The 228,050-nt window shown below is 69.6% G+C and carries 207 protein-coding genes and 1 tRNA gene (1 of these 208 running past the window's edge); 103 read left to right on the top strand and 105 right to left on the bottom strand.

Going from position 1 to position 228,050, the window contains the following annotated elements; all coding sequences use genetic code 11:
- A protein-coding gene (locus Q7X29_RS01035; protein WP_189031567.1) for a C40 family peptidase crosses the window boundary here: on the top strand, nt 1–20 show its 3' end. It extends 541 nt beyond the left edge of the window; only the last 20 of its 561 coding nucleotides appear in the window; its start codon lies off the left edge, out of view; its stop codon occupies nt 18–20.
- Nucleotides 21–23: 3 nt separating this feature from the next.
- Nucleotides 24–416 carry an RNA-binding S4 domain-containing protein gene (locus tag Q7X29_RS01030; protein WP_218718381.1) on the top strand — a complete coding sequence of 131 codons (393 nt, stop codon included), beginning with the start codon at nt 24–26 and terminating at the stop codon, nt 414–416.
- An 18-nt stretch (nt 417–434) separates the two neighbouring features.
- Here the strand turns inward: Q7X29_RS01030 and Q7X29_RS01025 are convergent, their stop codons facing one another.
- Nucleotides 435–1,565 carry a cation:proton antiporter gene (locus Q7X29_RS01025; protein WP_218718382.1) on the bottom strand — a complete coding sequence of 377 codons (1,131 nt, stop codon included), beginning with the start codon at nt 1,563–1,565 and terminating at the stop codon, nt 435–437.
- Nucleotides 1,562–1,951 (bottom strand): hypothetical protein, encoded by a 390-nt coding sequence (locus Q7X29_RS01020; protein ID WP_218718383.1) that lies wholly within the window; start codon nt 1,949–1,951, stop codon nt 1,562–1,564. Before Q7X29_RS01020 ends, Q7X29_RS01025 begins: the two co-directional genes overlap by 4 nt.
- A 159-nt stretch (nt 1,952–2,110) precedes the next feature.
- On the opposite strand from Q7X29_RS01020, the gene Q7X29_RS01015 reads away from it, so the two are divergent.
- A complete protein-coding gene (locus Q7X29_RS01015) occupies nt 2,111–3,034 on the top strand; it encodes an MBL fold metallo-hydrolase (RefSeq protein WP_255587703.1) in 924 nt (307 codons plus the stop codon).
- 3 nt (nt 3,035–3,037) lie between these two features.
- Here Q7X29_RS01015 and Q7X29_RS01010 read toward each other — a convergent pair whose 3' ends face one another.
- Nucleotides 3,038–3,967 carry an NAD-dependent epimerase/dehydratase family protein gene (locus tag Q7X29_RS01010; protein WP_316573053.1) on the bottom strand — a complete coding sequence of 310 codons (930 nt, stop codon included), beginning with the start codon at nt 3,965–3,967 and terminating at the stop codon, nt 3,038–3,040.
- Between the two features lie 160 nt (nt 3,968–4,127).
- Between Q7X29_RS01010 and Q7X29_RS01005 the strand changes: the two genes are divergently transcribed.
- Complete coding sequence (locus Q7X29_RS01005; RefSeq protein ID WP_218718386.1) at nt 4,128–6,500, top strand: lysylphosphatidylglycerol synthase transmembrane domain-containing protein; 2,373 nt, start codon at nt 4,128–4,130, stop codon at nt 6,498–6,500.
- A gap of 5 nt (nt 6,501–6,505) precedes the next feature.
- Here Q7X29_RS01005 and Q7X29_RS01000 read toward each other — a convergent pair whose 3' ends face one another.
- On the bottom strand, nt 6,506–7,183 hold the full coding sequence (locus tag Q7X29_RS01000; RefSeq protein WP_316573052.1) for a hypothetical protein: 678 nt from the start codon (nt 7,181–7,183) through the stop codon (nt 6,506–6,508).
- A 361-nt stretch (nt 7,184–7,544) separates the two neighbouring features.
- Between Q7X29_RS01000 and Q7X29_RS00995 the strand changes: the two genes are divergently transcribed.
- Nucleotides 7,545–8,312: a GntR family transcriptional regulator gene (locus tag Q7X29_RS00995; protein WP_218718388.1), complete on the top strand. Its 768-nt coding sequence runs from the start codon at nt 7,545–7,547 to the stop codon at nt 8,310–8,312.
- Between the two features lie 10 nt (nt 8,313–8,322).
- On the opposite strand, the gene Q7X29_RS00990 is transcribed toward Q7X29_RS00995, so the two are convergent.
- The 5 genes from Q7X29_RS00990 to Q7X29_RS00970 form a co-directional block, all read right to left on the bottom strand.
- A complete protein-coding gene (locus tag Q7X29_RS00990) occupies nt 8,323–9,756 on the bottom strand; it encodes a threonine/serine exporter family protein (RefSeq protein ID WP_218718389.1) in 1,434 nt (477 codons plus the stop codon).
- 230 nt (nt 9,757–9,986) lie between these two features.
- Nucleotides 9,987–11,105 carry an NAD(P)H-dependent flavin oxidoreductase gene (locus tag Q7X29_RS00985; RefSeq protein ID WP_218718390.1) on the bottom strand — a complete coding sequence of 373 codons (1,119 nt, stop codon included), beginning with the start codon at nt 11,103–11,105 and terminating at the stop codon, nt 9,987–9,989.
- A gap of 44 nt (nt 11,106–11,149) precedes the next feature.
- A complete protein-coding gene (locus Q7X29_RS00980) occupies nt 11,150–12,508 on the bottom strand; it encodes a WS/DGAT/MGAT family O-acyltransferase (RefSeq protein WP_316573051.1) in 1,359 nt (452 codons plus the stop codon).
- 235 nt (nt 12,509–12,743) lie between these two features.
- Nucleotides 12,744–13,568 carry a hypothetical protein gene (locus tag Q7X29_RS00975; protein ID WP_218718392.1) on the bottom strand — a complete coding sequence of 275 codons (825 nt, stop codon included), beginning with the start codon at nt 13,566–13,568 and terminating at the stop codon, nt 12,744–12,746.
- 79 nt (nt 13,569–13,647) lie between these two features.
- Nucleotides 13,648–14,097, bottom strand: a complete 450-nt coding sequence (locus tag Q7X29_RS00970; protein ID WP_218718393.1) for a MarR family winged helix-turn-helix transcriptional regulator — start codon at nt 14,095–14,097, stop codon at nt 13,648–13,650.
- A 106-nt stretch (nt 14,098–14,203) separates the two neighbouring features.
- On the opposite strand from Q7X29_RS00970, the gene Q7X29_RS00965 reads away from it, so the two are divergent.
- Both Q7X29_RS00965 and Q7X29_RS00960 read left to right on the top strand, forming a co-directional pair.
- Nucleotides 14,204–15,373, top strand: a complete 1,170-nt coding sequence (locus Q7X29_RS00965; RefSeq protein ID WP_218718394.1) for an MFS transporter — start codon at nt 14,204–14,206, stop codon at nt 15,371–15,373.
- 121 nt (nt 15,374–15,494) lie between these two features.
- Entirely contained in the window at nt 15,495–16,388 is an 894-nt protein-coding gene (locus Q7X29_RS00960; RefSeq protein ID WP_218718395.1) for a DMT family transporter, read from the top strand.
- 59 nt (nt 16,389–16,447) lie between these two features.
- On the opposite strand, the gene Q7X29_RS00955 is transcribed toward Q7X29_RS00960, so the two are convergent.
- The 3 genes from Q7X29_RS00955 to Q7X29_RS00945 all read right to left on the bottom strand — a co-directional run bounded on the left by Q7X29_RS00955 (nt 16,448) and on the right by Q7X29_RS00945 (nt 20,139).
- Nucleotides 16,448–18,127, bottom strand: a complete 1,680-nt coding sequence (locus Q7X29_RS00955) for a cutinase family protein (RefSeq protein WP_316573050.1) — start codon at nt 18,125–18,127, stop codon at nt 16,448–16,450.
- A gap of 185 nt (nt 18,128–18,312) precedes the next feature.
- On the bottom strand, nt 18,313–19,308 hold the full coding sequence (locus tag Q7X29_RS00950; protein WP_316573049.1) for a 1-aminocyclopropane-1-carboxylate deaminase/D-cysteine desulfhydrase: 996 nt from the start codon (nt 19,306–19,308) through the stop codon (nt 18,313–18,315).
- Nucleotides 19,309–19,332: 24 nt separating this feature from the next.
- Nucleotides 19,333–20,139 (bottom strand): alpha/beta fold hydrolase, encoded by an 807-nt coding sequence (locus Q7X29_RS00945; protein WP_316573048.1) that lies wholly within the window; start codon nt 20,137–20,139, stop codon nt 19,333–19,335.
- Between the two features lie 215 nt (nt 20,140–20,354).
- Here Q7X29_RS00945 and Q7X29_RS00940 point away from each other — a divergent pair, with 215 nt between their 5' ends.
- Nucleotides 20,355–21,632 (top strand): serine hydrolase domain-containing protein, encoded by a 1,278-nt coding sequence (locus Q7X29_RS00940; protein WP_218718399.1) that lies wholly within the window; start codon nt 20,355–20,357, stop codon nt 21,630–21,632.
- 3 nt (nt 21,633–21,635) lie between these two features.
- Complete coding sequence (locus Q7X29_RS00935; protein ID WP_316573047.1) at nt 21,636–22,415, top strand: class I SAM-dependent methyltransferase; 780 nt, start codon at nt 21,636–21,638, stop codon at nt 22,413–22,415.
- Nucleotides 22,416–22,611: 196 nt separating this feature from the next.
- Here the strand turns inward: Q7X29_RS00935 and Q7X29_RS00930 are convergent, their stop codons facing one another.
- From Q7X29_RS00930 to rpsF, 7 genes are all read right to left on the bottom strand, one after another.
- Entirely contained in the window at nt 22,612–23,028 is a 417-nt protein-coding gene (locus tag Q7X29_RS00930; RefSeq protein ID WP_316573046.1) for a Fic family protein, read from the bottom strand.
- Nucleotides 22,964–23,410 carry a Fic/DOC family N-terminal domain-containing protein gene (locus Q7X29_RS33020; RefSeq protein WP_394358654.1) on the bottom strand — a complete coding sequence of 149 codons (447 nt, stop codon included), beginning with the start codon at nt 23,408–23,410 and terminating at the stop codon, nt 22,964–22,966. The genes Q7X29_RS00930 and Q7X29_RS33020 overlap by 65 nt, the downstream gene beginning before the upstream one ends.
- 96 nt (nt 23,411–23,506) lie before the next feature.
- The gene (dnaB, locus tag Q7X29_RS00925) at nt 23,507–26,134 is read right to left on the bottom strand and encodes a replicative DNA helicase (RefSeq protein WP_316573045.1); all 2,628 of its coding nucleotides are present in this window, start codon (nt 26,132–26,134) and stop codon (nt 23,507–23,509) included.
- Between the two features lie 589 nt (nt 26,135–26,723).
- A complete protein-coding gene (gene rplI / locus Q7X29_RS00920; protein ID WP_218718403.1) occupies nt 26,724–27,176 on the bottom strand; it encodes a 50S ribosomal protein L9 in 453 nt (150 codons plus the stop codon).
- 17 nt (nt 27,177–27,193) lie between these two features.
- A complete protein-coding gene (gene rpsR / locus Q7X29_RS00915) occupies nt 27,194–27,445 on the bottom strand; it encodes a 30S ribosomal protein S18 (protein ID WP_019050001.1) in 252 nt (83 codons plus the stop codon).
- A 31-nt stretch (nt 27,446–27,476) separates the two neighbouring features.
- Nucleotides 27,477–28,037, bottom strand: coding sequence for a single-stranded DNA-binding protein (locus Q7X29_RS00910; protein ID WP_218718404.1), 561 nt, complete (start codon nt 28,035–28,037; stop codon nt 27,477–27,479).
- Nucleotides 28,038–28,131: 94 nt separating this feature from the next.
- On the bottom strand, nt 28,132–28,419 hold the full coding sequence (gene rpsF, locus Q7X29_RS00905; RefSeq protein ID WP_022565973.1) for a 30S ribosomal protein S6: 288 nt from the start codon (nt 28,417–28,419) through the stop codon (nt 28,132–28,134).
- A gap of 170 nt (nt 28,420–28,589) precedes the next feature.
- On the opposite strand from rpsF, the gene Q7X29_RS00900 reads away from it, so the two are divergent.
- Nucleotides 28,590–29,978: a glycosyltransferase family 87 protein gene (locus tag Q7X29_RS00900; RefSeq protein WP_316573044.1), complete on the top strand. Its 1,389-nt coding sequence runs from the start codon at nt 28,590–28,592 to the stop codon at nt 29,976–29,978.
- Between the two features lie 69 nt (nt 29,979–30,047).
- On the opposite strand, the gene Q7X29_RS00895 is transcribed toward Q7X29_RS00900, so the two are convergent.
- Together Q7X29_RS00895 and Q7X29_RS00890 are read right to left on the bottom strand one after the other, a co-directional pair.
- Nucleotides 30,048–31,148, bottom strand: a complete 1,101-nt coding sequence (locus Q7X29_RS00895; RefSeq protein WP_316573043.1) for a DUF475 domain-containing protein — start codon at nt 31,146–31,148, stop codon at nt 30,048–30,050.
- 69 nt (nt 31,149–31,217) lie between these two features.
- Complete coding sequence (locus Q7X29_RS00890; RefSeq protein WP_019049996.1) at nt 31,218–31,793, bottom strand: TerD family protein; 576 nt, start codon at nt 31,791–31,793, stop codon at nt 31,218–31,220.
- A 286-nt stretch (nt 31,794–32,079) separates the two neighbouring features.
- On the opposite strand from Q7X29_RS00890, the gene Q7X29_RS00885 reads away from it, so the two are divergent.
- The 4 genes from Q7X29_RS00885 to Q7X29_RS00870 are packed head-to-tail and all read left to right on the top strand — an operon-like array spanning nt 32,080 to nt 37,824.
- Nucleotides 32,080–33,204: a hypothetical protein gene (locus Q7X29_RS00885; RefSeq protein WP_316573233.1), complete on the top strand. Its 1,125-nt coding sequence runs from the start codon at nt 32,080–32,082 to the stop codon at nt 33,202–33,204.
- A gap of 41 nt (nt 33,205–33,245) precedes the next feature.
- On the top strand, nt 33,246–34,457 hold the full coding sequence (locus Q7X29_RS00880; protein WP_218718407.1) for an HpcH/HpaI aldolase/citrate lyase family protein: 1,212 nt from the start codon (nt 33,246–33,248) through the stop codon (nt 34,455–34,457).
- The gene (locus Q7X29_RS00875) at nt 34,454–36,982 is read left to right on the top strand and encodes a phosphoribosyltransferase (protein WP_316573042.1); all 2,529 of its coding nucleotides are present in this window, start codon (nt 34,454–34,456) and stop codon (nt 36,980–36,982) included. Before Q7X29_RS00880 ends, Q7X29_RS00875 begins: the two co-directional genes overlap by 4 nt.
- A gap of 38 nt (nt 36,983–37,020) precedes the next feature.
- The gene (locus tag Q7X29_RS00870; RefSeq protein WP_316573232.1) at nt 37,021–37,824 is read left to right on the top strand and encodes an HAD family hydrolase; all 804 of its coding nucleotides are present in this window, start codon (nt 37,021–37,023) and stop codon (nt 37,822–37,824) included.
- A 46-nt stretch (nt 37,825–37,870) separates the two neighbouring features.
- Here Q7X29_RS00870 and Q7X29_RS00865 read toward each other — a convergent pair whose 3' ends face one another.
- The 4 genes from Q7X29_RS00865 to Q7X29_RS00850 all read right to left on the bottom strand — a co-directional run bounded on the left by Q7X29_RS00865 (nt 37,871) and on the right by Q7X29_RS00850 (nt 41,150).
- A complete protein-coding gene (locus Q7X29_RS00865; protein ID WP_218718409.1) occupies nt 37,871–38,920 on the bottom strand; it encodes an alpha/beta hydrolase in 1,050 nt (349 codons plus the stop codon).
- Nucleotides 38,921–39,043: 123 nt separating this feature from the next.
- Nucleotides 39,044–39,808: an AIM24 family protein gene (locus Q7X29_RS00860; protein ID WP_218718410.1), complete on the bottom strand. Its 765-nt coding sequence runs from the start codon at nt 39,806–39,808 to the stop codon at nt 39,044–39,046.
- Nucleotides 39,809–39,812: 4 nt separating this feature from the next.
- Nucleotides 39,813–40,517: an AIM24 family protein gene (locus Q7X29_RS00855; protein ID WP_218718411.1), complete on the bottom strand. Its 705-nt coding sequence runs from the start codon at nt 40,515–40,517 to the stop codon at nt 39,813–39,815.
- Nucleotides 40,518–40,526: 9 nt separating this feature from the next.
- Nucleotides 40,527–41,150, bottom strand: coding sequence for an AIM24 family protein (locus tag Q7X29_RS00850; RefSeq protein WP_218718412.1), 624 nt, complete (start codon nt 41,148–41,150; stop codon nt 40,527–40,529).
- A 167-nt stretch (nt 41,151–41,317) separates the two neighbouring features.
- Between Q7X29_RS00850 and Q7X29_RS00845 the strand changes: the two genes are divergently transcribed.
- Both Q7X29_RS00845 and Q7X29_RS00840 read left to right on the top strand, forming a co-directional pair.
- Nucleotides 41,318–42,673: a TerD family protein gene (locus tag Q7X29_RS00845; protein ID WP_316573041.1), complete on the top strand. Its 1,356-nt coding sequence runs from the start codon at nt 41,318–41,320 to the stop codon at nt 42,671–42,673.
- 30 nt (nt 42,674–42,703) lie between these two features.
- Entirely contained in the window at nt 42,704–44,230 is a 1,527-nt protein-coding gene (locus Q7X29_RS00840) for a TerD family protein (RefSeq protein WP_316573040.1), read from the top strand.
- A gap of 4 nt (nt 44,231–44,234) precedes the next feature.
- Here Q7X29_RS00840 and Q7X29_RS00835 read toward each other — a convergent pair whose 3' ends face one another.
- The 3 genes from Q7X29_RS00835 to Q7X29_RS00825 all read right to left on the bottom strand — a co-directional run bounded on the left by Q7X29_RS00835 (nt 44,235) and on the right by Q7X29_RS00825 (nt 49,484).
- On the bottom strand, nt 44,235–45,914 hold the full coding sequence (locus Q7X29_RS00835; protein WP_218715857.1) for a glycosyltransferase family 87 protein: 1,680 nt from the start codon (nt 45,912–45,914) through the stop codon (nt 44,235–44,237).
- Nucleotides 45,915–45,985: 71 nt separating this feature from the next.
- Nucleotides 45,986–48,190, bottom strand: a complete 2,205-nt coding sequence (locus Q7X29_RS00830) for a transglycosylase domain-containing protein (protein ID WP_316573231.1) — start codon at nt 48,188–48,190, stop codon at nt 45,986–45,988.
- A gap of 823 nt (nt 48,191–49,013) precedes the next feature.
- On the bottom strand, nt 49,014–49,484 hold the full coding sequence (locus tag Q7X29_RS00825) for a DUF5318 domain-containing protein (RefSeq protein WP_394358646.1): 471 nt from the start codon (nt 49,482–49,484) through the stop codon (nt 49,014–49,016).
- A 72-nt stretch (nt 49,485–49,556) separates the two neighbouring features.
- On the opposite strand from Q7X29_RS00825, the gene Q7X29_RS00820 reads away from it, so the two are divergent.
- The 4 genes from Q7X29_RS00820 (at nt 49,557) to Q7X29_RS00805 (ending at nt 53,241) form a co-directional block, all read left to right on the top strand.
- The gene (locus Q7X29_RS00820) at nt 49,557–50,630 is read left to right on the top strand and encodes a DUF1707 SHOCT-like domain-containing protein (protein ID WP_218718590.1); all 1,074 of its coding nucleotides are present in this window, start codon (nt 49,557–49,559) and stop codon (nt 50,628–50,630) included.
- A 7-nt stretch (nt 50,631–50,637) separates the two neighbouring features.
- The gene (locus Q7X29_RS00815) at nt 50,638–51,429 is read left to right on the top strand and encodes a DUF1707 SHOCT-like domain-containing protein (RefSeq protein WP_316573038.1); all 792 of its coding nucleotides are present in this window, start codon (nt 50,638–50,640) and stop codon (nt 51,427–51,429) included.
- 152 nt (nt 51,430–51,581) lie between these two features.
- Nucleotides 51,582–52,139, top strand: a complete 558-nt coding sequence (locus tag Q7X29_RS00810) for a PadR family transcriptional regulator (RefSeq protein ID WP_189031469.1) — start codon at nt 51,582–51,584, stop codon at nt 52,137–52,139.
- A complete protein-coding gene (locus Q7X29_RS00805; RefSeq protein WP_218718588.1) occupies nt 52,132–53,241 on the top strand; it encodes an inositol-3-phosphate synthase in 1,110 nt (369 codons plus the stop codon). The genes Q7X29_RS00810 and Q7X29_RS00805 overlap by 8 nt, the downstream gene beginning before the upstream one ends.
- 218 nt (nt 53,242–53,459) lie before the next feature.
- Here Q7X29_RS00805 and Q7X29_RS00800 read toward each other — a convergent pair whose 3' ends face one another.
- From Q7X29_RS00800 to Q7X29_RS00775, 6 genes are all read right to left on the bottom strand, one after another.
- Nucleotides 53,460–53,891, bottom strand: coding sequence for a GyrI-like domain-containing protein (locus tag Q7X29_RS00800; protein WP_218718587.1), 432 nt, complete (start codon nt 53,889–53,891; stop codon nt 53,460–53,462).
- Nucleotides 53,892–53,893: 2 nt separating this feature from the next.
- Nucleotides 53,894–54,355, bottom strand: a complete 462-nt coding sequence (locus tag Q7X29_RS00795) for a GyrI-like domain-containing protein (protein WP_218718586.1) — start codon at nt 54,353–54,355, stop codon at nt 53,894–53,896.
- Nucleotides 54,356–54,558: 203 nt separating this feature from the next.
- Nucleotides 54,559–56,886, bottom strand: coding sequence for a transglycosylase domain-containing protein (locus tag Q7X29_RS00790; RefSeq protein WP_316573037.1), 2,328 nt, complete (start codon nt 56,884–56,886; stop codon nt 54,559–54,561).
- 127 nt (nt 56,887–57,013) lie between these two features.
- A complete protein-coding gene (locus Q7X29_RS00785; protein WP_394358645.1) occupies nt 57,014–57,913 on the bottom strand; it encodes a carbohydrate ABC transporter permease in 900 nt (299 codons plus the stop codon).
- The gene (locus Q7X29_RS00780; RefSeq protein WP_218718583.1) at nt 57,913–58,890 is read right to left on the bottom strand and encodes a carbohydrate ABC transporter permease; all 978 of its coding nucleotides are present in this window, start codon (nt 58,888–58,890) and stop codon (nt 57,913–57,915) included. Before Q7X29_RS00780 ends, Q7X29_RS00785 begins: the two co-directional genes overlap by 1 nt.
- 45 nt (nt 58,891–58,935) lie before the next feature.
- On the bottom strand, nt 58,936–60,213 hold the full coding sequence (locus Q7X29_RS00775) for an ABC transporter substrate-binding protein (protein ID WP_218718582.1): 1,278 nt from the start codon (nt 60,211–60,213) through the stop codon (nt 58,936–58,938).
- A gap of 198 nt (nt 60,214–60,411) precedes the next feature.
- On the opposite strand from Q7X29_RS00775, the gene Q7X29_RS00770 reads away from it, so the two are divergent.
- Together Q7X29_RS00770 and Q7X29_RS00765 are read left to right on the top strand one after the other, a co-directional pair.
- Nucleotides 60,412–61,209, top strand: a complete 798-nt coding sequence (locus Q7X29_RS00770) for a DUF2786 domain-containing protein (protein WP_316573230.1) — start codon at nt 60,412–60,414, stop codon at nt 61,207–61,209.
- 144 nt (nt 61,210–61,353) lie between these two features.
- On the top strand, nt 61,354–61,881 hold the full coding sequence (locus Q7X29_RS00765; protein WP_316573036.1) for a TIGR04338 family metallohydrolase: 528 nt from the start codon (nt 61,354–61,356) through the stop codon (nt 61,879–61,881).
- A 97-nt stretch (nt 61,882–61,978) separates the two neighbouring features.
- Here Q7X29_RS00765 and Q7X29_RS00760 read toward each other — a convergent pair whose 3' ends face one another.
- The 6 genes from Q7X29_RS00760 to Q7X29_RS00735 all read right to left on the bottom strand — a co-directional run bounded on the left by Q7X29_RS00760 (nt 61,979) and on the right by Q7X29_RS00735 (nt 66,190).
- On the bottom strand, nt 61,979–62,401 hold the full coding sequence (locus tag Q7X29_RS00760; protein WP_316573229.1) for an organic hydroperoxide resistance protein: 423 nt from the start codon (nt 62,399–62,401) through the stop codon (nt 61,979–61,981).
- A gap of 8 nt (nt 62,402–62,409) precedes the next feature.
- The gene (locus tag Q7X29_RS00755) at nt 62,410–62,841 is read right to left on the bottom strand and encodes a MarR family winged helix-turn-helix transcriptional regulator (protein WP_316573035.1); all 432 of its coding nucleotides are present in this window, start codon (nt 62,839–62,841) and stop codon (nt 62,410–62,412) included.
- A 39-nt stretch (nt 62,842–62,880) separates the two neighbouring features.
- Nucleotides 62,881–63,408: a RipA family octameric membrane protein gene (locus tag Q7X29_RS00750; RefSeq protein ID WP_316573034.1), complete on the bottom strand. Its 528-nt coding sequence runs from the start codon at nt 63,406–63,408 to the stop codon at nt 62,881–62,883.
- Nucleotides 63,409–63,560: 152 nt separating this feature from the next.
- Complete coding sequence (locus Q7X29_RS00745) at nt 63,561–64,547, bottom strand: o-succinylbenzoate synthase (RefSeq protein ID WP_218718577.1); 987 nt, start codon at nt 64,545–64,547, stop codon at nt 63,561–63,563.
- 29 nt (nt 64,548–64,576) lie between these two features.
- Entirely contained in the window at nt 64,577–64,957 is a 381-nt protein-coding gene (locus Q7X29_RS00740; protein ID WP_316573033.1) for a Uma2 family endonuclease, read from the bottom strand.
- Between the two features lie 63 nt (nt 64,958–65,020).
- Entirely contained in the window at nt 65,021–66,190 is a 1,170-nt protein-coding gene (locus tag Q7X29_RS00735; protein ID WP_316573032.1) for a thiolase family protein, read from the bottom strand.
- Between the two features lie 105 nt (nt 66,191–66,295).
- Between Q7X29_RS00735 and Q7X29_RS00730 the strand changes: the two genes are divergently transcribed.
- Nucleotides 66,296–66,814, top strand: a complete 519-nt coding sequence (locus Q7X29_RS00730) for a winged helix-turn-helix transcriptional regulator (RefSeq protein WP_374104860.1) — start codon at nt 66,296–66,298, stop codon at nt 66,812–66,814.
- A gap of 49 nt (nt 66,815–66,863) precedes the next feature.
- On the opposite strand, the gene Q7X29_RS00725 is transcribed toward Q7X29_RS00730, so the two are convergent.
- Nucleotides 66,864–67,511 carry an NADPH-dependent F420 reductase gene (locus tag Q7X29_RS00725; protein ID WP_218718573.1) on the bottom strand — a complete coding sequence of 216 codons (648 nt, stop codon included), beginning with the start codon at nt 67,509–67,511 and terminating at the stop codon, nt 66,864–66,866.
- 158 nt (nt 67,512–67,669) lie between these two features.
- Nucleotides 67,670–68,752, bottom strand: a complete 1,083-nt coding sequence (locus Q7X29_RS00720; RefSeq protein WP_316573031.1) for an ABC transporter ATP-binding protein — start codon at nt 68,750–68,752, stop codon at nt 67,670–67,672.
- Nucleotides 68,753–68,897: 145 nt separating this feature from the next.
- Here Q7X29_RS00720 and Q7X29_RS00715 point away from each other — a divergent pair, with 145 nt between their 5' ends.
- From Q7X29_RS00715 to Q7X29_RS00695, 5 genes are all read left to right on the top strand, one after another.
- Nucleotides 68,898–69,692, top strand: coding sequence for an LLM class F420-dependent oxidoreductase (locus Q7X29_RS00715; protein WP_218718571.1), 795 nt, complete (start codon nt 68,898–68,900; stop codon nt 69,690–69,692).
- A gap of 71 nt (nt 69,693–69,763) precedes the next feature.
- Nucleotides 69,764–71,554: an ABC transporter substrate-binding protein/permease gene (locus Q7X29_RS00710; RefSeq protein WP_218718570.1), complete on the top strand. Its 1,791-nt coding sequence runs from the start codon at nt 69,764–69,766 to the stop codon at nt 71,552–71,554.
- On the top strand, nt 71,551–72,276 hold the full coding sequence (locus tag Q7X29_RS00705; RefSeq protein ID WP_218718569.1) for an amino acid ABC transporter ATP-binding protein: 726 nt from the start codon (nt 71,551–71,553) through the stop codon (nt 72,274–72,276). Before Q7X29_RS00710 ends, Q7X29_RS00705 begins: the two co-directional genes overlap by 4 nt.
- 95 nt (nt 72,277–72,371) lie before the next feature.
- Nucleotides 72,372–72,668, top strand: a complete 297-nt coding sequence (locus tag Q7X29_RS00700; RefSeq protein WP_218718568.1) for a hypothetical protein — start codon at nt 72,372–72,374, stop codon at nt 72,666–72,668.
- Nucleotides 72,669–72,796: 128 nt separating this feature from the next.
- Complete coding sequence (locus Q7X29_RS00695) at nt 72,797–73,864, top strand: alpha/beta hydrolase (protein ID WP_316573030.1); 1,068 nt, start codon at nt 72,797–72,799, stop codon at nt 73,862–73,864.
- A gap of 4 nt (nt 73,865–73,868) precedes the next feature.
- Here the strand turns inward: Q7X29_RS00695 and Q7X29_RS00690 are convergent, their stop codons facing one another.
- The 4 genes from Q7X29_RS00690 to Q7X29_RS00675 form a co-directional block, all read right to left on the bottom strand.
- The gene (locus Q7X29_RS00690; RefSeq protein WP_316573029.1) at nt 73,869–75,113 is read right to left on the bottom strand and encodes a CHAT domain-containing protein; all 1,245 of its coding nucleotides are present in this window, start codon (nt 75,111–75,113) and stop codon (nt 73,869–73,871) included.
- The gene (locus Q7X29_RS00685; protein WP_316573028.1) at nt 75,110–76,624 is read right to left on the bottom strand and encodes a tetratricopeptide repeat protein; all 1,515 of its coding nucleotides are present in this window, start codon (nt 76,622–76,624) and stop codon (nt 75,110–75,112) included. Before Q7X29_RS00685 ends, Q7X29_RS00690 begins: the two co-directional genes overlap by 4 nt.
- Before the next feature lie 94 nt (nt 76,625–76,718).
- Complete coding sequence (locus tag Q7X29_RS00680; RefSeq protein ID WP_316573027.1) at nt 76,719–77,843, bottom strand: hypothetical protein; 1,125 nt, start codon at nt 77,841–77,843, stop codon at nt 76,719–76,721.
- On the bottom strand, nt 77,843–79,168 hold the full coding sequence (locus Q7X29_RS00675; protein WP_316573026.1) for a hypothetical protein: 1,326 nt from the start codon (nt 79,166–79,168) through the stop codon (nt 77,843–77,845). Before Q7X29_RS00675 ends, Q7X29_RS00680 begins: the two co-directional genes overlap by 1 nt.
- A 132-nt stretch (nt 79,169–79,300) precedes the next feature.
- On the opposite strand from Q7X29_RS00675, the gene Q7X29_RS00670 reads away from it, so the two are divergent.
- From Q7X29_RS00670 to Q7X29_RS00660, 3 genes are all read left to right on the top strand, one after another.
- Nucleotides 79,301–79,813: a lipoprotein LpqH gene (locus tag Q7X29_RS00670; RefSeq protein WP_218718563.1), complete on the top strand. Its 513-nt coding sequence runs from the start codon at nt 79,301–79,303 to the stop codon at nt 79,811–79,813.
- Nucleotides 79,814–79,854: 41 nt separating this feature from the next.
- The gene (locus Q7X29_RS00665; protein WP_218718562.1) at nt 79,855–80,655 is read left to right on the top strand and encodes a hypothetical protein; all 801 of its coding nucleotides are present in this window, start codon (nt 79,855–79,857) and stop codon (nt 80,653–80,655) included.
- A gap of 132 nt (nt 80,656–80,787) precedes the next feature.
- Entirely contained in the window at nt 80,788–82,851 is a 2,064-nt protein-coding gene (locus Q7X29_RS00660) for a PhoX family protein (protein WP_316573025.1), read from the top strand.
- Nucleotides 82,852–83,254: 403 nt separating this feature from the next.
- Here the strand turns inward: Q7X29_RS00660 and Q7X29_RS00655 are convergent, their stop codons facing one another.
- Together Q7X29_RS00655 and Q7X29_RS00650 are read right to left on the bottom strand one after the other, a co-directional pair.
- The gene (locus tag Q7X29_RS00655) at nt 83,255–84,196 is read right to left on the bottom strand and encodes a DUF1214 domain-containing protein (protein ID WP_316573024.1); all 942 of its coding nucleotides are present in this window, start codon (nt 84,194–84,196) and stop codon (nt 83,255–83,257) included.
- 88 nt (nt 84,197–84,284) lie between these two features.
- Complete coding sequence (locus Q7X29_RS00650) at nt 84,285–85,025, bottom strand: glycoside hydrolase family 25 protein (RefSeq protein WP_316573023.1); 741 nt, start codon at nt 85,023–85,025, stop codon at nt 84,285–84,287.
- Nucleotides 85,026–85,184: 159 nt separating this feature from the next.
- Here Q7X29_RS00650 and Q7X29_RS00645 point away from each other — a divergent pair, with 159 nt between their 5' ends.
- Nucleotides 85,185–85,868 (top strand): pentapeptide repeat-containing protein, encoded by a 684-nt coding sequence (locus Q7X29_RS00645; RefSeq protein ID WP_218718557.1) that lies wholly within the window; start codon nt 85,185–85,187, stop codon nt 85,866–85,868.
- Between the two features lies 1 nt (nt 85,869).
- Here the strand turns inward: Q7X29_RS00645 and ggh are convergent, their stop codons facing one another.
- Together ggh and Q7X29_RS00635 are read right to left on the bottom strand one after the other, a co-directional pair.
- Nucleotides 85,870–87,210 (bottom strand): glucosylglycerate hydrolase, encoded by a 1,341-nt coding sequence (gene ggh / locus Q7X29_RS00640; protein WP_316573022.1) that lies wholly within the window; start codon nt 87,208–87,210, stop codon nt 85,870–85,872.
- Nucleotides 87,211–87,264: 54 nt separating this feature from the next.
- The gene (locus tag Q7X29_RS00635; RefSeq protein WP_218718555.1) at nt 87,265–87,768 is read right to left on the bottom strand and encodes a DUF6069 family protein; all 504 of its coding nucleotides are present in this window, start codon (nt 87,766–87,768) and stop codon (nt 87,265–87,267) included.
- 216 nt (nt 87,769–87,984) lie between these two features.
- Here Q7X29_RS00635 and Q7X29_RS00630 point away from each other — a divergent pair, with 216 nt between their 5' ends.
- Nucleotides 87,985–88,674 carry an SDR family oxidoreductase gene (locus tag Q7X29_RS00630; RefSeq protein WP_218718554.1) on the top strand — a complete coding sequence of 230 codons (690 nt, stop codon included), beginning with the start codon at nt 87,985–87,987 and terminating at the stop codon, nt 88,672–88,674.
- Nucleotides 88,675–88,940: 266 nt separating this feature from the next.
- On the top strand, nt 88,941–89,732 hold the full coding sequence (locus Q7X29_RS00625; RefSeq protein WP_218718553.1) for a polysaccharide deacetylase family protein: 792 nt from the start codon (nt 88,941–88,943) through the stop codon (nt 89,730–89,732).
- A gap of 115 nt (nt 89,733–89,847) precedes the next feature.
- Here the strand turns inward: Q7X29_RS00625 and leuS are convergent, their stop codons facing one another.
- Nucleotides 89,848–92,736: a leucine--tRNA ligase gene (leuS, locus tag Q7X29_RS00620; RefSeq protein ID WP_449411931.1), complete on the bottom strand. Its 2,889-nt coding sequence runs from the start codon at nt 92,734–92,736 to the stop codon at nt 89,848–89,850.
- A gap of 120 nt (nt 92,737–92,856) precedes the next feature.
- On the opposite strand from leuS, the gene Q7X29_RS00615 reads away from it, so the two are divergent.
- The 4 genes from Q7X29_RS00615 to Q7X29_RS00600 all read left to right on the top strand — a co-directional run bounded on the left by Q7X29_RS00615 (nt 92,857) and on the right by Q7X29_RS00600 (nt 94,372).
- A complete protein-coding gene (locus Q7X29_RS00615) occupies nt 92,857–93,264 on the top strand; it encodes an SdpI family protein (protein ID WP_316573020.1) in 408 nt (135 codons plus the stop codon).
- A gap of 88 nt (nt 93,265–93,352) precedes the next feature.
- A complete protein-coding gene (locus Q7X29_RS00610) occupies nt 93,353–93,643 on the top strand; it encodes a hypothetical protein (RefSeq protein ID WP_316573019.1) in 291 nt (96 codons plus the stop codon).
- 24 nt (nt 93,644–93,667) lie between these two features.
- A complete protein-coding gene (locus Q7X29_RS00605) occupies nt 93,668–93,952 on the top strand; it encodes a hypothetical protein (RefSeq protein ID WP_316573018.1) in 285 nt (94 codons plus the stop codon).
- A gap of 102 nt (nt 93,953–94,054) precedes the next feature.
- Nucleotides 94,055–94,372: a hypothetical protein gene (locus Q7X29_RS00600; protein WP_316573017.1), complete on the top strand. Its 318-nt coding sequence runs from the start codon at nt 94,055–94,057 to the stop codon at nt 94,370–94,372.
- 68 nt (nt 94,373–94,440) lie between these two features.
- On the opposite strand, the gene Q7X29_RS00595 is transcribed toward Q7X29_RS00600, so the two are convergent.
- Genes Q7X29_RS00595 through Q7X29_RS00580 form a run of 4 tightly spaced genes read right to left on the bottom strand, consistent with a single transcriptional unit; the run spans nt 94,441 to nt 98,811 of the window.
- Complete coding sequence (locus Q7X29_RS00595) at nt 94,441–95,406, bottom strand: pyridoxal phosphate-dependent aminotransferase (protein ID WP_394358653.1); 966 nt, start codon at nt 95,404–95,406, stop codon at nt 94,441–94,443.
- A 59-nt stretch (nt 95,407–95,465) separates the two neighbouring features.
- A complete protein-coding gene (locus Q7X29_RS00590) occupies nt 95,466–96,479 on the bottom strand; it encodes a 3-oxoacyl-ACP synthase III family protein (protein ID WP_316573015.1) in 1,014 nt (337 codons plus the stop codon).
- A gap of 2 nt (nt 96,480–96,481) precedes the next feature.
- Nucleotides 96,482–97,141, bottom strand: coding sequence for an SRPBCC family protein (locus tag Q7X29_RS00585; protein ID WP_218718541.1), 660 nt, complete (start codon nt 97,139–97,141; stop codon nt 96,482–96,484).
- A complete protein-coding gene (locus Q7X29_RS00580) occupies nt 97,138–98,811 on the bottom strand; it encodes a thiamine pyrophosphate-binding protein (RefSeq protein WP_316573014.1) in 1,674 nt (557 codons plus the stop codon). The genes Q7X29_RS00585 and Q7X29_RS00580 overlap by 4 nt, the downstream gene beginning before the upstream one ends.
- A gap of 176 nt (nt 98,812–98,987) precedes the next feature.
- Here Q7X29_RS00580 and Q7X29_RS00575 point away from each other — a divergent pair, with 176 nt between their 5' ends.
- From Q7X29_RS00575 to Q7X29_RS00565, 3 genes are all read left to right on the top strand, one after another.
- Nucleotides 98,988–99,515 (top strand): EXLDI protein, encoded by a 528-nt coding sequence (locus tag Q7X29_RS00575; RefSeq protein WP_316573013.1) that lies wholly within the window; start codon nt 98,988–98,990, stop codon nt 99,513–99,515.
- Between the two features lie 91 nt (nt 99,516–99,606).
- Nucleotides 99,607–100,641, top strand: coding sequence for an ATP-binding cassette domain-containing protein (locus tag Q7X29_RS00570; protein WP_305082657.1), 1,035 nt, complete (start codon nt 99,607–99,609; stop codon nt 100,639–100,641).
- Complete coding sequence (locus tag Q7X29_RS00565) at nt 100,638–101,405, top strand: ABC transporter permease (protein ID WP_316573012.1); 768 nt, start codon at nt 100,638–100,640, stop codon at nt 101,403–101,405. Before Q7X29_RS00570 ends, Q7X29_RS00565 begins: the two co-directional genes overlap by 4 nt.
- Before the next feature lie 163 nt (nt 101,406–101,568).
- Here the strand turns inward: Q7X29_RS00565 and Q7X29_RS00560 are convergent, their stop codons facing one another.
- The 3 genes from Q7X29_RS00560 to Q7X29_RS00550 all read right to left on the bottom strand — a co-directional run bounded on the left by Q7X29_RS00560 (nt 101,569) and on the right by Q7X29_RS00550 (nt 103,480).
- Nucleotides 101,569–102,267, bottom strand: a complete 699-nt coding sequence (locus Q7X29_RS00560; RefSeq protein WP_218718537.1) for an anti-sigma factor family protein — start codon at nt 102,265–102,267, stop codon at nt 101,569–101,571.
- A complete protein-coding gene (locus tag Q7X29_RS00555) occupies nt 102,264–102,773 on the bottom strand; it encodes a sigma-70 family RNA polymerase sigma factor (RefSeq protein ID WP_218718536.1) in 510 nt (169 codons plus the stop codon). Before Q7X29_RS00555 ends, Q7X29_RS00560 begins: the two co-directional genes overlap by 4 nt.
- 68 nt (nt 102,774–102,841) lie before the next feature.
- The gene (locus tag Q7X29_RS00550) at nt 102,842–103,480 is read right to left on the bottom strand and encodes a YqgE/AlgH family protein (RefSeq protein WP_218718535.1); all 639 of its coding nucleotides are present in this window, start codon (nt 103,478–103,480) and stop codon (nt 102,842–102,844) included.
- A gap of 106 nt (nt 103,481–103,586) precedes the next feature.
- Between Q7X29_RS00550 and Q7X29_RS00545 the strand changes: the two genes are divergently transcribed.
- Nucleotides 103,587–104,348: a lysophospholipid acyltransferase family protein gene (locus Q7X29_RS00545; RefSeq protein ID WP_218718534.1), complete on the top strand. Its 762-nt coding sequence runs from the start codon at nt 103,587–103,589 to the stop codon at nt 104,346–104,348.
- Here the strand turns inward: Q7X29_RS00545 and Q7X29_RS00540 are convergent.
- On the bottom strand, nt 104,342–104,653 hold the full coding sequence (locus Q7X29_RS00540) for a GNAT family N-acetyltransferase (RefSeq protein WP_218718533.1): 312 nt from the start codon (nt 104,651–104,653) through the stop codon (nt 104,342–104,344). The two genes, Q7X29_RS00545 and Q7X29_RS00540, sit on opposite strands and share 7 nt — an antisense overlap.
- 157 nt (nt 104,654–104,810) lie before the next feature.
- Between Q7X29_RS00540 and Q7X29_RS00535 the strand changes: the two genes are divergently transcribed.
- The gene (locus Q7X29_RS00535) at nt 104,811–105,965 is read left to right on the top strand and encodes a glycerate kinase (RefSeq protein WP_316573010.1); all 1,155 of its coding nucleotides are present in this window, start codon (nt 104,811–104,813) and stop codon (nt 105,963–105,965) included.
- On the opposite strand, the gene Q7X29_RS00530 is transcribed toward Q7X29_RS00535, so the two are convergent.
- Nucleotides 105,946–106,317: a winged helix-turn-helix transcriptional regulator gene (locus Q7X29_RS00530; protein ID WP_316573009.1), complete on the bottom strand. Its 372-nt coding sequence runs from the start codon at nt 106,315–106,317 to the stop codon at nt 105,946–105,948. The two genes, Q7X29_RS00535 and Q7X29_RS00530, sit on opposite strands and share 20 nt — an antisense overlap.
- A gap of 94 nt (nt 106,318–106,411) precedes the next feature.
- Between Q7X29_RS00530 and Q7X29_RS00525 the strand changes: the two genes are divergently transcribed.
- Nucleotides 106,412–107,341, top strand: a complete 930-nt coding sequence (locus tag Q7X29_RS00525) for an NAD(P)-dependent oxidoreductase (protein ID WP_218718530.1) — start codon at nt 106,412–106,414, stop codon at nt 107,339–107,341.
- Between the two features lie 102 nt (nt 107,342–107,443).
- Here Q7X29_RS00525 and Q7X29_RS00520 read toward each other — a convergent pair whose 3' ends face one another.
- The 3 genes from Q7X29_RS00520 to Q7X29_RS00510 are packed head-to-tail and all read right to left on the bottom strand — an operon-like array spanning nt 107,444 to nt 109,438.
- A complete protein-coding gene (locus tag Q7X29_RS00520; RefSeq protein ID WP_189034374.1) occupies nt 107,444–107,680 on the bottom strand; it encodes a helix-turn-helix transcriptional regulator in 237 nt (78 codons plus the stop codon).
- A complete protein-coding gene (locus Q7X29_RS00515) occupies nt 107,670–108,512 on the bottom strand; it encodes an ABC transporter permease (protein ID WP_316573008.1) in 843 nt (280 codons plus the stop codon). Before Q7X29_RS00515 ends, Q7X29_RS00520 begins: the two co-directional genes overlap by 11 nt.
- Nucleotides 108,509–109,438 (bottom strand): ABC transporter ATP-binding protein, encoded by a 930-nt coding sequence (locus tag Q7X29_RS00510; RefSeq protein WP_316573007.1) that lies wholly within the window; start codon nt 109,436–109,438, stop codon nt 108,509–108,511. Before Q7X29_RS00510 ends, Q7X29_RS00515 begins: the two co-directional genes overlap by 4 nt.
- A gap of 179 nt (nt 109,439–109,617) precedes the next feature.
- Here Q7X29_RS00510 and Q7X29_RS00505 point away from each other — a divergent pair, with 179 nt between their 5' ends.
- Nucleotides 109,618–110,064 carry a nitroreductase/quinone reductase family protein gene (locus Q7X29_RS00505; RefSeq protein WP_316573228.1) on the top strand — a complete coding sequence of 149 codons (447 nt, stop codon included), beginning with the start codon at nt 109,618–109,620 and terminating at the stop codon, nt 110,062–110,064.
- Here the strand turns inward: Q7X29_RS00505 and aroQ are convergent.
- Both aroQ and Q7X29_RS00495 read right to left on the bottom strand, forming a co-directional pair.
- Nucleotides 110,061–110,510: a type II 3-dehydroquinate dehydratase gene (aroQ, locus tag Q7X29_RS00500; RefSeq protein ID WP_316573006.1), complete on the bottom strand. Its 450-nt coding sequence runs from the start codon at nt 110,508–110,510 to the stop codon at nt 110,061–110,063. The two genes, Q7X29_RS00505 and aroQ, sit on opposite strands and share 4 nt — an antisense overlap.
- Nucleotides 110,511–110,525: 15 nt before the next feature.
- Complete coding sequence (locus Q7X29_RS00495) at nt 110,526–111,104, bottom strand: hypothetical protein (RefSeq protein WP_218718526.1); 579 nt, start codon at nt 111,102–111,104, stop codon at nt 110,526–110,528.
- A 439-nt stretch (nt 111,105–111,543) separates the two neighbouring features.
- On the opposite strand from Q7X29_RS00495, the gene Q7X29_RS00490 reads away from it, so the two are divergent.
- Nucleotides 111,544–113,181, top strand: coding sequence for an NTF2-like N-terminal transpeptidase domain-containing protein (locus Q7X29_RS00490; RefSeq protein WP_218718525.1), 1,638 nt, complete (start codon nt 111,544–111,546; stop codon nt 113,179–113,181).
- A gap of 84 nt (nt 113,182–113,265) precedes the next feature.
- A complete protein-coding gene (locus Q7X29_RS00485; protein WP_218718524.1) occupies nt 113,266–113,622 on the top strand; it encodes a DUF3054 domain-containing protein in 357 nt (118 codons plus the stop codon).
- Between the two features lie 16 nt (nt 113,623–113,638).
- Here Q7X29_RS00485 and Q7X29_RS00480 read toward each other — a convergent pair whose 3' ends face one another.
- The gene (locus Q7X29_RS00480; RefSeq protein WP_308248480.1) at nt 113,639–114,784 is read right to left on the bottom strand and encodes a lysylphosphatidylglycerol synthase transmembrane domain-containing protein; all 1,146 of its coding nucleotides are present in this window, start codon (nt 114,782–114,784) and stop codon (nt 113,639–113,641) included.
- Between the two features lie 4 nt (nt 114,785–114,788).
- Nucleotides 114,789–116,309 (bottom strand): adenylate/guanylate cyclase domain-containing protein, encoded by a 1,521-nt coding sequence (locus Q7X29_RS00475; RefSeq protein WP_218718593.1) that lies wholly within the window; start codon nt 116,307–116,309, stop codon nt 114,789–114,791.
- A 72-nt stretch (nt 116,310–116,381) separates the two neighbouring features.
- Between Q7X29_RS00475 and Q7X29_RS00470 the strand changes: the two genes are divergently transcribed.
- The 5 genes from Q7X29_RS00470 to Q7X29_RS00450 all read left to right on the top strand — a co-directional run bounded on the left by Q7X29_RS00470 (nt 116,382) and on the right by Q7X29_RS00450 (nt 122,644).
- Nucleotides 116,382–117,629: an AI-2E family transporter gene (locus Q7X29_RS00470; RefSeq protein ID WP_218718523.1), complete on the top strand. Its 1,248-nt coding sequence runs from the start codon at nt 116,382–116,384 to the stop codon at nt 117,627–117,629.
- Complete coding sequence (gene macS / locus Q7X29_RS00465; RefSeq protein WP_218718522.1) at nt 117,610–118,788, top strand: MacS family sensor histidine kinase; 1,179 nt, start codon at nt 117,610–117,612, stop codon at nt 118,786–118,788. Before Q7X29_RS00470 ends, macS begins: the two co-directional genes overlap by 20 nt.
- 14 nt (nt 118,789–118,802) lie before the next feature.
- Entirely contained in the window at nt 118,803–119,459 is a 657-nt protein-coding gene (locus tag Q7X29_RS00460; protein ID WP_218718521.1) for a response regulator, read from the top strand.
- A 49-nt stretch (nt 119,460–119,508) separates the two neighbouring features.
- Nucleotides 119,509–120,174: a DUF1707 SHOCT-like domain-containing protein gene (locus Q7X29_RS00455; RefSeq protein ID WP_218718520.1), complete on the top strand. Its 666-nt coding sequence runs from the start codon at nt 119,509–119,511 to the stop codon at nt 120,172–120,174.
- 79 nt (nt 120,175–120,253) lie between these two features.
- Nucleotides 120,254–122,644, top strand: coding sequence for a DUF2339 domain-containing protein (locus Q7X29_RS00450; protein ID WP_316573005.1), 2,391 nt, complete (start codon nt 120,254–120,256; stop codon nt 122,642–122,644).
- Nucleotides 122,645–122,707: 63 nt separating this feature from the next.
- Here the strand turns inward: Q7X29_RS00450 and Q7X29_RS00445 are convergent, their stop codons facing one another.
- From Q7X29_RS00445 to trmB, 3 genes are read right to left on the bottom strand one after another with little or no spacing between them, the layout of a single operon-like run.
- The gene (locus Q7X29_RS00445) at nt 122,708–126,547 is read right to left on the bottom strand and encodes an MMPL family transporter (RefSeq protein ID WP_316573004.1); all 3,840 of its coding nucleotides are present in this window, start codon (nt 126,545–126,547) and stop codon (nt 122,708–122,710) included.
- Nucleotides 126,548–127,270 carry an NYN domain-containing protein gene (locus Q7X29_RS00440; RefSeq protein ID WP_218718518.1) on the bottom strand — a complete coding sequence of 241 codons (723 nt, stop codon included), beginning with the start codon at nt 127,268–127,270 and terminating at the stop codon, nt 126,548–126,550. It abuts the gene before it with no gap.
- Complete coding sequence (gene trmB / locus Q7X29_RS00435; protein ID WP_218718517.1) at nt 127,267–128,100, bottom strand: tRNA (guanosine(46)-N7)-methyltransferase TrmB; 834 nt, start codon at nt 128,098–128,100, stop codon at nt 127,267–127,269. Before trmB ends, Q7X29_RS00440 begins: the two co-directional genes overlap by 4 nt.
- A gap of 166 nt (nt 128,101–128,266) precedes the next feature.
- On the opposite strand from trmB, the gene Q7X29_RS00430 reads away from it, so the two are divergent.
- The 3 genes from Q7X29_RS00430 (at nt 128,267) to Q7X29_RS00420 (ending at nt 132,911) form a co-directional block, all read left to right on the top strand.
- Nucleotides 128,267–129,376, top strand: coding sequence for a hypothetical protein (locus tag Q7X29_RS00430; RefSeq protein WP_316573002.1), 1,110 nt, complete (start codon nt 128,267–128,269; stop codon nt 129,374–129,376).
- Nucleotides 129,363–130,838 carry a hypothetical protein gene (locus Q7X29_RS00425; RefSeq protein ID WP_218718515.1) on the top strand — a complete coding sequence of 492 codons (1,476 nt, stop codon included), beginning with the start codon at nt 129,363–129,365 and terminating at the stop codon, nt 130,836–130,838. The genes Q7X29_RS00430 and Q7X29_RS00425 overlap by 14 nt, the downstream gene beginning before the upstream one ends.
- Nucleotides 130,839–131,078: 240 nt before the next feature.
- The gene (locus Q7X29_RS00420) at nt 131,079–132,911 is read left to right on the top strand and encodes a phosphoenolpyruvate carboxykinase (GTP) (protein WP_316573001.1); all 1,833 of its coding nucleotides are present in this window, start codon (nt 131,079–131,081) and stop codon (nt 132,909–132,911) included.
- A gap of 54 nt (nt 132,912–132,965) precedes the next feature.
- On the opposite strand, the gene Q7X29_RS00415 is transcribed toward Q7X29_RS00420, so the two are convergent.
- A complete protein-coding gene (locus Q7X29_RS00415; protein WP_218718513.1) occupies nt 132,966–133,721 on the bottom strand; it encodes an HD domain-containing protein in 756 nt (251 codons plus the stop codon).
- 114 nt (nt 133,722–133,835) lie between these two features.
- Here Q7X29_RS00415 and Q7X29_RS00410 point away from each other — a divergent pair, with 114 nt between their 5' ends.
- Both Q7X29_RS00410 and Q7X29_RS00405 read left to right on the top strand, forming a co-directional pair.
- Nucleotides 133,836–134,786 carry a GlxA family transcriptional regulator gene (locus Q7X29_RS00410; protein WP_316573000.1) on the top strand — a complete coding sequence of 317 codons (951 nt, stop codon included), beginning with the start codon at nt 133,836–133,838 and terminating at the stop codon, nt 134,784–134,786.
- Nucleotides 134,787–135,075: 289 nt separating this feature from the next.
- Entirely contained in the window at nt 135,076–135,255 is a 180-nt protein-coding gene (locus Q7X29_RS00405) for a hypothetical protein (protein ID WP_218718511.1), read from the top strand.
- Here Q7X29_RS00405 and Q7X29_RS00400 read toward each other — a convergent pair.
- Together Q7X29_RS00400 and Q7X29_RS00395 are read right to left on the bottom strand one after the other, a co-directional pair.
- A complete protein-coding gene (locus Q7X29_RS00400; protein ID WP_316572999.1) occupies nt 135,252–136,709 on the bottom strand; it encodes an aldehyde dehydrogenase in 1,458 nt (485 codons plus the stop codon). The two genes, Q7X29_RS00405 and Q7X29_RS00400, sit on opposite strands and share 4 nt — an antisense overlap.
- A gap of 435 nt (nt 136,710–137,144) precedes the next feature.
- Nucleotides 137,145–138,017 carry a class I SAM-dependent methyltransferase gene (locus Q7X29_RS00395; protein WP_218718509.1) on the bottom strand — a complete coding sequence of 291 codons (873 nt, stop codon included), beginning with the start codon at nt 138,015–138,017 and terminating at the stop codon, nt 137,145–137,147.
- A gap of 154 nt (nt 138,018–138,171) precedes the next feature.
- Here Q7X29_RS00395 and Q7X29_RS00390 point away from each other — a divergent pair, with 154 nt between their 5' ends.
- Entirely contained in the window at nt 138,172–139,341 is a 1,170-nt protein-coding gene (locus tag Q7X29_RS00390; protein WP_316572998.1) for a glycosyltransferase family 4 protein, read from the top strand.
- On the opposite strand, the gene Q7X29_RS00385 is transcribed toward Q7X29_RS00390, so the two are convergent.
- The gene (locus Q7X29_RS00385) at nt 139,307–141,361 is read right to left on the bottom strand and encodes a hypothetical protein (RefSeq protein WP_316572997.1); all 2,055 of its coding nucleotides are present in this window, start codon (nt 141,359–141,361) and stop codon (nt 139,307–139,309) included. The genes Q7X29_RS00390 and Q7X29_RS00385 overlap by 35 nt on opposite strands.
- A gap of 290 nt (nt 141,362–141,651) precedes the next feature.
- Here Q7X29_RS00385 and Q7X29_RS00380 point away from each other — a divergent pair, with 290 nt between their 5' ends.
- Complete coding sequence (locus Q7X29_RS00380; protein WP_316572996.1) at nt 141,652–142,842, top strand: polysaccharide biosynthesis protein; 1,191 nt, start codon at nt 141,652–141,654, stop codon at nt 142,840–142,842.
- Nucleotides 142,843–143,081: 239 nt separating this feature from the next.
- Here the strand turns inward: Q7X29_RS00380 and Q7X29_RS00375 are convergent, their stop codons facing one another.
- Nucleotides 143,082–144,275 (bottom strand): DUF3068 domain-containing protein, encoded by a 1,194-nt coding sequence (locus tag Q7X29_RS00375; RefSeq protein ID WP_218716031.1) that lies wholly within the window; start codon nt 144,273–144,275, stop codon nt 143,082–143,084.
- A gap of 146 nt (nt 144,276–144,421) precedes the next feature.
- Here Q7X29_RS00375 and Q7X29_RS00370 point away from each other — a divergent pair, with 146 nt between their 5' ends.
- Nucleotides 144,422–145,657: an acyltransferase family protein gene (locus Q7X29_RS00370; protein ID WP_316572995.1), complete on the top strand. Its 1,236-nt coding sequence runs from the start codon at nt 144,422–144,424 to the stop codon at nt 145,655–145,657.
- A 28-nt stretch (nt 145,658–145,685) separates the two neighbouring features.
- Here Q7X29_RS00370 and Q7X29_RS00365 read toward each other — a convergent pair whose 3' ends face one another.
- The 4 genes from Q7X29_RS00365 to Q7X29_RS00350 all read right to left on the bottom strand — a co-directional run bounded on the left by Q7X29_RS00365 (nt 145,686) and on the right by Q7X29_RS00350 (nt 151,753).
- Complete coding sequence (locus Q7X29_RS00365; protein ID WP_394358652.1) at nt 145,686–149,894, bottom strand: alpha-(1->3)-arabinofuranosyltransferase; 4,209 nt, start codon at nt 149,892–149,894, stop codon at nt 145,686–145,688.
- Nucleotides 149,875–150,045, bottom strand: a complete 171-nt coding sequence (locus tag Q7X29_RS00360) for a DUF2613 domain-containing protein (RefSeq protein ID WP_218716029.1) — start codon at nt 150,043–150,045, stop codon at nt 149,875–149,877. Before Q7X29_RS00360 ends, Q7X29_RS00365 begins: the two co-directional genes overlap by 20 nt.
- Nucleotides 150,046–150,112: 67 nt before the next feature.
- The gene (locus Q7X29_RS00355) at nt 150,113–151,228 is read right to left on the bottom strand and encodes an isochorismate synthase (RefSeq protein WP_316572994.1); all 1,116 of its coding nucleotides are present in this window, start codon (nt 151,226–151,228) and stop codon (nt 150,113–150,115) included.
- Between the two features lie 57 nt (nt 151,229–151,285).
- On the bottom strand, nt 151,286–151,753 hold the full coding sequence (locus Q7X29_RS00350) for a universal stress protein (protein WP_218716027.1): 468 nt from the start codon (nt 151,751–151,753) through the stop codon (nt 151,286–151,288).
- A gap of 114 nt (nt 151,754–151,867) precedes the next feature.
- Here Q7X29_RS00350 and Q7X29_RS00345 point away from each other — a divergent pair, with 114 nt between their 5' ends.
- The 3 genes from Q7X29_RS00345 to Q7X29_RS00335 all read left to right on the top strand — a co-directional run bounded on the left by Q7X29_RS00345 (nt 151,868) and on the right by Q7X29_RS00335 (nt 155,069).
- Nucleotides 151,868–153,046 (top strand): glycoside hydrolase family 3 N-terminal domain-containing protein, encoded by a 1,179-nt coding sequence (locus Q7X29_RS00345; protein WP_316572993.1) that lies wholly within the window; start codon nt 151,868–151,870, stop codon nt 153,044–153,046.
- 85 nt (nt 153,047–153,131) lie between these two features.
- Entirely contained in the window at nt 153,132–153,731 is a 600-nt protein-coding gene (locus tag Q7X29_RS00340) for a TetR/AcrR family transcriptional regulator (RefSeq protein ID WP_218716025.1), read from the top strand.
- Between the two features lie 69 nt (nt 153,732–153,800).
- Complete coding sequence (locus Q7X29_RS00335) at nt 153,801–155,069, top strand: DUF5685 family protein (RefSeq protein WP_316572992.1); 1,269 nt, start codon at nt 153,801–153,803, stop codon at nt 155,067–155,069.
- Between the two features lie 7 nt (nt 155,070–155,076).
- Here the strand turns inward: Q7X29_RS00335 and Q7X29_RS00330 are convergent, their stop codons facing one another.
- Entirely contained in the window at nt 155,077–156,951 is a 1,875-nt protein-coding gene (locus Q7X29_RS00330) for a VanW family protein (RefSeq protein ID WP_316572991.1), read from the bottom strand.
- 328 nt (nt 156,952–157,279) lie between these two features.
- Between Q7X29_RS00330 and gnd the strand changes: the two genes are divergently transcribed.
- The 3 genes from gnd to Q7X29_RS00315 all read left to right on the top strand — a co-directional run bounded on the left by gnd (nt 157,280) and on the right by Q7X29_RS00315 (nt 160,379).
- Nucleotides 157,280–158,311, top strand: coding sequence for a phosphogluconate dehydrogenase (NAD(+)-dependent, decarboxylating) (gene gnd / locus Q7X29_RS00325; protein WP_218716023.1), 1,032 nt, complete (start codon nt 157,280–157,282; stop codon nt 158,309–158,311).
- Nucleotides 158,312–158,592: 281 nt separating this feature from the next.
- Nucleotides 158,593–159,294: a hypothetical protein gene (locus Q7X29_RS00320; RefSeq protein WP_316572990.1), complete on the top strand. Its 702-nt coding sequence runs from the start codon at nt 158,593–158,595 to the stop codon at nt 159,292–159,294.
- 86 nt (nt 159,295–159,380) lie between these two features.
- On the top strand, nt 159,381–160,379 hold the full coding sequence (locus tag Q7X29_RS00315; RefSeq protein ID WP_218715996.1) for an alpha/beta hydrolase: 999 nt from the start codon (nt 159,381–159,383) through the stop codon (nt 160,377–160,379).
- 77 nt (nt 160,380–160,456) lie between these two features.
- Here the strand turns inward: Q7X29_RS00315 and Q7X29_RS00310 are convergent, their stop codons facing one another.
- Entirely contained in the window at nt 160,457–161,788 is a 1,332-nt protein-coding gene (locus tag Q7X29_RS00310) for an acetyl-CoA C-acetyltransferase (RefSeq protein WP_316572989.1), read from the bottom strand.
- Nucleotides 161,789–161,959: 171 nt separating this feature from the next.
- On the opposite strand from Q7X29_RS00310, the gene Q7X29_RS00305 reads away from it, so the two are divergent.
- The 4 genes from Q7X29_RS00305 (at nt 161,960) to Q7X29_RS00290 (ending at nt 167,001) form a co-directional block, all read left to right on the top strand.
- On the top strand, nt 161,960–163,315 hold the full coding sequence (locus Q7X29_RS00305; protein WP_316572988.1) for a 3-oxoacyl-ACP reductase: 1,356 nt from the start codon (nt 161,960–161,962) through the stop codon (nt 163,313–163,315).
- Nucleotides 163,315–164,184, top strand: a complete 870-nt coding sequence (locus Q7X29_RS00300) for a MaoC/PaaZ C-terminal domain-containing protein (protein WP_218715993.1) — start codon at nt 163,315–163,317, stop codon at nt 164,182–164,184. Before Q7X29_RS00305 ends, Q7X29_RS00300 begins: the two co-directional genes overlap by 1 nt.
- Nucleotides 164,185–164,707: 523 nt before the next feature.
- The gene (locus tag Q7X29_RS00295) at nt 164,708–165,208 is read left to right on the top strand and encodes a hypothetical protein (protein ID WP_316572987.1); all 501 of its coding nucleotides are present in this window, start codon (nt 164,708–164,710) and stop codon (nt 165,206–165,208) included.
- 215 nt (nt 165,209–165,423) lie between these two features.
- Entirely contained in the window at nt 165,424–167,001 is a 1,578-nt protein-coding gene (locus Q7X29_RS00290; protein ID WP_316572986.1) for a hypothetical protein, read from the top strand.
- Between the two features lie 63 nt (nt 167,002–167,064).
- On the opposite strand, the gene Q7X29_RS00285 is transcribed toward Q7X29_RS00290, so the two are convergent.
- Nucleotides 167,065–167,655 carry a cysteine hydrolase family protein gene (locus Q7X29_RS00285; RefSeq protein WP_218715990.1) on the bottom strand — a complete coding sequence of 197 codons (591 nt, stop codon included), beginning with the start codon at nt 167,653–167,655 and terminating at the stop codon, nt 167,065–167,067.
- A gap of 97 nt (nt 167,656–167,752) precedes the next feature.
- On the opposite strand from Q7X29_RS00285, the gene Q7X29_RS00280 reads away from it, so the two are divergent.
- Both Q7X29_RS00280 and Q7X29_RS00275 read left to right on the top strand, forming a co-directional pair.
- A complete protein-coding gene (locus Q7X29_RS00280; protein ID WP_316572985.1) occupies nt 167,753–168,733 on the top strand; it encodes a GlxA family transcriptional regulator in 981 nt (326 codons plus the stop codon).
- Between the two features lie 172 nt (nt 168,734–168,905).
- Nucleotides 168,906–169,169, top strand: coding sequence for a hypothetical protein (locus Q7X29_RS00275; protein WP_316572984.1), 264 nt, complete (start codon nt 168,906–168,908; stop codon nt 169,167–169,169).
- 255 nt (nt 169,170–169,424) lie between these two features.
- Here Q7X29_RS00275 and Q7X29_RS00270 read toward each other — a convergent pair whose 3' ends face one another.
- The 3 genes from Q7X29_RS00270 to Q7X29_RS00260 form a co-directional block, all read right to left on the bottom strand.
- The gene (locus Q7X29_RS00270) at nt 169,425–170,138 is read right to left on the bottom strand and encodes a helix-turn-helix domain-containing protein (RefSeq protein ID WP_218715988.1); all 714 of its coding nucleotides are present in this window, start codon (nt 170,136–170,138) and stop codon (nt 169,425–169,427) included.
- A gap of 125 nt (nt 170,139–170,263) precedes the next feature.
- Nucleotides 170,264–171,607, bottom strand: coding sequence for an FAD-binding oxidoreductase (locus Q7X29_RS00265; RefSeq protein ID WP_316572983.1), 1,344 nt, complete (start codon nt 171,605–171,607; stop codon nt 170,264–170,266).
- Nucleotides 171,604–171,936: a Rid family hydrolase gene (locus Q7X29_RS00260; protein WP_218715986.1), complete on the bottom strand. Its 333-nt coding sequence runs from the start codon at nt 171,934–171,936 to the stop codon at nt 171,604–171,606. The genes Q7X29_RS00265 and Q7X29_RS00260 overlap by 4 nt, the downstream gene beginning before the upstream one ends.
- Before the next feature lie 114 nt (nt 171,937–172,050).
- Between Q7X29_RS00260 and Q7X29_RS00255 the strand changes: the two genes are divergently transcribed.
- Nucleotides 172,051–173,184 (top strand): helix-turn-helix transcriptional regulator, encoded by a 1,134-nt coding sequence (locus tag Q7X29_RS00255; protein WP_316572982.1) that lies wholly within the window; start codon nt 172,051–172,053, stop codon nt 173,182–173,184.
- 176 nt (nt 173,185–173,360) lie between these two features.
- Here Q7X29_RS00255 and Q7X29_RS00250 read toward each other — a convergent pair whose 3' ends face one another.
- Nucleotides 173,361–175,196, bottom strand: coding sequence for an acyl-CoA dehydrogenase (locus Q7X29_RS00250; RefSeq protein ID WP_316573226.1), 1,836 nt, complete (start codon nt 175,194–175,196; stop codon nt 173,361–173,363).
- A 232-nt stretch (nt 175,197–175,428) separates the two neighbouring features.
- Here Q7X29_RS00250 and Q7X29_RS00245 point away from each other — a divergent pair, with 232 nt between their 5' ends.
- The gene (locus Q7X29_RS00245) at nt 175,429–176,022 is read left to right on the top strand and encodes an alpha/beta hydrolase family protein (RefSeq protein ID WP_218716722.1); all 594 of its coding nucleotides are present in this window, start codon (nt 175,429–175,431) and stop codon (nt 176,020–176,022) included.
- 43 nt (nt 176,023–176,065) lie between these two features.
- Nucleotides 176,066–176,530, top strand: a complete 465-nt coding sequence (locus Q7X29_RS00240) for a flavodoxin family protein (protein ID WP_218716723.1) — start codon at nt 176,066–176,068, stop codon at nt 176,528–176,530.
- On the opposite strand, the gene Q7X29_RS00235 is transcribed toward Q7X29_RS00240, so the two are convergent.
- The 3 genes from Q7X29_RS00235 to Q7X29_RS00225 form a co-directional block, all read right to left on the bottom strand.
- Nucleotides 176,510–177,157: a class I SAM-dependent methyltransferase gene (locus Q7X29_RS00235; RefSeq protein ID WP_316572981.1), complete on the bottom strand. Its 648-nt coding sequence runs from the start codon at nt 177,155–177,157 to the stop codon at nt 176,510–176,512. The two genes, Q7X29_RS00240 and Q7X29_RS00235, sit on opposite strands and share 21 nt — an antisense overlap.
- Nucleotides 177,158–177,347: 190 nt before the next feature.
- Nucleotides 177,348–178,454: a DUF4185 domain-containing protein gene (locus Q7X29_RS00230; RefSeq protein WP_218716725.1), complete on the bottom strand. Its 1,107-nt coding sequence runs from the start codon at nt 178,452–178,454 to the stop codon at nt 177,348–177,350.
- A 172-nt stretch (nt 178,455–178,626) separates the two neighbouring features.
- Nucleotides 178,627–179,373 (bottom strand): crotonase/enoyl-CoA hydratase family protein, encoded by a 747-nt coding sequence (locus Q7X29_RS00225; RefSeq protein WP_316572980.1) that lies wholly within the window; start codon nt 179,371–179,373, stop codon nt 178,627–178,629.
- A gap of 124 nt (nt 179,374–179,497) precedes the next feature.
- Between Q7X29_RS00225 and Q7X29_RS00220 the strand changes: the two genes are divergently transcribed.
- The 7 genes from Q7X29_RS00220 (at nt 179,498) to Q7X29_RS00190 (ending at nt 184,560) form a co-directional block, all read left to right on the top strand.
- Nucleotides 179,498–179,815 (top strand): hypothetical protein, encoded by a 318-nt coding sequence (locus tag Q7X29_RS00220; RefSeq protein WP_218716727.1) that lies wholly within the window; start codon nt 179,498–179,500, stop codon nt 179,813–179,815.
- 89 nt (nt 179,816–179,904) lie between these two features.
- The gene (sfnG, locus tag Q7X29_RS00215) at nt 179,905–181,020 is read left to right on the top strand and encodes a dimethylsulfone monooxygenase SfnG (protein ID WP_218716728.1); all 1,116 of its coding nucleotides are present in this window, start codon (nt 179,905–179,907) and stop codon (nt 181,018–181,020) included.
- Nucleotides 181,020–182,234 (top strand): SfnB family sulfur acquisition oxidoreductase, encoded by a 1,215-nt coding sequence (locus tag Q7X29_RS00210; RefSeq protein WP_316572979.1) that lies wholly within the window; start codon nt 181,020–181,022, stop codon nt 182,232–182,234. Before sfnG ends, Q7X29_RS00210 begins: the two co-directional genes overlap by 1 nt.
- 32 nt (nt 182,235–182,266) lie before the next feature.
- Nucleotides 182,267–182,785 (top strand): NADPH-dependent FMN reductase, encoded by a 519-nt coding sequence (locus tag Q7X29_RS00205; protein WP_316572978.1) that lies wholly within the window; start codon nt 182,267–182,269, stop codon nt 182,783–182,785.
- A complete protein-coding gene (locus tag Q7X29_RS00200) occupies nt 182,778–183,275 on the top strand; it encodes a flavin reductase family protein (RefSeq protein WP_316572977.1) in 498 nt (165 codons plus the stop codon). The genes Q7X29_RS00205 and Q7X29_RS00200 overlap by 8 nt, the downstream gene beginning before the upstream one ends.
- Before the next feature lie 101 nt (nt 183,276–183,376).
- Nucleotides 183,377–183,898 (top strand): hypothetical protein, encoded by a 522-nt coding sequence (locus tag Q7X29_RS00195; protein WP_316572976.1) that lies wholly within the window; start codon nt 183,377–183,379, stop codon nt 183,896–183,898.
- A 164-nt stretch (nt 183,899–184,062) separates the two neighbouring features.
- Entirely contained in the window at nt 184,063–184,560 is a 498-nt protein-coding gene (locus Q7X29_RS00190; RefSeq protein WP_316572975.1) for a hypothetical protein, read from the top strand.
- 17 nt (nt 184,561–184,577) lie between these two features.
- On the opposite strand, the gene Q7X29_RS00185 is transcribed toward Q7X29_RS00190, so the two are convergent.
- Nucleotides 184,578–184,651: transfer RNA gene (locus Q7X29_RS00185), tRNA-Gly, on the bottom strand.
- Between the two features lie 294 nt (nt 184,652–184,945).
- On the opposite strand from Q7X29_RS00185, the gene Q7X29_RS00180 reads away from it, so the two are divergent.
- Nucleotides 184,946–185,419, top strand: coding sequence for a hypothetical protein (locus Q7X29_RS00180; RefSeq protein ID WP_218716753.1), 474 nt, complete (start codon nt 184,946–184,948; stop codon nt 185,417–185,419).
- Nucleotides 185,420–185,548: 129 nt separating this feature from the next.
- Nucleotides 185,549–186,148, top strand: a complete 600-nt coding sequence (gene dcd / locus Q7X29_RS00175; RefSeq protein ID WP_218716734.1) for a dCTP deaminase — start codon at nt 185,549–185,551, stop codon at nt 186,146–186,148.
- On the opposite strand, the gene Q7X29_RS00170 is transcribed toward dcd, so the two are convergent.
- Nucleotides 186,061–186,573, bottom strand: coding sequence for a hypothetical protein (locus Q7X29_RS00170; protein ID WP_308248375.1), 513 nt, complete (start codon nt 186,571–186,573; stop codon nt 186,061–186,063). The two genes, dcd and Q7X29_RS00170, sit on opposite strands and share 88 nt — an antisense overlap.
- A 202-nt stretch (nt 186,574–186,775) precedes the next feature.
- On the opposite strand from Q7X29_RS00170, the gene Q7X29_RS00165 reads away from it, so the two are divergent.
- The 3 genes from Q7X29_RS00165 (at nt 186,776) to Q7X29_RS00155 (ending at nt 190,966) form a co-directional block, all read left to right on the top strand.
- On the top strand, nt 186,776–188,038 hold the full coding sequence (locus Q7X29_RS00165; RefSeq protein WP_218716735.1) for a helix-turn-helix domain-containing protein: 1,263 nt from the start codon (nt 186,776–186,778) through the stop codon (nt 188,036–188,038).
- Nucleotides 188,035–189,306, top strand: a complete 1,272-nt coding sequence (locus tag Q7X29_RS00160; RefSeq protein ID WP_255587067.1) for a pyridoxal phosphate-dependent aminotransferase — start codon at nt 188,035–188,037, stop codon at nt 189,304–189,306. Before Q7X29_RS00165 ends, Q7X29_RS00160 begins: the two co-directional genes overlap by 4 nt.
- Before the next feature lie 382 nt (nt 189,307–189,688).
- On the top strand, nt 189,689–190,966 hold the full coding sequence (locus tag Q7X29_RS00155; protein WP_218716736.1) for a YibE/F family protein: 1,278 nt from the start codon (nt 189,689–189,691) through the stop codon (nt 190,964–190,966).
- 3 nt (nt 190,967–190,969) lie between these two features.
- On the opposite strand, the gene Q7X29_RS00150 is transcribed toward Q7X29_RS00155, so the two are convergent.
- Together Q7X29_RS00150 and Q7X29_RS00145 are read right to left on the bottom strand one after the other, a co-directional pair.
- A complete protein-coding gene (locus Q7X29_RS00150; RefSeq protein ID WP_255587069.1) occupies nt 190,970–192,214 on the bottom strand; it encodes an Hsp70 family protein in 1,245 nt (414 codons plus the stop codon).
- A gap of 204 nt (nt 192,215–192,418) precedes the next feature.
- Nucleotides 192,419–193,741, bottom strand: a complete 1,323-nt coding sequence (locus Q7X29_RS00145; protein WP_218716738.1) for a UDP-glucose dehydrogenase family protein — start codon at nt 193,739–193,741, stop codon at nt 192,419–192,421.
- A 231-nt stretch (nt 193,742–193,972) separates the two neighbouring features.
- Here Q7X29_RS00145 and Q7X29_RS00140 point away from each other — a divergent pair, with 231 nt between their 5' ends.
- Nucleotides 193,973–194,497 carry a YdcF family protein gene (locus Q7X29_RS00140; protein ID WP_316572974.1) on the top strand — a complete coding sequence of 175 codons (525 nt, stop codon included), beginning with the start codon at nt 193,973–193,975 and terminating at the stop codon, nt 194,495–194,497.
- A gap of 349 nt (nt 194,498–194,846) precedes the next feature.
- On the top strand, nt 194,847–195,110 hold the full coding sequence (locus Q7X29_RS00135) for a calcium-binding protein (RefSeq protein WP_316572973.1): 264 nt from the start codon (nt 194,847–194,849) through the stop codon (nt 195,108–195,110).
- Nucleotides 195,111–195,214: 104 nt separating this feature from the next.
- Here the strand turns inward: Q7X29_RS00135 and Q7X29_RS00130 are convergent, their stop codons facing one another.
- The gene (locus Q7X29_RS00130; RefSeq protein WP_316572972.1) at nt 195,215–198,406 is read right to left on the bottom strand and encodes a (Fe-S)-binding protein; all 3,192 of its coding nucleotides are present in this window, start codon (nt 198,404–198,406) and stop codon (nt 195,215–195,217) included.
- A gap of 518 nt (nt 198,407–198,924) precedes the next feature.
- Here Q7X29_RS00130 and Q7X29_RS00125 point away from each other — a divergent pair.
- Nucleotides 198,925–199,596 carry a hypothetical protein gene (locus Q7X29_RS00125; protein WP_255587072.1) on the top strand — a complete coding sequence of 224 codons (672 nt, stop codon included), beginning with the start codon at nt 198,925–198,927 and terminating at the stop codon, nt 199,594–199,596.
- A gap of 70 nt (nt 199,597–199,666) precedes the next feature.
- On the opposite strand, the gene Q7X29_RS00120 is transcribed toward Q7X29_RS00125, so the two are convergent.
- The 6 genes from Q7X29_RS00120 to Q7X29_RS00095 form a co-directional block, all read right to left on the bottom strand.
- Nucleotides 199,667–200,521: an NRDE family protein gene (locus Q7X29_RS00120; protein WP_316572971.1), complete on the bottom strand. Its 855-nt coding sequence runs from the start codon at nt 200,519–200,521 to the stop codon at nt 199,667–199,669.
- An 89-nt stretch (nt 200,522–200,610) separates the two neighbouring features.
- Nucleotides 200,611–201,873 carry a S1 family peptidase gene (locus Q7X29_RS00115; RefSeq protein ID WP_374104828.1) on the bottom strand — a complete coding sequence of 421 codons (1,263 nt, stop codon included), beginning with the start codon at nt 201,871–201,873 and terminating at the stop codon, nt 200,611–200,613.
- Nucleotides 201,874–202,028: 155 nt separating this feature from the next.
- The gene (locus tag Q7X29_RS00110; RefSeq protein ID WP_218716743.1) at nt 202,029–203,390 is read right to left on the bottom strand and encodes a S1 family peptidase; all 1,362 of its coding nucleotides are present in this window, start codon (nt 203,388–203,390) and stop codon (nt 202,029–202,031) included.
- A gap of 118 nt (nt 203,391–203,508) precedes the next feature.
- Nucleotides 203,509–204,615, bottom strand: a complete 1,107-nt coding sequence (locus tag Q7X29_RS00105) for a hypothetical protein (protein ID WP_316572970.1) — start codon at nt 204,613–204,615, stop codon at nt 203,509–203,511.
- Nucleotides 204,616–204,657: 42 nt separating this feature from the next.
- Complete coding sequence (locus Q7X29_RS00100; RefSeq protein WP_449411930.1) at nt 204,658–207,159, bottom strand: LuxR C-terminal-related transcriptional regulator; 2,502 nt, start codon at nt 207,157–207,159, stop codon at nt 204,658–204,660.
- Nucleotides 207,149–208,945: an Hsp70 family protein gene (locus Q7X29_RS00095; protein ID WP_316572968.1), complete on the bottom strand. Its 1,797-nt coding sequence runs from the start codon at nt 208,943–208,945 to the stop codon at nt 207,149–207,151. The genes Q7X29_RS00100 and Q7X29_RS00095 overlap by 11 nt, the downstream gene beginning before the upstream one ends.
- Nucleotides 208,946–209,238: 293 nt before the next feature.
- Between Q7X29_RS00095 and Q7X29_RS00090 the strand changes: the two genes are divergently transcribed.
- Genes Q7X29_RS00090 through Q7X29_RS00080 form a run of 3 tightly spaced genes read left to right on the top strand, consistent with a single transcriptional unit; the run spans nt 209,239 to nt 215,074 of the window.
- Complete coding sequence (locus Q7X29_RS00090; RefSeq protein WP_316572967.1) at nt 209,239–211,662, top strand: IniB N-terminal domain-containing protein; 2,424 nt, start codon at nt 209,239–209,241, stop codon at nt 211,660–211,662.
- Nucleotides 211,663–211,679: 17 nt separating this feature from the next.
- Nucleotides 211,680–213,518, top strand: a complete 1,839-nt coding sequence (locus Q7X29_RS00085; RefSeq protein ID WP_218716160.1) for a dynamin family protein — start codon at nt 211,680–211,682, stop codon at nt 213,516–213,518.
- Nucleotides 213,515–215,074: a dynamin family protein gene (locus Q7X29_RS00080; protein WP_394358644.1), complete on the top strand. Its 1,560-nt coding sequence runs from the start codon at nt 213,515–213,517 to the stop codon at nt 215,072–215,074. The genes Q7X29_RS00085 and Q7X29_RS00080 overlap by 4 nt, the downstream gene beginning before the upstream one ends.
- A 66-nt stretch (nt 215,075–215,140) precedes the next feature.
- Here the strand turns inward: Q7X29_RS00080 and Q7X29_RS00075 are convergent, their stop codons facing one another.
- A complete protein-coding gene (locus Q7X29_RS00075; protein ID WP_218716161.1) occupies nt 215,141–215,374 on the bottom strand; it encodes a hypothetical protein in 234 nt (77 codons plus the stop codon).
- Nucleotides 215,375–215,661: 287 nt separating this feature from the next.
- On the opposite strand from Q7X29_RS00075, the gene dnaK reads away from it, so the two are divergent.
- From dnaK to Q7X29_RS00045, 6 genes are all read left to right on the top strand, one after another.
- Nucleotides 215,662–217,506: a molecular chaperone DnaK gene (gene dnaK / locus Q7X29_RS00070; RefSeq protein WP_218716162.1), complete on the top strand. Its 1,845-nt coding sequence runs from the start codon at nt 215,662–215,664 to the stop codon at nt 217,504–217,506.
- A 35-nt stretch (nt 217,507–217,541) separates the two neighbouring features.
- Nucleotides 217,542–218,069 (top strand): nucleotide exchange factor GrpE, encoded by a 528-nt coding sequence (grpE, locus tag Q7X29_RS00065; protein WP_374104819.1) that lies wholly within the window; start codon nt 217,542–217,544, stop codon nt 218,067–218,069.
- A gap of 99 nt (nt 218,070–218,168) precedes the next feature.
- Nucleotides 218,169–219,350 (top strand): molecular chaperone DnaJ, encoded by a 1,182-nt coding sequence (gene dnaJ / locus Q7X29_RS00060; protein WP_218716164.1) that lies wholly within the window; start codon nt 218,169–218,171, stop codon nt 219,348–219,350.
- 2 nt (nt 219,351–219,352) lie between these two features.
- Complete coding sequence (locus Q7X29_RS00055) at nt 219,353–219,754, top strand: heat shock protein transcriptional repressor HspR (RefSeq protein ID WP_218716165.1); 402 nt, start codon at nt 219,353–219,355, stop codon at nt 219,752–219,754.
- A gap of 615 nt (nt 219,755–220,369) precedes the next feature.
- Nucleotides 220,370–221,539, top strand: coding sequence for a globin domain-containing protein (locus Q7X29_RS00050; protein WP_218716166.1), 1,170 nt, complete (start codon nt 220,370–220,372; stop codon nt 221,537–221,539).
- A gap of 200 nt (nt 221,540–221,739) precedes the next feature.
- Entirely contained in the window at nt 221,740–221,934 is a 195-nt protein-coding gene (locus tag Q7X29_RS00045) for a WXG100 family type VII secretion target (protein WP_316572965.1), read from the top strand.
- A 203-nt stretch (nt 221,935–222,137) separates the two neighbouring features.
- Here Q7X29_RS00045 and Q7X29_RS00040 read toward each other — a convergent pair whose 3' ends face one another.
- From Q7X29_RS00040 to Q7X29_RS00030, 3 genes are all read right to left on the bottom strand, one after another.
- Nucleotides 222,138–222,893, bottom strand: coding sequence for an FAD-binding oxidoreductase (locus Q7X29_RS00040; protein ID WP_218716167.1), 756 nt, complete (start codon nt 222,891–222,893; stop codon nt 222,138–222,140).
- Between the two features lie 38 nt (nt 222,894–222,931).
- Nucleotides 222,932–224,092, bottom strand: a complete 1,161-nt coding sequence (locus Q7X29_RS00035) for an FAD-binding oxidoreductase (protein WP_218716168.1) — start codon at nt 224,090–224,092, stop codon at nt 222,932–222,934.
- A 360-nt stretch (nt 224,093–224,452) separates the two neighbouring features.
- Nucleotides 224,453–224,920 (bottom strand): MarR family winged helix-turn-helix transcriptional regulator, encoded by a 468-nt coding sequence (locus Q7X29_RS00030; protein ID WP_316572964.1) that lies wholly within the window; start codon nt 224,918–224,920, stop codon nt 224,453–224,455.
- 71 nt (nt 224,921–224,991) lie between these two features.
- Here Q7X29_RS00030 and Q7X29_RS00025 point away from each other — a divergent pair, with 71 nt between their 5' ends.
- A complete protein-coding gene (locus Q7X29_RS00025) occupies nt 224,992–225,588 on the top strand; it encodes a maleylpyruvate isomerase family mycothiol-dependent enzyme (protein WP_218716170.1) in 597 nt (198 codons plus the stop codon).
- Nucleotides 225,589–225,600: 12 nt separating this feature from the next.
- On the opposite strand, the gene Q7X29_RS00020 is transcribed toward Q7X29_RS00025, so the two are convergent.
- Nucleotides 225,601–225,813 (bottom strand): hypothetical protein, encoded by a 213-nt coding sequence (locus tag Q7X29_RS00020; RefSeq protein ID WP_316572963.1) that lies wholly within the window; start codon nt 225,811–225,813, stop codon nt 225,601–225,603.
- A 190-nt stretch (nt 225,814–226,003) separates the two neighbouring features.
- On the opposite strand from Q7X29_RS00020, the gene Q7X29_RS00015 reads away from it, so the two are divergent.
- The 3 genes from Q7X29_RS00015 to Q7X29_RS00005 all read left to right on the top strand — a co-directional run.
- Nucleotides 226,004–226,552 carry a DUF3558 domain-containing protein gene (locus Q7X29_RS00015; RefSeq protein ID WP_316572962.1) on the top strand — a complete coding sequence of 183 codons (549 nt, stop codon included), beginning with the start codon at nt 226,004–226,006 and terminating at the stop codon, nt 226,550–226,552.
- A gap of 15 nt (nt 226,553–226,567) precedes the next feature.
- On the top strand, nt 226,568–226,942 hold the full coding sequence (locus Q7X29_RS00010) for a hypothetical protein (protein ID WP_218716173.1): 375 nt from the start codon (nt 226,568–226,570) through the stop codon (nt 226,940–226,942).
- On the top strand, nt 226,943–228,050 hold a 1,108-nt coding region (locus Q7X29_RS00005), incomplete at its 3' end, for a hypothetical protein (RefSeq protein ID WP_316572961.1).

Raw genomic sequence — 228,050 nt, 5'->3', positions numbered from 1 at the left:
CGGCTCGCCGTATCGTCTAAGGGGTGACCCCCGCGGAACAACGCTCCGTCACCCAGGCCCGCGTCGACTCGTGGATCTGGGCGGTGCGCTTGTTCAAGACGCGCTCGGCCGCGGCGGAAGCCTGCCGCGCCGGGCATGTGCGAATCAACGGTGTCACCGTCAAACCCGCGCAGCAGGTGCGGATCGGTGACGAGATCCGGATCAAGCACGCGGGCCTCGAACGCATCGTCGTCGTCGAGCGGATCATCCACAAGCGCGTCGGGCCACCGATCGCCGCGCAGTGCATGATCGATCGCAGCCCGCCGCCACCGCCGAAGGAAGTCCTCGCCTCGATCCCGCAGCGCGATCGCGGTGCGGGCAGGCCGACCAAGCGGGAACGCCGCGAAACGGATCGACTGATGGGCCGCACCGACTAGCGCAGCTCTGACCACGCGCTAGGTCGATACCTTCGCCGCCAGTCTGCTCGACGCGATCGTCGCGATCCCGATCGTGCACAGGGTGGCCAGCATGATCGCCGAACCCTCGCCCGGCACGAGCATGCCCAGCTGACTGCCCACCGTCACCGCGGCGACCGGCACCCCGATCTGTGCCGCCGCCAGCGTCCCGTACGACAGCGGCTGACCCAGCACCCGCGTGGTCCAGTGCGCGACGACCGCGCCGACGCCGAGGGTCAGGCCGAGCAGGATGAACTGCGGATGCGCGCCGAGTTCGCGCAGGTCGAGTCGGGCTCCCAGCCAGACGAAGAACAGTGGCGCCAGCAGCCCGTCACTGATCGCGAATACCTGCTTGGCCACGCGCCGGGGCTCGCCGATCCCCGCCACCGCCAGCCCGGCCGCGAAGCCGCCGAGCATGATCGACACATGCATCGAGCTGGCCACGCCGCACAGCAGGAAGACCAGCACCAGGCTCACCCGCAGCTCGAGGGTGAACTTGCGTTCCTCGGACACCTCGTGCACCTGCCGGCGCGCGCCGGTCTTCTCCAGATACCGCAGGATCAGGAACATCACGCCGGCGCAGGCCGCGACGACCACCGCGCCGATCGCGGCCCGCAGCGCGTTGTCCGGATCGATGACCAGGGGCAACGCGACGATGCAGGCGGTGTCGGCGATGGCGACCTGCGCGGTGAGCGCGAGCACCGGCGGTCCGCTCAAGCGCAGCGAGTCGATGATCGGCAACGCCATCGCCGCCGAGGACGACGCCATCAGCACCGCGTAGATCCCCGTGTGGCCCATGCCGAAGGCCTGTGACACGCCCCAGCCCCCGCCCGCGGCGACGACGCCGACCAGCACCGCTCGCAGCGCGCCCGCGCCGAGCGCGCCGCGCACGGCGGGATCGCGCACCGGCACGTGCGTACCCGCCGCGAACATCACCAGCGCGAAACCCATGTCGGCCAGGAACACGAAGATCGGATCGCTCGCGTCGAGGATTCGCAACCCGGTCGTACCGAAGACGACCCCGGCCAGCAGCTCACCCAGGATGACCGGCAGATGCAGCCGCTTGGGCAGGGCGAGCAGTGGTCCGATCACCCCGAGCGCGACGATCAGCGCCAGGGTCGCGAAGGTCACGGCATCGCGGCGATCTTGGCGGGGATCTCGGCGTTCTCGTCGGCGAAGTAGAGCGCGCAGACCCGGTGGTACCCGTCGGCGATCAGCATCGGCACGTTCTTGCGGCAGTCGCCGCGGACCAGCAGGATCGGCGAGAGCTTCTTGCCCTCGTTGATCTTGAGCAGGTCCTTGCGCACGTGGGGATTGTCCGGGGTCAGGGCCTCGAGCTGGGAGGCGCGCAGGATGTCTTTCGCCTTCTTCACGACCACCGGTGCGCTGCGGAGGTCGGCGACGATCGCCTCGACCACCGTCGCGTCGCCGAGCAGTTCGAGATAGTCGGCGGCGGCCGGGTAGTCGTGTTCCTCCGGGGTGGCCTTCCATTGCACCTGGATGATTTGGTCTGCCATCGAATCATCATCCGCCGCTGCGGCCGGGTTAGCGGGAGAGTCGCTGGATGTTGTCGTTTGTTTGCGCGATCGGTATCCGGGCGGCGGGCCCCGAAAAGTACGCGGTGGTCGGGGTGTGGGCTATCGCCTACGGTGGCACCTATGGGTGAGCGCAGCACGATGTTATCGACGCTTCTCGCCTGCTGTGTCGCTGTCGTCGCGACGGTTCCGCGGCTGCTGTGGCCGCGCGCCGCCGACACCGCGTTCCTGGCCGCGCTGGAATCGGCGCCGTTGCCGCCCGCGCGCGCGACGGTCTCGCTCACCGCGCTGGTCCAGGCCGAGATGTCCGCGCCGACAGCGATCGTCGCCGAGGGCGTGCGGACGCTGCGGTCGACGCCGCTGACCATGTCGACCTTCCTGGTGCGCCACCCGTCGGCCACCTTCCTGGTCGACCCGGCGATCTGCGCGGGCGTGCACGAGCGAGTGCTGCCCGAACTGCCGTTCCCCGTCCCGCTGCTCGTGGCCCCCGGCCAGCCGGTGCGCGGCTTGAGCGAAGTCCTCGCCGCCCACGACCTGACCGGCGCCGACATCGATTTCGTGCTGCCGACGCACCTGCACTGGGACCACGTCGCCGGGCTCTACGAGCTGCCCGGCTGGGTGCCGATCCGGGTGCCCGGCGTCGAATACCGCTGGGCGATGGGCGGATCGCGCGCCCCGCTGGGTGTCGCCCGTGGCCCCTTGCGTGGACGCGTGTTCGACCTCTACGACCTCGACGGACCGCCGGTGCTCACCTTCACCCGCAGCCACGACCTGTTCGGTGACGGCTCGGTCGTGCTGGTCGACCTGCCCGGGCACACGCCCGGCAGCATCGGCGTGCTGCTCGCCGTCGACGACGGGTCGCGGGTGCTGCTCGCGGGCGACGCGGTGTGGAGCACGCTGCAGGTGGAGTTGCTGCGCGAGAAGGCCCCGCTGCCCGGCGACCTCGTCGACGACGATCGCGATACCGCCTTCGAGACGGTGCACCGGCTGCACGCGCTGCCCGAGGAGATCGAGCTGATCCCCGGCCACGATCGCGCCGCCGTCACCGCCCGCGCCCCGCACTGAGCCTCAGCGCGCGGCCAGCCCCTCGGCCACGCTCGCATAGCGCGGCCGCCAGTCCAGCTCCGCGTGCGCCAGCGCGCTCGAGATCCGCATCGATGTGTCCGCCATCAGCGCGCCGATATAGGGCACGGCCAGCCGGATCATCCACGCGGGCAGCCGGATCGGCCGGGGTGTGCCGTGGCTGCGGGCCACCTCGGCGAAGAACTCGCGCCAGGTGATCGGGGTGTCGTCGGCCAGGTTGTAGGCGCTGCCCGGCGTACCGCGGTCGAGCGCGGCGACCGTCGCCGCGGCGGCGTCCTCGACATGGATCCAGCTGTTCACCCCGCCGGCACCGAGCGGGCCGACCGGCGCGTGCTTGCGCATCATGTCGGCGAACAGGTCGCTGAACGCGCCCGGCCCGTAGAACAGCCCGTACCGCAGCGCGATGCCGTCGACGCCCGGCGCCTCGAACACCTGCTGCTCGCCCGCGACGGTCGCGCGCACCACCTCGTCGGCGACGCCACCGGTGTACACCCCGAACGGATCGCGCTCGGTCAGCGGCCGGTCGCCGTGATCGAGGTAGCCGTAGCCGAGGATCAGCGACTGGGTGACGAAGCGGCCCGCGCCGACCAGCTCGGCCGCGGCCAGCAGATTGGCGGTGCCGACGGTGCGCAGCAGGCCGGTCGGGTCGTCGGCCGGAATCCGGCGCTGCACCTTGGCATCGCGCAGCGCGGTCGCTTCGTGGACGACGGCGTCGAACGCGGTGCCGTCGAGCGCGCGCAGCAGCCCGTCGCGATCGAGCACGTCGGCGGTGACCGGGTCGGCGCCGAGCTCGCGCACCAGCGGATGGGCGTCGGGGCTGCGCACGATGGCCGACACGCGGTGCCCGTTCGCGGTCAGCGCGCGGATCAGTGGACGGCCGATGGCGCCGGTGGCGCCTGCGAGCAGAACCTGCATGGGAGTTCCTTCCGGCGGAGTGAGTGTTTCCCTGCTTCCTGGACGGATCGAGCCGGTGCGATGTGACGGTCTGTGATGGGCTTCACCCGGTGTACGGTGGCCGGGAATTGGGCCGATGTCACGGCGGGTCGACGGCGTGTCGGTGTGTATCGTGCGGCTCATGCGAGTCGACGGTCGGGAGATCCCGGTCACGGGAAGTCTCCTGCAGCCGCTGATCCGGCGTACCAGCGACATCATCCGGGTCGTGCTGGCGGCGATCGGGGTGGGTGTGGTGGTCGCGGGCTCGCTGATCACCAGGCCGGAGTGGTTGGCGCTGGAACGGTCGGTGTCCAAGATCGTCGACTTCCTCAGCCCGGACCAGTCCACCCTGGTGTATCTGGTCTACGGCATGCTCATCCTCGCGCTGCCGTTCGCGATCCTGATCGAGCTGGTCTTGCGCAGGCAGTGGAAGCTGCTGGCGGGCTACGCCGCGGCCGGGCTGCTCGCGGTCCTGGCGCTCTCGATCACCGGCGCGGGCATCTCCACTCCGAAATGGCATCTGCCCGCACCGGATCGCTTCGACACCTTCCTCTCGCAGTTCCTCGACGACCCGCGCTGGATCGCGATGCTCGCGGCGATGCTCACCGTCTCCAGTCCGTGGCTGCCGCCGCGGCCGCGGCGGTGGATGTGGTTTCTGCTGTTGATGTTCGCGCCCATCCATCTGGTCGTCAGCTCGGTGGTGCCCGCGCGGGCCATGCTCGGGCTGGTGGTCGGCTGGCTGGTCGGCGCGGTGATCGTCTGGCTGGTCGGCACCCCGGCGCTGGAGGTGCCGCTGGAAGCGGCGGTGCGGGTGCTGGCTCGGCGCGGCTATACGGTGCGGGCCTTCCGGGTCGACCGGCCCGCCGGACGCGGTCCACTGCTGCTGGCGACCGACGTCGACGGACCCGAGTCCGAGATCGTCGTCGAGCTGTACGGCCGCGATCAGCGCAGCTTCGGCGCGATCCGGCAGCTGTGGCGCTGGATCACCTTCCGCTCCAGCGAGACCGCGCCGCTGCACGGTTCGATGCACCGCGCGGTGGAACACCGGGCGCTGATGGGCATCGCCATCGGCGACCTCGGCATGGCCGACAGTCATCAGGTCGCGGTCGCCGGCCTGGACCGTGGCTGGATGCTGTACGCGCACACCGTTCCCCGCGGCACCCCGATCCGCAAGCTGTCCGCGCAGGTGTTGCCCGGAGTGTGGCGGACGCTGCTGCGCCTGCACGAGAACCAGATCAGCATGGGCGACCTGCAACCCGACTACGTGCGAGTCCACCAGGGCGACACCCTGTTCGGCGGCTTCGCCTTCGCCGAGTTCGGCGCGGCCGACGCGCAGCGCCAGACCGACATCGCCCAGCTGCTGGTCTCGACGACCTCGCTCTACGGCAAGCACGAGGCGGTGTCGGCGGCGATCGAGGTGCTCGGCGAGAGCGCGGTGGTCACCGCGGCCCGGCGGCTCACCAAATCGGCCATGCCGACCGGCATCCGCAAGTCGGTGCCGCAGTGGACCAAGGTCCTGGCGACCGCGCGCGAGGAGGTCCGCGAGCAGACCGGGCACGATCGCATCCATCCCGAACAGCTCACCCGCTTCACCCGCAATCAGCTCATTCAGCTGGTATTGCTGTTCGCCCTGGTCTACGTGGCGTATCCGTTCTTCAGCCAGGTGCCGACCTTCTTCAGTCAGCTGCGCACGCTGAACTGGTGGTGGGCGCTGCTCGGCTTGGTGATCTCGGCACTGACGTATGTGGGCGCGGCCGCCGCGCTCGGTGCCTGCGCGGACTGGATCGTCCGGTTCCGCGATCTGTTCCTGGAGCAGCTGGCCAATACCTTCGTCGCCACCACCACGCCGGCGGGCGTCGGCGGTTTGGCGCTGAGCGTGCGCTTCCTGCAACAGGCCGGGATGACGACCATGCGCGCGACCGCGGCGGTGGCGCTGCAGCAATCGGTGCAGGTGATCACGCACCTGGTGCTGCTCGTCGTGTTCAGCGTGGTGGCGGGCACCTCCACCAATCTCGCGCACATCGTGCCGGACGCGACCGTGCTGTACCTGGCCGCGGGTGTCGGTGTCGGCCTGATCGGCGCGTTCATGTTCGTGCCGAAACTGCGCCGCTGGGTGAATCACTCGGTGCGCCCGCAGCTCAAGGAGGTTCTCGGCGAACTCGTCGACCTGGCCCGCGATCCCATCCGGTTCTCGATGATCGTCGGCGGATGCGGCGCGATCACCCTCGGGCAGGCGCTGGCGCTGTGGGTCAGTGTCGAAGCCTTCGGCGGTGGCACCGATTTCGTCGCGGTCACCATCGTCACCATGATCGGCGGCACGCTGGCCTCGGCCGCGCCGACCCCGGGTGGCGTCGGCGCGGTCGAGGCCGCGTTGATCGGTGGTCTGGCCGCCTTCGGTGTTCCGGCCGAGATCGCGGTGCCCGCCGTGCTGCTCTATCGCGTGCTGACCTGCTGGATTCCCGTCGCCCTCGGCTGGCCGATCATGCGCTGGATGGGCGAGAAGCAGATGATCTGAGGCGCTCAGTCGGCGCGCAGGGCGATCACCAGGCCGTCCTTGGCGCACACCGACGGAGTGGCGGGGTCGGGTTGGGCGTTGCACTGCCAGCCGTCGACGACGACCGAATCCGACGGGCTGATCGTGGTGACGTAGCTGGTCGCCACGTCGATCGCGACGGTGCAGCCCGGCCGGCCTGCCGCGGTGCCGACCGCGATCACCGTGCGGCTGTGCCCACCGGCATCGGTGACCGGGCCGCAGTTCACGTCCTCGGGCAGCGGTGACGGCGCGGGCGGGACGTCGCTGGTGGTGGTGACCGGCGGCTTGGTCGGGTCGACCGTGCGGATCGGTGTCGTCGCGGGCGGCGGCGGGGTGGCGGGTGCGGCGTCGCCACGCAGGCCGATGGTCAGGCCCTGGTTGACGCAGATGTGCGGCACGGCGGTGTCGGGCTGCGGCGCGCAGGTCCAGCCGTCGACGACGGCGGCGTCGCCGGTGCGCGGGGTGCCGAGGTAGTCGGCGACCACGTTGACGGCCTCGGTACAGCCCGGCCTGCCCGCGTCGGAGGCGAAGGCGATGACATCGGCGGTGCCGCCGTTGCCGCCGGTGACCGGACCGCAGTTCACGTCGGCGAGCGGGGGCGGCTCCGGCGCGGGCGGGTGGGTCGGGCTCGGCGGCGGCAGCGGTGCGATCGAGGTGCCGGTCAAAGACCCGCGATCACGACGAGTCCGGCGACGGCGCCCGCCGCGAGCCGAGTGGTTTGCACGCCAACCTCCAGGTGAATGTTTAGCTCCCCCGTTGCTCGCGTATTCAATCATGGTGGCGCGCAATGCTGTCTGATCCACACGGACGCGTTCCCCGCTATGTTTTCCCCGGTCGACTCGCGTGCTACCGGACATTCCGGGAGTTGCCCGTGGCTTGCCGAGAAGTCCGTACGGTCGGTTCCGCCCAGCGATCGGCCGCCCGACGTGAACCGCCCCACAGCCGTCGCGGGTGCGTGCGGGGTGCGGTTCGAGCGCATAAACTGTCTGGGACGTAGCCGGATGATGACCGAGAGGTGTTGTTTCGATGGGATCCCGGACGGTGGTCGCCGACGTCGCCGACGAATTGGCGCGCCGGGTCGCGACCGGCGAATACCGGCCCGGCGAACTGATGCCGTCGGTCCGCCAGGTCGCCGACGAATTCGGGATGAACCGGGCCACCGCGCAACTCACCCTCGGCAGGCTGGAGTCCTACGGCTTCGTCGAGGCCCGGCGCGGCAAAGGTTTCACCATCCGTGACGTCAGGGAAGAGGGCGGCATGGATGTCTATCGGCATCTGTTCCGGTTCTCCGTCACCGCGCCCGCCGTCGCCGCCGAGATGTTCACCGACATCGTCGAGGTGGAGCGCGGCATCGTGCTCGAGGCGTTGCTCGGCTACACCGCCGCCGAGAAGGTGCTCGATTCGGCGGAGCTCGCCGCCGCCGTCGACGAGCTCGAGGCGATGGCCCGGCAGAGCGTGCCCGACCACGTCCGGATCATCACCGCCGAGATCGCGCTGGTGCGCAAGTTGCTGGGCGTGCTCGGGATGAGCATGCAACGCGCCGTGCTGAATTCGGTCGCCGACATGGTCACCGAGGTGCCCGAGGCGGTCGCCGCCTACTTCGCCGTCGCCGCCGATCTGCACGTGCTCGTCTGGCGCGCGCTGCTAGCGGTGTGGGACGCCGACTCGGGCCCGTCCGAGGCGCAACTGGCCCTGTTCGAGGACCTGTTCGCGCTCTACCACCAGAAGGTCATCGCCCGCTTCGACGAACTCGTCGGCGCGACGCCGATCGAAACCACGGCCGCGACCGCCTGACCGCATCGTCTCAGCTGTCTGGGTCGGCGGGCTTGGTGGTCTCCACCTGGTGATACCACGGCAGGTGATGGCCCTGCGGCAGCATCGAATCGATGATGGGGCCGACATGCGGTGTCCGCGTCGAGGACAGGCCGGAGCCGACCATCACCCCGAGCGCGATCGACATCACCGACAGCAGCGCCGACACCACCACCTCGAGTCCGCTCGCCGCCGTGGTGCCGGTGGTGTGCAGAACCACCTCGGAGATCCCGGTCAGGCTGATGCCGCCCGGCACCAGCATCCAGAACGCGGGCAGGAAGGCCACCTGCCGCGGCGGGGCGTGCTTGCGGCCCTGGATCAGATACGCGGCGGGCACCGCGATGAGACCACCGAGGAACGCGCCGGTCAGCGGCCCCGACAGCGTCTTACCGACGAACTGCGCCAGGTAGGTGACGTAGAGGACCAGCAGCAGCCACCCCACCGAGTTCTGCGGCGCGCTCGATCGCCAGGAGTGTCCGAACCCGATCAGCAGCACCCCGATCACCGGCGCCCACCAGCCCAGCTGGGCCTGGCTCACCGCCGGATTCGACAGCGGTCCCAGCAGACTGATGCCCACGTAGAGGCCGAGGGCGAGCAGGAACAGCATGTTGATGCCGTAGACCACCCGGCTCGCGCCCGCGACCATCGACCCGGTCGCCAGCTCGATCGTGCCGTTGGTGAGCATCGCGCCCGGCAGCAGCGTGGCGATCGCCGGGATCACCAGCTGGGTCGGCTGACCACCCGACAGCGTGCCGGGAAAGCCGAACGCCAGCACCGCGACCAGCGCCGCCGCGACCACCGGCAGTGCCAGCGACAGCAGCCGCACCTTATCGGCGAGCTGGGTCAGCGCGCCGACGACGAGCCCGAGCACCACATAGCCCACCAGCGCCCTGGCCGCCGGATTGAGCATCATCCCCAGCCCGACGGTCAGCACCACCTGGCCGAGCAGGATCAGCCACGGCGGGCTGCCCGGTTCGGCCGACAGGATCGCGTCGAGCTCCTTCGACGCTTCCGTCGGCGGCGGCGCGTCCGCCTCGATGTGGTCGATGAGCCGGTAGAGCCCCGCGATCTGGTCCAGCGGCAGCGTGCCGACCGAGGCGTCGAGCATGTCGATCGCGGACCCGTCCGGGGTGCGCACGCGCACGAACACCGCGGTGGGCAGGACCATGAAGTGGATGTTGTCGGTGCCGTAGCGCTTGGACAGTTTGTCCAGGATCTCCTGCACGCGTGCCGAGGTCTCGCTGGCGCCGACGAGTGCCACGCCGATGCGGCACAGCAGATTCAGCAGGTCGGCGGGTACCGGCGGGTCGGCCGGACGCGGCGGCGCGGGCGGGCCGGCGATGTAGTCGGCCCGCACCCGGGCGATGGCGCGGGTGACCCGGCGCCGCGTCGCTGCCCAGGAAGAGCTCTTGCCGTCCGAAGCCATGTCACCGCCGCAGTGTTTTCGGAGCGCTGGCGCGCTCGAGTCGCGGCCCCTGGGTCTCGCCGATCAGATGCCGTCGCTTGCTCCTGCATCGCTTGCGTAACGGCACCTGATCGGCGAGACGGCCGCGACGGCCGCTTCGCGGCCTGCCCCTCCGCGAGGTCGGGGCGTGCGGACCGGGTTCATCGGGGCCGGGTAGACCGGTAGCTGGAAGGCTACCCGAGCCCCGTCGCTCAGCCGTTGAGCTTGGTCAGCCGGTCGCAGGCGGTGACGTACTCCTCGACGAGCCGGTTGACCACGTCGGCACTGCGCTCGATCTTGTTCATCATGCCGACGACCTGGCCGACCGGGTTGAAGTTCACGTCCTTGGCCGCCTCGGGGTAGCGGTGGCCGCGCTTCACACCGTCGAGGGCCACCATCATCTGCAGCGGCATCGGCAGCGGGTCGGGGTTCTCGGTGTCCTCCCACGCGTCGGTCCAGTCGTTGCGCAGCATGCGGCAGGGCTTGCCGGTCCAGGAGCGCGAACGGATGGTGTCGTGGCTGGTGGCGTCGAGGTAGGTGTCCATCTGCGCGGGCGGCACATTGGCCTCCTCGACGGTCAGCCACAGCGAGCCGGTCCACGCGCCCGCCGCGCCCATCGCCAGCGCCGCCGCGACCTGCGCGCCGTTGCCGATGCCGCCCGCGGCCAGCACCGGCGTATCGCCGATGGCCTCGATGACCTGCGGCCACAGCACCAGCGAGGACACCTCGCCGCAGTGCCCGCCGCCCTCGGTGCCCTGGCAGACCACGAAGTCCAGCCCGGCCGCCTTGTGGTTCATCGCGTGCTTGACCGACCCGCAGAGCGCGCCGATCACCCGGCCGGAGTCCTGGATGCGCTTGACGACGTCCTCGGGCGGGGTGCCGAGGGCGTTGGCGACCAGCTTGGCCTTCGGGTGGTTCAGGATCACGTCGACCTGCGGGCCCGCGGTGGTCGCGGTCCAGCCGAGCAGCTCGTTGTGGTGCTCACCGTCGGGCAGCGCGGGTACGCCGTGGTCGGCCAGGATCTTCTGGGCGAAGTCGCGATGGCCCTGCGGAACCATCTGCGCCAGCTGCTTTTCCAGCTGCTCGGGGGTCAGGCCCTCGACGCCCTTGCCCTCGTACTTCGACGGGATCACCAGGTCGACGCCGTAGATGCCGTTGACGTGCTCATCGAGCCAGGCCAGCTCCACTTCGAGCTGTTCGGCGGTGAAGCCGACGGCGCCGAGCACGCCGAGTCCGCCCGCGTTGCTCACCGCAGCCACGACGTCGCGGCAGTGAGTGAAGGCGAAGATGGGGAACTCGATGCCGAGTTGTTCGCAGAATTCGGTACGCATACCGAACTGTAACACGTTCTAGTTTGCCCGATAAGGGGCAATTTTCAGGCGGCCGCGTCCTCCAGTTCGGTCAGCGAATCCTCCAGGTGATCGAGCAGTCGATGCAGGTCGGGTAGGGTGCGTCGGCAGCCGACCAGGCCGAAATCGAGGTTGTCGCCATTCGAGGTGAGGGTGATGTTCACGGCCTGGCCGTCCAGCGGAATGGACAGCGGGTAGCTCGCGTCCAGTCGCGCGCCGTTCCAATACAGCGGCTCCCGCGCGCCCGGCACATTCGAGATGACGATGTTGAACGGCGGCGTCGCCATCGAGGCGAAGCCGGGCAGCAGCATCGCCGCCATCGGGCTCAGCATCACCCCGGCGACGGCGAGCGTCTGCGCGGGCGTCAGCGAGCGGTAGACCTCCTTGTTGCGCCGGGTCGACTCGCTCACCACCCGCAGCCGCTCCAGTGGATCGGCGATGTCGGTGCCCAGATTGCACAGCAGGGCCGCGATCTTCACGCCCTGGGTGTCGGTGTCGTCCTCGTCGCGCAGCGACATCGGCACCATCGCGATCATCGGCTTGTCCGGCAGCGCGTCGCGTTCGAGCAGGTAGGCGCGCAGCGCGCCCGCCGACATCGCCAGCACCACATCGTTGACGGTGGTGCCGGTCGCCTTCTTCACCTGCTTGACGCGGTCCATCGACCAGGTGCGCACCGCGCATTTGCGGGCGCCGCCGATCGGCACGTTGAACAGCGTGCGTGGCGCCTCGAACGGCAGCGTCAACTGCTGCTGGAGCAGCCCGGTGCGGGTCGCCCGCATCAGCGCGGCGGTCGAGGAACTCGCCGCGCCGAGGCCGCCGAGCAGTCCGCCCAGCCGGGAGCGCTGTTCGCGCGGTGCGTCCGGACGCTGCTTGCGCGGGAGGTTCCACGGCGTCTTGATCTCGGTCGCGAACGGGTCGGTGGTGAGCGTGCGCCGCAGTAGACGCTGCGCGGAGACACCGTCGATCAGCGAGTGGTGCATCTTCGAGTAGAGCGCGAACCGGCCGTCGGCCAGGCCCTCGACGAAATGCATCTCCCACATCGGGCGATGTCGGTCGAGCAGGGCGCTGTGCAGGGTCGAGGCGTGGTCGAGCAGCTGCCCGATCCGCCCCGGCGCCGGTAGCGCGCTGCGCTGTAGGTGGAAGTCCAGGTCGACGTCGTCGTCCTGGGTCCAGGCCAGCTGGGGTGCGCCGAGCCAGGTGGCGGGGCGCTTGCGGAAGGTGGGCCGGAAGGTTTTGTCGGCGAGCAGGATATCGCGGAACTCGCGCAGATAGTCCGGGCCCGCGTCCTCGGGCGGCTCGAACAATTGCAGTGAGCCCACGTGCATCGGGTGCTCACGGGATTCCGCGAGCAGGAACAGCGCATCCAACGGCGCGATGAACTCCATAACAGATCGCCCCCTGACGAGAGTGGTTCGGTGCAAGTCTGTAGACGATCGACCACGCTGTCGGGTCGGCACGGTGACGCATCACATGCCGCTTTCCAAGTTACCCGGCTCACCCCGCTCGCGTCAGGTGAACGACCACACCGCCGTACTACCCGACCGGGGAGGCGCGTTCCGCGAACCCGACGGGATGCTCGAGCGGATCAGGCGCAGGGGGCGCCGATGCCGCGCTGGGGGGTCAGACCTGGGCGGGCGCGGCCTGACGCGTCTCGACCGTGGCGTCGGTGAGGTCGGCGAGGTCGGCGATGCGCAGCTCGGCGGTCTGGTGCTCGACCGCCGGCTCGAAACCCGTTTCCTCGACGGGAGTTTCGGCGACCGGCTCGGCGACCTGCTCCGCGACCGGCTCGGGCGCCTGCGGCTCGGGCGCCGGAACCGGCGCGACGGCAGGGCCTTTCGTGGTGGCGATGTCGATGCCCAGTTCGATCCTGGTGGTCTCCACCAGTGCCCGCTCCTGCTCGGCCGCGTGCCGCATGGCCTTCTGCCACAGCGACGCCATCTCCTCGAGCTCCTCGACCGTGGCCTCCACGTCGATGTGCAGCTTCAGTCGCTGCATGGTGATGTGCTGGGCGGCGGTGAGGGTGCGGAGCAGGTCTTCGCACTTGTTCGGGATCCGGCGGTGCGCAACGACCCGCAGCCGGGTCAGCATGCCGTTGGGGCGATCCCAGATCACCTTGTGGATCTGGGCGCCGACGCTGTCGATCTCCTCCGTGGTGACGAGGTCCCACTCCCCGCAGCTGGTCAGATCGGCGCGTACCGAGGCCGAGGTCTCGAGGATCGAGGCGACCGCAGCGAGCACCGCCTCCCGGCGCCACGCCTCGTGATCGCGCTGGTCACCCACCATGTTCGACAGCTCGACATTGCGCTGCGCGGCGTCGAGTGCCTGCCTGCCGCGCTCGTCGGCCGCCGCGATGCCCTCGCGGTGGGTGCGGTTGTTGGCGATGACACCGACCAGAACTGCGGCGGCGACGACGAGCGAACCGAGGAGTGGGAGCCACTGAGTCACCAGCCGATCATTGCACCGAGGCACCGCGCAGTCATCATGATCGGCGCGTTGCCTGGCGATGTCGTACGGAGTGTCGCGGTCAGCGGGACGTGGGAACGCGGTGCAGGAAGCCGACGAGCGGCGCCAGTTCGGGGATCTGCTCGGCGTCCGAAAGCGCTTGTTCCAGTACCCGATCGTGCGTGGGACGCGCCTTTTCGTAGGCGGCCCTGCCGGTTTCGGTGAGCTCGGTGTAGATGCCGCGCCGGTCGTCCGCGCACAACACCCGGACCAGGAACCCGCGATCCTCGAGCCGGTTCACCAGCCGGGTCGTCGCGCTGGCCGACAGCGCCGCCGCGCGGGCCAGCTGCGAGATGCGCATGTGCCAGCCGTCCTGGCGGGCCAGGGCGTCGAGCACCGTGAATTCGACGACCGACAGTGCGTGCTCGCGCACCAGCTCGCGCTCGAGTGCGGTCTCGATGTGCCCGTGCAGCGCGGCCAGGGTGCGCCAGCCGGTCGCCCGCACCTCGACGGCGTCATCCGCAATACCCATGCGCCGAGTATAGCTGGCGGTTGCAATAGAGCGCGTGTGCAACTATCGTCGCCTAGCGTTAGTTGCACACGCGTGTTATCGGCGTAGAACGGAAGGAAGCGCTCACATGCCACTCGGTCTCATCGCCCTCGCGCTCGGGGGCTTCGGCATCGGACTCACCGAGTTCGTCATCGCCGGTCTGCTCTCGGCGGTGGCCGCCGACATGGGCGTCTCCGTGCCGACCGCCGGCTATCTCATCTCCGGTTACGCGCTGGCCGTCGTCGTCGGCGCGCTGGCGCTCACCCCGGTGGTCAATCGCTGGCAGCCCAAGCGGGCATTGCAGCTGCTCATGGTGCTGTTCACGGTGGGCAACGCCGCCTCGGCGCTGGCGCCCGGGTACGCGGCGTTGCTCGGCGGACGCGTGCTGGCGGCCCTGGCGCACGGCGCGTTCTTCGGCATCGGCGCGGTCCTGGCGGCCTCGCTGGTGGCGCCGGAGAAGAAGGCGGGCGCCATCTCGATCATGTTCGGCGGGCTCACCATCGCCAATGTCCTCGGCGTTCCGCTGGGCACCTTCATCGGTCAGCAGTGGGGCTGGCGGGCCACGTTCGCGGTGATCACCGTCGTCGGACTGGTCGCGCTGGCGGGCATCACCGCCCTCGTGCCGGACGCGCCCGCGTCGAGCGCCCGGCCGAACCTGCGCGCCGAGCTGTCGGTGTTCGGCAACACCCAGGTCTGGTACTCGCTGGCGATGACCGTGCTCGTCTTCGGCGGCATGTTCGGCGCCTTCATGTACATCGAACCGCTGCTGACCCGGGTCACCGGATTCTCCGACGGCGTGGTGCCGTGGCTGCTGGTGCTCTTCGGCGTCGGGCTGTTCTTCGGCAATCTGTTCGGCGGCCGCTGGGCCGACCGCGCGCTGACCCGCACCCTGCTCGCGCTCACCGTTGCCCTCGGGCTCGCGCTGGTCGCGTTCGCGCTGCTGGCCGACCACGAGATCGCCGCGATCCTGCTGCTACCCGCCATGGGCTTCTTCGGGTTCGGCGCGACGCCCGGCCTGCAGATGCGCGTGCTCGAGCATGCGGCCGACGCGCCCACGCTGGCGTCCTCGGCGAACATCGCCGCGTTCAATGTCGGCAATTTCCTCGGCGTCTGGCTGTCGGGCCTGGCGATCGGCGCGGGCTTCGGTTGGGTCTCGCCGCTGTGGGTCGGCGCCGGATTCGCCGTCACCGGGCTGGTCGTGCTGATCGCGGCCACGCGAGCCGACGCGCCCGGGGTGCGGGAGTCTGTGGCCGTCTAGTCGGCGTGGCCGGATGTTGACGAAAGATGTCACTCCGGCCACTCGGCTGACTACCGTGCCAAATCATAGGATGACCCGGGCGAGTGCGGATCTCGCCGCGGAACGGAAACGGTGGTGATCGGTGAGTAAGCGCGGATGGGTGCTGTTCCTGGCGCTCGGCGTGATCTGGGGCGTGCCCTACGCGATGATCCGGATCGCGGTGGAGAGCATCGACCCGGTGGTCGTCGCCTTCGGGCGCACCGCGATCGGCGGACTGCTCCTGCTGCCGATCGCCCTGTATACCAATGCCTTCCGTGGCGTGCTCGCCCGCTGGCGAATGCTGCTGGCCTACACCGCGATCGAGATCGTCGGTCCTTGGGTGCTGCTCGGCTACGCCGAGCAGACCCTGCACAGCTCCACCGTCGGCCTGCTCGTGGCCGCGGTCCCGCTGATCGCGATCGTCATCGTGACGTTGCTCGGCCACGACCGCTTCGACGGCCGCCGCACGATCGGCCTGCTCATCGGCTTCGCCGGCGTCGCCGCGCTGGTCGGCCTGGATCTCGACCTGACCGACCCGATGGCGCTGACGGCCGTCGCGGTGACCACGGTCGGCTACGCCATCGGTCCGATCATCTACGACCGCACCCTGGCCGACCTGCCCGCGCTCGGCGTCGTCACGGCGTCGCTGCTGCTCGCCGCGCTCGTGTACACCCCGTTCACCGCCGCGTCCTGGCCCGCCCACATCCCCGCCGACGCCGCCTGGTCGATCCTCGGCCTGGCCGTGATCTGCACGGCCACCGCGTTTCTCGTCTTCTTCGCGCTCATCGCCGAGGTCGGCCCGGCGCGCGCCACCGTCATCACCTACATCAACCCCGCCGTCGCGATCGTGCTCGGCGTCGCCGCGCTGGGCGAACCGCTGACGATCGGCATGGCGATCGGGTTCCCGCTGGTCGTCATCGGGTCGATTATCGGCACCCGACGCACCACGCGGGTGCGCGACACGCTGCCCGCGCCGGTGCCCGAAGTCACCTCCTGACACGAAAATCCCCGGTGGGCAACGGATAACGCCGCCCACCGGGGATCGTTCGACCCGGATCAGTTCGTCGGTGCCGTGGTGGTCGTGGTGCTCGTCGGCGCGACGGTCGTGGTCGGAGCCACCGTCGTGGTCGGCGCGGGCGCCGAGGTGGTGGTCTTCGGCGCGGGGGCCTCGGCCTGGTTGGCCACCGGTTCCTGGGCCTGCGTCGTGGTCGACGGCGCGGTGGTCGACGGCGTCGTGGTGGACGGCGTCGTCGTCGTGCCGGTCGGCGAGGTGGTGGTCGGCGTCGTCGTCTCGGCGGCGCTGGTCGCCGCCTTCGACGTCGTGGTGCTCGCCGCCGCCGCGGTGGTGGTCGTGGCCGGCTTGGTCGGCGCGGCCAGCGCGGCGGTCACATCGGCATCGGTGGGCGCCGACTTGGTATCCACCGTCTCGCCCGCCTGCGCCTGCTTGGCCAGGTGGGTCAGCCACGCCGCGGCGTACTCGGCCGAGGTCATCGGCTTGCCGTTGGCGGCGTCGGAATCACGCCAGTAGTCGAAGTGATGACCGGTGCCGTTGGGGCCCAGCGTCAGCTGGTACGGGTCGCTCAACGCCACCGGGATGGTGTTCTGGTTCGTCACGATCAGCCCGACGATCTCGTTGAACACCTTCTGCGGCAGGTACGCCAGCGGCGAGACCTGCTCGGCCGCGATGGTGTCGGCCTTGGCGGGCGCCTTGATCTCGCCCGGCTTGTAGTCCGGATCCGACACCTTCAGCAGCACGTCGAGGAAGGTCTCGTCGCTGGCCATCCAGTTCGGGTTGGCGGCGATGTCGGAGAAGGCCGCCATCGCGATCCGGCCGAGGGTGAAGGCCATGTCCTGGCCGGTGGCCGGGGTCAGGCCGTCGCGCTGCAGGTCGTCGACGTTGATCTGGCGACCGACATTGGCGGCCAGCTGCAGCAGGGAGATGTTCTCCGGCGCCGCGCAGGTGAGGTCGCCCTCGGAGCAGAAGGAAGCGATCTTGCCGTTCAGCGCGCCGAAGCCGCCGCCGGTGGTCACGCCCTGACCCGAGATGGGCTTGGTGCCGTTCTGGTACTTCTGATCGAAGCCGTCCGGGTTGGCGAACGGGTCTTCGGCGCCGATGAAGGTGCCGTCGCCCGCCTTGCGACCGGCGTCGGCGAACATCACGACGCCGAGCACGTCGTCGGGATCGACGACCGAGTAGCCGTCGGCGGGGTCGTCGTTGCCGATGCCCTCGGCGACGCGACGCACGACGTCGGCGCCCTCGCTGTAGCCGACGATGGAGAACTTGGTGTCCGGGCAGGCGGCGGAGATCTCGCGCATCACCTGCTGGGTGTTGGCCACGCCCTGGTTGACCGCGTCCTCATAGGTCCGCATGTCCGCCGGGTAGGCGATGTAGATCGCCGCGTACTCGCCCTCGGCGAGGTCGTCACGCGGCGCGTTCACCACCGGATCGACCCACACGCTGCTGTGATCGCCCGACAGCGCGGCGGGCAGCGGGTTGCCGTTGGCGTCGAGCAGCATCGCCGTCGTGCCCTCGACCGGGGTGTCGTTGCGGCCGGCGACCGAGATGGTCACCATCTCGCGGCACTCGGTCACGGAGGTGGTGAGCTGGTAGGTGGGGGACTCGGGCTGCGACGTCACCGCGAACGACGCGGCGACGATGGCCGCGACACCCAGCGCCGCCGGTGCGGCGACAGCCGAAGCGATGCGATGTTTCGCAAGGAACTCGCGCAGTTTCATTGTGTGATCCCGTTCGAATGACCTACAGGTGGGCAGGCCCCCCGACGGGCCGTTTGTCACGACCTTTGTCGTCCCACCTCGCGAGATCGTTACTGGCGCGAACAGGAATCACGTGCCCCCGTTTCCGGGGGCATCCGGCCCAGGGCGCGTTCTTCGCGCTGGTAGTGGCCGTTCACTTAGCCGCCTCAGCGGGGTCCGTTGGTATTCAGGAACACGACGACGCCGTCCCCGAACGCGCCGTCGGCGTCGAGCGCGAGGGTCGCCGCCATCGCCTTCGCGGTGTACACGGGTTCGAGGTGCAGCCCGGCCTCGGCGGCCAGCGCGCCCGCCCGCTCGCCCTGCGGGGTGGGATGACCGTAGCCAGGGCCGAGCTGGTCCTCGACGAGGATCAACCGGTCGGCCGACAGCGTCAGCTCCGGCAGCCGCGCACCGCGTCTGCGCAGCAACGCCTCGGTCCGCCGGGCCGAGCGCAGCAGTGTCCTCGCGTCCAGCCGGAGCTGATCGTTGACGACCACCCCGACCACCCGCGTCGACAGCCCCGCCAGCTCGAGCCCGAGCAGCAGCCCGGCGGCGGTCCCGCCCGAGCCGATCGCGGTGACGATGTGCGTCGGCTCCGGCACGACCCCCGCCGCCACCTGATCGGCGAGTTCCAGCGCCGCCTCGACATAGCCGAGCACTCCGACCGTCGACGACCCACCGGCCGGCAGCAGGTACGGCGGCTTCCCGCCCGACGCGTGCTTGGCCAGCAGGTACGGCACCGCGGCGATCGTGCGTGCCTTGGTGTGCGTGAAATGCAGGGTGGCACCGCTGCGTTCGAGGCGCGCGAGCTGCGTCCGCACATGGTCGTCGACCGGCTGATCGACCAGCGCCAGCGCGGTGCGAAGCCCGTGCTCCCCGGCGTACAGCGCGGTCGCCAGACCCCAGTTCGTCCCGAGCCCGCCGACGGTCAGGATCGTGCGCCGTCCCCGCCGCAGGGCATCGGGCAGCAGCCACTCGAGCTTGCGCACCTTGTTCCCGCCCCACCCGCCGTCGCCGAACTCGCCGTCGTCGCTGAGCCACAAGCTGGCTCGGCCCACGGCGAGTTCAGGCAGCGGACGCAGCGGGGTCGGTCCGGTGCCCAGGCGCAGATGCGGCAGGGTGTCGTGGAGCTCCCCGAACCGTTGGTGCAGAAATGCGGTCATACCGTGACTAGATCATCACGCCCGTCACCGGTCGAGTCCCGCGACCTCGCGCACCGAGTCGGCGATGGCCCGGAAGTCCTTGCGCAGGATGGCGCCGTGGTTGCTCGCCACCTTCGCGCCGATGCGGATGTTCGGGTTGCGGGTGATCGCCGCGTCGAGTCCGCTGCGGATCTTCTCCTGCTCGTCACCCTTGCTGCCGAACGACGTGCCCGAGGCCACCACGTAGCGCACCGGCACGGTGATCGCGTCCAGCACCGGACTCAGCTCGCTGGTGCGGGACAGCTTGCCGAGCTCGATATTGCTCTCGGCCTGCTGGGCCGCGGTCATCCGCGGGGCCAGACCGGTCGGTCGCACCAGCGGCATGAACCAGCTCAGCCGCTTGAACAGGGTGCGGATCCGCTGCTCCATGGCGTCGTCGAGCCAGTCGTAGGGGAACGCGCCGTCGACGAGCACCGCGCCGATCGCCCGTTCCGGATTCCGTTCGGCCCAGTGCGCGCCCACGACCGCGCCGTAGGACCAGCCCACCACCAGCGCCCGGTCAACGCCCCTGGCCGCGAGCACCGCGTCGACATCCCGCACGGCGGCCTCGAACGAGTAGTCGGCGGACAGCTTCGACTTCTTGCCACGCGCCCGCTCGTCGAAGGTGATGTGCCGGAACCTGGGGCCCAGCTCGGCGATGGTCTTGCGCCAGTAGCCCTGGGTGGCGAACTGCCCGTTCAGGTAGAGCACCGGGATTCCGTCGCCCCCGGTATCGGTGACGGCCAGCGCCGTATCGTCGACGGCCACCATGCCGGTCCAGGCGGTGTTCGGGGCGGTGTGTCGTGTGGTCATTCGGGATCACCCTCTCGGCTCGTGCTCGTGATTGCGACTACTGTCGCGAGCCGACCTGACACCGCCCTGACATCCACCTGACGCGGGTGCTGATACCGCTGCGCGCGGTTTCCCGCCGTCTCGGCGAGAACGCCATAGAATTGGCTATTCGGTCGAACCATATTTCGGAGGACACCAGGACAGTCGGATTTCCAGGTAACCAGGAAAGGTGACCAATGTCGGTTTCTCGGAATGTTCTGGTGTTCGTCTGCACGCTGGGTCTCCTGGCGGCGGCGTGTTCATCGAACGACACTGCGAAAGATTCGAACTCCACCTCGAGCGCGCGCCCGACGTTCTCCAGTGACGACCCGGCGAAAGCCGACGCCATCATGCGGATCGTCGACGACTACATGGCGGAAGCGCACCTGAAATCGGTGATCGTGCGCGTGACGATCGACGGCAAGGAGATCGTCACCGCGGCCAGAGGCGAGTCCATGACAGGCGTGCCGGCCACCACCGACATGCATTTCCGCAACGGCGCCGTCGCGATCTCCTACGTGTCGACCCTGCTGCTGATCCTGGCCGACGAGGGAAAACTGAGCCTCGACGACAAAGTCTCGAAATACCTGCCCGACATTCCCAACGCCGACCGCGTGAATCTGCGGCAGCTGGCCCAGATGACTTCCGGCTATCACGATTTCGTGCTCGGAAACGAGAAATTCGCCGAGATCGCGTTCGCGGATCCGTACAAGGCGTGGACCACCGAGGAACAACTCGCCCTCGCGATCAACGACCCCCTGTGGTTCGAGCCCGGCACCAACTGGGCTTACGCGCACACCAATTACGTGGTCCTCGGGCTGGTGCTGGCGAAGGTCACGGGTACCTCGCTCGCGAATGCCTTGCAGGACAAGGTGCTCGGCCCGCTCGATCTGAAGAACACCGTGCCCAACCTCACGCCCTACATCCCCGAGCCGGTCCTGCACTCGTTCACCTCCGAACGCCGCGCGTACTTCGACCTGCCGCCCGACGTCCCGTTCTACGAGGAATCGACCTACTGGAATCCGTCGTGGACGATCAGCCACGGCGCGATCCAGACGAGCGACATCTACGACCTCGAACGCAGTGCCGTCGCCATCGGCAGCGGCGAACTGCTGTCCGAGGAGTCGTACCGGGCGATGACCACCACCGACCTGCGCGGCAAGACGACAACGGTCCCCGGCTGCGTCAACTGCCGCCCGCTCGACGACTTCCAGACCTATGGTCTGGGCCTGTGGCTCACCGGCGACTGGTCCTACCAGAACCCGCTGTTCTTCGGCGGTGCCGCGGTCAACGCCTACCTGCCGTCGAAGAAGATCGCGATCGCGGTCGCCGTCACCTTCCTGCCCGAGGCCTTCAGCTCCTCGGGCGGCTACACCAACGGCGGCGACGCGCTGTTCCGCAAGATCGGCGCCTACCTCGCCCCCGACGACGCCCCGCCGGTCAAGAAGGACGTTCCGCCGCAGGGCGGGTCGTAGCCGATGGCCGACTGGGACGGCGCGGGCTACGCCCACATCAGCGCACTCCAGCGGACGATGGCGACGGACGCGGTGGCGTCCGTCGTCGTGACGGGCGCCGAGCGCGTGCTCGACGTGGGGTGCGGCGACGGCTATGTGACGCGGCTGATCGCGGCGCGAGTGCCCGGCGGCTCCGTCCTCGGCGTCGACCCGTCGCCCCGGATGATCGAGGTCGCCCGCACGGCCGACGACCAGCTCACCAACGTCGCCTTCCAGGTCGGCGACGTCACCACCATGACCTTCGACGCCGACTTCGACCTCGTGGTCTCGTTCAACGCCCTGCACTGGGTCGTCGACCAGGAGACCGCCTACCGCCACATCGCCGCGGCCCTCGCACCCGGCGGACGGGTGCTCGCGCAGTACGTCTGCGCCGGACCACGCCCGAGCATCGAGGACATCGCGATGGCGGTCACCGGCGACGCGCGCTGGTCGGCGGCCTTCGCCGATTTTCCCCGCCCCTACGTGCACATCGAACCCGACGCGTTGCCCGCGATCGCGGCGAACGCCGACCTCGAAGTCACCGCGCGATCCGTGACCGACCGGGAATGGGACTTCGGCTCGCGCGAAGCCTTCGCCCGTTGGTGCACAGTCGGTTTCGCGGACTGGACCGCCCGCCTCCCTGCCGCCGACGTCGCCGCCTTCGTAAACGAGGTCGTCGACCGCTACGAAGCGGTCATCGGCCGCCCCGGCCTGTTCCGTTTCCTTCAGCTGCGCGCCGAACTCTCACGACGTGTGAACGGGTAAGCGCCCCAGGCCATATCACCAGAGGTCGACCCGCTGCGACCGCTGCGGCACATCGAATCCGGCGACGTGCCTGCGCACCAGCCTCGGCGTCTCGGCGCCTGTGGAGAATCGCCACCCAGCAGCCCGAACACCCCCAATACACCCCGCGGGTCGTCGTCGGCCGCGTGCCAGGTCCGCCCATCACGGAGCAGTCTCATCACCGCAGCAGGATCGCTAACACGTCAGGGGCGGTGAATCGGCGGCCATATGCGGTGTCGCCGTGTTGGCGAAGAACTTCTGCTTCGATCAGCTGCCCCACGAGGGCGTTGGCTCGCGTGTAAGTCACCTGGAGGTGACGTTCAACGTTGCGCACAGTGAAGATCGGCTGCGCAAGGGCGAAATCAACCAGCCGAGTGGCGTTTTCGGCACGTAGCCCGGCCGCGCGGACCTTCTGCTTGAGGACCTGCTGCACACGTAGCAAGTCGGTGAGCTGGGTTGCGGTCGTGGTCGCCGCCGAGGCGACGCCATCGGCGAAAAACCTGATCCAGCCGTCCCAATCGCCAGTCTGACTAACCGCCAGGAGCCGGTCGTAGTACTCGGCACGCCGTGCTTCGAACCATGCAGAGACGGTCAATAATCCATTGAAACGCGTGTTCGGCGGCAAACACGTAGTTGAACACCTCGCGCACGGCCGCATCGTCGGGTTGTTCGGCAGTGTCGACTCCGAGCACATCCTCCAGCGGTGCGAATGTTCCCTCGAGCGCCGACGTGCTCTGCGCCTCTTGACGGAGGGTCGGTTGTCGAAGCAATGCCGGGTTGGGGAGCTGGCGAGCGGAGGCGTCAAGGGCGGCGAGCGCGGCTCGGGCCCTAGCGACGGCGTTGAAAGTCGCGACGCTCAACTCAGGGGTGTCGTTCGGCAAGTTGTTGGGCACGAAAGCGACATGTGACCACGCGCCCCATCGCGGGTCGGTTCCGCCGATCGGTACAAGGACGCCCGTGGGGCTGTTGGCGAACATATCTGTGCGCACAATGTAAGTCTATCGTTGATTGGCTTACATTTGATGTTGTTATGGTCGTCGAAATGTAAGTCGCTGGGTGGCTGCTGGCTGACGTCAGCCCCTGGCCATGTCCACGAAACGGCTCAGGTGGAGCTGGTGGGCGACGGTGATGGTGGCGGTGGGGCCGTTACGGTGCTTGCCGACGATGAGGTCGGCTTCGCCGCCGCGCGGGTCGTCGCGTTCGAAGGCGTCGGGGCGGTGCAGCAGGATGACCATGTCGGCGTCCTGTTCCAGCGAGCCGGACTCACGGAGGTCGGACACCATGGGGCGCTTGTCGGTTCGCTGTTCCGGACCACGGTTCAGCTGCGAGATCGCGATGACGGGAACCTCGAGTTCCTTGGCCAGCAGCTTGAGATGTCGCGAGAATTCCGAGACTTCCTGCTGTCGCGATTCGACCTTCTTGCCCGAGCTCATCAGCTGCAGGTAGTCCACCACCACGAGTTTCAGGTCATGGCGCTGCTTGAGCCGCCGCGCCTTGGCCCGGATCTCCATCATGGTCAGGTTCGGCGAGTCGTCGACGAACAACGGCGCCTCACTGATCTCGCTCATCCGCCGAGCCAGCTTGGTCCAGTCGTCGTCACTCATCCGCCCCGACCGCATATCACCGAGCTTGATCTTCGCCTCCGCCGACAACAGACGCATGACGATCTCGGTCCGGCTCATCTCGAGCGAGAAGATGACACTCGCCATCCCATGCTTGATCGAGCAACTCCGCATGAAATCCATTCCCAGCGTGGAGTTGTGGGTCGGGACCATCGAGCGGCCGGCCAGGTAGAGGTGATCGGCATTGTCGACCTCGACGCAGCGCACGGGGACGGAATCAATGGGGCGCACGTCGACGATGTAGCGCGAGTTCGACCGTGCGGTGTTGCGTGCGGCGCGGCGTTCCTTGTGCAGCAGCGCCTTCCGGTGCAGGCCGAACACCTCGTCATCGGTGGCGAAGGTGAGTGTGTAGCAGGTCGACGACTGCTCGGACCGGCCGCGCACCCGCTGGGTGGTGACCCCGCAGCGGTAGCCGAGGCCGACGACGAGTTCCTCGACATCACGGAACAGGCGCTCGTCGGTGACGGCGAACTGCACGGACCCGTCGAGCGTGACGGTCCCGTCGGTGTCGAGCAGGCCGGCCAGCAGCGCCCGGCGCTGCGCTTCGGAAGCGCGCAGGTAGTCGGTCGGGATGTGCTTGTCGCCCAGCACCGAGAGGGTGCGCAGCCGGGCCTGCACACTGCCCGCCGAGTTCCGGCACACCTGGCACAGCCGCAGGCCGATCGACGGGCCGCCGCACTGGGCGCAGGTCGGCGCCGGGACCGGGTCGGAAACGAATCGCGCTTTCTCACCGCAGGAACGGCCACAGGTGCGGACCTCGCTGGTGAACGGCACGAACTCGGTACCACACACCACGCAGGCACGGGCCCGCACCGGTTCGGGGGCGGGCAGCGTGAGCTGGTAGCGGCCGGGCGCGGACGGCGAGGGCGCCGCGACGATGCCTTCGCCCTCGATCCGCGCGACGATCTCCGGGTCGAAGCACGTCAGCTGCGCGGCCGCGGCGGTGCCGTCGCCCAGCCAGGCACCGAGGGTGTACGGCGGTACCAGCAGATCGCGGGTGGGCAGCTGTAGCGGCCGGGTGTTCGTGACGGAATGGTTGAGCCTGCGGTCGGCGGTGGCGCAGCGCAGGGTGTTCGCGATCTCGGCGGTGGTGCGAACGCCGGCCGCCACCGGAGTGCGCCGCGGTCGGCCCGCGGCCGCTTCCTGCGCGGATCGCCGGGACTCCCGAGTCTCGGTGAGCCACTGGTGCTGTTCGTCGGCGACGAGCACCGTCCCATCGGAGAATTCGACTTCATAGCAGGGTCGGCCGGTCATGACCTCGGTCGCGGCGACCACCCGGGTGGGGTGGCCGTCGGCGTCGAGCAGCTCGTCACCGACGCGGACCTCGCCCATCGTCGTCCACCCGGTCGGCGTCGGCAGCGGGGTGTCCAGCGCCAGCGCCTTACCGACACCGGGGCGGGCGGCGACGATGATCATCTGGCCTGCGTGCAGGCCGTTGGTGAGTTCGTCGAGTTCGGTGAAGCCGGTGGGGACGCCGAGGGAGATGCCGCCGCGGGAGGCGATGGAGTCGATCTCGTCCATGGTGGGCTGGAGGAGTTCTTCCAGCGGGGTGAAGTCCTCGGTGGTGCGGCGCTCGGTGACCTCGTAGATCTCGGCCTGGGCGCGGTCGACGACCTCGGCGACGTCCTGGCCGTCGGCGCCCGCGTAGCCGAACTGGACGATGCGGGTGCCCGCCTCGACGAGGCGGCGCAGGATGGCCTTCTCGGCGACGATCTCGGCGTAGAAGCCGGCGTTGGCGGCGGTCGGGACGGTCTGGGTCAGAGTGACCAGGTAGGGCGGGCCGCCGATGCGCTTGAGCTCGCCGCGGCGGTCGAGGCCCGCGGCGACGGTGACGGGGTCGGCGGGTTCGCCGCGGCCGTACAGGTCGAGGATGGTGTCGTAGACGGCCTGGTGGGCGGGGCGGTAGAAGTCGCCGGGGCGCAGCACCTCGACCACGTCGGCGATGGCGTCCTTGCTCAGCAGCATGCCGCCGAGCACCGACTGCTCCGCGGCCATGTCGTGCGGGGGCTGGCGGCCGAAGTCCTCGCCGGGGGGTTCGGGCGGGAAGTCCGTATGCGCGCGGTCACCGGTGGTAGTCACCAGAATCGACCGTCCTCTCTGCCCGCAGAACCGGGGGTTTCACATCGATGAACTCGTTGTACTCCCGGGCACCGACACGGATGTCAGCAATCGGTTGCCTGCGTGATTCCCGGGGTCGCGCGCAGGGCGATGCGACGAACCTAGGCGACGTTTCGGGGCGCCGCCAACCCCATATGTGCACACAACTGTGGATAACTTGGGGGTAGTTCACCCAGTGTTGTGCAGCTCCTGTGGAAAACGTGGGGAAAACCCAGGTCAGTGCAGTGGAACGCCCTGCTAGGCCCCGTTTTACCCAACTCTCCACCTGTGGATGAAAGAAGTTCCGGCGTGTCGGTCAAGGTGAACGGCCGGGCGTGTTGGGTAAACAGCGATGGTGCAGGCTATGACTGGAGTCACAAATCTGCCGGTCGGTTTCGGCAACCATCCACAGGCTTAATAACGGGAGGTCAGCGGATTGCCGACCGTCGGCCGCCTACTGTGACCTGCGCGGGAGTGATCTCCGGCTACCGACCAGTTATCGCTATATGGCCCGCGAAAAGGCAACGAGAAACCACCCCCGTGTCGAACACGGGGGTGGTTCTCAGCGAACTCAGTTCGCGGCAACCTCGAGGTTGAACTTGGCAGCCACGTCGGGGTGCAGGTGCACCACGATGCCGTGCTTGCCGGTCGCCTTGATGTGCGACTTCGGCAGCTCGATGCTGCGCTTGTCCACCACGGGGCCACCGGCGGCCTTGATGGCGGCGGCGACATCGGCGGTGGTGACCGAGCCGAACAGCTTGCCGCTGTCGGCGGTCTTCACGGCCAGCGAGACCGACTCCAGGCCCTCGATGGCCTGCTTCAGCTCGTTGGCGTGATCGAGGTCGCGCACCTTGCGGGCGTCCTGCGCCCGGCGGATGCCCTCGACCTGCTTCTGGGCGCCACGGGTGGCCACGATGGCCAGACCGCGGGGCAGCAGGAAGTTGCGGCCGTAGCCGTCCTTGACCTCGACGAGATCGCCCGGGGCACCGAGGTTGTCGACATCAGCGGTGAGGATGAGCTTCATCTGTCTGACTCCCTTTCTCAGCGAGCGGTCGACACGTAAGGCAGCAGGGCCACCTCACGCGAGTTCTTGACGGCGACAGCGATATCACGCTGGTGCTGGACGCAGTTGCCGGTGACGCGGCGGGCGCGGATCTTGCCGCGATCGCTGACGTACTTACGCAGCAGCGTGGTGTCCTTGTAATCGATATTGACGATTCCGGACTTGCTCTCCTTGCAGAAAGTGCAAGCCTTCTTCTTCAGCACCTTTTCGCGCGCGGGCGCTTTAGGCATGGTCTTCTCTCCGTACTATGAGTGCCGTTCCTCAGAACGGCGGTTCGTCATCCATGCGGCCGCCGCCCCCGAAGGAGCCGGCCGCGGGCGCGCTACCCCACGGATCGTCGTTGCCGGCGTTTCCGCCGCCCGACTGTCCGCCGCCGTTGTTGGCGTTGTAGCCGCCTGCGCTTGCACCACCACCGGCATTGCCGGAACCGCCACCGAAGCCACCGCCTCCGCCGCCGCGACCGGCCTTGGAGACCTTGGCAGTCGCGTAGCGCAGCGAGGGGCCGACCTCGTCGACCTCGAGTTCGACGACCGTGCGCTTCTCACCCTCGCGGGTTTCGTAGGAGCGCTGCTTGAGCCGTCCGCTCACGATCACGCGAGCGCCTCGGGTCAGGCTCTCGGCGACGTTCTCCGCTGCTTCACGCCAAATGTTGCAGCGCAGGAACAGGGCCTCGCCGTCTTTCCATTCGTTCGAATTGCGATCGAACACGCGGGGAGTCGAAGCGACGGTGAAATTCGCCACCGCTGCGCCCGCGGGCGTGAAACGAAGCTCAGGGTCTGCCGTCAAGTTTCCGATGACGGTGATGACCGTGTCGCCTGCCATGGGGGTTCCTCCTGCTCGGGGTGCAGTCCGCGTCTCGCTGTCGCGCTAGAGCCTAAAGATAGGTACCGACGAAAACGAGAGTTTGCTCTGCGGACTACTTGTCGTTGCGCAGAACCTTGGTGCGCAGCACCGTCTCGTTCAGGCCCAGCTGGCGATCGAGCTCGCTCACGGTGGCCGGGGTCGCGGTCAGTTCGACGACCGCGTAGATGCCTTCGGCCTGCTTGGCGATCTCGTAGGCGAGCCGGCGGCGGCCCCAGATGTCGACCTTGTCGACCTTGCCGCCCTCGGTCTTGACGACGTTGAGCAGGTTATCCAGGGACTGCCCGACGATGCGCTCGTCCAGGCTGGGGTCGAGGATGACCATCACTTCATAATGACGCACGGACCAATCACCTCCTGTGGACTAGGAAACGGCCATGGACTTTCCATGGCAGGAGGGTTCGTTGCGTCAGCAACCCGGTAAGGCTACATGAGCGGGCACTGAGCAGCGAAATCGATCTTCGCCGCGGGTGTGCGCGGGTGATCGGCGCGTCGCCGCATAATGTGGTCGCCATGACCACGGCCGCCGACGCGCAGCAGCGCACCGCACGCGGCGCGGCGCGGGCGACGGCCCTGACATTCCTCGTCGTGCTGCTGTGCGGGCTCACCCTCGCGATGGCCTATGCCAACAAGGCGCGATGCGCGGGCGGGGCGATCGACGAATCCGGTCGCAGCCAGATATTCGATGTCCGCAAGGATGCGGATGTCTGCTATTCGGATATCCAGTTCCTTTGGCTCGGCCGCGATATCGACAATCACGTCTTCCCGTACGTGGACGGCGGGATCACCGAGGACGGCGCGCTCACCGGCGGCGCGGTGGAGTACCCGGTGCTCAGCGGCGTGCTCATGTGGGCGGGCGCGATCGGGGTCACCAACGACGCGGATTTCCTCTGGCACTCGGCGCTGCTGCTCACGCCGTTCGCGCTGCTCACGGCCTGGATGCTGGTACGGCTGGCCGGCCCGGCCGCGCTGCTGTGGGCGATCGGGCCGCCGCTGGTGCTCTACGCCTTCCACAACTGGGAACTGCCGGTGGTGTGCACGGCGGTGGCGGCGGTCTACGTGATGACGATGCTGACCGGCCTGTCGGTGCGCACCCGCGGGATCATCGCCGCGGTGTTGCTCGCGCTCGGCTTCTGTCTCAAGCTCTATCCGGGCATCTTCGTGCTCCCGCTGGCGATGTACGTGCTCACCGAGGGCGCGCCGCGCGGCCCGCGCCGGCTGCGCGAGCTCGATGTGGCGGGCGCGGCGCAGACGCTGCTGGCGGCGATGGGCACGGTGGCCGCGGTGAATCTGCCGTTCATGGTGGCCGGTGTCGACGGCTGGCGCGCCTCGATCACCTTCCAGCAGCTGCGTCAGGCCGACATCACCACCAATTCGATCTGGTACTGGGGCCACCAGCTGATCTTCGGCCGCGACGCCGAGACGAGCACCACCTGGCATGACCTGGTCGCCATCGCCTCACCGGCGCTGATCCTGGCGTCGTTCGTGCTCGCGCTGTGGCTCGGCGTCCGCCGCTGGACCCCCACCTCCCCGTTCCCGTGGGTCGGTGTGAGCGGCGCGATGCTGTGCGGCTTCATGCTTTTCCACAAGGTCCACTCCCCCCAGTACACCCTGTGGATAATTCCGTTCCTGGTCCTGTTCGAGGTCCCGTGGTCGCTGGTGGCGGCCTACCTCGTCGCCGACGCGGCCGTCGGCATCGGCGTCTTCCGCTACTTCTACGCCCTTGGCGTCGGCGAGGGCGTCGACCTCACCGAGGGCATCGTCCAATTCGGCGTCTGGCTCCGCACCGCCCTGCTCATCGCCCTCTTCTTCCTCTTCCTCCGCGCCGAACTCCGCGACCGCCGCACCCCCACCCCGCATGAATCCCCCACCGCCGCACGAGAACTCCAAGCGGTGGGCTGACGAACGACAGCGGCGGCGGATCCCCGTCCGGGATCCGCCGCCGCTATGACTGTTCGTCCTGTCGCCGCCTCAGCTGACCGGGGCGGTTTCCTTCGATTCGTCGATCGCGTCCGGCTCGCTCTTGCGGTTGCGCAGGATCGAGGAGATGAACGCGGCGCCGATGAAGGCGACGCCGACGAGGCCGGTGATGAGCTCGTTGACGTGGACGCCGATGGAGACCAGCAGGATCGCGGCCAGGGCGCCGATCGCCCAGTGGGCGCCGTGCTCCAGGTACACGTACTCCGACAGGGTGCCCTGGCGGACCAGGTACACCGTGATCGACCGGACGAACATGGCGCCGATGAAGCCGAGGCCCAGCGCGATGATGATCGGGTCGGAGGTGATCGCGAACGCGCCGATGACGCCGTCGAAGGAGAACGACGCGTCGAGCACCTCGAGGTACAGGAACAGGAAGAACGCGGCCTTGCCCGTGGCCTTGACCAGGGTCGACGGGCCGGAGCTCTCCAGGTCCTCGGTGTGGAACATCGAGCCGAGGCCGTCGACCGCGATGTAGACGATCATGCCGAGCAGGCCGGCGACCAGCACGGTCGACCGGTCCTCCTCCTTGGCCAGGAACTCCGAGGTCAGGATCAGGCCGGTGCCGGCGACGACCACGGACAGCATGTCGAGCTTGCCCGCCTTGGCCAGGGGGCGTTCCAGCCAGCCGAGCCAGGTGATCTCACGCTCTTCGAAGATGAAGTTCAGGAACAGCAGCGCGAGGAACATGCCGCCGAACGCCGCGATCTGCGGGTGCGCGTCGGTCAGCAGGGTTTCGTAGCTGGGGCTGCCGTCGGGGAAGTAGGCGGCGTCGTCGGCCGGCGGGTTGAGGGCCAGGTCGAACGCTTCGATCGGACCGAGCCCGGCGGTGATCCACACGATGGCCAGCGGGAAGATCAGTCGCATGCCGAACACGGCGATGATGACGCCGATGGTCAGGAAGATCCGCTGCCAGAACTCGCTCATCCGTTCCAGGACGGTGGCGTTGATGACGGCGTTGTCGAACGACAGCGACACCTCGAGGATACCGAGGATCGCGCACAGTGCCAGCGCGGTCGGGCCTCCGTAGAGGAAGGCTACGACCAGCGAAATCACCGTGATGACGATGGACATGCCGAAGATGCGCGTAATCACGCGGAGGGACCTTTCTGTGTCACACGGACAGGGGGCCCGGTCAGTCGAGCCCCCTGCTCGCGATGGTGACTAGACGTTGACGCCGTAGTCGCGGGCGATACCGGCCAGGCCGGAAGCGTAGCCCTGCCCGATGGCGCGGAACTTCCACTCGGCGCCGTTGCGGTACAGCTCGCCGAAGACCATAGCGGTCTCGGTGGAGGCGTCCTCGGACAGGTCGTAGCGGGCCAGCTCGGTGCCGTTGGCCCGGTCGACGACGCGGATGTAGGCGTTGCGCACCTGGCCGAACGACTGCGAGCGGGTCTCCGCGTCGTAGATCGAGACGGGGAAGAAGATGCTCTCGATGGTCGGCGGCGTGTTGGCCAGGTCGACGTTGATGACCTCGTCGTCGCCCTCGCCCTCACCGGTGGTGTTGTCGCCGGCGTGCTCGATGGCACCCTCGGGGGACTTCAGGTTGTTGAAGAACACGAAGTGCTTGTCGGAGACGACCTTCTTGTCGGCGCCGGTCGCGATCGCGCTGGCGTCGAGGTCGAAGTCGGTGCCGGTGGTGGTGCGCACGTCCCAGCCGAGGCCGACCGCGACCGCGGTCAGGTTCGGGGCCTCTTTGGTCAGCGAGACATTGCCGCCCTTGGACAGACTGACACCCATGCGGGAATCCCTTCGGTTAGTCCGGTGTGTCGTTTCCCAGCATGTCCGAATCGCCGGGTACGGCTACGACAGTAATAGGTTTCGGGGATCTTGCGTAGGAACGAGCTGGAGCCCAGGTGAACGCGGGGAATCTCCTACCATCGGGGCAGTGCGTGGTCGGGTCGACGCGCGGTTGGCGAAAGGGGATGTGCCGATGACACCTCGCAGACGCGGCTGGTTCAGATCGGGGCCCGATCATGAGTGGATCAGTGGAGCGCGCGCCGCGGCGTCGGCCGCCTTCCTCGATATGGATCGCAGGCAGACGGCGGCGGAGGCGGGCGTGGTGGCCAGTGAGCAGGTCTTCCCGGACCGCCGCGTCGGCGCGCTCTGGGAGCCGGTGCGCGCACGGTGCTACGCCGCGGCGGGCGCGTATCTGAGCTTCACCGAGGAACTCGACGCCGCCGAGGCCACCGGCACGCCGATCGCCGACGGTCCGGCCAGGGCCGACGCCCTGGTCCGCCAGCTCAACGAGGCCGCGCGCGGGGTCGACGAGTTCTATCACGCCCGCAGCGAGCAGCTGGCGGAGGCGGCGCGGGTGCGCTCGGTGGTGCCGCAGCTGCTGGCGCAGGTGCGTGGTGAGGCCGAGCGCGCGCTCGCGGCGGCGGCGTCGTCGGGCTACGCGACCTACCCCTCGATCGAGGCCGGTGTAAGGCGGCTGAATGAGGCTCTGATCACAGCGTCCGCGACCGATCCGCAGGCGGCGGTGGCGGCCGCGCGCACGGTCGCGGCCGAGGTGCAGCAGGCGACGGCGGAATTGTCGGATGCGTTGGCGCAAGCCCCTTCTCGCGCGTCGGCGGCGGCGAACGCGATCGCTTCGGTGACGACCAGGTTGGCCGCGGTCCGCAACCGGGCCGACGCGCTCGGTCCGGCCTACTCGGCGCTGCTGCGGGAGTTCAACGCTGCGAGTTCGGCGGACTTGACCAACAATGAGCGGGAAAGCCGGCGCGGCATCGACGCCGCGGACACGGCGCTGGTGGGCGCGCGTGTCGCGGCTGCCGATCACGACCCGGAGACCGCCCTTGATTTGACCGCCACCGCGCGCCAGCACCTCGCCGAGGCCGAGCAGTTGGTCGACGCCGTCACCCGGCGCCTCGAATTGCTCCGCGGGGTGCGTGCCGACCCCGATGCGCACGCCCGCACCGTACGATTCCGGCTGCGGGACGCGCAGATGCTCGCGGTCGACCGAGGACTGGTCGGCGAGTGGGGTTCGGTGCTCGATGCGCAAGCCGAACGCCTCGACCGCATCATTTCCGGACTGACGGGTCGTCATCCAGACTATTGGGCATACGTGTCCGAACTGGATACCGTCGCGGCGTTCATCGCCGGCGTGGTCGACCGCATGAGAAAAACCGCCCGAACCGACAGCACGTAGGAACACAGACATGAGATGGCCCGGAAAATGAGGTGGGGGGAATGACCGCGGGGTACGCCGTCGCGCCGGAGATTTGCCTGCGTAAGCAGGTTCCGCTGCGCCACTTCCGGCAGTTGTGCGGGCCGAGGGCCCGTGAGCTGTTCCTGGTAGAGCCGGAGCCGATCGTCGGCGCCCACGATCGGGAACTACTGGCGACCGCGCTCGGCGCGACGCTGTATGTGCCCGCCACCCGCCCCGACCTGGCCGCCACCATCAGCCGCCGAGCCGCGCGCGGCGTCTGCTCGATGGTGATCGACCTCGAGGACGCCGTCGCCGACCACCAGGTGGAGGCCGCCAAGCAGCACGCGGTCGCGACCCTGGACCTGCTCGCGCGCAGCGAGGACCCGAACCCGATGCTGTTCGTCCGGGTGCGCGACCCGCAGACCGTGACCGAGCTGGTCGGCCTGCTCGGGCCGGGCGCCGAGGTGCTCACCGGATTCGTCTTCCCCAAGTTCGACGCCGTCACCGGGCCCGCCTATCTGGCCGCCCTCGACGACGCCCGGCGCACACTGGACCGCCCGATCTACGGCATGCCCGTGCTCGAATCGGCGAGTCTGGTGCACCGGCAGACCCGCGACGAGCAGCTCGCGCGCATCGCCGACCTGCTGGCCGAACACCGCGACCACCTGCTCGCGGTGCGCATCGGCGCCACCGACATGTGCTCGACCTTCGGCATCCGCCGCGACCGCGACCTGACGATCTACGACGTGCGCGTGGTCGCCGACGTGATCGCCGACATCGTGAACTACCTGGGCCGCGCCGACGGCACCGGTTTCATCATCACCGGGCCGGTGTGGGAATACTTCGCCGACCACGAGCGGATGTTCCGGCCGCTGCTGCGGACCGCGCCGTTCGAGGAGTCCGACGCGGTGCCGTTCCGCCAGTACCTGGTCAGCCGCGACCTCGACGGCCTGCTGCGCGAGATCACCCTGGACCGCGCCAACGGCATCCAGGGCAAGACGGTGATCCACCCGTCGCATGTGGCGGCGGTGCACGCGCTGTCGGTGGTGACGCACGAGGAGTACGCCGACGCGCTGCACATCATGGAGGCCGACGTCGGCGGCGTCGCGGCCTCGGAGTACCGCAACAAGATGAACGAGATGCGCCCGCACCGCAGTTGGGCCCGCCAGACGCTGGTCCGGGCTCGCGCGTTCGGTGTCGCCAACAAGGGAGTGTCCTTCGTGGATTTGCTGACAGCGATGATCGCCGAATGAGCGCGTTCGGCCTCGATCTCGAAACACCGTGGGCGACCGCGAATCTGGGCATCGAACTGCGGCACGGCGAGTCGTTCGCCGCGTCGGCGGCCGCGGACGCGCTGCCGGGTGAACTCTCGATCGCCGCGCTGGTCCAGCCGGGTCTGCGCCGCAATCCGCGCCGGGCGCACCTGCTGGTGTCGACCGTGCTCGGCAAGCACCTGCCCACCGACCCGCGCGTGGTGATCGGCGCGGGCAATCGGCTCGGCGACCTGGTGCGCGGGGTCCTGGGCGACCGGGAGCCCGTCGTGCTCGGATTCGCCGAGACCGCGACGGGTCTCGGTCACTGTGTGGCGGCGCGGATCGGCGCCGGGTGCTACCTGCACTCCACTCGCCGTGAGGTCGCGCGGGCCACCACGCTGACCGGGTTCGAGGAGGGGCATTCGCACGCCACCTCGCACCTGCTGCAACCCGCGCCCGCCGACATCTTCGTCAACGATCTGCCGCTGGTGCTGGTCGACGACGAGATCTCGACCGGCGACACCGCCATCGACGCCGTTCGCGCGCTGCACGCGTTCGCGCCGCGCTCGCATTACGTGCTCGCCTCCCTGGTCGACATGCGCACCGCCGCCGACCGGGCCAAGTTCGAGACGTTCGCCGCCGAACTCGGTGCCCGCATCGACACCGTGTGCCTGGCCTCGGGCCGCACCGAGCTGCCCGACGGTCTGATCGAGACGGTCACCTCGATGCCCGAACCGGAGCTCAATCCGACAGCGGCCCACCGTGGTTCGTTCGGCCGGATCGAGTTGTCCTGGCCCGCCGATGTTCCCGAGGGCGGCAGGCACGGCATCCTGAACTCCGAGGTCGCCGCCTTCGATGTCGCGCTGAAGGCCGCCACCGGCCAGGTCCAGGCTCGCCTCGCCGCCGAGTTCGCCGATCGCCCGGTGATCGTGCTCGGTCATGAGGAGCTGATGTACCTGCCGCTGCGGCTGGCCGCCGAGCTGGCCGAAGGCGGCATCCCCACCCGATTCCAAACCACCACGCGCTCACCGGCTTACGTGCTCGACGAGCCCGGCTACCCGCTGCGGCGCGGCTTCCGTTTCCACGCGCCGGAGCCCGACGCGACCGCCAAGCGCTACCTGTACAACGCGCACTGGCCAGACGGCGCGGTGGCGCCGGTGCTGCTGGTCGTCCTCGATCCGCCCGCCGATACGCCCGAACTCGTGGCGCCGGGCGGCCTGGTCGACGTGCTGACCGCCGCGGGCGCCGATGTGCTGGTCGCCGTCCTGCCGGGTGCGGACCCGCGAGCGCTGCACACGACACGAACTTCGGCAGCGCGCGCCGCGGTCCCCGCGCGGGCGCACGCGGCCGACCAGGCCGCCGAATCCGTGCGGCCCGACCCCGATGCGGCGGCCGCGCCCGATCGCCCTCGACCGCTGCACGGACCCGACTTCGGTTCCTACGCGGCCGACGAGGTGTCGTGGCTGCTCAAGGACCTCTCGGGCGTCGACTTGGAAGCCGATGTCGCCGAACGCGAACGGCGAATCCAGGCGGGCGTGGCGCACTACGCCGAATCGCTGCCGGTCGAGTACCAGCCCGATGCCGAGTACCGTGAGCTGTTCGAGCGGGTGCTCGCCGAGAGCGCCGAGCGGCTCGCACTGGCGGTGGCGACGGTCGCCGAGCTCGTGGTGGCCGAACGCGGCGAGGACATCGTGCTGGTCTCGCTGGCCAGGGCGGGCACGCCTGTCGGCGTGCTGATGCGGCGATGGCTGGCCAGTGGGGTCGGCAGGCCGAGTCTGACGGTGCCGCACTACGCGGTGTCGATCGTGCGTGACCGTGGCATCGACGCGGTGGCGCTGGATTATCTCGCCCAGCACCATGATCCGGCTTCGATCGTGTTCGTCGACGGCTGGACCGGCAAGGGTGCCATCACCAGGGAGCTCACCGCGGCGCTCGACGAATATCACGCCGCCGGTGGCGCCCGGTTCAACGACGAGCTGGTCGTGCTCGCCGATCCGGGCAACTCGGTGCGCACCTACGGCACCCGCGACGACTTCCTGATCGCCTCGGCCTGCCTGAATTCCACGGTGTCCGGACTGGTCTCGCGCACCGTCCTCAACGACACCCTGATCGGGCCCGGTGAATTCCACGGTGCGAAGTTCTATCGCGAGCTCGCCGACGTCGATGTCTCGAACCAGCTGCTCGACGCGGTGACAGGCGCCTTCGGCGCCGTCGCCGAGCAGGTGCCCGCCGCGGTCGCCGCGATCCGGGATTCCGATCGCACCCCCGACTGGTCCGGCTGGGCCTCGGTGGAGCGGGTGCGCGCCGAATATGGTGTCGCCACAGTGAATTTCGTGAAGCCGGGCGTCGGCGAGACCACCCGCGTGCTGCTGCGCCGGGTACCGTGGCGGGTGCTGGTTCGCGAAGCGGATGCTCCCGAGCACGCACACATCCGCCTGCTCGCGGCCGCGCGCAATGTCCCGGTGGAAGTGGTCCCCGACCTGGCCTACAGCTGTATGGGCCTGATCAAGGAGCTGGATCAGTGACCGCCGACGCGTTGTTCGCCACCGATCTCGATCGCACGATGATCTACTCGCGCAACGGATTCGGCGGCGCCGACGCGGTAGCGAAACTGTGTGTGGAGTACTACGAGGGCGAACCGCTGTCGTACATGACCACCACCGCCGTCACGCGGCTGGCCGAACTGGCGTCGCTGGCCCCGGTGCTCCCGACGACGACCCGCACGATCGAGCAGTTCCAGCGGATCGACCTGCCGGGCGCGCCGTGGCGCTACGCCATCACCAGCAACGGCGGCAACATCCTGGTCGACGGGCTGCCCGACCCCACCTGGCGCGCCGCGATCGACGACACGGTGCGTGCCTCCGGCGCCACCCTCGCCGAGATCGGCGCCGAATGGCGTTCCCGCATCGACGATTCCTGGGTCACCAAGTACCGCGAGGCCGACGGGCTGTTCTGCTACCTGGTGGTTCGCCCCGAGGCGGTGCCCGCCGGTTTCCTCGCCGAGTGGGACGCGTGGTGTCGCGCGCGCGGCTGGTCGGCCTCACAGCAGGGGCGCAAGATCTACACGATGCCGGACGCGGTCTGTAAGAGTCTGGCGGTCGCGGAGGTCCGCCGCCGACTGGTGGAATCCGGTGAATTGGCCGAGGGCGCTGCGTTGTTCACCGCCGGTGACGGTGCGCTGGACGCGCCGATGCTGACCGTGGCCGACGCCGCGATCCGGCCACGACACGGTGAGCTGGAGGAGCTGGGCCATTCGGCCCCGAATCTGACCGTGACCGAGAACGCGGGGATTCTCGCCGGAGTGGAGATCCTCGAGTGGTTCCACGTCGCGCTCGAGCGCTCCGCGCTGGCGGCGGACCCGGTCTGAGTCGTGAGATCCCGGGTGCCGCTGCGGCGCCCGGGATTCCCCGAACTCACGACTCGGGGAACAGGCCCTTCGCCAGCACCGGCCATGAGGTCTTGAGATCGTCCTGCCAGTAGCCCCACGAGTGGGTGCCGGTGTCGCGGTAGACGAAGGTGCCGGGGATGCCGAGCTGGTCCAGCCGCGTCTGCAGATTGTGCGAGGACACGAAGATCGCGCCCTCGATCAGCGCGCCGAGCGCGACCGTCTTGGGGGTGTCGGCGGGCTTCTCCATCCGGAACGGTCCGCCCGCCTGATCGTGGATGCCCGGGATGCCGGTGCCGGTGGAGACGAAAAGATTTGTCCCACGCAGTTTCTCGGCGTTCACCAGCGGATCGTTGGCCACCCACAGCGGCCCGCCGACCGGACCCCACATGTTCTCGGCGTCACCGCCGCCGTACATCTCCACGGTCAGCTTCACGGCCTGCTGCCCCGCCGGATCGCTGACCTGGGTGAGCCCGCTGTACACCGCGGCGCTGCGGAACAGGCCGGGCTCGGCGATCGCCAGGTTCAGCACCGGGATGCCCGACATCGACAGGCCCGCGATGGCGTTGACGCCGTTGGTGCCCAGCGCGGCGTCGATCAGTGGGGGCAGTTCTTCGGCGATGTAGGTCTGCCACTTGTTCACGCCGAGCACGGGGTCGGGCTTGATCCAGTCGGTGTAGAAGGTCCACGCGCCGCCGATGATCTGGACGACGTTGATGTCCTTGTCGGACAGGAAGCTCAGCGCGTCGGTGCGCAGCTGCCAGGAGGCGCGGTCCATGCCGCCGCCCGCGCCGTTGAGCAGGTAGAGCGCGGGCTTGGGCGCGGAGGTGTCGGCGGGGCGCTGGATGTCGACGGGGAAGGTCCGGTTCATCGCCGCGGAGTGCACGTACAGGCGCAGGTGCCGGGAGTCGGTGACCTCCATCTTCTCGATGAAGGAGCCATCGGGCGCGCTCACCTTGTCGATGCTGACGCCCGGTGCGGTGGCGGGCGCCGCCGACGCGGGGGTGCCGGTGATGATCGACGCGGTGACGGCGCACAGTGCCGCCGCCACGATCCGCCGGATGCTGCGACGCTGCACTGCGCCCACTCCTCTGATCGAGCTATCGCCGACCCGTTCTCTCGGCGGTGCCCACCGTAGCGGGCGGGCACGACCCGTCGTCAGGTTTTGGCGCGTTCTCGTTTCAGAATTGCGGGAGTGGGGTCAGTAGTGCTGCTGCTGACCCTGCAGCTGCTGGGCGATCACGCCCTGGATGCGTTGCAGACCGCCGACGGTGATGCCGCTCTGGAGCTGGCCCTCGATGGTCCTGACCAGGGCCTGATCGCTCATCACCTTCTCCGAGGACTGGATCAGCACGGTGCCGGCGCCGGTGAAGTCGAACTGGCGCTCCTCGCCCGAGTTCGCGCCCATCCTGGCCGCGCCCGCCGCCAGGAAGCTGCCGATCCAGCCCTGGTCGAAGTGGTGACTGGGGGAGGGGCAGTCGGCCCAGCCGACCAGCGCCTCGGGGTCGACCCGCAGCGGCGGCTCGGCGAACATCACCGGGCCGTTGGAGGAGGCGAGGAACTTGCCGGTGCCGATCAGGGTGAGGAACCCGGGCACGATCGACTGCTTGAGCGCCAGGCCCGGCTCGAAGGCGAGCAGGTTGGCGCCCCGGATGGTGAGGTTGCCGTCCTCGAGATCGTAGGAATTGATGTCGTAGCCGCGGTCGCCGATGATCAGCTTGCCGTGGCCCTCGGCCACCACGTAGTCACCGGCGAACAGCGGCGCCGAGAACTGGCTGCTCACCATGTGCATGAGGTTGCCCTGCAGGCCGTGGGTGAGCATCTGGAACTGGATCTGGCCGTAGTAGGCGATCATCGCGCCCTTGCGCATGAACCACGGGCCGGTCAGGTCGATGCAGTAGGCGTAGCTGTTGCCCGGGATGTTGTCGCTGGCACCGAGAGTCATCGGGGAATGGATCTGGCTCATCGGCTCACAACTTCTCTTCGGAGGCCTGCACGAAAACGACACCCTGGCCGTGGCAATGCAGCTGCATCGCCTCACCGGCGCCGCGACCGACCGCGTCGCGCCAGCTCATCGCCGACTTCAGCTCGGTCTGCACGTTGCCGTAGGCCGCGACGAAGGCCTGCGGATCGACGATCACCGGATTCGGCCCGCCCACCTGCAGTTCCAGGAAACCGCCGTGCGCGAGCAGCACCGCGGCGCCCTGGCCGCCGAGCTGGGTGGTGAACATGCCCTGGCCGGTCACGACACCCGCCGCGGCGCCGCGCAGCGCGCCCATCAGGCCACCGCCGCCGCCTCCGCCGCCGCCACCGGAGCTGGCCACCGAGACCACCGAGGACTGCAGCCCCGCGGTGTTGGCCAGCAGGCGAGAGGCCTCCACGCGCAGCACCGCGCCCGGCTGCATCTGCACCACGTGCACCTCGAGCCCGGCGAAACCGTAATGGACGGTGCCGTTTCCGCGCGCCAGCATGGTGCGCTCGTGCTCGCCCGCCATCATCGCGCCGGCCATCCGCATCAGGCCGCCGCCACCCATGCCGGGTCCGGCGCCGGGGATCTGGTGCGGCGCGAACGCGACCTGGCCCTGGTAGAACAGCATCGCGCCGGTCCGGGCGACCACGCCGCCCGCCTGCCCGACATCGACCTTGACGACCTTGCTGTTGACTTTCTCGAACATTTCCGTCGCCTACCGTTCCGCCGGCTGGATCAGCACGACACCCTGGCCGTCCCACCGCAGCGAGAAGGCCTCACCCGCGTCCTGGCCGACCATGGTGCGCCAGGAGACATCGGTGACGAAGGACTGGTTGAGGTTGCCGCGGGCCGCGACGAACGCGTCCGGGTCCACGATCAGCGGGTACTGCGGCGAGACTTCCAGATGGATCAGCGGACCGCCGGCCGACAGCAGCGCCACCTGGCCCTGCCCGCTGACGGTGGTGGTGAACAGGCCGCTGCCCGCCGACATCCCGCCGACCCCGGCGAAGCGCACATCGGTGCGCAGATTGCCCGCGAAGGCGAGCAACTGCTGCGACTCGACCTGCAGGGTGTCGTTGTCGAGATCGACCACGGTGACGTTCTGGCCGTTCACCGCGAAGAAGACGCGGCCGTTGCCGGTGCATTCCATCAGCGACAGCTTCTCGCCGGTGGCGCGGCGCTTGAGGCCCGACAGCACGCCCTCGCCGCCGCCGAATCCGGCCGATTTGAACTGCACATTGCCTTCGTAGGCGACCATCGAGCCGGAGATCGCGCGGATACTCGTCCCCGCGAGGTGGGCCTCGATCACCTTCTTCGATTGTTCGAACAGCTGCGCCATGACGGCCCTGGAGTCCCCTCTGGACAGGCGGGTGGAATGCCCGATACGTACTGCGTGGACACCCTAACCGATCGATCGGCCGCGCGCCGTGGCTGCGGAGCGCGGACGCTCGTCGCCGCTTTCTCGTAGAGTGGCAGACGACCGCACCGACAAGCGAAGGGTCGAACTTGTCTGCAACACTCGCCAAGGGCCAGAACGGTCCACTGGCCGTCAGTGACGTGGTGATCTCGCTCCAGCTCACGGCACCGGCCGATCTGTCCGCGCTGCTCGTGACCGAGCAGGGCAAGGTCCGCACGGATGCCGACTTCGTCTTCTACAACCAGCCGAGTGGACCTGGCGTCGATCTGCGCCCCGGTCCGGCGGGTCAGGCGGCCTCCCTTGCGGTTTCGCTGCCCGCGGTGCCCGCCGACATCGACCAGATCCGCGCCGTCATCACCCTCGACGACGCCAACAGCAACTTCGGCCGGTTCGCCCCGCCCACCGCGATCGTCTCCGACGCCGCCGGTAACCAGCTGTTCGAGTACCGGATCGACGGGCTCGACGCCGAGTCGATCGTGATCGCGCTGGAGCTGTACCGCCGTCAGGGCGGCTGGAAGGTCCGCGCCGTCGGCCAGGGCTACGCCGGGGGCTTCGCCGCGCTGGTCACCGATCACGGTGTGCAGGTGGATGATTCGCCCGCGCCCGCCGCCGCGCCGCAGCAGGCCGTCCCGCAGCAGGCCCCGCCGCCGCCCGCCTACCCCGCGCAGGCCGCGCCGAGCTACCCGCCGCAGCAGGCCCCCGTCTACGCGCCACCCGGTGGTGGCTACCCGCCCCCGCCCGGCCCGGCGCAGCAGCCGCCCGGCGCGGGATACCCGCCGCCGGCCGGCCCCGGCCCCGGTTACCCGCCGCCGGCGCAGGCCGCGCCGCCGCAGCCCGCCGGTGAGATCAGCCTGAGCAAGGATCGCCCGGTCAGCCTGCAGAAGGGGCAGCGCGTCACGCTCCGCAAGGACGGCGGCGCCGCGCTCACCTTCGTCAAGATGGGCCTGGGCTGGGACCCGGTGCGCACCCGCGGCATGTTCGGCAACCGCACCGTCGACATCGACCTCGACGCCTCGGTGTGCCTGTTCGCCGACAACAACCTCGTCGACGTCGCCTACTACGGCCAGCTGTCGTCCAAGGACGGTTCGGTCCGCCACCAGGGTGACAACCTCACCGGTGAGGGCGAAGGCGACGACGAGATGATCCTGGTCGACCTCACCCGGATCCCCGCGCACATCTCCACGCTGCTGTTCATCGTCACCTCGTACAAGGGCCACACCTTCGAGCAGGTGCAGAACGCTTTCTGCCGCTTGATCGATGGCGCCAACAACGGCGAGCTGGCCCGCTACACCCTCGCGGGTGGCATGCCGTTCACGGCGATGGCGATGGCCAAGGTGTACCGGGTCGGCGCCGACTGGAAGATGCAGGCGCTGGGCGAGGGCTTCCAGGCCAAGCATCCCGGCGAGGCCGTGCCCCAGCTGGGCCGGTTCCTCGGCAGCGACTAAGGCAGGACGACACAGAGCAGGCATGACGACGTGATTCACCTGAAGGCGGGCCAGAACACCGCACTGTCCGCCGGCATCGTGCGCTTCACCGCACAGACCGCCGGTACCGTCGAACTCGGCGCGCTGGTGGTGGACGAGAATCTGCGGGTGCGCGACGAGCACGATCATGTGTGCGCGTCGCGGCCCGCGGCTCCCGGCGTCACCTTCGCCGGTGGCGCGGTGGACATCGCACTGGCGCAGGTCAGGTCGGACGCGAACGCCGTGCTGCTCTACGTCACCGCCGGGCACGTGCTCGGCGACGTCACCGCGACGCTGGCCGAGAACGGCTCGCCCACCGCGGAATTCATGGTCGCGCCGACCGCGGGGGAGAGCGCGCTGATCTGCCTCGAGGTGTACCGGCGCGGTGGCGGCTGGAAGCTGCGCGCACTGGGACAGGGCTACGACGGCGGCGCGGCGCAGCTGCTGCCCGCGCACGGCGTGCCCGCCCCGGCGACACCGCGAGCGACCGCGCCGACCGAGACGGTCGAGCGGCCCGCCACCACCGCGGCGCCCGGCGTTCCGCTGGAGGTCGATCACGGCCTGCAGCGGATGTGGATGATCTTCGAGGACGCGGCCCGCTCGGCGGCCGCCCTGCTCTCGGCCCGCGACTACGCCGCGAATCGGCTGGATCAGGAACTGTCCGAAGCGGTGTCGAATCCGGCCACTCGCAACACCCCGGCGGCCGACGCCGCGCGCGCCGCCGCGCAGCGCCGCCACGACGAGCTGGTCGGCGTCGCCGACGGCAACCATCGGCGCGACAGCGACCAGCTCGGTCGCGAGATCGCCGAGGCCGACGCGGTGATGCCGGCCGCGCTGGCGTCCTGGCTGGCCCCGGCCTGGACCACGAAAGCCGTACGCAGCGACGGCATCCGGCTCGGCGAGCTGTACGCCCTCGATCGCGGTGCGCTGCGCGTGCCGTATTGCGTTCCGGTGCCGCTGAATCGGCCGCTGTGGGTCGACACCGAGTCCAGCGCCGCCGCGTCCCGGGTGGTCGGCGCCCTGGTGGCCCGGCTGGTCGCGGCGCTGCCGGACAAGCCGACCCGCGTCGACCTGATCGATCTCTCCGGCGGTCTGCGCGGGCTCGCCGCCCCGCTCACGCCGCTGCTCGCCGGGCCGGTGATCGCCGATCACGCCGATATCCCCGCGCGTCTCGGTGAACTCGCGCACGCGGCCGAGCTGGCCGACATCGCCTACAACAGTGGGCAAGCCGTGCCGCCCGCCGAGCACCGGATTCTCGTCGCGGCCGACTTCCCGCACGGTTACCAGGCCGCCGACGTGGTGCGCCTAGGTCAGCTGATGGTGCGCGGCGACCTGATCGGGCTGTCGCTGGTGATCGTCGGCAGCGGCGGCATCGACTTCGGTGACGGACCGCTGTCGCTGCTGTCGCAGTCGTGCAGGCACCTGCCCACGGTCCCCGGCACCCCGCTGTTCGATCCGTGGACCGGCAACGCCTGGGAACTCGACCTCGACATGCTCCCGGCCGAACCCGAGCTCCAGGCCCGCTACCTGCGGATGTAGCCGGTCATTCGACCATCGCGGCGGGGCGCGAGCTGGTGCACGCCTGCCGGGGGCGCAGGAACTCCGGCAGCCACGGCAGCAACGGGTCGGGGGCGCGGTCCAGGACCCCGCCCGCCGGATCGTCGACGAAGTCGCGGCGCACCAGATCGTCCTGCGGGCGCAGGATCTCGTGCACGATCAGCGCGCACAGGCCGAGGACGGCCAGATCGCGCAGCACCACGGTGCCGGTGAACCACTGCTCGGGCAGGCCCTTGGCGTCCTCGCCGAGGTAGTAGTACATCCGGGGCACCCAGACGAGCGCGTCGATCGTCATCCAGGCCAGCAGGATTCGCCGATGCGGCAGCGCGAGCACGGCCAGCGGCACCAGCCACAGCGAGTACTGGGGGCTCCACACCTTGTTCGTCAGCAGGAACGCGGCCACGACCAGGAAGCACAGCTGCGCCACGCGCGGGCGGCGGGCCGCGGTCAGCGCCAGATAGGCGATGCCAGCGCAGGCGAGCAGGAACAGCAGCAGCGAGACCGTGTTCAGCACCGTCGGCGGCTGTCCGTGCGCGAGCTCGCCGTCGAACCCGCCCCAGCCGGTGAAGGAGGTGATCACGTTGTAGATCGAATCCGGGTCGGCGTGCCGGGTGGTGTTGAGCCGGAAGAACTCTCGCCAGCCGTCCGGGTACAGCACGGCGATCGGCAGGTTCACCGCGATCCAGGTGCCCGCCGCGGCGAGGATGGCGAGCACGGCCGCGCCGAGCGGGCGCAGCGCGAACAGATGGGTGCGGGCCGGTGTCTCGCGGATCCAGGTCCGCGCGCTGTCGATGCTGTCGACATCACGCAGCCGCAGACCCGCGCGCGCGGCGGGCTGGCGCTGCATCGGGTCGGCGCGCAGGCACAGCACCAGGATCGGGCCGAGCAGCAGCAGCGGATACAGTTTCGCGGCGCCGCCGAGACCGAGCAGCACGCCGGCCAGCACCGGCTTGCGCCGAGCCCAGGCCAGCAGGCCGGTGGCCGCGAAAGCCGTTGCCAGCGCGTCGAAGTTGGTGAACGCGTGCACGATCACCAACGGCGACACCGCGATCAGCGCCGCGTCCCAGACCCGCCGCCCGGCTAGTCGCGACGACGCCCAGACGGTGATCAGCCAGCCCACCGACAGACCGAGCGCGACGACGTTGAAATACACCACCACCGACAGCGCGCCGGGCAGCGGCAGGTGGTCCCACACGTTGCCGAGCTGCATGGCGACATACTGGTAGAGGCCCGAAAGGACCGGATACTCCATGTATCTGGTCTCGGTGCCGCCGTCGGGCGTCGACTCGGTCCAGGACTTCTTGTACGGGAACGCGCCCTCGTTGAGTCGTTCGGCGCCGTAGAGCGGCACCGTGTCCGAGTAGCACATGGCCACGTACTGACGGCCGTTGTTCCAGTCGAGCATCAGCCCGCCCGCGCCGTCGGAGGTCTGCTGGATGCAGCCCGCCTTCGCCGTCCAGCCGAGCGCGAGGAACACCACGGTGAAGGCGAACATCACCCGCAGCGGCGTCCAGAACCGCACCCGGCCGATCAGCGCGTGATCGCCGACCGGTCCGCCGATCACGGTCGACAGCTGCGCGGTCAGCGAATCGTTGCGGCTGGGCCGGTCTCGCGCGTCGATCGAGCGCAGGTCGGGGGCCAGCTGGGCGGGCGCGACGTACTGCACTTCGCGGCCCGGCCGGGTACCACTCGACGCCGGCTGGTCCGCGAGTTGCTGATCGGTCACGACATCCGAGGCTACCGGGATCTGGTCGGCGTGGTGCCTCCGCCGCCCTCGGTGCCGTTCGCGCCCGCACCCGGCCGGGTGCTGTTGCCGTTGCCGTTGGTCGGCGGGGAGCCGTCCGCCGGGGCGGTCGGCTGACCCGGCAGCGGGCCGGTGGTCGTCTCCGGCGTCTGCTGCGAGGGCTGCTGGCCGGCGGGCTGCTGCACGCCGGGCACCGGGATCCGGATGCCGGGCAGGATCTCGACCTGCGACGGCACGATCACCGGCGGGGCGATCGTCGGCGCGGTGGTCGACGGGGCGGTGTAGGGCGCCGACCATTCCGGCACGCCCGCCTGGCCCTTGATCGGGGCGGGCTTGGGGAACGACTCGTTCGGTGTGCCGGCCAGCGCGCCGTCCATCGTCGCCTTCCAGATGTCGGAGGGCAGACCGGAACCGTAGATGCTGCCGCCACCGTAGTTGCGCAGCGGATCGCCCTGCTCGGTGCCGACCCAGACCGCGGTCGACAGCGACGGGGTGTAGCCGACCATCCAGGCGTCGCGGTTGTTGCCGGTGTCGCCGAGCTGGTGGGTACCGGTCTTGGAGGCCGACTCGCGCCCGCCCGCCAGGTTGTGGTTGCGCGAGTACGCCGCGATCGGCTTCATCGCCGCGGTGACGTTGTCGGCCACCGCCGCGCTCACCCGCTGCTCACCCGCGGGCTCGCCGCGATCGAGCAGCACCTGACCGTCGGCGGTCACGACCCGCTGCACGAAGTGCGGCGCGTGGTACATGCCCGAGGCCGCCAGCGTGGCGTAGGCCGAGGCCATGTCCAGCGGACGCGACTGGTACTGGCCCAGCACGATGCCGTTGTTCGGACCGGCGCCGTTGGGCTCGGTCAGGGTCTTGCCGATGCCGGGCAGTTCCTCGGGGATGCCGAGCTTGTGGCCCATGTCCGCGATCTTCTGCGGACCGTTCTGCATGTCCAGCTGCATCCGGTAGAAGCTGGTGTTCAGCGAGCGCTTGAGCGCCTCGGCGATGGTGCACATGCCGCAGGACTCGCCCTCGACGTTGCCGATCTGGATGCCGTTGACGGTGATCGGCGAGCTGTCGTACAGCTGCGAGAGCGGGATGCCCATCTCGAGGTTCGCGGCCAGGCCGATCACCTTGAACGAGGAGCCCGTCGGCAGACCGGCGTTGGCGAAGTCGAAGCCCTGGCCGTCCTCACCGCCGTAGTAGGCGCGGACCGCGCCGGTGCGCGGGTCGATCGAGACGACCGCGGTCCGCAGGTTCTCCGGCTCGCCCTGCAGCTTGGACTGCGCGGCGTTGACCGCGGCCTCCTGCGCCTTGGGGTCGATCGTCGTCGTGATCTGCAGGCCCTCGGTGTTGAGCTGCTGCTCGCTGATGCCCGCTGCCGACAGCTCCTTGAGCACCTGGTTCTTCACCAGACCGCCGGGACCCTCGTCCTGGTTGCTGTCGTTGAGCGAGGCCAGCGCGACCACCTGCGGGTACTGCATCGAGGCGCGCTCGGCCGCGGGCAGGTTGTTGCCGCTGACCATGCCGTCGAGCACGTAGTTCCAGCGGGTCTTGGCGCCCTCGGGGTTCTTCTCCGGATCGAGCAGCGAGGGCAGCTGGATGGTCGCGGCCAGCACGGCGCCCTCGGCCACGGTCAGCTCCTGCACCGGCTTGCCGAAGTAGGCCTTCGACGCCGCGTCGATGCCGTACGCGCCACGGCCGAAGTAGATGGTGTTCAGGTAGGCGGCGAGGATGTCTTCCTTGCTCCACTGCCGGGCCATCTTGGCCGAGATGACCAGCTCGTGCATCTTTCGGGTCATCGACCGCTCGTCACCGACCAGCGCGTTCTTCACGTACTGCTGGGTGATCGTGGAGCCACCACCGGCGCTTTCCTTGCCGAGGATGTTGTCGCGCGCGGCGCGGGCGAAGCCCGACACCGAGAAACCCGGGTTGGTGTAGAAGTCGCGGTCCTCGGCCGCGATCACGGCATTGCGCACGTGCGGCGGGATCTGATCGATCGAGACCTCGGTGCGGTTGCCCTGTGGCGGGACCACCTTGCTGATCTCGGTGGTGCCGTCGTTGGCGTAGATCATCGCGACCTGGTTGGTCTCCAGATCGCCCGGCTTGGGCACCGAGACCGCCGTGTAGGCGACGAGGAACACCGCGCTCGGTACGACGATGGCGAGCGCCATCAGCACGTACATGGTCCGGCGAATGGCCCGCCACGGCATTTTCCTCACCGAACCACCCTTACCGGAGCCGTCGTCGCCCCCGCCACCATCGCGGCGGTTACGTGGCCCACTCGGCGGCGGGGTGCCGCCGGTGCCGGTGGCTCGGCGTTCGCCGGTGGTCGGCCCACCGGGACGGCGGCCCGGACCTGCGCCGGGACGCGCGGTCACGGCCGATCCACCGGAGCGGGTGCTTCGGTTCAGGTCGTCACGGACGGGCCTGCCGCCGTCGGGATGACTCGCCCGCGCGGTCGACTCGTCGCGTCCGGGGCGCGGCAGCTTCTGGGTGGCGCCCGCCGCGGGCGGGCCGACGGGCCGACCCGGCTGCGGGGGCCTGCCCTGCGGCGGCCTGCCCTGGTTCGGTCCGCCCTGGTTCGGTCCGCCCTGCGGACCCGGCGGTCGCTGCGGCGGCGGTCCGGGACGACGCGGCGGCATGCCGCCCGGCGGCGGCGCCTGTCGATTCGGTGGCGGTCCGCCCTGCGGACCACGCCCACCCGGGGCCGGTCCGCGTCCGTTCTGGGGGCCCGGCCCGGCGGGCGGCATCGGCCGGCGCGGCGGCGGACCCGGCCGGTCACCCGGCTGGGGAGGGAGACCCGGCTGCGAACCCCGAGCCGGACGGCCGCCGTGCGGATCATCGCCGAAGGGGGAGGACTCGTAGGGCGAACTCACTGACCAGATCTCCATAACTCGTAAGGTTCAACCGGCACACGACATCCGCGCCGGAGAACCGGCGCGGATACCTTGCACCCCGAACTGTGGCGCATCAAGCGGTGGCCGCCGTCGCCCGGCGGCCTGTCATTCGGCGGCCCATTGCTCGGCAGCCCCATTACTCGGCAGCAGAGCGCCGCCCCGCTCGCGAACTCGTCCGGCGCGGGGCCGGCGCGGGCGCCGAACCGAGCACATACGACTGCACCAGGTGGTTCCAGCTGCACGAGCGGCACACCTCGACGACATGCACCGAGAACTCCTCGCTCGACTCTGCCATCCGGATCAGCTCCTCGGGCGTCCGCGCGGAGCCGGCCGCCTGGCCGAGTCCGTCGCCGTACACCCATGACACCAAGGTCAGCTGCTCTTTCCGGCAGATCGGGCAGGTCACCTCGCTACCCCGGCCGTGGAACTTGGCGGCCCGGAGCAGGTACGGATTCGCGTCGCACACCTCGGCGACGCCGACCCGGCCCGCGTAGACGTCAGCCAGCAGCGACCTGCGCCGGAGCGCATAGTCGACTACCTGCCGCTGAATTCGCACGATCACCAGAGTAGCCGGGATTGATTTGCGGTGCCGGTGGCACCGCTGCATCGGTGGTCTCGTCGTAAACTCCCGATACCGGGGTCGGCCCGGGTATTTCCGCAGGTGAGGCGAGCCAGAACGATGGCTGATTCCAGGCAGGCGCGCAGCGCCGCCGATTCCGTGACGAGGGCGCGTGATATCGATCGCGCGCAGGTGTCGACCGTGCTTGACGCGGCCTACGCCGAGGGCCAGTTGGGCGCGCAGGAGTACCACGACCGCACGGCTCGCGCCGCGTCGGCGCGGACCCTCGGGGAGCTGGAAAGGCTGACCGCCGACCTGCAATCACCCGCTGTCTTCGGTGGTCAGGGCGCGATCGAGCGGAAGCGTTTCGGCCGCAGGCACTCCGGTGAGTACCCCGCCCGGACCAGAGCCCGCGACGCCGACCGGGCCCGCACGACCGCGGCCCTGGACGCGGCGCGGGCCGACGGCCAGCTCGCTGCCGACGAGCACGCCGCGCTCACCGAATTGGCCTCGGAAGCACGCACTCTGGGTGATCTGTCCACCCTGGTTGCCGAATTGCAGCAGCGCCCGGTGGCGCCGGTGAAGCCGAAGGCGCGCAACACCTTCCGCATCGCCACGATCGCGGCGGTCGCGGTGGTGGGGATCGGCTGCTTCGTGTGGACGGTGCGCCCGGACGAACCGGCGCCCGCGGTGGTCGCGGCGGAGGCGATCAACTACAACGCCGCACCACCCCTGGTGATCCCCACGCCGACGCTCACCACCCTCGTCGGGTTCGTCCAGTTCCGCGACGACTACCGGGTCAAGTTCGGTGACACCCTGGTCGACGAGGCCGTCCTGCACGAGGAGCACGCCTCGGCCGTGCGGCGCGCGCCCGGCAACGCCGACTGGACCGCCGACTACACCTACCGTGGCGGCTTCGCCCGGTCGAATTCGCAGGTCAGCACCCGCAAACGCGACGCGCTCGACATCGATCTGGCCCAGGTGAACGCCGAGGCCCTCGGCGCGGCGCTGACGAACGCGGCCGCCACCGTCCAGGTGCCCAACGGCGCGGTCACCCACTTCCGGATCGCGAACGACAGCTGGGTGGGACGGCCGGGGATCACGATCTTCGTGCGCAACGAGGTCGCCCAGTCGGGGCATTTCGTCCTCGCGCTGTCGGGCGAAGTACTCGCGACCTACCCGTACAAAGGATGACCGAGCAATGAAGACCCCGTCTCCCGCGAAGAACCTGCGGGCCCGCGATGCCGACCGCGCCGACGTGTGCGCCCTGCTCGACGCCGCCCTGGCCGACGGCCAGCTGACCGCCACCGAACACGACAAGCGCACCGCGACCGCGATGCGGGCCGAGACCTTCGGCGCCCTCGACCGGCTCGTCGACGACCTGCAGGTACCGGGCAGCCTGGCCGCGACCCCGGTCGCCAGGGGCGTGCCGCGCGCACCCCGGCGCTGGTGGATCCCGGTCGGCGCGGTGGTGCTGGCCGCGCTGCTCGGTGCGGGCGCGGGCCTGATCGGCCGCACCGCGGGCGAGGCCGCCTTCGGCGACCCGCTGCCCGACCTCACCACCGGCAACGGATTCGCGCACTTCCTCGCCGCCTACCGCACCGAATACGGCAGCACCGTCGCCGACGAGCTGACGTTGTACCCCGAGTACGCCCTGGTCGAACGGGATTCCGGGCGACCGGGCAAGCAGGACGAGCTGCAGTATCACGGCGACTTCAAGGCGTGGGGTTCACAGGGCAGCCGCCCGCCCGACACCAAGTCGTTCGACCTGGCCGGCGTCGACATCGCCCGTTACGCCCGGCTGATGTCGGGCGCCTCCCAGACCACCCGGGTCCCCAACGGCTGGGTCTCGCACGTGCTGGTCAGGTACCCACCCGGCGGCGGCAAGGACGCCGAGCCGGAGATCAGCATCTACGTCAAGAACGAGGCCGAACAGAGCGGCTATCTGAAGATCCGGCTCAACGGCGAGCCCATCGCCGTGTACCCCGCCTAGCCCCGAGCAGGCCGTCTCACCAGCGCTGACGCAGTGATGTGCGTCATTGCGCTATGCCTTGTTATATCGCTCCGATATAGTTGGAACTCGCATCCATCGGTTAGGTCCGCTCGGCCTGTCAGGCCGACATAGTCAGGGAGTGAGGTCGGCGAGTGCTCGAATTGGCGATTCTCGGCCTGCTCCTGGACGCGCCCATGCACGGTTACGAGCTGCGCAAGCGGCTGACGGGCCTGCTCGGAGCGTTCCGGGCCTTCTCCTACGGTTCGCTCTACCCGACCCTGCGCAGGATGCAGACCGACGGGTTGATCGCCGAGGAGCTTCCGGAGGGCGCGATCGCGCGCCGAGCGCGCCGCGTCTACCGGCTGACGCCGGTCGGGCGGGAACGTTTCAACGAACTCCTCGCCGACACCGGTCCGCAGAACTACACCGATGACGGCTTCGGCGTTCACCTGGCCTTCTTCAGCCGCACCCCCGCCGAGGCGAGGATGCGGATCCTGGAGGGTCGGCGGCGTCAGGTCGAGGAGCGCCGAGAGGGACTGCGGGAGGCGATCAAGAAGGCCAGCGGCTCGCTGGATCGCTACACCCGTCAGCTCCACCAGCTCGGATTGGAATCAAGCGAGCGCGAAGTGCGCTGGCTCAACGAGTTGATTGCGGCGGAGCAATCGACGAAGGCGGCACCACAGAAAGAGGGAAAGAGCGGCCATGAGTGATGTCAACAAGGTTGGGTCCGGCGAGGTTCGCGTCGCGATCGTCGGTGTGGGCAACTGCGCATCGTCGCTGGTGCAGGGCGTGCAGTACTACAAGGACGCCGATGAGAACGCCACCGTTCCCGGGCTCATGCACGTCAAGTTCGGTCCCTATCACGTCAAGGACGTGAAGTTCGTTGCCGCGTTCGACGTCGACGCCAAGAAGGTCGGCTTCGACCTGGCCGAGGCGATCTTCGCCAGCGAGAACAACACCATCAAGATCTCCGACGTGCCGCCCACCGGCGTCAGCGTCCAGCGTGGCCCGACCCTCGACGGCATCGGCAAGTACTACGCGATGACCATCGAGCAGTCCGAGGCCCCGGCCGTCGACGTCGTGCAGGCGCTCAAGGACGCCCAGGTCGACGTGCTGGTGTCCTACCTGCCGGTCGGCTCGGAAGAGGCCGACAAGTTCTACGCCCAGTGCGCCATCGACGCGAACGTCGCCTTCGTCAACGCGCTGCCGGTGTTCATCGCCTCCGACCCGGTCTGGGCGCAGAAGTTCGTCGACGCCGGTGTCCCGATCGTCGGTGACGACATCAAGTCCCAGGTCGGCGCGACCATCACCCACCGCGTGATGGCCAAGCTGTTCGAGGACCGCGGCGTGGTGCTCGACCGCACCTACCAGCTCAACGTCGGCGGCAACATGGACTTCAAGAACATGCTCGAGCGTGATCGGCTGGAGTCGAAGAAGGTCTCCAAGACCCAGGCCGTGACCTCGAACCTCACCGGTTCGCTCGCGGGCAAGGTCCACGACCGCAACGTCCACATCGGTCCCTCGGACTACGTGGAGTGGCTCGACGACCGCAAGTGGGCCTACGTCCGCCTCGAGGGCCGCGCCTTCGGTGACGCCCCGCTGAACCTGGAGTACAAGCTCGAGGTGTGGGACTCGCCGAACTCGGCGGGCATCATCATCGACGCGGTGCGCGCCGCCAAGATCGCCAAGGACCGCGGCATCGGCGGACCCGTCATCCCGGCTTCGGCCTACCTGATGAAGTCCCCGCCGGAGCAGATCGCCGACGACGTCGCGCGCACCCAGCTCGAGGCGTTCATCATCGGCGCGGAGTAGTTGGAGCGCTGGCGCGCTCGAGTCGCGGCCCCTTCTGTCCCGCCGATCAGGCACCGGTGCTTGCTCCTTCGTCGCCTGCGCACCGGCGCCTGATCGGCGGGACGGCCGCGACCGCCGCTGCGCGGCGGACCCTCCTCGAGGTCGGGTCGTGGCTGGTTGCTCGATGACTAAGGCCGGTTCACAGGGTGTTTTCCCTGTGACCCGGCCTTAGTCATATGTCAATCGAGCGAGACGTAGACCTCGACGCTCGTCGGGCCGGTGTAGCGCTCGAGTTCGGCGGTGTGCGAGCGGGTGATGGTGCCCGCGTTCTCCGCCTTGATGACCTGGGCCCACGCTGTGCGCAGGAGGTCGTAGGGCTTGTCGGAGACGACGAACTTGGCGTAGCGGCCCGCGGGGATGCGGGTGAGTACGTCGCCTTCGTCGATGTCGTCGAGCCCGGCGACCTCGTAGCCCAGCACGGCCACGGCGTGATCGTTCTGGCCGATATAGGCCGCGGCGCGGGGGACCGTCTTCTCCCTGGACAGGTACCGGTCCCAGGTGAAGTTCACCAGGTCCAGGTCGCGCGCGGTCACCTCGCGACCGGCCAGCGGCACGGTGAGTCCCGCGATCAGCCCGTCTTCCAGGGTGACGATCTCGAAATCGACGGTCATGGCTACTCGTCCCCCTGCTCCGCGGTCAGCGAGACGTAGATCTCGACCGTGCGCTCGTCCGGATACTGCTCGTAGTCGCCCGCGTAGGCGCGCTCGAACTCCCCGGCGGCCTCGGCGTCCCAGATCTGGCGCCACAGCGCGACGATGGTGTCGCCGCGGTTGTCGCCGGTGGCGGAGAAGAGGGCGTAGCGGCCCGCCGGGATGCGGGCGAGCACGTCACCGACCTGGAGATCGGCGAGGGTCTTGCATTCGTAGCCGACGATATGGGTCAGGTAGGAATTGATTTCCGACGCGAAATCGACGTACCCCGTCGCGATCGGTCCCGGTAACTGCGGTCTCGCCAGCAGGTGCTGCCACGCCTCCACCACCTTCGCGCGGCGTGGCCCCTCCACGGCGAGCGCCGGACTGCGGAGCACTGTGCCCGCGATCAGCGTCTCGGGACGGTCAACGACATTGAAATCCACCTGCGTAGCCCCTATGTCTAGTCTCGTCGTCGCTCGAGCGCATATCTTCCCGCATCGATATGACAGGTTTTGCGCCGGGATCGTTCGACGCGCCGTCGCGTCGCGGCAAACCGGCGGTGCCGACTGGTCGGGCTGGTTCGCGCTCTGGCCAACGATGTTGCCACGTCCGTCGGGGTGTGGGGTCCGGGTGGCCAATCCGTGATCTATCGACCGCCGTCACCGCCCAGTCCGGGGAACAATTCGCCCGGGGTGGCCGGGCGCGGCGCGGGCGGGATGATGATCACCGGCGCCGGGTTGCGCGGGGTGCCGGTCGAGGACGGCGGAGTGATGAGCTCCGGCGCCGGACTGCGCGGCGCGTTCGTCGGCGGGTTGAGGATGTCGTAGGGGCTGCTGCCGCCCGGCGCCGCCGGCGCGGGCGCCGGTCCCGGAATCAGCCCGCCGCCGCCGGTCATCGCGGGTGTGGGGAACTGCTCGATCGGCGTGCCCGCCAGCGCGGTGTCCATCACCTGCTTCCAGATGTCCGAGGGCAGACCGGATCCCCAGATCGCGCCGCCGCGCCCGCTGCGCAGCGGCTGCGGCTGTTCGGTGCCCACCCACACCGCCGTGGACAGCGACGGCGTGTAGCCGATCATCCAGGCGTCCTTGTTGTCCTTCGTCTCGCCGAGCTGGGTGGTGCCGGTCTTGGCCGCCGAGGGCCTGCCCTCGGCCAGCCCGTGTCCGTTGGAGTAGTTGGCGATCGGCGTCATCGCCTGGGTGGTGGCGTCGGCGATGGCCGCGGTGATCCGCTGCTCGGGCTCCGGAAGTTGTTTGCCCACCCGGTTTTCCGGTGCGCCGCGATCGATCAGCACCCGCCCGTCGCCGGTGACGACCCGCTGCACGAAATACGGCTGGTGATAGACGCCCGACGCCGCCAGCGTCGCGTACGCCGAGGCCATGTCCAAGGGACGCACCAGATACTGACCGAGCACGATCCCGTTGAGCGGCGCTTCGCCCGCCTCGGTGAGGGTTTCGACGTCGAGGCCGGGAATGCGCTCGGGGATGCCCGCCAGGTGGGCGGCCTCGGCGATCGAGCGCGGGCCGTCGGCCATCGTCATGGTGAGCCGGTAGAAGCTGGTGTTCAGTGAGCGTTTGAGCGCTTCGGTGAGCGCGCAGCGGCCGCACGAGTCGCCGTCGGCGTTGGTGATCGTGGTGCCGCGGTCGACGACGGGAGAGCTGTCGATCGCCCTGGTCGGCGGGATGCCCTGGCGCTGTGCCGCGACGAGCGCGAACACCTTGAACGACGACCCGGTCTGCAACGGCGCCTGGGCGAAGTCGAAGCCCGTGCCGGTCTCGCCGCCGTAGTAGGCGCGCACGGCGCCGCTGCGCGGGTCGATCGAGACGACGGCGGCGCGCAATTCCGGCGGCTGCCATTCGAGCCGCTGCCGCACGGTGTCGACGGCGCCCGCCTGCGCCACGGGGTCGATGGTGGTGGTGATCTGCAATGCGCCGGTGTTGATGTCGGCGTCGGTCAGGCCCGCCGCGCGCAGCTCGCGCATCACCTGAGTGCGGATGTGTCCCTCCGGCCCGAGCGCCACCGGTTCGGCCGGGATCTCGGGCAGCGGGATGATCGCCGGGAACACCGTCGCGTCGCGCTCGCCGGGCGCGAGCACCTTCATCTCGACCATGCCGTCGAGCACGTACTGCCAGCGTGCCTTCAACTGGTCGAGGTGGTTCTCCGGATCGAGCACCGACGGCGAGCGGATCACCGCGGCCAGCACGGCGCCCTCGGCCAGGGTCAACTCGGGTACCGGCTTGTCGAAGTAGGCCTTCGACGCCGCGGCGATGCCGTAGGCGCCGCGCCCGTAGTAGATGGTGTTCAGATAGGCCGCGAGGATCTCGTCCTTGCTCCACTGCCGCGACATCTTCGCCGCGATGATCAGCTCGCGCATCTTGCGAGTGACGGTGCGCTCGGAGCTGAGGAAGGCGTTCTTCACGTACTGCTGGGTGATGGTCGACCCGCCGCCGGCGTTGTCGTGGCCGAGCAGGTTGTCGCGGGCCGCGCGCAGGAACCCGCTCGTCGAGTAGCCGGGGTTGGTGTAGAAATTGCGGTCCTCGGCGGCCAGTACGGCGTCGCGGACCGGCATCGGCACCTCGGTCAGCGGGATCGGAATCCGATTGCCTTGCGGCGGGATGAATTTCGTCAGCACGGTGGCGCCGTCGGCGGCCAGCACGGTGGCCGGCTGTTCGACCGCGACCTCGGCGGGCTCGGGAATCTCCGAACTCCAGTAGATCGCGAAGAACAGCAGCGCGGGCACGCAGACGAAGATCACGAACAGCGCCAGGATCAGCCGCCGGATCTTCTGTCCTCTGGTACGTGGCGCGCGGGGTTCGTCACCGTCACCGTCGGCGGCCAGCCGGGCGGCCTGGGCCCGTCGCGCCGCGCCCTTGCGCGGCGGTTGATCACGGCCGAGCGGGTCCTTGAAACCGGCGATCGAGGTATACGGCGCGTCCCCACCGGAACGCCTGCGCCCACCCTCGGAGGCCACGACCATCTCCTTCCGGAGCGAGGGGAAGAACTCACCTGTACCGACGTGCCATCGATAGCAAGACTCTACCCGCCGGGCGTCGTGGAACCCGGGAGGAGCGCGTGGGGGCGGCGAACGCGCCGCCCCGCACCGATCAGCTCTTCACGCCACCGGCGGTCAGACCGGAGATGATCCGGCGCTGGAACACCAGGACCATGATCACCAGCGGCACCGTGACGATCACGCCCGCCGCCATGATCGCCGCGTACGGCTGCACCAGCGGATCGTTGCCGGAGAACTGGGCGATCGCCACCGTCACCGGCCGCGTCTTCTCACCCGACAGCAGCCGGGCCAGCAGGTACTCGTTGATCGAGGCGATGAACGCCAGGATCGCCGTGGTGAACACCGCGGGCGCCGCCAGCGGCAGCATGATCAGCCGGAACGCCTGGAACTTGGTAGCGCCGTCGATGCGCGCGGCTTCCTCGAGCTCCCAGGGCAGCTCGGCGAAGAACGACGCCAGGATGTAAACCGTCATCGGCAGCACGAAGGAGATGTTCGGGATGATCATCGCCTGGTAGTGGCCGATCCAGCCCAGATCGGTGAACAGTTGGAACAGCGGCGTCACCAGCACCACGGCCGGGAACATCGAGGCCGACAGGATCAGCCCCGAGACCAGGTACTTGCCCGCGAACGCCATCCGGGCCAGCGCGTAGGCGGCCAGCACGCCGAGCAGCAGCGCCACCGCGGTGGTGGCGGCGCCGATGATCACGCTGTTGAGCAGCGCCTGCCCGAAGTTGTTGCCGCGACTGGTGTCGAAGGCGTTGCGGAAGTTGTCCAGCGTCACGTGGGTCGGCCACGGGGTGCTGTCGAAGGTGTAGGCCTGGTCGCGGAACGCCACGACCGTCATCCAGTAGAACGGGCCGAGCCCCCACACCAGCACGATCAGCACGCCGAGGTACATCCGCACGGTGCCGATCCGCTTGCGCCACGACACCGGCTGCACCGGCGCCTCCGCGCGCTCGACGGGCGCCTCTTTCGTGATCGAGATGCTCATCAGTTCGCCTTCCGCTGTTCTTCCTGCGTGCGAACGGCGTTGGCGCCCAGCACCTTCACCAGCACGAACGCGATAGCGAAGACGAGCAGGAAGGTGATCGTCGAGAGCGCGGCGGCGCTGTTGGGACCTTGGCGCACCTGCTCGACCACCAGGATCGACAGGGTGTTCGTCGACGGGTTGCCCAGCGTCATGATCGCGGGCAGGTCGTACATGCGCAGCGCGTCCATGGTGCGGAACAGCACCGCGACCAGCAGCGCGGGCTTGAGCAGCGGCAGCGTGATGTGCACGAACCGCTGCCACGCCGACGCGCCGTCGACCTTGGCCGCCTCGTACACGTCGGCCGGAATCACCTGCAGGCCCGCCAGAATCAGCAGCGCCATGAACGGGGTCGTCTTCCACACGTCGGCGGCGATGACCGCGAACCGCGACGCCCAGACGTCGGAGGTCCACAGGATGTGGGTGCCGAGCACCCGGTTCACCACGCCGTCGTACTGGAACATGAACTCCCACAGCCGCGCGGTGACGGCGGTGGGGATCGCCCACGGGATCAGCACCGCGGCGCGCAGCAGGGCCCGGCCGCGGAAGGTCTTGCCCATCACCACGGCCATGCCGAGGCCGAGCACCGCTTCCAGCGACACGGTCACCACCGTGAAGAACAGGGTGACCCCGACCGCCGACCAGAACTGGGAGCCGAGCGTGCCCGTCGGGCAGGCGACGACGCCGCCGAGCGTGTTGCACTGCTGCAGCAGCCAGTGCGTGTAGTTGCTCAGCCCGGCGCCGCCGCCCTCGACGAACATGCCGGTGGCCGGGTCGATCCCGGAGTCCTTCTGGAAGGACATGATGATCGCCTGGACCACCGGATACCCGATGACCACGGCCAGCGCGACGAGCACTGGCGTGACGAACAGCCACGCCTTGCCGGATTGTCGCAGTTCCAGCGCTAGCCCGCGCTGCTTGGCTCCCGAAGGATCCGACACCGTTACTACTCTCCTACGGTCTGGTCGGGTCCGCTGCGCGCTCCGCTACGAACCGGCGGTCTCGATGCCCTTTTGCATGCCGGCGACAGCGTCGTCGACGGACTTCGTGCCGTTCAGGGCAGCATAGGCGTTGTCCTGGATGGCCTTCGACACCGCGGGATAGAACGGGGTGACCGGACGCGGCACGGCGCTGGCGATGGACTCCTTCAGCGCGGGCAGGTACGGCATCTTCGCGATCAGGGCCGGGTCGTCGTAGAGCGAGGCGCGCACCGACGGCAGCGCGCCCGAGGCGATGATCTGCTGGGCCTCCTCGCTGATCAGGTAGCGCACGAAATCGGCCGCGGTGGCCTTGTTCTTGGAGAACGCGCTGATCGCGGCGTTGTAGCCACCCAGGGTGGACGCGCCGACGCCGGTGTTGCCGGGCAGCGGGGCCACGCCGAACTTGTCCTTCACCGCGGAGGTGTCGGCGTTGGCCTGGGCGTACAGGTACGGCCAGTTGCGCAGGAACAGCAGCTTGCCGGACTCGAACGCGCTGGCGCTCTCGCCTTCCTTGAAGGTGATGGCTTCCTTGGGGATGTCACCGCTCTTGTAGGCGTCGACGAGGACCTTCAGGCCCGCCTTCGACTCCGGGCTGTTCACGGTGGGGGTCTTGCCGTCGGCGCCGACGAAGCTGCCGCCGAAGGCGTTGATGACCTCGGAGGTGTTCACGGTCAGGCCCTCGTAGGGGGCGAGCTGACCGGCGTAGCAGCCGATGTTGTTGTCGCGCGCCACCTGGCACTGGCCGAGCATCTCGGTCCAGGTGCGCGGGGCGTTGGGGACCAGGTCCTTGCGGTAGTACAGCAGGCCGCCGTTGGTGTTGCGGGGGGCCGCGTACAGGGTGCCGTTGTAGGTGGCGCTGGCCACGGTCGGCGCCAGCAGCGGCGCGGTGTCGATGGCGAAGGTGTCCTTGAGCGGCTGGATCCAGCCCTTCGCGGCGAATTCCGCGGTCCACGGCACATCCAGGGCGACGACGTCGTAGCCGTCCTGCTTGGCGCGGAAGTGCTCGGCGAGGTCGTCGTGCTGCTGGTTGGCGTCGGCCGACTGCTCCTTGAACGTCACCTGCTCGTTGGGGTGCGCGGCGTTCCAGCGATCGATGAGCTGCTTGACCACACCGGTCTCGGTGGTGTCCTTACCTTCGACGTAGGTGATCGGGCCGCGGCCGGTCAGGTTCTGGTCGAGCGCGTTGCCTCCGTTGTCACTCGAGCAGGCACTCGCGAACGATGCGGTAAGCAACGCAATCGAGGCAGCAGCCATCGTCGCTCTGGGGACAAACTTCAAGGCCATCGCAGACACTCCAGGGTCGAGACGTGAGCAGCAGCACACCCGTGCGGTGCACGGGTCAACATACATGGTGGCGGGTCGTCACGTCCGATCGTCCTGTCCAATCACATACTTTCCGGTCAGTTCGCGAACGGATCACAGTCGGTGGGGTGCCCTACTCTCGACGGGGTGACCAGTCCATCGCCGTCGACGCCCGACCGGATGCTCTCGCGCATCGGGGGTTTGCTGCGCAAGGCCGAGGCCACCGACAACGAACACGAGGCCGAGGCGTTCCTGGCCGCGGCCCAGCGCCTGGCCACGAAATCCTCGATCGACCTGGCCGTGGCGCGGTCGCACGTGGCCGACCGCGAGCGCAGGTCCACGCCGGTACAGCGGATCATCCCGATCGGCGAACCGGGGCGAAAGGGACTGCGCACCTACGTCCAGCTGTTCGTCGCGATCGCCACCGCCAACGATGTGCGCTGTGATGTCGCCCGCAGCTCCGCGCAGGTCTACGCCTACGGTTTCGCCGCCGATATCGACACCTGCGAGGCCCTGTACGCGAGCCTGCTGATCCAGATGGTGCGCGCGTCCGATCACTACATCAAATCCGGCGCCTACCGGGAGGCGACCGTCGTCAAGATCGTCGCCGAGAAGCGCTTCGGGCGCACCGTCCGCCGCAAGGTGGAGGCGCCGGTCGCCGGCGTCACCGCGCGCCTGAATTTCCAGATGGCCTTCGCGGCCCGCGTCGGCGCCCGTCTGGCCGAGGTGAAAGCCGAGGTCGTCGCCGAGCAGGTCCCGGCCGAGTCGACCGGCACCGCACTGGCCCTGCGCGACAAGGAAGTAGCCCTCACCGACTTCTACACCGCCACCTCCGAGGCGCGCGGCACCTGGCGCGGGCCGCAGACTTCCACCGGGCACTCGGCCGCCGCGCGCCGGGCCGGCGACCGCGCCGGGCGCGTCGCGCGATTGGGCACCTCACCCGAACTGCCCGCCGCCCGGGCGAAGCTCGGCCGATGAGAGCGGACCTGCTCGGTCGTTCGCCGGGACGGAGCAGCGACGCTGCGATCGTGCGCCCGTCACGGACAGTGCCGCTGCCGACGTCAGTGGGTGCCGCGAGCGGTCCGGGCGACCGGCGCGGGCCCATGTCTTCCGGAGCAGGCCGTGGCCTCGCCTGATTCCGGTCGTCGTCGAGACACCCAGCGGGCCAAGGTCTATGACGGCGAGCAGCTGGTTCGGGGTGTGTTCGATCGTGCGCAGGAGTTCGGGCACCGCACGGTCGAGGTCTACGGTTCGCAGCTCACGCTGCCCGTCGAGCGACGCTTCGCCTCGGTCGAGTCGGTGCAGTCCTACGCGGACAAGGTGCTGGCGCTGAATTGGGTGCGCGCGCGGTGGGACAGGGCCGAGGTGCCGGTTCGGGTCCGCGCACGAGCAGGCGCGTCGGCGGCCCACTACGAACCCGCCGACGCGGTGCTGGCCGTCCCGCTGCACACCGGCGTGACCGCGTGGGCGTTGCGTGAACTGGTAGTGCTGCACGAACTCGCCCACCATCTGGGCCCCGGGCCGGGGGAGGTGCCGCACGGCCCCGAATTCTGCACTCGTTACGCCGAATTGGTGGATGGTGTCATCGGACCCGAAGCGGCCCTGCTGATCCGCGCGACGTTCGCCGGCTGCGGAGTTCGTTTCGGCTGAGGTCGATCCGACCGCTGCTCGCGCCGCCGTCGCCGTCGGGGCCTGAACACGGCGAATCCCGCCGGTCGTCTGGCACCGGCGGGATTCGAGGGTCGGATCAGTCCTCGGCGATCTGCAGGTCGACCTCGATGTTGCCGCGCGTCGCGTTGGAGTACGGGCAGACCTGGTGCGCCTGCTCGGCCAGGGCCTGGGCCTCCTCGCGCGACAGGTGCGGCAGGGTGATCTCGAGCGTGACGGCCAGTCCGAAACCGCCGTTGTCGTTCGGGCCGATCGAAACCTGCGCGCCGACCGCGGAATCGGCGATGTTCGCGCCCGCCTTCTTGCCGACCAGCCGCAGCGCCGAGTGGAAGCACGCGGCGTAACCGGCCGCGAAGAGCTGCTCGGGGTTGGTGCCCGCGCCGTCGCCGCCCATCTCCTTCGGCGGCGCGAGCACGACGTCGAGCTTGCCGTCGGTGGTGCGCGCGGTGCCGGTGCGGCCTTCGCCGCTGGCCAGGGCTTCGGCGGTGTAGAGGACCTGCATGGAAGCTCTCATTTCTCTGTGAGGGTGTCGGTGAGTTTGCGCAGTAGTCCGCGCAGTGCGGTGACCTCGTCGGCGGACAGTCCCGCGATCTGGGCCATCTCGACCGGGATCCGGCACGCCTCGGCGCGCAGGCCCCGCCCGTGTTCGGTGAGCACGATGTCGACGCGACGTTCGTCGTCGGCCGCTCGCCGGCGCTCGACGAACCCGGTCGCCTCCAACCGCTTGAGCAGTGGAGACAACGTTCCCGAGTCCAGTTCGAGCGCCTTGCCGAGCTCGCCGACGCTGCGCCCGTCGCGCTCCCAGAGCGCGAGCATCACCAGGTACTGCGGATAGGTGAGCCCGAGCCGTTCCAGCTTCGGTCGGTAGACCGCCGTCATCGCCCGCGAAGCCGCGTACAGCGGAAAGCACAGCTGCTCGTCGAGGGTGAGTCCGTCGGTCATGACAACAATGTAGCCCACAATTAAGTTGTGCACAACCATTCAGTGGAATGCGACGGCGAGAAACCCGGAGACGTAGGCCACCCCGAACAGCACCGGCACCCACTGCTCGATATGCGACAACGGCCAGTACCGCGCCCGATCCCGCCCCTCCCCGAGTGCCCACCACTCGCCCTTCCAGAACGGCGACGCGGGCAACCGCTCCTCCAGCGCCCCCACCACCTGATACTTCGCCGCGTTCAGCAGTCGATAGCTGCGCACCAGGTAGAACCAGGCGAAACACTGCCCGAGGACGGCGATCAACGGAATCACCAGCCACCTCGCGGTATCGGCGGGCGGCGACTTCCCGAACACGGTGACCAGGGTGAAGATGCCGGTATTGAGCGTCAGGAAGAACGAGTTCGCCAACCCCCGCCGCGCGCTCACCCGGTCGGCCATCTCCACGCAGAGCCGATACTGCTCGAGGACGGCGCTGTCGTAGGCGGCGGTGCGTTCACCGGCCGCTCGACCGACCGCCGGGTCGTTCCAGAGCCGGTCGCGGAGCTCGGACGCTCGATCGTTGTCGTCCACCGCTCGCCTCCACGGTGTCGCGTGCAGGGTGATCACCCTCCGAGCCTGCCGCCGACGGGCGCGTGGGTCGCGGGTAGTCGACTACTCGGCTTCGCCCGGGTCGATGCGCGTGTGCCGAGGGGATGGACCACCGAGCTCGGCGAGCGGGGGCGTCACCGGCGCGGCATGGACCACCCCGGGTCGGCGGACAGCAGCGCGCTGACCCGCTCGTACCGCCGCAACCACCACGCGGTCCGGTCGATATCCGGGTGGCGGTACTTGTCGAGCAATGTCGGATCGGGTTCCGGCGCGGCGGTGGGCACCGGGAGCCAGCCGTCGACCGGGCGCAGCGAATCGGCGACCAGATCGCCTTCGAACAGTGCGAGAGTGCCCAAGCCGCAAGCAAAGTCGAGATCCGGCAGGGTGCCTGCCAGCGCGATCTGCGCGGCCAAGCCGACGCTGGTCTCCAACGCCGAGGACACCACGGTCGGCAGCCCGGCGGCCGCGGCGACCGCCAGCGCCCGCCGTACCCCGCCCAGCGGAGTGCATTTCAGCACCGCCACATCCGCGGCACCCGCCACCGCGACCCGCAACGGATCCTCGGCCCGCCGGATCGACTCGTCCGCCGCGATCGGCACGTCGACCCGCCGCCGCACCTCGGCCAGCTCCTCGACCGTCCGGCACGGCTGTTCGACATACTCCAATCCACCAGCGGCCCGGTCGATCTCCCCGATGTGCCGAACCGCGGTCTCGACATCCCACACCGCGTTGGCATCGACCCGGATCGCCCCGTCCCCGATGGCTTCCCGTACCGCCGCCACCCGAGCCAGATCCTCCGCCAACGACCCCGGGTGATCGGCCACTTTCACTTTCGCCGTCGCGCACCCCGACTCCCGCACGATCCGCCGGGCCCGCTCCGCGTCCACCGCGGGCACCGTGCAATTCACCGGCACCCGATCCCGCACCGGCGCGGGCCACCCCACCGTCGCCTGCTCGACCGCGGTAGCCAGCCACCCCACCGCCTCCCGATCGTCATACTCGGGAAACGGGCAGAACTCTCCCCACCCCAATTCGCCCCGAATCAACATCCCCTCACGCACGGTGATCCCCCGAAACCGCGTACGCAGCGGAATCGCATAAACGAACGTCTCGGCACCCACCCCGCGATCGTAGAACCCGCCGGTGTGTCTCAGTCGATGCCCTCGTCCAACTGTTCCCAGGTCAGTACGACGGGAAATGGCGTCAACGTATCGATGGCCGCCGCGTAGTCGTCGGTGCGATTGCGGAATCCGTTCGATACGTACCGTCCCTCGGAGTTGAGGGTGAGCATCTCGATGGACACGGCGGGTCCGTCGTCGTTGGCCATCCGGACGATCCAGTAGTGCTGAATGCCGTAGCGGGCGTATTCGGAGCGCTTATCGATGGTGTCCGCGGTGACAGTGGTCGGTGACACGACTTCGACCACCAGAATGGTGTCGGCGACGGTCGGCTTGGTCTTCCAGCGATTGCGTGGACCAGTCGAACGCTTCGGACACGATGCGATCCTTCGGCTCGGGGCAAGCCTGGTCATCGTACGTCGCCACGGTGACGGAATGCCCGGGTCGGCGTCCGGGACGCCGACCCGGACGGGGTTTCAGAGGCGTTCGATGATGGTGGCGTTGGCGAGGCCGCCTGCTTCGCACATCGTCTGCAGGCCGTAGCGGGCGCCGCGCTGGTGCAGGGCGTGGACGAGAGTGGTGGTGAGGCGGGCGCCGGACGCGCCGAGGGGGTGGCCGAGGGCGATGGCGCCGCCGTTGACGTTCACCTTGGCCGGGTCGGCGCCGGTTTCCTGGGCCCAGGCCAGCACGACCGGGGAGAAGGCCTCGTTGATCTCGATCAGGTCGATGTCGTCGAGGGTCAGGCCGGAACGGCGCAGCACCTTCTCGGTCGCGGGGATGACCGCGGTGAGCATGAGCAGTGGATCGTCGCCGGCGACGGCGAAGCTGTGCAGCCGTGCCAGCGGGCGCAGACCCAGCTCGGCGGCGCGTTCGCCGGACATGATGAGCACCGCCGCGCTGCCGTCGCTGACCTGGCTGGCCGAGGCCGCCGTGATCTCCCAGCCGATCTGCGGGAAGCGCGCCGCCATGGCGGGGTCGTAGTAGGCGGGCTTCAGCTTGCCGAGCGTCTCGAGCGTGGAGCCGACCCGGATGCCCTCGTCGGTGTCGAGCCCGTTCAGCGGTGCCAGCTCGGCGCTGAACAGTCCGTCTTTGGTGGCGCGAGCGGCCTTTTCGTGGCTACCGAGCGCGAACTCGTCGAGCTGGGTGCGGGTCAGGCGCCACTTCGCGGCGATCAGTTCGGCGCTGATTCCCTGGGGTACCAGCCCGTCCGGGTAGCGCTCGGTGAAGGCGACGCCGGACAGATCGGCGGCCCCGATCAGATTGGCGCCCATGGGAACCCGGCCCATGGACTCCACACCGGCGGCCACCACGATGTCGTAGGCGCCCGCGATCACGCCCTGGGCGGCGAAGTGGATGGCTTGCTGACTGCTGCCGCACTGCCGGTCGACGGTGGTGGCCGCCACCGACTCGGGATACCCGGCGGCGAGCGCGGCCCGCCGGGTCATGTTGGAGCCCTGTTCCCCGACCTGGGTGACGATGCCGCCGATGACGTCGTCGATCAGGGCCGGGTCGATGCCGCTGCGCTCGACGACCGCGCGCAGGCTGTGTGCGAGCAGGTCGACGGGATGGATGTCGTGGAGCGCGCCGTTCGGCTTGCCCCGGCCGATGGGGGTGCGTACCGCTTCGACGATGACCGCGTCTCGCATGGGAGTCCTCTTTCGACGGTGAGCCAACGCTGACTCTATCCAACAATAGCCAGCTTAGGCGCTAACTATCATCTCCTCAAGTCAGAGGTGGGTATGATGTCGGTCATGGCAGCCGTGATGGAAGGGCCACTGGCCGATCTGAGCAAGTGGGATACCGCGGGCTGTTCGATCGCGCGGGCCATGGACCTGATCGGAACGCGCTCGGCGGTGCTCATCCTGCGCGAGGCGTACTACGGCACCACCCGCTTCGACGGCTTCGCCCGCCGCGTCGGCATCACCGATGCCGCCGCCGCGAGCCAGCTCCGCAAGCTCACCGCGGCCGGGCTCCTGGAAAAGCGCCCCTACCAGGAAGAAGGCAAGCGCACCCGCAACGAGTACGTGCTCACCCAGATGGGCCGCGACCTACTGCCCGCGGTGGTCGCCCTGTGGCAGTGGGGCGACACCTACCTCCAGCCCGGCCCGGCGCCCCTGCATCGGGTCGACGTCACCACGGGTGCGCCGGTCCGCGCCGAACTGCGCAGCGCCGACGGCACCGAGGTCCCGCTCGAGCAACTCGCCGTCCGCGTCAACCCCGACTACCTGCGCTACCGCGACGCCGAGCGCGCGAAGGGCCGGGACACCTGATCGCCTCGCCCCGAGGGGTGACGCACTCGGTCGTCGCCAGGTGAACCACTCAGGCGGTGAAGACGCCGATGTTCACGTCCTCGGTGCCGAGAGCCTGGAACAGGCTGACCCAGAGGAGAACCATCGGCTCGGTGCTGCGGGCGGTGTGGAGGGGGCCCAGGTCGATGAGCTGATCCGGAGCCCAGCCGAACGCGGTGAGCACCTCGGTGACGGTCTTCTTGGCGGCGGCGTCGTCACCGCTGAGGAAGATGCTGTGCTTGCCCGGGATCCGGCCGGGGTCCACCATCACCTGGTTGTTGGTGGTGTTGAGCGTCTTCACGACGAACGCGTCGGGGAAGGCGGCCTGGAGCGACTCGGCCACGCTGCCCTCGGCGGGCACGACGAGTTTCGGCGGGAAGCCCTGGGAGAAGTCGAGCGGGTTCGACACGTCGACGACGACCTTGCCGCGCAGGTTCGCCGCGCCCGCCGCGGTGAGCGCGGCCAGCGAGACGGTGCCGGAGGTGGCGTTGACGATCAGCTCGGCGGCGGCCGCCGCGTCGGCGAAAGTGCCGTGAGCGCCGCCGGTTTCGGCCGCCCAGGCGGTGGCGTCGGGATTGTCGGCCGTGCGCGACCCCATCGTCACCGTGTGCCCGATCTCGACCAGCTTGCTCGCCAGCCGACGGCCGACCTGCCCTGTGCCGAGTACTGCTACGCGCATTTTCCGCTACCTCGTCTGTCGCGACCCCCGCCCGGCGAATGCCGGGGCCCGGTCAGCATAGGCCCAGGTGAGGGCATTCGCCGAGCGACTACGCGCACAGCTGAATCGGACGTGCGCGGAGCCAGGCGAGCGACACCGATCGCCCGCCCGGACCGCAGTCAGCGCAGCCGACGACCGTCCACGGCGCTGAAGAAGTACACGTGCTCGGGATCGGTGGTCAGCTCCAGCAGCTCGCCCCTGGCCGGCGGCCTGCGCCAATCCACCCGCGCCACAATGGTCTCCCCGGCCTGCCCGCCCGCACCGTCGGGGAGCGCGCGACCGTAGACGTAGGCGTCGGAGCCGAGCTCCTCGACCACGTCGACCTCCATCCGCAGCCCACCCTTGCCCACCTCGAGGTGTTCGGGCCGGATGCCGAGCACGACCGAGCCCTCGCCCGCGTCGGCCACCGCGCGCGGCACCCGCACCGGGTAGCCGCCGATGGTGACCGTGCCGTCGGCGACGGGCAGCGTGAACAGGTTCATCGCGGGCGAGCCCATGAACCCGGCGACGAACACGTTCGCCGGATCGCGATAGAGATCGCGCGGCGAGGCGCACTGCTGCAGCAGGCCGTCCTTGAGCACGGCGACGCGGTCGCCCATCGTCATGGCCTCGACCTGGTCGTGGGTGACGTAGACGGTGGTGGTGCCGAGCCTGCGCTGCAGCTGGGCGATCTGGGTGCGGGTCTGCACGCGCAGCTTGGCGTCGAGGTTCGACAGCGGCTCGTCCATCAGGAACACCTGCGGCTGGCGCACGATCGCGCGGCCCATCGCCACGCGCTGACGCTGACCACCCGACAGCGCCTTGGGCTTGCGGTCGAGGTACTGCTCGAGATCGAGCAGCTTGGCCGCCTCCAGCACGCGCTGGTCGCGCTCGGCCTTGGACACCTTGGCCAGCTTCAGCGCGAAGCCCATGTTCTCCGCGACCGACATGTGCGGGTAGAGCGCGTAGTTCTGGAACACCATCGCGATGTCGCGATCCTTGGGCTCGGCGTTGGTGACGTCGTTGTCGCCGATCAGGATCCGGCCGCCGTTGACCTCCTCGAGGCCGGCCAGCATGCGCAGCGAGGTGGACTTGCCACAGCCGGACGGGCCGACGAGGACCAGGAATTCGCCGTCGGCGATCTCCAGGTCGAGTGCGTCGACGGCGGGTGTGGTCGCACCGGCGTAGAGCCTGGTGGCGCGGTCGAAGGTGACGGTAGCCATGCGTAGTTCAACATCCCATCCCGGCAGGAACGTGCCGGACGATCCGAGTACAGGGTCGCTGGGATCGTAGCGGCCCGCCCGGACCCGCTCGGTATTTCCGGGTAGCCTCGGGCGCGGAGTCCACCCGAGTGCCGAGGAGCGCGGTATGAGTCGTCCAGTCCGTATCGGAGTCCAGCTTCAGCCGCAGCACGCGCCCGACTACGCGCTCATCCGCGACGCGGTGTTGCGCGCGGAGGACGCGGGCGTGGACATCGTCTTCAACTGGGACCACTTCTTCCCGCTCACCGGTGACCCCGCCGGCGCGCATTTCGAGTGCTGGACCATGCTCGGCGCGTGGGCCGAGCAGACCGAGCGGGTCGAGCTCGGCGCGCTGGTCACCGGCGGCGGCTACCGCAATCCCGATCTGCTCGCCGATATGGCCCGCACGGTCGACCACATCAGCGGCGGCAGGCTGATCCTCGGGATCGGCGCCGGCTGGTTCCAGCGGGACTACGACGAGTACGGCTACGACTTCGGTACCCCGGGCACCCGGCTGAACCTGTTGAAGGACAACTTGGCCCGGATCAAGACGAGGCTGGCGAAGCTGAACCCGGGGCCGGTCCGGGAGATCCCGATCCTGATCGGCGGTGGCGGCGAGCGCAAGACGCTGCGCCTGGTCGCCGAGTACGCCGACATCTGGCATTCCTTCGTCGATGTGGACACGCTGGCGCACAAGAACAAGGTCCTCGCCGAGCACGCCGCCGCCGTCGGTGCCGACGCGGACCGGATCGAGCGGTCGGTGCAGTGGCAGGGTCGCGAGCAAGCCGACGCGTTGCACGCCGCGGGTGTCACGCTGTTCACCGTCGGCGTCTCCGGGCCCGACTACGACCTCGGCACCGTGCGCAAGGCCATCGAATGGCGCGACGATGTGAACCCCGAACTCCTGGAAGGCCTCGCCTGACCTGCTGATCCGTCCCGACGCGGGGTGCGCGTAACCCTCGCCGTGCAAGGTTGCGGCTAGGGTCTATCGCCATGGCAGGTGTGCGTGCTGTGCGAACCCGGGCGCGGTTAGCCGCGTTGTTACTGCTCGTCGGCGTGGCCGCGACCGGCTGTGGCGACAGTGGTGACACGGCGACCCGTGATCTGTGTTCCCCACCGGGCGCGAGCGCGGCCACGGCCGCGCCGACCAACCTCGCCTCCTCGGCGACCGCGGGTACCGATCGCTACACCACCGCGACCACCGCGCCGATCGAGTCGATCGATACCGGCAAGCTCGGACTGCTCAATCCCGGGACGCTCAGCGTCGGCACCCTGTCGGACGCGCCGCCGAGCATCTGCGTGAACGGGCAGGGCACGTTCACCGGCTTCGACAACGAATTGCTCAGGGCTATCGGCGAGAAGCTCGGACTGCGGGTCGAGTTCTCGGGTACGGAGTTCGCCGGTCTGCTCGCACAGGTCTCGGGCAAGCGGTTCGACGTGGGCTCGTCGAACATCACCACCACCGACGCCAGGCGGGAGCTGGTCGGTTTCACCAACGGCTACGACTTCGGCTACTTCTCGCTGGTCGTGCCGCAGGGCAGCGCCATCAAGGGCTTCGGTGATCTGAGCGGCAGCACCAGGATCGCGGTCGTGCAGGGCACCGTGCAGGACGAGTTCGTGGTCAACCAGCTGAAGCTGGACCCGGTGAAGTTCCCCGACTACAACACCGCCTACGCGAATCTGAAGTCGGGCCAGGTCGACGCCTGGGTCGCCCCGTCGGCCCAGGCCGAGGGCGCGATCAAGCCCGGCGACGGAATCGTGGTCTCGGAGAACACCTTCAGCCTGGACAACTTCGTCGGCTACGCCGTCGCCAAGAACAATCAGCCGCTCATCGACGCGCTGAACTCCGGCCTGGACGCGGTGATCGCCGACGGCACCTACGCCCGGCTCTACGAGGACTGGGTGCCGCGTGAACTGCCGCCGGGTTGGAAGCCCGGCTCCAAAGCCGTGCCAGCCCCGCAACTTCCGGACTTCGCCGCGATCGCCGCGGCGCAGGAGCCGGGGCAGACCGAGCAGGCGGTGCAGAAGTCGACCCTGCAGCAGTTGAAGGACACGTTCTTCGACTGGTCCCTGTACCGCAAAGCCTTTCCCGATCTGATCAAGACCGGTCTGCCGAACACGCTGATCCTGGCGCTGGTGTCGGGCGTGCTCGGCACGGTGCTCGGCATGATCCTGGCGGTGATGGGGATCTCGCGCACCCGCTGGTTGCGCTGGCCTGCCCGCGTCTACACCGACATCTTCCGTGGTCTGCCCGCCGTCGTGATCATCCTGCTGATCGGCCTCGGCATCGGTCCGGTCGTCCGCGACATCACCGGCGGCAACCCGTACTGGCTCGGCGCGATCGCGCTGGCGCTGCTCGCGGCCGCCTACATCGGCGAGATCTTCCGCTCCGGCATCCAGTCGGTCGAGCCGGGCCAGCTCGAAGCCGCCCGCGCCATCGGTTTCGGCTACCGCCAGGCGATGACGCTGGTAGTGATCCCGCAGGGGGTGCGGCGGGTGCTGCCCGCGCTGATGAACCAATTCATCGCGCTGATCAAGGACTCGTCGCTGATCTACTTCCTCGGCCTGCTCGCCTCCCAGCGTGAGCTGTTCGCTGTCGGCCGCGACCTCAACGCCCAGACCGGCAACCTGTCCCCGCTGGTCGCCGCGGGCCTGATGTATCTCGTGCTGACCATCCCGCTCACCCACCTGGTGAACTACATCGACGGGCGGATGCGCACCGGCAAACCGACGCCCGCCGACCCGATCGAGCAGGCTGTCATCACGGAAGGACGCGGCGCATGAGTGCCTCCTTGACCGGCACCGGCCTCCACCTGACGCTGGGCAACAACCACATCCTGCGCGGGGTCGACATCCACGTCGAGGCCGGCCACGCGACGACCGTCATCGGCCCGTCGGGCTCGGGCAAGTCGACCCTGCTGCGGGTGCTCAACCGCCTGCACGAGCCCGATTCCGGCGACGTGCTGCTCGACGGCAAGTCGGTGCTGCGCGACGATCCCGACAAGCTGCGTCAGCGCATCGGCATGGTCTTCCAGCACTTCAACCTGTTCCCGCACAAGACGGTCGCCGACAATGTCGCGCTCGGCCCGCGCAAGCTGCGCGGGCTGTCGGCCGAGCAGGCGCGGGCGCTGGCGCTGGAACAGCTCGAGATCGTCGGGCTCGCCGGCAAGGCCGACGCCAGGCCCGCCGCGCTGTCCGGCGGCCAGCAGCAGCGCGTGGCCATCGCCCGCGCGCTGGCCATGAAGCCGGAGCTGATGTTCTTCGACGAGGCCACCTCGGCGCTGGACCCGGAGCTGGTCAAGGGAGTGCTCGCGCTGATGGCCGACCTCGCCTCGGGCGGCATGTCGATGATCGTGGTGACCCACGAGATGGGCTTCGCCCGTAGCGTCTCCGACAGCGTCGTGTTCATGGACCAGGGCGTCGTCGTGGAGACCGGCACCCCCGACGCCGTGTTCGACGACGCCGCGACCCCGCGCCTGCGCCGCTTCCTCGACCAGGTCCTCTGACCAGGTCGAACGCGGTTATGGCAACACATGCGCAACTGTTAATGTCGAGGGTGTTCCAGCGTGAATCGACCGGTACGAGTACAGGGAGAGCACCGATGACAACGGCACATGTCGAGCATCCAGAACACACCCACGTCCACGGCCCCACCTGCGGGCATGTCGCGGTTCCGCACGAAGATCACGTCGACTACGTCCACGACGGCCACCTGCACCGCGAACACGACGGCCACTTCGACGAGTGCGAGACCACAGCACACGTCCAGCACTCCACCCACGACCACGTCCACGGCCCCGGATGCGGGCATGTCGCGGTGCCACACGGTGACCACGTCGACTACATCCACGACGGCCACCGGCACGCGGCCCACGACGGTCACTACGACGACCACTGATCCGCTGACCGCCGTCGCGCGCCCGCAATACTGTCGGCTCGACGGCCGAGCACCCGCCGGATACTGTTCGGTGTCCTGGCGGTCAACCGAATGTCTGCCGATTCAAGTTTCTGGGGAGAGCTCGGCGGATGGTCGGAACAATCAGGCGCGCACTGGCTTCGGGGACCGCCGCGTGCGTGCTGGCGGTATGCGCCACCGTCCTCGGCGCGGGCAACGGCCGGGCCGAGGGCGGTGATCCGATCGTCGAATCGAAGAAGCTGCTCGCGACGCCGACCACGGCCGACGGCTCGCACATCGTCTCCAGCCGGATCGGCGAGCGCGATCTGAGCATGCTGGTCTTCTCGGCCGCGATGAACAAGGCCGTCACGATCAAGGTGCAGCGACCGAAGGACGCCTCACGGCCGCGACCGGTGCTCTACCTGCTCAACGGCGCGGGCGGCGGCGAGGACCGGGCGACCTGGTGGCAGAACACCGACGTCGGCGATTTCCTCGCCACCAAGGACGTCAACGTGGTGATGCCGATCGGTGGCGCCTGGGCGTACTACACCGATTGGCAGCGCGACGACCCGACGCTGGGCCGCAACAAATGGCGCACTTTCCTGCTCGACGAGCTGCCGCCGCTGGTCGATCAGGCCCTCGGGACCAACGGCGTCAACGCCATCGCCGCGAACTCGATGACCGCGACGGCCGTGCTCCAGCTGGCCGAGGCCAGGCCCGGCTTCTATCAGTCCGTCGCCGGATACAGCGGGTGCGCGCAGATCGCCGATCCGATCGGTCAGCAGTTCACCAAGCTGGTGGTGCAGACCTACGGCGGCGGCGATGTGCGGAATATGTACGGCGCCGACGACGACCCGGCGTGGGCCGCCAACGATCCGGTGCTGCACGCCGAGAAACTGCGCGGCACAAGGCTGTTCGTCTCCGATTCCTCCGGTCTGCCCGGCCCGCACGACAGCGTCGACGATCCGTACATGATGAACCCGACCCCGGCCGGCCTGGCGAATCAGCTCATCGTCGGCGGCGTCATCGAGGCCGCGGTCAACTGGTGCACCCGCAATCTGGAGACCAGGCTCGGCGAGCTGGGCATCCCGGCCACCTTCGACCGCCAGGCCACCGGCACCCACTCGTGGGGTTACTGGCGCGACGCCTTCCATCGGTCGTGGCCGGTGCTCGCCGCCGGCCTCGGCCTGCCCGAGTAGGTCCTCAGTCGGTCACGGTGGCGAAGGCCGCCCAGAGCAGTGGGGAGTTCTCGGGGGCCGGGTCAGTTCGCCACGCGTCCAGCCGCGCCCGCTGCCAGGTCAGCAGCGTGGGGACCGGTGTGGACGAATCGTGCGCCATGTCGACGGCGCAGATGGCGGCCTGCAACGGAGACCCGGTGGCGGCGGTCAAGGTGTGGAAGGCGTGATCGGTGGGCAGCGGCCACCGGGTGGCGGTCACCAGTTCCGCGCCGGCCGACAGCGCGGCCGTGGTGAGGCCGAGGGCCTCGGTGAAGCGCAGGTCACCGCCGCTCTCGCAGGCGATCAGGGCGACCCGGCTCGGCATCGGCCACAGCGCGCGGCCGGCCGTGGGGGCGGGGTCGATGGTGTGCGTGCCGAGCAGCAGGTCCTTGGCCGACAGCGGACGATGGGCGCGGGTGGGGGTCGCCAGGCCGCGCGCGTCGGCGGTGCAACTCAGGTGCAGCTCGGCGTGCTCGCTCTCGCCCGACTCGGGCGGCGGCGCGGTGACATGGCCGACGTACACGAGTCGGCTGGCGCCGGCCCGCAGCGCCGTGGACAGCCACTCGCGGTCGGTGTCGGTGCGGCGGAACAGGGCGACCGGATCGCCGACGTGCGGGACCAGCCTGCCGTCGTAGCGGCTGAAATGCTGGGCCACCAGGGTGTCGGCGCTCGGCCTGCCGAGGACCGAGCCCAGCTCGGAGTCCGCCCGATAGCCGGGCACGCGCGGATCGAGCACCGCGACGACCGGTAGATCGGCGGTCTCGGTCCAGCGACGCACGACCCGTTCCGGCGCGTGTACCACCGAGGCGGGCGCGAGCAGACTGACATCGGCGATATCGAGCAGCCGGAGTTCGGGATCGGGCGCGATGATCTCCCACGGCACCTGCGCCAGGCGTGGCGAGGGCTGGATTCGCAGGTGCGGCCGGATGCCGCGCTGGGACAGCTCGTAGAGCTGCACGGCGAGCCCATAGGGCAGCAGGGCCCGGGAAAGCGCCTGGGCCAGGTTCGTTTCCGCGGCGGGGTTCGCCAGCGCGCCCTCGGTCATCACCCGCCGCAGCTCGTCGGGACGCGCGGGGTCGGGGACCGCGTCGCCCAGCAGCCGCAGCACCTGGCGAACCTGATCCCTGGGCAGGGTACCGACGCCACGGGCGGCGGTGTCGTCGTCCCAGCGCCACGACACGTAGACATCGCCGGCGTCGGCCATCCTGATCACGGCGGTCGGGGCGTTCATAGCGTGATCACCCGGTCGTCGCGCACCGGCCGCGCGTAGCGTCGCTCGGCGTAGGAGATGAAGTCCGACAGCACGATGCGGCCGTCGTCGGACAATCGCGGCGGTGGTGCGACGGGAATGCCCGCGGCGGCGGCGACGTCGGCGAGGGCCGCGCCGAGCTGGAGCGCGGGCGCGAAGACGGGCTCCTCGTCGGGGGCGTCGAGCAATTCGAATCCGAGCGTGGGCGTGACCGTGTCGTCGAAGGCCGCCGGATCGAGACTCGTTCCCGCGCACTGGGTGTCGATCAGATCGCTGACCAGCTGCCCGTCCCCGGACAGCACCGCGAAGCGGAAGGCCAGCCGCATGGCAGGCGCGGCGACGGCGCGATGCCAGTGCTCGCGCTGGTTGCCGTTGGGCAGGGTGTGGCGCACCGCGTCGATCGCCAGCGCGGCGGGCACCGCGAGCCCGACCCCCTGCGCGACCAGCGCCGGATCCGGGTGCGTGGCCCGCTCGATCGCGGTGTGCAGCAGTTCGGCGTGCCAGTAGTCGAGCTGGGCGCAGTGCAGGCCGAGGGCGTGTGCCGAGTACTCGGCGAAGGCCGCCGCGAGCAGCTCCTCACAGCGCCGCGGGTCGCCGAGGGCGAACAGCACGGTGGCCAGTCGCAACCGGACGTCGGCGGCGTCGAGGACCACCCCGGTGCTGTCGAAACGATCCAGTGCCCGCAGGTAGTGGGTGCGCGCGGCGACGTAGTCGCCGCGGCCTTCCGCGAGGAAACCCAGTGTCTTGTAGCCGATTCCGGACCAGTGCCCCAGCTCGGCGCCCTCGAAGAATTCCTGGCTGGAGCGCAGCGGCTCCTCGGCCTCGTCGTAGCGCCCCGCCCTGACCAGCATGATCGCCAGGTTCTGCGACGCCTCGGCGACCGCGGCCTGATCGCCGGTCGCGGCGAAGGCGCTCATCGCCTGCCGGGCGAAGTCGAAGGCCATCTCGTGCCTGCCGGTCTCGAACGAGCTCGCGGCCAGGTTCATCAACGGATGGCCCGCCAGTTCCGGCGCGAAACGTTCGGTCGCGCCCAGTGATTCGTGCGCCAGCTCGGCGGCGTGCGCCCACTGACCCCGGTGCAGCGCCACCGCGGTCAGCGAGAGCAGGCAGGCCACCCGGACCATGCCCTGGTCGGTGGTGTCGGCGAGCAGCTCGCGCGCTTGCTCGAGCGACTGCTGCGCCGCGTCGAGCTCACCGAGATGCTGTTGCGCCTGCGACAGGTTGACCAGGGCGGCGGGCCGCTGGTGCGCCGCGTCCTCGGGCAGCACGGCCAGCGCGGCCTGGAACAACTCGACCGAGCGCCGATGCTCGCCGATCTCGTCGGCCATGCTCGCGGCATTGATCAGCGCCGCGCTGCGCAACCGCGGCGCCGCGCCGTCGGCCACCCGCTCGAAGATCGCCAGCGCGCCGACGAGATCGCCGCGCTGATACGCCTCGTACCCCTCGGTGAGCTGGGCATCGTCCTTGTCGGAGGTCTTGCCTACCGCTGCCATCTGCTACCTCGCCTCGGTCGGGGACGGTCGTCGCGTTCGGCTGTCGTGGCCCGCGCCGTCGCGGCGCTCGACATCGGGGGATTCGCCGCGAGCATCAGAAGTCCGAATCATCCGCGGCGGCCACGGCTTCGGCGCCGAGCAGCGGTTCGCCGGTCGACGATCCGGTGAGCCGCTGCCGGGCGAAGTCCCGGATCAGTCCGCGCGCGGGTGCCTCGTCCGGCTGCGGGCCCGCCGGTCCGACACCGGGCACGAAGACGTCCACGGTCAGTTCGCGGCCGAGGAACTCGCCGACTCGGGCCGCGCCGACCCAGGCGTCACCTCGGCGTCGCAACGCCACCTCGGCGACCTCGGCACCGGCGGTGATGCGTGCGTGCGGGCGCAGATGCGCGGGCACCTCGCGCGGGCAACCGGGTGCCGCGACCACGCTGACCTGCACAGTCGATACTCCGTCCGTCCGCAGGACCTGCCACGACACCGCGCCGCCGCCCGCGTCGAGGAGGCCGGGCGGACACCGACGCCAGTCGCATTCACCACTGCCGCGCGCGAACACGAGGCCGCCGACCGCTCCGGGGCCGCCCGCGGCCAGCGCGTAGTCGTCCGCGCGGGTGGACTCCGGCCCGGACCCGGACGATGCCGGGTGCCCGGTCGGACCCGCTGCCCCGCTCGGCTCGCCACGACCTCGGGAAGGCTCCTCCGCCCCTGCCGAATTCGCTGCCGAGGCCGGATCCGGCACTCCGAATCCGGCCAGGTCGAGTGGTGTCGACGCCGCCGCGTCGAGCGCCATATCGCACGCTTCGGTCAGCTCGTCGACATCGGCGGCCAGCAGCACCGGATCGAGTGCGGGAATGCCTTCGACGGTCGACGCGGGCCACCACCGAGTCGCCCAGTGCGCGTACGCGAGTCGCCGCAGCGCGGCCGCGAGGTCCGGCCGGAGCGGGGCGGCGGTCAGGGTACGTCGCTGTCCGTCGGCGACGGTGAGCGCGGCCTGCTCGCCGTAGACGGCCCACAGCCAATCCTGCGCGGCGTCCGGGTCGTCCAGCACTGCGGCCGGAAGTGACTGTCCGGCAAGCAGACTCCAGCTCAGATGGCCGCCGACCACGTCGAGCACGAGCGCGTCGAGGGTGGGCGTGTTGTCGAGCACTGTCGGCGGGGTGGTGGGCGCGTCCTGGGGAATCAGTGTCACGGTGCCCGCCGCGCGCTGGACGCGGATCGTCGTCATCAGCTCGCCCTCGCTCGCATCGTCGTGTGCTCACCCCGGGTGGTGAGTGCCTGCTTCACCCTGGTCCGGTGGTCCAGGATCACCGAGCGCGCGACCCCGTCGAGCAGGTCCCACAGCTCGCCCGGCTCGAAGACCGGCATCTCCCGCACGTCGCGCCCGTGCAGCCGGACCCATAACCTGCGCAGATAGGGACGCCACGGCGTGCGCAGTTCGGCGGCGACGGCGGCCAGCGGGCCGGTCGCGCCGTCGACCACATGGACCGCGTAACGCCGCGCCTGCAGCACGTACGCCTCCCGTCGCCAGCGGCTGTTGACCACCTCGTGGGCGCGCGAGGACCCGGTGTCGCCATCGTCGGAGGTAGTGATCGGCGAGAGTCCCAGTGCCAGTTCGCAACCCGCGGCCGCGGTCACCCGCAGCGATTCGTCCAGCAGACCCCACGGCGAGCAACTGCGGGAGATCTCCGTGGTCACCAGCTCCGGGATGTCCGGGAGATCGGTGCGGTCGACACTGCCTTGCAGCACGGTGAAGACCCGCTCGTACACGGTGCGGTCGAACGGCAGTCCGAGATTCGCGGTCGACGCCGAAGCGCCCAGGTCGGGACGCTGGGGACAGGTGTGCATCGTCAGTCCGAGGTCGTCGGCGCCGTGCGCCGGATGCGCGCGCCACAGCGCGATGCCGCGGTGGGTGCCCGCTTGGTCCTCGACGAGTTCGTCGAGCAGAGGGCCCGCGTCGGCGGGATCACCGTCGCGGGCCAGGGTGCTCGCCTCGAGCAGTTCGGTCAGCGCGGGCGCCAGATCGCGGACCCCGAACTCCGAGAGCGGCCGCCGGTTCCAGGCGACGTCGAGCAGCGCGGTGAGCTCCACCAGCCGATGCGGGTCGGTCACATGGTCTTTCAGGGCCGCCGTGGTGCGCCCGCCGGTACTCTCGTGCACCTCGCGCAGCATCGCCTCGGCCCGTGCCCGCGCGTCCGGGCCGGGCGCGCCGTGCACGGTCGCCAGTTCGAAACAGCGCTGGAAGTACAGGTCCTGGGCATTGCCCTCGGTGATCCGCAGCGCCCGGCGCACCTGCTTGAGCACGGTGAACCACTCGGCGCAGGCCCGCAGCACGTCGGACTGGGCCAGCACCAGCGAGGTCAGCAGCGTGCTGCCGTCGGCGGAGAGCACGGTGCCCGCGCACAGCGGATGCTGCACAGGCCGGATGACCAGCGGGTCGAGGATCAGCTTCACAGTGCGGCGCAGCGGGCCGCCCTGTGGCCCGCTCAAGGCGTCGACGCCGTCGAGCCCGCGCCACACCTCGTCGAGCACCAGGGCGCGGGGTCTTCGCATTCGACCAGGTTAACGGCATTTCCGGCGGGTGGCGCACGGAAAAGTTGGGATCGGTAGGGCGCCGATGATTTCTACCTTTCTCTCAACGGGCCATCGAGAACCGGCCCGCTCAACCGAGAGAACGGAAACACCATGAACACCAAGCTGATCGCCGCCCTCGCCGCTTCCGCCGCCGCCACCGCGCTGTTCGTCACCGGCTGCAGCGACTCCGGCACCAGCTCGACCCCGTCGAGCACCGGCTCGGCCGCCCCGGCGCCCGCCGCGGGCAAGTCCACCGCCAGCGTCGACGGCAAGGAATTCGCCGCCAAGTTCGACACCACCTGCGCCAAGCAGGGCGGCACCCTGGCGCTCGCGCTGACCGACCTGGCCAACGCCACCTACGGCAACCTCTCGGTCAGCGCCTCGGTCGAGGGCGACACCGTCCAGGCGGTGGCGATCGCCGGCACCCAGGGCGGCTCGAACGGCCTGCCCTACGCGGTCGGCTACGGCAACGGCCAGCCGGGCGGCTCGGCCAAGCTCGCCAAGGACGGCAACACCTTCCGCATCACCGGCGAGGGCGTCAGCGCCCCCGACATGACCAACCCGCTGGCGGGCCCGGCCACCGCGAAGTTCGACATCACCTTCGCCTGCACCACGATCGCCTGACCTGATCGCGACCCGGTCGCACCACTTCACGAGGAGGAATCATGAAATCCAAGCTCCGCGCGGCCGCGGTCGCCTTCGGGGTCCTGTCCATCGGCTACTACCTCTACTACGGCCTCACCTACACCCCCGACGAGTTCACCGGCGGCATGCTCGGCTGGGTCGGCCCGCAGATGGCGCTGCCGATCATCGCCCTGACCATCGTGCCGATGGTCTTCGCCTTCACCGGCGACGGCATCATGGAGGCTTTCACCGGCCGTAACAGCGGCGAGTTCCGCCAGGGCGAGGTGGGCATCGGCACCATCACCTCGTTCCGCCAGACCGGGGTCTCGGTCAACGATCAGCCGCAGGTGCGGATCGAATTCCGCGTCGAAGGCGCGGACGGGAAGGTCTTCGACTCGCACGCCAAGATGATCGTGCCACTCACCGAGCTGGCGCTGCTGCAGCCCGGCGTCGTGCTGCCGGTCCGGTATCTGCCGGGCCGCACCGACAAGGTCGAGGTGGACCGCTCCGGTGACTCCGGTGCCGCGCAGCGGGCGATGAACGAATCGCTCATCCGCAAGGGCATCACCACCCGCGGCAAGCTCGACATCGCCGAGCGCGGCCTGGCCGCCCAGGCGGTGGTCCGCAGCCTCGACGTCCCCGGCCGGATCCGCGGTGGGTACACCGAGATCATCCTCGGCCTGGTGGTCACCCGCCCGGACGGCAGCACCTTCCAGACCAGCGCCGAGAAGTTCCTGCCGCCGTCGGCGATCGGCCACGTGCAGGTCGGCCGGATCCTGCAGGTGCACTACCTGCCCGGCAACGAGCAGGAGGTGGTGATCGCCCTGCCGGTCAACGCCTGATGACAACCGAACCCACCGAACTCGGCGAGTACAGCACTCGCCGAGTTTTGGTCGTGTGTTCATCTTCGCGTTCCCGATGGCTCGCCTGGGCTGCCTACCGTGCGGCGAAGTCCGACCTACTCAGGAGTCACCGTGAGTCCGAAACCGCTCGCCCTGTTCGTCAAGCACGACGGCCAGTCGGCACGCGCCGCCCTGACCTGTGAATACAAGTGTGGCAACGCTTGCTTCCACGAGCCGCCGAACACGTCCGAGGGCGCCTACTTCGGTGACATCGTCAGCGGCCTGAACCGTCGCGGCCTGATCAAGGGCGGCGCCGCCGCCGTGCTCGCCCTCGGCGCGGCGGGCGCGCTGGCCGCCTGCGGCGACGACGCCGCCGAGACCGCCACCACCCCGGCGCCGACGCCGGCGGGCACTCCCGGCACCGGAACAGCGTTCACCGCCGTCGCGCCGAACAAGGAAGACGCGCTGGTCATCCCGGACGGCTACGAGCAGCAGGTCGTGCTCCGCTGGGGCGATCCGATCTTCGCCGACGCCCCCGCGTTCGACTTCGACAAGCAGAGCGCGGCCGCGCAGGCCAAGCAGTTCGGCTACAACAACGACTTCGCCGCGCTGCTGCCGATCGAGGGCCAGGCCAACAGCTACCTGCTCGTGGTCAACCACGAGTACACCACCGGCCCGATGATGTTCCGCGGTTACAACAAGGACGCCGCGACCGACGAGCAGATCGCCATCACCAAGGCCGCGCACGGCATGACCGTCGTCGAGGTCAAGGGCGAGGCCGGTTCCGGCAAGCTCACCCCCGTCTTCGGCAAGTACAACCGCCGCGTCACCGCCGACACCGAGTTCACCCTCACCGGCCCCGCCGCGGGCAGCGCGTTCACCGTCACCGGCGCCGACCCCTCCGGCGCCAAGGTGCTCGGTACCTTCGCCAACTGCGCCGGTGGCGTGACCCCCTGGGGCACCGTGCTTTCCGGTGAGGAGAACTTCAACGGCTACTTCGCCAACGGCGACAAGGCCTCCGACCCGCAGGGCCGGGTCAAGCGCTATGGCTTCCCCAAGGGCGGCACCCCGAACCAGTGGGAGCGCACCGACAAGCGCTTCGACCTGAGCCAGGAACCCAACGAGGCCAACCGTTTCGGGTATGTCGTCGAGGTGAACCCGTGGGACGCCACGTCGACGCCGGTCAAGCACTCGGCGATGGGCAGGCTCAAGCACGAGGGCGCCTCGATCTATGTCACCGACAAGGGTGACGTCGTCTCCTACACCGGCGACGACGAGAAGTTCGACTACATGTACAAGTTCGTGTCCTCGCGCAAGATCCAGTCCGGCACCGGCGCTTCGGCGATGCGGCACAACATGACGATCCTCGACGCGGGCACCCTCTACGTCGCGAAGCTGACCGGCGACCACCCCGACAAGATCGACGGCAGCGGCACCGTTCCCTCCGACAAGGGCTTCACCGGTAAGGGCCAGTGGATTCCGCTGCTCGAGACCGGCGACGACGGCAAGGGCAAGTCCCTGGTGGACGGCATGAGCGCCGCCGAGGTCGCGGTGTTCACCCGCCTGGCCGCCGACAAGGTCGGCGCCACCAAGATGGACCGCCCCGAGGACTTCGAGGCCAACCCGTTCACCGGCAAGGTCTACGTGGCGCTGACCAACAACGACAACCGCGCCAAGGACGACAAGCCGGGCGTCGACGAGGCCAACCCGCGCAAGCTGAACAAGAACGGCCAGGTCCTCGAGCTCACCGACAACCACACCGGCACCGACTTCACCTGGTCGCTGCTGCTGGTCTGCGGTGACCCCGCCGCCGCCGACACCTATTTCGCCGGCTTCGACAAGACCAAGGTCAGCCCGATCTCCTGCCCGGACAACCTGGCCTTCGACCCGTACGGCAACCTGTGGATCTCCACCGACGGCAACGCCCTCAAGACCAACGACGGCCTGTTCTCGGTGATCCTCGACGGCCCCAACCGCGGTGAGACCAAACAGTTCCTCACCGTCCCCAAGGGTGCCGAGACCTGCGGCCCGATCGTCACCGAGCAGCGCGTCATCGTCGCGGTCCAGCACCCGGGCGAGGCCGACGACGCCACCCCCGACAACCCGCAGTCCCACTGGCCCGACGGCGGCACGGCCCAGCCCCGCCCGGCCGTCGCGGTCGTGTGGAAGAAGAACGGCGGCCGCATCGGCGTCTAGCCGACACCCGTCCCGCTGATGAAGCCGCTACTCGACTGGGCGAGTAGCGGCTTCGTCGTTTTCTGGGACTCCGGACTACGACCGGTAGACATCACGGCGGTGGTTCACGTCGACCACCGTGACCACCTTGCGTTTGTCGTCGATCCGGTAGATCACGCGGTTCGATGCGCCATCGCGCGGCGGACTGCCATCGCCTGAGCCAGTTCGTCCTCGGTCACGACCTCGCCACGGGCGAGTTCGGCATCCGAGGAGATCGACCGGCCGACCGTTGCCGGATCGGACAGGATCGCGATGGTTCCTCCATCGATGCCAAGTCGTCGACGGCTACCAGTCGGTCAGTGTTGCCTTCGCTTCAGCCAGTTTCATGGTCACAAGTATGACCATATTCTGGTGGTGGCGTTTGTCATGCAGGCTCGACCTTCGGTACCTGCCAGTCGGCGAGATCGTCGAGCCTGGGGCGGTAGAGGCGGATCAGGAGATTCCAGCCCGCGGGCAGCGGAATGCCGTTCTCGACGCCGGGACCGGTCGAGCCGAGGCGAACCGTGGTGGAGCCGTCGTCGTTGCGGGCGGCGAAGACCGAGTTCACGTTCGTGATGCCGCTGGGGCCGGGCTCGAAGTAGCCGTCGCCGTTGTAGACGCTCAGCGACCAGAAGGCGTCGGCGGGGACATCGCGGAAAGTCATCGTGTACTCACCGACGGGCAGTTCCGGGGTGATGTTGAGGTAGTACGCCTCGGCATCGGGCAGGCCGCCCCAACCCGCCGCCGTGCCGACCAGATGGTGGATGGGGTCGACCTGCTCGGCGCTGCCGAACGCCCGGGTGAACCCGACCATCGTCTTGCTCAGCGCCAACAGGGCGTCGCGGACCTGCTTGTGGCTCGCGGCGTCGTAGTCGGGGTAGTCGAAGGCGGGCTGCGGTCCGGCTTCGACGGTCAGGCCGTCCTGGAGCCGGTGGACCTCGGCGAGGTCGGCCGGGTCGTTGGGGTCGAACAGGATTCGCGCGGCGACGACGACATAGTCGGTGCCGAAGTCCGCGCGCGTCAGTTCGTAGGTGCCCGCGCGGTGGAACACGCGATTGATGTAGTGGTCCTGGTTGATCACCATCACCGACAGGTAGCGCTCGCCCGCCTCCGGGACGGTCAGCGTGGCGCTGCCGTCGACGAGCGCGACGATGGCGGTCGAGTAGAGCGTGTCGCGGTTCTGGCGGATCACCGGCTGTTGGTCCAGTGGGGCGAGCTCACGGTCGTGCTTGAACAGGCCGAGTCCGCCGATGATCGGCAGCATGCGCTGGATCATCGTGTCGGACTCGACCCGGGTGAAGTTGTCCACGTCTACCACGATGCTCATCCCGCGCTCCTCCGTCGTCTGCCGTCGTAGGCAGGATCGCGGCTGGGCGGCCTCGCGACCTCACCCGTTGCGGATGAAATCGTGGCGGCTAGCTGCTGCCGAAGCTCGGCATGTTGGCGAAGCGGGCGAAGTCGCCCTGGGCGCCGCTGTAGACGTTGACGTCGGTGGCGCCGCCGATGCCGGGGATGCTGCCACGGTCGGTGGTCTGCCAGAAGGTCCAGGCGGGCCAGTTACCGGGGACTTCGGGTTCGGCTTCGCCGCGGTAGTCGGCGATCCACAGGGGGTAGCGGGTGAACAGGCTGGTGTCGGCCATCGCCGTCTTCCAGAAGTTCGGGTAGGTGTAGATGATCGGGGCACGGCCGGTGATGGCCTGAACCGTGTTCAGGTAGCGCTGCGTCCAGTCGATCAGCGCGTCCGGTGGCAGGCCGCCCGAGGTCTCCAGATCCAGCACCGGCGGCAGGTCGAGCGGTCCGTTCTGGCCGAGGACCGTGGTCGCGTACAGCGCCGCCTGCGGTTCGGGCGGCAGCTCCGGTCTGGCGAAATGGTAGGTGCCGCGGGCGATGCCGGCCGTGCGCATGAGCAGGCTGTCCGCTACGAAGTACGGGTTGAGGTAGTGCAGCCCCTCGGTGGCCTTGACCATCGCGAACTGATGACCGGCCGCGCGGACCGCGTGCCAGTCGATCATCCGGCCGTCCACATGCTGCCAGGACGACACATCGGGCCCGCTCGGCCCGGCCTGCGCGGGCACGGGCACGAGCCCGGCCAGCGCGACCAGCGACAGCGCGGTGAAACTGCGGCGAACCGTCGAACTCCAGCGCTTGGTGTCCATGGCCCTCGACCGTAGGTCATCGATACGGGTGTGACCAGTGTTACTGATGAGGTGTTGTCGAATAGTTGGCCGCGCCCTCGGTCAGCGGCCTGGACACCCGAACCGGTCGGTGGGTGCCCGTATCTTGGTGCCGACATCCGACGACGGGAGTGGTGGGCGATGGCGCGCAAGCGTGCGGTGCGATTCGAGCCGGCGGTGGCAGCACCGGGCGGGTTGCGACCGGCGACCCCGGCCGACGACCCGGCCGACGATCGCACCGCGGCTGCGGTCGAGTATCGCGGCGCCGACTTCGCCGAGGTCCACGTCCACGGCTTCACCGCCGAGGGCTGCCTGTTCGACAGCGTCCGCTTCCCGAGCACCCTGCGTCAGGCCACTGTCAGCGAATCCGCCCTGCGCGTCTGCGATCTCGCCAACGTGCAGGCCGACGACTCCTCGATGTTCGAGACCGAGATCGCGCACGGCAGACTCACCGGACTGTCCTGGACCGCGGGCGTGCTGCGCGACGTGCTCGTCGACTCGAGCCGCGCGGATCTGGCCTCCTTCGCCGAATCCCGGCTGCGGACCGTCGTTTTCCGCGACTGCGACCTGCGCCAGGCCGATTTCCAGCGCACCGAGTTCCGCAATGTCCGGTTCGAGCGCTGCAATCTCACCGGCGCCCGGTTCAGCGATGCCCGACCGCAGCAGAACCTGCGTTTCGAGGAGTGCGACCTGACCGGCGTGTACGGCCTGACCGCGCTGCGCGGCGCCACCATCGAGGGCGGTGACCTGGAATCACTGGCCGCCACCCTGGCCCGCGAACTCGGCATCACCGTCGAGCCGCGGGCCGTCGGCGGGGAGTACTGACTCAGCCGAGCCAGTCGAGAACCGAAGCGGCGGTCCAGGATTGCTGCATGCTGCCCAGGGGCGTGCCGGTGAAGGGCTCGTAGTACTCGGCGAAGCTGCCGTCGCTGGCCTGGCGCAGTCCTTCCGCGCGCAGCATGTAGGCGCGCTCGGCCCAGCCGCGCCGGGCGAACGCCCAGGAGAACAGCCAGCTCATCACCGGCCACACCGGCCCGCGCCAGTACTCGCGCGGGCGGAAGTCCTTGGAGACCGGCGAGGTCGACGGCGGCAGCGCGTAGCGCAGGTCGGGGTGACCGCAGAAGCGTGGACCCTCGAAGGTGTTGAGCAGGGCGCGTTCGGCCGGGCGGGGCAGCCCGCCCGAGAGCAGCGGCGCGAACATCGCCAGCGTCTCGGTGCCGATCCAGCGTTGCAGCCGCACGTCGTAATCCCGGGCGGCGCCGGTCCGTTCGTCGGTGGTGGCGACCACGCCCTTGCGGAACCGGTCGGCCCACCCGTGCAGCTCGCGGACATCGGCGTGCGGCTGCTTGTACTCCTCGCCGATATCGGCCAGCACCTCGCAGGCCAGCGCGAAGATCGCCGAGACGAACACGTCCTCGACGGCGAAGCTCATCACCGAGGTGAGCTGGTAGTCGTCGTAGTTCGCCCGCCGCATCTGCTCGACCAGCCACAGGTAGCGGTCGTATTCGCGGTCGCTGGGGCGCTGGGTGGGATCGGAGATGATGGCGGTGTCGGCGCGCCGGTACGGCGGCAGGTCCTCGCCCGGAATCACGTTGGCGTAGGCGCGATCCCAGCGCGGCGAGTTGTCCATTCCGGATTCCCAGCCGTGGTACAGCGTGACGCGTCCGGTCTCCTTGGGGTCGCGGGCGTGCGCGAGCCAGCGGTGCCAGCGCACCAGATCCGGCCAGCGCCGGTTCAGGAATTCCTCGGCGACGGCCCTGGTCGAACGGCCGTGCCTGCGGGAATGGTCGAGGATGCGCTGTACCGCGATGGCATGCACCGGCGGCTGGGTGATGCCGGAGGTGTCGGGCCCGTCGGGTGCGTTGGCGGCCAGCCTGCGACACTCCCAGCGGGCGGGCCCGGGGAAGTAGCCGTCGACGCCGTTGGCGAAGACGATGTGCGGGATCATCCCGTTCTTCCACTGCGCCGACAGCAGCGTGTCGAGTTCGACGACGGCGCGCTCCACGCTCAGCGGCGCCAGCCCGACCGCGACGAACGCCGCGTCCCAGCTCCACATGTGCGGGTAGAGGCGGGGCGCGGCGCTGGTCATCGTGCCCAGGTCGTTGCCGCGCAGGAGATAGGCGGCGCGGGCCGCGAGCTGCGTGGGGGTGAACCCTGGGTCTGTCATCTGTCTATTCTGCGACCGACCAGGCCGGATGGCATCCCGGCAGGCCTGTGATGGTCAGTACCCCACTTGACGCGGGTCGTTCTGCGCGGCCGAGCCGACCGAGCTGAGCATGGTGGTGATGCACAGCCCGACGAGCAGGTTGATCACCGCGGTCGCGATCTTGGCGTCCATGTCGGCGACCAGGGTGAACGGCAGGATCACCGCGACGGCGGTGACGAGCAGGCAGATCCAGGTGAAGAAGGTCAGCGGACTGGGCATGGCCAGCAGCAGCACCATCAGCAGGGCCGTCGCCAGCAGCGCCGCGCCCGCCGCGGCCAGCGCGTAGGAGGTGGTCGACACCGTGCCGTAGGCGCCGGCGCCCTCGGGCGAGAGGATCGCGATGCCGAGCACACCGCGCACCAGCATGATCGCGACCACCACCAGCAGCGCGGCGACGACCGCGGTGCCGATGCCACCGGCCCAGAGTTTGCCCACATTGACCTTCGGTTGAGGCTGCGGCTCCTGCCCGTGGGGATACTGCGGGTTAGCTGGTCCGTAGTTGTACCGGGGATCGGTCATGCCTCGACGGTACTAGCGTGACCCGCCGATCTACGCCCGAACCACACGGACATCCAGCCGAAATGCCCCTCCCAGCCGGATTTGCCGGATTCGCCGGCACCGCCCCCATGCCCACCTCGCTGGACACTTGCTCACCACGCTCTGAGGTCGGCATCGGCCGGGAGGTGGGCGCCACCACCGCGTGGTGACCTCGATACGGGCGCTAGCGTGGGCCCCATGACGGTGACCAGTACTCCGGCCCCGACCGCTTTGATCACCGGCGCGAGCCGTGGACTCGGGGCGGCGATCGCCCGGGAGCTCGCGCCGACCCACGACCTGCTGCTCGGCGCTCGCTCCGCCGAGGCGCTCACCCCGATCCGCACCGAGCTGCCCGGTGCGACCGGCTGGCCGGTGGTGCTGACCGACTATCCGGCCGTCGCCGCGGCGGCGAGTGAGATCCAGCGCCTCGATGTGCTCGTCCACAACGCGGGCATCGCCGACCTCGGGACCGTCGCGGAGTCCTCGGTCGACCAGTGGCGCAGCACGCTCGAGGTCAACCTGATCGCGGTGGCCGAGCTGACCCGGGTGCTGCTGCCCGCCCTGCGCGCCGCGAACGGACATGTGGTGCTGATCAATTCGGGTGCGGGTCTACGTGCCAATCCCGGCTGGGGTTCGTACGCGGCGAGCAAGTTCGGTCTGCGCGCCTTCGCCGACGCGTTGCGGCTGGAGGAACCCACCCTGCGGGTGACCTCGATCTTCCCCGGCCGCATCGATACCGACATGCAGCGCGCTATCGTCGCCGACGAGGGCCGCGAGTACCGCCCGGAGGAGTTCCTCACCCCCGAGACGGTGGCGGGCGCGGTCCGCGCCGCCGTCGACACCCCGCGCGACGGGCATCCCACCGAGATCGTGCTGCGACCGCGTTGACCAGGACCGATGCCCCATCCCGCCGGGACGGCGGCGTTTGCGATCAGCATGCGGCCAGGCCGACACGGACGCGGCTGATTCGGTAGCCTCGCATCTCGTGTGAACGAAGCGGCTGGGGGTCGTCGCAGTTCGCCCGAATGTGCCCGCCGGTTCAGCTGCTCGCCGGATTCGGTGGGTACGGTCCCGCTGTTTGTGAGTCGTGCCCGGCCGTCGGAGTGCGGTGCACCTGTTTCGAGTAGGGGTTGTCGTAAGTGGATAGACGTCGAATGCTGGCGTTGCTCGCGGCGGGCGGCGCGGTGGCGCTGACCGGCTGCGCCACCGCCGAGGGCGAGGCTGTGAGCGCGGGCTCGGGTGGCGAGATCCCCGCCCCGCCGACCGTGCCCCCGGCCCCGGCCAAGCCGCAGCTCCCGCCGCCGCCCGGCGGGCCGAAGTCGATCATCCCCGCCGAGACCATCACCGCGCTGCCGGGCCAGGGCTCCAGCATGGCGCTCACGGTCGACGACGGCGCCAGCCCCGAGGTGGTCGGCGCCTACGTGCAGTGGGCCAAGGACACCGGCGCCCGCTTCACCTTCTTCGTCACCGGCTACTACGAGTCCTGGACGATCCACCGCGACGCCCTGCGTCCGCTGGTGGAGTCGGGTCAGATCCAGCTCGGCAACCACACCTGGGACCACGCCGCGCTCACCAAGATCAGCGCGAGCGCGGTCGCCGACCAGCTCGGCCGCACGAAGACCTTCCTGCGCAACAACTTCGGTGTCGACGGCACGCCGTTCTACCGGCCACCGTTCGGCTATCACGACGCCACTGTCGACAAGGTGGCCGCGGACCTCGGCTACACCGTGCCGACCATGTGGTACGGCTCGCTGTCGGACTCGGGTCTGATCACCGAGGAGTACCTGATCGAGTGCGCGCGAAAGTATTTCGCCGCCCAGACGATCGTCATCGGCCACGCGAACTTCCCGCCGGTCACCCACTGCTACGGCCAGCTGGTCGACATCATCAAGGAGCGCAACCTGTCGCTGGTCACCTTGAACGACGTGCTCCAGGTACGGGCCTGAACCTCAGCGCCGCCAGTCGTACGGTATCCCCGCCGGCGTGCCCTGGGGCTCGGGTACCCGTTTGTCGGTCGGATCGGTCATCGGTGCTGCTCCTCGCGTCGAACGGGTACCAGGCTCACGGCACGATATTGACCATCTTGCCCGGCACGACGATCACCTTGCGCGGTGCCGCGCCCTCGAGCAGCGCGACGACCTTCTCGTCGGCCAGCGCGGCGGCCTCGATCGTGGCCGGATCGGCGTCGGCGGGCACCTGGATCCGGCTGCGCACCTTGCCCTTCACCTGGATCGGGTACTCCACCGAGTCGGCGACCAGCAGGGCCGGATCGGCGATCGGGAAGGGGCCGTGGGCCAGGGAGGTGGTGTGCCCCAGGCGTTCCCACAGTTCTTCGGCGATGTGCGGGGCGAGCGGGGCCAGCATCAGCACCAGGGGTTCCACGGCGGCGCGCGGGGCGCCGTCGGGGTAGTTCTTGGTGAGGTGGTTGGTCAGCTCGATCAGCTTGGCGCCCGCGGTGTTGTCGCGCAGCGCGGCCAGATCCTCGTCGACACCGGCGATCGTGCGATGCACCAGGCGCAGGGTCTCGTCCGAGGGCGCGGCGTCGGTGGCCTTCACCGCGCCGGTCTCCTCGTCGATCGCCAGGCGCCACACCCGCTGCAGGAAGCGGTGCGCGCCGACGACGTCCTTGGTGGCCCAGGGACGCGAGGTGTCCAGCGGACCCATCGACATCTCGTAGAAGCGGAAGGTGTCGGCGCCGTACAGATCGCACATCTCGTCGGGCGAGATGGCGTTCTTCAGCGACTTGCCGATCTTGCCGTACTCCTGGTTGACCTCGATCTCGACGCCGTCGGCGCCGGTCCAGAAGAACTTGGCGTCGCGCTCGACGACCTCGGCGGCGGGCACGTACGCGCCCCGCTCGTCGGTGTAGGCGTAGCCCTGCACGTAGCCCTGGTTGTAGAGGCGGCGGTAGGGCTCGCTGCCGGAGACGTCACCCAGGTCGAAGAGCACCTTCTGCCAGAACCGCGCGTACAGCAGGTGCAGCACCGCGTGCTCCACGCCGCCGACGTACAGGTCGACACCGCCCGGATCGTCCGCGCCGTGCTCGGCCGTGCGTGGGCCCAGCCAGTACTTCTCGTTCTCCTCGGCGCAGAACGTCTCGGCATTGGTCGGGTCGGCGTAGCGCAGCTGGTACCAGGAGGACCCGGCCCAGTTGGGCATCACGTTGGTGTCGCGGCGGTACTGCTTGGGTCCGTCGCCCAGGTCCAGTTCCACGTTCACCCAGTCGGTGGCCTTGGCCAGCGGCGGGGACGGCTCGGAGTTCGCGTCGTCGGGGTCGAAGGTGACCGGCGCGAAGTCCGCCATCTCCGGGAGTTCCACGGGCAGCATGGATTCCGGCAGCGCGTGCGCGACTCCGTCGGCGTCGTAGACGATCGGGAAGGGCTCGCCCCAGTAGCGCTGGCGGGCGAACAGCCAGTCGCGCAGCTTGTACTGGACCGTGCCGGTGCCGTGACCCTCGGCCTCCAGGTGACCGATCATGGTCGCCTTGGCCTCGTCGACCTCCAGGCCGTTGAGGAAGTCGGAGTTGATCAGCTTGCCCTCGCCGGCGTGTGCGCCGTCGGTGATGTCACCACCGTCGATCACCTCGATGATCGGCAGTTCCAGCGCGGTGGCGAAGTCCCAGTCGCGGTGGTCGTGGCCGGGCACGGCCATGATCGCGCCGGTGCCGTAGCCGCTCAGCACGTAGTCGGCGATGAAGATCGGCACCTGCTTGCCGTTGGCCGGGTTGGTCGCGTAGGAGCCCAGGAAGACGCCGGTCTTCTCCTTGTTCTCCTGGCGCTCCAGATCGGTCTTGGCGGCGATCGACGTGCGGTACGCCGCAACGGCTTCCGCCGGGGTGGCCGCGCCGCCGTTGGTCCACGCGGCGGCGGTGCTGTCCGGCCAGGCGGCGGCGGTCAGCTTGTCGACCAGCTCGTGCTCGGGCGCCAGCACGACGTAAGTGGCGCCGAACAAAGTGTCGGGGCGGGTGGTGAAGACCTCGATCTGCTCGCCGTCGGGCGCGTCGAAGCGCACCTGCGCGCCGCGCGAGCGACCGATCCAGTTGCGCTGCATGGACTTCACGTTGTCCGGCCAGTCCAGCGTGTCCAGGTCGTCGACCAGTCGATCGGCGTAGGCGGTGATCCGCATCATCCACTGCCACATGCGCTTACGGAACACCGGGAAGTTGCCGCGCTCGCTGCGGCCGTCGGCGGTGACCTCTTCGTTGGACAGCACCGTGCCCAGGCCGGGGCACCAGTTGACGATCGAATCCGACTGGTACACCAGGCGATACGAGTCCAGCAGCGCGCCGCGCTCGGCGGCGGTCAGCGCGGTCCAGTCGCCGCCGTCGGGGACCGGGCGCGCGCCGGTGGCGAACTGCTCTGCCAGCTCGGCGATCGGGCGGGCCTTCCCGGCCTCCTGGTCGTACCACGCGTTGTAGATGCGCAGGAAGATCCACTGCGTCCACCGGTAGTACTCCGGGTCGGTGGTGGCGAAGGAGCGCCGCGGGTCGTGACCGAGGCCCAGCCGGTCCAGCTGCCGCTGCATCGTGGCGATGTTGGACTCGGTGGTCACCCGGGGGTGCGCGCCGGTCTGCACCGCGTACTGCTCGGCGGGCAGGCCGAAGGCGTCGTAGCCCAGCGCGTGCAGCACGTTGCGCCCGTGCATGCGGTGGTAGCGGCCGAACACATCGGTGGCGATGTAGCCCAGCGGGTGGCCAACGTGCAGGCCGGCGCCCGACGGGAACGGGAACATGTCCTGGATGAACAGCTTGTCCGCGGGCGTCTCGCCGGCCAGCGGACCGACCGGGTTGGGCGCGTGGAAGGTGCCGCGCTCGGCCCAGTTCTGCTGCCAGCGCCGCTCGATCCGCCCCGCCAGCTCGGCGTTGTACCGGTGCTGAGGTACGTCACTCTCGGTTGCACGAGTGTCCTGCACGGTCCTGCCTTCTTGTTCTCGCCGATCCCCGGTAAACATCGTCTAACAGGGTAGAACGTCGGTGCCAGGTGATTTCCGACGGGCACTGCGGTGTGTGGGCGGTCACCTCGGCGGGGAGCGCTCGATCGGGCCCCGACGGCGGTGCGCTAGCCTGCAAGAATGGTCGTCGTCGCTCTCCTGCTGTTCGCGCTGGCCGCGGTCGCCATCGTGACCGGCGTGCTCGGACTGATCGGCAAACTGCCCCGCAATCGCTTCCTCGGTGTCACCACCGAGGCCGCCCTGCACAGCGACGACAACTTCCGCCTCGCCAACCGCATCGCCGCCCCGACCTCCGTCGGCGCGGGCGCCCTGCTGTTCGCCGGCGGCCTGGTCGCCCTGGTCGCGGGCGGTCTCCCCGCCCTGGGCGTGGCCGTCGCGGTCGCCGTGATCGCCATCTTCACCCTGGGCGCAGGCGCCAACGCCGCCGCCCGCACCGTCGAACCCCTCCTCCCGCCCGCCCCCGTCGGTGGCTGCGGCTCCTCCTGCGGCGGCTGCTCCCTCCGCGACACCTGCGCCCCCGCCAACTGACCCCATCCGCGTCGCCGGGTCGTTGTCGTGGCCCCGGTCCCGCCGTTCCGGTACAACGGAGGCAGGACTCGATTTCGGGGGGAAATCCATGCGGCTCATTTTTTCGGCTCTGCTGTTGGCCTTGATCGGACTCGTCACCACCATCGTCTCGGCGTCCATCGGAATCGCGTTGATGGCGCTGGCGGTGGTGCTGCTGGTCGTCGCCTGGGTGCGGGCCTCGCGGGGGGCGTCCACGGCGGGGCGGTGGGGCGCTGGGTCCGGCGCGGCGGGCGCGGGTGGTTTCGGGTGGGTGGCCGGTGGTGGCGACTCGCACCATGGTGACGGTGGAGGTAGCGGCGGCGGTTGTGGTGGTGGCGGCGGCTGCGGTGGCGGTAGCTGATCGCGCGGGGGCGGAGGGTCGGCCATGATGCTCGGCGCGGTGGCGCTGCTCGTTCTCCTCGGCGTCGTCGCGTTCGGTTTCTCGCCGGTCGTCGGCGTCGCGTTGCTCGCGTGCGCCGCGTCGCTGGTGGTGATCGTCGGAGTGCGGAACCGACCGCGCAGGGTCGTCCGGCGTGGCCAACCCGCGCGCTGGGTGTGGGGCGCGAGTGCGGATGGTCTGGCCAGTGCCTCACGCACGCTGCGCAAGATGCGCGACGAGGACAGTAGTCACGACGGTGGTTCGGCGGGTGGCTGCGGCGGCGGAGGCTGATCGTCGGCCTGTCGACCAGGGGTGCAGGTGGGTCGAAAGGGGATTACAAGGGCTCGGTCCTACCTTCGGCATCGACACACCAGGCCGTAAAGGGGAGGTTCCATGAGCGAATTGATCGTGATGATCTTCGCGAGCGTCATCGTCATCCTCGGACTCGCCGTGTTCGTGATGGTGCCGGTGCTGATCATCGTGGCCATCGTCCGCGCGGCGAGCGAATCTCCCGAGCAGCGGCGCATCAGGCAGGTGCAGAACAGGTCTCGACGGCGGGGGAGTGACAGCGGCTGGTCCAGTGGCAGCGCCTGGACGGACTACGGCTCGAGCGGCAGCGACTCGGGGTCGAGCAGCTGGAGCAGTTGCAGCAGCGGAAGTTCCAGCAGTTGTGGTGGCGCGAGCTCGAGCAGCTGCGGTGGGGGTAGCTGAGTTCGAAGGCGGAGGACCTGGTGGCGAAGGGGAGGCCACCAGGTCATCCGGTCATCGATCGACCGCGCTCAGCGCAGGTCGATCAGGGCCGCGTGCACGGCGCGGCCGGCGAGGGGGTCGCCGACCGCGATCCGGGCACTGCCGTCCGGATAGGACTTGGCTTTGATGCCCGCCCGGCGGAGCGCGGTGGCGACGCCGGGGCCGGGCAGATACAGGAAGTTGGCGTGGCTGCGGTGCACGTCGATGCCGCAGGCGCGCAGAGCTGTTCGAAGCGCGTCGCGTTCCCGGTTGATCCGCTGGATGCGGTCGTGGAGTTCGTCGTCGGCGGCATAGGCGGCGCGGACCGCGGCCACGGCGGCGGTGCCGATGCCGAAGGGCAGCTGTTGACGACTGATCCGCTCGATCAGGTCACCGCGGCCGACGCAGTAGCCGATGCGCAGGCCCGCCAAGCCGTACGCCTTCGAAAAGGTGCGCAGCACCAGCAGATTCGGGTGGCGGTGCAGCAGCGCGTGCACGTCGAGGCGGTCGGCCGGGTCGAGGAATTCGACGTAGGCCTCGTCGAGCAGCACCGGAACCCGGCGGGGGAGCGCGGACAGGAACGAGCGCACCGCGCCGGCGTCGAGCACCGTTCCGGTCGGGTTGTGCGGCCTGCACAGCACGACCAGCGCGGTGCGCCGGTTGACCGCGCGGCGCAGCGCGGTCAGATCCTGCTCGCCCGCCGGGTCGAGCGGCACCGGCACCAATGTCATGCCGGTCATGTCCGCCAGCATCGGGTAGCCGTCGAAAGTCGGTGTGCTGGTGACGAGTTCGCCGCCGGACAGGGCCCGCAGCACCTGCTGCGCGACGCCGGTGGCGCCGGAGCCGACCACCACCTGTTCCGGCCGGACGCCGAGGCGTTCGGCGATGACCCGCGGCAACCGCTCGGGCAGGAACTCCGGATACCGATTCGCCTGGGCGAGTGTGTCGTTGACCGCCGTGACGACCGACGGCAGCGGCGGGAAGGGGTTCTCGCTGAGCGAGAGGTCGAACAGCATCGGCGTGGCCGAGGTGCGGAACCGACGGGAGGGGATCGTCGGTTCCGCGAGGCGCGTGGTCATCGCGCCGCGCCCCAGCGCACGGCGGCCGCGCCGGCGAAATCACCGGCGTGCGCGAACGCCGACAGCAGCACCACCGAGCCGTTGCGCAATCGGCCCGCCCGGTTCTCCACATCCAGGGTCACCGGAATGCCTGCGGCGAACAGGTTTCCGCACTGGTCGAAAGTGTCGGGATGGCGTTCGGCGGGCAGTTCCAGCGCGTCGTGCCAGTTGCGCAGGAACAGCCGATTCGGCTGATTGGTGACGAAGGTGTCGATGTCACGGCCCTTCACCCCGATGTGATCGCACACCGCCAGCGCCACCTCGGGGACGAGCCGGTTGCCGCGCGCGAACACCTTGGTGATCTTCGATTCGGTGAAGCTCACGCAGCCCTGACCCTCGCCCGGTTCCCAGTACTTGCGCGGGCCGTTGGTGGAGAAGTCCATGTCACCGGCGAATTCGGGATAGGTGCGGCATTCGATGTCGAGGATCGGCGCCGAATCGTCCTTGCGGAGCAAGCCGATGCCGCAGCCGTCGCCGGGCACCGGCGCCTGCGCGAGCTTGCGGATGTCGGGCTGGGTGAACACCGGGCCCGCGCAGTTCTGGGCGGCGACGATCAGCGCGGTCTTGGCGTCGCTGGTGGCCATGATCATCCGGGCCAGCGCCATCATGTGCACGAAGGCCGCGCAGCCGCCGTTGTGCACGTCCAGGACATGCGAGGGCTTGGCGCCGAGGCGCCGGGCCAGCTCGGGGCCGGCGCCGAGCACGGGATTGTCGGGCAGCTGGGTGTGGGTGAGGATGATGTCGATCTCGGCGGCCAGGCCATCGCCGTGCCGATCCCGCAGCGGCGCGAAGGCCTTCTCGGCCATGTCGACAGCGGTTTCGTCGCGGTCGACATGGTGGCGTCCGGCCGGGGACCGGAACATCACGTTCTTGGCCATCCGCTCCGAGCGGGAGAACTGGGTGAAGTATTCGGTCGGGACCGGCTCGCCGGGCAGGTAACTCGCGACGTCGACCAGACTCACTTGCGGCATGTTCACTGCATCCACTCCGGCTTGATCGGCAGCCCGTGGGCCGCGCGGTATTCACAGATGGCCTTGAGGTTGTCGAGCTCCAATTGGTGCCCGGCGGAGAACATCTCCCAGAAATCGCCGACCCACACCGGCCGCTTGGGCGGCGCGGTCTCCGGATAACCGTTCTCGTCGTAGAAGGGGTGTTTGCAGTTGACCCACAGCACCACCGACCCCGGCTTGTCGAACACCACCTGCGCGTCGACGACCCGCATCAGGTAGATCATCCACAGGTGTGCGGACTGGTCCCAGGCGCAGTGGTAGTCCACGGTCATGGCGTCGGCGTTGGCGACGGTCCTGGTGAAACACTTGGTCGCGTCGCCGAGCCGGTCGTAGGACAACCACAGGCCCGGTTCGTCGGTCTCGGTGAATCCGCGCAGGCTGTAGGTCCATTCCTCCAGCGAGCGGGTGTCGGCGAGGTATTCGAAGACCTCGCGCGGCGGTGCGGCGATGTAGGTCTGCACGGGGCAGAAGTCGCCGTAGATCTGGTCGTGCGGATACACCGACCGCAGCATGTCCATGATGATCGGGGTCGTCGCCTCCCGATCCGAATTCTCGATCCGCAGGACGCCGGGGATCACCTCGTCGGGGATATCGCTGAGTGCTGGCAGGGCGCTGGTTGTCACGGGGTACTCCTCGAAGCGTCGATAGTCGACAGGAAGGGCAGGAAGGGCGGTATTTCGTCGGGGTCGCAGAGGATTTCGAGGAACGAGGGTCCGGTGGCGGTGAAGCTGTCGCGCAGGGCGGCGGCGAGCTCACCGGGTTCGTCGACGGTGCGGGCGGGGAGCCCGGGGAACATGGCGGCGATGCCGGCTCCCAGGTGTGCGGGGTGAAAACGGTTGAAGCTGTAGCGGTCCCGGTAGTAGAGCTGTTCACGGGTGACGCACATGGCGTGCGCGTTGTTGTTGAACACCACGAAGGTGATCGGCAGGGCGTGTTCCACGGCGGTGTGCAGTTCCATGCCGTGCATGTAGAAGGAACCGTCGCCGGCGATCACGACCGTGCGATGCGGACCGTCGGCGGCGTCGTGGCGGGCGAAGGCGGAACCGATGCCCGCGCCGAACGCGTAGCCCATGCCGCCCATTCCGAGGGCGACGACGAATCGTCCGCCCTCGGGCACCCTCAGGTAATGCACCACGCTGGCGCCGGTGTTACCGGCGTCGGCGAAAATATCCGCGCCAGTGGGCAATTCACGCTGAACGGCCTCGACGACGGTGCGGTAGCGCAGGCCGGGGCCCGCGGCCTCGGGCACCGTCATCGGAGTCGGGTCGACCGGGGGATCGGTGTGGGTGGGGGTGCCGTCGATCCGGGTCAGCAGTTCGCCGAGGGTGGCGGCGAGGTCGGTGGCGGTGGTGTGCAGTGCGGCCGGATAAGGCGGTAGCGCGCCGATGCTGAGCAGCGTGAGGTCGGCGAGTGCCGCGTCCAGGCCCGCGCTCGCGGTGACGGGCAGCCGCGTGCCGATCAGCAGGCACGCGCTCGCCGCGGCCAGCGCTTCGGCGAGTTCGGCGTGCCCCATGCTGCCCGCGACGCCGCAGTAGCCGGGACCGGCGTTCGGGTAGACGTCCTTGGCGTCGGGTGCCAGGCCGATCGAGGCGTCGAGCGCGGTGACCAGCTCGGCCAGTTCGGCGCGGGCGTCGTCGCGGGCGACCTGATCGCCCGCGATGATCACGACCTTCCCAGTGCGCCGGGCGGCGGCGAGTTCGGCGACGACGGCGTCGAGCACCGGCAGCTCGGCCGCGCCGGTCCGGGCCGGGCGCGTCGCCGCTGCCGGCATCGCTTGCTGCTGCACGTCTTTGGGGATGAGGAGCACGGCGGGACCGCCACCCTCGGCCGCCGCGACCGCCGCCGCGATCTGGGCGGGCAGCTCGGCCGGATCGGTGACGCGCGCGCAGTATCGGCTCACCGCCGAGAACAATGCCGTGGCGTCCAGCGATCCGGCCAGTCCGCTCGAATCCTGAAACGCCCCATGGCCTTCCAGGGTGGTAGGCGGTTGTCCGACCAGCGCCAGGACGGGGACCCGGGACGCGAAGGACTCGGCGAGCCCGGCGACCAGGTTCATCGCCCCGCCGCCGGAGGTCGCGGCCACCACGCCGAGTCCACCGGTGCTGCGCGCGTACCCGTCGGCCATGGTGGCCGCCGAGAACTCGTGTTTGGCGACGATGCCCGCCGGGCGCCCGCCCGCGTCGAAGATCGCGTCGTAGAGGTCTTCGATATTGGCGCCGTCGACGCCGAACAGATGTGTGACCCCCAGTCCGGATACCGCGTCAACGAGGTAGTCGACCACTCGGTTCGGCATCGGCCCTCCTCTTTCTCGCGTGCTGCGTCCCCTGCCCGCGTACCCGGTCGGACCAGCGGGAACCGACGGACGGAACGTCGCGTACACGAGGGATACGGGGTGGCGACGACTCCGGTTCAGAGGGTGGGTGAGAACCACCCCTTGTGTGTACGTATACATCTACGTATAGTGAGTGCATGCCCAACAAGACGATCTACGTAGCCGACGATGATCTGCCCCTGTTCCAGCGGGCGCAGGAACTCGTCGGTGGCAACATCTCCGGCGCGGTGGTCGCCGCGCTGCGCCGGTTCATCGACCTGGAGGAAGGTCGCCAGGCCGGCTTCGACGAGGTCGTCTTGCAGGTGGGTCGCGACGGCGTGCGGCAGGTGCGCTTCCAGGGCACCCTGCTGGGCGAATGGCGCGATGTCGGCGACGAGCGGGTGCTGCACCAGCAGGTCTACCTCAGTCGCAAGGGCAAGCTCGTGCTGCACACGCACACGGCGCTGTGGAAGGACTACCCGACCGGCGAGGCCGCCGGCGACCTGAAGGACTGGAAATACTGGCGCCGGATGTTCGGCATCGGCGACCGGCCCTGGGACTGGGGCGACTACGAGTACGAGATCCTCGACGACGTGGCCGACCTGAAGGGTCGCGTCCCCGACAAGCTCTATCGCAAGGTCGAGGACATCCACGCCCACCCGCAGATCGAGGAACTCGACATCTAGTTCCCGGTCTGCCGGTCACAACCACACACCCACACCAGCAACCGCAGCCCCCTGGGGGCTGTGTCGATAACTCATGCACATATTCGCAGTAATGAATGAAATTCTCTGGAAAGGGACGACCATGGTCAACTCGGCCATCACGGCACGGGGCCTGCGCAAGGCCTACGGCGAGCACACGGTCCTCGACGGCATCGACCTCACCGTCGCCGAGGGCACGATCTTCTCCCTGCTCGGCCCCAACGGCGCGGGCAAGACCACCACGGTGCAGATCCTCACCACGCTCATCGGCGCCGACGCCGGCGAGATCGCCGTCGGCGGCTACGACGTGGTGACCGAACGTGACGGCGTGCGCGAGCTGATCGGCGTGACGGGACAGTTTGCGGCCGTCGACGAACTGCTCACCGGCCGCGAGAACCTGCACATGATGGGCGATCTCAACCATCTGCCCCGCCGCGACACCCGCGGCCTGGCCACCGAACTGCTGGAGCGCTTCGACCTGGTCGAGGCGGCCGACAAACCGGCGAGCACCTACTCCGGCGGCATGACCCGCAGGCTCGATCTGGCCATGACGCTGGTCGGCAACCCGCGGGTGATCTTCCTCGACGAGCCGACCACCGGCCTCGACCCGCGCAGCCGCCGGGCCATCTGGGACATCATCCGCGGCCTGGTCGACGACCTCGGCGTCACCGTCTTCCTCACCACCCAGTACCTCGAGGAGGCCGATCAGCTGGCCGACCGCATCGCGGTGCTCGACCAGGGCCGCATCGTCGCCGAGGGCACCGCGGCCGAACTGAAGCGGCTGATCCCCGGCGGGCACATCCGCATCGACTTCGCCGATCAGCGCGCGCTGGCCGCCGCGCAGTACGCGCTCGGCCCGTCCGCGCGGGTGCTCGACGCCGGCGACGGCCTCACCCTGGCGGTCCCCAGCGACGGCGGCGTGCGCTCCCTGCGCGCCGTGCTCGATCTGCTGGATGCCGAGAACATCGAAGCGGGCGGCATTTCCGTGCACACCCCCAACCTCGACGACGTCTTCCTCACCCTGACGGGAAGAAGCGCTCAGCGGCCGGCGACGGCCGCGGAGCATGACAACGACCGCGCCACCACCGAGCAGGAGTCCCTGGCATGAGCACCACCACCGTCGCGAACAAGCACGCCGTCGCCGACACCATGACCATGTTGCGGCGCAACATCATCCACGCCAAGCGCTATCCGAGCATGGTCTTCGGCATCCTGATCATGCCCACCGTGCTGCTGCTGGTGTTCAACTACGTCTTCGGTGGGGCGCTGGAGAAGTCCTCCGGCGGCGAGTACATCGACTACCTGGCGCCGGGCATGCTGTTGTTGCTGCCCGCGTACATGACCGTGTCGGTGGCCGTCTCGATCGCCACCGACAAGAGCAAAGGCATCGTGAATCGCTTTCGGGTGATGGCGATCTCGCAGTCGTCGATGCTCACCGGGCACGTGCTCGGCGCGCTCATCCAGGCGCTGGGCGGCATGGCCGTGATGACCGGGGTCGCGCTGCTGATCGGCTTCCGGCCGAACGCGAACCTGCTCGAATGGGTGGCCGCCTTCGGCCTGCTCACCCTGGTGACCTTCGCCTTCACCTGGCTCGCCATCGCCCTCGGTCTGCTCTCGCCGAACCCCGAAAGCGCCAGCAACGCACCGTTTCCCATCGTGATGATGCCGTTCCTCGGCAGCGGCCTCGTCGCCACCGACACCATGCCGGTCGGCCTGCGGCAGTTCGCCGAGTACCAGCCCTTCACCCCCATCACCGAGACCCTGCGCGGGCTGCTGATGGGCACCGAGATCGGCGTCAACGGCTGGGTCTCGCTGGGCTGGTGCGCGGTGATCGCCGGCGGCGGCTACCTCTGGTCGAAGTCGATCTTCTGATCCGCCTCCCCGCGATTTCGGCCGGACTCAGGCGGTTCGGCCGACCGGCCCGCGGCAGGCGGTCGGGCGAGTAGCGAGGTCGCCCGTCCCCGGTGAGTCACCCACATAGTCACCAGATCGATGGAGCGGTCCCGGATTCTGTTCCGGGACCGCTCTGGTCGGCTCAGATCTGGGCTTCCAGGATGGTGCGGCCCGCGCTGACCGAGGTGATCTCGACCTTGCTGATCGACTCCGGCGGCGCGTCGATCGTGCGGTCGACGGTGAGCTCGGTGCCGGGGCCCGCGGGCCACTGGTCGAGTTCGAAGCGCTGGTCGCCCGCGGTGACGATCAGGCCGTAGGTCCAGCTGTAGCCGGAGCCGTAGCTGCTCGGCGCGTAGCGGCAGGTCATCACCAGGCGGGTGCGGTCGCCGTCGCGCACCAGTTTCACCTCGGCGCTGACCGGTGTCTGCTCCACCGCCCGCATCTGCTGGGCCGCGACGACCTGTTCGGTCGGCGCGTCGGAGCGGGCGACGGTGACCGTCACCGGGATGGCGATCGCCACGGCGGCCGCGGCGGCCGCGACCGCGCTGCCGACCCCGATCCAGCGACTTCGCCGGCGCTTCTTCTCGGCCGCGGCGGCCAGCGAGGGCAGCAGATCGGGGGCGTGGGCGATCGCGGGTTCGGTGGCCTCGATCATCGACAGGGCGGTGTCGCGATCGACCAGCGCGAGCATTCCGGGCATCCCGGCCAGGTCGGCGACCGCTTCGGTGCAGTGCGGGCAGTCGTGCAGGTGCGTCTCGTACTCGCGGCGCTCGTCGGCGCCCAGGGAACCGAGAACGTAGGCGGCGTCCCAGGTGCTGTACTCGTCGAAGAGATCGGTCATCGGTTCGTCACCCCCATCTCCTGTAGCGCCAATCGCATCGCCCGCATGCCGTAGTGCAGCCGCGACTTCACCGTGCCCGGCGGAATGCCCAGCTCGTCGGCGATCTGCTGCATGCCGAGGCCGCGGTAGTAGGCCCGCACGATCACCTCGCGATGATCCTGGCTCAGCGTGCTGAGCGCGTCGGCGACGAGCCAGCCGTCCAGCGCCCGATCGGACTGATCGGGGCTGACCTGTTCCGGGGGTGTGTCGGTGCCGAACTCCCGGCGGTGTCGCGCGCTGCGGTGTTCGTCGACGGCAAGATTACGGGCCACGGTGAACAGCCACGCGCGCGGTGAGGTCTCGGTCTGCTCGAGCACCGCGGGCCGTTGCCAGGCCCGCAGCAAGGTCTCCTGCACGATGTCCTCGGCCCGGCCGGGATCGCGCACCAGGCCCAGGGTGAAGCGCCACAGCGCGGGAGCGTGCTCGGCGTAGAGCGCGCGCATCAGTTCGTCGCGACCGTCGTCCATCGGCGGTCCGGGTCACTGCTCGTCGATATTCATGGTGTCACTCCTGATCTGTCGAAGGAGTAACGGGATCAGTTGCGTTCGAGTTCAATCGGGTGCGTGGCGAGCAGGGCCAGCGGCAGCGGCTGGCGGCGCAGCACGCTCGCCCACAGGTCGTGCCGGTCGGTGGCGAGCGGATCCGACGGCAGCGCCGAGACCACGATCCAGTCGTCGTTGTCGAGTTCGCCGTCGAGCTGGCCCATCGACCAGCCCGCGTACCCGGCGAAGATCCGGATGCCCTCGACCAGCGGGCCGATCTCGGCCGGATCGGCGTCCAGGTCGACCAGCACCACCCGGCCGTCGACCCGGCGCAGGCCGCGCACCTCGGAGATGTCGGCGCCGGTGCGCAGGGTGCCCAGGCACAGCGCGGCGTCGCGTTTGACCGGACCACCGATGTAGAGGTCGGTCGGCTGGGCGGCCAGGTCGGCCCAGGCGGGCAGGACGTCGCGCACCGGGGTCTCGCTCGGCCGGTTCAGCACCACGCCGAGGCTGCCGGCGTCGTTGTGCTCGATGACGTACACCACGGTCCGCCGGAAGGTCGGTTCCACCAGGTCGATCGCCGACACCAGCAGATTGCCCGCGCGGACGCCCACCGCGGGGTGCCCGCGCCGCCGGTCATCGCCGTGCCCGTCGCGAGTCCGGCGCTCGTCCGGGTCGTCTCCGCGTGCCACCGAGCCATCATCGCATTGGACCGGTGTCGCGCGCTCCCCGCGGACCGCCGCGGACCGGAAATTTTCTCGTCCGACCGCCCGCGGGCCCGCCCGGTAGGGTCTCGGCATGCACTCGCCCGAGGTCCTTCTCGAAAACAGTGACGCCGTGTACGACTACTACCAGCGACATCAGCAGAATCGCTGGAAGGCGCTGGCGTCCTATGCCGTGCTGGCCCGGCGCTTCCGCCCGCGGGTGGCCTTCGCCGACGGCGCGAAGCAGCAGCTGAAGGCCCTGGTCCGCAGCGGGCGCCCGGTGATCTTCGCGATCAATCACCTCTCCACCAGCGATCCGTACACCGTCGCCGCGACGGCGTGGCGCTCACCGCTGCGCGGCAAGATCGGCCGGGTGCGGGTGCTGGCCAAGGACGAACTGTTCGTCGATCCCGAGCAGCGCCGCAAGGTCGACATGATGGGCGGCATCCCGGTGTTCCGCGGCAAGGACCACGGCATCAGGGCCGTCAACGCCGCAGGTCAGCGCATGATGGATGTCTGCGCGCAGCGTCTGGCCGCCGGTGATCACCTGGCGATCTTCCCCGAGGGCACCTGCAACGACGTGGACCCGGTGACGGTGCAGTCCGTCGGCAGTGGGATCGGCCATATCGCGTTCCGCGCGGCCAAGCTGGACGCGCCGCCCGCGCTGGTCGCCCTGGCGATGAGTTACGGTCCGCGACCCGACCCGAAGGTCGAGCCGACCGCAGCGGAGGTCGTCGCCGCCCGGTTCTACTTCCGGTCGCCGGTGCTGGAGCTGCCGCAGCGGCCCGCCGATATCGCCCGCCTCGTCAAGGACGAACTGCAACTGGCCGTCGACGCGGCGGTCGCGAGCTACTGAGGCAACCCGAACAGCTCCCGCGCCCGCTGCGGCACCAGCGAGATGTAGGCCGGATGGGTCTTGACGAAGTGCAGGACCACCGGACACAGCGGCAGCACGCTGAACCCCTCGGCGCGGCCGGCGTCCAGCGCGGCCTGGGTGAGCACGTTGGCCAGTCCCTGGCCCTCGAATCGGGGATAGATCTCGGTGTGCACGAGGGCGCGTTCGGCCCCGGTGTCCTGGTACTCGATATAGCCGGCGGGGACTCCGTCGGCGGTGAGTTCGAACCGCTCGAGCGCGGCGTTGTTGCGGACCTCGGTCGCCATGCGTCGAAACTACCCCGGTCCGCGACATTCGACGGTGGGGTCCGCGTATGGCGGGTTTCGGTCCGAGCCCGGACAATGTCGGGATGATCGGTCAGCGTGGGGACACGCCTGCTCGCGTCACCACGGAGGGCACCCGAGCATCGCAGGAGGAGACAGCATGACCGCACGTGTGGTGCTCGCGCCCGACAAGTTCAAGGGCTCGCTCACCGCGCCCGAGGTCGCCATCGCGCTGGCGGCCGGGATCCGCCGGGCCGCGCCGTCCGTCGACGTGCGCTGCGTGCCGGTCGCCGACGGCGGCGACGGCATGGTGGACGCGTTCGCCGCCGCGGGCTGGCAGCGGATCGTGGTCCCGGCCCCCGGCCCGACCGGGGAACCGTCGACCGCGGTCTACGCCGTGCACGGCGACACCGCGGTGGTCGAGCTGGCCGCGGCGGTCGGGCTGGTCAAGCTCCCCGGCGGTCGATTGGAGCCGATCCGGGCGAACACCTTCGGCCTCGGAGTGGTGGTCGCGCATGCGCTCGATCACGGCGCGCGCGAGATCGTCCTCGGACTCGGCGGCAGCGCGTCCACCGACGGCGGCGCGGGCTTCCTGCAGGCGCTCGGCCTGCGCCTGCTCGACCGCGACGGCAGCGAATTGCGAAGCGAGGTCACCGGATTCGACGTGGTCGCGCTGTTGAGCCGGGTGGTGTCGGTCGACCGGGCCGCGCTGCATCCGGCGATCGCGCAGGCGCGGTTCACGCTGGCCTGTGATGTGGACAATCCGCTACTCGGCCCCGCGGGTGCGGTGGCGGTGTACGCGCCGCAGAAGGGCGCCGACGCCGCGCGGATGATGGATCTCGAAGCGGCACTCACCAATTGGGCAGCGGTGCTGGGGACCGGCTACGCCGAGATCGGCGGCGCGGGCGCGGCGGGTGGTACCGGATTCGGCGCGCTCGCGGTGCTCGGCGCGCAGGTCCGCAGCGGTATCGATGTGCTGCTCGAGCTGCTGGAATTCCCCGCGCTGGTGGCCGGGGCGAACCTGGTCGTCACCGGCGAGGGGTCGCTGGATCACCAGAGCATGCACGGCAAGGCGCCGGTCGGGGTGGCCGCCGCGGCCAAGGCGGCCGGGGTGCCGGTGGTCGCGGCGGTGGGCCGAACGATGTTGTCGCCCGGGGAGATCCGGGCGGCGGGCTTCGCCGGGTGTTACGCGCTCGCCGATCTCGAACCGAATCCGTCGCGCTCGATCGCGAACGCGGCGGCGCTGCTCGAACGCGTCGGCGAACGGATCGCGCTCGACCGCCTGTCGCGATGGGCTACAGCGCGACAGCGGTAGGGACGGGCGCGCTCGGGCGGGTGTTCACGGCGAGCTCGGCGCGGTGGGTGTCGCCCCAGGTCTCCAGTGGCTCCAGCGCCAGCCGCAGGGTCTCGCCGAGCGGGGTCAGCGAGTATTCGACGCGCGGCGGGATCTCGGGATAGACCTCGCGGTGCACCACGCCCGCGCTTTCCAGCTGGCGCAGGTTCTCGGTGAGCACCTTCTCGCTCACCCCGTCGAGTAGTCGCCGGATCTGCCCGAACCGCTGCGGGCCCGCGCCGAGCACCCACATCAGGTGCAGCTTCCACTTCCCGCCGACGACGTCGATCGCCAGGCTCATGCCGCACACGTCGTGATCTGTGTCACTGTTCATCGTTGGTGCACCCCTTCCGACCGTATTTCGGACCTCAGGGTAAGCAACCACACCCCGACGTTCGGTCTTCCCGACGATACCCGCGCCGACCACCATGGATTCCGGCGCCGAACCATCGAACAATCGAGAATCGAAGGGGCATCAGATGTCCGAACAGTCCACCCGCTCCGTCTCCGTGCTCGGCCTCGGCCCGATGGGGCAGGCCATGGTCCGCGCCTTCCTGGCGGCAGGCGTCGAGGTCACCGTCTGGAACCGCAGCCCCGACAAGGTCGACGCGATGGTCGCGCTCGGTGCCAAGCGCGCCGACACCGTCGCCGAGGCGCTGGCCGCCAACGAGGTGTCGGTCCTGAGCCTGACTCATTACGCCGCCATGTACGACGTGCTCGGTCAGGCGCCGGAAGCCCTGGCGGGCAAGGTGATCGCCAACCTGTCGTCGGACTCGCCGGACAAGGCGAGGGCCGGGGCGGCCTGGGTGCGCGAGCGTGGCGCGCAGTTCCTCTCCGGCGGGGTGATGTCGGCGGGCGACAACATCGAGCACCCCGCGTCCTACATCTTCTACAGCGGTCCGAAGGAGGTGTTCGACGCGCACGCCGAGCTGCTGCGTCCGCTCAGCCCGCAGGAGTACCTCGGCGCCGACGACGGCCTCGCCCAGGTCTTCTACCAGGCGTTGCTGGTCATCTTCCATCCCTGGCTGCTGGCCTTCGACCAGGCGACCGCGGTGATCGCGAAGTCCGGCCACGACATCGCCCAGTTCGTGCCGTTCGCGGTCCGTTCCAGCGAGGCCTTCCCGTACTTCATGGAGCAGTTCTCGGTGGCCAACCAGAACGGCGGGTGGGCCGACCTGGCCTCGCTGAAGATGATGGTGGCCGGCGCGCAGCACATCATCGACGCCAGCGAGGAGGTCGGCGTCGACGCCGGCTTCTCGCACCTGGCGCAGTCGTACTGGCGCAAGGCGGTCGAGGCCAGCGAGGCGGCGGGCAAGCCGGTGTCGACCTTCGAGCTGATCCGTGGCGCGGCCCGCTGAGATCGCCCGGCCGATCGGCTTCCGAGTGCCCTGCGGCACAGTCGAAGTCGACACGCCGAAACCGTCCGGCACCGCTCTGGGTGCCGGACGGTCGGCGGTGTTTCACGCGGTCTCGGCACCGAGCCGGGGGAACGGCTCGGTGGAGAACACCACCTCCACCGCCACCTCGAAGTAGGCCGCGATCCGCAGGGCTAGATGCAGGCTGGGGCTGTATTCGCCCCGTTCGAGATAGCCGACGGTCTGATAGTGCACGCCGAGCGCTTCGGCCAGGTCCCGCCGCGAGATGCCGCGCTCGGCGCGCAGCATCGCGATGCGGTTGTAGATGACCTCAGAAGGCACGCTGCATCGCCTTGTCCCTGCGCGCGGCCATCGCGGAGCCGGATTCGAGTGCCGCCATGCGCCGCAGGACGATCGGTGCGATCAGCAGTCCGGCGACGGTCCAGATCCCCAGAACCGCCACGGTCTCCAGGTGCCGCCAGGACTGCTCGAGTTCGACGGCGACCGCGTCGGCGGGCAGCAGCGCCGAGCGCATGCCGAGGCCGAGCCAGTACATCGGGAACACCTGACCGACCGCTTGCAACCAGCCCGGCAGCGCGGTGATCGGGTAGAAGATGCCGGAGATGGCGACCAGGCCCATCAGCGGGATCGTCAGCAGGAACGACGAGCGGCTGTCGAGCAGGCTGCCCAGGATCGTGCCCCAGGGCAGCACGGCCAGCAGACCGAGCGCCACTACCCCGACGAATATCGCGATCGCGCTCGCGTCGGTCAGCGAGGAACCGCCGATGATCACCATGCCCACACCGAGCACGATAACGACCTGCGCGAGCACCGCGCCCGCGCCCGCCACGATCCTGCCGGTGAAATAGCCGGTCAGTCCCCTGGGCACGGCCTTGGCACGCAGCAACGTGCCGTCCTCCCGGTCCAGGACCAGCACATTGAGGACCGCGTACAGGCCGTTGAACGCGATGATGGAGCCGAGCAGGCCGGGGACGGCCAGCTCGGCGATCGACAGTCCGCTCTCGCCGTACATCCGGTTCCGCAGCAGGAACAGCACCGCGAGCGAGATGCCCGGGGTGAGGAACTGCCCGATCAGATCGGGAGCGTTGGTGTAGAGCTGGCGCAATTCGATCCCGCCGCGGGCAAGTCCGGCGCGGACAGCGGTGACGTTCATCGGGTGACCTCCGCGAGAGAGTGAACGGGTGCGCCCGCTTCGCCGGATTCGGCGCGCCGGACCAGGGTCATGTAGGTGTCCTCCAGCGAGGCGCGGCGGACCTCGAGCTCGCCGATGTCGTCACCGTGCTGTTTGAACAGCTCGTGCACGTACTTGGTCGACTCGGTGGTGGTGTGCACGAATCGCTGTCCGTCCACGGTCCAGCTCACCTGCGCCTCGCCCGCGACCGAGCGGGACAGCTCGTCGGGCGAGCCGTCGGCGATGATCCGCCCACCGGCCAGGATCAGCAGCCGGTCGGCGAGTTTCTCCGCCTCGTCCAGATCGTGCGTGGTGAGCAGCACCGTGGTGTCCTCCAGATCGGCCAGCCGGTGCACCAGATCGTGGAAGTCGCGCCGCGCGGCCGGATCGAAGCCCGCGGTGGGTTCGTCCATGAACAGCAGGTCGGGCTTGCCGACGATGCCGATCGCCACGTCCAGCCTGCGGCGCTGGCCGCCGGAGAGGGTGGCGATCTTGGCGTTCGCGTGGTCGGTCAGGCCGACCAGCTCGATGAGCTGATCGGTGTCCCACGGCCGCGGGGTGCGCGGGGTGGCATAGGGAACGTAGTACGAGCCGAGATGCTGAAGCAGTTCGCGCACACGCCATTTCGCGTGGTCGCGCCAGGATTGCAGCACCACGCCGATGCGCGCGCGCCACTGTTCGTCACCGTGTTCGGGATCGGTCCCCAGCACGTCGACCCGGCCGGCCGACCTCCTGCGAAACCCCTCGAGGATCTCGATCGTGGTGGTCTTGCCCGCACCGTTGGGCCCGAGCATGACGAGCACCTCTCCGCGCGTGGCCTGGAATGTCACATCGTGCAGGACGTCGGTCTCGTCGTAGCGCATCCGTAGTTGCTGTACGTCGAGCACAACGCTGTTACTCGAAGCCATGAGTCCTCCCAATCATCGACCTTCGATGATATGTAGCATACGTACTACATTTCATCGCGGCAATACTTCGGGAGAAACGGACATTCCCAAAAGAGAGAGCACTGCTCTTGACATGTCGCCGCCGAGCGCGCATGCTTGTCTCAACAGAGAGCAGTGCTCACAGTTCAGGAGTGATCAAGATGGACAACGCCACCCGCTACCTCGGCCCCACTGGCTTCGACCCGATCATGAACAAGATCGCCAACCTGCTGCCCAAGCTGGGCATCAGCATCATGGGCTCGCGGCTGCTGGCCGTGCGCGGTCGCAAGAGCGGCGAATGGCGCACCACCATGGTCAACGTGATGACCGCCGCCGACGGTGAGCGCTACCTGGTCGCCCCGCGCGGGCACACCCAGTGGGTGCGCAACCTGCGCGTCGCGGGCGACGGTGAACTGCGGCTGGGCCGCAAGGTCGAGCAGTTCACGGCCACCGAGATCGCCGACACCGACAAGGTCCCGCTGCTGCGCCTCTACCTGGAGAAGTGGGGCTGGGAGGTCGGCAAGTTCTTCGAGGGCGTCGACAAGAACGCCTCGGACGAGCAGCTCGCCGCCATCGCCCCCGGTTTCCCGGTCTTCCGGCTCGCCTAGGACTTGCTCAGGAATTCGATCGCGGCGGCGTAGCCCTGGACGCCGAGGCCCGCGATGACCGCGGTCGCGATCGGGGATACGAACGAGTGGTGCCGGAACTCCTCGCGCGCGTGCACATTGCTGATGTGCACCTCCACGATCGGCACCTCGGGGATCACCAGGGCATCGCGCAGCGCGACCGAGGTGTGAGTCAGGCCGCCGGGATTGATCACGATGGCCGAGACCTCGCCGCGCGCCTGCTGGATCCGATCGATCAGCGCGCCTTCGTGATTGGACTGGAAGGCCACGACCTCGCGGCCGAACCGGGCGGCCGTGCGCTCGCAGAGGGCGACGACGTCGGCGAGGGTGTCGGCGCCGTAGATCTCGGGCTGGCGGGTGCCGAGCATGTTCAGATTCGGCCCGTTGAGCACGAGGATCGGGCCGGTGGCCTGCACGGTGTCTGCCATGCAGGCCACCTTAATTCACAGGCCGGTCGGGCCTTCGGAGCGCAGGTCGTCGACCTTGCGCATGGCCTCGCGGAGTTCGGCCAGCCAGGACTCGGCGTGCTTGCCCGCCAGTTTCACCGTCCAGGCCAGCGCGTCGGCGCGGGAGCGGGCCACGCCCGCGTCGATCAGGGTGTCGAGGACCTGGCGTTCGGGCTGGCGCAGCCGGGTCATCACCGGAACCGCGAGGTGGGTGAACAGGATTCGCTCACCGTCGACCCGCACGCCCCAGGCGACGCTACGGCCGTAGCGCCGCTGCGCCTCGTCGGCGATCCGCATCCTGGCCGGCCGGGTGGACTCGCGGAAGCGGGCCAGCGCTCCCTCCTTCGTCGCCGCCGAGACCGGCGCGTCGGCGTCGGCCGACTTGGGCTGCGGCACCGGGAGTTCGCCGACGACCACGATCTCGTCGCGGTCGATCTCGATCTCCGGCGGGCCGGTGAACCAGTCGGCGGGCAATCGTCCGGCGAACCAATCGGGGGCATCGGCCGGATCGGGGAGGTCTGCTTGCTGCCAGCCGCCCGGCCGGCCGAATCCGCGTTCGCGATGGGCGTTCCGCATGGAAATCACCTGCTATCTCTGTTGCGCACGTTGCGTTGATTACAAGATTACGCCGATATATGCGCAGCGGTTTATGCTCTGCGTGAACGATGGTGTTCCCGGCCGATGTGGGTCGGTGACGTGGGGTTGAGTGTCGGTGGGCCTGGGTACCCTCACGTTGAATCGCCGGACAATGCGAGATCCGCACAACTCGGCGGGCCGCCCGGTACGGTAGGCGCGCCAGATGTTGCCACTGGCTGGGCGAGGTTCGAGATCAGGCCCTCATCGGGGCGAGATTTCGGGCACAATCTAGGTGCTGAGGTCGGCTAGCGTCCCGTGTTACCGGGGCATCGGAGACGGGTCAACTTCCGGTACGGTGGATTTGTTACCGGAGTGGCAAGAGTGAAGAGTGGGCGATATGGATGTGTGGGGATCCCGCCGCTTTCGCGCACGGGGCGCAATGGCGATCGTGGGGGTTGCGACCCTCGCCATCGCGCTGTGCTCGTGCGGGGTGGGTGGGAAGCCGAGTGAGTCGGAATCGGTTGTCCAGCGGTTCACCGATCTGCTGGACGCGCAGGATTACACCAAAGCCGCCGACCTGACCTCGTACCCCGCCGCCGCTTCGGCAACCATGAAGCAAATGTTCGAAGGCTTGGCGACCGGCAAGGTCGACTACGAGCCGAGCCAGGTGATCGATCTCGACCCGCAGTCGGCGATCTTCAGCATGGACGTCGCCTGGAACTTCGGCGAGCACAAGGACTGGACCTACACACTCCAGGGCACCGTCCGCAAGCTCGCGATCGGCTGGCGGATCTCCTGGGACCCCGCCGTCGTGATGCCGCAGCTGGCCAACAATCGCACCGTCAAGCTCGTGCGCACCACCGCCAAGCCGCCGCCGCGGGTCGTCGACCTGCCCGGTGAGCCGCTGATGACCGAGCAGACGATCAATGTCATCAAGATCGATCCGAGCCGCACCGGCGACCTGGTCGGGTCGACCAACGCGCTCGCCGACGCGATCGAGCCGGTCGCTCCGTTGATCACCGGGCCCTCGCTGATGCAGCAGCTGGCCGCCTCGCAGGGCAAGCCGGTCGTCGCGGTCAACCTGCGCGAGGGCGACTTCGCGATCCTGGAACCGCGGATGGCGCGGGTACCGGGGGTGGTGATGGAGAAGCAGCCCAAGCTGATCTCCGCCGATCGCCGCACCTGGTCGCCGATGCTGGACGCGTTGCGCGAGGTGTGGAAGGACAGCCAGGAGGCCACCGCCGGCTGGGGCGTGCAGATCTTCGAGGCCGACGGCCGGTTCGTCAGCCAGGTCGCCGGCTATCAGGGCCCGGCCGGGCCCGATATCTCCGCGACCATGGACCAGCGGTTGCAGCGCGCGGCCGAGGACGCGGTGGTCAGCGTGGGTACGCCGGCCTCGGTGGTCGCGATCCAGCCGTCCACCGGCGCGGTGGTCGCCGTCGCGCAGAACAGCTACGCCACCGAGAAGGGCCCGATCGCGTTCACCGGGCTGTTCCCGGCCGGTGGGACCATGGAACTGTTCCGCACCGTCGCCGCGGCGACGAAGAACAAAGCGCCGCAGGATGTTTCGGTGCAGGAGGCGGCCGAGGCGGCGACCGCGCTCGGCGTCGGCGTCGACTTCAAGGTGCACGGGCTCGACGAGGTGACCGGGCGGATCAGCGCTCCCGGCCGCAGCACCGAACAGGTGCGCCAGGGCGCGGGCTCGGACGCGGTGCTGGCCAGCCCCTTCGGTATGGCGATCGCCGCCGCCGCGATCGCGCGCGGCTCGGTGGTGCCGCCGATGATCGAGAACGGCAAGCCCAGCACCACCGACACCCCCGTGCCCGCACTCGCCCAGCCCGCCGTCGACCGGCTGCGCGGCCTGCTGCAGGAGGGCATCGGCAAGCCGGAAACCGCTGCGCTGCGCGGCTTCCGGGATGTCACCGCCTTCGCGGCGACCGGCGGCGCCGACGGCTGGCTGCTGGCCACCATGGGCGACCTGGTCTTCGCGGTGCACATCGCCGACGTCGACAGTGGCGACGCGACCTCGCGACTCGCCGCCGTCCTGCTGAAATCGCTGGCCTCGCCGGAGCCGTGAACACGGCTGCACGTGCAGAGTGTGCACTGATCAGTGGGGCTCGGCGCGGTCCGAATGAAGATCACGAACCGTTAGGCTGCTTGCGTGAGGAGATTCGCGCCGTTCGCCGCTGATGCCCTGTTGGTGATCGTTTTCTGCGCGATCGGCAGGCGCAGTCACGACGAAGCGGTGCTGGCCGGTCTCGTGAAAACGGTGTGGCCCTTCGGCATCGGATTACTGCTCGGCTGGGCGCTGGCCGTGCTCGCCGCGCGCAACGCCCGCTTCGACGCCACCGCGCTGTGGCCCAGCGGCATCCTGATCTGGCTCGGCACGCTGGTCGGCGGGATGGTGCTGCGGGCGGTGAGCGGTCAGGGGGTGGCGGCGAGCTTCGTCGTCGTCGCGAGTTGTGTGCTCGCCCTGTTCCTGCTCGGCTGGCGGGCCGCGCTGAGCGCGCTGCGGTGAGCGGCCGAGGTCCCGGCTAGCTCGGCTGGGCCGGTCCGCCTGCGGTGTCCTCGGGCTTGCCGCGCCGGAGTTTGGCCTGTAGTCCCGGCGTGGTGGAGAAGTACTCCTGCTCGTATTCCTCGTCGTCGGCCTGCGGAGTACGGAACAGGAACGCGAAGACGATCCAGCCGACGATGGCGACCAGGATGAAGCTGACGAACCGGTAGACGAACGCGGCGGCGACCGCCTGGGAGGCGGCCAGGCCCGCGGCGGCGGTGAGGCTGTAGATCAGGGTCGCGTCGACGTAGACGATGCCGCCGGGCGCGAACGGGATGGAACCGACGGCCTTGCCCGCGGTGAAGGCGATGAGCAGGCCGGACAGCTTGGGATCGGCGCCGATGGCATAACAGGCCGCGCCGAGACAGGCCACGTCGGCGCAGCGGTGCACCAGCGCCCACAGGCCGACCAGCGCCGCGTCCTTCTTGCCCAGGTCCACCGATTCCAGCTGGCGCCGGATCTCGCCCAGCTTGGCGATGCCGTGACCGGCGGGCTTCTTGCGCAGCCGGTTCACCAGCGCCAGCACCCGGCGCAGCATCGCCTCGAGCGTGCCCGGATGCCGGGCGAGGTAGTTGCCCGCGACCAGCAGCGCGGCCAGGATCACGACCGACCCGATCAGTTTGGGACCGATCTGGTTGCCGACCAGCGCCGCACCGGCGACGCCGAGCAGCGCCAGCCCGGCCGCGGCGACCACGCCGGAGAACACCAGCTGCCAGGACGCCACGATCGGGCTCGCGCCCCAGCGCCGGGTCTGGCGGTAGGTGAACGCGGTGGAGAAGACCTGGCCCGCGGGCAGGGTCACCGACATCGCGGTGGCGCCGTAGACGACCGACACCGACTTGCCCTGGCTGACATCCACCCCGCCCGCGTGCAACAGCTGCTTCTGCACCCGGCCGAATCCGCTCATCGACATCGCCTGCAACACGATGCACAGCACCAGCCAGCCCCAGTGGATCTCGGTCAAGGTGAGCCACGAGTCGTGCAGCCGCGGCCACAGGTAGGCGCCTTCGCCGATGAGCAGCGCGAGCAGCACCACGCCGAGCACCCACTTCACCCACCGGAACCGGCGGCGGCGCTCGGTCGGTGGCGAGGCGGGTTCGCCTGCTAGGTCGCCGTCGGCCGTCACGGTCTCAGCCTAACGAACGCAGCTGTTCTCCCTGGTCCTCGCCGGGCGCGGCGGCTATCGGTTTCGGCCAGGCCAGGCGGGTTTTTCTGCGTCTGCCACGCAGTTGCACCTCGTCGCCGGTTTCCCAATGGTCTTGCTCGCTTTCGTCGGCGAAGTAGAGCGCGCTGCCCGAAGCGAGAACGCGGCCGGGATGATCTTTGGCCAATTCGGTGAGCCGGGACGCCTCGTTGACGGGGTCGCCGATCACGGTGTATTCGAAACGATTTGCGGCGCCGATGTTTCCGGCGACCGCCAGGCCGGCCGAGACGCCGATGCCGACGTCGAGGCTGGTCACCTCGCGCAGTGCCTCGCGCAGGTCTCGGGCGGCGGCCAGGGCGGCGCTGGGCGCGTCGGGGCGGTCCAGCGGCGCGCCGAAGATGGCCAGCGCCGCGTCACCGACGAATTTGTTGACGAAACCGTGGTGGCGGTCGATCACGTCGACCACCACCCGGAAGAACTCGTTGAGCAGGCTGACGACCTCGGTCGGCGGCCGCTCGGCCGCCGCGGCGGTGGAGCCGACCATGTCGACGAACAGCACCGCGACGAACCTGGTCTCACCGCCCAGTTCGGTGCCGTAGTCCAGGGCCCGCTGGGCCACGTCCTCACCGACGTGCTGGCCGAACAGCTCCTGGAGTTTTCGCCGCTTGGCCGCCTCTTCCATCATCCGGTTGAAGCCGACCTGCAGCAGGCCGATCTCGCTGCCGTCGTAGACCTCCACCTGCACGTCGCGCGCGCCGCCCTGCACCCTGTTGATGGCTTGGGACAGCTGGCGCACGGGGTCGGAGATGGAGGACCCGGTGAGCATCGACAGCGCCAGCGCCTGCATGATCACCACGCCGCACAGCAGCAGGATCGAGATGGCCAGCGACTTCGCCGAGAACTTCACATCGGAGGAGATCTGCGTGACGCACAGCAGCACGATCGCGATGGTCGGCGCGAAGGTGCCCATGCCCCAGGTCATCGCCATCCTGGTGCCGACGCCGGGGGTGAGCGTGTGGTCGAAGGTGCCCTCGGTCAGCGCCTCGGCGGCGACCGGGCGCAGGATGCGCTCACCCAGCATGTAGGTGAAGCCGAACACGATGGTGGCGGCCATACATTCGGTGACGATCACCGCGCCCGCCAGCTCGGGCGACTCGACGATGATCAGCGCCGCCAGGATCCCGCCGCCGATGATCCACAGCACCAGATGCAGGATCGACTGGCGCAGCGGCACGTGCAGCGCGGCCATCTGTTCCTGCCTGCTGGGTGGGCCGCCCCGCATCTGCCAGCGCATCACCGGCCGCAGCATCAGCGCGGCGCCCGCGATACTGAGCACCGCGGCGGCGCCGAAGACCAGCACCGGTGCGAGGAAACCGGTCTGGCGCACGCCACCGGGGTCGCCCTCGGGAACGGGCAGGCCGTACTGGATGAAGGCCCACACCAGGACCGCGCCGAAGGCGTTGGCCAGCAGTACCGAGGTCAGATACAGCGGCCAGCGCGTTCGCATGGTCTGTTTGACCGCTTCCAGGGGCGCCGACACGACCACCAATCTAGCGTTCGGACCGATAGGCTCTCTCGGGTGACCGACCAGAAGGTAGATTCCGGGCCCGCGTCCACACCGTGGCGCGCGGACGCCGAGGCAGTGCATCCGCTGGTCCGCAAAGCCGCCGCCTGGAGCTGGCGGCTGTTGATCATCTTCGCCGCCCTGCTCGCGGTGGGGATGCTGGTGCAGAAGTTCGCCACCGTGGTGATTCCGCTGGCGATCGCGCTGCTCGCGGCCGCGCTGCTCGCGCCGCTGGTCGACTGGATGCAGCGCGTGGGGATTCCGCGTTCGCTCGGCGTGTTCGTCGCGCTGGTCGGGTCGATCGGGCTGCTCGCCGGGATCTTGACCTTCGTCGTCGAGCAGTTCGTCGACGGTGTGCCGGGGCTGTCCAACGAGGTCACCAACAGCGTCCACAAGGTGCAGGACTGGCTGATCAACGGCCCGCCGCACCTGAGCGATCAGCAGATCCGCAGTGCGGGCGACACCATCGTGCGCACCATTCAGGACAACCGCGAGAGCCTGACCAGCGGCGCGCTGACCACCGCCACCGCGATCGGGCACATCCTCACCGGCGCCTTCCTGATCCTGTTCATCCTCATCTTCTTCCTCTACGGCGGCGACCAGATCTGGCACTTCGTCACCCGGATCATCCCCACCGCGCACCGGGAGAAGGTCCGCACCGCCGGCGAGCTGGGCTTCGGCACGCTGGTCGGGTTCGTGCGCGCGACCGTGGTGGTGGCCGCCGTGGACGCGATCGGTATCGGCGCCGGGTTGGCGATCCTGCACGTCCCGCTGGCGTTGCCGCTGGCCTCGCTGGTGTTCATCAGCGCGTTCATCCCGATCATCGGCGCGTTCTTCGCCGGGTTCGTCGCGGTGTTCATCGCGCTGGTCACCAAGGGCCTGGTCACGGCCCTGATCGTGCTCGGCATCATCATCGCGGTGATGCAGCTGGAAGGCCATGTGCTGCAACCGCTGCTGCTGGGCCGGGCGGTGAGCATCCATCCGCTGGCCGTCGTGCTGGCGATCACCGCCGGTTTGGTGGTCGGCGGGATCGCGGGCGCGCTGCTGGCGGTGCCGTTGATCGCGGTCGGCAACACCGCGATCCGCTATCTGCTCGCCGACAGTCCGGACGAGGTCTACGGCGAGCTGATAGGCGACGATCGCAGACTGTTCTCCGCCGAGCCGGACAAACCGGAGCCCGGTCGATTCGATATCGCGCGCACGCTGCGCAAGGACGAGAGCAGGGTCGAGGCGGAGTCCGGCGATGCGGACGCACACAGCTGAGCTGAGCTCGGCCGACGCGGCGACCGCGCCCCTGTGGCGGGCCGCCCAGGCGTTCCGGCTGGTCACGCTGCTGTACGCGATCGGCCAGCAGATCGCGTCGGTGCCCTACTACGAGCACCCGCGACTGAGCTGGGTGCTGATCGCGCTGATGGCGATCTGGTCGGGCAGCTCCGCGCTGCTGCTCTCGCAGTGGTATTTCCCCACCGCGACCGGCCGGATCCGGGGCTGGGTGGTGCTCGGCGACCAGGTCGTGACGGTCCTGCTGATCGCCTCCACCCGGCTGGTCGCCGACTACGACTGGTACCACGGCCATCAGACGCTGCCGACGACCCTGTGGATCGCCAACTCGGTGATCTCGATGGCCATCCTGCGCGGACCGGTCGCCGGGGTGCTCGCCGGGCTCGGCATGTCGGCGGTGGTGGTGACGGTGCGGGAGCAATGGGGACAGGACGTGTGGGGCGACGCCACCGCGCCGGTGCTCGTCTCGGTCGGCCTGGCGCTCGGCCTGGCCGCCAACACCGCCCGCCGGGCCCAGGGCCAGCTCGAACGCGCGCTGCGGATCACCGCCGCCGCGCAGGAACGCGAGCGGCTCGCCCGCGAAGTGCACGACGGCGTGCTGCAGGTGCTGGCGTTCATCAAGCGTCGCGGCAACGAGATCGGCGGGCCCGCGGCCGAACTCGCGCAGCGGGCGGGCGAACAGGAAGTGGCGCTGCGGGTCCTGCTGTCCGAACAGGCCGAACGGCCGGATTCCGGCGCGGCCGAGGTGGATCTGCGGCCGCTGCTGACCGCGCGGGCCACGCCGAAGGTCTCGGTGGCCACCCCGGGCGACCCGGTGCTGATCGCCCGGTCCACCGCGCAGGAGATCGCCGCCGCCGTGACGACCGCGCTGTCGAACGTCGACCTGCACGCCGGGCCGGACGCGAAAGCGTATGTGCTGCTGGAGGACACCGGTGACATGCTGGTGGTGAGCGTGCGCGACGACGGGATCGGCATCCCGGCGGGCAGGCTCGCCGCCGCCGAAGCCGAAGGTCGGATGGGGGTTTCCCGTTCCATCGTCGGCCGGGTCGGCGCACTGGGCGGCACCGCCGAACTGCTGACCGAGGGCGAGGACTTCGGCACCGAATGGGAATTCCGGATTCCGCGCCACCCGGCGCGCTGAGCGAAGGAGCCGCGATGACCGACCAGGCGATCACGGTGATGGTGGTCGACGATCACCCGATGTGGCGCGAGGGCGTCTCCCGCGACCTCACCGAGGCCGGTTTCGCCGTCCCCGCCACCGCCGACGGGGTCGGCACCGCCACCCGCCGCGCGGCCGCGGTCCAGCCCGACGTGGTGCTGATGGACATGCAGCTCACCGACGGCAACGGCGCCGCCGCCACCGCCGAGGTGCTGCGGGTCTCCCCGCACAGCCGGGTGCTGGTGCTGTCCGCGTCGGCCGAACGCGACGACGTGCTCGACGCGATCAAGGCCGGGGCCAGCGGTTATCTGGTGAAGAGCGCCTCGGCGGCCGAGCTGATCGACGCCGTGCGGGCCACCGCCGCCGGTCAGCCGGTGTTCACGCCCGGTCTCGCCGGGCTCGTGCTCGGTGAGTACCGGCGGATGGCGACCGCGCCGCCCGCCGCCGACGAGCCGCATCGCCCGTCGCTGACCGAGCGGGAGACCGAGGTACTGCGGATGGTGGCCAAGGGGCTGTCGGCCAAACAGATCGCCTCGCGGCTCAATCTGTCCCACCGCACGGTCGAGAACCATGTGCAGGCCACGCTGCGGAAATTGCAGCTCGCCAACCGGGTGGAGCTCACCCGCTACGCCATCGAACAGGGACTCGAATAGGGGTTTGCCCTGATGCGCTGGGGGCGTCGCCGTCGCTACCCTCGATGACATGGGCGGTCCCGAATCCCTCTTCGTCCCCGGCGCCCCGACGGCCGGTCCCGTCGGCGACCGGGACCTGCGCGTTTCCGACGCCGAACGCGAGCACGTCGGCCAGCTGCTGCAACGCGCCGTCGGCCTCGGCATGCTCTCCCTCGGCGAGTTCACCGAGCGCATGGACACCGCGCTCGCCGCGAAGACCCGGGGTGAACTCAACGTGGTGCTCGTCGATCTGCCCGGCATGCGGGTGGCCGGCGCGCCGCAACCCGCCGCGATGCCGCGGCCGCGCCCGATCCCGCCCGGCGGCTCGATCCCCGGCCTGATCCGCAGCCGCCTGTCCGGCGTGCACCGTCGCGGCCCCTGGCAGGTGCCGCCGGTGCTGCACCTGAACAACCTGCTCTCCGGGGTCACGCTGGACTTCACCGAGGCGGTCATGCAGACCCAGATCGTCGAGATCAAGGTCGACGATTACCTCAGCGGCCTCACCCTGCTCGTCCCCGCCGCCGCCACCGTCGACCTCAACGGCCTGGAGCTCATCGGCTCCGGCGTCACCAACAAGGTCCGCACCGGCCCGCCCATCGGCCCGCTGCACCTGGTCGTCCACGGCCGCGTCCGCTTCGGCTCGGTCACCGCGAAGTACCCGCTCATGGTCCAGTGGCGTCGCTTCCTCGGCTCCTGACCGTTTTCGGGTAGGAACAGGCACCCCGGCAGGGGTTTCTACTCATGTCCCGCGCGGTCCGCGCGCCGACGATGAGGACATGAGTACTTCGATCGATCCCGCGCTCGTCGCCCGGCTCTCGGGCGAGTTCACCACGCTGGGCGCCCAGATGGGCCGGCTCGGCGGTGACCTGGAGGTGCTGCGCGCACAGTTGCAGGGGCAGATCGCGGGTGCGACCGCCGCGAACCGGGGGACCGCGGTGTACCCCGGCTTCGCCCAGAGTCCCGGTCCGGCGGCGCCGACCAGTGGCGTGACTCCCGTCGGCGCACCGTATCCGGCCGAACGCGATGCCGAGGTCGCCGCGAGCGCGGAGGGGTCGCGCGGACACTCGCCCGATGCGAGAGCCGAAGGCGTGGCCGACCTGGGGAGCGCGGCCGGTGATGCCGCGGTTGCCGCGACGCGGGTCTCGGTCCCGGGTGAAGGCGCCGGGCCGGTCGCGGTTCCCGGCGATGCCGGCGCAGCGACATCGAGTCATGCTCCGAGCTGGGGCTTTCCGGTTCCGGGCGGCGTGCCCACCACCGGTGGGCAGGGCCCGGGGGGCAGGGCTGTCGGTGGCGCCGAAGTGCCTGCGGGCGTGCCCTTCTCGAGTGGGCAGGTCGCCGGTGGTCAGGTGCCCGGGCCCGCGGGCGGACACCAGGTACCCGGTGCGGTGCCGGTGGCAGGTGGGCCGGGATCGGCGCCGGAATACCGGCCTGCTCCGCAAATGCCTGGGGCGCAGTGGATTTCGCCGCCATCGTACGGGGCTTGGCGAGGCGCGCCCGGGTATGGGGCTGGGCCGCGTGGCCGGGCGTGGGCACCGCCGGTGGCTCGGGAGCCGCGGACACCGTGGTGGCAGCGGGAAGGGGTGATTTCGCGGGCGCTGGCCGTGGCCGGGGTCGGGGTCACGCTCATCGGCGTGCTGATGTTGCTGGTGTTGGCCGCGCAGGCGGGGTTCTTCGGGCCGGTGGCGAGAGTGGTTGCCGGGGGCGCGCTTTCGGTGGGTCTGGTCGCGGCGGGGTGGCGGGTGTTCGGGCGTCCGGGGGGACGGGTCGGCGCGATCGCGCTGGTGGCCACCGGTATCGCCGGTGCGTACCTGGATGTGGTCGCGGTGACCGGCTACTACCACTGGGTCGCGCCGGGGGTCGGGCTCGCGGTGGCGATGGGGGTCGCGCTGGCGGGAGTGGGCATCGCGATGCGGTGGCAGTCGCAGCCGCTGGCGGTGGGGGTGGTGCTCGGGGCAGCGGTGCTGTCGCCCGCGCTGACGACCGAGTTGATGCTGCTGGGGTTCCTCGTGGTGTTGCAGGCGGCGGGAGTGCCGGTGCAGATGCGCCGGGAATGGCCGGTGCTGCACGTGGCCCGGACCCTGCCGGTGGTGCTGGCGGCGCTGAGCATGATCGCGCTGAGCGGGCTGTCGGCGGCGATCGCCGGTGACGAGGTCGAGGAGCGTGCCGGGCTGCTGGCCGCGGCCCTCGCGTGTGCGGTGGTCGGGCTGGCCGGTGCGTTGCTCGTGGTCCGGCGGCGGCCGGGCGACATCACCGCGAGCGTCACGATCGCGCTCACCGCACTGCCCGTCTTCGCCGCGGCACTGCTGTTCGACCGTCCCGTGAACGCCGCGATCACCGGCACCCTGGCCGTGGTCCTGCTCGGTCCGGCGGCGACCTCGCTGGTCCCCGCGCTCGACCGGCTGGGGATCCCCCGGCACACCGCGCTGGTCGCCGCGCTCACCGGCGCTGTCTCCCTGCTGCTGACCTGCATCACCGCGACCGGCGGCGAGCCGCACCTGCTGCCGATCGCGCTCGCGACGGTGGCCCTGGCCTTCCTGGCGGTCGCGGCCACCAGCCGGACACGGGTGAGCGCCGGCCTGGGCATCGCCTTCGCCGCGCTCGGCGGACTGGTCCTGCTGGCGATCGCCTCGCCGGAAACCCTGGCGCTGCACCGCCTCGCGGATCAGCGACTCGACATCGCCACCGCCGTGGCCGCCGTCCTCGGGCTCGGTGTCGCCGCCATGGTGGCGTGGACGGTGCCCCGGGTGCGGGGCTGGGGCGAGCAGGCGCTCGTCACCGGGGTCTGGATCGCGGTGAGCGTGGCCGGGCTGTACTACGTGCTGGTCGCGGCGGTCTCGGTGGGCGTATCCCTCGGCAGGGCGGACGGTTTCGTCCTCGGCCACAGCATCGCGACGATCGTATGGATGGCCGCCGCGACGGCCTCGCTGTTCTACGGTCTGCGCAGGCTGTCGCGTTCGCCCGCCGTCGCCAAGGTCTGCCTGGTCTCGGGCCTGCTCGTGGCGGCCGCCGCGCTGGCCAAGCTGTTCCTGTTCGATCTGTCGACACTGTCGGGCCTGGTCCGGGTCGCCGCCTTCCTGGTGGTCGGAATGCTGCTGCTGCTCACCGGAACCCGCTACGCACGGGCCTTCGCGGACGCGGGACCTACCCGGCCGACCCCGCTCGGCTGACCCCCGGAACGAAAGAAACCCACGGCGGAAGCTCGCCGTGGGTTTCTTCGGTCGTGGCCGCGCTCAGTCGGTGTCGTCGTCGCGGCGGCGCAGCAGCTCGTTCACGCTGACCGTGCGGCCCTCGTTGCCGGTGTGGCGACCCTCGTCGGCGGCGGTGCCGCGCCGGGAGGAGCGCAGCTGGGCCATCCAGTTCTCGATCTCGTTGCGGTTGTCCGCCTGCGGCTCATCGACTTCGGCGGCGGCACGGTCGTCCGCCGGACGCTCCGGCGTGGTCGGAACCTCCGGGGCGGGCACGGCGGTGAAGCCGTCGGGCGCCCGCCACTGGCCCGGGTTCGGCTGCGGCTCCGGAGCTTCGGCCCGCGGTGCCGGATCGGGTGCCGGTGCCGGCTCGGCCGCCGGGGTCGGCTCGCCGGAGGGGACGGCGGTGAAACCGGGCGGGGCGACCTGCGGACGCACCGGCCGGACCGAATCCTGCTCCGGCGACGGCGTGACCGGGGAGAACCGGGGACCGCTGTCCGGCTCGGGGGCGGTGAATCCGCTCGCCGCGGCCGGGCTGCCGTTCCACGGCGAGGTCGGACGCGGGGGTTCGACCGGCACCGAGGTACCGAAGACGCCGCGCGGCTCGTCGGCCTGCTCGGGGCGCGCGACGTCATCGGCCGCGGGCGGGTCGGCGCGATGCGCCCCCGGCGCCACGGACAGATCGTCGCCCGGCGACGCGGTGCTGCGCGGTTCCGGCTCCGGCTGTTCCTCGCGGGCCGCCGGCTCGAAGCCGGTCAGCGGGGTGAATCCGCTGAACGTCCCACCGGCGGGCGGCTCGACCGGTCGCGGCGTCGGCGTCACGATGCTCGGCGGCGGCGGGCTGACGATGCTCGGCGCGGGCGGCGGCACGACACCGGGCGGCGGCGTGTTGACGATGCTCGGCGCGGGCGGCGGCACCACACCGCGCGGTTGCGGGTTGACGATGCTCGGCCGGGTCGGCGGCACGATGCTCGGCCGCGCGCCGGAATCCTCGGTGGGCGCGCCGAATCCGGACGCGTCACCCGGAGTCGACACGCGCGGCGCGGACGGAGGATAGCCGGTGGGCGGCTGCACTCGTGATGACCCACGCGGCGGCGCGGAATCGCGGCCGTTCGGGGACGGGTCGAGTCCGCCGATGACGCCGTCGGTCGCGGGTCCGGTGCTGTCGCCACCGATCACCCCGGAGTCGCCGGGGGTACCGGGCACACCGGAATTCGCCTCCGGCGCACGGAAACCCGCGTCGCCGCGCGGCGCATCCGGTCCGGGCGCCGCGTCATCGGGCGCGGGCGGTTCGGCGCCGGGCTTGACGACCGGCAGGATCTGGGTCGGCTCACCGCTGGTGAACATCGGCGGCGCCGGGTGCTCCGGCGGCTTCGCGGCCGAATCCGCTGCGGGCGCGGGCGGTTCGGCGCCGGGCTTGGCCACCGGGAGCACGCGGGTCGGCTCACCGGACAGCATCGGCGCGCGTGGCCGCGTCGGATCGGGCGACATCGGCGGCCGCGGCCGGGCGGGCTCGGCGGGGTCGGTGTGGTCGGTGATCTTGTCCAGGTGCGCGGTCGGCGCCTCGGCCTCGATCTCGGCGACCGTGCGCGGGCGGCGCGGGGTCTTGGCCAGCTTGCTGTCGGGGACCGCCGTCATCTGCATGGTCGGCGGATCGGTGATCGGCGTGGTCTTCACCAGGTCGACCACGGCGCCCTTCTGCGGACGCTCGTCGTCGAGGATGGGCTCGCCGAGGCCGATCCGCTCCTGGATCCGCTTCATCCACTTCGGCGCCCACCAGCAGTCGTCGCCGAGCAGCTTCATGATCGCGGGCACCAGCAGCATGCGCAGCACGGTCGCGTCGATGAACAGCGCCGCGATCATGCCGTAGGCGATGTACTGCATCATCACCATGTCGGAGAACGCGAACGCGCCGGTCACCACCAGCAGGATCAACGCGGCGGCGGTGATGATGCGGCCGGTCTGGGCGGTGCCGATCCGTACCGCCTCGGTGGTCGATGCGCCCTGCGCGCGCGCCTCCACCATGCGGGAGAGCAGGAAGACCTCGTAGTCGGTCGACAGGCCGTAAATGATCGCGATGATCAGCATCAAGACCGGCGCGCTGATCGGTTGCGGGGTGAAGTTCAGCAGCCCGGAGCCGTTGCCGTCGATGAAGATCCAGGTCAGGATGCCCAGCGTCGAGCCGAGGCCGAGCGCGCTCATCAACGCGGCCTTGATCGGCAGCACCAGCGAACCGAACGTCAGGAACATCAGCACGAAGGTGCTGAACAGCACGATCAAGATCATCCACGGCATCAGCCCGAGCAGCGTGTCGATACTGTCGGCCATGAGCGCGGGCTGACCCGTGACGTACATCTCGACGCCGTCGGGGACCTCGATCGACCGCAGATAGTCGATGGTCGGTTCGGCGCCGCCGGTGGGATCGACCAGAGTCGCCGAGGTGCGATAGATCGTCCGGTTGTCCTGCGGGTTCGACGGCACGCTGAAGGGGCCGACCAGACCGGGCGCCTGGTTGGCTTGCTTCCACACCTGGCCGATGGCGTCGGTGTCGGCCTTGTCGCCGGACCCGACGACGAAGACGAGCTGGATGGGGTCGGTCTTCTTCTGCGGGAAGACCTCGTAGAAGTGCTCGAGCGCGACACGGGTCTCGTTGTCCGGCGGCAGGTACTTCTCGTTGATGCCGCCGAAGGCGAGATTCTTGACCGGGATGATCAGCAACAGCAGGCCGACCGTGACCGGGATCGCGATCTTGAGCGGGTGCTTCATCACCCACCGGGTGAGGTTGCCCCAGAAACCGTTCTCGATCTGCTCGGCGGTCTTGTTCTTGCGGAATCGCTTGAGGCCGAGCATGTCGACGCGCGGACCGAGCACCGCCAACATGGCGGGCAGGATCGTCACCGCGGTGAGCGCGGCGAGGGAGACGGTCGCGATGGTGCCGTAGGCGACCGAACGCAGGAACCCCTGCGGGAACAGCAGAACGCCGCCGAGGCTGGCGATGATCATCGTCGCGGAGAACACGACCGTTCGCCCGGCCGTGACCACCGATCGCCGCACGGCGGCCTTGGTGTCGTAGCCCTCGGCCAGTTCCTCGCGGAAGCGACTCACGATGAACAGGCCGTAGTCGATCGCGAGGCCGAGACCGATCATCGAGACGACGCCGGTGACGAACGAGTTGACCTCGGTGAAGTTGGACAGCACCATCACCAGGCCGGTCGCGCCGAGGATCGTCAGGCCGCCGATGACCAGCGGCAGCGCGGCCGCGACGATGCCGCCGAAGATGAAGAACAGCAGGATCGCCACGGCGGGCAGCGCCAGCACTTCCATCCGCTTGGTGTCGTGCGCGATGGTGTCGTTGAGCGTGACACCGAGCGGCTGGAGGCCCGAGACCTCCACGTCCACGCCGGGGATGTAGAAGGCGTCGGCCACCACCCGGTAGTTGGCCATGCTGGTGGAGTCGTTGTCACCGACGATGGCGATCGAGGCGAACGCGTGCTTCTTGTCCTTGGACCCGAACGCCGACGGCGCGGAGGGCGCGTCGCCCACCTTCCAGTAGGTGCCGTTGATCTTGCCGATCTGATCGGGATACTCGGCGACCAGCGAGGTCAGGTTGTCGACGACCTTCTTCTGGAAATCCGGGTCGTCGATCGTCTTGCCCTCGGGGGCGTTGTACATCACGATCACATCGGCCATGTGATCGCGCCCGAACGCGCCGTCGGCGATCTGCGCGCCCTGCACCGATTCCGAGCCCGGGTCGAACCAGCCGCTCTGCGTCAGGCGATCGCCGAGACCCGTGCCGTAGGCGCCCAGCGCCAACATGGCAGCACCGACCACACCGATGACGGCGAAGCGGAACCGATAGACCAGATCGCCCCAGCGGGTGAACACTTAAGCGACTCCTTGACCAGGGCGAGACGTGAGTAGTGCCGACAGCGGCCGGAAAGGCTGCAGCCAGGCACCCTCGTCGGGCAGCGAATCGAGGCTCACCCGCGGTAGCGGCTCCCGGAATACTCCCGGGATGTCCTCGAGGTCGACGAACTCGAGAGTATCGGAAGTCACCGCCCAACTCGCGTGCTCACGGAAACCGAGAACCTGAGCAGGGATTCCCTTGGCGGCGATGGCTTCCAGTGGTTCGCGGAAGGCCTGACCGTCGGCCGAGGCCACCATGATGCCCGCCAGACCGCCGTCGCGCTCGCGCATCGCGATGTGCGCCAGCATGTCGGCGTCGACGTCGGAGTCCTCGTCGATCTTCGGTTTCGCGAAGACCGCGAAACCGACGTTGCGTAAGGCCTCGACCCACGGCCGGACCACGTCGGCGGTGCCGGGAGCGATATTGGTGAAGACGGTGGCCTCGGCTTCGATGCGGCCCTTCGCGCCGACCGACAGCTCGGCCGTGCGCGCGAGCAGCCAGCGGCCGAGCGCGTCGAAACGGGGACGATAGGCGGCGGTGGGACGACCACCGAGGATGGCGCCGAGTCCCATGTCGAGGTTCGGCGCGTCCCAGACGAGCAGGACGCGTCGGACATCGGAGCCGGAACTGCTCAACGCCTCGCTGCCGGCTGCTCCCTGGGCGATATCCGGCATCTCGGTGGCGATCTCACTCACGCTCATCTGTCGATCTTCCCCCATATGAACTCGTTGATGGCGCTACCGGCACGCAGGCCTTTGCCCTCGAACTTGGTGACGGGCCGTTCGAAACCGATCGGCGCGGTGACGCGGTTGGCCGCGCTGTCGCCGCCCGTGGTGTCGTTCAGGCCGGTGAGCAGCGGTTCCGCCGAGCCTACTTCGAGGATGTGCTCGGCGTAATCGGCGTGGTCGGTGGCGACGTGCAGCACGCCGCCCGGCTTCAGCCTGCTGGCGATCAGGGCGAAGGTCGGCGCCTGCAGCAGCCGCCGCTTGTGGTGGCGGGCCTTGGGCCACGGGTCGGGGAAGAACACGCGGACGCCGGTCAGCGACTCCGGGGCAACCATGTTCTCCAGCACGTCGACAGCGTCGCCGCGCAGCAACCGGATGTTACCGATCTCCTCGCGCTCGATCTGGCAGACCAGCTGTGCCAGACCCGGCTGGTACACCTCGATGCCGATCAGGTTCAGGTGCGGTTCGGCCTGGGCCATCGCGGCCGTGGCGGTACCGGTGCCGCAGCCGATCTCGATGACCAGCGGAGCGCTGCGCCCGAACCAGGCGTCGGCGTCGAGCGGCTCGTTGGCGACGTCGCGACCGATCACCGGCCAGGTGCGCTCCCAGGAGACCTGCTGATTCGGCGTCAGCGCGCCGCGCCGCGAGCGGAAGCTCGTGACGCGGGGATAGAGCCGGGAGCCCGTGGTCGAGCGGCGGCCCGCCTCGTGCGGTATCTCGGACAGCTTGGGATGGGCCGAGCCGGTGGACGGCTGCCCCGGCACCGACTCGACAGGGTGGTTGGCGGCGTCGTTCACGCCGTCCATTGTCCAGCATGCGCGGAGCTACGTCGCAGGCGCGTGCGCCCGCCCGGACCGCGCGCCGGGGATCGGTGCGGTGTAGCGGCGGTGTTGCCCCAGGTCGGCAGACGGTTCCCGACGGCCGCCGACCCCCGGATCTGACAGAATGCCCTCCGAAAAGGGGGTGCGCAGAATGTCGACAGCCACCGAATCCGCGCAGTCACGGACATCTGACCAGCTCGACCAGCTGATCTCGGCGCTGCGGACCGGTCGGGGGACCGATCCGGCGATCGCCGAGCAGCTGGCCGCCGCGGTCGCGCGGCGGCGCAGGCCGCTGCACATCCAGGTCGCGGGACGGGCGCTGAGCGGGCGGTCCACCGTGCTGCGGGCGCTGGCGTTGCTGTCGGCGGAGGAGACCGCGCCGGTCGATCAGCCCGACCAGCCGGATCCGGTGCTCGACGGTGACCTCGTCATCTATGTCCTGGCCGGTGCGCCGCAGGCCGCCGACCACCGCGTGCTCGCCACGCTGCCGCCGGGGCGCGGGGTCGTGGTGCTGAACAAGGCCGACGCGGTGGGGGCCCGCTGGGGTGACGCGGTCGCGGCCGCCGAGCGGTCCGCGCGCGAACTCGGGCTGCCGGTCGTGCCCGTCGTCGCTTCGGTGGCCGCGCGGACCAGGGCGGGCGCGGTGGACGCGGCCGACCTGTCCGACCTGCGTCGCCTGGCGGTCGGCCCGGATGTGCCGTCGGTGCTGTCGGCCGATCTGTTCATCGGCACCGGCTCCGATCAGGACGCGCGCAGGCGGCTGATCGCCCACTGGGACCTCTACGGCGTGGACTGCGCCCTCACCGCCCTGCGCGCCGACCCCGATCTGACCTCGGCAGCGCTGATCCAGATCCTGCACTCGGCGGGCGGTGTCGACCCGCTGCACCGGCTCGTGCACCGCCGCTACGAGCAGGTGGAAGCGGTGCGCGGGGGCGAACTGCTCGACGAGCTGGTCCGTCTCGCCGCGCGCGCCGTCCCCGCCGACGGCGGCCACGCCCGCGAGCTGATCGAGCAGTACCTCGCCGGTGACGACGCGCTGTGGGCCGGACTGTGCGCCGGACTGGCCTGCCCGCAGGTCGCCCACCTGGCCGCCGGTTACCCCTCGCCCGCACCGGCCGACGCCGACGAGGCGCTCGCGCGCGCGTCCCGCTGGCGGGCCGTGGTCTCCAGCGATATGCCGCCTGCCGCCCGCCGCGCCGCCCTGCGCGTGCACAACGGCTACGTGCGCGCCTGGGAACGGATGACAAGTGCCGGGCTCTGACCAACCGGCCGACCCGCCGCTGTCCGATGAGCTCGCCGCCGTCGTCGAGCGGTGGAATCCGCAGGGCTCGGCCCTGCTGCGCGCGATGGACCAGGCCGGCACCGGCTCCACCGTCGCCTTCTACGCGGTCGACGACGCCAACACCACCCTGCTGCGCACCGAGCTGGCCCGCTTCGAACCACGCGTCGACCTGACCGATCCGGCCGCCGTCACCGCGTCGGCCGATCCGCCCACCGCCCTGATCGTCTTCGACGCGGGCAGCGTGCTCGGCGCCGACATGCTGGTCCTGATCGAGCGCCTGCGCGCCGCCGGTCAGCGGATCGTGCTCGCCATGAACGGCTTCCACGCCTATCAGGACTGGCAGGCGATCCGCGAGCGCAGCCTCGCCCTGCTCGCGGCCCGCGGGGTCACCGACCTGCCGATCCTGCCGGTCTCGGCCCGCCTGTCCGCCGCGGCCCGCGCCGCCGACGACTCCGCCCTGCTCGACCGCTCCGGCCTTGCGGCCCTGCACGCCGCGCTCGCCGCGGCGACGGCGCACCGGACCACCGACGGCACCGCGCGCCGTTCGGTCGTGCTGACCAGGGTGTTCACCGACACCAGGGCCAGGATCACCGAGCAGGTCACCGCGCTGCGGTCCGGCGCGGAGTCGACCCGGCTGCGGGCGGAACGGGTCGCGCTGCTGGCCGAGCGCGACGGCGGCCGCCAGACCGGCCTGTCGGCGGTGCGCAGCCAGGTCCAGCTGGCCCGCGTCGACCTCACCACCGAGGTCGGCGCACTGGTGCGAGCCCTGCACACCCGCTCGCGCGCCGAACTCGACCGCTGCGACCGCGCCGAGCTGCGCGCCTACCCACAGCGACTACAGCAGGCCGCCGCCGAACTGTCGGTGGCGGTCGACACCGCGATCGACGCCAGAGTCATCGAGACCGCGCGCCGCGTCGGCACCACGGCACCCGCCGCACGCAGGCACGATCCGGCCCCGAAGGTCGGCCCCGAGCCCGAGCCGCGGCACCGTGGTGTCGAAGATCACCTCATGATCGCGCTCGGCGCGTCGGCTGGCGTCGGCCTCGGTCGCCTGGTCGTCGCGCCGCTGTCGCTCGTGCCCGCGCTGGACGCCGCGAGCGTCCCGGTGACGCTGCTGCTCGGTGCGGGCGCGGCCTATTGGGTGGTGCGCGCGCGGGGTCAGCTGGCCGAGCGCAACCACCTCTCGCAGTGGGTGGCCGAGGCGCTGGTGAATGTGAAAGCCCAGCTGGAGCAGCGTGTCGCCGCGGTTCTGGTGGATGTCGAGGCAGAATTGGCCGAGCACGTCATCCGGGAATCGACGGCGCGCGCGGTCGCGGTCGACCGCCGGGTCGGGGAGCTGGACAGCCTCGCGCGACGCCTCGTCGCCGAGCGCCCGGCTCAGCTGGCGGCGTGCGAGCGAGACCTCGCCGCGCTGGAACGCGCCGAGGCCGAGATTGGGTGATCGACCTGTGGGTAGTTATTAGGGAACCCGATTCCGTATCGATCGTCATATCGCGTTAACCTTTAACCAGGAACCTGGGCGTCCGCTCCGTGCCAGTCGATGCGCGGCCTCCGTCCATGGACGTCGCTGTACGCCGTCCATTTGGGGTTGTGCGGTGGTTGGTTCGCTGCGGACGCCTTCCCGCCCGGTGGCGATCGATGGACTTCGCATCGAAGAACCGCCCATCTCAGGAGAGTTTTCATGACCTCAGCGACCATTCCTGGTCTTCGTGGATCCGACGGCACCGCGCCGACCGAGCACAGTGAACTGCTCGCCTGGGTACAGGAAGTCGCAGAGCTCACTCAGCCGGATCGCGTGGTCTGGGCCGACGGCTCCGACGCGGAATGGGATCGCCTGACCACTCAGCTGGTCGAGGCGGGCACCTTCAAGAAGCTCGACGAGAAGAAGAAGCCGAACTCGTTCCTAGCGCTGTCGGACCCGTCCGACGTCGCCCGCGTCGAGTCGCGCACCTACATCTGCTCCAAGACCGAGGCCGACGCCGGTCCGACCAACAATTGGGTCGACCCCGCCGAGATGCGCGCCACCATGACCGAGCTGTACCGCGGCTCGATGACGGGCCGCACCATGTACGTGGTGCCGTTCTGCATGGGCCCGCTCGGTGCCGAGGACCCCAAGCTGGGCGTGGAGATCACCGATTCCGAGTACGTCGTCGTGTCGATGCGCGTGATGACCCGCATGGGCCAGGCCGCGCTGGACAAGCTGGGCACCGACAAGCCGTTCGTGAAGGCGCTGCACTCGGTGGGCGCCCCGCTGGCCGAGGGCCAGGCCGACGTGCCGTGGCCGTGCAGCGACACCAAGTACATCACCCACTTCCCCGAGGACCGCGAGATCTGGTCCTTCGGCTCCGGCTACGGCGGCAACGCCCTGCTCGGCAAGAAGTGCTACTCGCTGCGCATCGCCTCGGCCATGGCCCACGACGAGGGCTGGCTGGCCGAGCACATGCTGATCCTCAAGCTGATCTCGCCCGAGGGCAAGAACTACTACGTCGCCGCCGCGTTCCCGAGCGCCTGTGGCAAGACCAACCTCGCGATGATCCAGCCGACCATCCCGGGCTGGCGCGCGGAGACCCTGGGCGACGACATCGCCTGGATGCGGTTCGGTGAGGACGGCCGGCTCTACGCCGTGAACCCGGAGTTCGGCTTCTTCGGTGTCGCGCCGGGCACCAACCGCAGCTCCAACCCCAACGCGATGGCCACCATCGAGGCGGGCAACACCGTCTACACCAACGTCGCCCTGACCGACGACAACGATGTGTGGTGGGAGGGCCTCGAGGGCGAGCCCGATCACCTGATCGACTGGAAGGGCAACGACTGGTACCTCCGCGAGTCGGAGACCCTGGCCGCGCACCCGAACTCGCGCTACTGCACCCCGATGTCGCAGTGCCCGATCCTGGCCCCCGAGTGGGACGACCCGCAGGGTGTGCCGATCTCGGCGATCCTGTTCGGCGGTCGCCGCAAGACCACCGTCCCGCTGGTGACCGAGTCGTTCGGCTGGGAGCACGGCGTGTTCATGGGCGCCACCATGGGCTCGGAGCAGACCGCCGCCGCCGAGGGCAAGGTCGGCACCGTCCGCCGCGACCCGATGGCGATGCTGCCGTTCCTCGGCTACCACGTGGGCGACTACCTCAACCACTGGATCAACCTCGGCAAGAACGCCGACGCGAACAAGCTGCCGAAGATCTTCTACGTCAACTGGTTCCGTCGTGGCACCGACGGCCGCTTCCTGTGGCCCGGATTCGGTGAGAACTCCCGCGTGCTGGAGTGGATCGTCGGCCGCATCGAGGGCCGTTCGGGCGCCGAGGCGACCGCGGTGGGCAATGTCCCGTCGGCCGCCGACCTGGACCTGGAAGGCCTCGACGTGGTCGTCGCCGATGTCGACGAGGCCCTCGCGGTGAACGTCGAGGAGTGGCGCAACGAGATCCCGTCGATCGAGGAGTGGTTCCAGTTCGTCGGCGACAAGCTGCCCTCGGGCGTGCGCGACGAGTTCGAGGCCCTCAAGGAGCGCCTGGGCTGATCCGCCCCCTGAACGGCGAACCGCCCGTACCGCGTTCGGTACGGGCGGTTTCGTCTATTCGGCGAACGGCGAGTGCCTGATCATCGGCAGGAAGCCCGCGCCGGTGAGCCAGTGGACGCGGCCCGCGGGGACGGCGGCGGCCTCGGCGGTGAAGCAGGCGATGAGGTGTCGCTTGAAGTCCTGACGTGGGTGCCGCACGAGCAGGTCGTCGACGAAGCCGGCGTCGAGGTCGGCCAGCCGTCGGCCCAGGACGTCGACCGAGGCGCCCGCGGAGACGAAACCGCCCGGCTCGCCGAGGTTTTCGGCCGCGTCCGGATTCAGGTGGGCCGCGATCGCCGCGCCGATCGCCTCGGCACGGTCGGCGGGCGCGCCGTGGCGGACCGCGAAATCGTTCGCCGTCTCACCGCCGACCACCGCGAAACATCTACCCGGAGTGGGTGTTTCGAGCTTCAGGTCGTGCAGCAGGCTGGCCACGTAGCCGATCTCGTCGTCGTAGTCGACGCTGTCGAGCTCGGCGAGGGCGCGTGCGAAGAAGTAGGTGCGGTACGAGTGCGCCAGCATCGTGTCCGAGAGCTGTTCGCGCGCCTCGATTTCGGCAGCCCGGGCGAGCGCGGTGTCGGGCAGGCGCAGTTCGGCCAGCGCCAGCCGCCCGGTGCCGCGACGGCCCAGCGCCTGCCGGAGCCGGCCGGATACCAGCGCGGGTGAGACGCGGAGCAAGCCGACGGTGAGGGCGCGGCGCTGGGCGGGGGTGAGATTCCCGCCGGTGTGGGTGGCCCAGTCCCAGTCGAGGGCGGGTGTCACGGTGAGCATGGTCGATCTCCTCCGACGCGTGTTTCGCGGTGTCCGTCGAGTGTCGCGGAGCGGACCGGGCCGGTGAAGTGGCGGAAATGCCAGCATTGCGTGGATACGTGCCAAACTGGGGACATGATCGAGGTCGCCGCGCTGGCGCTGGACGGGGTGATGACGTTCGACCTGGCCTGCGCGGTGCAGGCGTTCCGGCACGGGCCCGGCGTCACCGGCGAGCCGGTCGGCTTCGCGATGCGCACCTGCGGCGTCCGGCCCGGTCCCGTGTGGACGCCCAACGGCTTCGACCTGCGGGTGGAGCACGGCTTGGAGCTGCTGGCGGCGGCCGATCTGATCGTCGTGCCCGGCATCGGCCTGCCGACGCTGCCCACGCCCGAGCCCGTGCTCGACGCCCTGCGCGCGGCGGCGGAGCGGGGCGCGACGATCGCCAGCATCTGTATCGGCGCCTTCGTCCTGGCCCAGGCGGGCCTGCTCGATGATCGCCCGGCTACCACCCACTGGGGCTACTGCGACCAGTTCGCCCAGCTCTACCCGGCGGTGAAACTGGATCCGACGGCCCTCTACATCGACGACGGCGACATCCTCACCTCGGCGGGTCTGTCCGCGGGCCTGGATCTGTGCCTGCACCTGGTGCGCCGGGAACTCGGCGCGGCGGCCGCCGCCGACCTCGCCCGCTGGAATGTGGTGCCGCCGCACCGCGAGGGCGGCCAGGCCCAGTACATCCCGCGGCCGATGGGCGGCCCGGATCCCCGCAGCGGTCTGGCTGCGACGCTGACCTGGGCGGCGGCGAATCCCCGAGCCGCCACCGATGTCTCGGCCCTGGCGGCGCACGCGCTGATGAGTGAGCGGACGTTCATCCGCCGCTTCAAGGCCGAAGTCGGCGCCACCCCGGGCGCCTGGCTCGACGCGCAACGGCTCGGGCGGGCCCGCGAGCTACTCGAGCGCACGCAGCTTCCGGTCGAGACGGTCGCGCAGCGCGCGGGGTTCGGCAGTGTGACGGCGTTGCGTGATCATCTGCGCGCCGCGACGGGGCTCACGCCCTCGGCGTACCGCCGTTCGCTGCGGCACTGACCGCGTTGTCAGTGTGCTGATTTCGCCGTGGTTTTCGGGGCGATGGGCGGTGATGAACTGGACAAGCGAACTATGAGTTTCCGGACAGATTCCGGCGCGGACGATTTCCCCGACTCGATTCTGGGTACATCTTTCGATGTCAGAGGGTCGCTGCCGTTGGGCGGGAGTCGTGACCTATATTCCTGGTCAGGCTCCCCCGTTCGTCGCACCATCCGAGCTAACTCCCTTTCGAGACTCCAGCACCGCCGACGCGGTCCCGATGAGATCGACGCTGAGAGGTGGTTCACGCATGACCGATGTGGTGACCGGATACGGGTCCGACACCTACTCGAGCACTCCCCTGCAACGGGTGGCAGGACGTTTGCAGCGCGCACTGCCGCCGGGGTGGCGGGTCGACGTGGTCGACCTGCCGCCCCGGGGTCAAGTGGCCGGACAGCCGGTACTGCGGGTGCAGATGCCGGAGAACTAGTCGGTGCTCGCGGGCGTCCAGCCCATCGGCATCAGCACGGACTTCTGCTCGCAGAACGCGTCGAGGCCCTCGGGCCCGTTCTCGCGGCCGACGCCCGAGTTCTTGTACCCACCGAACGGCGCGGTGGGGTCGAAGGCGTACCAGTTGATGGCGTAGGTGCCGGTGCGCACCTTCGCCGCGATCTCGACGCCGTGCTCGATGTCGGTGGTCCACACCGAACCGGCCAGGCCGTAGTCGGAGTCGTTCGCGATGGCGATCGCCTCCTCCTCGGTCTCGTACGGGATCACCGAGAGCACCGGGCCGAAGATCTCCTCCTGGGCGATGGTGCTGGAGTTGTCGACGTCGGCGAAGATCGTCGGCTCGACGAACCAGCCACGCTCGACGCCCGCGGGCCTGCCGCCGCCGAGGACCAGTCGCGCGCCCTCTTCCTTGCCCTTGGCGATGTAGCTCTCCACCCGGTCGCGCTGCTTCTCGCTGATCAGCGGGCCGAGTTGGGTGGCCGGATCGGTCGGGTCGCCGGTCTGCATGGTCTTGACGTGCGCGACCAGCGCGTCGACGATCTCGTCGTAGCGGCTGCGCGGGGCGAGGATGCGGGTCTGCGCCACACAGCCCTGCCCGCTGTTCATCAACCCGGAGAACGCGAGAACGGGAATGCTGGCGGCCAGGTCGACGTCCTCGAGCACGATGGCGGCCGACTTGCCGCCCAGCTCCAGCGAGACGGTCTTGAGCTGCTCGCCCGCGATCGCGGCCAGCTTGCGGCCGACCGGGGTGCTGCCGGTGAAGGTCACCTTGTCCACGCCGGGGTGGCTCGCGAGGTATTCGCTCTCCGCCGCGTCTGCGGGCAGGACCGACAGCACACCGTCCGGGAGTCCGGCTTCGGTGAAGATGTCGGCGAGGAGGTTGGCCGTCAGCGGGGTCAGCGGCGAGGGCTTGAGCACCACGGTGCAGCCGGCCAGCAGGGCGGGGCCGAGCTTGTTCGCGGCGAGGAACATCGGGACATTCCAGGCGGTGATCGCCGCGACGACGCCGCGCGGTTCCCGTGAGACGCGCGAGGTTCCGAACAGGCCGGTGCGAGTCTCGTTCCACGGGAACGTCTTCGCCAGCGCCGCCCAGGCGTCCAGCGCGGCGACGGCCGGAATCTGGTTGAGTGTCAAGGCGGCTAACGAAGGCGCGCCCATCTCCGCGGTGAGTGCGGCGAGCAACTCGGGCGAACGCTGCTCGATCAGTCGGGCCGCCTTGGCGAGCACCTCTGCTCGTTCCAGTGGCGGTGTGGATGGCCACGGTCCGCTGTCGAAGGCGTCGCGGGCCGCGGCGACCGCGGCGTCCACATCGGCCTTCGTTACCGCGGGCACGCTGCCGACGGTCTCCTCCGTTGCGGGTGAGACCACGGAAATGCGGTCACTACCGGCAGGGGTGGTCCACTTCCCGCCGATGAACAGACTGTCGTAGTGCATAAGAACACGTTACAGTTTTGTGGCCGGGTTGTCTGCAACACGTTCTAATTCGCTGTCCCGCAACGACTGTGAACAGGGCGAATTCCAACCTGTCGGTTCGCTTTTCGGGTAAACGCACTATTGCGTTCTGTTGTTGAAAAGGGGATGCTTTAGCTACTGATCAGCTCGCTCGATTCATCAGACCTTTACAGCGAATTGGGGAGACCGACTCATGGCTGTGCAAGTGATCGGCCGATCGTTGATGACCAGCGACCAGACCGACCATCAAGCGAAGAGTGTAGGCAGCGGGGGATGGGTTGTGTCATTCCTGCCCGGCCGCACACTCACGATCGAGCAGGCAACTGCCGCCATTCAGGCCGCTGAGGCGGTCGCGATGGTCGGGGCACTCGCTGATCAGGTCGGCCTGACGACGCTGGAGACGGTGGGCCTGGCGATTCAGGAGTCGCCGTGGGCCGCCGCGCTACCCGAGCCGGTCCGCCGGTCCCGTCGATTGAGCTGGCTGGCCTGATCACCCTTGGTGGCCACGACCACCAGGTTGCTCACGAGTAGCTCGCGGATCACCGGAACTCGGACCAGCCACCACGCCCAGCGTGGGTGGTAGCGGGGGAAGACCGTCCGTACGTCGGCTGAAGTCGTTGCCGCCCAGCGCAAACCGTCGGCAGCGGTCACGGCGAACAGTGACCTGCCGAACCTGTTCTTGGGTTCACGACCGTGCTTGCGCCGGTACCGGCGGGCCGCGTACTCGCCGCCGAGGTAGTGCCAGAGGCCGGTCTCGTGACCGCCGAACGGCCCGTGCCACACCGTGTAGGAGTACACGATGAGGCCGCCGGGCTTGGTCACGCGGACCATCTCCTCCGCCATCACCCACGGATGCGGCACGTGCTCGGCCACGTTCGAGGAGAAGCAGACGTCGAAGGCGTTGTCGCGGAACGGCAGCGCCATCCCCGATCCGCGGACCGAGCCGGACACCCGCAGACCCGCGGCGTGCATCTCCGACGGATCGGGCTCGACCGAGACGTAGCGTGCCCCCGCCGCGGTGAACTCATCGGCGAAGTACCCGGGGCCGCCGCCGACGTCGAGGACGACGGTGCCGGTGAGGTCGCGGCCGGTGATGTCGGCATAGAAGTCGCCGATCAGGTCGGCGCTGTCGGTGGCGATGCCGCCGTAGAACCTGGCCGGGTCGGACTGCTCGAACCGGAAGCTGGTGAGCAGCCGCAGCGAGCGGCGCAGCGTCGCGCGGCGCGCGAACCTGGACTGGTCGCGGCGCTGGACGGGCTGCTCGGTTCTCGGCGGGGATGCGGTCGGCACGGCCAGAGTTTATGGGCAGTGTCACCGGGGCCGATCGCGTGGTCCGGCCGGACACAGCGGACGGACGCGGCGATACGGATGTGTCGCGCAGACCACACCCGCTAGGGTGGGTGCCGACCTTTGTCCTCCGCCGACCCGATTGCGAGCCCCGACCGTGCGTGAAGTCCTCCTGCTGTGCTGGCGTGACACAGGGCACCCGCAGGGCGGCGGCAGCGAGCGGTACCTGGAGCAGGTCGGCGCCCAGCTGGCCGCGCGCGGCATCAAGGTCACGCTGCGCACGGCCGGGTATCCCGGTGCCCCGCGCCGGGAGCGGATCGACGGCATCGACATCAGCCGCGCCGGCGGCCGCTTCACCGTCTACCCCCGCGCGCTGGCCGCCATCGTCGCAGGTCGGCTGGGTATCGGCCCGCTGCGCGGGGTGCGCCCCGACGTCGTGATCGACACCCAGAACGGCATCCCCTTCTTCGCCACCGCCACCGGCGTGCCCTCCGTGGTGCTGGTGCACCACGGCCACCGGGAGCAGTGGCCGGTCGCGGGCAAACTGGTCGGGCGGATCGGGTGGTGGATCGAGTCGCGGCTCTCCCCGCGCGTGCACCGCGAGAACCAGTACCTGACGGTGTCGCTGCCCTCGGCCGAAGAACTGGCCGTGCTCGGCGTCGACCGCGAGCGCATCGCCGTCGTCCGCAACGGTGCCGAGCCGGTCCCCGCCGAAGTCGTCCCCGGCGCCGACGACACCCGCGCCACCCACCCGCGCATCGCCGTGCTGTCGCGCCTGGTTCCGCACAAGCAGATCGAGGACGCGCTGACCGCCGTCGCCGCGCTGCGCGCGCGCTTCCCAGATGTGCACCTCGACGTGATCGGCGACGGCTGGTGGGCGCCGAACCTGCGCGCCTGCGCCGACGAGCTGGGCATCGCCGACGCCGTCACCTTCCACGGCCACGTCGACGAGCGGCGCAAGCACGAGATCCTGTCGACCGCGTGGGTGCACGTGATGCCCTCCCGCAAGGAGGGCTGGGGACTGGCCGTCATCGAGGCGGCTCAGCACGGGGTGCCGACCATCGGCTACCGCAGCTCGCGCGGCCTCACCGATTCCATCGTCGACGGCGTCACCGGGCTGCTGGTCGACGACGCCCCCGCCCTCGCCGAAGCGGCAGCCGACCTGCTGGCCGATCCGGACACCCGCCTGATGATGGGGGAGAAGGCGCGGGCTCGTGCGCGCGAATTCTCCTGGGAGCAGACCGGTTCCGGGGTCTACGAGGTGCTCTCCGCCGCCGCTCGCGGTGCCTTCGTCACCGGTTTGGTCGCACCGCCCGCCCAAGGCTGATTCGCGGAAGCAGTGCGGCGGTGAGTAGTCCGCCGATCAGCAGGGCCGCCCACAGCAGGTGCGCTGCCGCCGAAATCCATCGTTGGGTGGGTGTGGCGATGTCGGTGGGGGTAGCACCCGCGATCCGGTACAGCGCTAGATCCGAGTCCTGATAGGCCGATTCCGCCGCGGCGAGCGTCTTCCCGGATTCGCCCAGCGGGCCGGGGGTGGTGCGTTCCACGACGATCCAGCCGACGCCGAGTGCGGCGATCTCGGCCGGGGTCGCGCCCCGGAGCAGCGCGTCTTCGACCCTGCGTGCCCGGTTGCCCTCGCCGTTGACGGCGTAGCCACGGACCCGGAGTTCGCCGGTCTGCAGGACGTCGTCGGGCAGGATGCGCGGCGCCGGATCGAGGACGGGAGCTGTCCCGCTATAGGGGAATCGGCGGAACATCCCGGCGGGGAGAACCGCGACATCCCCGGGTTCGTCCATGCGCTCGACGACCTGCGCCCACCCCGCCGGGTAGCGCACCGGCCGCATCTCGCCACCCACTCCCCAAGCCAGGTCGGCCAGCGGGAGGATCAAGAGAGCGATGAGAAGTGCGGCAACAGTGGATGTTCCGCGATGCGTTGGGACGCCGTCGGCTGGCGAGCCCGCGTGGTTGGTGGTCCCAGGGTTCGTCCGTCGCGCCGTCGGCTCCTGTCGAGCCGGTGGTGTTCGGCGCGCCCAGCCGAGAACCGTCGTGCACGCGGCCGCCGCGCACAGCGCGTAGGCGGGCATCGCCAGGGCCACGTACTTCTGTGTGTCGCGCAGCAGGCCGGCGCCGGGGATGTGCACCACCAGCCATTCGCCGATCGCGAGGCCGGGGCCGGTCGCGCCGAGTGCGGGCAGCACGATCGACACCGCCGCGATCACCAGCAGGGCCTGACCGTTTCGGCCCAGCGTCCACACGGCGCGCACGCCCAGCGCGACGATGCCGAGCAGCACCAGGGTGCCGACCAGCGCCAACGGCGTCGTCCGGGTGGCGGGCACCGCTTCGCTGTTCCAGATGCCGCCGAGCCCGGCCAGACTGCCCAGCGTGCCGAGCCACGGCTCGGCGCGGGCCGCGAACGCCGACACGCCCGCCGGATCCGACGGCTCGGCCCCCGATCCGAGCGCCGTCGCCGTCAGCCAGGGCGCGCAGGTGGCGATCCACAGGACAGTGGCGGGGAGGAACGCTCGCCGCCCGACCAGCGCGAGCCCGATGATCGCGGCCAGCAGCGATCCGGTGGGTGTCAGCCCGGCAGCCGCGAAACCGGCCGTCAGGGCCGCCCACGCGCCGATCGCCGCACCCCGGCTGAGTCCTCCAGGGGCGCCAGGTTCCGTTTGGGCTGTTGATCCGCCGCTGTCACCGGGCTCCACGTGGGCCCCTGATCCGCTGCTCGAGCTCTCGCGCTGTGCCTCGGCGGCGGGCCTCCCCGCAACGGGACTCGCTTCTGCGGCCGAGTGCGCGTCCGCATCGCCGCTCATGGTCGTGTTCCCGCGCGGGTTCGCGGTGGTAGGGATGTGTGGTCCGTCGACGAAGTGCGAGCGATCGCGCCGGGTTGCTTGTCTGACGCGGGCTGCGGCCAGGGCGGTCCAGGGGAGGGCGGCGTAGCCGGCGAGGAGACTCCAGTGGCCCTGGAGGAGGCGTTCGGCGATGAAGGGGTTCCAGAGGGCGAGGGTGGCGGCGACCAGCTGGGCGGGGGCCGACGCGGTGAGGAACTCGCGGGCGAGGACGGCGGCGCCGTAACCGGCGGCCCACAGGGCGACGATCAGAATCGCCTTCACCAGCAGGCCGCCGTCGATCAGCGGGGACAGGACGGCCAGCAACGCGTCCTGCGGAACGGCGCGGGGCGCGGCGGCGCCGAGGCCGAGGGCGGAATCGGTGAGGTAGGAGCGCGGGGTGCTGACGGCGTCGCGGAGCAGCAGATAGCCGGACCCGGCCAGCGGTCCGACGATGATCAGCGCGAGCAGTGCGCAGTATCCGGCCACCCAGGCCCGCACACGCCTATCTCCCGTCACGCCAGTGCACCTTACGTCCCGTCCCGCTGCCCGGCGGGCCGACCCGGTCCGCCGACCGTCGTGGGTGATGCGGTCGGGCCGTCGACGCCTGCCTCGATCGAGTCGTGGCCACGAGCGAGGCGGCCCGGATTCCCGGTGCCGACGGGCTGCGACACCCAAGGTGAGTCCGGTCGGACTCACATTTTCGGGGTACTGGTGATGCGAGGGCCGTCGAGGTGCGACGATGAGGCGTGTCCTCGGTCCGTCGCCCCCCTGTCGTAGCTGACCTGACCTGGGTGACGGCCGGCGCGATGACCGCCAACGTCGCCGGGTACCTGCTGCAACTGCTCGCAGGCCGCTGGCTCGGCGTCGCCGGGTACAGCGAGTTCGCGAGCCTGCTCGCCGTGCAACTGCTGTGCGCCGTGCCCGCGCTCGCCATGCAGAACGTGGTGGCGCGCGAGGTGGTGCGCGGCGCCGATCTGCGGGCGGTGCGCGCGATGCAGTGGCGGTGCGCCGCGCTCGTCGCCGCGGTCGCGGTGGTGCTCGTTCCGGTGGTCGCCGGGGCACTGCATGTCGGCGTGTGGGCGGCCGCCGCCGCGCTCGGCGCCGCACCCGCACTGGTCGTCCTCTCCGGTGAGCAGGGAATTCTGCAGGGCAGCAACCACTTCCGCGCGCTGGCCGCCGTGCTCGCGATGGCCGGGACGGCGCGCGTGGCGCCCGCGCTGGTGGCCCTGGCGGTCGGCGGCGGCGCGGCGGGCGCGCTGTGGGCCGGGGCGGCGGGCATCGTCTGCGCGGCGATCATCGCCGGTCGCATCGCTCGATCGGCCGCGCGCGAGCAGGAACCCGATCCACGCTCGCGCGAAGCTGCGGCCAAGAGCCGGGCGATCGGTGTGCTGCCGGTGCTGCGGGCGGTGCAGGTGCAGGCGGCGCTGATGGCGTTGTCGTCGGCGGACCTGATCGTCGTGCGGATCGTCCTCGACGACGTCGACGCGAGCCGCTACTCGCTGGGCACCATCGCCACGAAGATCGCGTTCTGGCTGCCGCAGGCGGTCGGGGTCGTGCTGTATCCGCGCATGGCCCAGCCCTCGCATTCGGCGCGCGCGATCCGCGACGCGCTGTCGGTGCTGTCGATCATCGGCGTCGTCGCGGTCATCGGGGCCGCGCTGGCCGCCCCGCTCGCCCCGCTGTTCGCCGGGCAGGACTACGCGCCGATCCAGGGCATGCTGTGGATGTTCGCCCTGCACGGCGCCATCCTGGCGGTCCTCCAGGGCGCTCTGCTGTCCGCGATCGCCGTCGAACGCACGGCGCTGGCCGCCGTCACCTGGATCGGCCTGGTCCTGGAGGTGACCCTCATGCTCACCTTCGCCCGCACCATCGGCGCCCTGATCACCACCGCCGTCTCGGTAGCCGCCGTGACCACCCTGATCGTCGCGGTCGTCGTCTTGCGCACAGCCGCCCGCACCACCCCCCCGGCTCCGGCTCCGGCCGTTCCGGCTCCGTAAGTCGGCCGCGCGCACGGCCGGCCCGGCGCCGGTCGCTGCGGCGCTTGTAGGTCGCCCGCGTGCACCGCGAGCCGTCCAGCCCCGGCCGTTCCGGCTCCGAAGTCGGCCAACCGGCCCGCCCGCACCGCGACTCCGATCCGGCACACTCGCCCGCACCGCGATTCGGCGCGTCACCCGGATCCCGGAAACGACAACGGCCCCGGTCGTGATGACCGGGGCCGTTGTCGGGAGCTTGTCGCTCAGGGACGCTTGTTGATATCGATCTGCTCGGTCGGCGCGTCGTAGTCACCCCGGGTGAACTGGGTGGTCGGCGCGTCGTCGGCATCCCAGTTCGAGGAGGCGTCGTCGGGGGCCGCCGTGGGGGCGGGCGTCGGACGGGTGCCACGCGGACTGGCGTGCTGCGGGGTGTTGCCACCGCGCAGGCCGAGGAACAGGCCGGCGAGCAGGGCGATCACGCCGAGGATGCCGAACACGATCGGGACGACGCGGCCGAACAGCGACAGCTTGTCGGTGTTCTCCTTGGCGATCGCGATCTGCGACTCGACGGTGTTCTCGTCGAACACGATGTGCGACTTGAGCGCGGTGACCTCGGGCTTGTCCGCCGAGCGGGCGTAGAACAGGTGGATCGACTCGCCGCCCTTGATGACGGTGCCGGTCTGCGGCTCGACCCACAGGTCACGCACGTTGGTGTAGTAGCGGGTCATGGTGACGGGCTGGTCGGCGGGCACGTCGGTGACGCCCCACTTCGACGCGGGCAGGGTCAGCCGGTTGGTCGGCGACTGCACGACGTCCCACGTGCTGGTGACCGGCGCGGTCATCTGGAAGTGGTAGACCTTCGTGTTGTTGATCTCGGTCTCTTCGATGAAGTTCGCGTCGAAGGACTTGCGCACGTTGATGTCGAAGTACGGGTAGGTCTTCTTCTCGGTGCCGATCGGGAAGCGGTAGCCGAGGCCGGTGTGCTGCACCGGCTCCATGACGCTGCCGTCCTTGTTGACGGTGACCGCGATCGAGCCGTTGGGCTCGGTGTCGACCGGCTCGCCCGTGGTGCGCGAGATGGTGACCCGGTCGATGGTCGCGGTGAGCAGACCCGTGTCGCCCTGCACGTCGGTGCGGCGCAGCGTCTGGCCTGCCTGCAGCGTCATCTCGTCCGCGTCGGAGGGCTCCTCGACGGTGACGAAACGCTGCGAGACCAGCGGCACGTCCTTGTTCACGACGGCGGGGCCGTCGCCGGTGGTCAGCGATTTGGAGTCGAGGACAAGGCTGTCCTCACCCTTCTGGTTCTCGGCGATCGTGGTGATCTCGAGGTCGAGCGGAGTCTTGGCCACCTTGCTCACGGTGTAGGTGGGGATCATCAGCGCGGCGACGAGTAATGCCGCGCCCAGACCCACGAGCACGCAGGCGACCGTCCTTCTGGTACCGGCACTCAGTGCCATGCAAACTCTCCTCGTCGTTCGAACACGGATCCTCCGGTGGTCTGGTAAAGCACCCTAGGCCCTCGTGAGCCCCGACACTAACAGCCCGACCGCACAGTGTGCCGTGGTGCGCCCGGTAAATCGCCGACACGGCAGACTGGAGCGTGATGACGACCGCCACCGCCCCCGTTTCACCGCCTCGCGCCTTCAATCCCGCCCTCGAAGGGATGCGCGGGATGGCGGCACTCGGTGTGCTGTTGACCCACGTCGCGTTCCAGACCGGCGCGAGCGGGATCGCCGTGCTCGGCCCGATCCTGGAACGCTTCGACATGGCGGTCGCGGTGTTCTTCGCGCTGTCGGGCTATCTGCTGTGGCGCCCCCACGCGGCGGTCGCGCGTGGGCTCGGCGCCGCCCCGAGCACGGCGCGTTATCTGCTGCATCGCCTGATGCGGATCGTGCCCGCGTACTGGGCGGTCGTGGCGTTCGTGTTGGTGTTGCTGCCCGGCGCGGCGCAGTCGGCGAATCTGCGGGTGTGGGTGTCGAATCTGTTCCTGTTGCAGGTGTTCGTGCCGCTGACCCTGACCGAGGGCCTCACGCAGATGTGGAGCCTGTCGGTGGAGGTGGCGTTCTACCTGGTGCTGCCGCTGCTGGCGGTCGCGATCGTGCGGCTGCGCGGCACCGCCGCCCGCCTGCGAGTCCCGGTGATCTGCGCGCTGATGGCGGTGACGCTGACCTGGAACCTGTGGCCCGTCCCGACCCCGGACGGCATCCACGCCGACAACTGGCTGCCGGGCTATCTGCCGTGGTTCGCGGCGGGCATGCTGCTCGCGGAGCTGATCTACCAGGTGCGCCCCGGTACCTGGTGGCACCGCCCGTTCGCGAGTCAGCCGCTGATGTGGGCGATCGCGCTGGCCGCCTTCCTGCTCTCGGCGACCGAGTTCGGCGGCCCCGCCGGGCTCGAGCGCGCTCAGCCGTGGCAGTACGCGATGAAGATGCTGCTCGGCACGATCATCGGGTTCGGCTTGCTCGCCCCGCTGGTGCTGCGTCCCGGGAACGCGGCACCGCACCGCTGGCTGGAATCGCCGACCGCGGCCACCCTCGGCCGCTGGTCCTACGGCATCTTCCTGTGGCATCTGGTCGTGCTCACCATGGTGTTCCCGGTGTTCGGCCTGCTGCCGTTCAACGGCAACTTCCTCTACGTCCTCGGGCTCACCACCGCGCTCACCCTGCCGCTCGCCGCCGCGAGCTTCGCGTTGATCGAGGACCCGGCGCGACGACTGGCCCGGCGCTGGGATCAGGCCGCCACGGCGAAGGCCGCCGCCCGCAGGCAGGCCGCGTCGAGCCCGCCGCCGCGCGAGCCCGCCGATCCCGGTGGTGCCGCCCTGCCGCCGACAACGCGCTGATCGACGCCTGACGCCGCGCCGAGCAGGGTCAGCGCCGGCGACGCGGTAGCGCCGCGACACCGACCGCGATGACCGCGAGGACCGCGGGTGCCTGTGCCCACAGCGAGCCGCCCATGTACGTGGTCCCCGACCGCCACGTCCCGGTCGACAGCACGGCCGCCGAGATCAGCGTCCCCAGCCCCGCCACCCAGGGCGACACCTTCGCCGTCAGCACCGGCCGGTACCAGCTCCCGGCCAGCGCGAGCACCGAGCACACCGCCCCGAAGGGACCGGACACGACGGCCGCCACCCCGGTGAGCCCGATCGCGCCGATCCAGCGCGGGCCCCAGGTCCCGGGCGCCGGACCGGGATCCGGCACCGGACGCCGCCGCGGAATCGCCAGCAGCGCCAGCGGGATCAACAGCAGCAACCCGCCGAAGATGGCGAGCCGGTACCAGCGGTCGGCCGGGAACGACACGGTGATCTCCCCGGTCGTGCCCGCCGGGACGAGCCACGCCTGCTGCCACCCGTCGACGACCACCGGCGCCAACTCGCGCCCGTCGGCGGTGTGCGCCTGCCAGCCGACATTGGTGCTCAGCGGGAGCACCAGCAGCCGGGTGCCCGGATCGGCGGGTGCCGGTGCGGTCGGATCGGTACGTACGAGCCGCAGCCGGTCGACGGTGAACAGTTCGGTCGGGGCGACGGTGAGATCGGGGTGGCCGGGCAGCAGTTCGATATCGGCCGCGTCCTCGGCGCAGGCCCGCGCCGACACCGGTGCGCCGGAGCGCAGTTCGTCGGCGGTGGCGGTGATCGTGGTGTGCACGGTGCGGCCGCCGATCGCGATCACCGGTCCGTCCGCGCAGCCGATGGTGACGAGCCGGTCGCCGCCCGCGTGCGCCGGGTACTCGGGGCCGAGCACCTCCACCTCGGCGAGGCCGGGCGGCTGGGTGAGTACGAAGCCGAGCGCGGTGCGATCGAGCACCTCGTTCCAGCTCTGGATGCTGATCTCGATGCGATCGGTGACGGTGGGGTACAGCGAGATCCGCGCGGGTTCGCCGTGTTCGCGCTCGGGCAGTTCCCGCACCTGGGGCCCGTTGCCGAGATTCACCGCGACGGCGGTAGCGGTCGCGGGAAGTCCGCCGAGCGCGGTGGTGAGGTCGAGCCCGGTGACCTCGGTGGGCTCCGGAAGTTCCAGCACCAGTGTGGGTTTTGCCCCGGCGAGCCCACGGACGGTGGCCTCCGGCGCGGTCCAGGTGGTCTTCGGGTCGCCGTCGGTGGCGGCGAAGGCCGCGCCGCGCAGGTCGCCGACATCGGCCTTGCCGCGCGCCACCGGACGGGTGTGGTCGGTGAGCAGGGCCTCGAGCGCCGGGCCCGGCCGGGTGCGCACGGTCAGGTCGGTGGTGGCGGTGAGCGGTTCGGGAACGGCGAGGGTGCGGCCGAAGACGCCGGGCTCCTCGGCGGGCAGGCCGAGTCCCTTGCTGCAGTGCACCCGGTCGGGGCCGTCGAAACAGGCGCTGCGGCCGGGGAATTCCTGGCCGAGGTCCCAGCCGGTCACGGTGGTGCCGGGCGCGACGTCGGGCAGCACCACCCGGTGCCGGATGTCGACCCGCACCGGCGCGTCGCGCACGGTGTAGTCGTCGAGGGTCAGTTCGCTGATCCCGAACTGGCCACCGCTGGTGCCGGTCTCGGTCCGCGCGGCGGTGACCATGACCCAGTCGGTCTTGCCCGCGGGCAGCGGAACGGTCACCGGCGCACCGGGTTCGGCGATCCGCGCCGACACCGTGCCCCGGGAGGTACGGACTTCGACCCACTTCACCGGATCGCCCAGGGCGGCGGCGGTGGTGGTGAAACGCAGCGAGCCGGTGGTGATCGGCTTGTCCAGATCGAGCCGCAGCCACTGCCCGAGCGCGGGCTCGGCGCCGTTGCTGATCCAGGCGGTGCTCGGGTCGCCGTCGACGGCGGCGGCCGTCGAGCTGCCGGGCGCGGCGCCGCCGATCTGGGTGGCGTCGGCGGCGGAACTGGACGCGGTCACCTTCGCGCCGGACCATTCGCCCTGGACCAGGGGCGTGCCCTCGACCGGGTAGTCGGGCACCAGGTTGTGGGTGCGCCGGGCATCGTCGGCGGCGCGGACGGCGGAGTTGTGATTGTCGACCCGGCCGAAATCGGACTCGCGATCCATCGGCGTGTCGGTCAGCAGGACCGGCTTCGGCGGCAGGTCGGCGCGCGCCGCATCCGCGGTGAGAAGCACGGGGGCCGTGGGGTTTCCGGTGTCGCGCCGGATCCGTTCGAGCACTTCGGGGCCGCCCTGGACGACGGGTACCGAATCCAGCGGCACGGTGTAGGCGCCGGGGAATCCCGGCGGCGCGCCGGTCCCGCCGCGCACCTGCGCCGGGGTCCCCGGCGACGGCACCTCGACCCGGTAGATCTCGATCGCCGGGTAGGCGGGCTGGAGGTCGTTGTCGACGACCAAGCCCGCGTCCGCGGCGCGCGGCCCGATCAGCGCGCCGAATTCGGCCACCTTCGTCAGGCCCGGCGAGCCCTCGATCGCCCGGTGCGCCAGCATCGGCCGGGTCGAGCGGGAGGTCTCGGGGTCGAGGTCGTTGCGCAGCACCAGGACGCCGATGCCCTGGTCGGCGAGGGTGGCGGCCAGCCCGGTCGACGGTCTGCCGTCGGCGATGAGCCGCTGCACCGAATCCATCGCGCGGATGGTGCCCGGCGGATTCAGCGGGACCGAATCGCGCACGGCCCAGGGGGTACTGGCCAGCGCCTGCAACGGTTCGTCGCGGGTCAGCCCCCAGATCTGGCTGCCGAACGGCGCGCCGGGCACGACGAGCGCACGGGTGTCGGCGGCGTTGTCCGCCAGCCACTCGGCGGTGTCGGTCCAGTACGCGGGCACCCGGTCGTAGGCGCCGCGCGGCGCGAGCTTGCCGGTCCAGGCCAGCGAGGTGGCCAGGGTGAGCGCGGCCAGGATCAGCGCCGCGACCGCGACGATGCGGTCGCGTTCCGGATGCGCGAAGCTGTTGCGCCACTCGCGCAGCGGCACCGAGGCGGGCAGCGGCACCCGGCCGAGCAGATGGGCGAGCCCGACCACCAGCGGCAGCCGGATCAGCGGTTCCAGCTTGTGCACATTGCGCAGCGGCGCGCCGCCGGAGTCGAGGAACACCCGCACCGACTCGGCGAACGGACCACCGAGTTCGCCGACGTAGCCCGCGCAGATGCCGGCGAGCCCGACCAGCAGGATCAACGTGAACCGGCCCCGGTAGGGCATGGCCGACCTGGCCAGTCCGGCCATGCCGGCCGCCGCGAGCAGCCCGGTCGCCAGCACCGCGGCGGGCTGGGTGACCAGCACCGCGCCCGCGATGCGTTCCGGCGAGACGAACGGGGTCCAGCTGTCGGTGCCGCGCAGCACCTCGCTCAGCGAGGCCCACTGCGTCGTCACCCCCGAGGACTCGATGTAGTCGAGGAACGGCGGGCTCACCTTGCCGAGCAGCAGCAGCGGCACGACCCACCAGAAGGTCGCCAGCACCAGCAGCGGAATCCACGCGGCCGTGAACCGCCACCAGCGCCGATTCGGCCGGTAGGAGGCCCACCAGAGCGCGGCGGGCAGGAACGCGGCCACGGTCGCGACGGCGTTCACCGAGCCCATCAGGGCCAGCGCGAGGGCGCTACCGGCCGGGGAGAGCGCCCCGCCGCGCCGAATCCTGCGCACCGCGACCCCGAGGGCGGCCGGCGCCAGCAGCACCCACGGCGCCAGCATCATCGGCAGCGTCTCCGAGGAGATCGAGCCGAGCGTGGTGAGCACCCGCGGCGACAGCGCGAACGCGATACCGGCGATCACCCGCGAACCGCGCGCGCCGATTCCCAGCGTCTCGCACAGCTTGACGATGCCCCAGAACCCGGCCAGCAGCAGCAGCGCCCACCAGAGGCGTTGAGTCACCCAGGCGGGCAGGTGCAGCAGATGACCGGCGGAGAAGAAGGTGCCGTGCGGGAAGAAGTAGCCGTAGGCCTGGTTCTGCACCTGGCCCATCGGAGCTTGACTGCTCCACAGGTGCGACGCCCGTGCGAGGAACCCCAGCGGGTTCTGGGCGAGGTCGTACTTGGTGTCCGCGACGGTGAGCCCTGGCGCCTGCGCGAATGTCAGGACGAAGGCGGCTACGACCGTGCCGACGAACCAGCGCCAACCCAGTGGAGCCGTGTCCGGGTGCCCCGCTAGGGGGCGTGACGCGCGGGCGTCGGACTCAGCGGCTGCCGTATTCAGGAGCGTTGAGCAGCGAGGAATCCTTGTCACCGCTGCGGTCGATCTCCGGCGCCGTGTTCTGCTGCACCGCGGCCGTGATCGCGAAGACGGCGATTGCGCTCAGCAGGGCGCCGCCGACCGCGCTGGCAACAGCCGGAACAGCAAACTTCATCGCGCACTCCAATACGCTCGACGTCGGGGTGGTACTTCGGCCAACCTAGCAGGTGTCACCCGTCAGGTCAGTGTTCGGGCACGCCGCAACGCAGCGCGCCGAGCAGTGTGCGGAATTTGGCGGTGGTCTCGGCGAGCTCGGCCGCCGGATCCGACGCCGCCACGATCCCGCCGCCCGCGCTCGCGCGCAGGGTGCGCCCGTCGGCCGCGAGCTCGGCGCCACGGATCGCGACCACCCATTCGCCGTCGCCGTCGTCGGCGCACCAGCCGACCGCCCCGCCGTAGAAGCCGCGGCGCGGCTCGTCGGCGGTGATCGCGGCGAGCGCGGCGGCGAACGGCGTCCCGTTGACCGCGGGTGTCGGATGCAGCAGCAGCGCCAGGTCGAGCGCGGTGGTCGCCGGGTCGCGCAGCACGCCGTGGATCGGGGTGGCCAGGTGCCAGACCTGTTCGGTGCTCAGCAGTTCGGGCGCGTCGGGGATGTGCAGCTCGCGGCAGACCGGGGTCAGCTGCTGCCGGATCCACTCGATCACGTAGCCGTGCTCGTCGTGGTTCTTGGTGCTGGACAACAGCTCCCGGGCCTGGGCCGCGTCGGCCCGCGGATCGGCGAGGCGGGGCAGGGTGCCCGCCAGCGGATGCAGGCTGACGCGGGTGCCGTGCCGCGCGACGAGCACCTCCGGCGTCGCGCCGAGCAGCGTCTCGCCCGGTCGGCCCGCGGCCGTCAGATCCACCGCGTAGACATTGGCGTTCGGATGCCGGGTCAGCAGCTGACCGGCGACGACCTCCGGTTCCAGCGGCGCGTCGGCCTCGATCAGCAGGGTCCGCGCGGCGACCACCTTGCGCAGCTCGGTGCCGGGATCCCCGAGCTGTTCGATCAGCTTGGTCACCCGCGCCACGTGTTCGGCCGCGCTGGGTAGTTCGGCGACGACGCGGACCGCGGGCAGTTCCGGCAGCGCGGCGGGCCGCCACGGTCCGGCCGTGTGCAGTGCGGTCTCGGGCTGCCACAGCGCCGCGGGCTCGCCCGGATCGAACGGCAGCGCGCCGATGATCAGCCGCGGACCGGCTCCGCTGCCGGGCGAGGTCCACCGGCGCAGCGCGTCGACGGCCTGTCGCGGGTCGGGGTAGCTCGCGCGCACCCCCGCCGCGCGCAGCACCCCGTCGGGGCGGGCCAGCAGGAATCGGTTCATGGTGCTTCGACCATAGCTTCGCCGACTGTGCCCCGGAACCGGGGAGCGATCGAACTCTCAGTGCTCGGGCGGCACCAGCAACACCGGCCGGTGTCCGTGCTTGAGCACCGCCTCGGCCACGCTGCTGTGCAGCAGCGCGCGCAGTCCGGTGGCGCCGCGGGTACCGGCGACGATGATGTCGACGTCGAGCTCGTCGGCGCAGTCCACGATCGCGTTCCAGATCGTGGTCGTGCACTCGACGGTGCGCGGTTCGGCGTCGATCCCGGCCAGTTTCGCCAGGTGCACGCCCTCGGCGTTGATCTTGCGGGCATCGGTGTAGGCGATGTCCTCGATCTCCTCGTCGGGCACCCAGTCCGGTTGCATCACCCCGGCCAGCCCGGAGATGCGGGCGGCCTGGCGCACCATGGGTTCCCAGGCGGTGAGCAGGATCGCGCGCTCGGCGGTGAGGAAGCGGCCCGCGTACTCGATGGCCCGCTTGGCGTGTTCGGAACCGTCGTAGGCGATGAGCATCCGATCGCAAGCCATGACGACCTCCTGCGCTGGTACAGCGTCTTGTGCAGTCAGGTTACCCCCGCTGCGCGAGGTTCAATCCGGATCCGGTGCCGCGGGTCGCGCGGGAACGGGGCTACCGTGGAGCGCATGCGGAAATCGCCTGTGGTCGTGTTCGCAGTCCTGGCCGCCGTCGCCACCGCCTGTTCGGGAGGATCGTCGACCGAGACGACCCCCGCGGCGAGCAGCAGCGGCGCTCCCGCCTCGGCGCAAAGCACCGACGCGACGTCGCCCGTGACGGGCACGCCCGCGCAATCCGCTTGCGGCGCCGACTATCTCGCGAAACTCACCCAGCGGGAGAAACTCGCGCAGCTGCTGACGGTCGGCATCACCGGCGCGGCCGACGCCACGAACGTGGTGAGCACCGAGCAGGTCGGCGGCATCTTCATCGGCAGCTGGACCGATCCCGGCCTGCTGAACGACACTCAGTTGGACGCGGTGAAGGCGCTGGCCAAGGCGCCGCTGATGGTGACCATCGACGAGGAGGGCGGGCGGGTCTCGCGCGCCAAGAACCTCATCGGCGTCGCGCCCTCGGCCAGGGAGATCGCGCAGACCCAGACGCCCGAGCAGCACTACCAGAACACGCTGGTCAGGTCGAAGGCCCTGAAGGACCTCGGTGTCACCGTCGACTTCGCCCCCGACGTCGATGTGAGCAGCCAGCCCGCCGACAGCGTCATCGGCGACCGCTCCTACAGCGACGACCCCCAGGTCGTCACCGAGTTCGCGGGCGCCTACATCCGCGCCTCGAACGAGGTCGGCCTCGGCGCGGTCATGAAGCACTTCCCCGGCCACGGCTCGGGGTCCGGCGACTCGCACACCGGCGCGGTCCGAACCCCGCCGCTGTCGGAGCTGCAGAACAAGGACCTGGTCCCGTTCCGGAACCTGGTGAACTCCGGCGCGGCCGTGATGGTGGGCCACCTCGACGTGCCCGGCCTGACCGAGCCCGACGTCCCCGCCAGCATCAGCCCGGCCGTGATGTCGCTGCTGCGCGAGGGCACCGGCTACGGCGCGCCGCCGTTCGACGGACCGATCTTCACCGACGATCTCGGCGGGATGGCGGCCATCACCGCCCGCATGTCGATCGCCGACGCGGTGGAGGCGGCGCTGGTCGCCGGCGCCGACAATGCCCTGTGGATCAGTACCGACGCGGTGCCCCAGGTGCTCGACCGTTTGGAACAGTCGGTGGCGAGTGGCAAACTGCCCGCCGACCGGGTCGACGCCTCCGTGCTGCGGATGGCGCGCTACAAGGGCGCACCGCTGGGCTGCTGAGGCAGCCCGGCGACTGTGCGGCAAATGGGCACGGGTGAACTTACCTTGGAGTAATATAGGGGTTCACCCTGCGGTAGGAGAGTGGATGGCGGGCGGAACGAAGCGACTTCCCCGGGCGGTTCGTGAGCAGCAGATGCTCGACGCCGCCGTCGAGGTATTCGCACGCAAGGGCTTCCACGACACCTCGATGGACGCCATCGCCGCCGAGGCGAAAATCTCCAAGCCCATGCTCTACCTGTATTACGGCTCCAAGGACGAGTTGTTCCGGGCCTGCATCCAGCGCGAGGGCCTGCGCTTCATCGAGGCCGTCGCGCCGGCGGGCAACCCGCAACTCACCCCGCACGAGCAGGTGCGCACGGCGCTGGAGGGCTTCCTCGATTTCGTCGATCGCAATCGGCAGTCGTGGCAGGTGCTCTACCGGCAGGCAATCGGTCAGCAAGCTTTCGCGTCCGAGATCGACAACGCGCGCGAGCGCGTCATCGAGCTCACCGCCAAACTGCTCGAGTCCAGTGCCAAGCACGCCGATCCCGGCACCAATTTCGAGGTCGTCGCGGCCGCGGTGATCGGGGCGGGCGAGGCGATCGCCGACCGGGTCGCCGGCGGGCGGATCGAAGTGGCCGAGGCCGTCGATCTCCTCGACGATCTGGCCTGGCGCGGTCTGGCCGGTCGCAAGAAGGCCGAGTAGCGCGCCACCGGTTGCCCGCGCCGCGCCGACCTGCCATCGTGCTCGGCGAGAGGATTCACGACAGACGGGGTGGCAGTGTTCGGTGTGTTGAAGCCGTGTGCGCACGGCGCGGCGAAATACGGCATCGATCCGGGGCAGTGGCAGGCGCACATGTGTGGGCTGTGCCTGGGACTGCGCGACGGACACGGTCAACTGGCCCGCGCGGCGACCAACACCGACGCCATCGTGCTCAGCGTGCTCACCGAGGCGCAGACCGGCGACGCGGGCGCGCGCACGACCGCGGGCCCCTGCCCCCTGCGCGGGATGCGCCGCGCCTCCGTCGTCGCGGCGAACGCGCCGGGCGTGCAGCTGGCCGCCACCGCCTCACTGCTGTTGGGAGCGGCCAAGATTCGCGACCACGTCGACGACGGTGACGCCGGTCGACTCGCTCGCCCGCCGATGCGCCGGGTCTCCGGCAAGTGGTCGGCGGCGGCGCGGGCGCAGGCCGACCTGATCGGACTCGACATCGGGCCGCTGGTCACCGCGATCGACAGCCAGCCTGCGCTGGAGGCACTGGCCGAGGGCGGCGGCCCTGCTGGCGCTGCGGGTTTCGGTGCGCTGCCCCGATCCGCCGTCGACCCGATCGTCACGACGCTTGGCGACGAGTCGCGTGTCCCGCCGATCACGCTCGATCAGCTGACCGGCCCGACCCAGCTCTGCGCCGCCACCCTCTTCGGTCACACCGCGACCCTGGCCGGTCGCCCCGACAACGTCGCGGCACTGGAGGAGATCGGCCGCCATGTCGGCCGCATCGCTCACCTCGCCGACGCCATCGAGGACCTCGAACGCGATCGCCTGCGCGGCCGTTTCAACCCGCTCGAGGCCACCGGCACCGATCTGCCCCGCGCCTATGATCTGCTGCGCGAGAGCGAATCCCGCGTCCGCGCGGCCGCCGCCGAGACGAAGCTCGACCAGCTGCCCACCGTCCGCTGGGCCCTGCTCGACCCGCTGTCGGCGCTGCTGCGCAGGCTGGGCCAGGGCCTCGGCCTGGCCGTCGGCCATGTCTGCCGCACGTCGCCCACCGCGCGACAGCACGCGCCGTATCAGTTCCCGTCCCCGCCGGGGCGCCGCCCGAACCGGCCCGGTCCGCTCAAGGCGGGCGGGCTGATCCTGGGCGTCTACTGCACCGGTGTGGCCTGCTGTGTCGACCACACCAGCCCGTGCACCGGCGAGCAGAAGGACGCCTGGGCCAAGCACTGCGATTGCGGCGACTGCTGCGATTGCGGAGACTGTTGCGGCAACTGCTGCGGTGAGGACTGCGGCTGCGGCGACTGCTGCAGCTGCGACTGCAACTGCTAGGAAACCCTCACTCGCACTTCACGATCGGGATCGGGTCGTACTTCACGGTCCGGGTGTGCCGCGACACCTGGGCGCCGGTCTTGCGATCGGTGATCACCCGGGTGTCGGAGATGGTGAAGCCGGGCGCGCCCTCGGAGGCGATGCAGTCCTTGCCCTTGGGCAGGGTGATCTCCTGCGGCTCGGTCGGTTTCGACTTCTCGCCGGTGATCGACTCCACGTCGACGGTCTTGGTGCCCCACAGGCGCACGGTGATGTCCGAGCCCGTCGCGACCGTCTGGATGTAGATGCCGGTCGCGGTGTTGTTGCGGAACGCCAGGTCGATCGCCCCGTCGAACACGGTGGCTTCGCGCGCCGCCGGGTACCGCGAGATGTAGTAGCTGTGCTCGGTGTGACCCGCGTCCTCCATACCGGCGAAGTAAGCGGCGTTGTACAGCGTGGTGGCGAACTGGCTGATGCCGCCGCCGACCGCGGTGCTCGGCCTGCCCTTGTCGATGATGCCGGACTCGACATACCCCTCCGCGGCGGTGCGCGGTCCGGTGAACTCGTTGAGCGAGAAGGTATCTCCCGGCTTCACCACCGCGCCGTCGACCTTGGCGGCGACGGTGCGGATGTTCACCCCGGACGGGCCGCTGAAGCCGCCGGTGGTGAACTGGCCGACCATCTCGGTGATGCCAAGCGCGTTGGCGGCGTCGGTGGTGAGCTTCGGCTCGATCCGCTGGTACACCGCCTCGGTGGTGCGGTTGCCGGTGGCGGTGAGCAGCGCGGGCAGCTTCTCCAGCGTCTTGGGCCAGTCGACCTTGTTGCCCACCACGGCGGGCACCACCGTCGGCTTGCCCGCGCCGACGGTGAAGGTGGCGTCCTTGGGCTCCACCTCCGAGGTCGCCAATTGTGGTGCGAGCAGGGCGATCGCGGCGTCGTTGTCGATCTTGGGCGCCAGACCGCCGTTGCCGTCGGGCACGAAGGTGAGCACGCGGGCGATCTGCTCCGGCGTGAGCACGGCGCGAATGTCCTTGCCGCTCACCGTGATCGGCGCGGAAATCGCCGGAGTGGCGATATCGCGCAGTGCGGCCTGCACGGCCTCGGTCCGCACCGCGACGGGTGCGGCCACCACCGGCAGGTCCAGTTCGCTGCTCGACGCCCAGCGTTCGGTGATCGTGGTGCGCGCGGCGGCGGTGTCGAGCACGCGGCCGGGCACCGGCGCGACCGCGACCGGCCTGCCGTTGTCGAACCGCACCGTGCCCTCGACGGTCGGGTTGTCGTGGACCTGGAAACCGGCCACCTGCTGATCCAGCGCCGCCGCGTCCACGGTGCTGACCACCTGGACGTCGCGGGTGCCGAACAGCGAGATCAGCCGGCGCACCGGGTTGAGCGGCTGGTCGCCGACGGCGTCCCAGGTGCCGTCCCAGTTCACCTGGAGCCCGGCAACGGCCGGTACCAGGCTGGCCTGCACGTCGCCGATCCGGACCGGGAGCGGGCGTTCGGCCCTCGGCCCGAGCTCGTCGTGGAGTAAGGCGTTCGCCTCGGCTTTGTCCATACCGCCGATGTCGACCCCGGCGACGACGGTGCCGCGCGGCACCTCGCCGATGCTCAGGGCCAGGTCGGCCAGGTAGGCGGCGGCGCCGACGGCGAACACGGCGCCGACGGCGATACCGATGCGCTTGGCCAGCTGTGGGGTGCCGGAGCCGGTCGGCGGCTGCGGGCCCGCCGGAGCGGGCGCGGGCGCGGGCGACCAGCCGTCACGGGTCACGGTGGCTAGGGGCTGGGTGGGCAGGGCGGCGGTGACGTCGGCATCGAAAGTGCGATTTGCTTCGAGCAGCTTGCGTAGTCCGACCTCGCCCCTTGGTCGGTCGGCCGGTCCGCCGACGTTCGACTCGCTGGGCACGGAGGTCCTTCCGTTGGGTGGTATGGCGTCGTCCTGGATCAGGTGCGCCCGGCCCCAGGTGTTTGCGGGGCCTCGGCCAAGGGTAATGGTGTTCGTCGCCCTCGGCACCCTGGCAACAGTGGATGGACAGCAGGAAGGCTCCGCGTAGTTGCCGGGTCGGGGGTCTGGCAACTACACGGAGCCGATCTGTTTATCGGCGTCCGTTCCGAGGCGTTACAGCCGTTTTTCCGAGCATTTACCGCGGCCCGCCCTGCGGCTGCGCGCGCTCGCGCGAGACAATCGCACGTGAGACTCGACACCAGGTAGTGCGCACAACGAGGGAGAACTGATGCAGCTGGGAATGATCGGCCTCGGCCGGATGGGTGCCAACATCGTGCGCCGCATCGTGCGCGACGGGAACACCGCGATCGGTCACGAACGCCATCAGGGCCACATCGACGAACTCAAGGCCGAGCTCGGCGACAGCTTCGACGGCAGCACCGACCTGAAGGAGTTCGTCGCCATGCTCGACGCCCCGCGCGTCGTCTGGGTGATGATCCCGGCGGGCGCGACCGGCGCCGCCATCGACTCGCTGGCCGAGCTGCTCGAGCCGGGCGACATCATCATCGACGGCGGTAACAGCCGCTACCACGAGGACATCAAGCGCGCGAAGGCGTTGGCGCCCAAGGGCATCCACTACCTCGATATCGGCACCTCCGGTGGCGTGTTCGGTCTGGAGCGTGGTTTCTGCCTGATGATCGGCGGCGAGGCCGAGCAGGTGAAGTACCTCGAGCCGCTGTTCGAGTCGATCGCTCCCGGCGTCGACGCCGCTCCGCGCACCCCCGGCCGCACCGGCGAGCCGACCCCGGCCGAGCAGGGCTGGCTGCACTGCGGTCCGGCCGGCGCGGGCCACTTCGTGAAGATGGTCCACAACGGTATCGAGTACGGCGCGATGGCCGCCTACGCCGAGGGCCTGAACATTCTCCAGCACGCCAACGTGGGCGCCGCGCACGGCGACGGCGAGCACTCGGCCGAGGAGACTCCGCTCGAGCACCCCGAGTACTACCGGTACGACCTGGACATCCCGGACATCACCGAGGTGTGGCGCCGCGGCTCGGTCGTCGCGTCGTGGCTGCTCGACCTCACCGCGAGCGCCCTGTACGCCGACCCGAACCTGGACGGGTACAGCGGTCGCGTCTCGGACTCCGGCGAGGGCCGCTGGACGATCGACGCCGCCATCGACACCGCCGTGCCGGTCCCGGTGCTGTCGGCGGCCCTGTTCCAGCGCTTCTCCTCGCGCGGCGAGGCGCTCTACGCCGACAAGATGCTCTCGGCCATGCGTAAGGCGTTCGGCGGCCACAACGAGCTGCCGGGGAAGTAGTCCGTATAGCGGGATTGACACCCGCTCACCGGCCGTCCGGCGCTCCGGCGGGCGGCCGGTGAGCGGTTTTCGGGTCGGTTCGCCGATGCCGAAAAATCTCGGATGCTACCCCCGACGACCCCGCCTCGAGAGTGAAACGATAATCTTCCACAAATATGAGAACACGTTCTTGTTTTCCAGGACAACCGTCCAGTCCACCGGATACCTTCTGGTCAGAGGGGGATAGACCACTCGATGAGGAATTCGTCCCGGCCGACTTCGCCGGGGCTTGGAGGAAAATCATGATCCGGACTTCGCGTATCGCCGCGGGCGTCGCCACCACCGCTCTGGTCGTCGCCGGTGTCGGTGTCGCTCTCGGTTCCGGCACCGCCGCCGCGGCGGGCTCCTGCTCGATCAGCAGCCACGCCGAGAAGCGTGACGCCAGCACTGTCGGCATCACGCACGTCTACGACAAGACCGCCAGCGCCGAGCAGATCGGCGTCGGCACCTCGGTCACCTACAAGGTCGTCGTCGGCACCACAGGGATCGGCAACCCCTACGTCAACACCATCACCGACTTCCCGCCGGTCGGCTTCGGCGCCCCGACCAAGACCACCATCACCGCCTACCACGCGATCGGCGGCCAGGTCACCGAGGACGTCACCCCCGAACCGAACGCGGGCGGCTGGAAGGTCACCAGCACCGGCTGGTTCGTCAACTCCGGCAACCCGGTCACCCTGACCATCACCTACCCGGTGCCCGACAGCGTGAAGTCCGGTGACCAGGTCACCAGCGGTGGCGTCGGCGTCGCGGGCACCGTGGGTGTCAGCAACGAGATGCCGGGCCTGACCGCCTGCTTCACCGCGCGCGGCGCGAACGCGGGCGAGACCGTGATCGGCAGCCTCGGCGACAACGGCCTCGGCTCCTCCGACGGTCAGCTGAGCTCCACCGGCTCGCTCAGCGACGTCATCTCCGACGTGCTGCGCAATCTGATCGGTAGCTGATCGCGTAGCACCTGGTCGCCGGGACGGTCTCGCGCTGCCGTCCCGGCGCTCTGGGTTCGCCACCGCCCCATCTGTAGTGAGGATTCATGTTCGTGTTCACCCGTTCCCGTGCGGTCGCGGTGTCGGCCATGGCGCTGGTGCTGCTCTCGGTCGCCTCCGTCGGCACCGCGGGCGCCGACGGTTCCCGGCTCGACCACATCGAGCGGCCCGGGCAACGGCAGCAGACGCTGCATGTGTACTCGGCGGCCATGGACCGGGTGATCCCGCTGCAGGTCATCACCGCGCACGACACCAGCGTCCCGCGGCCGACGCTGTACCTGCTCAACGGCGCCGGCGGCGGTGAGGACCGGGCGAACTGGTACAACCAGACCGATATCGTGCAGTTCTTCGCCGACAAGAACGTCAACGTGGTCACGCCCGCCGCGGGCAAGTTCTCCTACTACACCGACTGGCAGCGCGACGATCCCAAACTCGGCCGCAACAAGTGGCAGACCTTCCTGACCGAGGAGTTGCCGCCGATCATCGACGACACGTTGCATACCAGCGGCGTCAATGCCATTGCCGGACTGTCGATGTCGGCCACCGCGGTGCTGAACCTGGCCATCGCGGCACCCGATCGCTACCGCGCCGTCGGCGCCTACAGCGGCTGCGCCCAGGTCGCCGACCCGATCGGGCGCGCCTACGTCGACGTGGTCTTCGCCCGCGCCGGTGCCGATCCCGCCAATATGTGGGGCGCCCCCGGCGACCCCGCCTGGCAGGCCAACGACCCGTACCTCAACGCGGAACGCCTGCGCGGCAAGGCCATCTACCTCTCCAGCGCGACCGGCCTGCCCGGCGTCGCCGAAACCCTCCCGGCCGGCGCGAACCCCGGCAAGGTCATCGGCATGACCGACCAGATCCTGCTCGGCGGCGCCATCGAGGCCGCGGCCAACCTCTGCACCCAGCGGCTGGCGGCCCGCCTCCAGGAACTGAACATCCCCGCCCAGACCGAATTCCGGGCCGCGGGCACCCACACCTGGAAGTACTGGGAACAGGATCTGCACAACTCCTGGCCGATGATCGCCGAAGCGATCGGCGCGTCCTGACCGCCGCCGCGGAATGAGCGACGGCGGGTGGTTTCCGATTCCGRAAMCCMCCCGCCGTCGTCGTCCTCGGTCCGGGACTAGCGCTCGATGATCGCCACGACGCCCTGGCCGCCCGCGGCGCAGATGGAGATCAGCGCGCGGCCGGAGCCCTTCTCCGCCAGCATCTTCGCGGTGGAGGCCACGATGCGGCCGCCGGTGGCGGCGAACGGGTGGCCCGCGGCGAGCGAGGAGCCGTTGACGTTGAGCTTGCTGCGGTCGATCGAGCCGAGCGCGCCGTCCAGGCCCAGCCGCTCCTTGCAGTAGGCGTCGGACTCCCACGCGGCCAGCGTGGAGAGCACCACGGAGGCGAAGGCCTCGTGGATCTCGTAGTAGTCGAAGTCCTGCAGGGTCAGGCCGTTGCGGGCCAGCAGGCGCGGCACCGCGTAGGTGGGCGCCATCAGCAGGCCGTCGGGGCCGTGGATGTAGTCCACCGAGGCGACCTCGGAGTCCACCAGGTGCGCGAGCACCGGCAGGTTGCGCTGCGCGGCCCACTCCTCGCTCGACAGCAGCACCGCCGAGGCGCCGTCGGTCAGCGGGGTCGAGTTGCCCGCGGTCATGGTGGCGTCGCCCAGCTTGGTGCCGAAGACCGGCTTCAGGGTGGCCAGCTTCTCCACGGTCGAGCCGGGACGCAGGTTGTCGTCGCGGGTCAGGCCCAGGAACGGGGTGATCAGGTCGTCGAAGAAGCCACGGTCGTAGGCGGCGGCCATGTTCTTGTGCGAGAGGTAGGCCAGCTCGTCCTGCGCCTCGCGGGCGATGCCGAACTCCTTGGCGGTGATGGCGGCGTGCTCACCCATCGACAGCCCGGTCCGCGGCTCGGCGTTGCGCGGGATCTCGATGCCCAGCATCGACGGCCGCAGCTGGCCGACCAGCTTGAGCCGGTCCTTGTTGGTCTTGGCGCGGTTGGCGGTGAGCATCCACTCCCGCATGTCCTCGCTGACGCCGATCGGCGCGTCGGAGGTGGTGTCGGCGCCGCCGCCGATGCCCGACTCGATCCGGCCGAGGGCGATCGCGTCGCCGACGGTGACGATCGACTGCAGGCCGGTGCCACAGGCGAGCTGCAGGTCGTGGGCCGGGGTGTAGGGCGAGAGCTTGGAGCCGAGCACGCTCTCCCGGATCAGGCTGTGCTCGCCGACGCGCTTGAGCACCGCGCCGCCGACGACCATGCCGAGGCGCTCGCCCTGCAGGCCGAATCGGCTGACCAGCCCGTCCAGGGTGGCGGTGAACATGTCCTGGTTGGACGCGTGCGCGTAGGCCTTGTCGGAGCGAGCGAACGGGATGCGGTTACCACCAACGATCGCGACCGGGCGCTGGGTCTTCGCGGTCTTGGCGGTGTTGGCCTTGGCCGTCGCCGAGCGGGCTTTGCTTGTCACTCGAGTTCTCCATGGTCTCGTCGGTTCCGGGTACGCCGGGCGTATCGGTTTACATTAAACTTACTCTGGAGTAAGTTCGTTGTCGACACCGTACCCGCAAATGTGAGCCAACACGGGGGACACTGGGCGAGCACGGTCATTCACACGTCGAGCACAGAGAAGGTAGGAACAGTGGCAGCCAAGAGCAAGGGTGCACCCAACCTCTACGGATCCTTCATCCACTCCGCCCCCGGCGCGTTCCTGGCGAGCAAGCTGGGCCTGCCCCAGCCGGCGGAGCTGCGCCGCTACAAGGCCGGCGAGCCCGCGCTGCCCGGCCCGGTCCTGCTGGGCGGCAAGGGTCGGCTCGCCGAGCCGGTCCGCGCGCTGCTCTCGGACTACACCGTCGCGGATTCGCTCGACTCGGGCACCAAGTACGGCGCCCTGGTGTTCGACGCCACCGGCATCGACTCCATCGACAAGCTCTCGCAGCTGTTCGAATTCTTCCAGCCCGCGATGCGCAACCTCGCACCTTCGGGGCGTGTCGTGGTCATCGGCACCACGCCGGAACTGGTCGGCTCGGTCGACGAGCAGATCGCCCAGCGCGCGCTCGAGGGCTTCACCCGCTCGGTCGCCAAGGAACTGCTGCGCGGCGCCACCGGCCAGCTCGTCTACGTGCACCCCGAGGCGGGCGCGGCCGCGACCGGCCTCGAGTCCACCCTGCGCTTCCTGCTCTCGGGCAAGTCGGCCTTCGTCGACGGCCAGGTCATCCGGGTCGGCAAGGTCGATTCCGTCGCCCCGGCCAGCTGGGACAAGCCGCTGGCCGGCAAGGTCGCCGTCGTGACCGGTGCCGCCCGCGGCATCGGCGCCACCATCGCCGAGGTCTTCGCGCGTGACGGCGCCACCGTCATCGTCGCCGACATCCCCGCCGCCGGCGAGGCCCTGTCCGAGACCGCGAACAAGGTCGGCGGCACCGCCCTGGCCCTCGACGTCACCGCCCCCGACGCCGCCGAGCGGCTCGCCGAGTTCGCCACCGAGCGTTTCGGCGGCATCGACATCGTCGTGCACAACGCGGGCATCACCCGCGACAAGCTGCTCGCCAACATGGACGAGGGCCGCTGGAACTCGGTCATCAACGTCAATCTCGCTGCCCCGCACCGCATCACCTCCGGCCTGGTGGCCAAGGGCGTGCTCAAGGAGGGCGGCCGCGTGATCGACGTGTCCTCCATCGCCGGCATCGCGGGCAACCGCGGCCAGACCAACTACGGCGCCTCCAAGGCCGGTGTCATCGGCATGGTCGACGCCGAGGCCCCGCTGCTGTCGGAGAAGGGCATCACCATCAACGCGGTGGCCCCCGGCTTCATCGAGACCGCGATGACCGCCGCTATCCCGGTCGGCACCCGTGAGGCCGGTCGCCTGATGAGCTCGCTGCTGCAGGGTGGCCAGACCGTCGACGTCGCCGAGACCATCGCCTACTTCGCCAGCCCGGCGTCGAACGCGGTGAGCGGCAACGTGGTTCGCGTCTGCGGACAGAGCCTGATCGGCGCCTGATGACCCAGACGATCACCCTCTCCGAGGTTCCGAAGAACGGCGGCCTGTACGCGAAAGCGGCGCTGGGCGCCGTCCCGCTGCCCGCCCCGCTGTCGGGTCGCAAGCCCACGCTGCCCGACCGCCGCGTCGTCCTGGACGGCTTCCGGGTCGACCCGGATCACCTGGCCGCGTACTGCCACGCGACGGGCCTGCGTTTCAGCGACACCCTGCCGCTGACGTACCCGTTCATCCTGGCGTTCCCGCTGGCGATGCAGCTCGTCGTCGCGCGGGACTTCCCGTTCAGCGCGGTCGGCGCGGTGCATTTCGAGAATGTCATCGAGCGCACCAGGGAGATCTCGGTCGCGGAGCCGCTCGATTTCGCGGCGCACATCGAGAACCTGCGGGAACACCCGAAGGGCCTGCTGGTCGACGCGATCACCGAGATCCGTGTCGGCCGGGAGCTGGTCTGGCGGCAGGTCACCACCTTCCTGCACCAGCAGCGCACGTCCCTGTCGGGCGGCCCGAAGTCGGCCCCGCCCGCCGACGTGGTCCCCCCGCCGCCGCTGCGCGTGCAGCGCGTCGATCAGAAGATGATCAACCGCTACGCCGCCGCCTCGGGCGATCACAACCCGATCCACGTCTCCGGCATCGGCGCCAAGGCCATGGGCTTCCCGAAGACCATCGCCCACGGCATGTGGTCGGCCGCGAACATCCTCGGCACCATCGAGGGCCGCATCCCCGAGAAGACCACCTACACGGTCAAATTCGGCAAGCCGGTCTTCCTGCCGTCGTCGGTCAACATCTACGCCGAGCAGGTCGGTTCCGGCTGGGACCTCTCCATGCTCAACCCCAAGAAGGGCTACCCCCACCTCACCGCGACCCTGCGCTGAGTTCCGGGACTCGACGGGCCGCACCTCCTTTCGGAGGTGCGGCCCGTCGGCGTATCCACAACTCACGGCTGTTGAAACACCGACTGGTTCGGAAACCGGTGAACCGGATCGGACCGATCGAATCCATCGTTACCTGAATTCGCTGTGAGATTACTCATTTCCACGGTTCATGTTCGCTGATTGATTGCGGCACAACATGATCAAGCAACATTTGGTCTACCGACCGGTGCTTTCTTCTCCGAGCTAAAAAATTGCCTCACCCCCGCTGGGCGGGCGATTCGGTGTTGCCATGATGCCAACATTCCGGTCCGGAAATTCCGGCTATCCTCCGGCATCCGAACAGCCCGCTGCCCCGATATTCGCGCATTCCCGTGCCCGGAAACGCGTGTTAGAACTGCTGTGCCCAGCCTGCGGGGCTGGCGAACCCGGGATGTTGGACTCCCCGATCGGGCGGCGATCCTGCGGCCGCCCAGCGCATTTCACCTGATGATCCGTTGGCTCGAAGTGGTGTGGAGGAAGCGTTGTGAAGAAATCGATGGCTATCGCGATGGCGACGGCGGCCTGGTCGCTGATGGTGGTCCCCGGCCTGGCCGGCGCCGACACCGGTAGCGGCTCGACCGGCAGCGGTGTGCTCGACACCGGCAGTGGCATTCTCGGCGACCTGCTCGACACGGGCAGCGGCATCCTCGGTGGCAGCTCGGGCGGTTCGTCGGACAGCGTGCAACCCTGCAACCGCTCGACCGAGTCCGGCGGAGCGGGCGTCACCACCACCGTGCACCAGCTCGGCGTGGCGGGCCCGACCGCCTTCGTCCTGTCCTACGAAACCCTCAACATCCCCGACCGGATCCAGGTCTACTACGAGGGCGGTCAGGTGCTCGACACCGGCTACCTCGGCGACAACCTCAACCAGGGCACCGGTTCCGCCGTCGTCTCCCTCCCCGCGGGCAGCGCCACCACGGTGACCGTGAAGGTCAGCGGCCCCGACGACACCCGGTGGGAGTACACGGTCAACTGCCCGTCCTAGTGACATGCGAGAGACGAGCGGTCCGGGATCTCCCGGGCCGCTCGTTTCGTCTTCACCGGGTGAACGAATCGCCACGCCGCCGAGCACGGGAAATCGGGTCGAGATCGTCGAGGCCGCGAGAGGGGTGTCCGTTTGTGTGGATGGGTGGCAGGCCCTACTGTCCCGACTGGTCCACACGCGATGTGTGCCGAATGATCGTCGGATGGGGGAGTGCCATGTCGGCACCACAGTCGTTCACCTCGGGTCAGGAGATGGTGGACACGGGCGGCGGGGCTATCGGTGGCTCGGCTACCTCGAGCGTGCGAGAAGCGCCCACCGGACGTGAGCGGTTCGCGGCGGTGTGGGTTTTCCTCGCCGCCTGGCTCGCCTACGCCACGGTTCTGCTGGTCAGCAGTCGGGACCTGTTCACCCGGGTGGTGGCCGAGGAAGGGGATGGGGCGACCATCTCGATCCAGGTGCTGGCCGCGAAGGATTTCGAGCTTCTCGTCGGCAACTACTCCCGGGTCGGGTTCCATCATCCCGGGCCCGCGCTCATCTATGTGCACGCGTTGGGTGAGTGGCTCTTCTACGATGTGCTGCGGTTGGTGCCGTCTCCGTGGAATGGGCAGGCGATCGCCATCCTGCTGTTCAACGCGGCGATGGTGGCGTCGGCGTTGAGTATCGTCTACGCCTGGTACCCGTCGTGGAGGCTCGTCGCCGGACTCGGCGGGGTGAGTGTGTTGTTCCTCGCCGGTTATCCGGGGCTGCTCAGTGGCATCGGGCTTCCCTATGTGTATTTCGCACCGTTTCTCCTCTTCCTGGTCGCGGTGTCGTCGGTGGTGGCCGGGCGTACCGGACATCTTTGGGCCGGGGCGCTCGCCGGTGGGTTGCTCATCCATGGACACGCGGAATTCCTGTTCTTCGTGTCGCTGTTGGGTGGAGCGGGGCTGTACCTGGTGTGGCGACGCAAACTTGCTGTCGCCGAGAAAGATTGGTGGCTTTTCGGCGGGATCGCGGCGTTGTTCGCCTTCCCGATCGTGCTCAATACCATCGTGAATTTCCCCGGTGAACTCCCGAAGTACGTCGGCTATGGCGGCGGGCACGGGATCCATATGCCGTGGACCGCGGTGTCCTACACGGTGCAGTTCTGGGGTCCGAACCGTCTTCTCGGCGTCGCGATCCTCGTCGCGCTCTTCGTTCTCGTCAGGCTGGTGGCACGCGGCGAGAAATTCCTGACCTGTGGCCTGTCCGTCTGCGCTGCGGCTGTCGCGCTGATGGCGGCCTACGCGATGATCGGCATTGACCAGATCAACGAGGCCTACATCGGCTACTTCTCGTACGCGATCCCCCTGTTCATGTTCATGCTTCTCCTGGTCGGTCTCGCCCAGCGGGTCGGCCGGCTGAAAGGCGCTGCTGTCGGCCTGCTGGTCGTGGGGCTGGTGGTGAGTGGGATGACGAACTCGCTGACCAATCGGCGACCCGAGATGGGCGGCGTGCCCGCGACTGTGGCGGCGATGGCGGAGGTGGCCGGAGATCGGTCGATCGTTCTGGAACGGCGACCGCACGAAGCGTGGGCCGAGGTGGTCGCGCTCGTCCTGAGCGGGGCCCGGAGCGGTGTTCGGGTTTGCGCGGACGACGCCGCGAGGATGGAACTGCTGGTCACCGCCGCATTCGTCTGCACCCCCGCCGAATTGGCCACCGGCGCCCGTTTCACGGTGACGAGAAGGGACGCCGGTGCACCCGTCGGACGGGTCGTCGGCGAGATGGGTCTGCCGGACGGCAAGCAGCAGAGCTGGGTGACAGCCGAGGGCTGAGGACCCTCGCGGGTCTCCCCGCCTGGCCGAGCAGGCCGAGACCGTCGCCCTGGCCCGCACCTGTCAGCGCAGGGCTGAGCTCGAGTCGACAACCACGGCGTAGAGGTCGGCGAGGGTGGCCAAGGCGCTCTGGTGGAGTTGGTCGGCCGGGACTTCACCGGTGGCGGTGGGCAGGGGCCGGGTGGCGCAGGCGTCGGCGACGACCGTGGGTTTGTTGCCACGGAGGAAGGCGCCCTCGGTGGTGAAGGTGACGCACATGTGGGTCATGAAGCCGGCGATGACGACATTGTCGTGGCCCGCCGCGTCGACGAGGTCGCCGAGATCGGTGCCGACGAAGGCGTTGGGAACGGTTTTGACGACGACCTTCTCGTCGGCGGTGGGGGCGACCGCGGGGTGGATGCCGCCGATGTCGGCGGTGATGTCGTAGGGGGTGCCTTCGCCGCCGTCGTTGATGACGTGGATGACCGTCGCGCCGGATTCGCGTGCCTTGGTGAGCAATTCGGCGGCGGCGTCGAGGGCGGCCTTCCAGTCGGTCAGCTCCATGACGCCCTGGGTATAGGTGTTCTGGTAGTCGACCAGGATCAGGGTGGACTCGGCCAGCGTGGCCGGGGTCTCGTCGAAACCGTTGAGCTGGCGGAGGGTGGTCGAAGCCATCGGAAAGCCTTCCTATCGGGGACGAAGTCCACGCTAAGGAGCTCCGGAGATGTCGGCAATGTCATGTAACCTGCAGATTCGGACATGGAGGTGTGGGGTGGTCGATCGGCTCGTGGTGATCGTGCTGTTCGATCGGGTCGACCTGCTCGATGTCACCGGGCCGCCGGAGGTGTTCTCGCTGTTGCAGCGGGAGATGGACGAGCCGACCGGGTACCAGGTGGTGCTGGCGGCCGCGACGATGGCGCCGGTCACCACGTCGGCGGGGGTTCGGGTGCTGCCGGATGTGACCTTCGCCGAGGTCGCGGCGCGGCGCGTCGACACGGTGGTCGTGCCGGGTGCGGTGGAGACCGACAGCAGCAGGCGGGTGCGGGCGCTGGTCGATCCCGGGGTCGTCGACGCGGTGACGACGCTGGCGAAGCGGGCGCGCCGGGTGGCGTCGGTATGCGTCGGCGCGCATATTCTCGCGGCCGCGGGACTGCTCGACGGCAGACGCGCCACCACCCACTGGTCGACCGCGCAGCAGCTCGCGGCCGAGCATCCCGAGATCGAGGTGGACGCCGACCCGATCTACATCCGCGACGAGCACATCTGGACCGGAGCGGGTCTCACCGCCTGCCTCGATCTGACGCTGGCGCTGGTGGCCGACGATTTCGGCGACGAGCTGGCATTGCGGGTGGCCCGGCAATTGGTGATGTATTTGAAAAGGCCCAGCGGGCAGAGTCAATTCAGTGTTTCGCTCGAGCCGGTATCGACCACACGACGCATCGACGATATCCGGCACTACATCACCGGAAATATCGGAAAGCCGCTCACCGTCACCGATCTCGCCGAGCGGGCGCATGTGAGCGAGCGACAGCTCACCCGGATCTTCCGCGCCGAACTCGGCATGACGCCGGCCGCCTACCTCGAATCGGCGCGGGTGGAAGTGGCACGGCACCGGTTGGAAACGACCGACGACACCCTCCAACGTGTCGCCGCCACTTGTGGTTTCAATACCGTGGACACGCTGACCCGAGCGTTTCGCCGGCGGCTGGACACCACCCCGACCGAGTATCGCCACAGATTCCGGATCGGCTGACGAGGTCCTCGCCGGAACTGGTGCTCGCGAACTCTAACAGCGGGCGGTCGCCGGGCGACACGATTGTCTTGCCCCCATTTCATCGGTCTGCCGGGTGATGTTGTGCCGCTGTTAGACATCTCGTGTGACGGAAACGTAGTCCGTCGTAAATCTGAACAATGAGGGGTTCACAATGAGCAAGATTCGTGTCTTCGGTGTGGCGATGGCGGCCGCGGCGGGCATCGCGGTGCTCGGCGCCGGTGCGGCGAACGCGGAGGAGCCGGCGCCCAGCACCGGGTCCGCCGACCTGACCGCTCTGCTCGGCGCGCTGACCAGCGGATCGTCGGAGACCGAGGAGGTCGTCGAGGAGGAGCCGGGCACCGGGTCGGCCGAGGGGCTCGCGGCGCTGCTGGCCCAGCTGACCAGCGGATCGGCCGGCGAGACGCCCGCGGAGTAGTCGCGACCGGGTGACCTGGCCGTCGCACAGTGGGGCCGCGCTTCCTGTGACGATGAGTTCTTCTCACGTTCATTTGAATTATGTTTCGCGTAATTCTGTCGTGATAGGAACTCAGTATTCGTCTAGAAGGAGAAAATATGTTCGACAGCCTGGTCCAGATCCTGCCCATCCTCCTCGCGTTTGCCAGCGGGTCGGCGGCCTGAGCTACCTGGGATTTCACGGCGCCCGTCGGATTCGACGGGCGCCGTTTTCCGGCTACCGGGCGGGGATCAGCCGGTAGAGCCACCACGGTCGGGTCGGGAAGGCCGGGTCGTAGATGCGCAGCAGCATCCGGCGTTCGATGCCGGTACTGCGTTCCCGGATTCGCAGGTGGCGCCGCGCGATGTCCTGGGGGCGCACGTCGCTGGTCCAGATGGGGTCCCAATCGGGGGACTGACCGCAGGACTCGGTGATCGCGGTGACCCGCTGGGTCGGCGCGAGCGGAGCGAGCATGCGGAAGGCGTGCACCAGCAGCTGGGCCTCGGTGGTCCAGTCGATGAACACCTTCTTGGCGATCGGGTCGAGGAACATCCATTCGAGCACGTTCACCCCGGCGCCGAGCCCGGGGAACAGCCGCTGGTACTCGGCGTTCGCGGCGAGCATGTCCATGGTGGGGAAACGCTGCAAGCACGCCGGATGCGTGAGGCTGGCCAGGTCGGTCAGATCCTCCGCCGTCGGCGCGGCCGGTGGGGTGCCGGAATCCAGTGCGGGCAAGCCGAGTACGAGGATGTGCTTGCGATACCACAGCGGCACATCGAGGGAATCGAAAAGCCGCTGGAGCATGGGGGAATTCGGGACCAGCGCACCCGATTCGATCTGGCTGATCAGCAGCGGCGCCATCTGCGCCCGCGCGGCCAGCTCGGTCCGCGCGAGGCCCGCCGCCATTCGGCGCTCCCGCAAATACACACTGAGCGCGGTACTTTCACCCATCACGACCCCCGAGCCTCACCCCGACCGCCGGCAATTCCCAGGGTACGCCGGGTTCGGAGACGGAGATCAGAAAAACAGGTCACGAGTGATGCCGCGCGAACCCCTCGTCCGCGCGGCATCGCCGGCTACTGCCCGACGGCGTGCGCGGCCACCCAGGTCCGGGCCGGATCGTAGGTGTCGCGGATGTGCTGGAGCCGTTGCCATGCGGTGGCGTCGAAGGCGGTGGCCGGGTCGATCACGCGGTCGGCGAAGTTCAGGAACGACGTCTCGGCGGCCCACGGCCGCAGGGCGGCGACGACGCCGGTGGTGACGGTCTCGCCGAGCGCGGCGAGCTCCTGCGTCGGCGCGGGTGACACCGCGAACAGGGCGTACGCGCCGGCCAGGTGCGACAGCGCGGTGTCCTGGGGACGGGCGAGCGCGCCGCCGAGATGACGGAGTTCGGCGAACATCAGCGGGGTCTGCACGCCGGGGCCCGCCACCGCGAGCAGGGCGTCGACCGCTTCCTGCGGAAGGTGTGTGAGCAGGGCGTGATCGCTCACCGCGGGGGTCGGGCCGGGCGGGTCCATGTGCACGTCGAGCAGCGCGGCGGTCGGGATGCGGCCGAAGGTGTCGAGTTCGGGGGCCAGCGCGCGCAGCGGGGCGAGCAGTTCGGCGGCGCGGTCGTCGTCTTCGAGCACGGCGCCGTCGATCACCACCAGGCTGCGCCCGGACAGGAACGGCGGCAGTTCGGGCAGCGGGGGAAACCGCATGAGCCGCACCGAGGTGGTGACCGATTCGGGGAGCGTGGCGGTCCAGTCCCGCCACGCGGACAGCACCTCGGGCGCGCGCTCGATGTCCCACAGCAGCATGCCCGCGACGACGTCGGCGAGCGGGAGCAGGTCGAGCTCGATCGCCACCACGACGCCGAAGCTGCCGCCGCCACCGCGCACCGCCCAGAACAGGTCGGGGTGCTCCTCGGCGCTCGCCCGCACCAGCGATCCGTCGGCCGTGACCAGGTCGATCGCGCGCACGGCGGAGCTCGCCAGACCGCGCTCGCGACCGTAGAAGGACAGGCCGCCGCCGAGCAGATACCCCGCGACCGCGACATCGCCCGCGCTGCCGTGCAGGGCGGTGAGTCCGTGCGGTGCCGTCGCCGCGAGCACGTCGCGCCACAGCGTGCCGCCGATGACCCTGGCGCGCCGGGCGATCGGATCGACGGTGACACCGGTGAGTTCGTGCAGCCGGAGCAGGACCGCGTCGTCGAGCCCGGCCACGGCGGCGGCGCCGTGCCCGGTGCTCTGCGGCGCGATCCGCAGGCCGAGACCGGTGGCGGCCCGGACGAGGTCGACGACCTCGTCGATCGTGCGCGGCACCGCGACGGCGGCGGGCCGCTGCCGGACGGCGAGGTTCCACGGGGTGGCTGCCGCGTCGTAGCCGGGGTCGCCGGGCAGGAGCGCGAGGTCGCGCAGGGCGGTCGTGGTCGGGTTCATGGACGGTCCTTCGGGTCGGGAGAAGTGGGGATCACCTGCGCGCTGAGCTCGACGAGCGTGCCGGGGAGCGCGAGGTGCGCGACATCGATGAGGTCGACCGGCACGGGTGCGCCGTCGAGCCATTCCGCGACGAGGTCGGCGAGATCGGCGGCGTCGGCGGGAGCGCGGGCGCGGACCCGCAGACGCACGATCGATGACGCCTCCAGCCCGCGCGCGGCCAGCGCCGCCTCGAGCCGCTCGAACGCCAGGCACAGCTGTGCGGCGGCGTCCTCGGCGTGCACGAGGCGGCCCGACTCGTCGACCGAGGTCGTCTCGAGGATGATGGTCACGCGGTCCAGATTCGCGCGTTCGCCCTGGTCGGGGCCATCCCAGCCGGGCGGGGAATCGGGTATCCCAGCCGTCTGGGATATGGCGGCCTATGGTCTGCGGCGCATACTGAGGGCATGCGTAGCCGGCTTGTTCCCGAGCGCGTGCGGAGCGATCTGGATGTGCTCTCGCGTGCCGGTCTCGACCTCGACGAATTCCTGGTCGAGGCGACCGACGCGGTGCGCCGGGCGGTACCGGCGGTGGCCGCGTGCGTCGGCACGCACGACCCGGCGACGATGATGCTCACCAGCGCGCGCAAGTACGGGTCGCTGGTCGCGGCGAACGAGCACGACCGGCTGTTCGGCCTCATCGAGTACGGCACCGAGGACGCGACGTCGTTCCGCTCGCTCGCGGTCTCCGAGCGGCGCGCGATCGGCATGCACGCGGCCATGGGCGACGACATCGAACGCTGCGAGCGGATGTCCCGGCTGATGCGCCCGATCTACGGTTTCGCCGACGAGGCGCGGCTGGTGTTCCGGGACGGTTCGGGGGCGTGGGGGTGCCTGGCGCTGTTCCGCGGCAGCGACGACCCCATGTTCACCGACGACGAGGTCGACTATCTCGCCTCGCTGTCCGGCTCGTTCGCCCGTGGCGTGCGCGCGGGCGTGCTGACCCGGCTCGCCGACGCGCCCGAGCTGGGCGCCGAGACCGCCGGTCCCGCCGTCGTCATCGTCGACGCGAACGACGAGGTGGCCCAGATCAGCCTCGGCGCCGAGGAGCGGTTCGCGCAGCTGCGGTCGTCGGTGCACAGCGGCGACCCGCTGAGCCTGGTGATCTCATTGGTCAGCGCCGCGCGGCGAATGCTCGCCACGCCCGGCGCTGCGATGCCGAGGGCCCGGGTGCGGACAGCGTCCGGGGTGTGGCTGGTGCTGTACGCGTCGCCGCTGGCCGGGCCCGACGGCGCGGTGGGCGATGTCGTCGTCACCATCGAGGAGGCGCGGCCGCCGGAGATCGTCACCCTGGTCGTCGCCGCCTTCGGGCTGACCCCGCGCGAACACGACGTCACCCGGTTCGTCCTCCAGGGTGTGGAGACCAAGGAGATCGCCGCGGCCCTGCACGTCTCGGCCTACACCGTCCAGGACCACCTCAAGTCGATCTTCGAGAAGGCGGGCGTCCGCAGCCGCCGCGAACTCATCGCTCGCGTGTACTTCGACCAGTACGTCCCCCGCATGGGCGCCGAAGTCGGCCCCTCGGGCTGGTTCGCCCAGTAGTCCCTGGAAACGCGAACGTCCCGGAGTCGGCAGACTCCGGGACGTTCGACTGGTCTCGCGAGAAACATGGGTAACTCACCGGGAACCGGCTAACTCCCCACGCCACTTCCCACCGGCCGCGTGTCAGGCCGAAGACTCACCTGAGTGCGGCCTGATACGCGGAGAGGCGGAACAGCTCAGAAGGCGGCCTCGTCCAGTTCCATGATGTCGTTGTCCAGGTTGGCCAGGATCGCGCGGGTGGCGGTCAGCTCCGGCAGGACGTTGCGGGCGAAGAACTGCGCCGAGGCGACCTTGCCGGTGTAGAAGGCGACGTCGGAGCCGGTGGCGCCGTTGTCCAGGGCCGCGAGGGCGATCTCGGCCTGCTGCAGCAGCTGCCAGCCGATGAACAGGTCGCCGACGGCCATCAGGAAGCGGACCGAACCCAGGCCGACCTTGTACAGCTCGGTCGGCTGCTCCTGGGCGCCCATCAGGTGGCCGGTCAGGGTGGCGGCCATGGTCTGGACGTCCTCGAGCGCGGTGGCCAGCAGCTTGCGCTCGCCCTTGATGCGCTCGTTGGCGGAGTCGGCGTCGATGAACTTCTGGATCTGGCCCGCCACGTGGGCCAGGGCCACACCGCGGTCACGCGCGATCTTGCGGAAGAAGAAGTCCTGCGCCTGGATGGCGGTGGTGCCCTCGTAGAGCGAGTCGATCTTGGCGTCGCGGATGTACTGCTCGATCGGGTAGTCCTGCAGGAAGCCGGAGCCACCGAAGGTCTGCAGCGAGTCGGTCAGGTACTGGTAGGCGCGCTCGGAGCCGACACCCTTGACGATCGGCAGCAGCAGGTCGTTCACGCGGAACGCGACGTCCTTGTCCGCACCCGAGACCGCGGCGGCGATCTCTTCGGTCTGGTGGGCGGCGGTGTAGAGGTAGATCGCGCGCAGGCCCTCGGCGTAGGCCTTCTGCATGGCCAGCGAACGACGCACGTCCGGGTGGTGGGTGATGGTCACGCGGGGCGCGGCCTTGTCGGTCATCTGGGTCAGGTCGGCACCCTGGACGCGGGTCTTGGCGTACTCGAGGGCGTTCAGGTAACCGGTCGACAAGGTCGCGATGGCCTTGGTGCCGACCATCATGCGAGCGTTCTCGATGACGTCGAACATCTGCGCGATGCCGTTGTGGATCTCGCCGACCAGCCAGCCCTTGGCGGGAATGCCGTGGCCGCCGAAGGTGACCTCACAGGTGGCCGAGGCCTTGATGCCCATCTTGTGCTCGACGTTGGTGACGAACACACCGTTGCGGTCACCGTAGGTCTCGGTCTCGAAGTCGAAGTGGATCTTCGGGACGTAGAACAGCGACAGGCCCTTGGTGCCCGGTCCGGCGCCCTCGGGGCGAGCCAGCACCAGGTGCATGATGTTCTCGAACAGGTCGTCGGAGTCACCCGAGGTGATGAAGCGCTTGACGCCCTCGATGTGCCACGAGCCGTCTTCCTGCTTGATCGCCTTGGTGCGGCCCGCGCCGACGTCGGAGCCGGCGTCCGGCTCGGTCAGCACCATGGTGGCGCCCCAGTTGCGGTCGGCGATCTTGGCGGCCCACTGCTTCTGCTCGTCGGTGCCGTTGTTGAAGAAGACCTGGGCGAAGCCCGCGCCGGCGGCGTACATCTGGATGGGCGGGTTGGCGCCGAGCACCATCTCCGACAGGGCCCAGGTGATGGCGGACGGGGCGTTCAGGCCGCCGAGCTCCTCGACGACGCCGACCTTGGCCCACTCGCCCTCTTCGAGCGCCTTGTAGGACTTCTTGAAGGACTCGGGCAGGGTGACCGAGTGGGTGTTCGGGTCGAAGGTGGGCGGGTTGCGGTCGGCGTCGGCGAACGACTCGGCCAGCGGACCCTCGGCCAGACGACGGACCTCGGAGAGCATTTCCTTGACGGTGTCGGTGTCCAGGTCACCGAAGGTGCCCGCATCGAGCAGCTTGTCGATGCCGAGGACCTCGAAGAGGTTGAACTCGAGGTCGCGAACGTTTGCCTTGTAGTGGCCCATGTGAGTACTCACTCTCCGTTGAGTTCTGGTGCGGTCGGTTGTCTGCCGTTCCCGCCCTGTGACGTCCACCGGGGTAGCCTTGCCGGTTTTCCGCATGCTACTCGCGGGTAACTTATGGACCATATTACCGGTGAGTAATCGTCTCGGCAAAGGGCTGGGGAGCAATGTGACGTGAAAAACACGCACGGGCGCCGAAACGTTGCTCGCCGCGGCGGCGGGGCTACCGTGAGGTGTGCGCATCGAGACGAGTTCCGGGCCCGCCGAGATCGAGCTCGACGAGGTCGCCGACCCGGCCTTCCTGCTGGTGATCACGCACGGCGCCGGCGGCGGTGTCGACGCGAAAGACATTCTGGCAGTGCGTGATTCGGCGATCGAGTCGGGCGGTGCGGTGGCCAGGGTGGTGCAGCCGTACCGGGTGGCCGGGCGCCGGGCGCCAGGGTCGGCGGACAAGCAGGACGAGGCCTGGCGCGAGATCGTCGCCGCGCTGCGGGCCCGGTTTGCCGGGGTGCCGGTTGTCCAGGGGGGTCGCAGCAACGGAGCGCGGGTGGCGTGTCGCACCGCCGTCGCCGTCGGCGCGCGCGGGGTGATCGCGCTGTCGTTCCCGTTGCATCCGCCGGGGAAGCCGGACAAGAGCAGGCGTGCGGAGCTGCTCGCTCCCGGTGACATCGAGGTCGTGGTGATCAACGGCGGCAGCGACCCGTTCGGGGTGCCCGATCCCGCCGATGCCGCCGAGGTGAAAGTGATCCCCAAGCAGGCGCATTCGTTCCGCACCGGATTCGACGTGATCGCCGCGACAGTCGAACCCTGGTTCGCCCGCTGGCGCTAGGCTGCTTCGCGCAAGCACGCTTCGATCGAGGCAGGGGGCAGTCATGAAGGCGCTCATCGTGTGCACGTCCAAGTCGCACGGCAATACCAGGAAGGTCGCCGACACCATCGGCTCGGTGCTCGACGCGCGGGTGGTCGACCCGTCGGAGATCACCGCGGCCGACCTCGCCGACCACGACCTCGTCGGCTTCGGGTCGGGGGTGTACTGGATGGCGCTGGACGCCCGGCTGCGCGAGTTCGTCGACGCGCTGCCCGCCGGAGCGGGTCGCGAGGCGTTCGTCTTCGCCACCAGCGGGCTGCCCGAGCCGCGTTTCCGCCCCTACCTGCGCAATCTCGGCGACCAGCTCACCGACAAGGGCTTCGAGGTGGTGGGCGGGTTCGCCTGCCGCGGGCTCGACACGATGGGGCCGCTCGCACTGGTCGGCGGGCTGAACAAGGGCCGCCCCAGCGCCGACGACCTGAGCTCGGCGCGGAGTTTCGCCGAGCAGCTACGCGGCCGGTTCGCCTGATTCCGGCAGGTCCCGTTCGGCCAGGACCAGCGCGTCGATCGCGTCGGGACCCTCGGTGGGCCGCAGCACCGCGTCGGCGATGCGGATGGTGATGTGCTCGCCCGCCGCGCCCAGTTCGGCGCGGATGTCGTCGGGGGTGAACAGGATGGCCGGGTCCTGCGGGCCGCCGTAGCCGTCGGTCAGGTTCCTGGTGTCGTGCCCGAGCACGAGCAGCACGCCGCCGGGGGAGAGCATGCCTGCCAGTTCACGCAGCAGGGCGCCGCGCTGCTCGGCGGGCAGGTGCACGAAGACCATCAGGATCAGCTCGTACGGTCCGGTGATCCCCGCCCCGGCCAGGTCGGTGATGTCGGCGCACTGCCAGTTCACCCGCGAGCGCACCGAGCGCGACAGTCGCGCCGCGACCGTGCGGCCCTTGTCGATGCCCACCTGGGAGAAGTCGACGGCGTCGATCTGCCAGCCGTGCGTGGCCAGCCACAGGGCGTGGCGGCCCTCGCCGCAGGCCAGGTCGAGCGCGCGGGGCAGCGCGGGCGCGGTGCCGCCCGGTTCGTCGGGTCGCAGCTGGATCCGGCGATCGAGGCCGTAGACGTACTCGACCACCGTGCTGTTCGGCGGTGCGCCCCAGATCAATTCACTCTGGGCATACCGAGCGTCCCATTCCGCCGCCGATCCGCCTCCCCGCGACGTCTGGCCGGATCCAGGTGCGTCACCGGCTGTCGATGCGGCCGGCGGTTGATCGGTGGTCATGTCAGCCCGTCCCCGGTGAGTTACCCATGTGCTTGCCAGACCTATGGTGCCAGGTCTTCAGGCTCTCCAGGTCTCAGAGCCGGGTACGCATCAACACGACGTTGTACTGGGTGTGGATGGTGGTCATGAAGTAGAGGTCGCGGCCGGTCTGGTACGGGAAGATCGACGGCGCGTAGGCGGTGGGGAGCTCGCGGGCGTCGATCAGCACCTCCGGCGCGCTCCACGGGCCCTCGGGGGAGGACGCGCGGCGCATGACCACGGAGTTGAACGGGTCGGTGGTCAGCGAGACGAACTGGCCGAGGTACTCGTTGTACATCACCGACAGCTCGCCGACGCCGCCCATGATCGGGGCCGCCGCGTTCACGTCGTTGAGCTTCCACCCGCTGCCGTCCCAGTACTCGTAGGCGCCGAGGTTCTCGATCTGGGCTTCCGGCACGCGCGCGACGAACGCGTCGTTGTTGCGGCCCGAACGGGTGCCGTACTCGTAGACGAAACCGCCGTCCTTGAGGAAAGCGTTCATCTGGAAGTTGGCGTTGCCGCCCTCGTCGGGGCGCCGGGTGTGGCCGAGATCGGCCCAGGTCTCGCCGTTGTCGGCGGAGGCGGCCAGGCCGGAGAAGCTGGTGGTCCACTCGCCGGGGGCGTCCCAGGTCTTCACCGACATCATCGACAGGTACTGCACGCCGTTGGCCGAGATGCCCGCCGTCGGGATGCGGCTGATCTCCAGGAACGGGATCTTCGGGCTGGGGATGAGGTCGCGCGCCTGGCCGACGACATCGCGCACGACGCTGTCGAAGAAGACGCCGCCGGAGGGGTCCTTGGTATGGCTGCGGACCAGGATGTTCGAGCGCCACGCCCAGGTGCTGCCCGCCAGCAGGTTCGGGAAGCCGATGCCCGCGGTGTCGCCGAAGGCGGTCAGCATCTCGCCGCGGCCGTTGTCCCACATGATGCCGAGGTCGGTGCCGAGGACGTTGTAGTTCTGCGTGTTGTTCGGGCTCGCCATGCCGGTGACCTGGAAGACGGCCTGCGTGCGCCCGTGCAGGGCGGGCAGGCCGTTGGTTCCGTTGAGCACCGGGATGGGGTTGATGGCGTTGGGATTCGCCACGGCGGGCGTCGCTCCGCTCACCAGCATGGCCGTCGCTCCGGCGAACGCGGCAAGCAGGATGGAACCGGTCTTCTTCACGGTCGTCGGAGCCTCCGGGTCACGCCGAAAATCGAGACCGCTTCAGGTTCACCTGTGTCGCGGACCACATTTCGACTGTTGGGCGAATCGCAGCGATGCTAACAGTCGATCGGAGTGGCGTGTGGTACATCGACTCGTGGGTTGGCATGAACAAATTCTCAGTTGCCTGTCGCTAACTACGATTCAGGGCCTTACGCAGGAGCAACGGCACCTGGGCCGCGCGTTCGGCGGCGAACGTGGCGCGCGGATTTCGGTGCCAGGACCGGTCGAAGAGGCGCTTGGCGGCGGCGACCGCGCGCGGATCGCGGGCGGTGATCCGGTCGGCGAGGGCGGCGGCCGCGGCCTGTGGGTCCTCGGCGACCTCGGTGACGAGGCCGATCCGGGCGGCCTGGGCGGCGTCGATCGGGTCGGCGGTCATGGTCAGCAGCATGGCCTGGTCTATGCCGATGAGCTGCGACAATGTCGCCGCGCCCGACATGTCCGGAATCAGGCCGTGGGCGGCTTCCATCACCGAGAACTCCGCCGTCGGCGCCGCGATGCGGAAGTCGGCGGCCAGTGCGAGTTGCAGGCCGCCGCCGTAGCAGCGGCCGTGCACCGCGCCGATCACCGGCACGTCGAGACGGCGCCAGGCCCAGCAGGCTTCCTGAAAAGTATTCGTGCCGCGCCACGGTCGCGGGAGAAATTCCCGAACGATAGCCAATGGATCGCGGGTGGCCGCCGCGATATCGAGTCCGCTACTGAAACTCGGTCCGTTGCCGCTGACAATGACGACCCGGGTTTCTTTGTGCTCGGCCACTTTTCGCGCCGCGGCGACGAGATCACGGAGCATTTCCAGGGTCAGTCCGTTGTGTTTGCCCGGTCGATTCAAGGTGATATATGCGCGGTCGCTCTCGAAGCGCGCGGTGAGGTGGTCTCCCATGGGCTCACCTTACTCGTGAGTCAGTTCCGGGTGGGTGGGACGGTGTGGCCCTCGCGGCGGCGGTGCGGCATGATCCTCCACGGCTGCGCATCGGCCGATGCGCAGCGATCGAGAGGACTCGAGAGTGCGGATCTGTTTGCTCGCCGCGGCGCTGATCGCCGTGCCGGTGCTATCTGCTTGCGGAGGCGGCGACGAGGCGCCCGCGGTCACCCAGGCGGAGCTGTCGAAGTCGCTGCAGGACAAGGGGTTGACCAACCCGGAGCTGGCCGACTGCGCGGCACAGGTCTTCCTCGATTCGGGGATGTCGCAGGACGGGCTGCGGGTGATGGTGTCCAACGCGCAGTCCGGTGATCCGGCCAAGCTGCTCGGCAAGGACGACGCGGCCAAGGTGGGCGCCGCGCAGTCGAAGATCGCGGAGAGCTGCGTGCACCTGGGCCGCTGAGCCGCGGGCCGTATCGATCGCGGCGATTCAAACTCTCGTCGGGGCTCCACGCCGGTGTTGCACTGGAAACCCCGACGAGAGGAGCCGCTATGACAACGGAGAGAATCGCCGACCAGGTCTCGTTCGCCTACTGGGTCCCCAACGTCAGCGGGGGGCTGGTGACCAGCGATATCGAGCAGCGCACCGGCTGGGACTTCGAATACAACAAGAAGCTCGCCCAGACGGCGGAGCGCAACGGGTTCGAGTACGCGCTCTCGCAGGTCCGCTACACCGCCTCTTACGGCGCGGAGTACCAGCACGAGTCGACCTCGTTCAGCCTCGCGCTGCTCGGGGCGACCGAGCGGCTGAAGGTGATCGCCGCGGTCCATCCCGGACTGTGGCATCCGGCCGTGCTGGCCAAGTTCGGCGCGACGGCCGACCATCTCTCCGGTGGGCGGTTCGCGATCAACGTCGTGTCCGGCTGGTTCGCCGGTGAGTTCCAGGCGCTGGGCGAGCCGTGGCTCGAGCACGACGAAAGATACCGGCGCAGCGCCGAATTCCTCGAGGTGATCCGCAAGATCTGGACCGAGGACGCGGTGAACTACGGTGGCGACTTCTACCGCATCCGCGATTTCACCCTCAAACCCAAGCCGCTCAACACTCCCGAACGGCCGAATCCCGAACTGTTCCAGGGCGGCAACTCCACCGCGGCGCGCCGCAACGGCGGCCGCTACGCCGACTGGTACTTCTCCAACGGCAAGGACTTCGACGGCGTCACCGAGCAATTGGACGATCTGCGCGCGGTCGCCAGGGACAACGACCGCGAGGTGAAGTTCGGGCTCAACGGCTTCATCATCGCCCGCGACACCGAGAAGGAAGCCCGCGACACCCTGCGCGAGATCGTCGAGAAGGCGAACAAGCCCGCGGTGCAGGGGTTCCGCGACGCCGTGCAACAGGCGGGCGCGTCGACCGCCGACCGCAAGGGCATGTGGGCCGACTCCACCTTCGAGGATCTGGTCCAGTACAACGACGGGTTCCGCACCGGGCTGATCGGCACGCCCGAGCAGATCGCGGAGCGGATCGTGGCCTACCGGGCGCTCGGCGTCGACCTCATCCTGGCCGGGTTCCTGCACTTCCAGGAGGAGATCGAGTACTTCGGCGCCAAGGTCCTGCCGCTGGTGCGTGAGCTGGAGGCCGCCGCGACCCCGGTCGCGGCGGGACGCTGATGACGGTGGTGACCGCCGCGCGGATCACCACCGCCGCACAGGCATTGGCGATCGCCACCGAACTCGCCGCCGACTTCGCGCAGGGCGCGGCCGAGCGTGATCACACGCGCAGGCTGCCGCACGAGGAACTGGACCAGCTCTCGGCCAGCGGACTGCTGGCGATCACGGTGCCGGCGGCCTTCGGCGGCGCCGACCTGCCGCCGAGCGTGGTCGCCGAGGTCTTCCGGATCCTGGCGACCGCCGATCCGAATATCGCGCAGGTGCCGCACAGCCACTTCGTGTATCTGAACCTGTTGCGGCTGGCCGGAACTCCCGCGCAGCAGCGCGAGTACTTCGGGCGGGTGCTCGCCGGCGCGCGCATCGCGAACGCGCAGTCCGAACGGGGCGGTGCCACCGTCGCCGACATCGCCACGACGGTGCGTCCCGTCGACGGGCGGTTCGTGGTCGAGGGCACCAAGTACTACTGCACCGGGTCGCTGTTCGCCGATGTGCTCGCCGTGCTGGCCAGACTCGATGATCCGCACGGCGTTTCGGGGCTGGCGGCAGGGGAGTACGTGGCCTTCGTCGCCGCACTGGAGCCCGGTGTGCGCATCGTCGACGACTGGGACGCGCTGGGGCAGCGCACGACCGGCAGTGGGACCGTCGAGTTCGACGCGGTGACCGTGGCCGCCGACCAACTGGTGGCCCGCGCCGCCGCGGTGCACGCGCCGACCGGCTACGGCGCCTTCGCCCAGCTGCTGCATGCCGCGATCGACGCGGGCATCGCGCGGGGCGCGCTGGAAGCCGCCGCCGAGTTCGTGCGCACGCGGAGCAGGCCGTGGTTCGAAGCCGAGGTCGACCGAGCGGTCGACGATCCGCTGGTGGTGCAGCGCTTCGGCGAGCTGGCCGTGTCGGTGGCGGCGGCGGAATCCGCGCTGGTCGTCGCCGGTGCGGCGGTCGACGGGGCGATCCGCGGCGAGCACCAGGACGACGCCGCGCGGGCATCGATCGCGGTCGCGACCGCCAAGATCCTCGCCGACCGCGCTGCGAACGAGGTGTCGGCGGCGATATTCGAAGTGGGCGGGACGCGCAGCGCCGCGGCCGGGCATCGGCTCGATCGCTTCTGGCGCAACGCGCGCACCCACACCCTGCACGACCCGGTGCGCTGGAAATACCAGCACATCGGCAGGGCGGTGCTGCAGGACCGGCCGCCGCCGCTGCACGGCGTCATCTGAGCACGGACGAATGGCAGAGTGAGGAAAATCCAGTGACAGTGACCGTCGTCGTCGGCAATCCGAAACCGGCATCTCGCACCTCGGCCGCGGCCGTCCGGGTCGCCGAGGCGTTGCGCCCCGGCGTCGAGCCGGACGTGATCGATCTCGTGACCCTCGGGCCCGGCCTGCTCGGCTGGGGTGATCCCGAGGTCGCCGCGGCCGCGCGCGCCGTGGCCGCCTCGGAGCTGGTCGTCTTCGCCAGTCCGACCTTCAAGGCCACCTACACCGGGCTGCTGAAACTGTTCCTCGAGCAGTTCGACGGCGGCACCGGGCTGGCCGGGGTGATCACCGTGCCGGTGATGCTCGGCGCGGGGCCCGCCCACGCGCTCGCCCCGGATCTGCTGCTCAAGCCGGTCCTGGTGGAAATCGGCGGGACCGCGGCGCTGCCGGGGCTGTATCTCGCCGATCGTAGCTTCGCCGAGGACGGCGTCATCGAGTCCTACGCCCAGCGCTGGGCGCCTGTCGTCGCGGCACTGATCGAACAGCCGGTGGAGGCAACGAATCATGCGTGAGCTCTTGGACTTTCCCGCCGACGGCAACGGCTTGCGCCGCGCCTTCGCCAACTTCCCCAGCGGGGTCGTCGCGGTGTGCGCGGAGATCGACGGCACCCCGCACGGCCTGGCGGTGAGCACCTTCGTGCCGGTCTCCCTCGACCCGCCGCTGGTCTCGTTCTGCGTGCAGAACTCCTCCTCGACCTGGCCGAAACTGGCCGCTGCCGGCCACCTCGGCCTCAGCCTGCTCGGCACCGGCCAGCAGGCGGCGGCCAAGGCCCTCGGCGCCCGCAACGGCGACCGCTTCCGCGAGACCGCCCTGCACCGCGGCACCGGCGAAGCGGTCTTCATCGACGGCGCCACCGCGTGGATCGAAGGCGTCCCGGAAACCCACGTCCCCGCGGGCGACCACCTCGTCGTCCTCCTGCGCGTCAACCGCGTCGCCGCCCGCGAAGACCTCGACCCACTGGTCTTCCACGGCAGCAAGTTCCGCACCCTGCACACGGGCTGACCACACCGACGACGAAGGCCCTGGCTCTCCCGATCCGGGGCCGTCGCCGTGCGCGAATCAAACTCCGTGCGTCGCCGGCGGAGTGAGCGATAGCGTTGGCCGTGCTTGCGGTGACGATGAACGACCGAACGGCGGGACTGCTCGATCTGCGGGACGGCTTCGGCGGCCTGGACCCAGCAGAGGGCTTGGCGGCCGGGCTGCGGACGTGGGTGGACCGCGGGATCGGTTTCCGCGACGAAGTGGTGTGCTGGGCCCCGGTTCCCGCGCACGCCGATCACGCACCGGGGCCGCACTCCGATCGCACCGGCTGGGAGTGCTTTCACACGGTCTTTCACCTGGAAGATTTTGTGCCCGTGGACAGGACGTACGCCGAGGTGTCGATCATCGGTGTCGACGCGCAGCGGACCCTGCTTCGGCAAGGGATCGCCCTGGCCCGCGAGGTCGGGCGACTGGGCGGTGAACTCAGCACGCCGATTCCGCTGCGCTGCATCGTCGCGACCGACAATTCGCCGCCGCCCAGCGCTGCTTCCCACCTGACCGGAAGGACTGACCTGGGACCGGTGCGCCGCGGATACCGGATTCCGCGAGACCGAACTCCAGGCCTACCTCCGGCTGCTGGCTGATCGGTGCCGCGCGGTCGGCACCGCGCTGATCGGCGTCGTCGCCGACAAGAACGGTCTGCTGCTCGGTTTTCTTCCGGCGGACAAGCTCTCGCGCTTCGGCGAGCTCGCTGCGGCGGCCGAGGTGGAGATCATCGTGTACGGCAGTTTGTGACTACCATGCCGTCATGATGACATCGAGCGTCTGGATGCGCGTGTTGTCCGGGCTCGGCGCCTGTGTCGCTGCTCTTGTGGTTCTGTTCTACGCGATCGTCCTACAGTTCGAAGGGATGCCCGACGAGGAGGTTTCGGGAGGCAGCCACGCACTACTCGTGGCCAAGCTGACTGTTGCGGTCGTGGCGGGGTCGGCGTTGATCGTCGGTGCCCTGAGCGGGTGGCGGTGGGTGATCCTGGGTGGCTGCTCGTTGTTCTTCGTCGATTTCGCACTCTGGCTCGTGCAGTTCTCCGGGGTTGTCAGATCTCCGAGTTTCGAGCATCCCGAGCCCGGCCCGGCCTCGCCACCACCATTGTTCTGGCTGGTGTTGATAATCGGCTGGGGCCTGTTCCCCGGTCTGCTCGCAGTGCTCGCGTATCGACGGTCGCCCGAACGCGCCATGAGCGACACGCGGCCAGCAGGATCAGCGCCCGAAGTCGGGGCGCCGGAAACGACGAAAGCCCCCGGTTGACCTGGGGGCTTTCGTGCTGGAGCCGATGACGGGAATCGAACCCGCGCTGTCTGCTTGGGAAGCAGAAGTTCTACCATTGAACTACATCGGCGTGCGTTCATCGAGCGCGTTCGCGACTCTATCAGACCGGCTCGTGTGCCGGTCAACTCTTTGTTCGGGCCGGTTCGGGTGGGTGGGTGTCGACCGGTGTTGACGGGTGGTGGGGTGAATACGGGTCGGGTGGGTGGGGTCGCGTTCTACAGTGCGTCGACGGGTCCGCACAGTGGGTCAGCGTTGCGTGCGGGGTCGGTCTTGCCGCGGGGTGCGGCGTAACAGGTTCTCCGGTTCGAGGTTTCGGCTCGGTGTCGCCGGGTCGGGTGGGCCGGGACGACGAAAGGCTGACTGAATGAAGCGGGTTCTGTTCGTATCGGTGATCGCGGCGCTGGCCGTGCTCGGGGCGGGCTGCTCCGACGACTCCGGGTCCGAGACCGGGACCACCACCAGCAAGGCCACGACCACCAGCGCGAAGGCGACGACGACCACCGGGTCGGCCGAGCACGACCCCGGCCACGGTGACCCGGGGCATCAGCACCCGGCCACGACGCCGCCGGGCATGATGCCCAACCCGAACGGGGACGGGACCTGGGTGCCGTGTGAGGGCACGATCTGCACCAATCCGAATCACGGCGCCGGGCCGGACGGGGGCGGCGAGACCGCCCCGCCGCCGGTCGAGACCACCAGTCCGGCGCCGCTGACCGGGCCCGGCGACATCGTCAACCCGACCACCACGCCGCCGCCGATGGGACCGGGTGACCTCGTCAACCCGACGACACAGGCGCCGCCGAGCGGGCCGGGCGGCATCGTCCAGCCGACGCCGTAGCTTTCCGGCGGATACCGGCCGGTGGCCTCGGCGACGTCGGCGATTCGCCGGGGCCATCGGCTCCCGTTGGTCCTGCCCAAGAGGGTGGGGGCGGTCTACCTGCGGCATCAGGCTGCTTAGACTGGGCGCGTGCTGCTCTCCGATCGTGACATCCGGGCCGAGATCGCCGCTGGGCGTCTCGGTGTCGAACCGATGCTGGATTCGATGGTGCAGCCGTCGAGCATCGACGTGCGCCTGGACGGGTTGTTCCGGGTGTTCGACAACAGTCGCTACACCCACATCGACCCGGCCATGCAGCAGGACGAGCTGACCAGCCTGGTCGAGCCCAAGCCGGGCGAGCCGTTCGTGCTGCATCCGGGCGAGTTCGTGCTCGGGTCCACGCTCGAGGTGTGCTCGCTGCCCGACGACCTGGCCGGACGCCTGGAAGGCAAGTCGAGCCTGGGCAGGCTCGGGCTGCTCACCCACTCGACGGCGGGGTTCATCGACCCGGGGTTCAGCGGGCACATCACCCTGGAGCTGTCGAACGTGGCGAACCTGCCGATCACGCTGTGGCCGGGCATGAAGATCGGGCAGCTGTGCCTGATCCGGCTGAGCAGCCCGGCCGAGCACCCGTACGGCAGCGCCGCGGCCGGCTCGAAGTATCAGGGGCAGCGTGGGCCGACGCCGTCGCGGTCGTATCTCAACTTCCCGTTGCCGCCCGCCTCGCTCAACGCCGTCGAGACCCGCTGAGGGGTCACCGACAGGGCGAGGTGCAGCACCAGCGACAGCGGCGGCAGCACGTCGTCGCGGCTGGGCGGACGCACCCAGTGACAGCCCTCGCGGCTCCACCGGCCCAGGCTGGTCGGCAGCATGACCGCGCTGCCGATGCCGGGGATATCGATGTCGAGGCCGGCCAGCTCGGTGACCACCTCGGCGGGCGGCCGGGCATCGGGTTCGGTGAGCAGGCTCCAGCGGATCTGCCGGGCCAGCACCGGACCGGCCCGGCGTTGCTCCCGTAAGGTCTCGAGCACCGACTCGGCGCGCGTGGTCGGCAGGTGCACCACGCAGAGCCGATCGGTGATCGGCAGCATCACGAAGCCACCACGCTCGCGAACGGGTAGCCCGAATTCGCGCTGGTAGCAAGACACCCAGTCGTCGACAGTTCTGGCTTCCACCCTTCCAGGATGGTCCCTGCGCGTGCGCGCGACCACTGCCCCGCACCGCCCTTTCACTGCCTCAGGCAACCGATTCCGTGAAGATGTGGCGTGTCTCACTGTCGCACTCGTACTCTGGGAGCAGTAGTCCATCGGATGAGGTGACGCCGTGGTCGGGGAGTGGACAGGCAGAGAGGCCAGAGCTCTTCGCGATGCCAAACGAATGAGCATCCGGGAGTTCGCGGCTCATCTCGGCGTGCATGAACGACTGGTCTCGAAGTGGGAGGCCGGTGGCGCACGCGTGCGCCCACGGCCGGTGAACCAAGCCGCGCTCGACACGTCGCTGGCCCGGTCCGACGACGTGGTCCGCGCACGTTTCTCTACCCTTTTGGCGCCCACCGGCGCCGACGCCGACCTGCTCGCTTTCGTCGACGCCGGTGCGATCAAAGGCGCTGTGCCCGAGGTGATGTCGGAGAGGGAGTTGATCATGGCGGCTGCGCACGAGGCGAGCGAGCACGCGGCTGCCGCGGAGAGCACGAATGTCGGCGCGACGACGCTGGCCCAGCTCGACGCCGACGTCCGGCGCATCGCCAACGAATACGTGCACGCCGCGCCGGCGCCCATGATGGTCGAGATGCTGCGGGTGCGGCGGCGGGTGTACCGACTACTCGACGGGCAGCAGAAGCCCGGCGACACCAGTCATCTCTACCTGCTCGCCGGCACCCTGTCGGGGCTGATGGCCAACGCCAGCACCGACCTGGGGTACCTCGACGCCGCGGGCGAACAGATCAGGGCCGCTTGGGCATACGCCGAACTCAGCGGCCACAACGGCTTACGCGCGTGGACCCGCGGCATGCACGCGCTGATCGAGAACTGGTCGGATCGGCCGCGCAACGCGGTCCAATTGGCGCGCAGCGGACAGGAATTCGCCGGGCAGGGTCTGGCTCGGGTCCGGCTGCTCAACATCGAGGCCAGGGTGTGGGCGCGGCTGGGCAGCGACACCGAGACCGACCGCTGCCTGCGCGCCGCCGAGGCGGTGGTGAGCGACCGGCGCGACGAGCTGCACGACGAGATCGGCGGCGTGTTCGGCTTCGGCGCGCCGAAGGCCGCGTACTACGCGGGCGCCACCTGCATCCAGCTCGGTCGGGCCGAACAGGCGCTGGCCGCCACCGAACGGGCCATCACCCTGTACTCCAGCGGACCCGCCCTGCAGCGCTCCTACGGCGCCGAATCGCTGGCGCGGGTCGACAACGCCGCGGCCCACCTCATCAACGGCAGTATCGACGGTGCCGCCGACGCCCTGCGCCCGGTGCTGGGGTTGCCCGAGGATCGCCGCATCGCCCAGCTCGGCGAGCGGTTGACCGGGGTGCGGCGGCGGATCGCCGCGCCCGCCTATCGCGACGCCTTCGAGGCCCGCCAGCTCGACGAGCGGATCGAGGAATTCTGCGGCGCCACCGCCGCCGCGGGCCTGCCACCAGGCAGATGAGGGCGGATGGCACCATTGGTCGGGTGAGTCCTCAATCGCCGCATGTGCCGCCGCGCGTTCTCGAGCAGTCGAAGAAACTGCAGGACGTGGTCTACGAGATCCGTGGGCCGGTACACGCACACGCGGCGCGTTTGGAGGCCGAGGGCCACCGCATCCTCAAGCTGAACATCGGCAATCCGGCCCCGTTCGGGTTCGAAGCGCCCGATGTGATCATGCGCGACATGATCGCGGCGCTGCCGTACGCGCAGGGGTATTCCGAGTCCAAGGGCATCCTGTCGGCCCGGCGCGCGATCGTCACCCGCTACGAGCTGGTGCCCGGTTTCCCCGAGCTCGACGTCGACGACGTCTACCTGGGCAACGGCGTCTCCGAGCTGATCACCGTCACCATGCAGGCGCTGCTCGACAACGGCGACGAGGTGCTGATCCCGGCGCCCGACTACCCGCTGTGGACGGCCATGACCAGCCTGGCCGGTGGTACCCCGGTGCACTACCTGTGCGACGAGGCCAACGGCTGGCAGCCCGATATCGCCGATATCGAATCGAAGATCACCGACAAGACCAAGGCCCTGCTGGTGATCAACCCGAACAACCCGACGGGGGCGGTGTACTCGGCGGAGGTGCTGCAGCAGATCGTCGACCTGGCGCGCAAGCATCGCCTGCTGCTGCTGGCCGACGAGATCTACGACAAGATCCTCTACGACGACGCCAAGCACATCTCGCTGGCCTCGCTCGCGCCCGATCTGCTGTGCCTGACGTTCAACGGCCTGTCCAAGGCGTACCGGGTGGCCGGGTATCGGTCCGGCTGGCTGGCCATCACCGGGCCCAAGGAGCACGCGGCCGGCTTCCTCGAGGGCATCGACCTGCTCGCTTCGTCCCGACTGTGCCCGAACGTGCCCGCCCAGCACGCGATCCAGGTGGCGCTCGGCGGCCACCAGAGCATCGAGGACCTGATCCTGCCCGGTGGGCGGCTGCTCGAGCAGCGCGACGTGGCCTGGGAGCGGCTCAACATGATCCCCGGTGTGTCGTGTGTGAAGCCGCGCGGCGCGCTGTACGCGTTCCCGCGTCTGGATCCGAACGTGCACGAGATCCACGACGACGGGAAGCTCGTGCTCGATCTGTTGTTGCAGGAGAAGATCCTGATGGTGCAGGGCACCGGGTTCAATTGGCCCGACACCGATCACCTGCGGATCGTGACCCTGCCGTGGGCGCGGGATCTGGCGGTGGCGATCGAGCGGTTCGGCAATTTCCTCGCCAGTTACCGTCAGTGAGTCCTCACCCCGCGAGGCTGTGACCAGTGAGTTCGCGGGGCCTGGGCAACCTGGTCATCCGTATAGATTGACCAAAACAGACTCCGGGTTCGGAATCTTGCAGTTTTTGAAGAGCTACTAGTGCAAAAGTCCAACTTTTGTGTACAGTAGTCCTCGGCGCTTCGGCGCCCGGCCCGGTTGTCTACCCCCCCTGGACAACCGAGAGCCTCAGGTAAGCGCGCCTACCCCCCTGGGCGCCTGCCTGCGGGCGGCGGAGACATCCCCCTGCTCTCCGCCGCCCCCACAAACAGCCCGCCTCCCCGCGAACTTTGGCCAGACCAAGGCGCGGGGAGGCTTTTGTCTGCGAGTCGTTCTTGAAAACGACATCCTTTAAGCTTTGCCGGTGAGCGATCATCATCATCACCATCACCACGATCATTCGGGGCCCATCGCCATCGGGGCTACCGCGGCGAAGGTCGTGGTGGGGCTGCTCGGGGTGATCGGGGTGATCGTGCTGGTTGCGACCGCGATCTTGTGGCCGAGCGCGCAGCATGTCGAGATTCCGTTGCCGATGCAGACCGTGTCGGGTGGCGCGGTGCACACCGAGGCCGGGACCGTCGTGCTACAGGACATCGGGCCGTGCGGTAGCCCGTCGAACGGGAAGGTGTTCACGGGGCAGCCGATCGAGCCGCGTGCCGCCTCCTACACCTGTCAGCGCAGCGTGATCGACATCCGCTCCGGGCCCGACGAGGGCAAGAAGACGCTGTTCGAAATCGCGCCGGGCCCCGGGCAACCCGACCTGCGGGCCGGCGACGAGATCCGGATCGTGCGCGCGGCCGACCCCAGCGGCACGACCATGTACGCGTTCGAGGACTACTCGCGCGGGCTGCCGCTGCTGGTGATCGTGCTCGCGTTCGTCATCGTCATCTGTGTGGTCGCGCGGTGGCGGGGGTTCCGGGCACTGCTCGGCCTGGTATTCGCGTTCGCCGTCGTCGTCATGTTCCTGCTGCCCGCGCTGCTCGACGGCAAGCCCGCGATCCCGGTCGCGCTGGTCTCGGGCGCGCTGATCCTCTACGTGGTGCTCTACCTCGCGCACGGGGTGAATCTGCGGACCAGTTCCGCGCTGCTCGGCACGCTCGCCTCGATGCTCGTCGCGGCGTTGCTGTCCTGGGTGGCGCTCGAGATCACCAACCTCACCGGCCTGTCCGAAGAACAGAACACCAACGTGGCCACCTATATCCAGCACGTCAGCATCACCGGGCTGCTGCTGGCCGGCTTCATCATCGGCTCGCTCGGTGTGCTCAACGACGTCACCATCACCCAGGCCTCGGCGGCGTTCGAGCTCGCCGCGCTCGACGAAGACGCGTCTCGCGGGGAGATCTTCACCGCGGCCATGCGGGTCGGGCGCGACCACATCGCCAGCACCGTCTACACCCTGGTGCTCGCCTACGCCGGTGGCGCGCTGCCGCTGCTGCTGCTGTTCAGCATCGCCGGGCGGTCCATCACCGACGTGCTCACCGGCGACGCCGTCGCCATCGAGATCGCGCGGTCGGCGGTCGGCGGTATCGCGCTGGCCCTGTCGGTGCCGCTGACCACCCTCATCGCGGTGCTGCTGGCCCGGCCCTTCGGCGCCAAGCCGGTCGCCGCGCCGCCGCAGCGGGCCCGGCACGCCAGGAACTGAGCGCTACTGCCCCGGCGGCGGGAAGCCGGGCAACACCACCGGCGGCAACGTCGGGACGACGATCGGTGGCAGGCCCGGCACCACGGTGATGGTGTTGGGGCCCTGCGACGGCGGCGCCGAGGTGGTCGGTTGCGAGTTCTGCTGGATCACCGGCGGCGCGGCCACCGTCGCGTGCACGGCGTCGGTGGTCGTCGCGGGCGCCGAGGACGGGCCCGCCAGGGTCGGACGCGGCGCGCTCGACTCGGGCACGGCCTGGGAGCCGTCACTGGAATTGCCGCGTTCGAGCACCTCGGGGCCGTACCCGAGCCCGAGGCCGATCGCGGCGACCACCACCAGGGAACTCACCGTCAGCACCGCGGCGTTCAGCTCCCGGCGGTTGTGGCCGTTGCGGCTGGTCAGCGAGCTCAGCGGTCGGCGACGGCGCGCGGGCGCGGTCAGCCATGCCGGGGTCGCGTCGTCGATCTCGGTCATCGGGGCGGGCGGGGGACCGGCAGGCGCCTGCTGGACCTGCGCGGGCCGCGCGAGCAGCGCGGCACCACGGGCCAGCGCGGTCTCCGGCTCGGCGGGCACGATCACCGGCACGCCGATCGTGCGTTCCAGCACCCGGGCGATCAACGGGATCCGGGCGCCACCGCCGATCACCATGATCGCCTGCACCGGATGCTGCGCGCGGATGATGACATCGCGCGTCATCCGCGCCGACGACTCGATCGCCAGCATCATCAGCGCTTCGAAGTTCTCCTGGGTGAGCAGCACCAGGCCCTGCTCACTGGGCAGCGCGACCGCGTTCGTGCTCGACAACTGCTCCTTGGCCGCCCGGCACAGCGCGTCCAGCTCGGCCAAGCCCACCGGGTCGGCCGGATGCGCGATACGGCCCGAGGCGATCTGCTGCTCCCGGATCAGCGAATCCAGGTAGTCGCCGCTGATGTCGCTGATCCGCTCGCACTGGTAGACGTCGCTGGTGCGGGCGTTGACCACGCTCACCGTCAGCCCCGAACTGCCCAGGTCGTAGACCGCCAGCGCGGAGACCTCGCGCATATCGGTGGTCGCGTGCGCGAAATGCACGGCGGCGACCGCTTCGGGAACCAGCTGATAGTTGGTGAGCTGACGCCGCGCCATCGCGGCCCGGATGGCCCTGGCCTGCGGTTCGCTGCGGAAGGTCACCGTGGTGGCCGCGACCTCGGGAGCCGCGGCCAGCGTCGCGGCGATCGCGTCGGCGGCCGATTCCTCGGCCTGGTGCTCCGGCATCGAAATGGTGTGCAGCTCGAACGAATACGGGGGGACGAAGCCGTGGGGACCACCGTGCTGCGGGCGTGCGAGGCGCACTGTGCCGGCCCCCACCGATACTCCCAATACCGCACTCATCAGCTGCCCATCTCGTTCCCTACTGCACGACATGCGGAGCCTGCACACTCGGATCTATGCCCGGCAGCCCCCGCTTGGATCGCCACTCTACGGGGTACCGAGTCCGGCGTACACCCACCCGGCGTCGCGCCAGGTAGCGCGGTCCAGGCAATTGCGACCGTCGATGATCGAACGGGACCGCACCACCGGATCCAGATCGGCGGGGGTCAACGCCGTGAATTCGTTCCACTCGGTCAGGACCAGGACCACGTCGGCGCGATCGCACGCCTCGGCGACCGAAGTGGCGTAGTTCAGCGTCGGGAACACCCGGCGCGAATTCTCCACGGCCTTCGGGTCGTACACGGTGACGACCGCGCCGTGCAGCTGGATCATCCCCGCGACGTTCAGCGCAGGCGAATCGCGCACGTCGTCGGACTCCGGCTTGAACGCGGCGCCGAGGACCGCGACGTTCGCGCCCAGCAGCGAGCCGCCGCAGGCGCGCGCGGCCATGTCGACCACCTTGGTGCGGCGGCGCATGTTGATGTTGTCGACCTCGCGCAGGAACGCCACGGCGTGATCGGCGCCCAGCTCGCCGGAGCGGGCCATGAACGCGCGGATGTCCTTGGGCAGGCAGCCGCCGCCGAAACCCAATCCGGCGTTGAGGAATCGACGACCGATGCGGGCGTCGTAGCCCAGCGCGTCGGCCAGCATCGTCACGTCGGCGCCGGTCGCCTCGCAGACCTCCGAGACCGCGTTGATGAACGAGATCTTGGTGGCCAGGAAGGCGTTCGCCGAGACCTTCACCAGTTCGGCGGTGGCCAGATCGGTGAGCAGGAAGGGGATCTCGGCGGCGATCAGGTCGGCGTAGATCTCGCGGATCTGCTGCTCGACCCACGCCGACCGCTCGCGGGCGTTGTCGATGCCCAGGACCAGGCGGTCCGGGCGCAGGGTGTCCTGCACGGCGAAGCCCTCGCGCAGGAACTCCGGATTCCAGGCCACCTCGACGTCGACGTTCGCCGCCGCGCGTGCCCGTTCCCCCAGGGCCGCGGCGGTTCCCACCGGCACGGTGGACTTGCCGACGATCATCGCCGGGCGCTCCAGCATCGGGGCCAGTGTGTCGACCACGGCGTGGACGTATTTCAGGTCGGCGCCGTACTCGCCCTTCTTCTGTGGCGTGCCGACGCCCAGGAAGTGCACGTCGGCGTGGGCCGCGGCGTCCTCGTAGTCGGTGGTGAACCGCAGGCGGCCCGCGGCGAGGTTGCGTTGCAGCACCTCGTCCAGACCCGGTTCGTAGAACGGCACCACACCGTCGGCCAGCTTGGCCACCTTGCCGGGATCCACATCCACCCCGACCACATCGTGCCCCAGCTCGGCCATACACGCGGCATGCGTGGCCCCCAGGTACCCCGTTCCGAAGACTGTGCATCGCATAGTTCTGTTGGTAAGCGGCGCGCGTGGCTACGCCGCGTCAGTGAGGCAAGAGGGGGCGCAACATCTGGTGTACAGGGGGAGACATCGATCGGCCGTCCAGTCGCGCGGGGCCGCTACCTGCGGTGATGGTGTCCTGTGGGGTGCAAGGTTCGGATCGTGGGTGTGCAGGGTGTTCGCGGGTGTGGACGTGTCATCGGGTCGGGTGGGTGGCGCGTCACTAGCATCGAGCCGGTGCGCCGGCTGTGGTTCCTTCTCGGTGCGCTGCTGCTCGCGGTGCTGGTCGCGGTGGTCGCGCTGTGGCCGGTGTATGTGCGGCCGCGCGTCGACGCGCCGATGACCGCCGACGCGATCCTGGTCCTCGGCGGCGCGCACGACGGTCGCGAACAGCTCGGCTTGCGGCTGGCCGCCGAGGGGTACGCACCCCGCGTCCTGATCTCCAACCCCTACGAGCACAGTCCGATGGTCAACCGGATCTGCCACGGCGGCTACCGCTTCGAGGTCATCTGCTTCGACCCCAGCCCCCGCACCACCCTCGGCGAAGGCCGCGCACTGGCCCGCCTCGGCACCGACTGGACCCGCGTCATCGTCGTCACCTTCACGCCCCACATTTCCCGAGCCCGCTACATCCTCGGCAAGTGCTGGCCCGGCGAGCTGCTCTTCGTCGACCCGAAACCCCACCTCTCCCCGGCCCGTTGGGCCTGGGACTACACCTACCAATCCGCGGGCTACGCGAAAGCCTGGTTCGCCGACTGCTGACGCGAATTCGGTTGCCGGCTACTTGCCGGTATCGCCTTTTCGGTTGCGGCAGCGGGGATACGCTCGCGCAGCACTCCTGTCGGGGGGAGCGCGATGGGGCGGTCAGGAGATCGCTCTGACGTCTGCGAGCAGGGGATATCTGAGGATGAATCATGTGACGATGGCCGGCCGAGTGGTCGGTGTAGCCACGGTAGTGCTGGTCGGAGCGACGGGCTGTGCGGTCGAGAGCGCATCGGGAGCGCACACCCCGTCGGCGACCGTGCCGACGACAACGGTCGCGGCAGTCGGCCCCTTGGCGGTCGCGCCCGTGCCGACAACGTCTTCGGCGCCACCGGTAGTAGTCCCACCGGTGACCACCGCGCCCGCTGCCGCTCCAGCACCTGCGGCGCTGATGCCCGCGGTGGTGTGCATGAATCTGCAAGCAGCGCAGGACACGATCCAGGCCGCGGGTGTGTTCTTCTCTCGCTCCGAGGACGCCAGTGGTCGTGGCCGAGCTCAGGTGATGGACCGCAATTGGGTTGTCGTCGCGCAAGAACCGGCGCCCGGGACGCCGGTCGGGGAGGCGGAAGCAGTGCTGTCCGTGGTGAAGAACGACGAGCCCAGCCAGTGCTGAGAGCTCGCTGCGCTGCCATGGACCGCGTTCGGCGGCGAAGGGCGTGAACGCGAGTGAGGCGCGGATTCCGGGGAATCCGCGCCTCACTCGTGGTCTTTCAGTTGTCAGTTCTTGCGGCCGGGGGCCTTCGCGCCGGACTTGAAGCCGAGGCCGCCGGGCTTGGCGGTCGGCGGGGCCACCGGCGGGGTGCCGTTGCCGTTGCCGTTGGTGGGCTCGGCCGGGGTGGCCGGTTCCGCCGTGGCTTCGGGCTCGGCGGGGGCTGCCGGTTCGGCCGGGGCCGTCGGCTCAGCCGGGGCCGCGGAGGCCGGGGCTGCGGCGCCGGGGGCCTTCGGGCCGGGGCGCTTGAAGCCGGACTTCATGGCCAGGCCCTTGGCAGCGACCGTCGGCTTGGTCTCGGTGGGAGCCGAGGCCGGGGTCGCGGCGGGAGCTTCGGCGGCCGGGGCCGCTTCCGCTGCGGGGGCGGCTTCCGCTGCCGGGGCCGGAGCCGGGGCGGCGGGGGCCTTGGCGCCGGGAGCCTTCGCGCCCGGAGCCTTGGCACCGCCCTTGAGGCCGAGGCCCTTGACCGGCGGGGCGGCCGGTGCGGGCGCGGCTTCGGCGGGTGCGGTGGCTTCGGCGGGAGCGGCCGGAGCCTTCGCGCCGGGGGCCTTCGCGCCGCCCTTCATGCCGAGTCCGCCGCCGGGTGCCTTGGCACCACCCTTCATGCCCAGACCCTTGACCGGGGCCGCGGGAGCCGCGGTCTCGGCGGCAGGCGCCGCTTCGGCTGCCTTCGCGCCCGGAGCCTTCGCGCCGCCCTTCATGCCGAGTCCGCCACCGGGTGCCTTGGCGCCACCCTTCATGCCCAGACCCTTGGCCGGAGCGGCCTCGGCGGGAGCGGCTTCGGCAGCGGGAGCCTTGGCGCCCGGTGCCTTGGCGGCGCCCTTCATGCCCAGACCGCCGCCGGGGGCCTTCGCGGCGCCCTTCATGCCCAGACCACCGCCGGTCGGCGCGGCCTTCGGGGCGGCCTGCTCGGCCACCTCGGCGACCGGCGCGGGTTCCGGTTCGGGCTCAGGCTCCGGCTCGGCCTTCGGCTCCTGGACGACGAGCAGGTTCGCCGACAGCTCGGCGGCGTCGACCCGGGTGATCGAGTCGAGCATCAGCTGCGCGACGTCGACGACCTCGACGCCCTCGCCCTGACCCTGCTCCTGACGCGCGGTGACACCGTCGGTGAGCATGACGCGGCAGAACGGGCAGCCGGTCGCGATCTTGGTCGGGTTGGTGGACAGTGCCTCGTCCACGCGGTCGACGTTGATGCGCTTGCCGAGCTGCTCTTCCATCCACATGCGAGCACCACCGGCACCACAGCACATGGACCGCTCGCCGTGCCGCGGCATCTCGACCAGGGTCGAGCCCGAGGCCTCCATGAGCTCACGCGGCGCGTTGTAGATCTTGTTGTGCCGACCCAGGTAGCAGGGGTCGTGGTAGGTGATGTTCTGCGACACCGAGGCCACCGGCACCAGCTTCTTCTGCCGCACCAGGCGGTTCAGCAGCTGGGTGTGGTGCACGACCTCGTAGGTGCCGCCGACCTGCGGGTACTCGTTGTTGAGCGCGTTGAAGCAGTGCGCACAGGTGACGACGATCTTCTTCTTCGACTGCTCGACACCCTCGAACACCGAGTTGATGACCTCGATGTTCTGCATGGCCAGCTGCTGGAAGAGGAACTCGTTGCCCGCGCGACGAGCCGAGTCACCGGTGCAGGTCTCCTCGGCGCCGAGCACCATGAACTTGGTGCCCGCGGTGGCGAGCAGCTCGGCGACGGCCTTGGTGGTCTTCTTGGCGCGGTCCTCGTAGGCGCCGGCGCAGCCGACCCAGAACAGGTACTCGTAGCCGTCGAAGCTGTCGGCGTCCTGGCCGAAGACCGGGATGTCGAAGTCGACTTCCTTGATCCAGTTGAGGCGGTCCTTGGAGTTCTGGCCCCACGGGTTGCCCTTGTTCTCCAGGTTCTTGAACAGACCGGCCAGCTCGGACGGGAACTCCGACTCGATCAGCACCTGGTAGCGGCGCATGTCGATGATGTGGTCGACGTGCTCGATGTCCACCGGGCACTGCTCGACGCAGGCACCACAGGTGGTGCAGCTCCACAGCACCTCGGGATCGATGACGCCGTGCACGTCCTCGCCGCCGATCAGCGGGCGCTCGGACTCGGCGCGGGCGGCCTCGGAGATCTTGGCCAGCTTCGCCTCGTCGGGCTTGCCGTCGGCGTCGACCAGACCGATCTCGTCGCCGCCGGGATCCTTGCGGCCACCGGCCAGCAGGTACGGGGCTGCGGCGTAACCGTGGTCGCGCAGCGACATGATCAGCAGCTTGGGCGAGAGCGGCTTACCGGTGTTCCAGGCCGGGCACTGCGACTGGCAGCGACCGCACTCGGTGCAGGTGGTGAAGTCCAGCCAGCCCTTCCAGGAGAAGTCCTCCATGCGGCCGACGCCGAGGTTGTCGACATCGGGGTCGACGTTCTCCATGTCGAGGACCTTGCCGTTGGACATCATCGGCTTGGCCGCGCCCAGGGCGACGCTGCCGTCGGCCTCACGCTTGAAGTAGATGTTGAAGAACGCGCTGAAGCGGTGCCAGGCCACACCCCAGGTGATGTTGCGGCCGACCACGAACAGCCAGACCATGCCGGACATCAGCTTGATGAACGCGAAGATCGAGATCAGTGTGACGTTGGCCGGGATGATCTTGGCGATCTGGCCGGTGATCGGGTCGGTCCAGGTGGAGTGTCCGGTCAGCGACAGCACGCCGGCCTTCACCAGCACCATGCCGATGCCCTCGGTGAGCACGACCCACTCGACGAAGTACGCCGGACCGAACTTCGAGCCGCTGAAGCGGGAGAGCCGCGCGGGCAACCGCGGGTGGTTCAGCTGGCGGATGATCATCAGCGTCGCGATGCCGACGACGGTGCCGACGCCGAGGATCTCGTCGCCGAGATGGAACCACCAGGTCTCGCCGATGAACGGCCACGACCAGGTGGGATCGAAGGTCTGCCCATAGGCCATGAACCAGAACTGCGCACCGGCCAGGAAGCCGATCATGACGAGCCAGTGGGCCCAGCCGACGGTGCGGAACTTGTTCATCCGGGTGTGCGCGATGAACTCGACGAGCATGGTCTTGAACCGCGGGAAGAACGGTCGCCACCGGTCCGGAGCGGACTGCCCGATCGTCACGGCCTTGCCGATGTTCCATGCGCCGCCGAGGAACGACGCCCAACAGAACAGGCTGAGCACTGCTCCAATCGTGCCCAACGTGATTGTCAGGGCATTCATGTCGCGACCTTTCTTTAGAGGCAACACGAGGGTCTTGGGTGAGGCGAACTCACCCGGTTGGCTCGTATCGTAACCGGCGCTAAGTTACCGGCCAGTAACTACCGGTGTCCACCGTAGGATCGGCATTTGTGCTCTGACCTTGTTTACTGCGGCTTGACCTGGGTTTTGCTTGTGAGCAATATCACATAAATGTTTGCCGGAAGGTTCCCAGGGCTGCTGGTGAACACCGTAAACCGTGCGTGATCTGCGACGGAGCTAAGGACAGGCTTACTCCGGTCGGTGAGATTCGTTCTGGCCTCATGGGTTTCAGTCCATTAGGCTCCAGCTGTTCTGTCTGCTGTGCCGGTCTTCACACTGCTCGGGGAGAAGTAAGGGACACCTCACGGTGTGTCTCTGCTTGACGAGTCTCGCGTGTCGCGGATCGCACGCCGCACCACACCTGATGGATTGGAACCCGAATGAACTTCCGTAGGACCACTGCGGCAGCCGCCTTGGTTATCGGTGCTATGACCGTGTCCATGGGCACCTCGCATGCTGAAGAGGCCCCGCAGGACATCAAGTACTCGGTGAAGCTGGTCGACAAGACCGTCGTCGCCACCCTCCAGAACGGCACCTTCTCGATCGTCGAGCAGGCGGGCGAGACCCCGGAGGCTCCCAAGACCAAGGTCGCCGAGATCAAGGACAGTCGGGGGGCTGTCGTGATCTCGCTGCCGATCGATTACGCGATCAACGGCGTCGACATCCCGATGAAGACCGAGGTCGCCAAGGACAGCAAGGTCCTGTCGCTGACCCCGGAGAAGCCCGCCGGTGTCGAGATCGGTCAGGAGACCGTCGTCCCGCAGCCGGTTCTCAAGGGCACCGAGATCGCCTCGGTCCAGGAGAACCAGAAGGCGATCAACGACTTCTCCAGCAAGTTCAGCATCGGCACCGCGATCGGTACCTTCGTCGGCACCGCCATCGGCGCCATCGTCGGTTGTGGCCTCGGCCTGATCGCCGTGCTCGCCGGGTGCGTCGTCGGCCTGCCGCTGGGCGCCACCATCGGCGGCATCCTCGGCATGATCGCCATCGGCGGCCCGACCATGGCGGTCGCCGGTTTCGAGCTGCTGCAGGTGCTGCAGGCGGCCCCGAACACCTCGGTGTGGGCCGACAAGCCCACCCAGGCGGCTTCGGCTCCGGCGCCGGGTAACTGATCCCGCACCGCTCGAACAGCGTTACCGCGAAGGCCCCGCTCCGATTCGGAGCGGGGCCTTCCGCGTTTTCTCAATCCGGCACCAGTACCCCGGACACCGATTCCGCACCGCCGGCGACGCCGTGGCGGCCGAAGGTGCGCTCGGCCATGGTGTAGCGACCGTCCTCCCGGATCAGCAGCACCGTGCTCGCCCGGGTGCCGTGCAGATCATGGGCGATGAAGCGGGCAGAGACGGCGCGCTCCAGCGCCAATGGGACGCCGGTGTCCGGGAGGCGATCATCGGGCGCCTCGGTGCGGTCGGCGAGCAGGGCGAAGTAGTCGTCGACGGAATCCGGTGCGGTGGCGACGATGTCGCGCAGACCGCGCAGGCCGCTGCCGACCTTCGGCCACAGTGGTGGTGCGCCGACGCCGACGACCGTCGGGTCGGCCTGGGGACGACTGTGGACAGATCCGGGCACCGTCGCCACATGAGCGGCATTGGACAGCCCGTGCAGACCCGGCGCCAGCTCGGTGGGACCGACACCGCTGCGATTCGACTGCCACCACAGGCTGCGGAGATCGCTGGTCAGCAGGTTGTAGCCGACATAGGTATCGGGCGCGGCGTCCGCGACCCCGGACAGATACTCGGGTGGACTGTGCGCGCCGCGCAGGTAGTCCATCAGCAGGGCGCCGCGCGAGCGGGGGTGGGCGGGCGTGTCGCGCGGATCGCGGACATTGGTGACCGTGGCGAAGCGAGCCTCGTCGGTGCGCAGGCCGAGCCAGGTGCCCACCGCGATCGCGCCCAGGTCGCGACCGGCCAGCAGCGACGGCTCCTCCGGCCAGTAGCGCAGCGACTCGGTGGCACGGGTGTAGAACTCGTCCCGGTTGGCGGCCACGATCAGCCGATACTCGGGGTGCGCTCGCCAAGCGAGCAGAACCAGACACATGACCCCAGCATGCCCTGGACACCGAAAAGGCCGGTAGCGCACTGCTACCGGCCTTTTCTGGCTGCTCTGTGCCTGCGGTGGGACCGCGATCAGTTGGTGCGGACCGCCAGACCCGGGTTGTCCGACAGGACGACGCTCAGCGGCTGCGCGAACAGCTGCGGGACGTCACCGGTGATCGCGCCGATGATGTTCGGGATCTCGCAGATCGGGTAGTCGGCGACCGACGACGCGCTGGAGATGCCCAGGGCCAGGCGACCGGTCACGATCGCGCCACCCGAGTCACCGGGCAGGGCGCAGATGTTGGCCGAGAAACTCTGGGTGAGCTGACGATCGCCGACCTGCACGGTCTGGTCGACGCCGTTGATGATGCCGCAGCTGAAGCCGGTGCGCGCACCCGACTTGCAGACCGGCGCGCCGACCACCGGGGTGGCCACGCCGTCGACCGCGATCGGGGCGTTGCCCGGCACGCGGACCAGGTTGTTCTCGAAGCGGGCGCGAGCGTTGTCGTTGACCCGGATGATCGAGTAGTCCTGCTCGCCGAGCACCGACTTCTGGAAGGTGCCCAGCTGGGCGCCCGCGCGGTCACCGTTGAGCTCGTAGACGGCGGCGGCGTTGCCGGTACCGGCCGAGCCGATGTCGGGGTTGCAGTGGCCCGCCGAGATGTTGATGACGTTGCCCGCGCGGTCGGTGCCGTTGAAGCCCAGCGAGCAGCGCAGCGAGCTGCGGCCGACCACCGAGGCGTAGGCGTCGCCGCCGGCCAGCGCGCCGTTGCCGTCGCCGGCCACCGGGGTGGCCGAGAGGTCGACACGCTCGCCGGCCACCGGCGGCGCGGTGACGACGACGCGGGACGGGTCGATGAAGCTCGGCAGCGGCAGACCGGCCTGCTCCACGCGCACCGCGATCGCGTTGTTCACGGTGTCGATGACGACGCCACGAACCAGGTTGGCGACCTCCGGCGGCGCGGCGGCCAGCCAGTTCTCGAACGCGGTCTTCTCGCCACGCAGCGCGGACTCGCTCTTGGCGACGTTGCGGACCTCGAAACCGGCCGACTGGGCGGCCTCACGGGCCTGATCGGCGCCGGGACCGGACGCGAGCGCGACGACGGCGTTACCGGCGTCGTTGAGCCAGGCGCCGGCGAAGGCCTGCGGGAACTGGCGCTGCGCGGTGGTGGAGAACGCGGCGACCTGCTGCGCGACATCGGCGCGGCGCAGGTACTCGTCGGGGGAGATCTTCAGATCGCGCGTGACTGCCTCGATCAGCTGAGCGGGCAGGTCGGCGGCCGGCGCGGGCTGCGCGTCGGCGACTGCCATCGTGGGGCCGAACAGCAGAATCGCCGCCGAAGCGGCGATCACGGACTTCCGAGCTCTTCTCGAGCTTCGCGCGGACGGGGTGCGACCCATACGTGGCAGGAGCATGATCGAACTATATGGGCTGGAGCGGGTTATGCCTACTCGGACCGGGCAAGAGATTTCGCTCACCCGGTCCGGTCCGGCGATTCGTTGTGAGGTCAGCCCGCGTTCGGCTTGGTGCGCACGGCGATCCCGCTACCGAGTCCCCCGCCCGAGGTGGCTTCGATATCGGTCAGGATCGGCCGGATCGGCACGCCGAGCGAGGCGGTGCCGCCGTACGGGGCCAGCTGGGTGTTGGCCTCGGTGCAGTTGGGCGCCTCGGCGGCGTTGGAGCCGCTGGTGATGCCCAGTGCCAGGGTGCCGGTGACGATCGCGCCGCCGCTGTCGCCGCCCAGGGTGCAGGCGCTGCTGGCGAAGCCGCGGATGGTCTTGCTGACGCCCTCGGCGGTGAACAGCTGGGTCTCCACATGGTCCGCCGAGACGAAACCACAGGTGAAGGTCGAGGACTGGCCGGTCTTGCAGACCGGGGCGCCGGTGACCGGTTCGGCGGTGCCGGTGATGGTCAGCGACGTCCCGTTCGCGCCGCGCACCCGCGGCTGGTCCATGCCCGCGTTGATCGCGCGCTCGTTCAGCTTGATCACCGAGTAGTCCAGCGCGGCGGGTCCGCCGAGCACGGCCTTGGCGAACGCGCCGACCTCGGGACTGTTCGGGATGTCGCGCACGTTCGGCACGTAGACCGGCGCGGTGCCGCCGTTGTCGACGTTCGGGTTGCAGTGGCCCGCCGAGATGTTGAGCGCGTTGCCCGCGGCGTCGGTGCTGTTGAAACCGAACGAGCACACGTCGACGCCGCGCAGCGTCGTGTCGTGCAGGTCCTTGGTCGCGGTGATGTAGGTGTCGCCGCCCATCGGCTTGTACTCGACCGGACCGCCGCCGCCGGGGGAGAGCACCACCTTGATGGTGGCGATCAGGGTCGGCAGGTTCAGCAGGTGGCCGGGGCCGGTGTTGGCGATGTTGAGTACCAGCTGGCTGTTGAGCGCGTCGATGGCGATGGAGCTGATCGGTGCGGAGATCTCGCGCGGCAGGCTCGCGATCCACTGGGCCAGTTGCACCAGCGCGCCCTCCAGGCCGCCGGCCGAGATCGGGGCGAGGTGGGTCTGGTAGCCGTCGGCCGCGGCGATCTTGCCCGCCTCGGCGTTGGTGACGGCGATGACGGCCTTGCCTTCCGGCGTCATCCAGGCACCGGCGAAGGTGTCGGGGTTCTCGGCGCGGAAATCGCTGGCGTAGTCACGCAGCTGCTGGGCGCGGGCGGCACGGTCGAGGTATTCGGTCGGGGTCATCCCGAGGTCGCGCGAGAGGGCGGTCACCAGCTCGGCGGGTAAGGCGTCGGCCGAAAGCTGAAGGGGCGCTGATGGTTCCGCGGTCGCGATGCCGGGGCCGAACAGAGGTGCCAGGAGAACAGTCGCGGCGAAACCGGCGGAGGCTGCCTTGACTGCGGCGCGACGCGCCACCAACTTGCGCATGAAATCCCTTCGTCGGCACGAGTGATCGAGAACACCGCCGGCGGCTGTGATGTCGATCAGCGCATCACTCTAGGGCACGGGCGCGCGAAGGGCGCGGTTACCGTACCCCCGCACCGGATCAGTTGTAGCCGGGAATCCGCATGGGCGAGGGCAGATACCCCGGCGGGTACGTCTGGAACGGCAGCAGCGGGCGCGTCGTGCTGCGGCCGGGCGGGGTCGAGGTGGGCGACGGCGTCGGCTCCGGTGTGGTCGTCGGCGGCGCTTCGGTGCTGGTCGAGGGCTCCGGCTCGGGTTCGGGCGTCGTGGTGACGACCGGTGCCCGCGTGGTCGACTCGACGACCGGCGGCGGTGGCGGTGGCAGCTGGGGCGTCGGCGTCACCGTCAGCGATTCCGGGCTCGCGTCGGAGATCGGCGGCGGCGCGGTCGTCTCGCTACCGCGCAGCACCACCGACACCGCGACGCCGCCGAGCAGCAAGCCGATCAGCGCGGCGACCGCGATCAGCAGGGGCGTGCGGCTGCGCCGGGGTTCCTGCGGCTCCACCACCACGACCGGCATGGCCGAGGTCGGGGTGGCCAGCGCCTTCGTCGGCTGCGCCGTCACCGGCATCGCCGCCGAGTAGGCCTGCGCGGTCGCCGCCGGCCGGGCCAGCGCGGGCATCACGTCGGTGACGACGAGGGAGTTCTCGGTGACGATCGGATCGGGCGGCGTCGCGCCCGCCGGGGTCGCCAGCACCGCGACCAGCGCGGCCTCGGCGGCGGCGGTGGCGAACGAGCGGCCGGGATCGACGCCCTCGGCGGGCGGGGGCAGTTCGTCCTCGCCCAGCAGCGCCACCGACTTCAGGCCCAGATAGTCCAGCGCCTCACGCACGCCGCGCACCACCTCGGGGGTCCACTGCGCCGGATGTGTCGCGTAGAACTCGGCGGGGCCGCTGAGGTGCTCGGTGGTGAGATCGATGAGGCAGAACATCGCCGTCGCCAGCAGGTCCTCGGCGCGGTAGGCCTCGCCACCGTCGACATCGATACCCGCCGGATCGCCGATCGCGCGGACGAAACCGGAGATCGAGTGCGCGTGCCCGGTGGGCGCCGGTCCGCCGAGCGCGGCGTCGCCCTCGTCGGACATGTGCAGCAGCGCGTCGCGTTCGACGATTCGCACCGTGCCGTCCTCGGTGACCACCGCGGCGATGCACTCGTCATCGGCGATGCGCAGGCCGACCCCAGTGGCCATCCGGTTTACCTCGCTTCGGGCGTCGACGTCGTCCGCGTCGAGTTACACCAGCAGTGAACCGTGTCCCATGGCGCGGAGCATTGACAATAATTCCGATCGTGAGCGCGCGCCTATCCGGCGTCGGATTCGCGCGACGTGATGCTCCACGGTTTTGGCGGAAATGTACAGCCGTGCGCCGATCTCCCGATAGGTCAGACCGAGCAGCACCAGTTCGGCAACCTCGCGTTCGCGATCGCTGAGCGCGGCCGTGGCAGGGGGCCGCGGGGCGGGCCCGTCCGCACCGTGGGGCAGGGGCTGCACCGCGGGTAGGGGCTGTTCCACCGGCTGGGCCCTGGCGCGAACCGAGCGGGCCAATTTGAGCAGTGTGGTCGCGGTGGCGGAGTCTCCGACGGCCAGCGCGGCCTCACTGGCCAGGCGGGCGGCGTCCCAGGTGAGGCCGAACTCGGCCAGTGCCGACACCGCGGCCTGCACCTCGGCGGCGGCGACCTGGCCGCGCAGCACGAGTACCCACGTGCGGCCCGCGTCGGCCAGCGCGGCGGCCTGCTGGTCGCCTGCCGCCGCGGCGGTCTTGAGCGCGTGGGCGTGGGGGAGCAGATCGCTCGGTGATTCGTCGGCGAGCGCGGCTTGGACGCCGTACCAGTGGAACAGGTTGGTCCAAGCCGGCGCGCGGCCCAATTTGCGTAGGAGTCCGCGTGCCGCGTCGATCAGCGGTTCGATCCGGCGCACATCGCGCAACCGGATGCCGGCCAGCCAGAGCTCGCCGATCGGCAGCAGACTCAGCAGGTCGGCTTCCAGCTCGTCGAACAGCGGACTGGCGGACTGCCATGCGCGCGAAAGCGCCGCGTGGTCGCCCCCGCGCCGGGCCAGCCCAACGGCGAGCGCGTGGGCGAGCAGCTGATCGCGCGGTTCGAGCGTGGCGATGTCGATCTCGGCGAGGGTGTTCGCGGCGTGTTGCTCGTCGCCGCCGAGCAACGCGGCCCAGGCGGTGAGGACGGGGAGCTGACGGCCCGCCCCCCGGCCCGCCGCCCGGCGCAGCGCGTCGCCCGCCCGGCGCGGCTCGCCGGTTCCCAGGCACAACAGCGTGGCGATCGAGACGGCCGAGCAGGGGAGATATCGATCGTCGGTACCGGTGTTGCCTGCCTGGATGAGCGCGGAAATCGCCGTGGCCGTGCCGGTTCCGTGGGGGTCGAGGGAATCGTGCAGCGCGCCCGCGATGAGCCGCGCGCCCGCATCGGCCTCGGTCGGCGGCCACAGCTGCGCCGCGGCGGCCATGCGGGTCGCGGCCGCTGTCTCCCCGGCGAGTGTGAGCACTATCGAGGCGGGCGCCCAATCGGCGCCAACGCGATCGGGCCCGAGCCAGTTGTACAACCCGGCCGCGCGGCTCACCAGGCCGCGCCGGGTGAGCACCGCCGCGCAGACGCGCACGGCGGTCACCAGTTCGGTGGCGGAGATGCCGTCCTGGGTGAGCAGCGGCTGGGCCAGCCGCAGAGCGGTGTCGGCGTCGCCTGCCCGCGCGGCGGCCTCGGCCCAGCGCAACGCGATCGACTCGACGGGTGCGCCCGCGGCGGACGCGGCCGCGTAGTAGCGCGCAGGGTGTCCCGATTTCTCCGCGGCGCGACAAAGGAATTCGGCTAGCCGGGGGTCGACCACGCCCGACTCGGCCAGGATCAGCGCCGTGCAGTCGCGCAGCAGTCCAGCGTCGATCCGCGCGGCGAGCAGGCGGCGCTGAACTTCGACGTAGCGTCGATCTCCGAGCAGGATGCGCAGCGGTCCCACCGCGGGGGTGAGCAAGAGGTCGGCGTCGGTGACCAAGGCGCCTGCCCGCGCGCGGTCGATCAGATCGTGGGCGGTGGCGGTGTCTACGCCGAGGACCTCGGTGAGTTCGGTGGCGTCCAGCCCGGTTCCGGTCGCGGCGATCACGAGCGCGTCGAGCAGGTCGGGTTCCGCCGCGTCGAGCATCGATCGCGTCCACGCGGTGATCGCCTCGTCGACGGCCGTCACGCAGGTCTCCAGCGGCGCCGTGCGGGCGGCGGCCAGGGCCGCGACGACTCCACCGGGAATACCTGCCGTGAGCTGATGGATGCGCAGAGCGAGTGGCTGGGACACCGCCACGCCGAGTTCCCTGGCGAACGACGCGGTGTCGCCGCTGCCGAGCGCCCGCAGCTCCACCGTGCGGCCGTGTCGCGACACGATGTCGGACAGGACACGTAGTCGGCGATCGTGTGGGCGCGGTTGGGCGGCGAGCACCACCGAGCGGCGGCCGGATTCGATGGCCGCGCAGAGATTTCGCAGGTCGTTGGAGCTGTATCGATGCACGTTGTCGGCGATCAGGACAGCTCGGTCGGCCGGGTCGTTGAGTACCGAATCCGTCATCGGGATCCCACGCTCGCGCAGATGTGAGCGAACAACGTTGAGCAGCACTGTTTTTCCAGTTCCGGCTCGGCCACGGATCAGCAGCAGCACCGGCTGGTCGTCAGCGGTATCGAGTTCGCGGAGGACGGTTCGTGCGCCGGGGAATGAATCCAAGGCGATGTCAGCCACCATTTCCTCCGAGGATCTGGCCTGGCAGCTGCGTGCCCGTTTCGAGGGTTTCGTCTACCGCGCCACCCACACCGTCGAGCAGGTCGCCCGGGTTCACCTGGATGGGCGGGAGCTGAGGCCGTGTGGGCGCGGGAGCGGGTGCCGGAGCAGGCGCGGGGGCGGGTGCGGGTGCCGGGGCGGGCGCGGGAGCCGGGGCCGGCGCGGGTGCCGGGGCGGGCGCGGGCTGCTGCGTGGCGGGCGTGGCCTGCCCGGGTGCGGGGGCCGGTGCGGGGCTGTCGCCCGCCTGCGTGCCGACCGGAGCCGGGCTGCCGGCCGTTGCGGGCGCGCCGCTCGGCGTCCCCGCCTCGGTAGCGCCCACCGGGCTCGCACCCGTCGGCGATGCGGTGCCCGGCGCGCCGGGGCGGGTCGAGTCGGCGACGGTCGAGTCGGTTCCGGCGGGTGTTCCGGACGCTCCACCGGTGCTGGTGGAGGCGGCGCCGGGCACCGGTGGCGCGCTCGTCGTCGCGGCGGGCCCCGTCGGCGCGGAGGGCGTGACACCGCCGAGGGCGAGGGTGCCGGTGGCCAAGGCCGCCATCGTGACCGCGGCCGCGGCGATGATCGCTGCCCGCTTGGCGGTGAACATCCGGGTGGGGGCGGATTCGGTCGTCGGGAGCGCGATGCCCTCGGCCACCGGAGCCGCCGCCACCGGAGCGGCCGCCATCGGCGCCGCGACGACAGCGGCCGGGATGGCCTCGGTAGGCACGGAGACCGCGGCCACGTCCAGGGCGATCTCGGCCGCGCCGTGCGCGGTGCAGGACGCCGGATCGGCGCAGGCGGCGACCGGCAGTCCGAACTCGGTGGAGATCAGCTCGGCGACCAGGGGGATCGCGCCACCACCGCCGGTGAGCAGCACCCGGCCGATATCGCCCATGGCGAGTCCGGCGCGGCGCACCGCGTCGTGCAGCAGGCTCATCGAGTCGAGCAGGATCGGGCGCAGCAGATCTTCGAGTTCGCCGCGGGTCAGCCGGACCTGTTCGGTGTGTCCGGCGGCGAGCATGCCCACCGGGATCACCGTCGCGGTAATTCTGGAGAGGTCTTCTTTCGCATTTCTGCAGCGGGCTCGCAATGCCGACAATTCCGCTTCGACAACGGGGTCGAATGGATCGATATCCCGATCGCCCAGCGCGTTTGCCAGAACATAGCGCATCGTCAGGAGATCGAATTCCATCCCGGCGACAGCCGTACTGTGCAGGGGTGCGCCGAGCATCCCGGCCTGGTCGCCGGTGCGTAACACGGTGACCGTGAGGCCGCTCGCGCCCAAGTCGTACACGGCCAGCGCGCCGTCGTCGAGCAGGCCGTTCTCCATCTCGTATCGGCGCACCGCGGCCATCGGCTCGGGCACCAGCGTCACCTCGGGCAGGCCCGCGCGTGTGAGGGCCGCCCGCGTCGTCTCGACCGACCGCTCCGGCCACCACGCCGGATAGCAGGACACGATCGTCGCCTCGGTGCCCGGGCCGGCCAGCTCGGTGACCAATGCCTGCGTCGCGGCGGCGACCAGATCGGCCGCATTGTGGCTGGATCCGTCCTCCGCCAGCAGATCCACCGGGTCACCGACCCGGGAGAGGTAGTCGTCGACCACTACGCCGCGCGCGTGCTGGGCGGCGTCGGCGAAGCCGGTCGAGCCGTCGGCGCCCAGCAGCAGGGCACTGTGGTGCGCGCGAACGGTGGTTCCGGATCCGTCGGCCGTGGTGGCCGCGGCGACCGAATTCGCGGCCCCGACGGTAATGCCGAGCGCCAGCCGCTCTGTCATTGGACAACCCCGTTCGCAGGACTTCCGGCGGACCGGAAATGTTGAGTACAACGAGATCGCCGGGGTGGTCGGCGTCCCACTCGAACTGTCGGTTGCTAGGGGGCAGCTGTTACCTGTGCTGGGGCAAGTACGGGGAAATTCCCCTAATCGGTGGTGTCCCCCTAACGGGCACCGTCGACCGTGAACTAGGCATTCGCCCCGTTACCTGTAACGACGTGCCGACCTAGCGTGAAAGACATTCCAACGACAACGGATCGGGCAGTACCGCCCATGATCTGGAGGAGCTGATCTCGATGACACCCAACGCGATTCTGGAATTCATCCTCAACCTGCTGCGTGACCGTGAGGCCGCCGCGGCCTACTGCGCCAACCCGTGCCAGGCACTGACCGTGGCCGGGCTCGACGTGACGCCCGAGGATATTTCCGCCGTCGCCCCGATGGTGGCGGAATCCGCGCTGGTCAGCGGCGGCTCCCAGTTGCAGGCGATCGTGGCGGCGGGTGCCGCGGCGGGCACGAGTGCCGCCCTCGCCTCGACGGCCACCGCGGCCGCCGCCGTGACGGCGGCGACCGGCGCCGACGCCCAGCTCGGCATCGGCCTCGACGTCGGCCTGGGCGCGGCGGCCTCGGCCGTCGCCGGAGCCGCGGCCCAGGTCGGCGCGGGTCTCGAAGCTGCCCTGTCGGCTGTCACCGGCGCGAACGTGGACATCGATACCGGCCTGGCCACCGACCTCTCCACCGTCTTCGGCGCTGACATCGGCCTGGACACCGCCCTCAACGGCGCGGTCGGCGCGGGCGCGGACCTCGCTGCCGGCCTCGGCGGCGCGCTGAACGGTGCGATCGGCGTCGGCCTCGATGGCGCGGTCGGCGCGGGCGCTGATCTCGCCGCTGGCCTGGGCGGCACGATCGGCGCCGGTCTCAACGGCGCAGTTGGTGCGGGCGCGGACCTCGCCGCCGGCCTCGACGGTGCGCTGAATGGTGCGGTCGGCGCGGGTACTGACCTCGCTGCCGGCCTCGGCGGTGCGCTGAATGGTGCGGTCGGCGCCGGTACCGACCTCGCTGCCGGTTTGGGTGGTGCGTTGAACGGTGCGATCGGCGCTGGCGCGGGTCTCGACGGTGCGCTGAACGGCGCGGTAGGTGCGGGTGCGGACCTCGCTGCCGGCCTGGACGGCACGGTAGGTGCCGGCCTGGAGGGCGCGCTCGGTGCGGGGGCGAGTCTCGATGGTGTGGTCGGTGCGGGCACTGGCGTGGTTGCCGGTGCGGGCGGCGCCCTGAATGGCGTGGTAGACGCGGGTCTCGACGGTGCCGTTGACGCGGGCGCCGACCTTGCCACCGGCCTGAACGGCGCGGTGGGCGCGGGTCTCGAGGGCGCTCTGGGTGCGACTGCCGGTCTCGATGGTGCCCTCGGTGCGGGGGCGGATCTCGCCACCGGCCTGAACGGCGCGGTGGGCGCCGGTCTCGATGGCGCGCTCGATTCGACCGCTGGTCTCGACGGTGTGGTCGGTGCGGGGGCGGATCTCGCCACCGGCCTGAACGGCGCGGTGGGCGCCGGTCTCGATGGCGCGCTGACCGGTGCGGCCGGTGCCGGTGGCGCTCTCGGCATCGGGCTGGACACGGCCCTGAGCGGGGCCGTCGGTGCCGGTGGTGACCTCACCGCCGGGTTCGACGGGCTGGTGGACGGCGCCACGGGTATCGGCACGGATGCGGGCGCTCAGCTCGGCGGCGGGCTGAACGCCGGCGTGAGCGGCGCGACCACGGCGGTCGGAGGACTGGGCGCGGCGGCCTCGGCCGGGGCGCAGGCGGCGGCTGGTCTCGGCGCGGCCGCGACCACCACCGCGATCACCGGTCTCGACGGCGCCGTCGGCGCAGGCGCGGAATTCGGCACCGGCCTGGAGACCGGGTTCGGTGGTGCCGCGTCGGCCGGTACCGGACTGCTCGGTGACCTGTCCGGCGGCGCGGGCGGCGGCTTCGGGATCGACGGACTGATCACCGGCGCCGGCGAGGTCTCGACCGGGCTGGACACGGGCCTGTCCGCGACGACCGGTGCCGGTCTGCAAGGCGGCCTCGACACCGCCGCGACCCTCGGCGCCGATCTGACCGCCGGTGCCCAGACCGGATTCGGCGCGGCCGTGGATTCCGGCCTCGGCCTGGCCGGTACCGCTGGTGCGGAGCTGTCGGGTTCGGTGGCGAGCGGTGCGCAGTCGGGTCTGTCGGGTCTGGCGGAAACCGGTGTCGGCCTTGCGGGTTCGGCCACGGGTGGCGCTCAGGCCGGTCTCGGCGGTGTGGTCGACGCGGGCACCGGTCTGTCAGGTTCGGTGGCCGCCGGCGCGCAGGCGGGCCTGGACGGTGCCGCCGATGCGGGCGCGGGCCTCGGTGGCTTCGCCGATACGGGCCTGTCCGGCGCGGCGAGCAGCAGCTCGCAGTTCACGGGCGGCCTCGGCGGCACGGTGAGCGGCGCGACCCAGGGCAGCACCGCCGTGACCGGCGATCTCACCGGAACCTCGACGACCCACACCGACACGTCGGGCGCGCTCGGTGGCACCGCGCAGGGGGCGGTGACCACCGCCGCGGACACCTGGTCCTCGGTCGACGTGTCCAGTGCGTTCGGGTCCGGCCTGCATGGTTCGTCTCTCGGCGGCGGGGACGCGTCGCTGTTCGGTGAGTCGAGTACTGTCGCCGAAACCGGTGTGGACACCCACACCGACGGACTGTTCCACTGAGCGAAACGGGCGCTGCGATGGGGACTCTCGCACCGAACGCGGTGCCGCTGACGACGGTGTTGAGTGACACCGTCGCAGCGGCCCGTGCCGCGGGCCGTGACGATCTGGTCGGGCGCTTGGAGACGGTCGCGGTTCGGGTGCGCGATCCGCGCCATCGGATCGTGGTCACCGGGCAACTCGGCCAGGGCAAGAGTCGGTTCGTGAACGCGTTGCTCGGCTTGGACGTATGCCGGGTGGGTGACGACACGACCACGGTGCTCCCACTGCAACTGTCCTATGGTGCTCAGCAGCGCGCGTTCTTGGTCCTCACCGCCCCCGGTGCCGATGAGACGCGGGTGGAGATCCCGTTCGACCAGCTGGGCGAGGTCGATCAGCGCAGCGCACTGGCCCAGGGCCGTCAGGTGGTGCGGATCGAGGCGGAACTGCCCAACCAGCTGCTGGCCGACGGCGTCGTGCTGATCGATACTCCTGGCGTCGGAGGCCACGGAAATGCTTGCGCCGCAGGTGTTCTCGGTATCGCTGCCGCCGCCGACGCCGTGCTCGTGCTGTCGGACGCCTCCACCGAGCTCACCGCGCCGGAGCTCACCTTCCTCCGTCAGATCCGCGAATTGTGCCCCACGGTAGCGGTTCTGCTCACCAAGACCGATCTGTACCCGCACTGGCACCAGGTGCTCGAGGCCGATCGCGCGCATCTGACCCGCGCGGAGGCCGATGTGGCCCTGATCCCGGTCTCGGCGCTGTTGCGCGCGCACGCGCTGCGTCTGCAGGACGCGCAGCTCGGCGCGGAGTCCGGATTCGGTGTGTTGTTCGGCTTCCTGCGCGATCGCGTGGTGGCCCGCGACCATGCCGCCACGCGCCATGCGGTCGCCCGTGAGTTGTCCTCGGCGGCCGAACATCTGGCGCTCGCGCTGGGCAGCGAGCTGGTCACGCTGCGTGATCCCGCGCTCGGTTCGGCCGCCGTCAACGAGCTGCAGTCGGCCCGCGCGGCGGCCGAGGACCTGCAGCGGCGAACCGCGAGCTGGCAGCAGACTCTCGCCGACGGCATCACCGATCTCGTCGGTGATGTCGATCATGACCTGCGCGAGCGCCTGCGCGGTGTTGCCCGCACCGGCCAGGAATGGATCGACGAGCACGACCCCGGGCGGCACTGGGGCGCGATCGCCGAATGGCTCACCGGCGCCGTAGACACCGCGCTCGGGGACAACCTCCTGCTCACCCATCGCCGGGCCGAACTGCTCGCCGAACGTATCGCGGGTCATTTCGCCGAGGTCGGTGCCGTCGATCTGCCCGACGTCCACGCCGGAATGGACGACGAGCGCCAGCTCGCCAGCTCGGGCTCCCTCGCCGACCTCGAACCGGACATCGGTTTCACCAGCAAAGTGCTGGTCGGTATGCGTGGTTCCTACGGCGGCGTCTTGATGGTGGGCCTGGCCACCACTTTCGCCGGGCTGGCGATGCTGAACCCGATCTCCCTCGGCGCGGGACTGATCGTGGGTGGCAAGGCCTATCGCGACGACAAGTCCGCGCGCCTGGCTCGTCGCCGGATCGAGGGGAACGCGGAGGTGCGCCGGTTCCTCGACGACGTGGCGTTCCAGGCGAGTAAGGACACCAAGGACCGGCTCCACCGTATCCACCGCGCCTTGCGTGACCATTTCGCCGGGGTGGCCGAGCGCAGCTTGCGCTCGATCGATGCGTCACTGCGGGCCGCGCAGGACGCGGCGACGATGGCCGCGACGCACCGTGCCGAGCGGACCGTCGTCCTGGAACGTCAGTTGACCGCCGTCGCCGAGCTGCGTCGCTACGCGGATTCCATGCAAGCCGAGCTGGGACGGGCCGACGGTACGGTATCTGGGTGACCCACCGTTTCGACACCGCCGCGCCGCAGGCCCAACCCGGGATCCTGGCCGAAGCGCACGAGCTGGTCGGCGCGGCGGCGCGGATACTCGGCCGGGACGAGTACGCGCGCGCCCTGCTCGCCGAGTGTGAGTACCGTCTGCGGGAGCCGTTGCGCGTCGCGCTGGCCGGTTCGATCAAAGCGGGCAAGTCGACGCTGCTGAACGCGCTGGTCGGGCAGGCTGTCGCGCCGACCGATGCCACGGAATGCACCCGCGTGGTCACCTGGTACCGCGACGGCGCCACCCCCACGGTGACCGCGCACGCGGCCGACGGTGCCCGCGCCAATGTGATCGTGCGCCGCGGCACCGGCGCGCACGGGCTCACCTTCGACCTGAGCGCTTTGAACTGGGACGGCGGACGTCCCCATGAGGTCGATCATCTCGAGGTCGGGTGGCCCTCGGCGGCGCTGGCCCAGACCACGATCATCGATACCCCCGGCACCTCGTCGCTCTCGCGCGAGGTGTCGCTGCGCACCGCGCGGCTTCTCACGCCCGCCGTGGCCGGCGCCGATGCGCGCGGGTCGGCCATCACGGCGCCCGGCGCGGACGCCGTGGTCTACCTGCTACGCCGCCTCGACGCCACCGACGTGCAGTTCCTCGAACAGATCGGCGCCGGCGCCGGTGGCGGGGGACCGCTCGGTGTGATCGGGGTGGTGTCGCGCGCCGACGAGATCGGCGCGGGCCGCATCGATGCGCTGCATTCCGCGCGTGATGTCGCGGCCCGCTTCGCCGGCGAGCTCGAACGGACCGGGTTGTGCCAGGCGGTGATTCCGGTGGCGGGGCTGCTCGCGTTCGCCGCGTCCACCCTGCGCCAGCCGGAGTTCGCCGCGTTCGAGGCGCTGGCCACGGTGCCCGCGGAGGATCTCGGTGTCGCCCTGCTCTCGGCGGACCGGTTCGCCCGCGCCGACATCGCGCTGCCGGTGGCGCCGGAACTGCGTGCGCAGCTGGCGGATCGCTTCGGCCTGTTCGGTATCCGCATGGCCACCATGCTGATCCGCCTCGGGGTCCGGGATTCGTCCTCGCTCGCCGCGGAACTGGCCGCCCGCAGCGGTATCGATGAACTGCGCTCGGTGCTCGAGGTCCAGTTCGGCCAGCGCGCCGAGGAATTGAAGGCGCATTCGGCGCTGAGCACCCTGGACCGCATCCTCGTCGCCTATTCCGGCACCGAGGCCGACCTGTTGCGGCCACGGGTCCGCGCCCGGCTCGCCGACGTGCACGGGTTCACCGAACTGCGGCTGCTCGGTCGGCTCCGCACCGACGAACTCCCGCTGCCGCCACCGGTTCTCGCCGACCTCCATCGCATCCTGGGTGGTGCGGGCGTGGCCGCCCGCCTGCGTCTCGGACTACCCGCCGACGTCGACCTGGAGACGGTGCGTGCCACGGCATTCAGCGCGGTGCGCACGTGGCGTACCCGGGCCGCCCATCCGCTGGCAGATCAAGCCACCGCGACCGCCTGCCGGGCGGCGGCCCGCAGTGCCGAGGGGATTCTGGCCGAACTGTCGGGCCCGGTCGGATAAGTACGCTCCTCCCCGAGGAACTCCCGGGTCCCGGTCAGCGCATGCCCACCGGGCCGGACAGAACTCCTACGCCCGCAGGAGGGGCACGATCTCCTCGGCCAGGTACTGCTCGACTCCGCGTCCGGCGCGCTTCGCCGCGACCACGGTTGTTCCGCGTTCGTCGGCCCCGGCGGTCAGTGTGTTCCGTGACTCCGTCTCGACGCCGCCGCCGAGGACGAGCGGGCGAACCTGCGCGCGGTCGAGGATGTCGAGCGCTTCCGCCTTCTTCCATACTGTGACGATTTCGGTTTCGAGGCCCATCGGACGCTGTTCCAGCTCAGCCGGACGGAGGTCTCCGGCGGGTCACGATGTCGCGTCGGGTGCTGCGGTTGAGCGAGGTCGGCGCAAGAATGGCCCGGGTTCGGGAAGTTTTTTCGGGCGGCGGGAATGAATCGCCGCAGCTGCTGGTTGTGCAGATCAACAACATTGAGCGTGAGTGACTCAAGTCTAGGTTGACTCGCGAGGGATCTCGAGGGCAGGATTGAGCCCACCACGCTCAGTGTTACTGAGACTGTTGCCCCTAAGTTCGTCAAACAGGAGGAATCACTATGGCTCGTGCGGTCGGAATCGACCTCGGGACCACGAACTCTGTCGTCTCCGTTCTCGAAGGCGGCGAGCCGGTCGTCGTCGCGAATTCGGAAGGCTCGCGCACCACCCCGTCGATCGTCGCGTTCGCGAAGAACGGTGAGGTTCTCGTCGGTCAGCCTGCCAAGAACCAGGCCGTCACCAACGTCGACCGCACTATCCGCTCGGTCAAGCGCCACATCGGCACCGACTGGAACGTCGAGATCGATGGCAAGAAGTACACCCCGCAGGAAATCTCCGCGCGCACGCTGATGAAGCTGAAGCGCGACGCCGAGGCCTACCTCGGTGAGGAGATCACCGACGCGGTCATCACCGTCCCGGCCTACTTCGAGGACGCCCAGCGTCAGGCCACCAAGGAAGCCGGCCAGATCGCCGGCCTGAACGTGCTGCGCATCGTCAACGAGCCCACCGCGGCCGCGCTCGCGTACGGCCTGGACAAGGGCGACAAAGAGCAGACCATCCTGGTCTTCGACCTCGGTGGCGGCACCTTCGACGTCTCGCTGCTGGAAATCGGCGAGGGCGTCGTCGAGGTCCGCGCGACCTCCGGTGACAACCACCTCGGTGGCGACGACTGGGACGAGCGGGTCGTGTCCTGGCTGGTCGACAAGTTCAAGGCGTCCTCGGGCATCGACCTGACCAAGGACAAGATGGCCATGCAGCGTCTGCGCGAGGCCGCCGAGAAGGCGAAGATCGAGCTGTCGTCGAGCCAGTCGACCTCGATCAACCTGCCCTACATCACCGTCGACGCGGACAAGAACCCGCTGTTCCTCGACGAGCAGCTGACCCGCGCCGAGTTCCAGAAGATCACCTCCGATCTGCTGGACCGCACCCGCGCGCCGTTCCAGTCCGTCATCAAGGACGCCGGCATCAACGTGGCCGACATCGACCACGTCGTGCTCGTCGGTGGCTCCACCCGTATGCCCGCCGTCTCCGACCTGGTCAAGGAACTGACCGGCGGCCGTGAGCCGAACAAGGGCGTGAACCCGGACGAGGTCGTCGCCGTCGGCGCCGCCCTGCAGGCCGGTGTGCTCAAGGGCGAGGTCAAGGACGTCCTGCTGCTCGATGTCACCCCGCTGTCGCTGGGCATCGAGACCAAGGGTGGCGTGATGACCAAGCTCATCGAGCGCAACACCACCATTCCGACCAAGCGCTCGGAGACCTTCACCACGGCCGACGACAACCAGCCGTCGGTGCAGATCCAGGTGTTCCAGGGTGAGCGCGAGATCGCCTCGCACAACAAGCTGCTCGGCTCCTTCGAGCTGACCGGCCTGCCCCCGGCCCCGCGTGGCGTGCCGCAGATCGAGGTCACCTTCGACATCGACGCCAACGGCATCGTGCACGTGACCGCCAAGGACAAGGGCACCGGCAAGGAAAACAAGATCAAGATCCAGGACGGCTCCGGCCTGTCCAAGGAAGAGATCGACCGGATGGTCAAGGACGCCGAGGCGCACGCCGCCGAGGACAAGGCCCGCCGCGAGGAGGCCGAGACCCGCAACCAGGCCGAGTCGCTGGTGCACCAGACCGAGAAGTTCATCAAGGACAACGAGGACAAGGTCCCGGCCGACATCAAGTCGAAGGTCGAAGAGGCCATCGCCGAGGCCAACACCGCGCTGGCCGGCACCGACATCGCGGCCGTGAAGACCGCGGTGGAGAAGCTGGCGACCGAGTCGCAGGCCCTGGGCCAGGCGCTCTACGAGTCGCAGGCCGCCGACGCCGCCGCCGAGGGCAACGGCGCGGGCCCGGTCGATGACGACGGTGTCGTCGACGCCGAGGTCGTGGACGAGCCGGTCGACACGGAGAAGAAGTGACCGAGGCCAACTCCGAACAGGAGCTGATCGAAGACATCGTCACCGATGCCGACTCCGCCGCCGACGTGGCGGCGGAGCCGACCACCGACGGCGAGGCCGAGGCGCCGGTCAGCGACGAGCTGGCCGAGCGCACCGCCGACCTGCAGCGGTTGACCGCGGAATACGCGAACTACCGCCGCCGGGTGGAGCGGGATCGTCAGGCCAACATCGACGCGGCCAAGGCCGCGGTGGTGACCGAGTTGCTCGGTGTGCTCGACGATCTGGACCGGGCCAGGGCGCACGGCGACCTGGAGACCGGCCCGCTCAAGGCCGTCGCCGACAAGCTCGAGACCGCGCTGACCAAGCAGGGTCTCGTCGAATTCGGCAGCGTCGGTGACCCGTTCGACCCCACGCTGCACGAGGCCGTGCAGCACGAGGGTTCGGGCGCGGATCCGGTGATCGGCCTGGTCATGCGCAAGGGCTATCGGTTCGGCGAACGGGTGCTTCGGCACGCGCTGGTCGGGGTAACCGATGCCGAGGCCGTGGGGGCATCGGATTCGGATGCCGACGGCGACAACCAATAGGAACGCGCCGCGAACGACGGGCCCGGAGGCGGTAGCGGAGCGTAACCACGCAGGGCCCCGAGAGCGGCGCAATTCAACACAGAGAGGAGGAGATGCCCGGTGAGCCAACGGGAGTGGATCGAGAAGGACTTCTACAAGGAGCTGGGTGTCTCCTCCGGCGCCTCGCAGGACGAGATCAAGAAGGCCTACCGCAAGCTCGCCCGCGACCTGCATCCGGACTCCAACCCGGGTGACACCAAGGCCGAGGAGCGGTTCAAGGCGGTCAGCGAGGCCAATGCCGTGCTGTCGGATCCGGCCAAGCGCAAGGAGTACGACGAGACGCGCCGCCTGTTCGCGGGCGGTGGCGGTCGTGGCTACGGCGGTGGCGGGTTCACCCCCGGCGCCGGCGCCGGCTTCTCGCAGGACTTCAACATCGGTGACATCTTCGGCCAGGCCGGCGGCGCCGGTGCCGGCGACGGCGGGCTCGGCGATCTGCTGGGCGGGCTGTTCAACCGGGGTGGCGCGCGCGGCGCGAGCCGTCCGCGCCGGGGCGCCGATGTGGAGACCGAGACGACGCTGGGCTTCCGCGAGGCGGCCCAGGGCGTCACCGTCCCGCTGCGGATGACCAGTCCGTCGCCGTGCACCACGTGCCACGGCAGCGGCGCCAAGCCGGGCACCAGCCCGCGAGTGTGTCCGCACTGCAACGGTTCCGGTGTGGTCAGCCGTAATCAGGGCGCGTTCGGTTTCAGCGAGCCCTGCGACGACTGCCGCGGCACCGGGTCGATCATCGACGATCCGTGCACGGACTGCTCGGGCACCGGCATCCAGAACCGCACCCGCACGATCACCGTCCGGATTCCGCCCGGTGTCAGTGACGGACAGAAGATCCGGTTGGCCGGGCAGGGCGAAGCGGGCTTGCGTGGGGCGCCCTCGGGCGACCTCTACGTGACCGTGCACGTCAGCCAGGACAAGGTGTTCGGCCGTCAGGGCGACGACCTCACCCTGGTGCTCCCGGTGAGCTACAGCGAATTGGTGCTGGGGACAACTGTTTCCGTGCCGACGCTGGACGGCCGGGTCGGTGTGAAGGTGCCGCCGGGCACCGCCGACGGGCGTATCCTGCGGGTACGCGGTCGCGGTGTGCCCAAGCGCGGCGCGGCGGGCGGCGCCGGTGACCTGCTGGTCACGGTGAAGGTCGCGGTTCCGCAGAACCTGGATTCCGATGCCACCGATGCGCTCAAGCGCTATCAGGAGGCGGAGAAGGCGGGTGGCTTCGATCCGCGTGCGGGATGGGCGGGTGCTTGACGATGTCCGATAATCCGAAGTCCGCGTCGGGTGGGGCCTCGCGTGCCGAGTTCTTCATGATCTCGGTGGCGGCTCAGCTGGCGGGTATGCACGCGCAGACGTTGCGCACCTATGACCGGCTGGGTTTGGTCACGCCTCAACGCACTTCGGGTGGCGGACGCCGGTACTCGGCCCGCGATGTCGAGCTGCTGCGCGAAGTGCAGCGGCTGTCGCAGGACGAGGGTGTCAACCTCGCCGGCATCAAGCGCATCATCGAACTCACCAACCAGGTGGAGGCGCTGCAGCAGCGCGTCGAGGAGATGAGCGCCGAGCTGGAGCAGTTGCGGGCGGGCTACCGGCCCGACCTGTCGCCGCCCCAGCGCAGCACCGCGCTCGTGGTCTGGCAGCCACGGCATCGGCGCTGAGGTCCACGTTTCGGCCGAGCCCCCGGTTCGCGATCCGCTCCCGCGGTCGCGGGCCGGGGGCTCGGCCGTCGGTCGGTCAACCCCCGGCGACCGTCTGGTGATTCTCCAGCAACCTCTTTATTCGTGATCTTGCTCATCCCCTACCCTGGCGCAACGCTGTGAGGTGCGGATATATCTCGGAACCATCACGGAAGTTTGCTGGGAGGACGCTGAATTCGGACCAATCGGAGCCTGTTTCCGCAGGAGAATCGCAGCTCTCCGACACACCGTCCCCGCGTGTCGCGGCACGGCGCGTCGGATTTCGGGGCCCCGGATTCGTTGCGGAAGAGTCGCTCTACCAGGCACATTGGTGCGAGATCGGTGCTTTTGCGGGCAAGATCAGCAAAGTGTGAGGTCGTGTTCACCGGTCCTTAACGATCTTGGGGTATGTTTTCAGGTGATACTGATGAGTACTATCTGGTTTTCACAGAATTACATGCGTGATGTTTAAGAGTACGATTCCGAAGCTGGCAAACCTCGCCTAGACTTCTCGCATCGGCTGCTGACGAGTGTCCTCCCAGCCCGTCACTCGCCGGCGCGGCTAGCGTTCGATGGCGAAACGAGGTTGTGACACATATGGATTCGCGGACTGTCGCTTTGATCCGAACTACGTTCAAGGCGGTTGCTGCGGAAGACGGTGGGCCCGAGAAGCTAGCCAGGTCGTTCTACTCGATCCTGTTCACGGACTATCCCGGAATCCGTGACTACTTCCCGGCCGCCATGGACTCCCAGCGTGACCGGCTCGTCAAGGCGATCTCCTACGCGCTCGACCGGCTGGAAGAACCGGACAAGCTGCTTCCCTTCCTGGCCCAGCTCGGGCGCGATCACCGCAAGTACGGTGTGCAACCCGCGCACTACGTCGCGGTCGCCAATTCGCTGAAGTCGGCCATGCGCCAGTTCGCCGGGACCGAGATGTGGACCGACGAGGTCGCCAGCGCCTGGGACGAGGGCCTGGCCACCATCAGCGGCGCGATGATCAGCGCCGCCGACAAGGAGACCACCCCCGCCGCCTGGAGCGCGACCGTGGTCGAACGCCGGGAGGTGCTGCGCAACCTCGCGGTCATCCGGGTCCAGCTCGAGCAGCCCATGCAGTACGCGGCCGGCCAGTACCTCAGTGTCCAGGTGCCCGCGCGGCCCCGGATGTGGCGCTACCTGTCCCCGGCCAACCCGGCGAACGCCAACGGTGAGATCGAGTTCCACGTGCGCAGCGTGCTCGGCGGCTGGGTGAGCCCGGCCATGGTCTCGCACACCACCGTCGGCGACCAATGGCTGCTCGGTTCTCCGCTCGGCGGGCTCGGCGTGCCGCGCAACACCAAACGCAAGATGCTGATGGTCGGCTGCGGCACCGGCATCGCGCCGCTGCGCGCGCAGATCATGTCGATGGCCCAGCGCCGGGTGAACCCGAAGGTCCACCTGTTCGTCGGCGGCCACCACCCGTGCGACCTCTACGACCTGCAGGTGCTGAGCCAGCTGGCCGTCGCCAACAAGTGGCTCACCGTCACCCCCGTCAGCGAGAGCGACGAGAACCCCTGGTGGTACTACGATTCCGGCGAACCGCAGGCCGACCTACCCGGCCTCGAGCCCCGGATGACCGGCCAGATCGGCAAGGTCGTCGCCAGCTACGGCCCCTGGGCCGATCGCGACGTCCAGATCGTCGGCTCCCCCTCGATGGTCCAGACCACCAAGTTCCGCCTGATGGCCGCGGGCACCCAGGCCAAGTCGATCCGCCACGACCCCCTGTTCTAGGCCCGAGGTTCGCTCGGATGGGTGAACTTCGGGGTCGACGATCGAGATCTGCAGCGCTCGCGGCACATACCGGTGTCCGATAGCGTCGCACCCGATGAGTACTCCTGGGGGAGCGAACGGTCAGTCGTTGTCGGTGGTTCCGACGAAGTGCGCGATGTCGGTCGATATGTCTACGCGTCGCGGAGGCGCTACGGACCGCGTTGGGCTCGGCGAGCCGCGAGGTCGAAACACTGCTCACCGGAGGATGGACCGGGGATCTGGCCGATGATTTCCGCACCGGCTGGACCGAAACCAATGATGGCGGGACTCAGATCTGTAGGGCGCTGACCAGCATGGCCGAGAAGCTGGGCGTCACCGCCGACAACTTCCAGAACCAGGACGCCGCAACGTCCTAGACGGGATTCGCCGAATCGCGGAGGGGTTCAACAATTCGACCGGGTATCTCGAGATTTCCGATGCTGAGATTGGATCGAGCGAAGTTTTTCGTGCGGCGATCACATCGGCTGGTCGTAAGCGTCTGAACGAGCTGGGTGACCCGTATGAAGTATCCGGGGATCCGTGGTCCGATGATCCCCTTCTGCGGGCAGTGGGCCCTGTTCTAGGCCCCCTCGGCGATGATGTTCGTCGGGGGAGTGCCCGTTTCGATGAGGCGGTCGACCGTGGTGCGGACCATGGCGGGGGAGCCGCAGACCAGGACCTGGTGCTGATCGAAGGGGCCGTGCGCGGCGGCGACGTCGGCGAGTGTGCCGTGCAGCATCTCGGCGGGGGCGAAGCCGATGTCGACGCGGGAGTGCTCGTGCCATTCGTCGCGGATCGGCGGATCGTCGGGGCTCTCGACCACGGGAATCACCGTCAGCCAGGGCAATTCGCCCGACAGCAGGAACAGCATGTCGGCGGCGTAGAGGTCGCGCGGGGAGCGGCCACCGTAGAAGAGATAGGTGCGCGGCGGGTTCTCGCGCCGGGCCAGGTCGAGGATCTGCGCGCGCATCGGCGCCAGGCCGGTGCCGCCCGCGATCATCACCACCTCGGTGGCCTCGGGATCGATGTGGAAGATGCCGTAGGGCGCGTTGATCCGCCACTGGTCGCCGGGCTTGGTGTCGGCGACGATCGAACTCGAGCACCAGCCGCCGGGCACCGTGCGCACATGGAATTCCAGTTTGCCGTCGAGTGACGGCGGCAGCGCGGGCGAGAGCCTGCGCCGCACGCCGGGGTGCTGAGGCACCTCGACTTCGACCGAACCGCCCGCCGCGAACGGCACGAAGTCGCCGATCAGCCGGATCACGGCGAGGTCGTTGCGCAGGCGGTGGTGGCCGACGACGGTCGCCGTCCAGGCCGGATCGGGAATCTCGCTCATCGGTCTCTTTCGCGAAACGGGTAGTGCGGGACGGGTTCTCAGCCGACGGGGTCGGCGGCGATGATCTCCGGTGGGGTGCCGGCCCGGATCAGCGCGCGGCGGGTGTCGGCGATCATCCGGGGTGAGCCGGCGAGCTGGATCTGCCGGTCGGCCCACGCGCCGAAGCTGGTCACCACCGCACCCAGGTTACCGACCAGGCGACGGTACATGCCGCTCGGTGCGGACGCGGGCCGCTGCGGATACCACCACGGGTCGTCGCGTTCCTCGCACACCGGCACCACCGTCAGCCACGGGTTGGACTGGGACAGCTGCCACATGTTGTCGACGTCGTAGAGGTCGCCCGGGAAGTGCCCGCCGACGAAGAAGTGCACGCGCGGATTGATGCCGCGCTGACTCATCTCGATCAGCTGCGCGCGCAGCGGCGCGATACCGGTGCCGGAGCCGATGAACAGCACATCGCGCCCGGACTCCCGGTCGACGTGCAGGCCGCCGAGCGGACCGGCGATCTTCCATCGATCACCGACCTTGGTGTCGTTGACGATCGCGGGACTCACCCAGCCGCCGCTGATCCGGCGCACATGGAATTCGATCTCGCCATACGGATTCGCGGGGATCGCGGGGGAGAAGTAGCGCCACATGTTCGGCCGCTGCGGCACCTGCACGGGCACGTATTGGCCCGCCTTGAACGGGATCGGCCCGTCGGCCTGCAGCCGCACGATGGCCAGATCGTCGAGCACCTTGCGATGCCCGACCACCGTCGCTCCCCAGAACGGCTGCGATTTGTCCTCGTTGGCGCCGATCGCCATCGAGGCCGAGACGAGGATGGTGATATCGCTCCAGCCCTCGTGCAGTTCCCTGGTCCACCGGTTGCCGTGGAAGGAGCGCAGCGCCGAGAGCAACGCCCGGCCCGCCATGTCGTAGTGGTCCGCCTCGACGCCGTATTTCCGGTGGTCGCGGGCCAGTTGCTCGAGGAACTTCTGCGCGCGCTCGAAGTCCTCCAGGTTGTCCAGGACATACTGCAGCGCCGTCACCAGGCGCTTGGGCATCATGTCCATCGCGGGGGGGAACAGCTCCCGTAACGCCGGGTTCTGCGCGAACAGGTGACCGTAGAAAGCGCTGATCAGCCGCTCGGGGCCACCGGGTGTCTCTGACACCCCGCGGAAATCGGCGCGGACCAGCGCAAGCGAACGCGCATCCACGTCGTCAAGCTCCCTTTCCCTGAAATTGCTGCGATGTGGCCCCGCCTCGCGACGGGTGCCTCCTCAAGTATCCCCCGAAACATGCCGCTGGGTGCAGGGATGCTCGTCACGGTCCCATTCGCCGGACGGATCGTAAGCCGTCGATCGCGGGTTGGCACGATGTCGCCGTCATCGATATGGGTCGGTGATCTTCCGCCCGAAGCGAGACCTGGCCACACGCCGCGATAGCTTCCGCGAACGATCTGCCGCTCTACACGAGCAGTGTCGATGCCTTCCGCGGCCTGGCCCGGGTGCGCACCCGAATAGCGGTGGAAATGGACGGGCAGGACGAGGCGGCGGAATGCCCGTCGATGATGCGGGTCATCTCGGAGTCGTGCGCTGCTCTGGTTCGGTGTGGTACGGATCGGTGATCCGCCGGAGTTCGATCAGGGTGTGCCGTAGGTCGTTGGCGGCGGGTTGTCCCAGATGGGTGATCCACTCTGCCTCTACCTTCGATGCTGTCCGGTTCGCCAGTTCCACGGCGCGTCTGCCCTTCTCGGCCAGGCGCAGCTGCCGGGCGCGTCCGTCGCTGGGGTCGGGATGCCGCTCGAGGTATCCGTTGCGAACGACCTGATCGACGAGCACCTTCGCGGTCTGCTTGGTGATCTGTGCCTGGGCGGCCAGCTCGGTCAGGCGCGACCCCTCCGGCCCGATCCGGGCGACCAGGCGTGCCTGGGCCGGGGTGAGATCGTCGAACCCGCCCTGGGCCAGTGCGAGGAGTACCCGCCGCTCCATCTCCCGATAGGGAACGAAGAGGAGAACCCCGAGGTTGAGTGCGTCGTCGCTCATCTCACTCCTTGATTCGGTCAGCTTCACTGACTATATTAGTCAGAAAGGCTGACGAATTGGAGGCCGTGGTTATGGATGTCGATCAGCACTGGCGGATCATCGCCGAGCAGCGCCGCGCCATCGCGCACCTGCTCACCACCCTCACCCCCGCGGAGCTGGACAGTCCTTCCCGCTGTGACGGCTGGCGCATCCGCGACGTCGCCGCGCACGTGGCCCTGGCCCCACAACCACCCGGTCCCCTCGGCATGCTCCGCGAAGCCGCCCGCGCCCGGGGCAGCTTCCACCGCCTCAACCACGACCTCGCCGTCCGCCACGCCGACGCCACCCCCGACCTCGCCGCCGAACTGTCGGCCGTAGCCGACTCTCGCCGCCTGCCCGCGGTCACCAACTACCGCAACATCCATTTCGACGTCATCGTGCACGCCCAGGACATCGCCCGCCCCCTCGGCCGCACTATCGCTGTCGACCCGGCCGCGGCAGCCGTTGCTGCCCAACGGGTCTGGACCATGGGCTGGCCGTTCTGGGCCAAGCGCCGTCTCGGCGACGTCACCCTCGTGGCCGAGGATTCGTCCTGGACCGTCGGCTCCGGCCCCGAGATCCGCGGCACCACCCTCGACCTGCTCCTGCTCCTCACCGGACGCGAGGTTCCCGGCCTCGTCCGCCGCTGAATCAGCCGACGATCAACCGGACCGCCGCGCGTCCTCCCCGATCCCGACCTTCTTGCCGACGATGTGCTGGACCAGCGCGGGCTCCGGCGGCACCCCGTACGAGCGCAGGTGGTGCGGGGCCGCCCCCGGCCACCCGAACACTCCGTCGGTGTGGAAGTTCGACGGCACATCCCGAACCCGCGCGTCGAAGTCGTCGGTGTCCGAGCTGCGCGCACTCGAAATCACCGGCGCGTGCGGGAGAGGAGCCGGTATTCGATCGCGGATCAGCGGGTGCGGACCGGGCCGATTCACCACCGGTTTGCCCTCGGATCGCGCCCGCCGAACGGCGCCGAAAGTCGAAGTCCACTCATGGCCGGCCCACCTGCGCGGCCCCGCTCCAGCCCCCTTTCCCATGCTAATGTCCCAGGTCAGAGCAGTGGACGGCGAGAAGGGGTGGGGATTGAAACGCGCAGGTACGGCAGTGATCGTGGCGGGGCTCGCGGTGGTCGGGCTGGCGGGGTGCGACGCGGGGGAGAGCTCGTCCAACGGCGCGACCACGACGGCGAAGCCGGTGCTGTGGAATCCGTGCACGGAGATTTCCGATGACGCGCTGACGGCGGCGGGGGTGGATCCGGCGAGTGAGGAAAAGGGTGTCGCGGGGGTTCCGCAGTCGGGGTGGGAGATCTGTGGATGGGATGGCCCGACATTCGCCGTGACCGTCTACGCCACGAACAAGACGGTGGATCAGTTCAAGTCCAAGCCCGGCAATGTCGACTTCCGCGCTGTCACGATCGCCGGCCGAACCGGCGAAGAGTTCCGCGTCGACGGCGCATCGAAGAAGCTCGACTGCAATGCCGTGTTCCCGGTCGCGCAGGGCGTCGTGCAGTTGCAGATCCTGAATCGCGCGAGCTTGGACGGGCTGACGGATCCGTGTGTGTCCTTGGCGCGAGTGGGCGAGACCCTCGTGCCGACATTCCCGAACTGAGGGGGCGAAACGGTCATGGCTGAATCCCCGTATTCGGACCTGCTCGGCAAGACTCGCGCGGGCGAGGTCTACCTGAACGACGACGCGGCCGCGTACCACATGTACAAGGCTTGCGATAAGCGGCTCACCGACCTCGATTCGCTACGCGCCGTGGCCATTCGAGCGCAGGCCGTCAGCGGCTTCGGTGACTTCGACATGGCGAGACAGCTGGAGAAGCAGTTCCTCCGGCAAGCCACCGGCGACGACAATTCCGTCGACGCCGTCATCATGAAAGACATCGAAGCGGTCAAACAACTGCGCGAAGTCTTCTCCCTGTCCTTCAAACGCCTCACCGGCCAGGACATCGAGAACGCCGATGCCCTCGACTACACCACCGAGCAGGTGAAGTAGATGCAGCCCGATATCGCGGGACTCGACCTCTTCGGCGGTCTTCGCAATTTCGTCCTGTCCCCGTTCGGCGATGACGGTGAACTCGACGCCGCCGATATCGCCGACATCCAGGATCGGTACAACGATCAGCGCACGACGAACCGTCAGAAGGCCGCTGAGCTGGGATTCGACGGCGAGTACCGGCCCAATATGGTGACGAAGACCGACGACTTCGAGGGGACCGTCGCCGAGCTGCGGGCCAAGGTGGACAAGATCGACCTCGACGCCGTCAACGACCTGATCGGCGCGTGGAACGAGATCGCGACCCGCAACAGCACCTCGCTCGACGAGTTCCGCAAGCAGCTCACTCGCGGCATGGCACCCGAGGTCTGGTCCGGCGCCGCCGCGACCGCGGCAGCGGAAGCCGTGGCGGCATACGATGCCACGGGCAAGAGGGTCACCACCGCCGCCGCGCTCACCAAGAGCAAGTTGGACGAACTGCGCACCGGCCTCGAACCGACCAAGCGCCTTGTTCCGTTCGAGCCCGAACATCGCAGCGGCCTCGACAACTTCGGTGGGCTCTTCACCGGACGCGCCTGGCGTAATGACGATGTCGCCAAGGAGAACGCCCGAGTCGAGGCGGTGCGCGTCCTGACGTCCGTCTACGCCCCGGTGATTCTCGAATCCGATACCAGGGTTCCGGTCATTCCCCTCCCGAAGACCCTCGACAACGGTGGCGGCGATCCCGCCGACCACGGGGGATCGACCAGGCCGAACTCGAACAATCCGAATTCGTCCGGCCCGGGCACCGAGCAGCAGGCGACCGAACCCGCGTCCACCACACCGGCATCGACCACGCCGTCCGATAACGACACCACCGGCGACGACACGACCGACGACGATTCGACCGCACCGCAGTCGACCGATCCCGGCACGACCACCCCGGCCGCCACGACACCGAGCGGTGCCGCACCCGGATCCGGGTCGCCGTCCGGATCACCGGGCGGCGCGGGAACTCCCGGCTCCGGCTCGCCGGGTTCGCCCGCTGCGGGCAGCGCGGTCCCCGGTGGCGGCGCGGCCGCCGGGACCACGGCGGCGGGCGCGCGGGCCGCGGGCGCGGGCGGCGGGG

This window comes from Nocardia canadensis, from assembly GCF_032656385.1.
Lineage (GTDB): Bacteria > Actinomycetota > Actinomycetes > Mycobacteriales > Mycobacteriaceae > Nocardia > Nocardia canadensis.
Note: the sequence above shows the minus strand (reverse complement) of the source record. Positions and strands in the feature narration are given on the sequence as shown.

Coding starts and splice junctions, on each gene's coding strand:
- Q7X29_RS01020 (WP_218718383.1), bottom strand. CDS start 1,951: ATGGCAGACCAAATCATCCAGGTGCAATGGAAGGCCACCCCGGAGGAA.
- Q7X29_RS01015 (WP_255587703.1), top strand. CDS start 2,111: ATGTTATCGACGCTTCTCGCCTGCTGTGTCGCTGTCGTCGCGACGGTT.
- Q7X29_RS01010 (WP_316573053.1), bottom strand. CDS start 3,967: ATGCAGGTTCTGCTCGCAGGCGCCACCGGCGCCATCGGCCGTCCACTG.
- Q7X29_RS01005 (WP_218718386.1), top strand. CDS start 4,128: ATGCGAGTCGACGGTCGGGAGATCCCGGTCACGGGAAGTCTCCTGCAG.
- Q7X29_RS00995 (WP_218718388.1), top strand. CDS start 7,545: ATGGGATCCCGGACGGTGGTCGCCGACGTCGCCGACGAATTGGCGCGC.
- Q7X29_RS00990 (WP_218718389.1), bottom strand. CDS start 9,756: ATGGCTTCGGACGGCAAGAGCTCTTCCTGGGCAGCGACGCGGCGCCGG.
- Q7X29_RS00985 (WP_218718390.1), bottom strand. CDS start 11,105: ATGCGTACCGAATTCTGCGAACAACTCGGCATCGAGTTCCCCATCTTC.
- Q7X29_RS00980 (WP_316573051.1), bottom strand. CDS start 12,508: ATGGAGTTCATCGCGCCGTTGGATGCGCTGTTCCTGCTCGCGGAATCC.
- Q7X29_RS00970 (WP_218718393.1), bottom strand. CDS start 14,097: ATGGGTATTGCGGATGACGCCGTCGAGGTGCGGGCGACCGGCTGGCGC.
- Q7X29_RS00965 (WP_218718394.1), top strand. CDS start 14,204: ATGCCACTCGGTCTCATCGCCCTCGCGCTCGGGGGCTTCGGCATCGGA.
- Q7X29_RS00955 (WP_316573050.1), bottom strand. CDS start 18,127: ATGAAACTGCGCGAGTTCCTTGCGAAACATCGCATCGCTTCGGCTGTC.
- Q7X29_RS00950 (WP_316573049.1), bottom strand. CDS start 19,308: ATGACCGCATTTCTGCACCAACGGTTCGGGGAGCTCCACGACACCCTG.
- Q7X29_RS00945 (WP_316573048.1), bottom strand. CDS start 20,139: ATGACCACACGACACACCGCCCCGAACACCGCCTGGACCGGCATGGTG.
- Q7X29_RS00940 (WP_218718399.1), top strand. CDS start 20,355: ATGTCGGTTTCTCGGAATGTTCTGGTGTTCGTCTGCACGCTGGGTCTC.
- Q7X29_RS00935 (WP_316573047.1), top strand. CDS start 21,636: ATGGCCGACTGGGACGGCGCGGGCTACGCCCACATCAGCGCACTCCAG.
- Q7X29_RS33020 (WP_394358654.1), bottom strand. CDS start 23,410: ATGTTCGCCAACAGCCCCACGGGCGTCCTTGTACCGATCGGCGGAACC.
- rplI (WP_218718403.1), bottom strand. CDS start 27,176: ATGAAGCTCATCCTCACCGCTGATGTCGACAACCTCGGTGCCCCGGGC.
- rpsR (WP_019050001.1), bottom strand. CDS start 27,445: ATGCCTAAAGCGCCCGCGCGCGAAAAGGTGCTGAAGAAGAAGGCTTGC.
- Q7X29_RS00910 (WP_218718404.1), bottom strand. CDS start 28,037: ATGGCAGGCGACACGGTCATCACCGTCATCGGAAACTTGACGGCAGAC.
- Q7X29_RS00900 (WP_316573044.1), top strand. CDS start 28,590: ATGACCACGGCCGCCGACGCGCAGCAGCGCACCGCACGCGGCGCGGCG.
- Q7X29_RS00890 (WP_019049996.1), bottom strand. CDS start 31,793: ATGGGTGTCAGTCTGTCCAAGGGCGGCAATGTCTCGCTGACCAAAGAG.
- Q7X29_RS00885 (WP_316573233.1), top strand. CDS start 32,080: ATGGATCGCAGGCAGACGGCGGCGGAGGCGGGCGTGGTGGCCAGTGAG.
- Q7X29_RS00880 (WP_218718407.1), top strand. CDS start 33,246: ATGACCGCGGGGTACGCCGTCGCGCCGGAGATTTGCCTGCGTAAGCAG.
- Q7X29_RS00875 (WP_316573042.1), top strand. CDS start 34,454: ATGAGCGCGTTCGGCCTCGATCTCGAAACACCGTGGGCGACCGCGAAT.
- Q7X29_RS00870 (WP_316573232.1), top strand. CDS start 37,021: ATGATCTACTCGCGCAACGGATTCGGCGGCGCCGACGCGGTAGCGAAA.
- Q7X29_RS00860 (WP_218718410.1), bottom strand. CDS start 39,808: ATGAGCCAGATCCATTCCCCGATGACTCTCGGTGCCAGCGACAACATC.
- Q7X29_RS00855 (WP_218718411.1), bottom strand. CDS start 40,517: ATGTTCGAGAAAGTCAACAGCAAGGTCGTCAAGGTCGATGTCGGGCAG.
- Q7X29_RS00850 (WP_218718412.1), bottom strand. CDS start 41,150: ATGGCGCAGCTGTTCGAACAATCGAAGAAGGTGATCGAGGCCCACCTC.
- Q7X29_RS00830 (WP_316573231.1), bottom strand. CDS start 48,190: ATGCCGTGGCGGGCCATTCGCCGGACCATGTACGTGCTGATGGCGCTC.
- Q7X29_RS00825 (WP_394358646.1), bottom strand. CDS start 49,484: ATGCAGCGGTGCCACCGGCACCGCAAATCAATCCCGGCTACTCTGGTG.
- Q7X29_RS00820 (WP_218718590.1), top strand. CDS start 49,557: ATGGCTGATTCCAGGCAGGCGCGCAGCGCCGCCGATTCCGTGACGAGG.
- Q7X29_RS00815 (WP_316573038.1), top strand. CDS start 50,638: ATGAAGACCCCGTCTCCCGCGAAGAACCTGCGGGCCCGCGATGCCGAC.
- Q7X29_RS00805 (WP_218718588.1), top strand. CDS start 52,132: ATGAGTGATGTCAACAAGGTTGGGTCCGGCGAGGTTCGCGTCGCGATC.
- Q7X29_RS00800 (WP_218718587.1), bottom strand. CDS start 53,891: ATGACCGTCGATTTCGAGATCGTCACCCTGGAAGACGGGCTGATCGCG.
- Q7X29_RS00790 (WP_316573037.1), bottom strand. CDS start 56,886: ATGGTCGTGGCCTCCGAGGGTGGGCGCAGGCGTTCCGGTGGGGACGCG.
- Q7X29_RS00785 (WP_394358645.1), bottom strand. CDS start 57,913: ATGAGCATCTCGATCACGAAAGAGGCGCCCGTCGAGCGCGCGGAGGCG.
- Q7X29_RS00775 (WP_218718582.1), bottom strand. CDS start 60,213: ATGGCCTTGAAGTTTGTCCCCAGAGCGACGATGGCTGCTGCCTCGATT.
- Q7X29_RS00770 (WP_316573230.1), top strand. CDS start 60,412: ATGCTCTCGCGCATCGGGGGTTTGCTGCGCAAGGCCGAGGCCACCGAC.
- Q7X29_RS00760 (WP_316573229.1), bottom strand. CDS start 62,401: ATGCAGGTCCTCTACACCGCCGAAGCCCTGGCCAGCGGCGAAGGCCGC.
- Q7X29_RS00755 (WP_316573035.1), bottom strand. CDS start 62,841: ATGACCGACGGACTCACCCTCGACGAGCAGCTGTGCTTTCCGCTGTAC.
- Q7X29_RS00740 (WP_316573033.1), bottom strand. CDS start 64,957: ATGACCAGGCTTGCCCCGAGCCGAAGGATCGCATCGTGTCCGAAGCGT.
- Q7X29_RS00735 (WP_316573032.1), bottom strand. CDS start 66,190: ATGCGAGACGCGGTCATCGTCGAAGCGGTACGCACCCCCATCGGCCGG.
- Q7X29_RS00730 (WP_374104860.1), top strand. CDS start 66,296: ATGGCAGCCGTGATGGAAGGGCCACTGGCCGATCTGAGCAAGTGGGAT.
- Q7X29_RS00725 (WP_218718573.1), bottom strand. CDS start 67,511: ATGCGCGTAGCAGTACTCGGCACAGGGCAGGTCGGCCGTCGGCTGGCG.
- Q7X29_RS00720 (WP_316573031.1), bottom strand. CDS start 68,752: ATGGCTACCGTCACCTTCGACCGCGCCACCAGGCTCTACGCCGGTGCG.
- Q7X29_RS00715 (WP_218718571.1), top strand. CDS start 68,898: ATGAGTCGTCCAGTCCGTATCGGAGTCCAGCTTCAGCCGCAGCACGCG.
- Q7X29_RS00710 (WP_218718570.1), top strand. CDS start 69,764: ATGGCAGGTGTGCGTGCTGTGCGAACCCGGGCGCGGTTAGCCGCGTTG.
- Q7X29_RS00705 (WP_218718569.1), top strand. CDS start 71,551: ATGAGTGCCTCCTTGACCGGCACCGGCCTCCACCTGACGCTGGGCAAC.
- Q7X29_RS00700 (WP_218718568.1), top strand. CDS start 72,372: ATGACAACGGCACATGTCGAGCATCCAGAACACACCCACGTCCACGGC.
- Q7X29_RS00695 (WP_316573030.1), top strand. CDS start 72,797: ATGGTCGGAACAATCAGGCGCGCACTGGCTTCGGGGACCGCCGCGTGC.
- Q7X29_RS00690 (WP_316573029.1), bottom strand. CDS start 75,113: ATGAACGCCCCGACCGCCGTGATCAGGATGGCCGACGCCGGCGATGTC.
- Q7X29_RS00685 (WP_316573028.1), bottom strand. CDS start 76,624: ATGGCAGCGGTAGGCAAGACCTCCGACAAGGACGATGCCCAGCTCACC.
- Q7X29_RS00680 (WP_316573027.1), bottom strand. CDS start 77,843: ATGACGACGATCCGCGTCCAGCGCGCGGCGGGCACCGTGACACTGATT.
- Q7X29_RS00675 (WP_316573026.1), bottom strand. CDS start 79,168: ATGCGAAGACCCCGCGCCCTGGTGCTCGACGAGGTGTGGCGCGGGCTC.
- Q7X29_RS00670 (WP_218718563.1), top strand. CDS start 79,301: ATGAACACCAAGCTGATCGCCGCCCTCGCCGCTTCCGCCGCCGCCACC.
- Q7X29_RS00665 (WP_218718562.1), top strand. CDS start 79,855: ATGAAATCCAAGCTCCGCGCGGCCGCGGTCGCCTTCGGGGTCCTGTCC.
- Q7X29_RS00655 (WP_316573024.1), bottom strand. CDS start 84,196: ATGAGCATCGTGGTAGACGTGGACAACTTCACCCGGGTCGAGTCCGAC.
- Q7X29_RS00650 (WP_316573023.1), bottom strand. CDS start 85,025: ATGGACACCAAGCGCTGGAGTTCGACGGTTCGCCGCAGTTTCACCGCG.
- Q7X29_RS00645 (WP_218718557.1), top strand. CDS start 85,185: ATGGCGCGCAAGCGTGCGGTGCGATTCGAGCCGGCGGTGGCAGCACCG.
- ggh (WP_316573022.1), bottom strand. CDS start 87,210: ATGACAGACCCAGGGTTCACCCCCACGCAGCTCGCGGCCCGCGCCGCC.
- Q7X29_RS00635 (WP_218718555.1), bottom strand. CDS start 87,768: ATGACCGATCCCCGGTACAACTACGGACCAGCTAACCCGCAGTATCCC.
- Q7X29_RS00630 (WP_218718554.1), top strand. CDS start 87,985: ATGACGGTGACCAGTACTCCGGCCCCGACCGCTTTGATCACCGGCGCG.
- Q7X29_RS00625 (WP_218718553.1), top strand. CDS start 88,941: ATGCTGGCGTTGCTCGCGGCGGGCGGCGCGGTGGCGCTGACCGGCTGC.
- leuS (WP_449411931.1), bottom strand. CDS start 92,736: ATGTTTACCGGGGATCGGCGAGAACAAGAAGGCAGGACCGTGCAGGAC.
- Q7X29_RS00615 (WP_316573020.1), top strand. CDS start 92,857: ATGGTCGTCGTCGCTCTCCTGCTGTTCGCGCTGGCCGCGGTCGCCATC.
- Q7X29_RS00610 (WP_316573019.1), top strand. CDS start 93,353: ATGCGGCTCATTTTTTCGGCTCTGCTGTTGGCCTTGATCGGACTCGTC.
- Q7X29_RS00605 (WP_316573018.1), top strand. CDS start 93,668: ATGATGCTCGGCGCGGTGGCGCTGCTCGTTCTCCTCGGCGTCGTCGCG.
- Q7X29_RS00600 (WP_316573017.1), top strand. CDS start 94,055: ATGAGCGAATTGATCGTGATGATCTTCGCGAGCGTCATCGTCATCCTC.
- Q7X29_RS00595 (WP_394358653.1), bottom strand. CDS start 95,406: ATGCTGTTCGACCTCTCGCTCAGCGAGAACCCCTTCCCGCCGCTGCCG.
- Q7X29_RS00590 (WP_316573015.1), bottom strand. CDS start 96,479: ATGCCGCAAGTGAGTCTGGTCGACGTCGCGAGTTACCTGCCCGGCGAG.
- Q7X29_RS00580 (WP_316573014.1), bottom strand. CDS start 98,811: ATGCCGAACCGAGTGGTCGACTACCTCGTTGACGCGGTATCCGGACTG.
- Q7X29_RS00575 (WP_316573013.1), top strand. CDS start 98,988: ATGCCCAACAAGACGATCTACGTAGCCGACGATGATCTGCCCCTGTTC.
- Q7X29_RS00570 (WP_305082657.1), top strand. CDS start 99,607: ATGAATGAAATTCTCTGGAAAGGGACGACCATGGTCAACTCGGCCATC.
- Q7X29_RS00565 (WP_316573012.1), top strand. CDS start 100,638: ATGAGCACCACCACCGTCGCGAACAAGCACGCCGTCGCCGACACCATG.
- Q7X29_RS00560 (WP_218718537.1), bottom strand. CDS start 102,267: ATGACCGATCTCTTCGACGAGTACAGCACCTGGGACGCCGCCTACGTT.
- Q7X29_RS00555 (WP_218718536.1), bottom strand. CDS start 102,773: ATGGACGACGGTCGCGACGAACTGATGCGCGCGCTCTACGCCGAGCAC.
- Q7X29_RS00545 (WP_218718534.1), top strand. CDS start 103,587: ATGCACTCGCCCGAGGTCCTTCTCGAAAACAGTGACGCCGTGTACGAC.
- Q7X29_RS00540 (WP_218718533.1), bottom strand. CDS start 104,653: ATGGCGACCGAGGTCCGCAACAACGCCGCGCTCGAGCGGTTCGAACTC.
- Q7X29_RS00535 (WP_316573010.1), top strand. CDS start 104,811: ATGACCGCACGTGTGGTGCTCGCGCCCGACAAGTTCAAGGGCTCGCTC.
- Q7X29_RS00530 (WP_316573009.1), bottom strand. CDS start 106,317: ATGAACAGTGACACAGATCACGACGTGTGCGGCATGAGCCTGGCGATC.
- Q7X29_RS00525 (WP_218718530.1), top strand. CDS start 106,412: ATGGATTCCGGCGCCGAACCATCGAACAATCGAGAATCGAAGGGGCAT.
- Q7X29_RS00515 (WP_316573008.1), bottom strand. CDS start 108,512: ATGAACGTCACCGCTGTCCGCGCCGGACTTGCCCGCGGCGGGATCGAA.
- Q7X29_RS00510 (WP_316573007.1), bottom strand. CDS start 109,438: ATGGCTTCGAGTAACAGCGTTGTGCTCGACGTACAGCAACTACGGATG.
- Q7X29_RS00505 (WP_316573228.1), top strand. CDS start 109,618: ATGGACAACGCCACCCGCTACCTCGGCCCCACTGGCTTCGACCCGATC.
- aroQ (WP_316573006.1), bottom strand. CDS start 110,510: ATGGCAGACACCGTGCAGGCCACCGGCCCGATCCTCGTGCTCAACGGG.
- Q7X29_RS00495 (WP_218718526.1), bottom strand. CDS start 111,104: ATGCGGAACGCCCATCGCGAACGCGGATTCGGCCGGCCGGGCGGCTGG.
- Q7X29_RS00490 (WP_218718525.1), top strand. CDS start 111,544: ATGGCGATCGTGGGGGTTGCGACCCTCGCCATCGCGCTGTGCTCGTGC.
- Q7X29_RS00475 (WP_218718593.1), bottom strand. CDS start 116,309: ATGCGAACGCGCTGGCCGCTGTATCTGACCTCGGTACTGCTGGCCAAC.
- macS (WP_218718522.1), top strand. CDS start 117,610: ATGCGGACGCACACAGCTGAGCTGAGCTCGGCCGACGCGGCGACCGCG.
- Q7X29_RS00460 (WP_218718521.1), top strand. CDS start 118,803: ATGACCGACCAGGCGATCACGGTGATGGTGGTCGACGATCACCCGATG.
- Q7X29_RS00455 (WP_218718520.1), top strand. CDS start 119,509: ATGGGCGGTCCCGAATCCCTCTTCGTCCCCGGCGCCCCGACGGCCGGT.
- Q7X29_RS00450 (WP_316573005.1), top strand. CDS start 120,254: ATGAGTACTTCGATCGATCCCGCGCTCGTCGCCCGGCTCTCGGGCGAG.
- Q7X29_RS00440 (WP_218718518.1), bottom strand. CDS start 127,270: ATGAGCGTGAGTGAGATCGCCACCGAGATGCCGGATATCGCCCAGGGA.
- trmB (WP_218718517.1), bottom strand. CDS start 128,100: ATGGACGGCGTGAACGACGCCGCCAACCACCCTGTCGAGTCGGTGCCG.
- Q7X29_RS00430 (WP_316573002.1), top strand. CDS start 128,267: ATGTCGACAGCCACCGAATCCGCGCAGTCACGGACATCTGACCAGCTC.
- Q7X29_RS00420 (WP_316573001.1), top strand. CDS start 131,079: ATGACCTCAGCGACCATTCCTGGTCTTCGTGGATCCGACGGCACCGCG.
- Q7X29_RS00415 (WP_218718513.1), bottom strand. CDS start 133,721: ATGCTCACCGTGACACCCGCCCTCGACTGGGACTGGGCCACCCACACC.
- Q7X29_RS00410 (WP_316573000.1), top strand. CDS start 133,836: ATGATCGAGGTCGCCGCGCTGGCGCTGGACGGGGTGATGACGTTCGAC.
- Q7X29_RS00405 (WP_218718511.1), top strand. CDS start 135,076: ATGACCGATGTGGTGACCGGATACGGGTCCGACACCTACTCGAGCACT.
- Q7X29_RS00400 (WP_316572999.1), bottom strand. CDS start 136,709: ATGCACTACGACAGTCTGTTCATCGGCGGGAAGTGGACCACCCCTGCC.
- Q7X29_RS00380 (WP_316572996.1), top strand. CDS start 141,652: ATGACCGCCAACGTCGCCGGGTACCTGCTGCAACTGCTCGCAGGCCGC.
- Q7X29_RS00375 (WP_218716031.1), bottom strand. CDS start 144,275: ATGGCACTGAGTGCCGGTACCAGAAGGACGGTCGCCTGCGTGCTCGTG.
- Q7X29_RS00370 (WP_316572995.1), top strand. CDS start 144,422: ATGACGACCGCCACCGCCCCCGTTTCACCGCCTCGCGCCTTCAATCCC.
- Q7X29_RS00360 (WP_218716029.1), bottom strand. CDS start 150,045: ATGAAGTTTGCTGTTCCGGCTGTTGCCAGCGCGGTCGGCGGCGCCCTG.
- Q7X29_RS00355 (WP_316572994.1), bottom strand. CDS start 151,228: ATGAACCGATTCCTGCTGGCCCGCCCCGACGGGGTGCTGCGCGCGGCG.
- Q7X29_RS00350 (WP_218716027.1), bottom strand. CDS start 151,753: ATGGCTTGCGATCGGATGCTCATCGCCTACGACGGTTCCGAACACGCC.
- Q7X29_RS00345 (WP_316572993.1), top strand. CDS start 151,868: ATGCGGAAATCGCCTGTGGTCGTGTTCGCAGTCCTGGCCGCCGTCGCC.
- Q7X29_RS00340 (WP_218716025.1), top strand. CDS start 153,132: ATGGCGGGCGGAACGAAGCGACTTCCCCGGGCGGTTCGTGAGCAGCAG.
- gnd (WP_218716023.1), top strand. CDS start 157,280: ATGCAGCTGGGAATGATCGGCCTCGGCCGGATGGGTGCCAACATCGTG.
- Q7X29_RS00320 (WP_316572990.1), top strand. CDS start 158,593: ATGATCCGGACTTCGCGTATCGCCGCGGGCGTCGCCACCACCGCTCTG.
- Q7X29_RS00315 (WP_218715996.1), top strand. CDS start 159,381: ATGTTCGTGTTCACCCGTTCCCGTGCGGTCGCGGTGTCGGCCATGGCG.
- Q7X29_RS00300 (WP_218715993.1), top strand. CDS start 163,315: ATGACCCAGACGATCACCCTCTCCGAGGTTCCGAAGAACGGCGGCCTG.
- Q7X29_RS00290 (WP_316572986.1), top strand. CDS start 165,424: ATGTCGGCACCACAGTCGTTCACCTCGGGTCAGGAGATGGTGGACACG.
- Q7X29_RS00285 (WP_218715990.1), bottom strand. CDS start 167,655: ATGGCTTCGACCACCCTCCGCCAGCTCAACGGTTTCGACGAGACCCCG.
- Q7X29_RS00275 (WP_316572984.1), top strand. CDS start 168,906: ATGAGCAAGATTCGTGTCTTCGGTGTGGCGATGGCGGCCGCGGCGGGC.
- Q7X29_RS00270 (WP_218715988.1), bottom strand. CDS start 170,138: ATGGGTGAAAGTACCGCGCTCAGTGTGTATTTGCGGGAGCGCCGAATG.
- Q7X29_RS00265 (WP_316572983.1), bottom strand. CDS start 171,607: ATGAACCCGACCACGACCGCCCTGCGCGACCTCGCGCTCCTGCCCGGC.
- Q7X29_RS00255 (WP_316572982.1), top strand. CDS start 172,051: ATGCGTAGCCGGCTTGTTCCCGAGCGCGTGCGGAGCGATCTGGATGTG.
- Q7X29_RS00250 (WP_316573226.1), bottom strand. CDS start 175,196: ATGGGCCACTACAAGGCAAACGTTCGCGACCTCGAGTTCAACCTCTTC.
- Q7X29_RS00240 (WP_218716723.1), top strand. CDS start 176,066: ATGAAGGCGCTCATCGTGTGCACGTCCAAGTCGCACGGCAATACCAGG.
- Q7X29_RS00225 (WP_316572980.1), bottom strand. CDS start 179,373: ATGGGAGACCACCTCACCGCGCGCTTCGAGAGCGACCGCGCATATATC.
- sfnG (WP_218716728.1), top strand. CDS start 179,905: ATGACAACGGAGAGAATCGCCGACCAGGTCTCGTTCGCCTACTGGGTC.
- Q7X29_RS00210 (WP_316572979.1), top strand. CDS start 181,020: ATGACGGTGGTGACCGCCGCGCGGATCACCACCGCCGCACAGGCATTG.
- Q7X29_RS00200 (WP_316572977.1), top strand. CDS start 182,778: ATGCGTGAGCTCTTGGACTTTCCCGCCGACGGCAACGGCTTGCGCCGC.
- Q7X29_RS00190 (WP_316572975.1), top strand. CDS start 184,063: ATGATGACATCGAGCGTCTGGATGCGCGTGTTGTCCGGGCTCGGCGCC.
- Q7X29_RS00180 (WP_218716753.1), top strand. CDS start 184,946: ATGAAGCGGGTTCTGTTCGTATCGGTGATCGCGGCGCTGGCCGTGCTC.
- Q7X29_RS00165 (WP_218716735.1), top strand. CDS start 186,776: ATGAGCATCCGGGAGTTCGCGGCTCATCTCGGCGTGCATGAACGACTG.
- Q7X29_RS00160 (WP_255587067.1), top strand. CDS start 188,035: ATGAGGGCGGATGGCACCATTGGTCGGGTGAGTCCTCAATCGCCGCAT.
- Q7X29_RS00150 (WP_255587069.1), bottom strand. CDS start 192,214: ATGCCGGAGCACCAGGCCGAGGAATCGGCCGCCGACGCGATCGCCGCG.
- Q7X29_RS00145 (WP_218716738.1), bottom strand. CDS start 193,741: ATGCGATGCACAGTCTTCGGAACGGGGTACCTGGGGGCCACGCATGCC.
- Q7X29_RS00130 (WP_316572972.1), bottom strand. CDS start 198,406: ATGAATGCCCTGACAATCACGTTGGGCACGATTGGAGCAGTGCTCAGC.
- Q7X29_RS00125 (WP_255587072.1), top strand. CDS start 198,925: ATGGGCACCTCGCATGCTGAAGAGGCCCCGCAGGACATCAAGTACTCG.
- Q7X29_RS00120 (WP_316572971.1), bottom strand. CDS start 200,521: ATGTGTCTGGTTCTGCTCGCTTGGCGAGCGCACCCCGAGTATCGGCTG.
- Q7X29_RS00110 (WP_218716743.1), bottom strand. CDS start 203,390: ATGCGCAAGTTGGTGGCGCGTCGCGCCGCAGTCAAGGCAGCCTCCGCC.
- Q7X29_RS00105 (WP_316572970.1), bottom strand. CDS start 204,615: ATGGCCACTGGGGTCGGCCTGCGCATCGCCGATGACGAGTGCATCGCC.
- Q7X29_RS00100 (WP_449411930.1), bottom strand. CDS start 207,159: ATGGTGGCTGACATCGCCTTGGATTCATTCCCCGGCGCACGAACCGTC.
- Q7X29_RS00095 (WP_316572968.1), bottom strand. CDS start 208,945: ATGACAGAGCGGCTGGCGCTCGGCATTACCGTCGGGGCCGCGAATTCG.
- Q7X29_RS00090 (WP_316572967.1), top strand. CDS start 209,239: ATGACACCCAACGCGATTCTGGAATTCATCCTCAACCTGCTGCGTGAC.
- Q7X29_RS00085 (WP_218716160.1), top strand. CDS start 211,680: ATGGGGACTCTCGCACCGAACGCGGTGCCGCTGACGACGGTGTTGAGT.
- Q7X29_RS00075 (WP_218716161.1), bottom strand. CDS start 215,374: ATGGGCCTCGAAACCGAAATCGTCACAGTATGGAAGAAGGCGGAAGCG.
- dnaK (WP_218716162.1), top strand. CDS start 215,662: ATGGCTCGTGCGGTCGGAATCGACCTCGGGACCACGAACTCTGTCGTC.
- Q7X29_RS00055 (WP_218716165.1), top strand. CDS start 219,353: ATGTCCGATAATCCGAAGTCCGCGTCGGGTGGGGCCTCGCGTGCCGAG.
- Q7X29_RS00050 (WP_218716166.1), top strand. CDS start 220,370: ATGGATTCGCGGACTGTCGCTTTGATCCGAACTACGTTCAAGGCGGTT.
- Q7X29_RS00040 (WP_218716167.1), bottom strand. CDS start 222,893: ATGAGCGAGATTCCCGATCCGGCCTGGACGGCGACCGTCGTCGGCCAC.
- Q7X29_RS00030 (WP_316572964.1), bottom strand. CDS start 224,920: ATGAGCGACGACGCACTCAACCTCGGGGTTCTCCTCTTCGTTCCCTAT.
- Q7X29_RS00025 (WP_218716170.1), top strand. CDS start 224,992: ATGGATGTCGATCAGCACTGGCGGATCATCGCCGAGCAGCGCCGCGCC.
- Q7X29_RS00010 (WP_218716173.1), top strand. CDS start 226,568: ATGGCTGAATCCCCGTATTCGGACCTGCTCGGCAAGACTCGCGCGGGC.